241 protein-coding genes, 3 pseudogenes and 3 riboswitches (2 of these 247 running past the window's edge) are annotated in these 230,686 nt (G+C 38.1%); of the genes and pseudogenes, 43 read left to right on the forward strand and 201 right to left on the reverse strand.

The window, feature by feature from the left end; translation table 11 throughout:
* The 10 genes from F0161_RS05880 to F0161_RS05925 form a co-directional block, all read right to left on the reverse strand.
* A protein-coding gene (locus F0161_RS05880; protein WP_150203997.1) for an aldose 1-epimerase family protein crosses the window boundary here: on the reverse strand, positions 1 to 754 show its 5' portion. It extends 125 nt beyond the left edge of the window; the window shows 754 of its 879 coding nt (coding positions 1–754); the start codon lies at positions 752 to 754; its stop codon lies off the left edge, out of view.
* Positions 754 to 1,671, reverse strand: coding sequence for a tyrosine recombinase XerC (xerC, locus tag F0161_RS05885; protein WP_150203998.1), 918 nt, complete (start codon positions 1,669 to 1,671; stop codon positions 754 to 756). Before xerC ends, F0161_RS05880 begins: the two co-directional genes overlap by 1 nt.
* 58 nt (positions 1,672 to 1,729) lie before the next feature.
* Entirely contained in the window at positions 1,730 to 3,847 is a 2,118-nt protein-coding gene (gene topA, locus F0161_RS05890) for a type I DNA topoisomerase (protein WP_150203999.1), read from the reverse strand.
* Between the two features lie 81 nt (positions 3,848 to 3,928).
* Positions 3,929 to 4,789 carry a DNA-processing protein DprA gene (dprA, locus tag F0161_RS05895; RefSeq protein WP_150204000.1) on the reverse strand — a complete coding sequence of 287 codons (861 nt, stop codon included), beginning with the start codon at positions 4,787 to 4,789 and terminating at the stop codon, positions 3,929 to 3,931.
* A gap of 46 nt (positions 4,790 to 4,835) precedes the next feature.
* A complete protein-coding gene (locus tag F0161_RS05900) occupies positions 4,836 to 5,600 on the reverse strand; it encodes a ribonuclease HII (protein WP_404825378.1) in 765 nt (254 codons plus the stop codon).
* Entirely contained in the window at positions 5,584 to 6,468 is an 885-nt protein-coding gene (ylqF, locus tag F0161_RS05905; protein WP_150204002.1) for a ribosome biogenesis GTPase YlqF, read from the reverse strand. The genes F0161_RS05900 and ylqF overlap by 17 nt, the downstream gene beginning before the upstream one ends.
* Positions 6,469 to 6,477: 9 nt before the next feature.
* On the reverse strand, positions 6,478 to 6,699 hold the full coding sequence (locus tag F0161_RS05910; RefSeq protein WP_137601326.1) for a YozE family protein: 222 nt from the start codon (positions 6,697 to 6,699) through the stop codon (positions 6,478 to 6,480).
* Between the two features lie 9 nt (positions 6,700 to 6,708).
* Positions 6,709 to 7,317, reverse strand: a complete 609-nt coding sequence (locus F0161_RS05915; RefSeq protein WP_150204003.1) for a YpmS family protein — start codon at positions 7,315 to 7,317, stop codon at positions 6,709 to 6,711.
* A gap of 11 nt (positions 7,318 to 7,328) precedes the next feature.
* Positions 7,329 to 8,255: an SGNH/GDSL hydrolase family protein gene (locus F0161_RS05920; RefSeq protein WP_225423075.1), complete on the reverse strand. Its 927-nt coding sequence runs from the start codon at positions 8,253 to 8,255 to the stop codon at positions 7,329 to 7,331.
* Between the two features lie 88 nt (positions 8,256 to 8,343).
* The gene (locus F0161_RS05925) at positions 8,344 to 9,186 is read right to left on the reverse strand and encodes a DegV family protein (protein WP_150204004.1); all 843 of its coding nucleotides are present in this window, start codon (positions 9,184 to 9,186) and stop codon (positions 8,344 to 8,346) included.
* A gap of 172 nt (positions 9,187 to 9,358) precedes the next feature.
* Here F0161_RS05925 and trhA point away from each other — a divergent pair, with 172 nt between their 5' ends.
* Positions 9,359 to 9,994, forward strand: coding sequence for a PAQR family membrane homeostasis protein TrhA (gene trhA, locus F0161_RS05930; RefSeq protein WP_137601323.1), 636 nt, complete (start codon positions 9,359 to 9,361; stop codon positions 9,992 to 9,994).
* On the opposite strand, the gene F0161_RS05935 is transcribed toward trhA, so the two are convergent.
* From F0161_RS05935 to dapB, 5 genes are all read right to left on the reverse strand, one after another.
* The gene (locus F0161_RS05935) at positions 9,991 to 10,473 is read right to left on the reverse strand and encodes a dihydrofolate reductase (protein ID WP_137601322.1); all 483 of its coding nucleotides are present in this window, start codon (positions 10,471 to 10,473) and stop codon (positions 9,991 to 9,993) included. The two genes, trhA and F0161_RS05935, sit on opposite strands and share 4 nt — an antisense overlap.
* A gap of 67 nt (positions 10,474 to 10,540) precedes the next feature.
* Complete coding sequence (locus F0161_RS05940) at positions 10,541 to 11,503, reverse strand: thymidylate synthase (RefSeq protein WP_137601321.1); 963 nt, start codon at positions 11,501 to 11,503, stop codon at positions 10,541 to 10,543.
* 20 nt (positions 11,504 to 11,523) lie between these two features.
* Positions 11,524 to 13,407 carry an ABC-F family ATP-binding cassette domain-containing protein gene (locus tag F0161_RS05945; protein ID WP_150204005.1) on the reverse strand — a complete coding sequence of 628 codons (1,884 nt, stop codon included), beginning with the start codon at positions 13,405 to 13,407 and terminating at the stop codon, positions 11,524 to 11,526.
* Position 13,408: 1 nt separating this feature from the next.
* Complete coding sequence (locus tag F0161_RS05950; RefSeq protein WP_150204006.1) at positions 13,409 to 14,623, reverse strand: CCA tRNA nucleotidyltransferase; 1,215 nt, start codon at positions 14,621 to 14,623, stop codon at positions 13,409 to 13,411.
* A complete protein-coding gene (gene dapB, locus F0161_RS05955) occupies positions 14,620 to 15,390 on the reverse strand; it encodes a 4-hydroxy-tetrahydrodipicolinate reductase (protein ID WP_150204007.1) in 771 nt (256 codons plus the stop codon). The genes F0161_RS05950 and dapB overlap by 4 nt, the downstream gene beginning before the upstream one ends.
* Positions 15,391 to 15,553: 163 nt before the next feature.
* Between dapB and F0161_RS05960 the strand changes: the two genes are divergently transcribed.
* Positions 15,554 to 16,384: a site-specific integrase gene (locus F0161_RS05960; protein ID WP_170175898.1), complete on the forward strand. Its 831-nt coding sequence runs from the start codon at positions 15,554 to 15,556 to the stop codon at positions 16,382 to 16,384.
* A 105-nt stretch (positions 16,385 to 16,489) separates the two neighbouring features.
* Here F0161_RS05960 and F0161_RS05965 read toward each other — a convergent pair whose 3' ends face one another.
* The 15 genes from F0161_RS05965 to F0161_RS06035 all read right to left on the reverse strand — a co-directional run bounded on the left by F0161_RS05965 (position 16,490) and on the right by F0161_RS06035 (position 30,235).
* Positions 16,490 to 17,749 (reverse strand): tetratricopeptide repeat protein, encoded by a 1,260-nt coding sequence (locus F0161_RS05965; RefSeq protein ID WP_150204008.1) that lies wholly within the window; start codon positions 17,747 to 17,749, stop codon positions 16,490 to 16,492.
* A gap of 139 nt (positions 17,750 to 17,888) precedes the next feature.
* Positions 17,889 to 18,164: an HU family DNA-binding protein gene (locus F0161_RS05970; protein WP_137601315.1), complete on the reverse strand. Its 276-nt coding sequence runs from the start codon at positions 18,162 to 18,164 to the stop codon at positions 17,889 to 17,891.
* Between the two features lie 373 nt (positions 18,165 to 18,537).
* Positions 18,538 to 19,848, reverse strand: a complete 1,311-nt coding sequence (gene der, locus F0161_RS05975; protein ID WP_137601314.1) for a ribosome biogenesis GTPase Der — start codon at positions 19,846 to 19,848, stop codon at positions 18,538 to 18,540.
* An 80-nt stretch (positions 19,849 to 19,928) separates the two neighbouring features.
* A complete protein-coding gene (gene rpsA / locus F0161_RS05980; RefSeq protein WP_150204009.1) occupies positions 19,929 to 21,134 on the reverse strand; it encodes a 30S ribosomal protein S1 in 1,206 nt (401 codons plus the stop codon).
* A gap of 73 nt (positions 21,135 to 21,207) precedes the next feature.
* A complete protein-coding gene (gene cmk, locus F0161_RS05985; RefSeq protein WP_150204010.1) occupies positions 21,208 to 21,891 on the reverse strand; it encodes a (d)CMP kinase in 684 nt (227 codons plus the stop codon).
* A 15-nt stretch (positions 21,892 to 21,906) separates the two neighbouring features.
* The gene (locus tag F0161_RS05990; protein ID WP_150204011.1) at positions 21,907 to 22,443 is read right to left on the reverse strand and encodes an SAG1386/EF1546 family surface-associated protein; all 537 of its coding nucleotides are present in this window, start codon (positions 22,441 to 22,443) and stop codon (positions 21,907 to 21,909) included.
* 61 nt (positions 22,444 to 22,504) lie between these two features.
* Positions 22,505 to 23,950 carry a RecQ family ATP-dependent DNA helicase gene (locus tag F0161_RS05995; RefSeq protein WP_150204012.1) on the reverse strand — a complete coding sequence of 482 codons (1,446 nt, stop codon included), beginning with the start codon at positions 23,948 to 23,950 and terminating at the stop codon, positions 22,505 to 22,507.
* Positions 23,943 to 24,968, reverse strand: coding sequence for a helix-turn-helix domain-containing protein (locus tag F0161_RS06000; protein ID WP_150204013.1), 1,026 nt, complete (start codon positions 24,966 to 24,968; stop codon positions 23,943 to 23,945). Before F0161_RS06000 ends, F0161_RS05995 begins: the two co-directional genes overlap by 8 nt.
* 143 nt (positions 24,969 to 25,111) lie before the next feature.
* Positions 25,112 to 25,693: an ECF transporter S component gene (locus tag F0161_RS06005; RefSeq protein ID WP_318635326.1), complete on the reverse strand. Its 582-nt coding sequence runs from the start codon at positions 25,691 to 25,693 to the stop codon at positions 25,112 to 25,114.
* A gap of 85 nt (positions 25,694 to 25,778) precedes the next feature.
* Positions 25,779 to 25,902, reverse strand: a riboswitch (FMN riboswitch).
* A gap of 87 nt (positions 25,903 to 25,989) precedes the next feature.
* Complete coding sequence (locus tag F0161_RS06010) at positions 25,990 to 26,718, reverse strand: pseudouridine synthase (RefSeq protein WP_150204014.1); 729 nt, start codon at positions 26,716 to 26,718, stop codon at positions 25,990 to 25,992.
* Positions 26,690 to 27,304 (reverse strand): SMC-Scp complex subunit ScpB, encoded by a 615-nt coding sequence (gene scpB / locus F0161_RS06015; protein ID WP_190318837.1) that lies wholly within the window; start codon positions 27,302 to 27,304, stop codon positions 26,690 to 26,692. Before scpB ends, F0161_RS06010 begins: the two co-directional genes overlap by 29 nt.
* Positions 27,282 to 28,076: a segregation and condensation protein A gene (locus F0161_RS06020; protein ID WP_150204015.1), complete on the reverse strand. Its 795-nt coding sequence runs from the start codon at positions 28,074 to 28,076 to the stop codon at positions 27,282 to 27,284. The genes scpB and F0161_RS06020 overlap by 23 nt, the downstream gene beginning before the upstream one ends.
* Positions 28,066 to 28,428 (reverse strand): reductase, encoded by a 363-nt coding sequence (locus F0161_RS06025; RefSeq protein WP_137601305.1) that lies wholly within the window; start codon positions 28,426 to 28,428, stop codon positions 28,066 to 28,068. The genes F0161_RS06020 and F0161_RS06025 overlap by 11 nt, the downstream gene beginning before the upstream one ends.
* 40 nt (positions 28,429 to 28,468) lie before the next feature.
* Positions 28,469 to 29,356 carry a site-specific tyrosine recombinase XerD gene (gene xerD, locus F0161_RS06030; protein ID WP_150204016.1) on the reverse strand — a complete coding sequence of 296 codons (888 nt, stop codon included), beginning with the start codon at positions 29,354 to 29,356 and terminating at the stop codon, positions 28,469 to 28,471.
* Positions 29,357 to 29,359: 3 nt separating this feature from the next.
* Positions 29,360 to 30,235, reverse strand: coding sequence for a CvfB family protein (locus tag F0161_RS06035; protein ID WP_137601303.1), 876 nt, complete (start codon positions 30,233 to 30,235; stop codon positions 29,360 to 29,362).
* A 374-nt stretch (positions 30,236 to 30,609) separates the two neighbouring features.
* Here F0161_RS06035 and F0161_RS06040 point away from each other — a divergent pair, with 374 nt between their 5' ends.
* Complete coding sequence (locus F0161_RS06040; RefSeq protein WP_150204017.1) at positions 30,610 to 31,815, forward strand: IS110 family RNA-guided transposase; 1,206 nt, start codon at positions 30,610 to 30,612, stop codon at positions 31,813 to 31,815.
* 289 nt (positions 31,816 to 32,104) lie between these two features.
* Here F0161_RS06040 and tnpA (F0161_RS06045) read toward each other — a convergent pair whose 3' ends face one another.
* From tnpA (F0161_RS06045) to dnaE, 4 genes are all read right to left on the reverse strand, one after another.
* Positions 32,105 to 32,566 carry an IS200/IS605 family transposase gene (gene tnpA / locus F0161_RS06045; RefSeq protein WP_150204018.1) on the reverse strand — a complete coding sequence of 154 codons (462 nt, stop codon included), beginning with the start codon at positions 32,564 to 32,566 and terminating at the stop codon, positions 32,105 to 32,107.
* 246 nt (positions 32,567 to 32,812) lie between these two features.
* Positions 32,813 to 34,234, reverse strand: coding sequence for a pyruvate kinase (gene pyk, locus F0161_RS06050; RefSeq protein WP_137602695.1), 1,422 nt, complete (start codon positions 34,232 to 34,234; stop codon positions 32,813 to 32,815).
* A 200-nt stretch (positions 34,235 to 34,434) separates the two neighbouring features.
* Positions 34,435 to 35,151, reverse strand: a complete 717-nt coding sequence (locus F0161_RS06055) for a transaldolase (RefSeq protein ID WP_137602694.1) — start codon at positions 35,149 to 35,151, stop codon at positions 34,435 to 34,437.
* A gap of 17 nt (positions 35,152 to 35,168) precedes the next feature.
* On the reverse strand, positions 35,169 to 38,534 hold the full coding sequence (gene dnaE, locus F0161_RS06060) for a DNA polymerase III subunit alpha (RefSeq protein WP_150204019.1): 3,366 nt from the start codon (positions 38,532 to 38,534) through the stop codon (positions 35,169 to 35,171).
* Between the two features lie 239 nt (positions 38,535 to 38,773).
* Between dnaE and F0161_RS06065 the strand changes: the two genes are divergently transcribed.
* Positions 38,774 to 38,971 (forward strand): DUF2929 family protein, encoded by a 198-nt coding sequence (locus tag F0161_RS06065; RefSeq protein WP_150204020.1) that lies wholly within the window; start codon positions 38,774 to 38,776, stop codon positions 38,969 to 38,971.
* Positions 38,972 to 39,016: 45 nt separating this feature from the next.
* Here the strand turns inward: F0161_RS06065 and pepT are convergent, their stop codons facing one another.
* Genes pepT through F0161_RS06080 form a run of 3 tightly spaced genes read right to left on the reverse strand, consistent with a single transcriptional unit; the run spans position 39,017 to position 41,771 of the window.
* Positions 39,017 to 40,258, reverse strand: a complete 1,242-nt coding sequence (gene pepT / locus F0161_RS06070) for a peptidase T (protein ID WP_150204021.1) — start codon at positions 40,256 to 40,258, stop codon at positions 39,017 to 39,019.
* Between the two features lie 7 nt (positions 40,259 to 40,265).
* On the reverse strand, positions 40,266 to 41,078 hold the full coding sequence (locus tag F0161_RS06075; RefSeq protein ID WP_150204022.1) for a Nif3-like dinuclear metal center hexameric protein: 813 nt from the start codon (positions 41,076 to 41,078) through the stop codon (positions 40,266 to 40,268).
* Positions 41,079 to 41,771, reverse strand: coding sequence for a tRNA (adenine(22)-N(1))-methyltransferase (locus F0161_RS06080; protein ID WP_150204023.1), 693 nt, complete (start codon positions 41,769 to 41,771; stop codon positions 41,079 to 41,081).
* A gap of 141 nt (positions 41,772 to 41,912) precedes the next feature.
* Here F0161_RS06080 and F0161_RS06085 point away from each other — a divergent pair, with 141 nt between their 5' ends.
* Complete coding sequence (locus F0161_RS06085) at positions 41,913 to 43,085, forward strand: multidrug effflux MFS transporter (RefSeq protein WP_190318838.1); 1,173 nt, start codon at positions 41,913 to 41,915, stop codon at positions 43,083 to 43,085.
* A 69-nt stretch (positions 43,086 to 43,154) separates the two neighbouring features.
* On the opposite strand, the gene F0161_RS06090 is transcribed toward F0161_RS06085, so the two are convergent.
* The 17 genes from F0161_RS06090 to hisS form a co-directional block, all read right to left on the reverse strand.
* Positions 43,155 to 44,159 carry a nucleoid-associated protein gene (locus tag F0161_RS06090; RefSeq protein WP_150204025.1) on the reverse strand — a complete coding sequence of 335 codons (1,005 nt, stop codon included), beginning with the start codon at positions 44,157 to 44,159 and terminating at the stop codon, positions 43,155 to 43,157.
* 137 nt (positions 44,160 to 44,296) lie between these two features.
* A complete protein-coding gene (rpoD, locus tag F0161_RS06095) occupies positions 44,297 to 45,436 on the reverse strand; it encodes an RNA polymerase sigma factor RpoD (RefSeq protein ID WP_150204026.1) in 1,140 nt (379 codons plus the stop codon).
* Between the two features lie 3 nt (positions 45,437 to 45,439).
* Positions 45,440 to 47,299 (reverse strand): DNA primase, encoded by a 1,860-nt coding sequence (dnaG, locus tag F0161_RS06100; RefSeq protein WP_150204027.1) that lies wholly within the window; start codon positions 47,297 to 47,299, stop codon positions 45,440 to 45,442.
* A gap of 156 nt (positions 47,300 to 47,455) precedes the next feature.
* A complete protein-coding gene (glyS, locus tag F0161_RS06105; RefSeq protein ID WP_150204028.1) occupies positions 47,456 to 49,528 on the reverse strand; it encodes a glycine--tRNA ligase subunit beta in 2,073 nt (690 codons plus the stop codon).
* Position 49,529: 1 nt separating this feature from the next.
* Positions 49,530 to 50,456, reverse strand: coding sequence for a glycine--tRNA ligase subunit alpha (gene glyQ, locus F0161_RS06110; RefSeq protein ID WP_137602473.1), 927 nt, complete (start codon positions 50,454 to 50,456; stop codon positions 49,530 to 49,532).
* Between the two features lie 272 nt (positions 50,457 to 50,728).
* Positions 50,729 to 51,526, reverse strand: a complete 798-nt coding sequence (recO, locus tag F0161_RS06115; RefSeq protein ID WP_137602474.1) for a DNA repair protein RecO — start codon at positions 51,524 to 51,526, stop codon at positions 50,729 to 50,731.
* Between the two features lie 158 nt (positions 51,527 to 51,684).
* Positions 51,685 to 52,593: a GTPase Era gene (era, locus tag F0161_RS06120; RefSeq protein ID WP_150204029.1), complete on the reverse strand. Its 909-nt coding sequence runs from the start codon at positions 52,591 to 52,593 to the stop codon at positions 51,685 to 51,687.
* Between the two features lie 26 nt (positions 52,594 to 52,619).
* A complete protein-coding gene (locus F0161_RS06125) occupies positions 52,620 to 53,009 on the reverse strand; it encodes a diacylglycerol kinase family protein (RefSeq protein WP_404825379.1) in 390 nt (129 codons plus the stop codon).
* Positions 52,987 to 53,472 carry an rRNA maturation RNase YbeY gene (ybeY, locus tag F0161_RS06130; RefSeq protein ID WP_137602476.1) on the reverse strand — a complete coding sequence of 162 codons (486 nt, stop codon included), beginning with the start codon at positions 53,470 to 53,472 and terminating at the stop codon, positions 52,987 to 52,989. The genes F0161_RS06125 and ybeY overlap by 23 nt, the downstream gene beginning before the upstream one ends.
* A complete protein-coding gene (locus F0161_RS06135) occupies positions 53,472 to 54,455 on the reverse strand; it encodes a PhoH family protein (protein ID WP_150204030.1) in 984 nt (327 codons plus the stop codon). The genes ybeY and F0161_RS06135 overlap by 1 nt, the downstream gene beginning before the upstream one ends.
* A gap of 158 nt (positions 54,456 to 54,613) precedes the next feature.
* Positions 54,614 to 55,057 carry a GatB/YqeY domain-containing protein gene (locus F0161_RS06140; protein ID WP_150204031.1) on the reverse strand — a complete coding sequence of 148 codons (444 nt, stop codon included), beginning with the start codon at positions 55,055 to 55,057 and terminating at the stop codon, positions 54,614 to 54,616.
* 107 nt (positions 55,058 to 55,164) lie between these two features.
* Positions 55,165 to 55,350 carry a 30S ribosomal protein S21 gene (gene rpsU, locus F0161_RS06145; RefSeq protein WP_010622233.1) on the reverse strand — a complete coding sequence of 62 codons (186 nt, stop codon included), beginning with the start codon at positions 55,348 to 55,350 and terminating at the stop codon, positions 55,165 to 55,167.
* A 139-nt stretch (positions 55,351 to 55,489) separates the two neighbouring features.
* Complete coding sequence (locus F0161_RS06150) at positions 55,490 to 56,386, reverse strand: deoxyribonuclease IV (protein ID WP_150204032.1); 897 nt, start codon at positions 56,384 to 56,386, stop codon at positions 55,490 to 55,492.
* A gap of 464 nt (positions 56,387 to 56,850) precedes the next feature.
* Entirely contained in the window at positions 56,851 to 57,726 is an 876-nt protein-coding gene (locus F0161_RS06155) for a YitT family protein (protein WP_150204033.1), read from the reverse strand.
* Between the two features lie 675 nt (positions 57,727 to 58,401).
* The gene (gene tnpA, locus F0161_RS06160; RefSeq protein ID WP_150204034.1) at positions 58,402 to 58,863 is read right to left on the reverse strand and encodes an IS200/IS605 family transposase; all 462 of its coding nucleotides are present in this window, start codon (positions 58,861 to 58,863) and stop codon (positions 58,402 to 58,404) included.
* Between the two features lie 219 nt (positions 58,864 to 59,082).
* On the reverse strand, positions 59,083 to 60,855 hold the full coding sequence (gene aspS, locus F0161_RS06165) for an aspartate--tRNA ligase (protein WP_150204035.1): 1,773 nt from the start codon (positions 60,853 to 60,855) through the stop codon (positions 59,083 to 59,085).
* A gap of 5 nt (positions 60,856 to 60,860) precedes the next feature.
* A complete protein-coding gene (gene hisS, locus F0161_RS06170; protein WP_137602283.1) occupies positions 60,861 to 62,156 on the reverse strand; it encodes a histidine--tRNA ligase in 1,296 nt (431 codons plus the stop codon).
* A gap of 501 nt (positions 62,157 to 62,657) precedes the next feature.
* On the opposite strand from hisS, the gene F0161_RS06175 reads away from it, so the two are divergent.
* Both F0161_RS06175 and F0161_RS06180 read left to right on the forward strand, forming a co-directional pair.
* Positions 62,658 to 63,512 (forward strand): N-acetylmuramoyl-L-alanine amidase, encoded by an 855-nt coding sequence (locus tag F0161_RS06175; RefSeq protein WP_150204036.1) that lies wholly within the window; start codon positions 62,658 to 62,660, stop codon positions 63,510 to 63,512.
* A gap of 86 nt (positions 63,513 to 63,598) precedes the next feature.
* Positions 63,599 to 64,435, forward strand: a complete 837-nt coding sequence (locus F0161_RS06180; protein WP_150204037.1) for a fructosamine kinase family protein — start codon at positions 63,599 to 63,601, stop codon at positions 64,433 to 64,435.
* Between the two features lie 39 nt (positions 64,436 to 64,474).
* Here F0161_RS06180 and F0161_RS06185 read toward each other — a convergent pair whose 3' ends face one another.
* The 7 genes from F0161_RS06185 to F0161_RS06215 all read right to left on the reverse strand — a co-directional run bounded on the left by F0161_RS06185 (position 64,475) and on the right by F0161_RS06215 (position 71,419).
* Complete coding sequence (locus F0161_RS06185) at positions 64,475 to 65,098, reverse strand: HAD-IA family hydrolase (protein WP_190318839.1); 624 nt, start codon at positions 65,096 to 65,098, stop codon at positions 64,475 to 64,477.
* A gap of 359 nt (positions 65,099 to 65,457) precedes the next feature.
* Positions 65,458 to 65,895, reverse strand: a complete 438-nt coding sequence (dtd, locus tag F0161_RS06190; protein WP_137602287.1) for a D-aminoacyl-tRNA deacylase — start codon at positions 65,893 to 65,895, stop codon at positions 65,458 to 65,460.
* Between the two features lie 119 nt (positions 65,896 to 66,014).
* The gene (locus tag F0161_RS06195; protein WP_150204655.1) at positions 66,015 to 68,255 is read right to left on the reverse strand and encodes a RelA/SpoT family protein; all 2,241 of its coding nucleotides are present in this window, start codon (positions 68,253 to 68,255) and stop codon (positions 66,015 to 66,017) included.
* Between the two features lie 141 nt (positions 68,256 to 68,396).
* Positions 68,397 to 68,753, reverse strand: coding sequence for a hypothetical protein (locus F0161_RS06200; protein ID WP_150204039.1), 357 nt, complete (start codon positions 68,751 to 68,753; stop codon positions 68,397 to 68,399).
* Positions 68,754 to 68,759: 6 nt separating this feature from the next.
* A complete protein-coding gene (locus F0161_RS06205; RefSeq protein WP_137602289.1) occupies positions 68,760 to 69,509 on the reverse strand; it encodes a 16S rRNA (uracil(1498)-N(3))-methyltransferase in 750 nt (249 codons plus the stop codon).
* A 20-nt stretch (positions 69,510 to 69,529) separates the two neighbouring features.
* The gene (prmA, locus tag F0161_RS06210; protein WP_150204040.1) at positions 69,530 to 70,483 is read right to left on the reverse strand and encodes a 50S ribosomal protein L11 methyltransferase; all 954 of its coding nucleotides are present in this window, start codon (positions 70,481 to 70,483) and stop codon (positions 69,530 to 69,532) included.
* Positions 70,484 to 71,050: 567 nt separating this feature from the next.
* Positions 71,051 to 71,419 (reverse strand): hypothetical protein, encoded by a 369-nt coding sequence (locus F0161_RS06215; protein WP_225420314.1) that lies wholly within the window; start codon positions 71,417 to 71,419, stop codon positions 71,051 to 71,053.
* A gap of 226 nt (positions 71,420 to 71,645) precedes the next feature.
* Here F0161_RS06215 and F0161_RS06220 point away from each other — a divergent pair, with 226 nt between their 5' ends.
* Positions 71,646 to 74,471, forward strand: a complete 2,826-nt coding sequence (locus F0161_RS06220) for a YfhO family protein (protein WP_190318840.1) — start codon at positions 71,646 to 71,648, stop codon at positions 74,469 to 74,471.
* Between the two features lie 3 nt (positions 74,472 to 74,474).
* Positions 74,475 to 74,840, forward strand: a complete 366-nt coding sequence (locus F0161_RS06225; RefSeq protein WP_150204042.1) for a DUF1304 domain-containing protein — start codon at positions 74,475 to 74,477, stop codon at positions 74,838 to 74,840.
* A gap of 69 nt (positions 74,841 to 74,909) precedes the next feature.
* On the opposite strand, the gene F0161_RS11575 is transcribed toward F0161_RS06225, so the two are convergent.
* The 6 genes from F0161_RS11575 to F0161_RS06250 form a co-directional block, all read right to left on the reverse strand.
* Complete coding sequence (locus F0161_RS11575) at positions 74,910 to 75,326, reverse strand: amino acid permease (protein WP_225423076.1); 417 nt, start codon at positions 75,324 to 75,326, stop codon at positions 74,910 to 74,912.
* Positions 75,289 to 76,194 carry an APC family permease gene (locus tag F0161_RS06230; protein WP_225423077.1) on the reverse strand — a complete coding sequence of 302 codons (906 nt, stop codon included), beginning with the start codon at positions 76,192 to 76,194 and terminating at the stop codon, positions 75,289 to 75,291. The genes F0161_RS11575 and F0161_RS06230 overlap by 38 nt, the downstream gene beginning before the upstream one ends.
* Positions 76,195 to 76,325: 131 nt before the next feature.
* On the reverse strand, positions 76,326 to 77,711 hold the full coding sequence (gene ltrA, locus F0161_RS06235; protein ID WP_150204656.1) for a group II intron reverse transcriptase/maturase: 1,386 nt from the start codon (positions 77,709 to 77,711) through the stop codon (positions 76,326 to 76,328).
* Between the two features lie 492 nt (positions 77,712 to 78,203).
* Positions 78,204 to 78,605 carry an arsenate reductase (thioredoxin) gene (arsC, locus tag F0161_RS06240; RefSeq protein ID WP_150204043.1) on the reverse strand — a complete coding sequence of 134 codons (402 nt, stop codon included), beginning with the start codon at positions 78,603 to 78,605 and terminating at the stop codon, positions 78,204 to 78,206.
* A 61-nt stretch (positions 78,606 to 78,666) separates the two neighbouring features.
* Positions 78,667 to 79,242 carry a hypothetical protein gene (locus tag F0161_RS06245; protein ID WP_150204044.1) on the reverse strand — a complete coding sequence of 192 codons (576 nt, stop codon included), beginning with the start codon at positions 79,240 to 79,242 and terminating at the stop codon, positions 78,667 to 78,669.
* Positions 79,243 to 79,463: 221 nt separating this feature from the next.
* A complete protein-coding gene (locus tag F0161_RS06250; protein WP_150204045.1) occupies positions 79,464 to 79,766 on the reverse strand; it encodes an SIS domain-containing protein in 303 nt (100 codons plus the stop codon).
* 55 nt (positions 79,767 to 79,821) lie between these two features.
* Between F0161_RS06250 and F0161_RS11705 the strand changes: the two genes are divergently transcribed.
* Both F0161_RS11705 and F0161_RS06260 read left to right on the forward strand, forming a co-directional pair.
* Positions 79,822 to 80,073, forward strand: a complete 252-nt coding sequence (locus tag F0161_RS11705) for a transposase (RefSeq protein ID WP_150204046.1) — start codon at positions 79,822 to 79,824, stop codon at positions 80,071 to 80,073.
* A 17-nt stretch (positions 80,074 to 80,090) separates the two neighbouring features.
* Complete coding sequence (locus F0161_RS06260; protein WP_263862650.1) at positions 80,091 to 80,969, forward strand: IS3 family transposase; 879 nt, start codon at positions 80,091 to 80,093, stop codon at positions 80,967 to 80,969.
* Positions 80,970 to 81,406: 437 nt separating this feature from the next.
* Here F0161_RS06260 and F0161_RS11580 read toward each other — a convergent pair whose 3' ends face one another.
* Positions 81,407 to 82,027, reverse strand: coding sequence for a restriction endonuclease subunit S (locus tag F0161_RS11580; RefSeq protein ID WP_150204048.1), 621 nt, complete (start codon positions 82,025 to 82,027; stop codon positions 81,407 to 81,409).
* Between F0161_RS11580 and F0161_RS06270 the strand changes: the two genes are divergently transcribed.
* Entirely contained in the window at positions 82,021 to 82,521 is a 501-nt protein-coding gene (locus F0161_RS06270) for a restriction endonuclease subunit S (protein WP_225423241.1), read from the forward strand. The two genes, F0161_RS11580 and F0161_RS06270, sit on opposite strands and share 7 nt — an antisense overlap.
* A gap of 15 nt (positions 82,522 to 82,536) precedes the next feature.
* On the opposite strand, the gene F0161_RS06275 is transcribed toward F0161_RS06270, so the two are convergent.
* From F0161_RS06275 to F0161_RS06290, 4 genes are all read right to left on the reverse strand, one after another.
* The gene (locus F0161_RS06275; protein ID WP_150204050.1) at positions 82,537 to 83,454 is read right to left on the reverse strand and encodes a site-specific integrase; all 918 of its coding nucleotides are present in this window, start codon (positions 83,452 to 83,454) and stop codon (positions 82,537 to 82,539) included.
* A gap of 133 nt (positions 83,455 to 83,587) precedes the next feature.
* A complete protein-coding gene (locus F0161_RS06280; RefSeq protein WP_150204051.1) occupies positions 83,588 to 84,769 on the reverse strand; it encodes a restriction endonuclease subunit S in 1,182 nt (393 codons plus the stop codon).
* Positions 84,770 to 84,782: 13 nt separating this feature from the next.
* Positions 84,783 to 86,372, reverse strand: a complete 1,590-nt coding sequence (locus F0161_RS06285) for a type I restriction-modification system subunit M (protein ID WP_150204052.1) — start codon at positions 86,370 to 86,372, stop codon at positions 84,783 to 84,785.
* An 11-nt stretch (positions 86,373 to 86,383) separates the two neighbouring features.
* Positions 86,384 to 89,374 carry a type I restriction endonuclease subunit R gene (locus tag F0161_RS06290; protein ID WP_150204053.1) on the reverse strand — a complete coding sequence of 997 codons (2,991 nt, stop codon included), beginning with the start codon at positions 89,372 to 89,374 and terminating at the stop codon, positions 86,384 to 86,386.
* A gap of 265 nt (positions 89,375 to 89,639) precedes the next feature.
* On the opposite strand from F0161_RS06290, the pseudogene F0161_RS06295 reads away from it, so the two are divergent.
* The 4 genes and pseudogenes from F0161_RS06295 to F0161_RS06310 all read left to right on the forward strand — a co-directional run.
* A pseudogene (locus F0161_RS06295) lies at positions 89,640 to 90,590 on the forward strand (IS256 family transposase); the annotation flags it as partial.
* Between the two features lie 82 nt (positions 90,591 to 90,672).
* Positions 90,673 to 90,960, forward strand: coding sequence for a transposase (locus F0161_RS06300; protein WP_003688751.1), 288 nt, complete (start codon positions 90,673 to 90,675; stop codon positions 90,958 to 90,960).
* Between the two features lie 23 nt (positions 90,961 to 90,983).
* Positions 90,984 to 91,883, forward strand: coding sequence for an IS3 family transposase (locus F0161_RS06305; RefSeq protein WP_150204054.1), 900 nt, complete (start codon positions 90,984 to 90,986; stop codon positions 91,881 to 91,883).
* An 85-nt stretch (positions 91,884 to 91,968) separates the two neighbouring features.
* Positions 91,969 to 93,144: an IS256 family transposase gene (locus F0161_RS06310; protein ID WP_150204055.1), complete on the forward strand. Its 1,176-nt coding sequence runs from the start codon at positions 91,969 to 91,971 to the stop codon at positions 93,142 to 93,144.
* 288 nt (positions 93,145 to 93,432) lie between these two features.
* Here the strand turns inward: F0161_RS06310 and F0161_RS06315 are convergent, their stop codons facing one another.
* The 5 genes from F0161_RS06315 to F0161_RS06335 form a co-directional block, all read right to left on the reverse strand.
* Complete coding sequence (locus tag F0161_RS06315; RefSeq protein ID WP_150204056.1) at positions 93,433 to 93,624, reverse strand: hypothetical protein; 192 nt, start codon at positions 93,622 to 93,624, stop codon at positions 93,433 to 93,435.
* Complete coding sequence (locus F0161_RS06320) at positions 93,590 to 94,612, reverse strand: hypothetical protein (protein ID WP_150204057.1); 1,023 nt, start codon at positions 94,610 to 94,612, stop codon at positions 93,590 to 93,592. Before F0161_RS06320 ends, F0161_RS06315 begins: the two co-directional genes overlap by 35 nt.
* Positions 94,613 to 94,913: 301 nt before the next feature.
* On the reverse strand, positions 94,914 to 95,276 hold the full coding sequence (locus tag F0161_RS06325) for a hypothetical protein (RefSeq protein ID WP_150204058.1): 363 nt from the start codon (positions 95,274 to 95,276) through the stop codon (positions 94,914 to 94,916).
* Between the two features lie 304 nt (positions 95,277 to 95,580).
* Complete coding sequence (locus F0161_RS06330; RefSeq protein WP_057889459.1) at positions 95,581 to 96,459, reverse strand: IS3 family transposase; 879 nt, start codon at positions 96,457 to 96,459, stop codon at positions 95,581 to 95,583.
* A gap of 23 nt (positions 96,460 to 96,482) precedes the next feature.
* Entirely contained in the window at positions 96,483 to 96,770 is a 288-nt protein-coding gene (locus tag F0161_RS06335; protein WP_003688751.1) for a transposase, read from the reverse strand.
* A 100-nt stretch (positions 96,771 to 96,870) separates the two neighbouring features.
* On the opposite strand from F0161_RS06335, the gene F0161_RS06340 reads away from it, so the two are divergent.
* Complete coding sequence (locus F0161_RS06340) at positions 96,871 to 97,065, forward strand: helix-turn-helix domain-containing protein (RefSeq protein WP_225423078.1); 195 nt, start codon at positions 96,871 to 96,873, stop codon at positions 97,063 to 97,065.
* A gap of 61 nt (positions 97,066 to 97,126) precedes the next feature.
* Here F0161_RS06340 and F0161_RS06345 read toward each other — a convergent pair whose 3' ends face one another.
* The 3 genes from F0161_RS06345 to F0161_RS06355 form a co-directional block, all read right to left on the reverse strand.
* Positions 97,127 to 98,461 carry a 5-methylcytosine restriction system specificity protein McrC gene (locus tag F0161_RS06345; protein ID WP_150204060.1) on the reverse strand — a complete coding sequence of 445 codons (1,335 nt, stop codon included), beginning with the start codon at positions 98,459 to 98,461 and terminating at the stop codon, positions 97,127 to 97,129.
* Positions 98,442 to 100,487 (reverse strand): McrB family protein, encoded by a 2,046-nt coding sequence (locus F0161_RS06350; RefSeq protein ID WP_150204061.1) that lies wholly within the window; start codon positions 100,485 to 100,487, stop codon positions 98,442 to 98,444. The genes F0161_RS06345 and F0161_RS06350 overlap by 20 nt, the downstream gene beginning before the upstream one ends.
* 155 nt (positions 100,488 to 100,642) lie before the next feature.
* The gene (locus F0161_RS06355) at positions 100,643 to 102,385 is read right to left on the reverse strand and encodes an ABC transporter ATP-binding protein (protein WP_150204062.1); all 1,743 of its coding nucleotides are present in this window, start codon (positions 102,383 to 102,385) and stop codon (positions 100,643 to 100,645) included.
* 391 nt (positions 102,386 to 102,776) lie between these two features.
* Here F0161_RS06355 and F0161_RS06360 point away from each other — a divergent pair, with 391 nt between their 5' ends.
* The gene (locus tag F0161_RS06360; protein ID WP_150204063.1) at positions 102,777 to 103,610 is read left to right on the forward strand and encodes a hypothetical protein; all 834 of its coding nucleotides are present in this window, start codon (positions 102,777 to 102,779) and stop codon (positions 103,608 to 103,610) included.
* Positions 103,611 to 103,797: 187 nt separating this feature from the next.
* Here the strand turns inward: F0161_RS06360 and F0161_RS06365 are convergent, their stop codons facing one another.
* The 8 genes from F0161_RS06365 to F0161_RS11710 form a co-directional block, all read right to left on the reverse strand.
* Positions 103,798 to 104,502, reverse strand: a complete 705-nt coding sequence (locus F0161_RS06365; protein ID WP_150204064.1) for a DUF3883 domain-containing protein — start codon at positions 104,500 to 104,502, stop codon at positions 103,798 to 103,800.
* Positions 104,503 to 104,606: 104 nt separating this feature from the next.
* Complete coding sequence (locus tag F0161_RS06370) at positions 104,607 to 105,638, reverse strand: IS30 family transposase (RefSeq protein WP_190318930.1); 1,032 nt, start codon at positions 105,636 to 105,638, stop codon at positions 104,607 to 104,609.
* Positions 105,639 to 105,951: 313 nt separating this feature from the next.
* A complete protein-coding gene (locus F0161_RS06375) occupies positions 105,952 to 106,203 on the reverse strand; it encodes a hypothetical protein (protein WP_150204065.1) in 252 nt (83 codons plus the stop codon).
* Positions 106,204 to 106,222: 19 nt separating this feature from the next.
* A complete protein-coding gene (locus F0161_RS06380) occupies positions 106,223 to 106,867 on the reverse strand; it encodes a YoaK family protein (protein ID WP_150204066.1) in 645 nt (214 codons plus the stop codon).
* 38 nt (positions 106,868 to 106,905) lie between these two features.
* On the reverse strand, positions 106,906 to 107,253 hold the full coding sequence (locus F0161_RS06385; RefSeq protein WP_150204067.1) for a substrate-binding domain-containing protein: 348 nt from the start codon (positions 107,251 to 107,253) through the stop codon (positions 106,906 to 106,908).
* A gap of 59 nt (positions 107,254 to 107,312) precedes the next feature.
* On the reverse strand, positions 107,313 to 107,558 hold the full coding sequence (locus F0161_RS06390; RefSeq protein WP_225423243.1) for an integrase core domain-containing protein: 246 nt from the start codon (positions 107,556 to 107,558) through the stop codon (positions 107,313 to 107,315).
* Positions 107,559 to 107,564: 6 nt separating this feature from the next.
* Positions 107,565 to 108,152: an IS3 family transposase gene (locus tag F0161_RS06395; protein WP_263862613.1), complete on the reverse strand. Its 588-nt coding sequence runs from the start codon at positions 108,150 to 108,152 to the stop codon at positions 107,565 to 107,567.
* 55 nt (positions 108,153 to 108,207) lie between these two features.
* A complete protein-coding gene (locus tag F0161_RS11710; RefSeq protein WP_047675014.1) occupies positions 108,208 to 108,459 on the reverse strand; it encodes an IS3 family transposase in 252 nt (83 codons plus the stop codon).
* A 24-nt stretch (positions 108,460 to 108,483) separates the two neighbouring features.
* On the opposite strand from F0161_RS11710, the gene F0161_RS06405 reads away from it, so the two are divergent.
* Positions 108,484 to 108,846 carry a lyase family protein gene (locus tag F0161_RS06405; protein WP_150204068.1) on the forward strand — a complete coding sequence of 121 codons (363 nt, stop codon included), beginning with the start codon at positions 108,484 to 108,486 and terminating at the stop codon, positions 108,844 to 108,846.
* A 111-nt stretch (positions 108,847 to 108,957) separates the two neighbouring features.
* Here F0161_RS06405 and F0161_RS06410 read toward each other — a convergent pair whose 3' ends face one another.
* The 13 genes from F0161_RS06410 to F0161_RS11430 all read right to left on the reverse strand — a co-directional run bounded on the left by F0161_RS06410 (position 108,958) and on the right by F0161_RS11430 (position 122,566).
* Complete coding sequence (locus tag F0161_RS06410; RefSeq protein WP_150204069.1) at positions 108,958 to 110,403, reverse strand: NADPH-dependent oxidoreductase; 1,446 nt, start codon at positions 110,401 to 110,403, stop codon at positions 108,958 to 108,960.
* Positions 110,400 to 111,032: an NADPH-dependent FMN reductase gene (locus F0161_RS06415; protein ID WP_150204070.1), complete on the reverse strand. Its 633-nt coding sequence runs from the start codon at positions 111,030 to 111,032 to the stop codon at positions 110,400 to 110,402. The genes F0161_RS06410 and F0161_RS06415 overlap by 4 nt, the downstream gene beginning before the upstream one ends.
* Positions 111,033 to 111,115: 83 nt before the next feature.
* A complete protein-coding gene (larE, locus tag F0161_RS06420) occupies positions 111,116 to 111,949 on the reverse strand; it encodes an ATP-dependent sacrificial sulfur transferase LarE (RefSeq protein WP_150204071.1) in 834 nt (277 codons plus the stop codon).
* A 12-nt stretch (positions 111,950 to 111,961) separates the two neighbouring features.
* Positions 111,962 to 113,191 (reverse strand): nickel pincer cofactor biosynthesis protein LarC, encoded by a 1,230-nt coding sequence (larC, locus tag F0161_RS06425; protein ID WP_150204072.1) that lies wholly within the window; start codon positions 113,189 to 113,191, stop codon positions 111,962 to 111,964.
* Between the two features lie 19 nt (positions 113,192 to 113,210).
* Entirely contained in the window at positions 113,211 to 113,957 is a 747-nt protein-coding gene (gene larB / locus F0161_RS06430) for a nickel pincer cofactor biosynthesis protein LarB (RefSeq protein ID WP_150204073.1), read from the reverse strand.
* Between the two features lie 23 nt (positions 113,958 to 113,980).
* Positions 113,981 to 115,234, reverse strand: a complete 1,254-nt coding sequence (larA, locus tag F0161_RS06435) for a nickel-dependent lactate racemase (protein WP_150204074.1) — start codon at positions 115,232 to 115,234, stop codon at positions 113,981 to 113,983.
* 13 nt (positions 115,235 to 115,247) lie between these two features.
* Positions 115,248 to 116,285: a HoxN/HupN/NixA family nickel/cobalt transporter gene (locus F0161_RS06440; RefSeq protein WP_225423079.1), complete on the reverse strand. Its 1,038-nt coding sequence runs from the start codon at positions 116,283 to 116,285 to the stop codon at positions 115,248 to 115,250.
* Positions 116,286 to 116,294: 9 nt separating this feature from the next.
* Complete coding sequence (locus F0161_RS06445) at positions 116,295 to 117,182, reverse strand: LysR family transcriptional regulator (protein WP_150204075.1); 888 nt, start codon at positions 117,180 to 117,182, stop codon at positions 116,295 to 116,297.
* 70 nt (positions 117,183 to 117,252) lie between these two features.
* On the reverse strand, positions 117,253 to 118,671 hold the full coding sequence (locus tag F0161_RS06450; protein ID WP_150204076.1) for an anion permease: 1,419 nt from the start codon (positions 118,669 to 118,671) through the stop codon (positions 117,253 to 117,255).
* A gap of 42 nt (positions 118,672 to 118,713) precedes the next feature.
* Positions 118,714 to 120,105: a flavocytochrome c gene (locus F0161_RS06455; RefSeq protein WP_150204077.1), complete on the reverse strand. Its 1,392-nt coding sequence runs from the start codon at positions 120,103 to 120,105 to the stop codon at positions 118,714 to 118,716.
* Between the two features lie 156 nt (positions 120,106 to 120,261).
* Positions 120,262 to 121,644: a class II fumarate hydratase gene (locus tag F0161_RS06460; RefSeq protein ID WP_150204078.1), complete on the reverse strand. Its 1,383-nt coding sequence runs from the start codon at positions 121,642 to 121,644 to the stop codon at positions 120,262 to 120,264.
* A gap of 412 nt (positions 121,645 to 122,056) precedes the next feature.
* Positions 122,057 to 122,392 carry a thioredoxin domain-containing protein gene (locus tag F0161_RS06465; RefSeq protein WP_150204079.1) on the reverse strand — a complete coding sequence of 112 codons (336 nt, stop codon included), beginning with the start codon at positions 122,390 to 122,392 and terminating at the stop codon, positions 122,057 to 122,059.
* Between the two features lie 3 nt (positions 122,393 to 122,395).
* Positions 122,396 to 122,566: a hypothetical protein gene (locus F0161_RS11430; protein ID WP_190318841.1), complete on the reverse strand. Its 171-nt coding sequence runs from the start codon at positions 122,564 to 122,566 to the stop codon at positions 122,396 to 122,398.
* A 213-nt stretch (positions 122,567 to 122,779) separates the two neighbouring features.
* On the opposite strand from F0161_RS11430, the gene F0161_RS06470 reads away from it, so the two are divergent.
* A complete protein-coding gene (locus F0161_RS06470) occupies positions 122,780 to 124,033 on the forward strand; it encodes an ISL3 family transposase (RefSeq protein ID WP_150204080.1) in 1,254 nt (417 codons plus the stop codon).
* 143 nt (positions 124,034 to 124,176) lie between these two features.
* On the opposite strand, the pseudogene tnpA (F0161_RS06475) reads toward F0161_RS06470, so the two are convergent.
* From tnpA (F0161_RS06475) to F0161_RS06515, 9 genes and pseudogenes are all read right to left on the reverse strand, one after another.
* A pseudogene (gene tnpA / locus F0161_RS06475) lies at positions 124,177 to 124,638 on the reverse strand (IS200/IS605 family transposase).
* 265 nt (positions 124,639 to 124,903) lie between these two features.
* Entirely contained in the window at positions 124,904 to 126,490 is a 1,587-nt protein-coding gene (locus F0161_RS06480) for a BCCT family transporter (protein WP_150204659.1), read from the reverse strand.
* 635 nt (positions 126,491 to 127,125) lie between these two features.
* The gene (locus F0161_RS06485; RefSeq protein WP_137601094.1) at positions 127,126 to 127,704 is read right to left on the reverse strand and encodes a sugar O-acetyltransferase; all 579 of its coding nucleotides are present in this window, start codon (positions 127,702 to 127,704) and stop codon (positions 127,126 to 127,128) included.
* Between the two features lie 384 nt (positions 127,705 to 128,088).
* The gene (locus F0161_RS06490) at positions 128,089 to 128,523 is read right to left on the reverse strand and encodes a PTS sugar transporter subunit IIA (RefSeq protein WP_150204081.1); all 435 of its coding nucleotides are present in this window, start codon (positions 128,521 to 128,523) and stop codon (positions 128,089 to 128,091) included.
* A gap of 39 nt (positions 128,524 to 128,562) precedes the next feature.
* Positions 128,563 to 128,808: a hypothetical protein gene (locus tag F0161_RS06495; RefSeq protein WP_150204082.1), complete on the reverse strand. Its 246-nt coding sequence runs from the start codon at positions 128,806 to 128,808 to the stop codon at positions 128,563 to 128,565.
* A gap of 24 nt (positions 128,809 to 128,832) precedes the next feature.
* A complete protein-coding gene (locus F0161_RS06500; protein ID WP_150204083.1) occupies positions 128,833 to 130,110 on the reverse strand; it encodes a class II D-tagatose-bisphosphate aldolase non-catalytic subunit in 1,278 nt (425 codons plus the stop codon).
* A 30-nt stretch (positions 130,111 to 130,140) separates the two neighbouring features.
* Entirely contained in the window at positions 130,141 to 130,443 is a 303-nt protein-coding gene (locus F0161_RS06505) for a PTS fructose transporter subunit IIB (protein ID WP_137601149.1), read from the reverse strand.
* A gap of 19 nt (positions 130,444 to 130,462) precedes the next feature.
* Positions 130,463 to 131,545 carry a PTS fructose transporter subunit EIIC gene (locus F0161_RS06510; protein ID WP_150204084.1) on the reverse strand — a complete coding sequence of 361 codons (1,083 nt, stop codon included), beginning with the start codon at positions 131,543 to 131,545 and terminating at the stop codon, positions 130,463 to 130,465.
* Positions 131,546 to 131,556: 11 nt separating this feature from the next.
* The gene (locus tag F0161_RS06515; RefSeq protein ID WP_137601099.1) at positions 131,557 to 132,012 is read right to left on the reverse strand and encodes a PTS sugar transporter subunit IIA; all 456 of its coding nucleotides are present in this window, start codon (positions 132,010 to 132,012) and stop codon (positions 131,557 to 131,559) included.
* A gap of 155 nt (positions 132,013 to 132,167) precedes the next feature.
* Here F0161_RS06515 and F0161_RS06520 point away from each other — a divergent pair, with 155 nt between their 5' ends.
* The 5 genes from F0161_RS06520 (at position 132,168) to F0161_RS06540 (ending at position 136,056) form a co-directional block, all read left to right on the forward strand.
* Positions 132,168 to 134,240, forward strand: a complete 2,073-nt coding sequence (locus F0161_RS06520; protein ID WP_150204085.1) for a BglG family transcription antiterminator — start codon at positions 132,168 to 132,170, stop codon at positions 134,238 to 134,240.
* A gap of 86 nt (positions 134,241 to 134,326) precedes the next feature.
* Positions 134,327 to 134,644 (forward strand): MazG nucleotide pyrophosphohydrolase domain-containing protein, encoded by a 318-nt coding sequence (locus F0161_RS06525; RefSeq protein WP_137601101.1) that lies wholly within the window; start codon positions 134,327 to 134,329, stop codon positions 134,642 to 134,644.
* A 152-nt stretch (positions 134,645 to 134,796) separates the two neighbouring features.
* Positions 134,797 to 135,246 carry a type II toxin-antitoxin system HicB family antitoxin gene (locus F0161_RS06530; protein WP_150204086.1) on the forward strand — a complete coding sequence of 150 codons (450 nt, stop codon included), beginning with the start codon at positions 134,797 to 134,799 and terminating at the stop codon, positions 135,244 to 135,246.
* A gap of 169 nt (positions 135,247 to 135,415) precedes the next feature.
* Entirely contained in the window at positions 135,416 to 135,601 is a 186-nt protein-coding gene (locus F0161_RS06535; protein WP_150204087.1) for a type II toxin-antitoxin system HicA family toxin, read from the forward strand.
* Positions 135,602 to 135,621: 20 nt separating this feature from the next.
* Positions 135,622 to 136,056 carry a type II toxin-antitoxin system HicB family antitoxin gene (locus tag F0161_RS06540; RefSeq protein WP_150204088.1) on the forward strand — a complete coding sequence of 145 codons (435 nt, stop codon included), beginning with the start codon at positions 135,622 to 135,624 and terminating at the stop codon, positions 136,054 to 136,056.
* Positions 136,057 to 136,104: 48 nt separating this feature from the next.
* Here F0161_RS06540 and F0161_RS06545 read toward each other — a convergent pair whose 3' ends face one another.
* Positions 136,105 to 137,232 carry a glycerate kinase family protein gene (locus tag F0161_RS06545; protein ID WP_190318842.1) on the reverse strand — a complete coding sequence of 376 codons (1,128 nt, stop codon included), beginning with the start codon at positions 137,230 to 137,232 and terminating at the stop codon, positions 136,105 to 136,107.
* Positions 137,233 to 137,412: 180 nt separating this feature from the next.
* Here F0161_RS06545 and F0161_RS06550 point away from each other — a divergent pair, with 180 nt between their 5' ends.
* Together F0161_RS06550 and F0161_RS06555 are read left to right on the forward strand one after the other, a co-directional pair.
* Positions 137,413 to 137,703, forward strand: a complete 291-nt coding sequence (locus F0161_RS06550) for a type II toxin-antitoxin system Phd/YefM family antitoxin (RefSeq protein ID WP_150204090.1) — start codon at positions 137,413 to 137,415, stop codon at positions 137,701 to 137,703.
* Positions 137,696 to 137,962 (forward strand): Txe/YoeB family addiction module toxin, encoded by a 267-nt coding sequence (locus F0161_RS06555; protein ID WP_137601150.1) that lies wholly within the window; start codon positions 137,696 to 137,698, stop codon positions 137,960 to 137,962. The genes F0161_RS06550 and F0161_RS06555 overlap by 8 nt, the downstream gene beginning before the upstream one ends.
* A 135-nt stretch (positions 137,963 to 138,097) precedes the next feature.
* On the opposite strand, the gene F0161_RS06560 is transcribed toward F0161_RS06555, so the two are convergent.
* The 4 genes from F0161_RS06560 to F0161_RS06575 form a co-directional block, all read right to left on the reverse strand.
* Positions 138,098 to 138,436 (reverse strand): type II toxin-antitoxin system PemK/MazF family toxin, encoded by a 339-nt coding sequence (locus tag F0161_RS06560; protein ID WP_137601107.1) that lies wholly within the window; start codon positions 138,434 to 138,436, stop codon positions 138,098 to 138,100.
* Between the two features lie 30 nt (positions 138,437 to 138,466).
* Positions 138,467 to 138,730, reverse strand: a complete 264-nt coding sequence (locus F0161_RS06565; RefSeq protein WP_150204091.1) for an AbrB/MazE/SpoVT family DNA-binding domain-containing protein — start codon at positions 138,728 to 138,730, stop codon at positions 138,467 to 138,469.
* A 271-nt stretch (positions 138,731 to 139,001) separates the two neighbouring features.
* The gene (locus F0161_RS06570; protein WP_170175887.1) at positions 139,002 to 139,664 is read right to left on the reverse strand and encodes a DUF3800 domain-containing protein; all 663 of its coding nucleotides are present in this window, start codon (positions 139,662 to 139,664) and stop codon (positions 139,002 to 139,004) included.
* A 72-nt stretch (positions 139,665 to 139,736) separates the two neighbouring features.
* The gene (locus F0161_RS06575; protein ID WP_150204092.1) at positions 139,737 to 140,408 is read right to left on the reverse strand and encodes a hypothetical protein; all 672 of its coding nucleotides are present in this window, start codon (positions 140,406 to 140,408) and stop codon (positions 139,737 to 139,739) included.
* A 173-nt stretch (positions 140,409 to 140,581) separates the two neighbouring features.
* On the opposite strand from F0161_RS06575, the gene F0161_RS06580 reads away from it, so the two are divergent.
* Positions 140,582 to 140,902 carry a hypothetical protein gene (locus F0161_RS06580; RefSeq protein ID WP_225423080.1) on the forward strand — a complete coding sequence of 107 codons (321 nt, stop codon included), beginning with the start codon at positions 140,582 to 140,584 and terminating at the stop codon, positions 140,900 to 140,902.
* 45 nt (positions 140,903 to 140,947) lie between these two features.
* Here F0161_RS06580 and F0161_RS06585 read toward each other — a convergent pair whose 3' ends face one another.
* The 3 genes from F0161_RS06585 to F0161_RS06595 all read right to left on the reverse strand — a co-directional run bounded on the left by F0161_RS06585 (position 140,948) and on the right by F0161_RS06595 (position 145,471).
* The gene (locus tag F0161_RS06585; protein ID WP_150204093.1) at positions 140,948 to 141,682 is read right to left on the reverse strand and encodes a CPBP family intramembrane glutamic endopeptidase; all 735 of its coding nucleotides are present in this window, start codon (positions 141,680 to 141,682) and stop codon (positions 140,948 to 140,950) included.
* Positions 141,683 to 141,823: 141 nt separating this feature from the next.
* The gene (locus F0161_RS06590) at positions 141,824 to 144,583 is read right to left on the reverse strand and encodes a TOTE conflict system archaeo-eukaryotic primase domain-containing protein (RefSeq protein WP_150204094.1); all 2,760 of its coding nucleotides are present in this window, start codon (positions 144,581 to 144,583) and stop codon (positions 141,824 to 141,826) included.
* A gap of 579 nt (positions 144,584 to 145,162) precedes the next feature.
* On the reverse strand, positions 145,163 to 145,471 hold the full coding sequence (locus F0161_RS06595; protein ID WP_150204095.1) for a GNAT family N-acetyltransferase: 309 nt from the start codon (positions 145,469 to 145,471) through the stop codon (positions 145,163 to 145,165).
* Positions 145,472 to 145,495: 24 nt separating this feature from the next.
* Between F0161_RS06595 and F0161_RS11715 the strand changes: the two genes are divergently transcribed.
* Positions 145,496 to 145,747: an IS3 family transposase gene (locus F0161_RS11715; RefSeq protein ID WP_002816285.1), complete on the forward strand. Its 252-nt coding sequence runs from the start codon at positions 145,496 to 145,498 to the stop codon at positions 145,745 to 145,747.
* Positions 145,748 to 145,764: 17 nt separating this feature from the next.
* Entirely contained in the window at positions 145,765 to 146,643 is an 879-nt protein-coding gene (locus F0161_RS06605) for an IS3 family transposase (RefSeq protein WP_263862651.1), read from the forward strand.
* Positions 146,644 to 146,744: 101 nt separating this feature from the next.
* Here F0161_RS06605 and F0161_RS06610 read toward each other — a convergent pair whose 3' ends face one another.
* Positions 146,745 to 147,080 carry a hypothetical protein gene (locus F0161_RS06610; protein WP_150204097.1) on the reverse strand — a complete coding sequence of 112 codons (336 nt, stop codon included), beginning with the start codon at positions 147,078 to 147,080 and terminating at the stop codon, positions 146,745 to 146,747.
* Positions 147,055 to 147,240 (reverse strand): hypothetical protein, encoded by a 186-nt coding sequence (locus F0161_RS06615; protein WP_150204098.1) that lies wholly within the window; start codon positions 147,238 to 147,240, stop codon positions 147,055 to 147,057. Before F0161_RS06615 ends, F0161_RS06610 begins: the two co-directional genes overlap by 26 nt.
* Positions 147,241 to 147,927: 687 nt before the next feature.
* On the opposite strand from F0161_RS06615, the gene F0161_RS06620 reads away from it, so the two are divergent.
* The gene (locus F0161_RS06620) at positions 147,928 to 148,158 is read left to right on the forward strand and encodes a DUF2188 domain-containing protein (protein WP_150204099.1); all 231 of its coding nucleotides are present in this window, start codon (positions 147,928 to 147,930) and stop codon (positions 148,156 to 148,158) included.
* Between the two features lie 453 nt (positions 148,159 to 148,611).
* Here F0161_RS06620 and F0161_RS06625 read toward each other — a convergent pair whose 3' ends face one another.
* Positions 148,612 to 149,394 (reverse strand): hypothetical protein, encoded by a 783-nt coding sequence (locus F0161_RS06625; protein ID WP_150204100.1) that lies wholly within the window; start codon positions 149,392 to 149,394, stop codon positions 148,612 to 148,614.
* 25 nt (positions 149,395 to 149,419) lie between these two features.
* Here F0161_RS06625 and F0161_RS06630 point away from each other — a divergent pair, with 25 nt between their 5' ends.
* Both F0161_RS06630 and F0161_RS06635 read left to right on the forward strand, forming a co-directional pair.
* Complete coding sequence (locus F0161_RS06630) at positions 149,420 to 149,845, forward strand: hypothetical protein (RefSeq protein WP_150204101.1); 426 nt, start codon at positions 149,420 to 149,422, stop codon at positions 149,843 to 149,845.
* Positions 149,846 to 150,076: 231 nt separating this feature from the next.
* Complete coding sequence (locus F0161_RS06635) at positions 150,077 to 151,282, forward strand: IS110 family RNA-guided transposase (protein ID WP_150203428.1); 1,206 nt, start codon at positions 150,077 to 150,079, stop codon at positions 151,280 to 151,282.
* A gap of 228 nt (positions 151,283 to 151,510) precedes the next feature.
* Here the strand turns inward: F0161_RS06635 and F0161_RS06640 are convergent, their stop codons facing one another.
* From F0161_RS06640 to F0161_RS06785, 30 genes are all read right to left on the reverse strand, one after another.
* Positions 151,511 to 152,614: a LysM peptidoglycan-binding domain-containing protein gene (locus F0161_RS06640; protein WP_150204102.1), complete on the reverse strand. Its 1,104-nt coding sequence runs from the start codon at positions 152,612 to 152,614 to the stop codon at positions 151,511 to 151,513.
* Positions 152,604 to 153,014 carry a phage holin gene (locus F0161_RS06645; protein ID WP_190318843.1) on the reverse strand — a complete coding sequence of 137 codons (411 nt, stop codon included), beginning with the start codon at positions 153,012 to 153,014 and terminating at the stop codon, positions 152,604 to 152,606. Before F0161_RS06645 ends, F0161_RS06640 begins: the two co-directional genes overlap by 11 nt.
* Complete coding sequence (locus F0161_RS06650; RefSeq protein ID WP_150204104.1) at positions 153,001 to 153,426, reverse strand: phage holin family protein; 426 nt, start codon at positions 153,424 to 153,426, stop codon at positions 153,001 to 153,003. Before F0161_RS06650 ends, F0161_RS06645 begins: the two co-directional genes overlap by 14 nt.
* 162 nt (positions 153,427 to 153,588) lie before the next feature.
* Positions 153,589 to 153,717, reverse strand: a complete 129-nt coding sequence (locus F0161_RS06655) for an XkdX family protein (protein WP_150204105.1) — start codon at positions 153,715 to 153,717, stop codon at positions 153,589 to 153,591.
* Positions 153,717 to 154,046 (reverse strand): hypothetical protein, encoded by a 330-nt coding sequence (locus F0161_RS06660; protein ID WP_150204106.1) that lies wholly within the window; start codon positions 154,044 to 154,046, stop codon positions 153,717 to 153,719. The genes F0161_RS06655 and F0161_RS06660 overlap by 1 nt, the downstream gene beginning before the upstream one ends.
* A gap of 19 nt (positions 154,047 to 154,065) precedes the next feature.
* Positions 154,066 to 154,530, reverse strand: a complete 465-nt coding sequence (locus tag F0161_RS06665; RefSeq protein WP_150204107.1) for a hypothetical protein — start codon at positions 154,528 to 154,530, stop codon at positions 154,066 to 154,068.
* An 18-nt stretch (positions 154,531 to 154,548) separates the two neighbouring features.
* Positions 154,549 to 155,409: a hypothetical protein gene (locus tag F0161_RS06670; protein ID WP_150204108.1), complete on the reverse strand. Its 861-nt coding sequence runs from the start codon at positions 155,407 to 155,409 to the stop codon at positions 154,549 to 154,551.
* Between the two features lie 16 nt (positions 155,410 to 155,425).
* Positions 155,426 to 155,911 (reverse strand): Ig-like domain-containing protein, encoded by a 486-nt coding sequence (locus F0161_RS06675; RefSeq protein ID WP_150204109.1) that lies wholly within the window; start codon positions 155,909 to 155,911, stop codon positions 155,426 to 155,428.
* Between the two features lie 5 nt (positions 155,912 to 155,916).
* Positions 155,917 to 156,786 (reverse strand): hypothetical protein, encoded by an 870-nt coding sequence (locus F0161_RS06680; RefSeq protein ID WP_150204110.1) that lies wholly within the window; start codon positions 156,784 to 156,786, stop codon positions 155,917 to 155,919.
* Positions 156,787 to 156,790: 4 nt separating this feature from the next.
* On the reverse strand, positions 156,791 to 158,209 hold the full coding sequence (locus F0161_RS06685; RefSeq protein ID WP_150204111.1) for a GH25 family lysozyme: 1,419 nt from the start codon (positions 158,207 to 158,209) through the stop codon (positions 156,791 to 156,793).
* Positions 158,210 to 158,213: 4 nt separating this feature from the next.
* Positions 158,214 to 158,717 (reverse strand): hypothetical protein, encoded by a 504-nt coding sequence (locus F0161_RS06690; RefSeq protein WP_150204112.1) that lies wholly within the window; start codon positions 158,715 to 158,717, stop codon positions 158,214 to 158,216.
* A complete protein-coding gene (locus F0161_RS06695) occupies positions 158,717 to 159,463 on the reverse strand; it encodes a phage tail protein (protein WP_150204113.1) in 747 nt (248 codons plus the stop codon). Before F0161_RS06695 ends, F0161_RS06690 begins: the two co-directional genes overlap by 1 nt.
* Entirely contained in the window at positions 159,447 to 162,719 is a 3,273-nt protein-coding gene (locus tag F0161_RS06700) for a tape measure protein (protein WP_150204114.1), read from the reverse strand. The genes F0161_RS06695 and F0161_RS06700 overlap by 17 nt, the downstream gene beginning before the upstream one ends.
* A 19-nt stretch (positions 162,720 to 162,738) precedes the next feature.
* Positions 162,739 to 163,380 carry a Gp15 family bacteriophage protein gene (locus F0161_RS06705; protein ID WP_150204115.1) on the reverse strand — a complete coding sequence of 214 codons (642 nt, stop codon included), beginning with the start codon at positions 163,378 to 163,380 and terminating at the stop codon, positions 162,739 to 162,741.
* An 8-nt stretch (positions 163,381 to 163,388) separates the two neighbouring features.
* Positions 163,389 to 163,832, reverse strand: coding sequence for a hypothetical protein (locus F0161_RS06710; protein WP_150204116.1), 444 nt, complete (start codon positions 163,830 to 163,832; stop codon positions 163,389 to 163,391).
* Positions 163,833 to 163,885: 53 nt separating this feature from the next.
* On the reverse strand, positions 163,886 to 164,371 hold the full coding sequence (locus F0161_RS06715; protein ID WP_150204117.1) for a phage tail tube protein: 486 nt from the start codon (positions 164,369 to 164,371) through the stop codon (positions 163,886 to 163,888).
* Position 164,372: 1 nt separating this feature from the next.
* Positions 164,373 to 164,771, reverse strand: a complete 399-nt coding sequence (locus tag F0161_RS06720; RefSeq protein WP_150204118.1) for a phage tail terminator protein — start codon at positions 164,769 to 164,771, stop codon at positions 164,373 to 164,375.
* Entirely contained in the window at positions 164,771 to 165,103 is a 333-nt protein-coding gene (locus F0161_RS06725) for a minor capsid protein (RefSeq protein WP_318635327.1), read from the reverse strand. Before F0161_RS06725 ends, F0161_RS06720 begins: the two co-directional genes overlap by 1 nt.
* Positions 165,103 to 165,453, reverse strand: coding sequence for a putative minor capsid protein (locus tag F0161_RS06730; RefSeq protein ID WP_150204119.1), 351 nt, complete (start codon positions 165,451 to 165,453; stop codon positions 165,103 to 165,105). The genes F0161_RS06725 and F0161_RS06730 overlap by 1 nt, the downstream gene beginning before the upstream one ends.
* Positions 165,450 to 165,848, reverse strand: a complete 399-nt coding sequence (locus tag F0161_RS06735; RefSeq protein WP_150204120.1) for a head-tail connector protein — start codon at positions 165,846 to 165,848, stop codon at positions 165,450 to 165,452. Before F0161_RS06735 ends, F0161_RS06730 begins: the two co-directional genes overlap by 4 nt.
* A 12-nt stretch (positions 165,849 to 165,860) precedes the next feature.
* Entirely contained in the window at positions 165,861 to 166,169 is a 309-nt protein-coding gene (locus F0161_RS06740; RefSeq protein ID WP_225423081.1) for an Ig-like domain-containing protein, read from the reverse strand.
* A 2-nt stretch (positions 166,170 to 166,171) separates the two neighbouring features.
* Positions 166,172 to 167,089: a hypothetical protein gene (locus F0161_RS06745; protein WP_150204121.1), complete on the reverse strand. Its 918-nt coding sequence runs from the start codon at positions 167,087 to 167,089 to the stop codon at positions 166,172 to 166,174.
* A 15-nt stretch (positions 167,090 to 167,104) separates the two neighbouring features.
* Positions 167,105 to 167,674, reverse strand: a complete 570-nt coding sequence (locus F0161_RS06750; protein ID WP_150204122.1) for a phage scaffolding protein — start codon at positions 167,672 to 167,674, stop codon at positions 167,105 to 167,107.
* A gap of 118 nt (positions 167,675 to 167,792) precedes the next feature.
* Entirely contained in the window at positions 167,793 to 168,032 is a 240-nt protein-coding gene (locus F0161_RS06755; RefSeq protein WP_150204123.1) for a hypothetical protein, read from the reverse strand.
* Between the two features lie 2 nt (positions 168,033 to 168,034).
* Complete coding sequence (locus tag F0161_RS06760; RefSeq protein WP_150204124.1) at positions 168,035 to 169,669, reverse strand: phage minor capsid protein; 1,635 nt, start codon at positions 169,667 to 169,669, stop codon at positions 168,035 to 168,037.
* A gap of 8 nt (positions 169,670 to 169,677) precedes the next feature.
* A complete protein-coding gene (locus F0161_RS06765; protein ID WP_150204125.1) occupies positions 169,678 to 171,201 on the reverse strand; it encodes a phage portal protein in 1,524 nt (507 codons plus the stop codon).
* 8 nt (positions 171,202 to 171,209) lie between these two features.
* A complete protein-coding gene (locus tag F0161_RS06770) occupies positions 171,210 to 172,532 on the reverse strand; it encodes a PBSX family phage terminase large subunit (RefSeq protein WP_150204126.1) in 1,323 nt (440 codons plus the stop codon).
* The gene (locus F0161_RS06775; RefSeq protein ID WP_150204127.1) at positions 172,507 to 173,292 is read right to left on the reverse strand and encodes a terminase small subunit; all 786 of its coding nucleotides are present in this window, start codon (positions 173,290 to 173,292) and stop codon (positions 172,507 to 172,509) included. The genes F0161_RS06770 and F0161_RS06775 overlap by 26 nt, the downstream gene beginning before the upstream one ends.
* Positions 173,293 to 173,348: 56 nt before the next feature.
* Positions 173,349 to 173,564: a hypothetical protein gene (locus F0161_RS06780; protein ID WP_150204128.1), complete on the reverse strand. Its 216-nt coding sequence runs from the start codon at positions 173,562 to 173,564 to the stop codon at positions 173,349 to 173,351.
* Between the two features lie 617 nt (positions 173,565 to 174,181).
* Positions 174,182 to 174,673: an ArpU family phage packaging/lysis transcriptional regulator gene (locus F0161_RS06785; RefSeq protein ID WP_150204129.1), complete on the reverse strand. Its 492-nt coding sequence runs from the start codon at positions 174,671 to 174,673 to the stop codon at positions 174,182 to 174,184.
* Between the two features lie 613 nt (positions 174,674 to 175,286).
* On the opposite strand from F0161_RS06785, the gene F0161_RS06795 reads away from it, so the two are divergent.
* A complete protein-coding gene (locus tag F0161_RS06795; protein WP_150204131.1) occupies positions 175,287 to 175,727 on the forward strand; it encodes a hypothetical protein in 441 nt (146 codons plus the stop codon).
* Positions 175,728 to 175,794: 67 nt separating this feature from the next.
* On the opposite strand, the gene F0161_RS06800 is transcribed toward F0161_RS06795, so the two are convergent.
* From F0161_RS06800 to F0161_RS06860, 15 genes are all read right to left on the reverse strand, one after another.
* Entirely contained in the window at positions 175,795 to 175,992 is a 198-nt protein-coding gene (locus tag F0161_RS06800) for a hypothetical protein (protein ID WP_150204132.1), read from the reverse strand.
* Between the two features lies 1 nt (position 175,993).
* Complete coding sequence (locus F0161_RS06805) at positions 175,994 to 176,464, reverse strand: hypothetical protein (protein ID WP_150204133.1); 471 nt, start codon at positions 176,462 to 176,464, stop codon at positions 175,994 to 175,996.
* Between the two features lie 10 nt (positions 176,465 to 176,474).
* Positions 176,475 to 176,678: a hypothetical protein gene (locus F0161_RS06810; protein ID WP_190318844.1), complete on the reverse strand. Its 204-nt coding sequence runs from the start codon at positions 176,676 to 176,678 to the stop codon at positions 176,475 to 176,477.
* Entirely contained in the window at positions 176,678 to 177,139 is a 462-nt protein-coding gene (locus F0161_RS06815; RefSeq protein WP_150204135.1) for a YopX family protein, read from the reverse strand. Before F0161_RS06815 ends, F0161_RS06810 begins: the two co-directional genes overlap by 1 nt.
* Positions 177,136 to 177,852: a putative HNHc nuclease gene (locus F0161_RS06820; RefSeq protein WP_150204136.1), complete on the reverse strand. Its 717-nt coding sequence runs from the start codon at positions 177,850 to 177,852 to the stop codon at positions 177,136 to 177,138. Before F0161_RS06820 ends, F0161_RS06815 begins: the two co-directional genes overlap by 4 nt.
* 13 nt (positions 177,853 to 177,865) lie before the next feature.
* Complete coding sequence (locus tag F0161_RS06825; protein WP_150204137.1) at positions 177,866 to 178,780, reverse strand: DnaD domain-containing protein; 915 nt, start codon at positions 178,778 to 178,780, stop codon at positions 177,866 to 177,868.
* A gap of 11 nt (positions 178,781 to 178,791) precedes the next feature.
* Positions 178,792 to 179,631 (reverse strand): PD-(D/E)XK nuclease-like domain-containing protein, encoded by an 840-nt coding sequence (locus F0161_RS06830; protein WP_318635328.1) that lies wholly within the window; start codon positions 179,629 to 179,631, stop codon positions 178,792 to 178,794.
* Positions 179,567 to 180,481 (reverse strand): recombinase RecT, encoded by a 915-nt coding sequence (locus tag F0161_RS06835; protein ID WP_150204138.1) that lies wholly within the window; start codon positions 180,479 to 180,481, stop codon positions 179,567 to 179,569. Before F0161_RS06835 ends, F0161_RS06830 begins: the two co-directional genes overlap by 65 nt.
* Positions 180,481 to 180,792, reverse strand: a complete 312-nt coding sequence (locus F0161_RS06840; RefSeq protein WP_150204139.1) for a hypothetical protein — start codon at positions 180,790 to 180,792, stop codon at positions 180,481 to 180,483. The genes F0161_RS06835 and F0161_RS06840 overlap by 1 nt, the downstream gene beginning before the upstream one ends.
* Positions 180,793 to 180,929: 137 nt before the next feature.
* Positions 180,930 to 181,076: a hypothetical protein gene (locus F0161_RS11435; RefSeq protein ID WP_190318846.1), complete on the reverse strand. Its 147-nt coding sequence runs from the start codon at positions 181,074 to 181,076 to the stop codon at positions 180,930 to 180,932.
* A complete protein-coding gene (locus F0161_RS06845; protein ID WP_150204140.1) occupies positions 181,073 to 181,330 on the reverse strand; it encodes a DNA-binding protein in 258 nt (85 codons plus the stop codon). Before F0161_RS06845 ends, F0161_RS11435 begins: the two co-directional genes overlap by 4 nt.
* A gap of 13 nt (positions 181,331 to 181,343) precedes the next feature.
* Complete coding sequence (locus F0161_RS06850; RefSeq protein ID WP_150204141.1) at positions 181,344 to 181,883, reverse strand: helix-turn-helix domain-containing protein; 540 nt, start codon at positions 181,881 to 181,883, stop codon at positions 181,344 to 181,346.
* A gap of 60 nt (positions 181,884 to 181,943) precedes the next feature.
* Entirely contained in the window at positions 181,944 to 182,108 is a 165-nt protein-coding gene (locus F0161_RS11440; protein WP_190318847.1) for a hypothetical protein, read from the reverse strand.
* Between the two features lie 485 nt (positions 182,109 to 182,593).
* Positions 182,594 to 182,782, reverse strand: a complete 189-nt coding sequence (locus F0161_RS06855; protein WP_150204142.1) for a helix-turn-helix domain-containing protein — start codon at positions 182,780 to 182,782, stop codon at positions 182,594 to 182,596.
* The gene (locus tag F0161_RS06860; RefSeq protein WP_150204143.1) at positions 182,779 to 183,036 is read right to left on the reverse strand and encodes a helix-turn-helix transcriptional regulator; all 258 of its coding nucleotides are present in this window, start codon (positions 183,034 to 183,036) and stop codon (positions 182,779 to 182,781) included. Before F0161_RS06860 ends, F0161_RS06855 begins: the two co-directional genes overlap by 4 nt.
* Positions 183,037 to 183,195: 159 nt before the next feature.
* Between F0161_RS06860 and F0161_RS11720 the strand changes: the two genes are divergently transcribed.
* From F0161_RS11720 to F0161_RS06885, 5 genes are all read left to right on the forward strand, one after another.
* Positions 183,196 to 183,528, forward strand: coding sequence for a helix-turn-helix domain-containing protein (locus tag F0161_RS11720; RefSeq protein WP_150204144.1), 333 nt, complete (start codon positions 183,196 to 183,198; stop codon positions 183,526 to 183,528).
* The gene (locus F0161_RS06870; protein ID WP_150204145.1) at positions 183,529 to 183,939 is read left to right on the forward strand and encodes an ImmA/IrrE family metallo-endopeptidase; all 411 of its coding nucleotides are present in this window, start codon (positions 183,529 to 183,531) and stop codon (positions 183,937 to 183,939) included. It abuts the gene before it with no gap.
* A 68-nt stretch (positions 183,940 to 184,007) separates the two neighbouring features.
* The gene (locus F0161_RS06875) at positions 184,008 to 185,681 is read left to right on the forward strand and encodes a DUF4041 domain-containing protein (RefSeq protein WP_225423082.1); all 1,674 of its coding nucleotides are present in this window, start codon (positions 184,008 to 184,010) and stop codon (positions 185,679 to 185,681) included.
* Between the two features lie 17 nt (positions 185,682 to 185,698).
* Positions 185,699 to 186,160 carry a hypothetical protein gene (locus tag F0161_RS06880; protein WP_150204147.1) on the forward strand — a complete coding sequence of 154 codons (462 nt, stop codon included), beginning with the start codon at positions 185,699 to 185,701 and terminating at the stop codon, positions 186,158 to 186,160.
* A 72-nt stretch (positions 186,161 to 186,232) separates the two neighbouring features.
* Positions 186,233 to 187,417: a tyrosine-type recombinase/integrase gene (locus F0161_RS06885; RefSeq protein ID WP_225423084.1), complete on the forward strand. Its 1,185-nt coding sequence runs from the start codon at positions 186,233 to 186,235 to the stop codon at positions 187,415 to 187,417.
* Between the two features lie 127 nt (positions 187,418 to 187,544).
* Here F0161_RS06885 and lepA read toward each other — a convergent pair whose 3' ends face one another.
* The 5 genes from lepA to ribD all read right to left on the reverse strand — a co-directional run bounded on the left by lepA (position 187,545) and on the right by ribD (position 192,794).
* Positions 187,545 to 189,383, reverse strand: coding sequence for a translation elongation factor 4 (gene lepA, locus F0161_RS06890; RefSeq protein ID WP_150204665.1), 1,839 nt, complete (start codon positions 189,381 to 189,383; stop codon positions 187,545 to 187,547).
* Between the two features lie 101 nt (positions 189,384 to 189,484).
* On the reverse strand, positions 189,485 to 189,949 hold the full coding sequence (gene ribH, locus F0161_RS06895) for a 6,7-dimethyl-8-ribityllumazine synthase (RefSeq protein ID WP_137601117.1): 465 nt from the start codon (positions 189,947 to 189,949) through the stop codon (positions 189,485 to 189,487).
* 12 nt (positions 189,950 to 189,961) lie between these two features.
* Positions 189,962 to 191,140 (reverse strand): GTP cyclohydrolase II, encoded by a 1,179-nt coding sequence (ribA, locus tag F0161_RS06900; protein ID WP_150204148.1) that lies wholly within the window; start codon positions 191,138 to 191,140, stop codon positions 189,962 to 189,964.
* Positions 191,130 to 191,735 (reverse strand): riboflavin synthase, encoded by a 606-nt coding sequence (locus tag F0161_RS06905; protein WP_150204149.1) that lies wholly within the window; start codon positions 191,733 to 191,735, stop codon positions 191,130 to 191,132. The genes ribA and F0161_RS06905 overlap by 11 nt, the downstream gene beginning before the upstream one ends.
* Positions 191,736 to 192,794: a bifunctional diaminohydroxyphosphoribosylaminopyrimidine deaminase/5-amino-6-(5-phosphoribosylamino)uracil reductase RibD gene (ribD, locus tag F0161_RS06910; protein ID WP_150204150.1), complete on the reverse strand. Its 1,059-nt coding sequence runs from the start codon at positions 192,792 to 192,794 to the stop codon at positions 191,736 to 191,738.
* 183 nt (positions 192,795 to 192,977) lie between these two features.
* Between ribD and F0161_RS06915 the strand changes: the two genes are divergently transcribed.
* Complete coding sequence (locus F0161_RS06915) at positions 192,978 to 194,654, forward strand: IS1182 family transposase (protein WP_051552863.1); 1,677 nt, start codon at positions 192,978 to 192,980, stop codon at positions 194,652 to 194,654.
* 98 nt (positions 194,655 to 194,752) lie between these two features.
* A riboswitch (FMN riboswitch) is annotated at positions 194,753 to 194,892 on the reverse strand.
* A 46-nt stretch (positions 194,893 to 194,938) separates the two neighbouring features.
* On the opposite strand, the gene F0161_RS06920 is transcribed toward F0161_RS06915, so the two are convergent.
* The 10 genes and pseudogenes from F0161_RS06920 to hrcA all read right to left on the reverse strand — a co-directional run bounded on the left by F0161_RS06920 (position 194,939) and on the right by hrcA (position 206,636).
* Positions 194,939 to 195,376: a MerR family transcriptional regulator gene (locus F0161_RS06920; protein ID WP_150204151.1), complete on the reverse strand. Its 438-nt coding sequence runs from the start codon at positions 195,374 to 195,376 to the stop codon at positions 194,939 to 194,941.
* Positions 195,377 to 195,384: 8 nt separating this feature from the next.
* A pseudogene (locus tag F0161_RS06925) lies at positions 195,385 to 196,421 on the reverse strand (zinc-dependent alcohol dehydrogenase family protein).
* An 82-nt stretch (positions 196,422 to 196,503) separates the two neighbouring features.
* The gene (locus F0161_RS06930) at positions 196,504 to 197,445 is read right to left on the reverse strand and encodes a LacI family DNA-binding transcriptional regulator (protein ID WP_150204152.1); all 942 of its coding nucleotides are present in this window, start codon (positions 197,443 to 197,445) and stop codon (positions 196,504 to 196,506) included.
* A gap of 20 nt (positions 197,446 to 197,465) precedes the next feature.
* Positions 197,466 to 198,269, reverse strand: coding sequence for an HAD family hydrolase (locus tag F0161_RS06935; protein ID WP_150204153.1), 804 nt, complete (start codon positions 198,267 to 198,269; stop codon positions 197,466 to 197,468).
* 125 nt (positions 198,270 to 198,394) lie between these two features.
* Positions 198,395 to 200,914: a M1 family metallopeptidase gene (locus F0161_RS06940; protein ID WP_137601124.1), complete on the reverse strand. Its 2,520-nt coding sequence runs from the start codon at positions 200,912 to 200,914 to the stop codon at positions 198,395 to 198,397.
* A 131-nt stretch (positions 200,915 to 201,045) separates the two neighbouring features.
* Positions 201,046 to 201,372, reverse strand: a complete 327-nt coding sequence (locus F0161_RS06945) for a thiamine-binding protein (protein ID WP_137601125.1) — start codon at positions 201,370 to 201,372, stop codon at positions 201,046 to 201,048.
* Positions 201,373 to 201,445: 73 nt separating this feature from the next.
* Positions 201,446 to 201,549, reverse strand: a riboswitch (TPP riboswitch).
* Positions 201,550 to 201,702: 153 nt separating this feature from the next.
* On the reverse strand, positions 201,703 to 202,848 hold the full coding sequence (gene dnaJ, locus F0161_RS06950; protein WP_150204154.1) for a molecular chaperone DnaJ: 1,146 nt from the start codon (positions 202,846 to 202,848) through the stop codon (positions 201,703 to 201,705).
* A gap of 263 nt (positions 202,849 to 203,111) precedes the next feature.
* Positions 203,112 to 204,971 (reverse strand): molecular chaperone DnaK, encoded by a 1,860-nt coding sequence (gene dnaK, locus F0161_RS06955; RefSeq protein ID WP_150204155.1) that lies wholly within the window; start codon positions 204,969 to 204,971, stop codon positions 203,112 to 203,114.
* 40 nt (positions 204,972 to 205,011) lie between these two features.
* A complete protein-coding gene (grpE, locus tag F0161_RS06960) occupies positions 205,012 to 205,581 on the reverse strand; it encodes a nucleotide exchange factor GrpE (protein ID WP_150204156.1) in 570 nt (189 codons plus the stop codon).
* Between the two features lie 14 nt (positions 205,582 to 205,595).
* A complete protein-coding gene (gene hrcA, locus F0161_RS06965) occupies positions 205,596 to 206,636 on the reverse strand; it encodes a heat-inducible transcriptional repressor HrcA (RefSeq protein WP_150204157.1) in 1,041 nt (346 codons plus the stop codon).
* A gap of 227 nt (positions 206,637 to 206,863) precedes the next feature.
* Here hrcA and F0161_RS06970 point away from each other — a divergent pair, with 227 nt between their 5' ends.
* The gene (locus F0161_RS06970; RefSeq protein WP_150204158.1) at positions 206,864 to 207,241 is read left to right on the forward strand and encodes a hypothetical protein; all 378 of its coding nucleotides are present in this window, start codon (positions 206,864 to 206,866) and stop codon (positions 207,239 to 207,241) included.
* A gap of 40 nt (positions 207,242 to 207,281) precedes the next feature.
* On the opposite strand, the gene F0161_RS06975 is transcribed toward F0161_RS06970, so the two are convergent.
* On the reverse strand, positions 207,282 to 208,079 hold the full coding sequence (locus tag F0161_RS06975; protein WP_150204159.1) for a hypothetical protein: 798 nt from the start codon (positions 208,077 to 208,079) through the stop codon (positions 207,282 to 207,284).
* Positions 208,080 to 208,209: 130 nt separating this feature from the next.
* Here F0161_RS06975 and F0161_RS06980 point away from each other — a divergent pair, with 130 nt between their 5' ends.
* Positions 208,210 to 208,758: a TetR/AcrR family transcriptional regulator gene (locus F0161_RS06980; RefSeq protein WP_137601132.1), complete on the forward strand. Its 549-nt coding sequence runs from the start codon at positions 208,210 to 208,212 to the stop codon at positions 208,756 to 208,758.
* On the opposite strand, the gene F0161_RS06985 is transcribed toward F0161_RS06980, so the two are convergent.
* Both F0161_RS06985 and F0161_RS06990 read right to left on the reverse strand, forming a co-directional pair.
* A complete protein-coding gene (locus F0161_RS06985) occupies positions 208,755 to 209,474 on the reverse strand; it encodes a VIT1/CCC1 transporter family protein (RefSeq protein ID WP_225420260.1) in 720 nt (239 codons plus the stop codon). The genes F0161_RS06980 and F0161_RS06985 overlap by 4 nt on opposite strands.
* Positions 209,455 to 210,141, reverse strand: a complete 687-nt coding sequence (locus tag F0161_RS06990) for a VIT1/CCC1 transporter family protein (RefSeq protein WP_137601133.1) — start codon at positions 210,139 to 210,141, stop codon at positions 209,455 to 209,457. The genes F0161_RS06985 and F0161_RS06990 overlap by 20 nt, the downstream gene beginning before the upstream one ends.
* A gap of 157 nt (positions 210,142 to 210,298) precedes the next feature.
* On the opposite strand from F0161_RS06990, the gene F0161_RS06995 reads away from it, so the two are divergent.
* Complete coding sequence (locus F0161_RS06995; protein WP_137601134.1) at positions 210,299 to 210,757, forward strand: Fur family transcriptional regulator; 459 nt, start codon at positions 210,299 to 210,301, stop codon at positions 210,755 to 210,757.
* Between the two features lie 375 nt (positions 210,758 to 211,132).
* On the opposite strand, the gene ribF is transcribed toward F0161_RS06995, so the two are convergent.
* The 17 genes from ribF to tsf form a co-directional block, all read right to left on the reverse strand.
* Positions 211,133 to 212,089, reverse strand: coding sequence for a riboflavin biosynthesis protein RibF (gene ribF / locus F0161_RS07000; RefSeq protein WP_150204160.1), 957 nt, complete (start codon positions 212,087 to 212,089; stop codon positions 211,133 to 211,135).
* An 11-nt stretch (positions 212,090 to 212,100) separates the two neighbouring features.
* A complete protein-coding gene (truB, locus tag F0161_RS07005) occupies positions 212,101 to 213,006 on the reverse strand; it encodes a tRNA pseudouridine(55) synthase TruB (protein ID WP_137601136.1) in 906 nt (301 codons plus the stop codon).
* Between the two features lie 165 nt (positions 213,007 to 213,171).
* Positions 213,172 to 213,528: a 30S ribosome-binding factor RbfA gene (gene rbfA, locus F0161_RS07010; protein WP_150204161.1), complete on the reverse strand. Its 357-nt coding sequence runs from the start codon at positions 213,526 to 213,528 to the stop codon at positions 213,172 to 213,174.
* Positions 213,529 to 213,900: 372 nt separating this feature from the next.
* Positions 213,901 to 216,621, reverse strand: a complete 2,721-nt coding sequence (gene infB, locus F0161_RS07015; RefSeq protein ID WP_150204162.1) for a translation initiation factor IF-2 — start codon at positions 216,619 to 216,621, stop codon at positions 213,901 to 213,903.
* A gap of 14 nt (positions 216,622 to 216,635) precedes the next feature.
* Positions 216,636 to 216,941: a L7Ae/L30e/S12e/Gadd45 family ribosomal protein gene (locus F0161_RS07020; RefSeq protein WP_137601139.1), complete on the reverse strand. Its 306-nt coding sequence runs from the start codon at positions 216,939 to 216,941 to the stop codon at positions 216,636 to 216,638.
* Positions 216,934 to 217,230 (reverse strand): RNase P modulator RnpM, encoded by a 297-nt coding sequence (gene rnpM, locus F0161_RS07025; RefSeq protein WP_137601140.1) that lies wholly within the window; start codon positions 217,228 to 217,230, stop codon positions 216,934 to 216,936. Before rnpM ends, F0161_RS07020 begins: the two co-directional genes overlap by 8 nt.
* Before the next feature lie 28 nt (positions 217,231 to 217,258).
* Positions 217,259 to 218,347: a transcription termination factor NusA gene (nusA, locus tag F0161_RS07030; protein WP_150204163.1), complete on the reverse strand. Its 1,089-nt coding sequence runs from the start codon at positions 218,345 to 218,347 to the stop codon at positions 217,259 to 217,261.
* An 18-nt stretch (positions 218,348 to 218,365) separates the two neighbouring features.
* A complete protein-coding gene (gene rimP, locus F0161_RS07035) occupies positions 218,366 to 218,839 on the reverse strand; it encodes a ribosome maturation factor RimP (RefSeq protein WP_150204164.1) in 474 nt (157 codons plus the stop codon).
* Positions 218,840 to 218,959: 120 nt separating this feature from the next.
* Positions 218,960 to 219,895, reverse strand: a complete 936-nt coding sequence (gene hemH / locus F0161_RS07040) for a ferrochelatase (RefSeq protein WP_150204165.1) — start codon at positions 219,893 to 219,895, stop codon at positions 218,960 to 218,962.
* A 32-nt stretch (positions 219,896 to 219,927) separates the two neighbouring features.
* The gene (locus tag F0161_RS07045; RefSeq protein ID WP_150204166.1) at positions 219,928 to 224,238 is read right to left on the reverse strand and encodes a PolC-type DNA polymerase III; all 4,311 of its coding nucleotides are present in this window, start codon (positions 224,236 to 224,238) and stop codon (positions 219,928 to 219,930) included.
* A gap of 80 nt (positions 224,239 to 224,318) precedes the next feature.
* Positions 224,319 to 226,031: a proline--tRNA ligase gene (locus F0161_RS07050; RefSeq protein ID WP_150204167.1), complete on the reverse strand. Its 1,713-nt coding sequence runs from the start codon at positions 226,029 to 226,031 to the stop codon at positions 224,319 to 224,321.
* 31 nt (positions 226,032 to 226,062) lie between these two features.
* Positions 226,063 to 227,334: an RIP metalloprotease RseP gene (gene rseP / locus F0161_RS07055; protein WP_150204168.1), complete on the reverse strand. Its 1,272-nt coding sequence runs from the start codon at positions 227,332 to 227,334 to the stop codon at positions 226,063 to 226,065.
* A gap of 36 nt (positions 227,335 to 227,370) precedes the next feature.
* Positions 227,371 to 228,156, reverse strand: a complete 786-nt coding sequence (locus F0161_RS07060; protein ID WP_137601146.1) for a phosphatidate cytidylyltransferase — start codon at positions 228,154 to 228,156, stop codon at positions 227,371 to 227,373.
* Positions 228,157 to 228,190: 34 nt separating this feature from the next.
* Positions 228,191 to 228,967: an isoprenyl transferase gene (locus F0161_RS07065; RefSeq protein ID WP_150204169.1), complete on the reverse strand. Its 777-nt coding sequence runs from the start codon at positions 228,965 to 228,967 to the stop codon at positions 228,191 to 228,193.
* Between the two features lie 228 nt (positions 228,968 to 229,195).
* The gene (gene frr / locus F0161_RS07070) at positions 229,196 to 229,759 is read right to left on the reverse strand and encodes a ribosome recycling factor (RefSeq protein WP_137602569.1); all 564 of its coding nucleotides are present in this window, start codon (positions 229,757 to 229,759) and stop codon (positions 229,196 to 229,198) included.
* Positions 229,746 to 230,483 (reverse strand): UMP kinase, encoded by a 738-nt coding sequence (gene pyrH / locus F0161_RS07075; RefSeq protein ID WP_137602568.1) that lies wholly within the window; start codon positions 230,481 to 230,483, stop codon positions 229,746 to 229,748. The genes frr and pyrH overlap by 14 nt, the downstream gene beginning before the upstream one ends.
* Before the next feature lie 83 nt (positions 230,484 to 230,566).
* A protein-coding gene (gene tsf / locus F0161_RS07080; protein WP_137602567.1) for a translation elongation factor Ts crosses the window boundary here: on the reverse strand, positions 230,567 to 230,686 show its 3' portion. It continues 759 nt past the right edge of the window; 120 of the gene's 879 nt are visible here — the last part of the coding sequence; its start codon lies beyond the right edge, outside the window; the stop codon is at positions 230,567 to 230,569.

Consider the following 230,686-nt stretch of genomic DNA (forward strand, 5'->3'; position numbering starts at 1 on the left):
TACAAACAAATGGTGATTGCGTTGGATATGGAGACCAAATACCAGTATAAGGGGCATTAGCGACGTTCACATTGATACCATGTTCAGAGTGCGCACCTTGAATTTTAAACTGCACTGGTTGATTCTCTAGGTCTAGAATTAACGCATCTTGATCAAATAACTCATGATCCAGAGTTAATGGTTGTTCAAAATTTAACGTCTTAGGGTGTTTGGCATCATTAAATGGACCGACTAATGGAATTTGTTGAAATTTTTGATTTGGTTCAACACTTACAGTGGTAGTCTCAAAAGTGTCTCCGGCTGCTAACGGAACATTAAATCCGGGGTGTGCACCTACTGAATACAGCATTTCAGACTCGCTGTCATTAGAAACCACAAAGTTAACTGTTAATTCATTGTCATCGGTTAGCTCATATGTAACCTTTAATTCAAAGTAAAATGGATACACGCTCAGTGTTTTACGACTACTTTTTAACTGAAAGACTGCATAAGTATCTTTATGTTCTAACACGTCAAATTGTGAATCTCGTGCAAAGCCGTGTTGCCCCATTTCAAATGGTTCATTTCGATAAGTGTATTTATTGTCTTTGAGCCGACCAACGATTGGAAATAAAACCGGTGAAGTTCGACCCCAAAATTTAGGATCAGCTTGCCACATGTACTCAATTTGCGTTTCGGGGCAAAAAATACTTTTTAATTGTGCCCCTTGTTCATCTATTTTAACCGTTAAATTACCATTATCCAGTGTAATCATTATTTGTTCTCCTTTTTCGCCCGTGGGAAATATTTTTGATAATCACTTTGTAAATGTTCAGTAGTAACGTGTGTATAAATTTGAGTGGTTGAGAGACTCGAATGTCCCAATAGTTCTTGTACTGTTCGCATGTCTGCCCCGTTATTTAACATGTGTGTGGCAAAGGTGTGCCGTAACATGTGGGGATGAATGTCGGCCGTAAGACTACTTTTCTTAATCACTTGGTTGAGCACGTATTCAACTCCCGTGGAAGTAATTGGCTCACCATGCTGGTTAATAAATACTATATCATGTTCGTGATGATATTTGGTCATCAATGGTGTGCGACATTCATCAAAATATTTCTTTAAGGCACGTTCGGCATAGCTACCAAACATCACATAACGTTCTTTGTCACCTTTACCACGAACTAAAATCATGTGTGTCGAAAAATCGATTTGATTTAAGGTTAATGACGTACATTCGCTCGCTCGCATACCAGTGCCATACAGGATTTCTAAGATTGCCTCATTGCGAAAATCTAACGGCTTCCCGGTGCCTTTAGCAGCCTCAAATAGAGCTGTCATCTCTTGCTCATAAAAGAACCGAGGTAAATGGTGTTGATGCTTTTTTAACACAATATTTTCAAATGGATTTTTAGTGGCCAAATCATTTCGAGTTAAGAAATTATAAAACGACCGTAGACTGGAAATTCTACGTGAGATGGTCGTTCGAGCGTAATGCTGGTCGTTTAAGTACGACAAATAAACTTGAACATCTAGCTTATCAATTTGATTCCAAGCTTTCATTCCACCATTCTCGTCAAGAAAATGGGTAAAGTCATTCATATCCTCTTGATAAGCGATAATCGTATCATCTGAATATTGTCGTTCAACTTTTAAGTATTGTAAAAATAACGCTTCTAAATTTTCGCTCATACAAAAAGCCCCCATAACTGCACGATAGCAGAGTATGAGGACAATTTCAAATATAATCTTATTTTTGAACGGCTTCTTCGTAATCGCCGTTTGGACAAAGAACTTGTTTGCCACCTTTGACCTTCTTTTCAACCAAGTAGTATCCATCTTTTGGACAATCTCGGCCGATTGGACGGTCCCATGAAACAAAATCACAGTCTGGATAACGTGAGCAACCAAAGAAAGTACGATTCTTCTTTGATTTACGTTCAACAATGGTTCCTTCATGACAAGTAGGACAAATGATTCCTGTGTCTTTGACGATTGCCTTGGTATTCCGACAATTTGGGAAGCGTGAACAGGCGAAGAACTTACCATACTTACCCATCTTAACGACCATCGGTGCACCACAGACATCACAGTCAAGACCGGCAAGTTCATCTTTAATCTCAATTTTTTCAACGGCTTCTTCAGCTTCAGAAACTTCTTTTGAGAAAGGTTGATAAAATTGGTCAATAACTTTAACCCATTTTTCTTTACCTAATTCGACTTCATCCAATTCACCTTCAACTTTAGCCGTGAATTTAACATCAACAATATCAGGGAATTGTTCAATAATAATTTTATTAACGATTTCACCTAATTCAGTTGGTTCAAATCGTTTCGACTCAAGTTTCACGTAATAACGTCGTTGGATTGTGTCCAAAGTTGGTGCATAAGTTGATGGACGACCCACTCCGTTTTCTTCCAAGGCCTTAATCAAGTTGGCTTCTGAATAACGTGCGGGTGGCTGTGTAAAGTGCTGACTTGGGTCAGTTTGAACCAAATCAACCATGTCACCTTCCGTTAAATCAGGCAAGATATTATCTTTTTCATTACCGTTATTATAAATCACCGTAAACCCTGGGAACTTAACTTTAGAACCATTGGCACGAAAATCGACATTACTTTGTGAAATCGTCACCGTCATAGTATCAGTAATTTGATCAGTAATTTGACTGGCGACAAAACGTGACCAAATCAAGTTATATAACTTGTATTGATCATTCGTCAAAAATTCCTTCATATCAGCTGGTGTTCTAAAGACAGACGTTGGACGGATAGCTTCATGGGCATCTTGTGCGCCTTCAGCTAATTTACCCTTAACTGGTTTGGTTGCTGCATATTCTTCCCCATATTTTTCATGGATGAAGGTTGATGCATCGTGTTTTGCGCCCGTTGAAATCCGTGTTGAATCGGTACGCATATAGGTGATTAGCCCCACGGAGCCACCCTTACCGATATTAATTCCTTCGTACAACTGTTGTGCTGCCATCATCGTTTTGCGAGTTCTGAAACTCAACTTACGGTTAGCATCTTGTTGCATCGTGGAAGTAGTAAATGGAGGTTGTGGATTGCGTTTACGTTCCTTCTTAACAACTTTGGTAATTTCAAAGTCACCTTTACGATCCAATTGACCTAAGATCTTTTGAACAGCCTCATTATTACCTAAATCTTGCTTCTTACCGTTGACACCATAAAATGAGGCATCAAACTTAGCGCGGCCTTTTTTGAATTTTGAATCAATCGTCCAATATTCTTCTGGCTCAAACGCTTTGATTTCATTTTCACGGTCGATGATTAGCTTCAAGGCAATCGATTGAACACGACCTGCACTTAATCCTTTTTTAACTTTCTTCCATAAAATAGGACTAATTGAATAACCCACAATTCGGTCAAGTACACGACGAGCTTGTTGTGCGTCTACCAAATCCATGTCAATTCCACGTGGTTCTTTGAATGCATCTTTAACAGCATCCTTGGTAATTTCATTGAAAGTGACACGATGGATTTCATCAGGTTCCAATTTGAGAATATTCGAAACGTGCCAAGCAATTGCTTCGCCTTCACGATCCGGATCAGATGCGAGATAAACAGCTTTAGCGTTCTTAGCATCCTTACGTAGCGACTTAATAATGTCTCCCTTACCACGAATCGAAATGTATTCCGGTTCGTAGTCATTCTCAAAATCAACGGCCATTCGACTCTTGGGTAAGTCACGAATATGTCCAATACTTGCGACGACTTTATAACTTCGTCCTAAATATTTTTCAATCGTTTTGGCTTTAGAAGGTGATTCGACAATCACAAGATTTTTCTTAGGCTTTGCACGTTTTTTTGTTGTTTTTTTAGTTTTAGTTGCGGTTTTTGTTGGCATTCACCATGCTCCTAACATACAGTTTTCTTCATTAATACGAGTATCAAACACAAAACATCATATTTCAGAAAAAAATTATTGTCAAATCAAAAACTCATTTAAAATGTCTTTTGCGGTCAAAATTGGCTTCGCACCTGCCGCAATTAGCTCGTTACAACCAGCTGATAATTGTTCGTCAATTCGGCCCGGGATTGCACACACGTTACGGTTTTCTTGTAATGCTAAGTTAGCCGTAATCAAGCTCCCACTTTTTATTTTTGCTTCAATCACTAATAAAGTTTCACTTAAGCCAGAAATTATCCGATTTCTTTCCGGAAAATGTGAACGATATGGTTGAGTTCCGAGTGGATATTCCGAAATAACTAAGCCATGAGTTTCCATTTGAGATTGCAATTCATGATGATTTCTGGGATAAACTTGGTCCAATCCAGTGCCAATCACGCCAATTGTGCTACCACCATACTTTAATGCGACTTGATGACTAATTCCATCGATGCCAGTCGCTAAGCCACTGACAATCGTGATCGAATTTTCAATCATAGTTGGCATCAGTTCTAATAATACTTTTTTGCCGTAATTTGTGCTCTGCCTTGCTCCAACTACTCCTAACATTTTTGTACTAAATAGTTCTTTCTTGCCGCGATAGAACAAAATAATGGGTGGACAATAAATTTCTTTCAGTTGGGCAGGATAGTCTTCATCCAAAATAGAAATGAATTTACATTCAAACCAATGACGTTTCACATTATCTGATAATTCTGGTAAATTCCAGTTAATCAAAATTTTCTCAGTTGTCGCCGCCGTTAAACCGGCCAACTGACAACATTCCAAAATATTCGTTTGATAATCATTGAACTGAAACGCGGTAAAGATTTTTTGCTCCGTCATCAAGCCAATGCCCTTACATAAATGTACTTTTAACAAAAATAATTTTTTTAACATAAAAAAGCCTCCTACATATTAAGTACGTATGCGAAGGCAAAATACATTATTTATATTCTGGAACCGGTGAAAATGACATCCGATGAATAGGCGTTATTCCGAGTTGTTTCAATCCAGCTAAGTGTTTAGCCGTGCCATAACCTTTATTATGCGCAAAGTCATAACCTGGATAAAATTTGTCATATGTATCCATCAAATGGTCACGATATTCTTTGGCAACAATACTGGCAGCGGCGACACTAATACTTTTTTGATCACCTTTAATCAGTGTTGTTTGAGGAATATTCAAATCTAGCGGAACGGCATCGACAATAATTTGTGTTGGTTGATGCTGAAGTCCTTGAATAGTTTCAATCATCGCTAATTGAGTAGCATGGTAAATATTGTGTTGATCAATGAAATCACGATCTTTGACGCAGATATTGACTTCAATGGCTTCCTCAATAATTTTCAAATACAAATGTTCTCGCTCATTCGCCGTCAGTAGTTTCGAGTCAGTTACACCGATTAAATCAAAACTTTCATCTAAAATAACTGCAGCAGTCACTACCGGTCCCGCTAAAGGGCCACGACCCACTTCATCCATGCCGGCAACATATTGATTCCCTGTCGACCAAAATGATTTTTCATACTTAAATCGTTTTTCGAATGCTTCCTTGGCGATAATTTGTTTTTGAATTCGTTTTTCAAACGCCACTAATGCACTTTGAACGCCCTTACGTGTATCAGTTCTGAGCTCTGCCACTAATGGATCATCTAAATGATTAAGTGACTTCAATTGTGTTTTAACTTCACTAATTGTCAGCGTCAATTTGATTAATTTCCTCTTTAATTTCAGCCGGAGTTTCTAGAGTGAATCGTCCTAATTTACCTTTACGTAAATCAAAAATAATTCGTTCACTAGCACGATCATAATCGTCTTTAAATCCGAGCTTGCTTGTAATCGTTAATAACACGTCAGCATCTGACACTGATTCATCAACATCTGAATCATTCAAGTGATAACGTTCTACTAATGCATCTGGATTAGTCTTCCGTAAATGCTCAATAGCATATAATCCAATGTCATCCTTGGCATAAAGTGTATCCTTGATTGCACCGGATAAGGCCATTTTTTTACCAATCAGTTGTGTCTGGAACTTAGGCCACAGCACTCCTGGGGTATCTAAGAGTTCCAGCTCATCGGTCGACCGTAACCATTGCTGACCAGTTGTGACCCCTGGCCGATTACCTGTACTAGCCACATTTTTTTGAACTAAATGATTGAGCAACGTCGATTTACCAACGTTAGGGACCCCAACACACATGGCGCGAATGGCTCTATCTTGCATACCTTTTTGCTTTTGAAGTGCTAATTTATCACGCAACACTTCCTGGCTTTTGCGGGTGACAATTTTAGCCACGTTGTGTTCGCGAGAATCTAAAGCTAGCACCGGTTGACCCTCTGCTTCAAAATACTTAATCCAATCTGCAATTACTTTCGGATCAGCCAAATCTAGTTTAGTCATGATTAACAAATGAGGCTTATCCCCCATCGCTTTTTTAACTTCTGGATTTTGCGATGAATATGGCACTCTGGCATCAATTAATTCAAACACAATATCAACCAACGGCATTTGTTCTCGAATTTGACGCAAGGCTTTTGCCATGTGTCCTGGGAACCATTGTATAACACGCATATTATTCTCCTAATTCATTTTCTCTAAATATAATTTCCACGCTTCATCAAAGATGGTCATTGATGGTAAATAGCGTGCATTGTCTTCCAGGTAATGTGACACTTCATCAAAATCCTGAGACTGTTTGGGAAACAAAGTATCAAAAAATGCATTATTGGCGAACTGTTCAACCTCATCTGCACCATCTGGATTGCGTTGTGTCATTAAAAACTGATAGAAACTTAGTCGCATTTGATTCTCCTATTGTTTGGGGATGGTTATCGTAAAAATAAATTCTTTATTAGGTAAATCTATCTTTTTAGCAGCATAATGCACCGACTGTTTTTTACTATATTTGTTTATATCCAATAAAACCGTCTTTTTACGCTGATTAATCGTTACCCACTCTGGTAATTTATTATGCTTATTAATGTACCCTAAAACGTACGTAACTGGCAAATTTAGGCGTCCAACAGACATACCCTTAGCTTTCAGCAAGACATTTCCATTTTTTTGACGAATTGGCACAAAATTAACCGCAAAGGCGACTTTGGCACCTAAAAACTTACTGCTACCCGAAACGGTGGCATATTTTTCACCAACAACAAAGTTATAATGTTGTTTGTCTTGCAGTCTTGTTAAATAGTTATCCGCCAACGCATTAACCTGAGTGGAATTCAATTTAACTTCAAAGGTCGTTTCGTTTGTCGCCAATGCACTAGATTCGTTCGCATTCTCTACTGGGGCGGTAACTTGATACATCACGAACACAATTAAAATGACAATTAGTGCCGTGACACAGCCAAATGCCCACTTCCACATATTGCGTTCACGTTTTTTTAAATTCTGATTCTTTCTCGAGTCTGCCATGGTGCTCCCATCTACTTATTCAACCAACTATTATTGGTTTTCATTACACTTAATAGTTTATCACTCATTTTTTCATATCCTAGATGATTTGGATGGAAATTGTCATCTGTCGAAATATATTTGTTCAGGTTTTTATCGCTTTCTGACATGATTTTTGAAGTTACTTTTTGCGTCAGTTTATTTTGGCTATTAGTCGCAGCGTCTTCCTTAGCAAGTTTAGCTTGTTCCGCCTTAGTTGTATACTGCCCGTGTGACATCAGGTTATCAACATCTACAAAGTATGCTGGTCCATATTTTGAAAGTGTCTCTTTGCTGGTGTCGTTCCACTCATGAACCGAATCCGTCAAAGAATCAACATGAGCAAAGTATACATAGAATGGATTATAAATACTAAATAGGAATATTGGAGCATCCGTATTATATTTACGTACTTGAGTTAATAACTGATTCAATTTTTTATCATAAGTCTTTGAGCCTGAATTCAAACTTGAAGTGATCTCAGAAGTTGAACTGGCAAATGCAACTTTTTGTAATAGCTGCAATAAATCGTTACCACCAACAGTCATCACGATGACGTCCGCGGACTTGAGGTTATTTTGAAATTTTGTACTTTTGTCCAACCGTGTCAGAATTTGATCTGACCGGTCTCCTGAAACGCCATAGTTACTGGTATGTACCTTAATATCATAAGTCGAAGCGAGTTTATCCTTGATAATGCCAACATAACCACCATTTTTAGACTGATCACCAACTCCTTGGGTCAAGGAATCACCTAACGCTACCAAATTAATGGAACTTTTCGTTTGTTTAGAATCAGCCTTAGTTTGCTGAGTTACCGGGGTATTCGAGTCATGTTTTGTGATTTGCATGTATGCAATTCCGCCAATTGCTAAAACCAAAATAACTAGAATTGATACAATCCAGCCACGCTTTTTCACTATTCTTCCCCCTTTTTTCTTCCTATTTCATAAATAATCAATAAAAGGCTGAACAAACCTAGGTTTGTGCCAGCCTCACAATCTTAACTTATTCAGTATAATACAACAAACAGTATGCTCCCATACCGGTATGTGTTGCAATAATTGGAACCGTTGTTCTTTCAACGATTTCAATATCAGGGAACAATTCTGACAACTTAGCTTTCATCTTATCGACTTCGGCTCCACCGCGAACATGAGAAATCCCAATACCTTTAATTTTCTTACCTGATGCCATTTGTTGATAAACATCATCTAAAAACTTATTGATTGGTTTCATGCCTCGTCCTTTCAGACGAATTTCAATTTGTCCCTTGGCAACTTCAAGCATTAACTTGATATTTAACAAGTTTGATAAGGCACCTGAAAAACGGCTAATCCGTCCACCAGCAACTAAATTATTTAAGTTCATGATGGCAAGATAGATTTTGCTGTTATCACGCACGTGTTCTAGTTTTGTGAGAATTTCAGGCACTTCAGCTCCCTTTTCAATTAATTCAGCAGCTTCAATAATTTGGAAGGCTAAACCACGGTCTGTTTCTTGACTGTCAATTACTGTCACTTTTGTTGAACTCATGGCAGCAGCTTGTTCAGCCGCATGTACAGTCCCACTGATTGATTCCATCATATTGACACAAAGCACTTCACTTCCATCTTGACCTAAACGATCAAAGACGTCCACGAATTTACCAATTGGAGGTTGTGAAGTTTTTGGTAACGATTTAGCAGCACTCATCATATCTGGAAATTCTTCTGCGGAAATTGTTTCACGCTCCACATAAATTGTTCCGTCAATCATTACAGATAAAGGTACAATCGTAATATCATATTTTTTTATTTCATCCTCAGTTAAACCGGCAGATGAGTCAGTGACGATTTTAATTTTAGACATGACTTGACCACTCTTTCTTACAAATGTATTATGTGTTATAGTTTATCTAGTATGATAAACCAGATAAGCTAGTTTGTGCAACTTTATTTGTAAATATTTATTCAACACCGTAAATTATAGCAGAATTCACAACTGATTTCATTTCAATTAACTATTTTCTGGAGGGAAAATTATGCAACCGACCAAAACAAAAAAAACAATCATCATTGAGGTGATAAATTCAGTCACTCACGGCATTGGCGCAGCTTTAGCCATTGCAGGTTTGGTATTGTTAGTCATTCGGGCAGCTCATACAGGTAGCCCAATGAGAATCGTAACCTTTTCAATCTACGGCAGTATCCTAGTTCTATTTTATCTATCGTCAACCCTATTTCATTCACTGGTCTTTACTCGTGCCTATCACTTGTTTCAAGTGTTCGATCATTCAATGATTTTTCTATTAATTGCGGGTACCTACACCCCTTATTGTCTGGTAACAATTGGTGGCTGGGCTGGTTGGACATTGTTTGGCATTATCTGGGCAATGGCGATTGCCGGTGTCGTTTATAAAAGTATTTGGTTAAATAAGGCCAGCGTAATTTCAACCGTCATCTACATCGTGATGGGTTGGATGTGTGTGTTTGCCTTCAAACCACTCTGGGACTCATTATCACCAGTTGGATTTTACTTGTTACTTGCTGGTGGTGTCTTATATACACTTGGTGCGTTAGTTTATTTGAAACCAAATGCGTATTCGCATTTAATCTGGCACTTCTTCGTACTTGGAGGGTCAGCAACCATGTACTTTTCAATCTTATTTTACGTTTAAAGTTTTTCCCAAGTTTCAAAGTCATAAGAGTACTTATTTTTTTCATCAGGTTCAAAAGATTCACTCTGAATTAATCGCCATTGATTATAATCGATGGCGATTATTTTTGTATCGCCATTAAAATGGTCCTTAATGACAGTTCGATATAAGCGATTAACTAGCGGTAACGTCTCCGCAAATATTTTGGCGCCACCAATAATCACAATTTCTCCATCGACATCTTCAAGTTTGTCCGCCAACTCTTCAATACTGCGAACAATTTCAATACCTGCTTGTTTTTCTAAAGAATGAGAAACTACGATATTACGGCGATTTGGCAATGGCTTGCCCAGTGATAAGTAGGTGTTTGTTCCCATGACAATCGTTTTTTCGACCGTTAAGGCTTTAAAATGCTTTAAATCTGCTGGTAAATGCCATGGCATCGTATTATTTTTTCCAATGTAACCATCCAAATCTTCCGCCCAAATAAAACTAATCATATTGAACCTCCATTATTTTAAAAAAAATAGCCACAAATTGATTGTCGACTACCTTATTGTTGTTTTGTTAAACTGCAACCGGAGCTTTGATAGCTGGTTCAGGATTGTATCCTTCTAACTTAATATCATCAATATCAAGTTGGTCTAAAGGACCAATTTCATCCGGTAAAATCAATGTTGGTGCATTTTTAGGAGTTCTAGCTAATTGTGTTTCGATTTGATCAATATGGTTGTTATAAATATGGGCATCACCTAATGTATGAACGAATTCGCCCACTTCAATTCCACATTGTTTAGCAATCAAATGCGTTAATAATGCGTAGCTAGCAATATTAAATGGCACACCAAGGAAGATATCACCACTACGTTGATATAATTGACAACTCAATTTTCCATCAGCAACATAAAATTGAAACATCGTGTGACATGGTGGTAGCGCAACAGTTGGTACATCCTCTGGATTCCAAGCTGTCACAATCATCCGGCGAGAATCTGGAGTATTTTTGATTTGATCAACCACATTTTGAATCTGATCAATAGAATCGCCATTACTCTTCTTCCAATCACGCCATTGGCTACCATAGACCAGTCCTAAATCTCCATATTTTTGTGAGAATTGATCATCTTCTAAAATACGATTACAAAATTGCTTTTTTTGATCTAAATAAACTGCCTTAAACTCTGCATCTTCTTCAGCACGCAAACCAAAATCAGTCATGTCAGGACCATCGTATTCATCACTATTAACCCACTTTTCAAAGGCCCATTCGTCCCAAATGTGATTTTTATGTTCTAACAAGAAACGAATGTTAGTGTCGCCACGCAAAAACCAAAGTAATTCACTTTTGATTAATCCAAAGGGAACTTTCTTCGTCGTTAACAATGGAAAACCTTGTGATAAATCAAAACGCATTTGGTATCCAAATAATGAATGGGTTCCGGTACCAGTACGGTCAGTCTTCTTGTTGCCATGATCTAAAACGTCTTTTGCTAATTGCAGATATTGTTCTTCACCAGTTGTCGTGGTCATCAAAGTTTCCCCCTATTACCTTACTCGGCATATTCACTTAAGTATTCCCAACGAGCCATCTTTTCATCAGCTAGTTTCGAAACTTTAGTTAATTCTTCTTGATATTCTGATAGTTTCGAATAGTCAGCACCATTTTCTTCCATCAGTCGTTTCAAGTCAGTTTGCTTTTCATCAAGTTCTTCAATTTCAGTTTCAATTGTTTCCCATTCTTTTTGTTCAGAATAGGTCAACTTTTTCTTCTTTTCAGTTGGCTTTTCTTCAGATTGAGAAGTTGCTGGCTTCACTTTTTCTGGAGCAGCGACAGTCTCATTTTGTTTGGCCAAGTAATCAGTATACAAACCATTATAGCTATCAATTTGACCTTGTCCACTAAAGACCATCAGCCGGTCAGCTACTTTATCTAAGAAATAACGATCATGGGAAACAGTGATGACTGTCCCTGCAAAAGTATCTAAATAATCTTCCAAAATCGTTAACGTTCCAATGTCTAAATCATTGGTTGGTTCGTCAAGAAGCAACACATTGGGTTGTGACATTAAAATCTTTAGTAAAAACAAACGTCGCTTTTCTCCACCGGAGAGTTTCCGAATTAATGTACCGTGCATAAATCTTGGAAATAGGAATCTTTCCAATAATTGTGTGGAACTCACGGAATCCCCGTTTGAATCAGTTACGGTTTCTGCCACATCACTCAAGTAACTGAGCATTCGTTTATCACCATCAATTGGTTCAGTTTGTTGCGTGTAATAACCCAACTTGACGGTCTCACCAATTTTAACCACCCCTGAATCAAGCGGCAATTTACCAGCTAATACGTTAAGCAGGCTTGATTTACCAGTACCGTTTTCTCCGGTAATTCCAATTCGGTCGCCGGCTTGAACCAAAAGATTAAAGTCGTCTAAAATTTTATGGTTGCCAAGGGTCAGACCGCCATTGGTGATTTCAATGACATCTTTACCCAATCGTTGTTGTCCCAAATCAATGGCGATATTTTCATCAGTTTGCACGTTACCAATTGAATCTTGTAACTCATTAAAATGATTGATACGACCCTTTTGCTTAGTTGAACGAGCTTTCGCACCAGTGCGCATCCACGCCAATTCTTTTTGATACAACTGGGTCTGCTTATGTTCTTGTTCGGCTTCACGAGCAACCCGCTCTGCTTTTTGAGCCACAAAACTTTGATAGTTACCAGAATATTTGTAAAGTGCCCCAAATGAAAGTTCCCAAATTTGATTAGCAACTTCATCCAAAAAATAACGATCATGTGTGACGATAATAACTGCTCCACGATACGATTTCAAATATGACTGTAGCCAAACAATCGATTCTAAATCTAAGTGGTTGGTCGGTTCGTCCAATAATAACAAGTCAGGTGCTTCAATCAAAATTTGTGCAAAGCCAACCCGCTTTTTTTGACCACCAGATAAAGTTGAAATTTTTTGATTTAAGTTCGTAATCTTGAGTTGCGTTAAAATCGTTTTTACTTCGCTCTCAGCCGTCCAAGCATCTTGAGCATCCATTTGAGCCTGAGCACGTGTAAAACGATCGACAGCACCCTCATCTTCAGGATTTTGGCTATATTCCTCCAAAGCTGCTTCATACAGACGGATTGTTGCAAAAACTTTTTGAGCACCAGAAAAAATGGCATCTAAAATAGTTAAACTCTCATCAAGTTCTGGTTGTTGCTTTAAATAACCGATTGAATAATCATTCGGAGTCGTAATTTGACCAGCTTCAGCACCCACTTGGCCACTGATAACGTTCAATAATGACGTTTTACCTGATCCATTTGTTCCAATGAGTCCAATTCGATCATTTTCATTGATTAAAAATGATATTTTTTCAAATAATGTTTTCTCACCATACGTACTGGTTAAATCATCTGCTCTAAAAGTCTGCATGCTATCCCTCTTCTGTTACCATCTGTGTGGCAAAACTAACCAGTTCTTCTTGCTTATTTGCTAAGTCCCCATTAACTACTTGATTTTCAATTGCAAACAAAACTTTGCCAAGCAATGGTCCTGGTTTGATGTGTGCCACTTTAATTAATTGGCCACCATCAATATTTAAGTCACTTTTATTTTTTATGGGTAAATTTTGATAAATATTTTTAATTTCATCGTTCTTAATCGTACCACCAAAGAAAATCGCAATCTTTTGAGCAGATAATGCGCGTTCAAGTCCAGCATCATAAACTACTTTTGGGGTTAATTGTTCTGCCAATATGGCCTCTATTACTTTTTGAATTTTCAATACATCAGTAATAATTTGATTTGACGTTTTCCAAGTTTTTAAGAAATGAGTGCTGCTTCCATTTTGTAGTCCAAATAAATACGTGATAAACGTCCAAACTTCTGTATCACTATCCAGACTAGGTAACTCTGATTCAGTTAATGACTGCAGCTCAGTACGATAGATATCCATTCCTGGGCAGTATCTGTACAAATCAGTATCGATAAACGCATCCAGACCAGCTTGAACCGTCTGACCCATAAACATTTTTTCTAATTCAACTCGAATTCGCTCCACTGCAATTTTTTCCAATAATGCAGAATTTTCTTCAATTCCAGTCAACGTGGCTGAATCAATTTTAAAATTTAATTGACTAGCAAAGCGGACGGCACGCATCATTCTTAGCGCATCTTCATGAAAACGTTCATAGGCTTCACCAACTGTACGAATCAGCTGATTGTCTAAATCCCGTAATCCATCGAACAAATCAATAATTTCACCAGTTTCTTTCATCGCTAGGGCATTGATGGTAAAGTCACGACGTTGTAAATCTTCCGATAAAGATCGGACAAAAGTTACTTCGTCTGGTCGCCTGAAATCTTGATAGCCGCTTTCGGTCCGAAATGTAGTTGTTTCGTAACCTTCTCCGTGATCTAAAATCATTACCGTCCCATGTTCAATGCCAGTATCCACGGTTCGTTTGAAAATCTTTTTTATTTCTTCAGGATATGCACTGGTTGCGATGTCAACATCATGAATGGGCTTGTTTAAAATTGTATCTCGCACACTGCCGCCAACAAAATAAGCCTCAAAACCAGCAGATTCGATTGCCTGCATGATGGGCCGAGCTTGTTCAAATTCAGTTGGTAAATTTTTAATTATCATAAAATATTTTCAAGACCTACAAATAATTCTTTTTCTGCTGAAATTTTTTCAACTGCCACAGCAACTCCACTCATAAATGAAACGCGGTCAAAACTGTCTTGGCGAATGGTCAAGCCTTCACCAGTTGAGCCAAACATCACTTGTTCATGAGCCACTAATCCAGGTAACCGGACAGCATGAATTGGAATTCCGTCATATGTTCCACCGCGGACACCAGGAATAGTTTCTTTTTCATCAGGATTACCTTGTTTGTGTGGTTTTCTGACTTTACTAATCAGCTTAGCAGTGTTCAATGCAGTACCACTTGGTGCATCAAGTTTTTGATCGTGGTGCATTTCAATAATTTCAACATCAGGCATGTATTTAGCTGCTTGTTGAGCAAATTGCATCAACAAGACGGCACTAATTCCAAAATTAGGTGCGATTAATCCACCCAATTGTTTGTTAGCTGCCAATGCTTGTAGCTCTGTAATCTGATCATCTTTCAAGCCGGTTGTCCCGACAACTGGAGAGTAGTTATGTTCAATTGCAAACTTAGTGTTTTCAAAGACAGTCGCTGGAATTGTAAAATCAACCCATACGTCAGCATCCACATCAATGTCATCAAGCTTGTCAAATACCTTTGTATTATCGGCTAACGGAGTCGCAGATGATTGTCCAGGCTGTCCATAGACTGCAACCAAATCAAAATCATCACGATCTTGAACCATTTTAACTGCATTTTGCCCCATTTTACCTGCATAACCAGCAATAATTACTTTTGTCATAATCTTCTCTCCATTCAAATAAATTCTCTATCAATCTTAACAGATTTTTCCGTCGAATTAAACGGTCTATTGTGGTCTTTCGCTGCGGGGTTTGCAGCGAGTTGTTTTTTACGTTATAGTTAAAGTAACTTTTTACGGTTTACTAATTTAAGGAGTGATGCTTTTGACTTCCCAATATCCGTTCCAATTACAATATGAAATGTATTTGAAAACGACCGAACTGGCTACCTCAACTCAAATTACTTATAGCCAAACTATCGTTAATTTTTTCAATTTTCTCACAGAATTTAATCCAGGTTTTGCACAAGATCCTTCAGTCAATAATATTTTTGACCGTGATGTATCTAACTATCTCGCCAACCTGCAAGAACAACAGTCTATTACTAATGGAAGTTACAATAAATTACTATCGCAACTAAATCATTACTTTAATTTTTTATTTAGTCATGACCTATCGACACAATTGCCCACCCTCAATTTGCATGGACAAACCAAACAAGTGAATATCAGTCATTCAACAAAATGGTTAACAATGCTATCAGAAATTTTACAAGACCATCAAATTCATGTATATACCAAAATGGTGTTGTTATTAAGTTCTAAAGGATATACCATACAGGAATTTATGCAGCCCGGATTTTATCAAGAGTTCAATCGATTATCCGTGACTGATCCAATCGAGCAAGCCTTTATACAAGGTTTTAACTCGTTTATCAAGCCAATCCAACAACGACAAAATTCACGTGACTTATTTTTAAAACAACGAGTTAATTTATCACAACCACTACTTTCAAATGCTGGTCTCCACAAATATTTAAGTAAAGATGAACAGTATCTTGCACTTGACTTAAGTCCTAAGAAACTACATCAGTCGTACTTGTTACAACAATTAATAAAGCTCAACGACCAACCGGACTCTGTTTTAATGGAGCAGTTAAAATTGGACCCGTCTTCGTTGGCGTACTACAAACATTTATCACAACAAAATCTATAATCCAGTCAGGAAAAGGAACCGTAATACAAAATAACTTTTTGTATTACGGTTCCTTTCATGTTTGAACATTTTTAATAATCAGTTCCAGCAATCAACTTAGATCGCTTATATCTCGTAATCTTCCAACATTAAGGCCATCTCAGCATCGTCTGGGACTAAGGCTACATATTTTCTTAACGTCTCTAACATCTGGTCAAATTGACCCATTTCTCGATAATAGTAGGTCGCCTGTCTCAAGAAATCTGGTTGATCGGTGAAAAATGGTTGTGCGGCTTCAAAATACTGACCAGCTAACTCTAATTTTTCTGTATGTTGGTAAGAAATAGCTAAATTCCAATACATTTGTGGATCAACTTCATCTTGTTCAATAATTGGTTTCAACAACTCCACATTGGCGGAGTACTGATTTTGTTTCAAGAGCCAATTGCTATATTTCAAGACAATTGATAAGTTCTCTGGATTAATTTGATAAGCATCTAACAAATATTCACCAACCAATTGCTCCTCATCCAAGTGACTCGCAACGCCAGCGGCATATTCGTACAAGTTTTCATTATACTCATCGACTCCCATACCTTCTTTGAGCGTCTGTAGCGCCTGCTCCTCATCATTATCTTGTTGATAAGCCTTAGCTAAGGGCTGATATAGTGTGGCGTACTGTGGGTCTTCTTCACGCAAATTTTCCAAGGTTTCAATAGCATCTTTGGTTTGCTTTAATTGTAATTGAGTAAAACCGGTTTGAAACTTAACGTCACTCGTTTGAAACTCTGGTTTAACCTGTTCCAAATACCCTAGTGCTTGTTCAAAATGGCCACGTTGAGCTTCTGCGGTACCAATTCTACCGGCTAAGTCAACTTGTGCAAAGGTAGTTTCACCTGATTTAATCAAGTCAAAATAATACGGAATGGCTTGCTCATATTGTCCCATCATGTAATAAAATTCTGCCAAGGCAAATAAGACGACGGGTTCATCCGGGGCAATTTCATACGCATTTAGCAACTTACGTTCTGAAACTTCAAATAACTCTTGTGTTTGGTATAAATCAGCTGCCACTAATAATGATTCCAAGTAAGCTGGTGAATCTTCATTGATTTGATCTAGATAAGATAAAGCTTCATCGCTTTCCCCTTCATCAATGGCAATATCAGCTAACGCTGTTCTTAATTGATCCTCATCAGGATATTTTTCTAATAATTTTAAATATGTTCTTCTAGATTGGTTCAAAAAACCAAGTCCATATAATTCTTCAGCAAGACTATATAAAGTATCATCGTCATCGTTTCTCAAGGCTAAAGCAAACGATTTTTTGGCGTCATCTAATTGACCACCGCTCAACTGATCTAACATTGTTTCTGAATAACTCATTTTGTTTCCACCTTTCCAACCTGAACAATCATACCAAACTATCTGCGTTCATGCAGTTAAATTCACTTTTTATCAAATCAAAAACACAAAAAAACCAGCATGAATAAATTCATACTGGCAGCATTGAAGTTGTTAAATACTATTTAACAGCGTCCTTTAAAGCCTTACCTGGCTTGAATGCTGGAACCTTGCTTGCAGGGATTTGGATTTCTTCCCCAGTTTGAGGATTGCGTCCTTTACGTGCAGCACGTTCACGTACTTCGAAGTTACCGAAGCCGATTAATTGAACCTTTTCACCTTTAGCTAAAGATGATTGAACTGAACCAAATACAGCATCTACTGCTGCAGTTGCGTCCTTCTTTGTTAAACCAGTTGCAGCAGCAACATCGTTAACTAATTCTGCTTTGTTTGCCATGTAATTTCACCTCCCAACCAAAATTATAGACATAAGGATCATCTATATTGCATGTTGATTTTGAGTGGTCCAAAACCAACGAAACAAAAACGGGTAACCGCACTTTATTTCAATGACTAGATTATCATACGAAATCAATACTGGCAAGGGTTTTAGTGTCTTTTTTTATTAAAAACGTCGAAAAATTAAGGAAGTTAACCATTTTTAATTGAAATGTAACAAAAAAGTACTTTTTTGTACGTTTAAATTGGTATACACGCCAGTCTTTCAACGTTTATAAGTTTCCTACTTTATTAAAAATTTTTAAAAATAATTAAAAACGTTCCAAAATGATTTCTCCATTTTGAAACGTTAGTAATTCATCAAAATATTTCTATTTTCTCGTCCGTTTAATCAAGTGAATTGGTGTTCCAGTAAAATCAAATGCTTTACGAATTTGGTTTTCTAAATACCTCTCATATGAGAAATGCATCAATTCAGTATCATTCATAAAAATGACAAACGTTGGGGGCTGAATAGCCACTTGAGTACCATAAAAGACTCTCAAACGTTTACCATTCTTACTTGGGGTCGGATTAGCAGCAATGGCATCCATCAAAACATCATTCAGAGTTGATGACTGAATGCGACGAGTATGATGGGTATAAACTTCTTTCACCAAATCAGGAATCTTAGTTAATCGTTGCTTAGTCATTGCAGACACAAACATAATTGGCGCATAGCTCAGATATTGAAATTCAAACCGAATCAGATTTTCAAAATCTTGCATCGTATGATTGTCTTTTTCAATCGTGTCCCACTTATTGACAATAATAATCACACCACGACCAGCTTCATGCGCATAGCCAGCAATTCGCTTGTCATGTTCCCGAATACCTTCTTCAGCATTCAAAACCACGAGCACAATGTCACTATTATCAATAGCGCGCATGGCTCTTAGCATCGCATAGTGTTCAGTATTTTCGTAAATCTTCCCACGTTTTTTGATTCCGGCGGTATCGACCATCGTAAACTTGTCACCATCTTCACTCGTAAACTGAGTGTCAATCGCATCACGGGTAGTGCCGGCAACATCAGATACAATCACCCGATTTTCACCTAAAATAGCGTTGACTAAGGATGATTTACCAACATTGGGACGACCAATTAAACTAAAGCGAATGCTATCATCTTTTTCAATAACACCTTCTTCAGGAAAGTTATCAATCACAGTATCCAACAAATCGCCAAGTCCAATGCCATGGGCACCAGAAATTGGATATGGATCGCCAAAACCGAGTGAATAAAAATCATAAACTTGCGAACGTAATTCAAAATTATCGACTTTATTCACAGCCAACACAACTGGCTTATTCGAGCGGTACAAAATTTGTGCTACTTGTTCATCCGCATCAGTCATGCCACTTTGAATATCAACCAAAAAGATAATCACGTCTGCTTCATCAATCGCAATTTCAGCTTGTTGCTTGATTTGTTCAACAAATGGCGCATTAGAAATTTCAATTCCACCAGTATCAATCAGGTTAAATTCTTTTCCAAGCCATTCACCATGTGCGTAAATTCGATCACGCGTTACACCGGGAGTATCTTCGACAATCGAGATTCGTTCACCGGCAATTCTATTAAAAATCGTTGATTTCCCAACATTAGGACGTCCAACGACTGCCACGACAGGGTTTGCCATGATATCACCTCATTTTATTGCAAAAATTAAGCCGGGAATCATCCCAGCCTAATTTAAAGTATTATTCGAATGTTGTTAGACTATTCTTTGTTATCATCTTTTAGAGCTTGTCCAGCAATTTCGCCGAGGGTAAAGCCAGTTTCTTCTTCAGGAGCATCTGAAGCCAAGTTACGTGATTGTGATGGCTTCTTTTCTTCAGTAGCTGGTTTTTCTTCCAATGCTTTGATTGAAAGACCAAGACGTTGATTTTCTGGATGTACTTCTAACACTTTAACTTGAACTTCTTGTCCAGGAGTTAAAGCATCAGCAGGTGTAGCGATATGGTTGTGTGAGATTTGTGAAATATGAACCAAACCTTCAACACCAGGGAACACTTCAACAAAGGCACCAAATGCAGTCAAACGCTTAACAGTACCTGTTAAGACACTACCTTCTGGAGCTTTTTCAGCGATATCATCCCAAGGTCCAGGCAATGTTTGCTTGATTGATAATGAAATTCGTCCACGTTCTTGGTCTACTGAAAGCACCTTAACGTTAACTTTTTGTCCATTTTCAAGTACATCTGAAGCTTTTTCAACACGGTCATATGAAATTTCTGACACGTGAACAAGTCCATCAACACCACCAAGGTCAACGAAAGCACCAAAGTTGGTCATACGAGCAACAGTACCTTCAACGATTGAACCAACTTCAAGAGTTGCGAACAACTTCTCAGCAGCTTCTTTACGTTGAGCTTGAACAATAGCCTTATGTGAAAGGATCAAACGATTTTCGCTTGGTTCAATTTCGATAATCTTAAATTCAAGTTCTTGACCTTTAAATTCATTTAAATCTTCAACAAAGTGATCTGTAATCATTGATGCAGGAACAAATCCACGCACACCAACTTCAACCACAAGTCCACCCTTAACAACTTGGCTAACGGTTCCTGTGATTGTTTCACCAGCATCAGCTTGTTTTTGAATTTCGTCCCAAACTTTACGTGATTCAAGACGACGATGTGATAGCAAGTAGCTACCATTTTCTTTGTCATTTCCAATTTTTGAAATAACTACCAAGTCTAATACATCCCCGACTTTAACTTCGTCTTTGACGTTTTCAACTGGCTTTGTTGATAATTCTTTTGCGGGAACAACCCCTTCAACACCGGCGCCCTCGATCCCAACAATTACTTGTCGGTCATCATCAATGGTAAGTACTTCACCCTTGACAACATCGCCAACATTTACTTCTTCTACGCTATTTAAAGCATCTAATAGGTCGTTTCTATCTTCATTTTCAGACATGAAAAATATTTCCTCCTTGCGACTCAACAGTACACATTTAATAATACCTAAAAACAACTGATAAAGCTAGTATTTAGCGTAATTCATCTTGTTTTTTTCTGATTATTTCACTAATTGCTTCAACAACTTGATTAATGTTTAATTTAGTTGTATCTAGCAAGATGGCGTCATCAGCCTGTTTTAATGGTGATACCTTGCGAGTTGAGTCTTTTTTATCTCGTAATTCAATTTCAGCTTGTAACTTATCTAATGGAGTCGTGATTCCTTTAGCGATGTTTTCATGGTAACGACGGAGTGCACGTTCATGTGCACTGGCAATCATAAAGACTTTGACATCTGCGTTGGGTAACACGGTTGTCCCAATGTCTCGTCCGTCCATCACAATGCCACCTTGGTCCGCGATGGTTTGCTGTTGTTTCACCAACTCTTCACGCACTGCACCAATGGCGGCGACGGTCGAAACATTGTTTGTGATTTCTGGTTGCCGAATGGCTTCAGTTATTTCTTGGTCACCAATAAAGACCCGCTGTACTGGATCTCCTGGTAAGAATTTAATTAACGTTTGCTGTGCGATGTTCGTCACAGCTGAATCATCCGTTAAATCAACTTTAGCTTCCAGCGCCGCCACGGTAATTGCCCGATACATGGCGCCAGTGTCACAGTAGACATAGCCAAATTTTTTTGCGACTAACTTAGCCACCGTACTTTTTCCAGCAGATGCTGGTCCATCAATTGCTACCTGTAATGCTTCTGTCATTGCCTATTCCGACTCCTATTTAACTCTGATTTGTTGGCCTGGCGTTAATGTTGCTCCGCTACTCAAGCCGTTTAGTTGATACAATTCATCAACTGAAATACCGTTGTTGACTGCGACCCGGTAAGCCCCTTGTCCAGATTCAACAGTCACGTACTTTTCATCTGCATTAGAACTGCTAGAACTCGAACTAGATGTCTTTTTTTCCGAACTAGCAGAAGCTTTTTTTGAGCTAGTAACTTTACTGTTTTCTACAGAAGTTTTAGCTGAACTGGCCGAACTCTTTTTTTTACTACTGGATGCACTGGCCACCTGCTCCGTATTACTTGGATGATTAAATGAATTTTGGTGATTCACCCAATAGATGATTGGTGTGGCAGCTAAAGCAATAATTACCACAATCAACAGCGTGGTGAACATTGTATGGTGTGAAGTTTGTTGCCGTCTTCTAGTTCTTGACAGGTTACCCTCTTGATCTTTATCTTGATCATCACTAAAAGTTTTTTCCCAAGGTTTTGTTTCTTTTTTCTGTTGGTCCTCCCGATTGTCACTCATCAAGCGTGCCCCCTTTGCATTTTCATTTACTTAATTGTATCATACCGCATTTTATTTTTACTTAAGATTTTACAAAATATAGTTGATTGAGTCTACTCTGCCAACTTTGGACGTTTGGTTTTATCGATGTTTTCTCAATTTTTTTCAATCCCAGTTGTTCAATGTTTAATGGATTATCGAAACCATCACAACAGCTCTCATTGTGAGTTAACAATTGTTCACCAAAATAATTCAAGATAACCGCCCGACGACACCCAGTTGTATTCACGTATTGTAGTAATTGGTCTAAATTATGGCGATTCTTTTGACGTTGCTGCTGAAAGATTTGAATAATCTGTTCCGTTTGTAAGTGCTGGGAGCGATAAAAGTCTAGTAAATCACCCACATCCCCCAACTGCTCCGCCTTAATTTGCCCAGACATAAAATCATTGACCACTGCATCACTAGGAATCGTCAAATCACTGAGATTAACTTGGATATACTCATCCCCTGGTGAATACAAAATGACCGCTAAACTTTGCTGACCATCGCGACCGGCCCGGCCAATTTCTTGCACATAATTTTCTAGGTTAGCGGGCACATGATAATGAATGACAAAGCGAATATCTTCTTTATCGATTCCCATCCCAAAGGCACTAGTAGCACAGATCACTTGGAGTTGATTGTTCATGAATTGATGTTGAATCTTGTAACGGGTGGTTTGACTCATCCCCGCATGATATGCTGCCACGTTCAGACCAGTTTGTTCTTGTAACCACTGTGCCACTTGGCTGGCTTGTTTTCGACTAGAAAAATAGACAATTCCAGCCCCACCTAACGTCTTCACTAACTGCAGTAATTGGGTTTGCTTGTCAGTTTGCGAGGTAGAAGTTTGGACGCTCAAAAAAATATTTGGGCGATTCACCGACTGTCGCACCACCGTGACTTGTCGCACCCTTAAACCTAATTTGATTAGAATGTCATCTTGCACTCGCTGCGTCGCAGTGGCGGTTAACATTAAGGTCACATCATGGGAAACGTCCGCTAACAGTGTTTTTAATAATAAGTACTGCGGCCGAAATTCAGGCCCCCACTGAGAGACACAGTGCGCTTCATCAATCACAATCATCGCAATCTTAATTTGCTTTAATTGCGCCATCACCTCTGGCTTGGTGATTGTTTCCGGTGAGGCAAAGATGTACTTGAAATGCGCTAAATGATTCATCGTAGCTTGTTGTTGAGCGCGGGTCTGAATTGAACTCAACATCGTCACCTGTTTTTCACCTAACTGACGTAACCGATTCACTTGATCTTGCATTAGAGACAATAACGGTGAAATCACAATCACGCTACCTGGTAAAATACGAGCTGGCAATTGATACAATAGGGTCTTGCCAGCGCCAGTTGGTAAAATAGCTAAGGTATCTTGGTGATTCAAAATTGCTTCAATCACCGGTTGTTGGCCTGGCCGAAAATCATCAAAGCCAAATTGTTGTTGTAAAACTTCATGTAATTGTTGCTCATTCATGACTGGTACTCCTCATAATCTGAAACAATCGAAAGTTAAAGAAATCTAGGTTCTTATCGCCACTCACATTTTGCACTTGCCAATCATCAATATTTCCAGCATATTGAGCGTCAAAATCCGCCAGTTGTTCCGCAGTTAGTAACCGCTGATATGGAAATTGAGGACCATCAAAAATAGCCGCTTCCAATAAGTGTTCGCGGACCGTGCTTAATTTCAAAAACCGTTGTTGTTCAATTTGTGCAATCGAATGATTCGCTACAAACAGTTGGTAGGTCACATAGCCACTATGACTCATCGGTGACTCAAGATGTAAGTCGGCAAATAACTGTTTTAATAACGTCGTTTGCTGATCAGCATATTGCATTAAACCGACAATTAAATCATTGGCCATAATCTCGCCATCAATTGACGGCAACTTTAGTTGTCCCGTTAACTGGTCAATCGACAAGCCGGGGCTGTCATGACCGACTAATAATTCCGTCATAAAGGTGGCTTCGGTTTCACTTAAGGTACCTAAAAAACCGGTTAACTCGTCCTTAAAATCTTGAATAATGGCCGCTGATTTGTTGGCAGCAAACCATCGCTTTACGTACCTGAGTTCATGATCTTCAAACGAAATCGGCGCATATTTGGCATTTTCATAACTAAACTCCGAAATCACCTGACTGGCAAACATCAGCCGTGGCCAGGCAGCATTCACTTGATAATTTAAATAGTCACTGGTAAACCGTGGTTGGTAGTGCTGGCTCAAGAATTGGGCTTGCGCTGCTTTTCCCTGGGACGTTAATAAAATAAATTGATTATCCAGCTGTAGCAGTCCATCGTCTTGCATTTGGCGTAATTGCCCATCAAAATCAGCGCGCACTAATTGGCGGTCGCTACCGAGCCAATTTAAAATACCATAACGAAGTCCCCAAAATAACGTCGTCACTGTATGGCGATTGGTTAAGATATTCTCAATCACGCGCATCCGTCGTGGCTGTTGATCTGATAATAATGTAATTAAATAAGTGTCCACGATAAACTTCCTTGTCTTTAAGTATCGATGACCGAGACCATCGGCTAATTAAATCCGTCCAAATAAAAATTATCCAGCTTTTACACTGAATAATTTACTTTATACTATTAAGTTATGCGAGTTAACGGTTGGCGTCAAGGAATTTATTTGGCCGTCCGTTTCCCTAGCCAGTGGTTTAAACGTGTCGCCACAAACCAAAAGACCACCCCAACCACAATTCCCTTGATGATATTAAATGGAACTACGCCAAACAAGACCATTTGGGCCAGTGGAATTGATAATTTCATCCCAAACACAGCCATATACACCGGAATAATCACTAACCAATCTAGTAACGACATGATTACCGTCATGGTGAGGGTACTACTAATCACACCCCAACTCATCTTCTTTTTCATCGACCAGTCACGGCCCAAGAAGTAGTGATAAGGGATAATCAACGTGAGCGAAGCTAAGAAATTGCTCCCCACGCCAATCAATTCGCCTAATGACATTCCATAAATAATGGCATGTAGGAGACACTTAATCGCGGCAATACAAACTGCCCCAATTGGTCCATAAATGACTAAACCTAATAACACCGGAATATCTGAAAAATCAATTTTCAAAAACGGTGTGATTGGAATAATCGGAAATTCAATAAACATGAGGACAAAAGCCATCGCACCTAACAGTGCCATCATGACTAATTTCCGGACATTGAACTCTTTGCTGTTGCTCATCATAAAAACCTCCGTGGAGGCCATCTTCACGATTGACGTTCGAAAAGAAAAACCGCAAATCAAATAAGATTTACGGCTATTAATTAGCGAAAATCTTCTTTATACCAGACTCTACTGTCGGCACTCGGAATTCCACCGAGTTCAGCTGCACATAATGCAGGTCGCGGGCTATTACCGCCGGTCGGGAATTACACCCTGCCCTGAAGACGAACCTATTAAATTTTTTTGGCGTACTCACATACGCTTCAGTTGCATTGTATCAAATGATTTTGTAACCTTCAATACTTTTGTACCAAAAGTTATTCAGTTGTCCCTGTTTGCTTTCTCAGTTCTAGCACTTCACTCGTTCGAAGTGGGCGATATTGGCCACTAGGCACGCCTTGTAAATTCAAAAAGCCATAAGATTCCCGATGAAGTTTGATGACTTCGTGGCCAACCGCTTTCAGCATTTTCTTAACTTGATGATTGCGCCCTTCATGAATGGTTAATTGTACTAACGACGTCTTTTTTGAGGTATCGGTATCGAGTAACTTTGTTTTGGCCGGTTTAGTTTTCCGTCCATCCACTTTGACCCCAATCCGTAACTGTTTCATTTCTTCATTACGAATAATACCTTGGACCTTAGCAACATAGGTTTTTTCAAATTCAAACCGTGGATGTGTGAGTTTGTTCGCCATTTCCCCATCGTTGGTCAACAGTAACAGACCGGTTGTATCATAATCTAATCGTCCGACTGGGTAAACACGAGTAGTGACGGTGTCGGCCAAGATATCGACCACCGTCTTTCGACCCTTATCATCTTTCGCTGATGAGATCACGCCGCGTGGCTTATTAAGCAGGTAATACACCAACTTAGCATGATTTAACGGAATGCCATCGACACTTACCTGGTCGTGCACACCGACTTTAATTCCTTGTTCCGTCACTGTTTCGCCGTTAACTTGGACGTGGCCTTCTGCAATCAAGACTTCTGACTTTCTACGTGATGCCACGCCGGCCTCAGCCATTACTTTTTGTAGTCGTTCCATGTTGTTCTCCTTCGCGTTGCCGCTTTTCAAATGCTTGTAAAAATAAATTGCCAGACATCTCTTCTGGGTCAATGTCGGTTTGTTCGCTCAATGGGGGTAATTGTTCTAAGGCATGTAAGCCAAAATAATCTAAGAAATAACTACTTGTAATATACAAGAACGGACGGCCTGGGGCATTTAGTCGACCATTTTCTTCAATTAAATTTTGTAAGACGAGCTTTTGCACGGTGGCGGAACTCTGCACACCGCGAATTTCATCAATTTCTAAGCGGGTAATTGGTTGCCGGTACGCTATAATTGCCAATACTTCTAATGAAGCTTGCGACAATGGCGTACTCAATGGCACTTCAAAATAACGCTTAATGATTGGCGACAATTCTTGTTTCGTTGCCAAGCGATAGGTTTGATCACTATTTAATAAAATTAAGGCTGAATCATTATCTTCCGCATATTTTTCCGCTAATTTATCCAACATTAAACTAATTGCTGGTCGCATAAACCCAGTAATTTGCTCAATATCAGTCACAGTGATGCCCTCATCACCACTAATGAATAATAGTCCCTCAATCTTCTCCAAATTGGTCATCGTTATACTCCTCACTCTTTGGTCCGACAGCAAGTGTCAAAGGGCCAAACGTGTCATCTTGATTAATTAATATTGCTTGATGCTTAGAAAGCTCCAGAATTGCAAAAAAGGTGGTCACCAAATCTTCAACCGTCACTTGATCTTCAAACAAATCTTCGAAATTCTGGGTACCGGTAATCACTTGTTGTAAGACCGTCTTGATTCTGGCTGAAATACTTTCGGCCTCACCTTGGACCGTCTGATTCAGCGGTTGATTAATTTGTTTACGTTTCAAAACTTTATCAAAGGCGGCTTGTAATTGTTGAATGGTGACCCCTGGTGCTAATTTAGAACTAACCACTCCGGCAGGAATCCCCATCGCCTGTCGCGTATATTCTTGCTGGCGCAATTCTTCTTTTTCTTTGAGTTGCTGCGCTGCTTGTTTATAACGTTTATATTCAATTAATTGATCCACTAATTCTTGTCGTGGATCAACTAGTTCTTCATCGTCGACAAATTCATCTTCCACTGGTTCGTTTGGCAATAACATCCGACTCTTAATCGACATTAAAGTGGCCGCCATTACTACATATTCGCCTGCCACTTCGAGTTGGTTTTCTTTCATATTATGCAAGTAATCCAAGTATTGGCCAGTGATATCACTGATTTGAATATCGTAAATATCCATCTCTGAACTACGAATTAAATGCAGCAATAAATCCAGTGGTCCTTCAAAATCGCTAACTTTAATCGTTGGCTGGCTGATTGGCGAGAGATTGTCATCATTGGCCATGTTGCATTCGCCTCCAATTAGTCACGATGGGTTGTGTCTCCAACGTGCCCATCAATCGCTTGCCTGGGTACTTGTCGCTAATCGCACTTAATAAGCCAAAAATATCACGACCAGTCCGGTTAGTCGGGGTAAATGATAAACGGCGAATTAAGACATAATCTTCACCGACTTCACAACAGCCGATGCCAATAAAATGATCATCTTCATCGCGCCACAAATAAACCGGCCGACTTTCACTCTTTAAATGCCATTGCATTTCTTGTTGAAGTCGAGCCAGCGGTTTTAATTCTGGTACAAACGAAAGCAGTCCCATTGCAATTTTTTCGTAATCACTACGATAGTTTACTAGCATTGAATTGCTCCTTTAAATTTCTTCAGTTTATTTTATCATTTTACGCCCGTGGATGAAATTGTTTATAAACTTCCGCCAATCGTTTTTGCGAAATGTGGGTGTAAATCTGGGTGGTAGAAATATCGGCATGACCTAATAATTCTTGGACCACCCGTAAATCAGCCCCATTTTCCAAAATATGGGTTGCAAATGAATGGCGTAAAGTATGCGGCGTGACATTCTTGGTAATTCCAGCCTTCACCACAATGGCTTTCAAATTTTTCCAAATGCCTTGCCGAGTCAATTGCCGGCCATGAGCATTCAAGAAAACATATTTACTCGATTGTTGTTTCAATAAGGTTTCCCGGGCGCCATTTAAATATTTCTGTAACCAGTCAATCGCCACTTCGCCAATCGGAATAATCCGTTCTTTATCACCTTTTCCCAGTGGCTGAATTAGTCCCATTTCTAAATGCAACTCATCCATCGATAAATTGATTAATTCACTAACTCGCAAACCCGTTGCATACATGACCTCTAAAATCGTTCGGTCACGAATCCCGAGTGGCTTGGAAACGTCTGGCACGGCTAGCAAGCGTTCAACTTCTTCACTAGTTAAGACTTGTGGTAAATGTTGGGCCCCTTTAGGTGGATCAATATGCACCATTGGATTGGCTTCAATTTTTTCTTCATTGGTTAAGTACGAAAAAAACTGGCGTAATGTCGACACTAAATGCGCCACTGAACTTTTAGCCTTTTTTTCGTCTTGCAACTTAGCCAAATAGTTCAGCACGTCATAGCGATCAACTTTATCCCAGCTAGTAATTTTTTGTTCGGTTAGAAATTCTGAAAAGGCAACTAAGTCTTGTTTATAGCTAATAATCGTATTTTCGACTAACCCTCGTTGAATTCGTAAATAATGCAAATAATCTTGCAATATATCATTCATCGATTATTCTCCGTCTGATTTGTTTAATAACCTTAATTCACCATCAACTTGTTCCACCAAGCGTTGTTTTAATAAATTACCAATCGCCCGCTTGAATTGGCCCTTACTGATGCCAAAGACATCCCGAATCGTTTCTGGATCACTTTTATCGGTGTAAGGAATTGAATTGGTTCCAGAATGTTCCATCATTGCGACTAACATCTGGGCGTCTTCAGGAATAGCTTCATAAGCCCGTGGTTTCATCGATAAATTCAAGGTGCCGTCTGGACGAACACCGATGACCCGTACTTTAACTTGCTGACCGAGTCGAGGTTCCACATCCCGTTCGCTCGGGTGAATAAAGCCTAGATAATATTCGTCAGTCAACACCAACGTACCGACCATTTTTAAGCGATAAACGGTGGCAGTCATATCCACGTTCTTTAAATGATCATCCGCACGGTTGGCGATGGCCGTATACATCTCTTCATCGGCTAATTGGCCCCACATCCGGTCATGATTATCAAACTTCAAGCCAATCATCAACTTATCACCTTGTTGAGGCCACAATGGCTTAACAGTAGGTAATTCATCCAATGAGACAACTACATCCTTATTAGCTAAACCAATATCCACAAACACACCTAAATCACGACGAACGGCCACAACCGTCCCGTAAGCGAAATGTTCGCGGCGAACTTCCGGAATTTTGGTTGTCATTTGGAGTTGATGATCTTCATTTTCATAAACAAAACCCTTGACCATCCCTCCAATGTGGAGTTCTTTGTCCATTTCCTGCTTGGGTAATTTGTATGTTTCACCGTCAATCTGTACAAAGTAATTGTCGTCATTATCGTCAATCATTTTGGCAGTGACAATATTTCCTAAATTTGGATTCATTATTTTTCCTCGAGATTCTTATATTCCATATCGTTATTCATTTTACACGTAAACAACTGAATATGAAAGCAGCTAACGTAGATACTTCTATTCAGGCGCTATTTTACTCCAAAAAAACTGACTAACATTAGTGGTGAATCATAATTCGACGGAATTATGATTCACCACTTTTCCTTTTTTGTTAAAGTGGTAATGAAGTTGACATGTCGAGGTTCTATTTGGCGCACCTTCTGGTGACGTCGTAAAAAAAACTGGCAACTTCATTTGGTTCACAAATTAACTCGCTCGAAGTTTGTTGGCTATTTAAAGTTGTGTATTGAAAATTGAGATGAGTGAATCAGTGAATACAACTTTCATAAAGGTGGTAGTTAGTCATGGATATCGTATTTGGTATTGATGTAAGTAAGCACAGCTACAATGTAGCAATTTTGATTGAACAAAAGGTTTACAAAGAATTCAGAATTCAAAACGACCGGCCTGGGTTTGAAATTCTTGAAGATGAGCTAGATGGCTTAACATCACCACAGATAATTTTTGAATCTTCAGGAATCTATTCTCGCAGTATACGTGCTTTTCTGATCCGTAACGGTTGGCAATATACAGAAATTAATCCTTTAGCAGCTAAGAAGGATATGGATAGTTTTCGCCACAATAAGAATGACCGATTAGATGCAGTTTCATTGGCAATGGCGATGTCACAACATCACTACAAGCCAACATTTCAGGAACAACCAGTTTATTCAGAACTGCATGATTTAGAACGGACATATCAAGAGCTGAATGAAGATATTGTTAGGGCTAAGAATCGATTACATCAAAAACTACAACTGGCTTTCCCCGAAATTGAACGATTCTCAAGTGTCACCGATGGTGCATTGTATTGGCACATCGTTCAGCAGTTTCCACATCCATCTCTGGTTTTAGAAATGGGAATTACCGAACTGGCTCGGCTAATTCTTGAAGCGACACCTAAGAATATGGGTGAACGTCGTTCGCTCGTTCTAGCCCAGCACTTACAAGATTTGGCATATAATTCAGCTCCAGCTGTTGAAAACTGCACACATGCCGTCCAAGCTGTAATTTATTTAGCCGGACAAGTAGAACGACTCGATACTTTGAAGAAGAAAACGATTGACGAAATGACTGAAATTTCAGCTAATCTTCAGGAAATTACCATTCTACAATCGATTCCAGGAATTGGTATTAAAACAGCAGTATGTTTGGTGGCTGAATTGGGCGATATCCGCAGATTTAGAAAACCTAATGCGATTAATGCTTATATCGGAATTGACTTAATTCAATATCAATCTGGGGACTTTGAAATGGGACAGCACATCAGGAAGCGTGGGAATACCTACGCTCGTAAAATACTTTTCAAAGCTGTACTGAATATAGTGAGTGTCTCAAGATATCATCCTAGTAACATTAGTCTGTTCTATCAAAGAAAAAAGCAATCTTCCGGTGACATTCACACCAAGAAGATTGCCGTAGCTGCGATGGGAAGGCTCAATCGAACCATCTACCACCTCATCAAAAATAATGAATTTTATGATCCTATGAAGTTCACGCCAGAACTGTAGATCATTATCCATTCAAGTTCATTATAGAATCTCAAAAATTAGGAATACTAGGGATGTTTATTTCGTGTATACTCAATTTAATTAATCATTTTCAGCCCATATACGTTATTGGATAGGCCTGTAGCCATGCTTTATTAAAATCATAACCGCCCGTAAAACGGGTGGTTTGTTCATGGGCTATAAGCCCTATGTACTTGCCAGCGTCTCAAGGCGCTGGCTTTTTATTTCATCAAAGCCAATTGAATGCATTTGTCACTTTTACCACCACTTTAAGTGGCGACGTTATTACTTACCTGGAACCCTTAAAAGGGTCTTCATATTCTTTAACACTTAATTTATCTACTGCTTGATCATGTTTTTCTTGATCTCTAATATATTTTGTTATGGTTGCCTCATTCAAACCAACTGTACTAACATAATATCCTTCTGACCAGAAATGCCTGTTTCCAAATTTATATTTTAAATTCGCATGTTGGTCAAACATCATTAACGCACTTTTGCCCTTCAAGTATCCCATAAAGTTTGAAACACTTAATTTGGGTGGAATACTGACCAACAGGTGTACATGATCTGGCATCATGTGTCCTTCAATTATTTCAACACCTTTGTACTGGCATAACAGCCTAATATCGTTTTGTATATCCTTCCGATATTGATTATAAATGATTTTTCTTCTACACTTTGGTGTGAATACGATATGGTACTTGCAATACCATTTTGTGTGCGCAAGACTATTAAGTTTATTCGCCATATTTAATGCTCCCTTTCGATTTTTTATGTTGGCTTCGACACCTTCATTCTAAATCTGATGGGGGCATTTTTGTATAACCCATTTGCTCTCCACCCGCATAGCAGGTGGTTTTTTGTTTCGCACAGTTGACGTGCTCAACCAGGTCTAAAGACGCAATAAAAAACCATTAGATCAAGGTTTCCCTTGACTAATGGTAGAAAAATAGAACCTCGAAAGGTCCTATTTTGTCATCAATAATCAAAGTGATTATTCGATGGTTTGGATACGCATCATGTTAGTTGTACCTTCCTTACCAACAGGGAAGCCAGCAACAACGATAATCTTTTCGCCAGTAACAGCAAAGCCAAATTCTTTAGCCTTTGTTGATGCTTCGGCAAATAAATCATCCATGCTCTTTGGTGTTTCAACTTGGAATGGTTGAACTGCCCAGTTGACAGTCAATCCACGTTGAGTACGTTCGTCAAATGTAAGTGCTAAGATGTTAGCATTTGGACGATATTTTGAAATCATACGAGCAGTATAACCTGAACGAGTTGCAGCAACGATAGTCTTGATACCAAGAGCATCGGCACTTAAAGCAACTGATGAACCAATTGCTTCTGTAACGTCAGCAGTATTGAAGTCAAATACTTCAGTACCGAATTCGTCTAATTCGTTTTCAGATTTTTCGTCGATACGAGCCATAGTTGCAACAGATTCTACTGGGTAGTCTCCGTTAGCACTTTCACCTGAAAGCATTGTTGCATCAGTACCATCAAAGACAGCGTTAGCAACGTCAGATGCTTCGGCACGTGTAGGACGTGGGTTTTCTTGCATTGAATCAAGCATTTGGGTAGCAGTAATAACTGGCTTACCTAATAAGTTACACTTGCGAATCAATGATTTTTGAGCTGAAGTAACATTTTCAACTGGAATTTCAACACCCATGTCTCCACGAGCAATCATAAGACCTTCTGAAACTTCCATGATTGAATCAATGTTGTCGATACCTTCTTGTGATTCGATCTTAGGGAAGATTTGAACATGACCCATGTTCTTTTCTTCAAGTAAGGCACGAATATCAAGAACGTCTTGTGGCTTACGTACAAATGAAGCAGCAATAAAGTTGATTTCGTTATCTAAACCGAAACGGATATCGCTAGCATCTTTTTCAGTAATACCTGGAAGGTTGATAGAAACACCAGGTGCGTTAACACCCTTACGTGAACCTAACAAACCATGGTTTTGAACTGTAACAACAAGTTCTTTGTTAGCAGCATCTTTATCGTCGATTAACATGTCAATCAAGCCATCATCGAATAATACGTGTCCACCAACTTGAACGTCGTCAAACAATCCAGGATAAGTGACAGCAATCTTGTCGTGAGTTCCTTCAAGACTATCATCCATTGAAATGCGAAGCTTGTCGCCAATGTTGAATTCAATCTTACCTTCTGCTTGAACAGTAGTACGAATTTCAGCACCCTTAGTATCAAGCATTAGTCCAACTTTAACGCCGGTAATTTCTTCGGCTTTATGAACATTTGTGATACGGCCAAGGTGTTCTTCGTGATCACCATGTGAGAAGTTGAAACGGAAAATGTTTGCTCCTGATTCAATCAACTTTACAATTGTATCTACATCGCTACTGGCAGGACCAAGTGTACTAACAATCTTGGTTTTCTTCATAAGTAAAATCTCTCCTTTGAGTTATCCGGACAAATGTATGTCCTTTTTGTACAAATGCTAGTTTATCACTTTTTAAAAACGGTGTCTTGTGTTTATGTCAAGTTTCACAAATGTAAACGATACCATTGACAAATTAGTGACTTTTATTAAAAAATGCTCATTTTTTCGTGCCTGTCCATCGAAAAAACTTACGATTTCAATTAGTCTAAAATGCTAAAGCCCAAACTTGAAATATCCTTATCAAATCCCTTAACCGTATCTACAGAAACTTGATATGAAGACTTACCAACTTTACCTAACTTAGCTAAAATTGCTGGTGGCACCGTAATCACGTCGACTCCCATATCTTGTGCCTGATAAACATTAATTACTTCACGAGTTGAAGCCCATAATAGTTTGGCATTTGGATGTGGCTTAGTTAATTCAACGCTTTGCTTCACAAATTCAGTAGGATCTTGACCAGTATCAGCCACCCGTCCAACAAAAATTGATACCAAGGCAGGAACATCGTCATCCAAATTATCAACAGTTTGTTGTACCTGTTCAATAGTAGAAATTGCCGTGACGTTTACTTTAATGCCCGCATGTGACAAATCGTGAATCAATGGTGCGTTACTAGTTCCGTCTGCCAACAAAATTGGAATTTTAACAAAGACATTATCGCCCAATGCTGAAATAATGGCGGCTTCTTTTTTCATGGTTTCATTATCATGACCAAAAACTTCAAATGAAATGCCGTAATCTGGCAATTCCTTGATTGCGTTTTTAGCGAATTCGAGGTAATTAGTGATGCCTGCTTTTTTCATTAATGATGGGTTAGTTGTAAACCCAGTCACGTAATCACGTTTGGCATCTGTGAGCATATCGTTAATATCTGCTCCATCTGAATATACTTCAATATCGAATTTTGATTCCATAATATAAAATCACCCTTCTATTTTTTAATATTTTGTAACACAACGTTATCTGTACCTAAAATCTCGACCAGGCGAGATTGAATTCCCACCGAATCGGGAATCCACCTCTCTTTCGGCTGAATTAGTTTTTTGTCAGTTCGTTGTTCAAAAATAATTACCGGAATATTGCCTGGTTCACTGACCAGAAAGTCAGCTAAATTTTGTTGCGTTTGTTGATTTTCATGTTGCGCATCAATGCGTAACACCCAGCGTTTGCTTACAGTCGGTGGCTTAGTTTGGTTACTTTTAACAACCACCGTCTTGGCATCTTGGATCTGATTAGCAATCACTTGCAAGCGCCGCTCAGTCTCCACTTTCCCATCAACCAGTAAAATCTTATTTTTTTCAAGTAAAGCACTGATTCGTTTATATAGATTAGGGAAAACGGTGACTTCGATGGACCCGGTTTGATCACTGCCCGACACGAAGGCCATTTGTTCACCTCGTTTAGTACGAATCACCTTGACATTTGTCACAAAGACAAAGATTTTCACACTTGCACGGTTAGCTAATTCAGCGACTGGAGTCACCCCGAGTCGCATCCCCGCGTCCGCAAATTGACTCACCGGATGACCAGACAAATAGGCACCTAAATATTGTTCTTCAAATCCCAATCGTTGTTCTAAACCAAATTCTTTTCGTTCAGAAATTGTCGGTTGTAACTCCTCAAACAAACTCAGACTAGACCCGGTTAACTCAACACTATCAATAATTTTTGGTAGTGCCTCTGCTAACTCTGCCCGATTATTGCCTAGTCCATCAAATGCTCCCACGTATACTAATGGTTCGATTAATTCCTTTTTTTGCCACTTTGAATCTAACCGTTGCACAAAGTTCAGTAAACTTGTAAACGGACCATCGTTGACCCGACTCTCAAGTACATCTCGAATCATGTCGCGGCGTAATCCCTTTACATCCCCCAGACCGAACAAAATATGCCCGTCTTGCATTGTAAATTCACGTTCACTGACATTAATATTGGGCCCATCAACCTTGACTTTATGTTTCTGGGCTTCTGACATGTACATCCGAATTTTAGCAGCGTCATTATTGACCGTATTCAGCAGTGAAATTAAGAATGCAGCTGGATACCAAGCTTTGATATACGCCAGTTCAAACGCTAACTTCGAATACGCCACCGCGTGTGACCGGTTAAATCCGTAATTTGCAAATTGATCAATATAGTCAAAAATCCGTTCTGCCACTTCTGGCGTATAACCATTATCTTGCGCGCCATGGATGAATTTACTGCGCATCGAATCCATCACGCTTTGCTTTTTCTTACTCATGGCTCGCCGCAGTAAATCGGCCTCACCATAACTAAAGCTGGCCATTTTCGATGCCACCTGCATGACTTGTTCTTGATAAACGAGGATGCCATACGTAACACCCACAATATCTTTTAATGATTCATCTGGATAGCTGACTGGTTCCTGACCTTTTTTCCGTTTGATGAACGTGTCAATGTTTTCCATTGGTCCTGGACGGTATAACGCATTAACGGCCACAATCAATTCAAACGTTTCAGGATGTAATTGCGTGAGGACATTTTTAATCCCACTAGATTCAAATTGGAAGACTCCATTTGTGTCGCCATTTTGAAAGAGCTCCAGAGTTTTTTTATCATTTAACTCAATTTGCGTTAATGCAAACTCTGGATTCGTTTGTTGGACCAATTTGACGGCATGATCTAGAATCGACAAGTTCCGCAACCCTAAGAAATCAATTTTCAACAACCCAATCGCTTCGACCGTATCTTTGGCAAATTGAGTCATCAGCATGCCATCGCCACCGTCTTGTAACGGCACTAAGTCTTCTAGTTTTTCTTGCGAAAGCACAATCCCGGCGGCATGCGTCGAATAGTGTCTTGGTAAGCCTTCCAACTTTTTAGCAGTCTCAAAGATTAACTGGTTCTTGGCGTTATCTGCCACCAAGTTCCGTAAGGGCAACGATTGACGGTATGAATCTTCCAGACTAATGTGCAAGGCTTGTGGAATAGTCTTACTCCATTCAGCGGCTTCAAATTGCGATAAACCGAAGACTCGACCGACATCACGTAACACTTGTTTAGTCGCTAAAGTCCCAAAGGTGATAATTTGGGCGACTCGTCCGTGGCCGTATTTATCATGAACGTATTGCAAAATTTCTTCTCGCCGGTCATCTGGAATATCTAAATCAATATCTGGCATTTGAACCCGTTCTGGATTCAAGAATCGTTCGAAGAGTAAGTTATATTGCAACGGATCAACGTCGGTTATCGCCAAGGAATAGGCAACCAATGATCCGGCCGCTGACCCCCGCCCGGGACCAGTAATGATATCGTGTTGATGCGCATAGGCAATCACATCCCCGACAATCAAGAAGTAATCATCAAAGCCCATTTCGTGAATAATTTTTAATTCACTCGCAAGCCGGTTCCGATAATCATCCACGGTGAAGCCCGGTGCAATCGCTCTCAATTTTAAGCCTTCAATACACAATTGCTTTAAGTACGTAAATGAATCTAACTGTTTGTCGTTTTCAAATTTAGGTAAGATGGTGTCTTGTGATTCCAACTTGACGTTGGCTTGGCCAGCAATGACTTGGGTTAAATTAACCGCGTCTACTAACCCAACCGTTTGGAATTCACGTTCTATGTCAGCAACTGGCTTTAAGTAATGCTCGCCTTGCTGGCTGGCTAACATTTGGGGCTGGTTCATTTGGTTACCACGATCAATCGACCGTAAGACTTCCACCGAAAAATGGTCGTCCGCATTTAAATAACCCACCCGTGATAAACCAATTAATTGCGTGTTTAATTGTGTCACTAACTGCATCATGGTTTGGCGTAAAATTGCATCAACACTTGGATTAATGCCAATTAATAAACTTTGCTCATCGACTGATTTGGCCAGTTGTTCAAAATAGACCCGCGCTTCATCTGCTTGACCGGATTGAATCAACCGGTACAAATCATTATCCGTGGGTAAGATGACGAATAAATCGTGGAACCATTCGGATAATTGATCCAAGGTGATGGTTTCACCACGTTCCAAGGTTTGAATCGTGGTAGTAATTTTCATTAGGTGACGATAGCCATCATAATTTTTGGCAATTAAGACTAAACGTTGGTCATCATCTGCCACTACTTCTGATGGAAAGACGATGGTCATCCCAATCAATGGTTTAATTCCTTGTTTCACGGCCTCATTGTAAAAATCAAAGGCTCCGTATAAAACATTTTCATCGGTAATTGCTAGAGCAGTATAGCCACGATCTTTGGCACTCGCCACTAGCTGTTTAATTTGTGAAGTACTTTTCAGTAGGCTATAGCTACTGAGGACTTGTAACGGTACAAAGCTCATCTACTAACTCCCTTTCCCAATGATTATATCAAATTTGACCCCTATCCTGTGAAAACACAAAAATCAATTTAGATATACCAATGTAGATTAATTTGACCTGATAACATTCATAATAACAATCATATTCACAATAAACAAGTCTATTTTTAAAGTATACCAATATTATTAGTTGCGAAACTTTTTTACACTTTTTTTCAAATTGTGATAAACTAGTGTCTATATTATGTGAGGTGAAGAAGATGCGTTTAATCGTTTCAAACTTAGTGGCCGCATTTTGGGCATTAATCTTAGGTGAAGTCCTAGGATACATCTGTGGACAACTTGATATTCTAACTATTGACCCCGTAACAATGGGTGTGTTAGCCATTGTAGTTGGCTTGTTCGCAGCTAACTGTTTCGCATGGATTACAAAAAGTGTGGAAGTAACAAGTAAATAATAATAAAAACAAACCTCGTTGAAATTTTTCAGCGAGGCTTATTTTTTATTTTCGTTTGGCGACATTTAACTCACTAATTTTTAACAAGACATCAACGGCCTGTTTCATCACTTCAAGTGAGACAAATTCAAAGCGAGAATGCATGTTTTCACCACCGGCAAATAAATTAGGGGTTGGTAAGCCCATAAATGAAATCTTGGAACCGTCCGTACCACCTCTCACCGGATAAATGACAGGCTCAATCCCGAGATCCTCCATCGCTTGCTTAGCAATCTCAACGACCTCCATGTGTTCTTCAATTACTTCACGCATGTTGTAATATTGGTCATACATCTTTAATTGAATCCGATTTTCACCATACACATCATTTAACGCCTCAACAATGCTCTTCATTGCGGCTTTGCGCGCGTTAAATTTTTGTTTGTCATGGTCACGAATGATATATTCCATCGTGGCTTGATCAACGGTGCCGTTCACTTTATCTAAATGAAAGAAACCTTCGCGGTCCGTGGTTAATTCAGGGCGGTCATGCGTTGGTAATTTACTATTCAATTCAAAGGCGACTTGCAAGGCATTGATCATCACCCCTTTAGCTGTAGCTGTATGAACATCTTTACCTTGAATGGTAATCTCGGCTGCCGCCGCATTAAAGGTTTCATATTCCAGTTCACCTAAAGGACCACCATCAACTGTGTAAGCAAAATCAGCACCAAAATCAGCAACATCAAAATGGTCAGCGCCGGTGCCAATTTCTTCATCTGGACCAAATGCCAGTTGTAAATCACCATGTTTGATTTCTGAGTGGTCCACTAAATACTTAGCCATTGTCACAATTTCCGAGACCCCTGACTTGTCATCCGCACCAAGTAAGGTTGTTCCATCCGTTGTAATCAACGTGTGCCCTACATAGTTTTCCAAAGCTGGGAAAGAAGCTCGATCCAGCACATATTCGCTCTCCCCCAATTGGATATCACTGTTGCCATCATATTTATCAATAATTTGCGGATTAACGTGATGGGCATTGAAGTCGGCCGTGTCAATGTGGGCAATATACCCAATTGCAGGGACTTCATAATCCAAATTACTCTTCAGCGTGCCCAAAACATATTGATTTTGGAGATGGATACGGACATTTTCAACGCCAATCGCAATCAATTCATCCTTTAATTTGTTTGCAAAATCTGTCTCTAGTGGACTAGAAGGAATCGTCGTTGATTTGTCGTCTGAACGAGTCTCTTGTTTCACATAATTAATAAAACGAGGAAGCAAATCGTCATATTTAGTCATTTTCTCATCACCTCATCATAAATTTGAATGGTTCTGTACTTAATTTTGATTCAATAATTTCAACTTGCCATCCTTGCGCTGCTTTCCACTGTTCAAATAGCAAATGAAGTTTGGCTTTACAAATGGATTCGAAATGGTGCCCGGGATCGACCGCTACTAAGCCATTAGCAATAATGTCATGTCCCGTGTGATAGGAAATATCGCCCGTCACATATGCATCAGCCTGGTGATTGACCGCATCCAAATAGAATTGGCCACCAGATCCACCTAAAACGGCCACTCGTTGAATTTGTTTCTCTGTGCCCGCAACAATTCGTAGCGCGGGAACATCAAATTTTTCGGCCACGTAATGGCCAAATTGTTCGACTGACATTGCTTGCGCTAATTGACCGACTCGCCCCATTCCGTAATGTTCGTTGGTAATTGGATGAGTTCCACCGGCTAGCAAGGGTTCTAACCCACTTAATTCCAGTTGAGCAGCTAACCAATCATTCATCCCCCCATTCACATTATCCAGATTCGTGTGTGCGCCATAGACCACAATGTCATGTTTCATCAGTTGCGCGTACATTTCATTTTGTGGCACGCTTAAATCTAAATTATGAGGTGCTCGAAAAATCATTGGATGGTGGGCAAAAATAAAATCAGCGTGCTGAGCAATTGCCTCAGCCACAACTTCTGGTCGCACGTCTAAGGTAGTCATAACTTTGTGAATTTCTTGTTGCGGATTACCTAACTGGAGTCCGACTGGATCGCCATCCTCCGCAATTGACTTGGGTGCCCATTGTTCGAAATAATCAATTAATTCTTGTGCAATCATTTATAACACTTCCTTAATCAGCTGAATTTCCTGTTGAAACTCCTTTATTTTATCTGCTGGAACTTTTTGAGCTTGTTCCATTTGCTGAATCGCTGTTTCTAAATGAGCGACCTGTCCTTGCCATTTTTCTACAAATGGTACTGACTTTTCATGCAGTAAAAATGGTCCGAACAGTATTTCTTGCGCATCATACACGGCTTTAATGTCAGTCGGTTCTGCGACGATAATCTCATAAACATGTTGATCTTCAGATAAGATTTCCTCCGTCGTAATTTCAAAATAGTTATCGACCAACCACTGACGCACAATTTCCGCACCCACATTTGGTTCTAAAATTAACCGATTGACCTGTGCCAACTTATCCTTACCGTTTTCCAGGATGTCACTGATTAAGGTACCCCCCATGCCAGCAATTGTAATCGTGTCGATTCGATCACTTGTTTCAATAGCAGCTAAGCCATCCGCTAGTCGAGCTTCAATCACATTTGTTAAATGATGATTAGTGAGTTCTGCTAAGGCATTTTGGTATGGTCCCTTGGCAACTTCGCCTGCAATCGCAAACTCAATACGTGAGTTTAACGCCAAATTGGCAGGTAAATAAGCATGATCAGAGCCAATGTCGGCCATTCTGGCTTGATCAGGGACATATTTAGCGACGGTCGCTAAGCGTTTTGACAGATGTAATGAATCCATTTACTTCACTCATTTCTTTAAACATTAATAATTTAAGTATATAGCAAATATTGATAAGTTAGTATCGAAATCAACCACATCGGTTCAAATTTTGATATGATATTCTTATCATTAATTTTTAGGATTGGTTTGGTGTTCATCATGAAAAAGAAATCTTCGCTGTGGCTAGTTTTACTATTAGGTACTTTAAGTGCCTTTGGGCCACTGTCATTAGATATGTATCTCCCTGGATTACCCGCAATGACCAGTTCATTGCATACCTCAGCATCATTAATTCAAATGAGTATTAGCACGTGTATCGTTGGCCTCGCCCTTGGTCAATTAGTCATTGGCCCAATCAGTGACCGGATTGGCCGTAAAACCCCACTGATTATTGGCTTAGCTGTCTTCGCCATCACTTCATTTGCACTCGCATTTACCTCGAATATCTGGATTTTCTTGGCTATTCGTTTCTTACAAGGTTTAGCCGGCGCCAGTGGTAACGTGCTTTCACGCGCACTTGCCAAAGACATGTTTACTGGTAAAAAGTTAACCCGCTTTTATGCTAACTTGATGTCAATTAACGGCATTTTCCCCGTCATCTCGCCAATTATCGGTTCGATGACCATGTTAGTCGGTCCCTGGAATTTGATTTTTGTAGTCTTAGGTTTCATCGGTATTTTCTTAATTATCAATTCTATCTTTTTACCTGAAACGGCTCCTAAAGAAGTCGAAACCACCTTCAGTCGTAAGTCACTGAGTACATTAGGACACGCCAAAGACTTTTGGCAACCAACCTTAATTCTCTGTATGGCCAACGGTGTGTTGTTCTGTTATATTTCGGGTTCATCGTTTATTTACCAAGGTGTTTTTCATTTAAATAGTACACAATTTAGCTTAATGTATGCCTTGAATGGCTGTGGGATTGCCTTTGGTAGTTTCCTCGCTGGACGGATGGCTAGTTACTTTAGAAGCAAAAAAATGGTTAACATCAATTTGTTTGTTACGTTAATTATTATTGGTTTAATGGTTCTCAATGGGATTACAATTGGAAGCCACTTGCTTTCAATGATTGGTATTTTCCTAATTATCGGTAGCTTTGGATTTACCACTGCATTAGCGACTGATCTAGCAATGCAGGTTCCTGGTATCAACGCTGGCGTTTCTTCGGCCATGGTTGGCTTATTCGGTAATATTGCCGGTGGAATTAGCTCACCGTTGGTTGGGTTGTTTGGGACTAGCAGTCCTACACCGATGTTTGCCATTATGTTAATTTTCCAAGTGATTTCAATTGGCGCGTTTTATCTATTAAACACCAAAAAAGCAGTCGCATAGCGGCTGTTTTTATTCATTAAATTGATTTTGGCTATTGATCGGAAGCTTATCGAATCAAAAAGCCTTTTGCTATAACTTACTAATGACTTTTTCCACGTTCTTGATCATCACAGAAATTGTACCATCAGGATGGTTTTGAAATTCAATCAAATCCGGATTTTGATAAACATCTAACGGCACCGTTAATTCAATACCATTGGAAAGTTTCAATTTTTGTTTTCCATATTTCTTCGTCGCAATTTCTTGTACGGCTTTTGATACAGGCATTTTAGGTACTTCTACCTCTTCTGCGATACTATCATTGAATTCGGTTTGAGCAGAAATATTATCCTTAAAAATGTGTTTTGAAATGACTCCCGTATCAATTGCTTGTTCTTGTTCAATTGATTCTTGAACCGCTTCTTTTACTTGATTAACAACTTCAAACTTCGGTACATCATACTGTTTAGCAACTTTTTCTGCCACTTTTTTCACAGTTTTGACGTTTTGCTCAAGTGATGGAATTGGCGCACTTTCAATCACTTTGGTTGAAAGATACTCCATTTTGTCACCCGAAAAACTATACTTTTTCTCCATTAACTGATAGGTTAACTCATCAACATTTACACTGAATCCTTCATCTGCTTTTGTTGTTTTACCAGATAAAATTGACTGATGGATGATGAGTTCATTTGATAATTTACCATCTTGATCACCAATCAGATGTGTGAACCCTTGATGATAATCTACCTTTAACATCGCAACGTATGGTTGAGCATCATCTTCATACAAAACTACAAAGACATCCGCACTTGGTGCATCTTCACTTTGTTTATAAATGTTAAACCATTGTTCAGCAATCTCTTTACTAACTTCTTCAAAGTTATCAGCCGCACCTTTAACGAGTTGTGCCATCTTTGAATCAGCAACCAGCATCCCCGTCTTCGACTGTGCCGATACAAGCTTTTCAATTTTCTTCTCTAAATATTCGCGAATATTAATGTTAGTTAAGTCCAAATTAACCTGTGAAAATACAGGATCACCGAACCCACGATCAATCACGTGCATGATTGCCTGTTTCAAATATACATCCATTTTTATACCACTTTCTTTTCGTCAATTCTAAAATTATACCATTAAAAAATTAGTTGTATTATACAAATAAATGCAAAAATAAAAGAATAATCCTTTGAGGACCATTCTTTAGATTAGTTGTATATAACAAGTTTTTATTATTCTAGGAAATCTTTTAATTGTTTTGAACGTGATGGATGGCGAAGCTTACGAAGTGCTTTGGCTTCAATTTGACGAATCCGTTCACGAGTAACACCAAATACTTTACCCACTTCTTCAAGTGTCCGTGTCCGACCATCATCTAATCCGAAACGTAGACGAAGCACGTTTTCTTCACGATCAGTCAAGGTATCAAGCACGTTTTCAAGTTGTTCTTTTAGCAATTCATATGCCGCATGGTCAGCTGGACTGGTAGCGTCTTGATCTTCAATGAAATCACCCAAATGTGAATCGTCCTCTTCACCAATTGGTGTTTCCAATGAAACTGGTTCTTGAGCAATCTTCAAGATTTCACGAACTTTTTCAGTTGGCATATCCATTTCGGCACCAATTTCTTCAGGTGTAGGTTCGCGACCTAAATCTTGAAGTAATTGACGTTGAATCCGAATTAATTTGTTAATGGTTTCCACCATATGAACTGGAATCCGAATTGTTCGAGCTTGATCGGCAATCGCACGCGTAATCGCTTGACGAATCCACCAAGTAGCATAAGTTGAGAATTTGAAACCTTTACGGTAATCAAACTTTTCAACGGCCTTCATCAAGCCCATGTTACCTTCTTGGATTAGATCAAGGAATTGCATCCCACGTCCAACATAACGTTTAGCAATCGAAACCACCAAACGTAAGTTAGCTTCAGCAAGTTCTTGCTTAGCTTCTTCATCACCGGCTTCAATTCGTTCAGCTAACTTAACTTCTTCGTCAGCTTTCAACAAGTTAACACGACCGATTTCTTTCAAATACATCCGGACAGGATCATTAATCTTAATCCCAGTTGGTGCAGAAGTGTCTTTTAATTCTTTGCTTGAAATTTCTTTTTCGGTCTTGAGGGCACGTGGATCTGGATCACCATTTTCATCGACAACACTAATTCCAGCATCTTCAATGTTAGAAATTAAGTTTTCCATACCATCTTCAACTAAGCCAAAAGGTGTCGCAATTTTGTCAGTTAAATCATCATACTTGATTTCTTTGTCTTTTTTAAAGTCACGGATTAACTTACCAACTGCAGCGTCATATTTCTTTTGATCGAAATCTTCCAAGTTTGAAATAATTTTTTCTTCTTTTTTCTTTTCCATTAATTATTTTCCCCCACTTTGTAGTTGTTCTTGTTGCTGTCTCATTAAATTAATTACTTCGATTGTGAGTGATTCTTCTAAATCTTTATTACCAAATTTAGTTGCTTCTTTTAATTGGGCTTTCTTTTCCGAAATCAACTGCTTCAACGGTGTCTTCTGGACAATCACATTGATATAATCATCAACGGCTGCCATGCTAACCTCGTCATTGGCTTCAATTTCTTCTAAGTCAATCATCAAACGTTGTAGCTTCTCATCGTCAATGTAGTCAAAGAATTCATTGGCGGCATAGACGTCATGTGTTGAAAAGTAACTTTGCGCGAGTAGATACAATGTTTGAAACGATTCATGAGCAAAATAGAAATTTTCTTTACCTTTAACATAATACCAAACATCATGGTCATGTAACATCAATCTCAGCAACATTCGTTCTGCGCGCTTCGTTTGATCCAGAATTTCAACATCATGTTGAATCACAGGTTGTGCTTCTCGTCGAACATTATCTCGACGAACTTCAACAGTATTTTGTGATTGATTCTGACGGCGAATCTCTTGTAACTGGCCTTGTAAGGTCTGTTTGTCCAAGTTAAATTGGGTCACAAGTTGGTTGAGATACACATCTTGTTCGAGTGAATCTGGCACATTTGCAATCACCTTCAAAATAGAATGCAGATAGCTTATTTGATCAACTTCATTATCAACATTCAAATTGCGCTTCAAATAATTCATTTGAAAGGCAACTGGTGTTTGCTTGGCGTTATCTAACCACTCGGCTAATTTGTCTTCACCATACTCTTGAATATACTCATCCGGATCAATTCCGGCTGGCATACTGACCACGTTTAACTTAAGCTTTTGACTCTGCTCGCTAATAATCGACAAAGCACGATTCGTGGCATTTTGCCCCGCATCATCCCCGTCATAACAGACATCAATTTCGGACGTGACTCGTTCCATCATATTAATCTGTTCTTCAGTTAAGCTTGTTCCCATGGAAGCCACGCCACAGGTAACACCTGCACGAGTGGCCGCAATGACATCCATAAAACCTTCAAACAAGATAATTCTTCGTGATTGACGCACACTTTTTCGGGCGACATCAAAATTAAACAAGGTTCGCCGTTTATTGAAAATCTCCGTTTCCGGACTATTCAAATATTTGGGCATATCTGTGTTTTCGGTACTCAACAACCGACCCGAAAAGGCGATTACTTTACCATTTGGATTTTTTATTGGAAACATCACCCGGCCAAAGAACCGGTCATGTAACTGTCCGGATTGGTCCTCTGCGAATAATCCAGTTTGACGCAGCAGTTGATAATCAACCTTTTTCTCGTCAAAAAATGGATAGAGCAATCGTTGTTCCGGCGCAAAGCCAATTCCAAACTGATCAATCGTCGCATCATTCATCCCCCGATGATAGAGGTATTCCAATGCTTGCTGACCGGCTTGGGTATTTTTTAAAATATGATGATACAAATTTGCTGCTTGTTCGTGTAAATTGATTAATTGTCCAGACAACGAATTTTGTGAATTTTCAGAAACATATTCTTTCGTTTGGTACTCATTAGGTAAATCAATATGAGCATCCTCTGCGACTTTAATCACCGCTTCTGGAAAGGAGATATTTTCCAGTTCCATAAAGAACTTGAAGACATTCCCACCACGGCCACAACTGAAACAATGAAAAATCTGTTTTTCTTCATTGACGGAAAAAGAACCTGTCTTTTCATCATGAAACGGGCAAACTCCAAATAGGTTTTTGCCCGACTTTTTCAATTGGACGTATTGACCAATCACATCCGCAATATTAACGGAGCTACGGACTTGATCAATTACTTCCTCAGGAATTCTGGTTGCCATCCAAACCCCTCATTTCTACCTTAAAGTTGCGAATAGCCGCGTTCAATCGGAACGCGACTACTAATCTACATAATTATTCAATATATATCTTAACGCAAATACAAAAATTGTCAATCAGGAAGCATTTGGCATACATGTTTGTCAAGTTTCCAGAACTTATTTGACGATTAGTTCATTCAAGTTACCGAGTTCTTCAGTTAACTGCGCAATCCGTGTTAATTGGTGAAGACGGTTGTTCTTAACTTGTTCATTTTTGTCCATAATCATGTTGTCTTCAAAGTACTGAGCAATGGTTGGTTGTAGTCCAGCAAGTTGTTGATATAAACCGTCAATTGTCTCAGCTGGTTTATTTTCAATGGCAGTCACTTGATCCAATAATTGTTGTTCAGATGGAGCTTGGAATAAAGCAGCATCCACAGCCAAATTTGCATCAGCGTCATTTTTATCAGCAATCCGCAAGACCCGGGTTAAGGCTTCAATTGAATCCTTAAAGTTGGCATCATCTTTGTGGGCATCCAACGTAGCGGCGGCTTCCATCACGTTAACAATATCGTTTTGTTTACCAGAAATAGCCGTTTCGACGATATCATGGCGATATTTCTTGCCATCTAATGCTAAACGAATCCGTTCAGAGATAAATGAGTGCACATCTGAAGTCACTTTAGTCATGTCAAAGGCTGGACTAACACCAGCTGCAGTCATAGCAATGACTAACTCTGGTTCAATGTCCAATAAGTCAAGGTGCCATTGCTTGTCAGCCACAATCCGCACAATTCCATAAGCTTGACGTCTCAGGGCATATGGATCATTTGAACCACTTGGAATCATCCCCACAGAGAAGAAGCTCAAGATACTTTCGAGTTTATCGGCCAAGGCCAACACCGAGCCAACTTTAGAATCAGGCAATGCGCCTTCAGCTGAAATTGGCATGTAGTGTTCACGAACTGCTTGTGCCACGGCGGCGTTTTCGCCATTTAATAAGGCGTATTTTTCTCCCATGACCCCTTGCAATTCAGCAAATTCGCCCACCATTCCAGTAGTTAAATCAAACTTGTAAATTTCACTGGCTCGTTTTAAATCAGTCAGTTCAGCAGCGGTAAATCCTAATTTAGTCCCAATTAATTGAGCTAAGACTGTTACACGTTGCATTTTTTCATACATTGAGCCAATTTTGTCATGGAAAGCGACATTCTTCAAGCGTTCCACGTATTGCTCAATTGTAACTTGTTGGTCTTCTTCATAGAAGAATTTAGCGTCTTCCAAACGGGCAGTGAGTACTCGTTCATTACCTCGCGCCACGTTGGCCAGATGTTCTGCATTTCCATTCCGAACCGAAATGAAATCAGGCAACAACTTGCCAGCTTGGTCACGGGCATAGAAGAAGCGTTGGTGTTCTTTCATTGAAGTGATTAAGACTTCATCAGGTAACACTAAGTACTGTTCATCAAAACCACCATTAAAGGCGGTTGGCCATTCAACGAGATTGTTAACTTCTTCTAGCAAGTCTTCGTCGATATCGACAACCCATTGATGTTCGTCAGCAATTTGCGTAATTTGGTCCCGAATCAATCCCTTACGTTTGTCTTGGTTCGCAATCACATATTCATCTTCCAAAGCAGCTTCATAATCAGTAGCCGTAGACAATTCCACCGTGCCACCTAAGAAACGATGGCCAAGCGTTTGCCGACCTGTGGTTACATCTAAAATTGAAAATGGAATTACTTGATCATCTAACAATGCAACTAACCACTTGATAGGACGAACAAATTCAAATTTATGAGTCGACCATTTCATCATGGTTGGGAAATTCATCGCCATAATGACATCATTTAATCCCGTTAAAATGTCGTTCACAGATTGACCGGCCACATGCTTATCAACATAGACATATTCAACACCTTTAAGTTCTTTAAAGGTAATATCATCTACTGTAACCCCTTGACCACGTGTGAAGCCGATAGCGGCTTTTGACCAGTTGCCTTCAGCATCTTGCGCGATTTTTTTAGCGGGGCCTTTAACTTCTTCATCGATATCTGGTTGCTTATCAGCTAAACCACTGATTGACAGTGACATACGTCGCGGTGTGGCAAATTCTTGAATATCATCAAAACTAATCCGTTGTTCTTTTAAGTAATCACGAACGCGTTTGTCTAATTGTTTGATACTTGGGCTAACTACATGAGCAGGCATTTCTTCAACGCCAATTTCTAATAAAAATGTATGTGACATCTTACTTTGCCTCCTCTTCATCTGCTAATAATGCTTGTCTTTGCGCTTCATCTTTAATGAGTGGGAAACCTAACTTCTTACGTTCGGCCACAAATGCCCGTGCAATTGAACGAGCCATATTACGAATTCGAGCTAAATAGCCGGCACGTTCCGTCACTGATACAGCTCCTCGAGCATCAAGTAAGTTGAAGGCATGACTACATTTCAAAACGTAATCATAGGCAGGATGAACTAATCCATCCGCAATTAAACGAGTAGCTTCCTTTTCATATTCTTCAAAGAATTTCAGTAACATTTCTTGGTTACTTTCTTCAAAGGAATACTTAGAATGTTCATATTCGGGCTCTTTGAAAATGTCGCCATATAGCACGCCATCGGCCCATTCTAGATCAAACACATTGTTTACGTCTTGGATGTATTGAGAAAGGCGTTCTAGTCCGTAAGTTACTTCGGCAGCTACGGGATCCATGGTCAAGCCACCAACTACTTGGAAATAAGTAAATTGAGTAACTTCCATGCCATCAAGCCAAACTTCCCAACCAACACCAGCACAACCCATCGAAGGATTTTCCCAGTTGTCTTCCACAAACCGAATATCATGTTCAAGTGGTTCAATTCCGAGTTCCCGTAAACTATTTAAGTACAGTTCTTGAATGTTATCAGGAGAAGGTTTCATAATTACTTGAAATTGATGGTGTTGATACAAACGATTCGGATTGTCACCATAGCGACCATCAGCTGGACGACGTGATGGTTCCACGTAAGCGGCGTTCCAAGGTTCAGGTCCAATCGCACGTAAAAAAGTATAAGGACTCATAGTCCCGGCCCCTTTTTCCGTATCATAGGCTTGCATTAACATACAACCTTGACTTGCCCAATAATTTTGTAATTTTAAGATGATATCTTGTACAGCTAATTTTTCTGTCATTTCATCCAATCCCTTCTGTGCCATATTTTTAATTTTTACAAACAAAAAAACCTGTAAAGACTATAGGTATAGAAATAGTCTTTACAGGGACGATTTTATTCGCGGTTCCACCCTGCTTTTTTGCTTCACGCAAAACAGCTTAGTTACATTTCAACTGATAAAGTGCCGAGGATAGACATTGCTGACTTTCACTTACTCAGCATCGCTGTTACTTGTTATCCATTTATTCTTCGTCATCATTGAATATTTATATAGTTATTATGATAGTTGACTCACTCGTTCTTGTCAATATCTGTCCGGGGCTTCAAGGTTAACTTGTCACTCCAGGAACCCATTTCATCAATAAATTTTTTGCTTTTTAATTTCAACCCGACGGATTCATCATAAATTTGATCAATCACCGTGCGCAAATGTTTTTTGGTCTCTTCACTGACATTAACATGATTAATTTGCTCCATCTTAATAACGGAAAAGCGTCGCAAGAAAAAGATGGTTTTTTGATCAACATGCAATCGGTGTTCATCCATCTGAAAATGTTGCTGACAAATTAAGCCATTGTATTTCATCGAATAATCAAATGGTAAATCATCACGACCACAAATCGCACAATATCGCCATTCTGGTTGCACACCAAATGCCGCCAGCAACTGCACTTCAACAATATTAGCAATGATTTGCTCGTCATCACCTTCATCTATTAAAGTGAGTGCGTTTGAAATCGTATCAAACCAGTGACCCAGTGGTTGGTTATCCTGATAAGCACTATCTAGTAACGCCAAGATATAAGTCGCATAAGCATTTTTAAAAATGTCTTGCGCTATATTAAAGTATTGTTCGGCATCTAACACGGCATTGATAAAGCTCATCCCGGTTTGATTTAACGTACCAACATATCGACCATGAGTATTTGGCAACACGGCAGGCCCAATGCGTGAACCTCGCTTTTTGGCATCTTTAACCATGAACATGGTTTTGCCGATTTGATCAGTGAGAATTTTAACTAATAAATCTCGTTCTTTATAATCACGGCGGTACATGATAATCCCGTTGAATTCCTGATTAGTTGCCATGTTAACCACCACCTTTGAACGATACCTAAGTTATTTGTCTGAGTTGTGATCCAGCCAACTGGCCACTCCGCCTAGCCTTAAATATTGTACATACAAAAATCGTATATACAATATTTTTCGCTATGCTCATGGTCACCCGTTAGCTGTCGCACACTGTTTTAATAATCTTTTTTCTTATATCCAAATTCTTTAAGCATAGTTGGTTTGTCACGCCAGCCTTCAACTACTTTAACAAAGAGTTTGAGGTTTACGCGGTCACCCATCAATGCTTCGATATCTTTACGTGCACGAATCCCGATATCTTTAATCATCTTACCACCCTTACCAATAATGATACCTTTTTGGCCAGGACGTTCCACAATGATAGTTGCTTGAATTTGAATCTTTTGATCATTGACACGTTCAATCTTTTCAATATCAATCGCAACAGAATGTGGCACTTCTTCTTGAGTTAATTCAAAGATTTTTTCACGAATTAATTCAGCGACCACAAAACGTTCCGGATGATCACTCATTTGATCTTCTGGATAATATTGAGGTCCGTTAGGTAATAATTTAGTTAATTCGTTAAGTAGTTCGTCAACATTATTTCCATTTAAGGCAGATATTGGAATAACTTCTTGCCAATGTACTTGCGCATCTTTATATTGATCAATTACTTGGAGCAACTTATCAGGATGGATGGCATCAATCTTATTGATGACCAAGAAAACTGGTTGCTTAACGGTTTTTAATCGATCGATGATGAAGTTATCACCTGCGCCACGTTTTTCTTCGGCATTCACCAAAAACAAGACTGCATCAACTTCATCTAAAGCTGACATCGCAGACTTTTCCATAAAATCACCAAGTTGCGTTTGAGGTTTATGTACCCCAGGGGTGTCAATGAAGACAATCTGTTCTTCGTCGGTGGTGTAAATACCTTGAATCTTGTTACGTGTGGTTTGGGCCACATCACTCATAATGGCGATTTTTTGGCCTAGTACTTGATTTAATAATGTTGACTTACCAACATTTGGACGACCAATAATGGCCACAAAACCTGATTTGAAATTGGGGTTATCCATGAATTTTCACTCTTTCTTGTTAATTACTAAAATATTTTGGGTAGGAAGATTAGTGCACCAACGATGACAGCAAAAATAGCTGACATTAACACGCTTCCGGCTGAGACATCTTTGATACGTTTGGCAATTGGATCATAATTATTCTTAACGATTAAATCTGTTAGTGCTTCAGCAACTGTATTTGCAAATTCACTAATCATCACAAAGAAAATTGCTAAAATAATCCACAGCCATTCCAGGATACTGATTTGCAATAAAATCCCTAGAAAAACAGCAATAATGCCCAGAAAAATATGGATGCGCATGTTTCGTTCATGACGTAAAACAGACCATACGCCCACACTTGCGTGGCGCATCGCCTGAATTAGTCGGTTATTTTTAGTTGTCTGGTGCTTATCTTTTGAGTCCATATGCATCTAAAATATCCCTCTGTAATGTAAACATTTCATCTTCATCTTCTTGAGTTTGGTGATCATACCCATTTAAATGTAAAAATCCATGAACCACAAGAAAGCCTAACTCACGATCATCTGAATGTCCTAAAAATTTAGCCTGTTCTGAAACCTTATCAATCGAAACAAAGATATCACCAATATTGTCAGGAATTTCTGCTTCCATTTCATCACTGATAATAATTGGGAAATCTTCTTCGGAAGAATCTTCAATCGCAAAGCTAATCACATCAGTTGCCCTATCAACACCACGATATTCTTTGTTAATCTCTTGAATGCGGTCATTATTGACAAACGTGACTGACATTTCAGTATTATCGTTTAATTTAATGTATTCACCAGCGTATTGCAAGATGTTTTCAACTAACTTAAGTTGATCATCTGTAACGCCTTTGCCAGTGGTTTGGTTGTAAATTTCTAAATCCATTATTTTGCTCGCTTTTCTTCATCGGCTTTGTCGTACGCATTAACAATACTTGCAACAACAGGGTGACGGACAACATCATCAGCATTGAACGTGACAAATTCAATTCGTTTGATATTTTGTAGAATACGTTGTGCACTCACTAGCCCACTGCGAGCACCGTTTGGTAAATCAATTTGCGAAATATCACCATTAACTACCATTTTAGAACCAAATCCCAAACGAGTTAAAAACATCTTCATTTGGGCATTAGTTGTATTTTGTGCTTCATCCAAAATGACAAATGCACCATCTAAAGTACGTCCACGCATATATGCCAATGGTGCGATTTCAATAACTTCGCGATCCATTAAGCGATTCGTGTGGTCAGCACCTAAAATTTGATATAACGCGTCATAAATTGGTCGTAGGTATGGATCAACCTTTTCTTTTAAGTCACCAGGAAGAAAACCTAAGCTCTCTCCAGCTTCAACGGCGGGACGAGTCAAAATAATTTTTTCAACATCGCCCTTTTTCAACGCTGAAACAGCCATGGCGACCGCAAGGAAAGTTTTACCGGTCCCGGCAGGTCCAATTCCAAAGGTCACGTCATTTTCTTGCATCGCTTTAATGTATTGACGTTGGCCGTAATTTTTCACACGAATAGACCGACCTTGGCGATCTTTTATAATCACTTCATTATATAAATCCGTGAAATATTCCAGTGTGCCGCGATCAGCCATTTTCATGGCGCTCACGATATCTGTACTACCAAGACGAATACCGTGACCAATCAATTCAGTTAATTTTTTTAATATTTGTAATGTTTTTTCAACGGCAAATTCATCACCGCTGATTTTCAAATCTTCTCCAAATGGATTAATGGATACACCCATTCCCTCTTCTAGAAGTGCCACAAATTTATCTTGTGTGCCTAACAGGCCGACTTCCGTTTCAGGATTACTCACATGAAATGTTCTTTCGTAACTTGCAGATTCTTCAGTCAAACAAGCGTCTCCTTTAATTGTGCAACCAGGACATTAAAAATATCTCAGTTTTAATTTAAATACTAACTGTTAGTTTACGTAATCAAACGATAAAGTGTGGCGTTCACACCACTAACATCAGCTAAAATATTAACACAAATTCATGTAAATCAACAACTTTATGCTAATAGGTCTTTAACTGTTTGATTAACTAACTTACCATCTGCTTGGCCTTTAAGTTTAGGCATTACGGCACCCATCACTTTACCAAAGTCAGCTTTGCTGTCAGCACCAACTTCTTTAACTGTGTCAGCAATGATTTGCTTTACTTCTTCATCAGTCAATTGAGCTGGCATATATTTTTCAACAACTTCGATTTCCATCTTAGTGTGTGCCACTAAGTCATCACGATCAGCTTTTTCAAATTCAGCCAATGAATCTTTACGTTGCTTTAATTCACGTGACAATACAGAAAGTTCTTCTTCTTCAGTTAAGTCATGTCCAACGTTAATTTGTTCGTTCATAGCTGCAGCTTTAAGCATCCGAACAACACTTAAGGTATCTTTGTCCTTAGCCTTCATAGCAGTCTTCATATCTGATTGTAAAGTTTCTAATAAACTCATGTTAAATTCCTCCAAATATATTTGATTAATTCTATTATAAATTTATTTCTCCAAAAAGAAAATGCCCCCGTCCGAATGTATAACATTCGACTCAGGAGCATCAACGACTAGAAGCGCTTCTTGTTCTTACGTTTCCGTGCCGCTTCTGATTTCAACTTACGCTTAACACTAGGCTTTTCGTAAAATTCACGTTTACGATATTCTTGTAGCGTACCGTTTTTTGAAACCGTACGTTTGAAGCGTCGAAGAGCGTCATCAAGAGATTCATTCTTGCGAACGACTGTTTTTGCCATATGAATTCCCTCCCTCCGAGCTTAAGATTACACTGTAAACTGCTTTTTCAGTTTTACCGTCAAAAATATTATACATAAATATAAATTATCAGTCAACATTACATTGCATTATATTTCAATGTTTTTTGACAATCTCTGATTATTTAGCGTTGTTAACGATTTCATCTATGAACTTTTCATTAAACTGACCAGCCTTAATCATCGCAATTTCTTCTTTATAAGGTGCAACCTTGTTTTTATCGTCTACTGGAACATAAGGTGTTTCTAAAATTTTGGGTACATTCTCTAATTGTGGATGATGTGCAATATGATTTAAAGCATCAAAGCCAATATGACCCATACCGATATTCGCATGACGGTCTTTATGACTACCTTGTGGGTTCTTTGAATCATTTAAATGCAAGACCTTCAATCGATCGACACCAATAATATGATCAAATTCATTTAACACACCATCAAAATCATCTTTGATGTTATATCCAGCATCACTCGTGTGACAAGTATCAAATGTCACCGCGACCCTGTCATTGTAAGTAATTCCATCAATCATTTTGGCAATTTGTTCAAATGTGATTCCGACTTCGTTTCCTTTACCGGCCATCGTTTCAATCGCAATTTGAGGGCCGTCATTAGACGTTAGGACCTCATTGAGCCCTTTTACTAACGATTCAATTCCAGCCTCTTCACCAGCTCCTACGTGCGAACCTGGATGCAAAGTGATTTCTGTCGCTCCTAGAGCAGCTGAACGGCGTACTTCTTCCGTCAAAAATTCAACACCAAAGGCAAATTTATCAGGCTTAGTGGGATTAGCTAAGTTCACAATATATGGCGCATGAACCACGATATTAGTTAAATTGTGTTCTTTAATATACGCAGTACCCTTTTCAATATTTAATTCTTCTAAAGGTTTGCGACGCGTATTTTGTGGTGCACCTGTATAAAGCATAAACGTAGAAGAACCATAACTGACTGCTTCTTCCGCTGAGCCTAATAACATTTTTGGTGCTTTAAATCCTACATGAGATCCAATTAACATATAATATTCCTCCACTTAGATAAAATAAATTCGTTTGTTTCCATATAAATAAGTATATTCCAAATATTGCTGCAATACACATCATTTGTAATTAGGTAAGATAACCGATGTGCGCCTAATCTTGTCAGTTAATTTCACATACCGAAATTACACTGCCTTCATTAGTGCTCATGAGCTGAACGAGATGTATCACAGCATCTTTCAATCCGGCTTTTATCACCAACCCACTGAGCTTAATCACGCTCCACATCTCAACTCTCTTCGCCTAATCTTGTCAGTTAATTTCACATACCGAAATTATACTGCCTTCATTAGTGCTCAGCTGAACGAGATGTGTCACGGCATCTTTCAATCTGGCTTTTATCACCAACCCACTACGTTTAACTTTGTCAGCTAATTTCAAGATTCGAAATATAGCTGTCTTTGTTAATCCTCGTGTGCTGCCCGGTGAAAAAAGCACTATATTATAGCTCCGGTTCATAAAAGTGTCCCATTACTTGTTTGATTTCAGTGACGGAGACGAAAGCGTGTGGGTCGGATTCTTCCATAGCTTCTTGTAATTCGTACATTTCATATCTAGAGATTACTGTAATTAATAACGCTTTTTCATCATGTTTATAAGCACCCTCTGCGTGATGGACAATCGTAATCCCACGACGAAGATGATTTTGAATACTGTCAGTGACTGATTTTGGTCGACCAGTGACAATTAAAATCTGTAGCAACTGTTGACGCGTATAGACCATGTCCATGACCCAAGCATTCACGACTAATCCTAAAGCAGAATATAGCGCATAGGGCCAGCCAAAGACAAATCCGGCCGCGACAACAATGAAGAAATTAAAGGACATGTTGATTGTCCCCATTTTGGCACCGGTCTTTTTCCGCAAAGTGAGACCAATAATATCTAAGCCCCCGGTAGACAGACCATATCTTAACGCCAGCCCAGTTCCTAACCCATTGATTGCCCCTCCAAAAATTGCACAAACTAATGGATCATGGGTAATCACAATTGGATGCAAAGTATTCATCATAATACTGGCTAAGGCAACTGATAAAATAGTAAAAAATGTAAACTGTTTGCCAATCTTAATCCAAGCCAGAATAAACAATGGAACATTTAAAATAAATAACATTAAGGCAGTGCTCAATTGAAATGGTGCATACCGGCCAGTTAAGGTATTAATTAATTGAGCCACCCCGGTTACTCCTGAAGAATAAATATGACCCGGCGTCCAAAAAAAATTAACCGCAATTGAAACTAGCGTGGCATAAATCAACGCCGTTCCTGCCCGTCCAAAATACTGATGTTTTTCAATTAATTTTTGAATATCTTCCATATTTCACTCGCCCTTCTCGTCTTTCTAAGTATATCAAATATCATTTCGCGATGTGATGGGATATGTAAATTTGGGCAAAAAAAAAGAGTCTGAAATCAGAATCCACCAACACCGACTGAAGTTCAGTCTTATAAATATCTTACCAACCGCAGTTGGTTCCTCAAAAGATGATTCAAAACGTAACACTATGTGAAAGAAATAACTTTCTTTTCATCCGATATACATCTTCCCCAAGATGTTCCCCAAAAATATCGAATCGCATATATGTTACGCCTTGTGATTATCAAGTAATAATATTTGATAACCCTTGTTTATAATTTAACGCCAACAACGACAAAAGGCAATACAATAACGTTATTTGATAGTTCGGATTTTTTTAGATTTTTTAAAAAAATTCGGAAATAATACTAGAGCCACTTAAATACGACATGGTTTGTGAACTTCTGCTTATCAACCGATATAATCTTTTACAAGTTGATACGTTCACAAGTAAAACCATTTACCTAAAAACGTCAAGTAGTCAAAATCATAACCGCCCGTAAAACGGGTGGTTTGTTCATGGGCTATAAGCCCTATGTACTTGCCAGCGTCTCAAGGCGCTGGCTTTTTATTTCATCAAAGCCAATTGAATGCATTTGTCACTTTTACCGCCACTTTAAGTGGCGACGTTATTACTTACCTGGAACCCTTAAAAGGGTCTTCATATTCTTTAACACTTAATTTATCTACTGCTTGATCATGTTTTTCTTGATCTCTAATATATTTTGTTATGGTTGCCTCATTCAAACCAACTGTACTAACATAATATCCTTCTGACCAGAAATGCCTGTTTCCAAATTTATATTTTAAATTCGCATGTTGGTCAAACATCATTAACGCACTTTTGCCCTTCAAGTATCCCATAAAGTTTGAAACACTTAATTTGGGTGGAATACTGACCAACAGGTGTACATGATCTGGCATCATGTGTCCTTCAATTATTTCAACACCTTTGTACTGGCATAACATCCTAATATCGTTTTGTATATCCTTCCGATATTGATTATAAATGATTTTTCTTCTATACTTTGGTGTGAATACGATATGGTACTTGCAATACCATTTTGTGTGCGCAAGACTATTAAGTTTATTCGCCATATTTAATGCTCCCTTTCGATTTTTTATGTTGGCTTCGACACCTTCATTCTAAATCTGATGGGGGCATTTTTGTATAACCCATTTGCTCTCCACCCGCATAGCAGGTGGTTTTTTGTTTCGCACACTTGACGTGCTCAACCAGGTCTAAAGACGCAAAAAGACCATTATCACATATAGCGATAATGGTCTGCTAATTTATATAGCATTATTGAATCGAACTTATTCTTCGACGTTTGGGCTCACGAATAGTCCTAAATCAGTTAATTGTTGATCAGAAACTGTTGTTGGAGCTTTCGTCATTGGTTCAGTTGCTTTTGAATTCTTAGGGAAAGCAATCACATCTCGGATGTTTGAACGTTTAGCAAGTAACATTGCAAAACGGTCTAATCCGATTGCTAGACCACCATGAGGTGGAAAGCCCATTTCCAATGCTTTCAAGAGATAACCAAAGGCTTTTTCGGCCCGTTCAGGAGTAAATCCTAAGGCTTTCAACATTTTTTCTTGAACTTCACGAGTATGGATACGGATTGAACCGCCCCCTAGTTCGTAACCATTTAAGACAATGTCATAACTTTGAGCGTGAGCCTTATGTGGATCTTCACCTTCGTCAAGATAATGAAGATCTTCTTCATTTGGCATCGTGAATGGATGGTGAGCAGAAATCCAACGTTTGATTCCTTCATCATATTCAAACAATGGCCAGTCAACAACCCAGATAAAGGCAAATTGAGATTCGTCAATCATCCCCATTTCTGAACCAATTGAATTACGTAAGTAACCCAAGGTATCAGAAACAATCTTAAAGTTATCAGCAGCAAACAAAATCAAGTCGCCTTCTTTGGCACCAAGGGCTTCAGAAATTTCAGTTTCCTTAACCTTCAAGAATTTACCAACTGGTCCAGTAAAGCCGTCTGCCGTAATCTTGATCCAAGCCATTCCCTTTGAACCGAAACGTTCGATGTATTGAGTCTTCTTGTCCAAGTCTTTACGTGAATACTTTTCAGCTCCACCAGGCACAACGATAGCTTTAACAAAGCCACCATTTTCAATGGCATTATTAAAGACCTTAAAGTCGATATCTTTGACAACATCTGAAATGTCTTGTAATTCCATGTCGAAACGAATATCTGGCTTATCAGTACCAAAACGGTCCATTGATTCTTGCCAAGTAATTTGTGGAATTGAGCCAACTTCAACGTCAACTGCATCCTTCATTACTTTCTTCAAGAGTCCTTCAGTCAATTCTTGAATTTCAGGAATTGATAAGAAACTGGTTTCAACGTCAATTTGAGTAAATTCAGGTTGACGGTCACCACGCAAATCTTCATCACGGAAACAACGAGCAATTTGATAGTAACGGTCATAGCCGGCACCCATCAATAGTTGTTTAAACAATTGTGGTGATTGTGGCAAGGCATAAAAATGACCAGGATAGACACGTGATGGCACCAAATAATCACGCGCACCTTCTGGAGATGAAGCAGCCAATTGAGGCGTTTCGATTTCCAAGAAGTCATGGTTATCAAAGTAACTATGAGTAGCACGAGAAATAGCAGCGCGAATCTTTAAATTCTTTTGCATTTCTGGACGACGTAAATCTAAATAACGATATTCCAAACGTAATTCGTCTGAAACGTTAATGTCGTCTTCAATATAAAATGGAGGGTTTTTAGCAGCAGCTAATAAAGTAGCCTTGTGAATTTCAACTTCAACCTTACCAGTTTTCATCTTAGGGTTAATTTCACGTTCAGCACGATTCTTAACGACCCCTTCGACTTCAATTACATATTCATTCCGTAATTTATCGGCTACGGCCCAAGCATCTGCGCCAAATTCTTGACTAAATACTAATTGCACGATTCCTTCTCGATCACGTAAATCGATAAAAATCAATCCACCTAAATCACGACGTTTTTGGACCCATCCTTTTAAAACAACGTCTTGGCCAACGAATTTTTCATCGACAAGGCCAGCATAACTAGTTCTTCTCATATCTTCTACTCCTCAAAATGTTGATCATAAATTTGTGGGAAATCTTCATATACATCTGCTAAGCGAACTGACTCTTCTTCACCAGTCGCCATTGATTTGAAATTAACGGTGCCATTGTCCAATTCATTTTGTCCCAGTGTCATGACAAATTGGGCATGCTCACGGTCAGCACTCTTGAACTGTGCTTTTGGTTTCCGGTCTAAGAAATCACGATCAGCGGAAAAACCAAAACCACGAATGGCTTGGACGAGTTTCAAGGTTTCATGACTCGTTTCTTCACCAATTCCAACCACGTACACATCTAAATCATTGGCAGTAGGAATTTGAACCCCTTCGCTTTCAAGTAACAAAATCAACCGTTCCAGGCCAATTCCAAAACCAACACCAGAAACATCAGCTGGTCCACCAAATTCTTTAACCAAGCCACTATAACGGCCACCACCACAAACAGTGGTAAATCCTTTACCAAAAGCTTCGGATTCAATCATGATTTCGAAAATAGTGTGATTATAGTAATCTAAACCACGAACCATCGTCTCGTCAATATCAAAGTCGATATTCAATTCAGTTAACAGTGCTTTAACTTCATCAAAATGGTCTTGGGCATCATCAGTTAAGTAATCCAAAATTGATGGTGCATCTTCAACAAATTGTTGATCTTTCGGATCTTTACTATCCAGCACTCGCAATGGGTTCTTTTCTAGTCGTTCCTTAGAATCGTCACTCAATTCATCAAAATGTGGTTTCAAATAGTCAATCAATGCTTGTCGATAATTAGCTCGACTTTCCGCATCCCCGAGTGAATTAACCGCCACGCGCAATCCCTTTAAACCTAACGTTTCAAAGAATTGAATTGCCATCGCGATTACTTCAACATCTAAGGCTGGGCTATCACTACCGAACGCTTCCACCCCAACTTGATGGAATTGACGCTGACGGCCTGATTGCGGACGTTCATACCGGAACATTGGTCCAATATAAAACGCCTTATATGGTTTCGCAAATTCTGGTCCATATAATTTATTTTCAACGTAAGCACGAACCACCCCAGCCGTTCCTTCTGGACGCAAGGCTACATGGCGGTCACCCTTATCGTGAAAATCATACATTTCTTTCGTCACCACGTCAGATGTGTCACCAGCTGATCTGGCAAACACGTCAAAACTTTCAAACAATGGTGTTCTTATTTCGTTATAGCGATAATCGCCAAACAATAAACGAGCGGTTTCTTCAACGAAGTGCCACGTTTCAGATTGTCCGGGTAAAATATCAGCAGTTCCTTTGGGACGTTGATAACGCATATATGCTTTTTCCTCCTAAATTCGTCTAAGTTATCACTGAAAACGAATAAAAAGCACCCCTGTAAAATTTACAAGGGTGCTTTGTTCGCACGGTACCACCTTAGAGTCACTATTTAATAACGTCTTGCGACGGGAATTTCTTCCAACCTCCAAAGTGTCAACTCGGTCATTTGAATGCAAAGCTCTCACCTACGCTTTGCTCTCTTTCAATCAATTGAACCGTGCCCTCTTTATCATCGGCATTTCATATTTAACTTACCTAATAAGGATACTCAAACTGACTAGTAAAGTCAATATGGTTTCCATTTTTGTAAAATTGCATCTATTGATTGATTTAAATCTGGTTTGTGAGGCGATTTTCGGTATAATATATACTATGAGTTTTAATCAATCACCTAATATTTTCAAACCATTTTAATAATTTCCTTGATTTTGTGAAATAATATCCATACACTTATCAAATACTATTAAATGTCTCTCGTCTTAAGGAGCACCATGTAAATGAAGAATTATCGTCCAACTAAACGACAAATTATTCTCACCATCGCCTTCATTGTTGTAGCATTAGGCTTAGTTTTTAGCCTGACTCGCCAAAAAACAATTGTCGTGAGCGTCCAAGACGTCAACGTGCGCTCAGGTCCTGGTTTGAAATACAAATCACTCGAAAAAGTAGATAAGAAGACGCGCTTTAACGTCTTAGATGAAAAAGATAATTGGTACAAGGTCCGGATTAACGATCACAAATTTGGCTGGGTAGCCAGCTGGTTAGTCAATCGCGAAGATAACCTCAAGAAAGCCTCGAACCTGTCGGAAGCTACCATCGTAATTGACGCTGGTCATGGCGGTTCTGATTCTGGAGCCGAGTATAAGGACAGTACCAAAACCAAGTATATGGAAAAAACTTACACGCTCCAAATGGCCAAGGCGGTCGCAACACAACTCCGGGCCCAAGGTGCACATGTCATTATGATTCGTGATACCGACAAGTATGTCAGTCTGAAAAAGATTGCAGCAACCTCCAATAAAGTTTCGGCTGATGCCTTTATCAGTTTCCACTTTGATTCTTCACCAGAACGCAACACTGCCAGTGGTTTAACGACTTATTACTATCATAATGGGGCTTCAAAACAGTTAGCAAAAGCTCTAAATGCCCAATTTGATGGTTTGGCACTCACCAACCGAGGGGTCCAATTTGGTAATTTCTACGTGATTCGTTATAATTCACGTCCCGCCGTATTGTGTGAGATGGGCTATATCAACGAAACCAAAGATTTCAAAAAAATTAAGAGTAAAACTTATCAGGTCAAAGTGGCCAGCAAAGTGGTCAAAGGTTTACAAACTTACTTCAATAATTAAAGCATCCTAGCGATGCTTTTTTATTTTGAACTTGAGTGTTATTATGTGGGTGTTTCCAACTACATAAAACTAACGAAGGTGATTTGATGAATCAAGACTGGTTAGCGCAATTGCCAATTACAAATATCATCGACTATCGTGCCGTCAGTGGTGGCGATATTAATGATACCTATAAAATCGATACAACGGACCATGAATATTTTTTGAAAGTTCAACCAAACAAAACGGCTGATTATTTTGATCATGAAAAAGCGGGCCTCGAAGCGATTGGCAAAGTGGTCAACGTTCCTACCCCGATTGCTCAAGGTCAAATTGATGGCGATGCTTATTTACTATTGAACTGGATTAACTCCGGGGATGGGTTTCAATCAGACTTGGGTAGTGCCGTCGCTACGATGCACCTAGTTCATAATGATAAATTTGGCTTTGACTTTAACCATCAATCCAAAGCAGTGATCAAAAACAATCAATGGCAAACTTCATGGGCGAAATTTTATAGTGAGCAACGACTCGATATGGTCGCCCGTTTGGCCAAAGAAAAACACGTTTGGAATGCAACTCGGCAAGCTGGATTTGACAAGATGAGAGCGGAATTTGTGGATTACTATCAAACTCATGACGTGGTGCCTAGCTTATTGCATGGAGACTTATGGTCTGGCAATTACATGTTTGAAGCAGATGGCACCCCCACTTTGATTGATCCTGATGCACTCTATGGTGACCGCGAATATGACTTAGCAATGACCACTATTTTTGGTGGCTTCGACCAAGATTTTTATGATTCCTATAATCAAGAATATCCACTGGAACCTGGTTTTCAAGAACGATTGCCTTGGTATCAATTTTATTATCTGGGCTTTCATCTCGTATTATTTGGCGAAACCTATGGCGCCTCTGTTGATAGAATTTTAAGTCAGTATTAAAAAATGCACTGAGAATTTTTATTCTCGGTGCATTTTTGTTTATTTAATCCATTGTTCAATTTCTTTCATCGTGTGAACACGATGATTTGGATTGGCTTTTGTTTCTATTAGGTCATCTGGATCAAATAAAATACCTTCAATACCAGCATTATGAGCAGCATTGATATCCATATCCCGGTCACCGACCATCACTGCATCCTCTCTAGGTACTAAATTAGTATCAATTAAATGATTTAGTGAAGTTGGATCTGGCTTCTTTGGAAATGGATCATCCGCCGTGACAAAATCGCTGAACATATTCAATAGTCCGTCTAATTTCATAAAGTTTAAGGCAGTCCGATTACGATGAGTTAATAAGTAATTCTTCCCACCGTGATCAATGACGGCTTGTAAAACTTCTCGTGTACCCTCAGCCATATTGGGATGAGTATATTGTTTTTCAATTGGGTAGTAGATTGCTTTCATTGCATTAATATCTAAATTATTTTCTTTAGCAAAAATCACAAAGGCATTACCCAAGGTATCTTGACGCATAATTTCATAACTACGACGCTTTTGCGCAGGTACGTTAAAGTGTTCCAGCATTTGGTTGAATGAATCTACCATTTGCGGATAAGTATCATATAACGTGCCATCTAAATCCCAAAAGAAATTTCTATACATCTGAAACCCTCCATTTTGATAAAAATACTTAATTAAAAATTTGTCGGTGCTCAGTAGCTGGACAATGTCGTTAGCACTTATTTTAACGGCTCTCTCCATTAGCTTCCTCCGTCTAACTTTGTTCAACTCGATTTCATAATTCGAAATCATTCTTTGAACTTTGTTAGTACTCGGTAGCTGGACAATGTCGCTCGCACTTATTTTGTAACGGCTTCTCAATTCAAACCGATTTGCGCTTTTTTTAACGGCTCTCTCCATTAGCTTCCTCCGTCTAACTTTGTTCAACTCGATTTCATAATTCGAAATCATTCTTTGAACTTTGTTAGTACTCAGTAGCTGAGCAATGTCGTTCGCACTTATTATTTCTCATACCAAATCGTTGTTGGACCATCATTTTCAAGTTCAACTTGCATTTCAGCTCCAAAATGACCAGTTTCAACGTGGATACCTTCAGCGCGAAGTTTTTCGTTAAATTTGTTGTATAGCGGTTCGGCAATATCTGGGCCGGCAGCGTTTGAGAAGCCAGGACGATTGCCCTTCTTGGTATCAGCGTACAAAGTAAATTGTGAAATTGATAAAATCTCACCATCAACATCGTTTAAACCAAGATTCATTTTCCCATCAGCATCTTCAAAAATTCGGACATTCACAATTTTATGAACTAAGTAATCCAAGTTTTCTTCTGTATCGTCTGGTGCAATCCCAACTAATAACATAAATCCTTGTTTGATAGAACCCACCACTTCGTTTTCAATTGTGACTTTCGCGTGGTTAACTTTTTGCAATACAACTCGCATGTGGTGCCTCCTAGAAAATATTTAACATATGTATAACCAGAAACATCTCATGCAAGCAATGGTTCACTCACACAAGATGTTTTGGTGCATCTATCTAAATCTTTACACGGTTCAATCACTTAGTGAATAGCCCGCTTAATAACATAAACATCAGGAATATTCTTCAAGTTGTCCATGATGCGTTCCAAATGTTCACGATTGCGAACACCAAATGAAGCACTGATGGTAACCATCTTATCGTGATCAACTTTTCCATTCACAGAGTTCAAATATTTTGTACTATTGTTAATTGTTTTTAAGACATCGTTCAACAAACCATTCCGGTTATAACCTTGAACTTCCAGATCCGCACTATAGTTGGAGTTATCACCGTCTGGGTTTTCCCATGAAACAGCAATTAACCGTTCACCGTGTTCTTCGGCGGCTTTGATATTCGGACAATCGACGCGATGAACTGAGACTCCACGTCCTTTGGTAATATATCCTTCAATCTCATCCCCGGGAATTGGACTACAACAGTGACTCAAACGAACCAACAGATTATCCACACCTTCGATAATTACGCCACCTTGAGCGGTCCGCTTTTTCTTTTCGGTATGAGAAACTTCTTTTTCATCTGACAGTGTCTTGTGGTCTTCAAGCAATTCCTTTTCAGCTTGACGCTGACGATCACTTTCCTGTTGTTTACGTGCATCTTGTGAGAAACGGTTGGCAACCCCTTTAGGTTGAACATCCCCAAAGCCAATTGCCGCAAACATATCATCACTGGAGCTGTAATGTAACTTGGTGGAGATTTCACTCGATTTATCTGGTGTGACAATCTCTTTTGGATTGAAACCATCATCACGTAATTGATGTTCAATCATTTCTTTACCGTTCAAAATGTTCTTTTCACGGTCAGCTTGACGGAAGAATTGTTTAATCTTATTCCGAGCGCGACGAGTATAAACTAGGTTAGCCCAATCGCGACTGGGACCAGATGACGATTGTGAAGTTAAAATATCAACAATATCACCGGTTTGAATCTCATAATCGAGTGGCACAATCTTGCCATTGACCTTGGCACCGGTCGTCTTGTTCCCGACTTCAGTGTGAATCGTGTAAGCCATGTCCAAGGGACCAGCTCCTTTAGGCAATTCAAACACATCCCCTTTTGGCGTAAATGCGTACACGCGATCGGTAAAGATATCACCTTGAACACCTTGCATGAATTCATCGGCATTCGAAGTTTCACTTTGAAGTTCTAAAATTTCTTTGAAAATGTTCAATTTTTTGTCAGACTCATTGGATTTCACACCAGAAGTTTTGCCTTCTTTGTAGGCCCAGTGAGCCGCAACCCCAAATTCAGCAACTTCGTGCATTTCGTGGGTTCGAATTTGAACTTCCAACGGACGGCCTTCAGGACCAACGACCGTGGTATGCAATGATTGATAGCCATTGACCTTTGGCATCGCAATATAATCTTTGAAACGACCAGGCATCGGTGTCCAACGAGTATGAATGGCACCAAGAACGGCATAACAATCCTTAATTGAATCCACGACGACCCGAATGGCTAATAAATCATAGATTTGACTGAACTGTTTGTGTTGAGAAACCATCTTCCAATAAACCGAATAAATATGCTTAGGCCGACCATAGATTTTGGTTCCTGGTCCTAAATCAAGATCTTCAATTGCACCTTGAATTTCTTTAATGGCATCTTCAATATAATCAATTCGTTGATCACGACGAGAGTTCATTAAATGAACAATCCGGTAATATTGTTGAGGATTGAGATAACGTAACGATAAATCTTCCAATTCCCATTTAATCGTACTGATACCTAACCGGTCAGCGATTGGCGCGTAGATTTCAAGCGTTTCATTAGCAATTCGTCGTTGTTTGTCGGGACGTAAATGCTGCAACGTCCGCATGTTATGCAACCGATCGGCGAGCTTAACAATCATCACCCGAATATCTTTAGACATTGACAGCAATAACTTTCGATGGTTTTCGGTCATTTGTTCTTTAGTCGATTTATATTTGATTTTACTTAGTTTAGTGTCCCCATCAACAATCAGAGCCACGTCATCACTAAATAAAATCCGGATGTCTTCAATCGTGACACCGGTATCTTCAACTAAATCGTGCATGTATCCAGCAGCTACGGTTTCTGGGTCCATATGTAAATTAGCTAAAATTCCCGCCACTTGAATAGGATGAACGATATATGGTTCACCCGATTGTCGTACTTGTCCATTATGTGCTGTTTCCGCAAAATGATGAGCCCGTTCAACGATTTCAACGTGTTCAGGATTCATATAAGTTTTTACAATTTTTATGACATCTGTATGTGTCATATTTTGTTCATGTGCCATTTGCCACCAACTTGCTTTCATTATTATCAATGTAAATTTCTATAATTATACCTTTTTACGGTACAAATGTGAACTTCAATGAATGTTAATTAAAATTTATCAGAATGTAAAAAAAGCCCTCAACGAATTGGGCTTGTTGGGTTACTCTTTTGGTCGGCTCATTGACCAGGCAAGATATGAAATTAGTAAGTAAATTGGGCCAAAGTAATACATATATTTAGGTAAAATCAGGTATGCCAGAATAGAAAACACCAATGGAAAAATTAAAATTTGTAATCCATTACTTTCATGTTTTTGGATCCACAATCCTAAAATGGCCGCATAAATATAATTAATCAGCATTAACAGGATTGGTACCCCGATTAAGCGCACTTTTACGATGGGCATATATTCAGTTAATAAGGGTGTGATAATTCCAATCAAAACCGCATGGACGATGATGGTCAGATCAAAGTTGCCCAAATTAATTGATGGTTTTCTTACAGATAACTTCTTCATAAATAATTATTTCTCCAATTCAAAATGATACGAAATTGCAGACAACACATAAAGTGGCGCAGTTTCTGTTCTTAAAATACGTGGCCCTAACCCGGCAGGGACCACCTGATATTGACTCATAATTTCAACTTCAGCTTCGGAAAGTCCCCCTTCAGAGCCAAAAATCGTGAGTAAAGTTTGACCCGTGGCCAATTGCTCCAAAGATTGGACGAGTTGGGCTTGTTCACCTTGTTTAGCAGATTCTTCCCAGGCAACTATTTTAACATCGGCAGATTCATTTTCAAGTAGTTGTTTGAGATTGTTGTAGTATACAATTTCAGGTATAACTTGACGATGCGACTGTTCGGCTGCTCCACTGGCAATTTTTTGTAATCGTTCAATTTTGCGAGCTTGCTTAGCAGGTGCCCATTTAGCAACGGAGCGTTCAGTATCAAAGAAGACGATTCTGGTGGCCCCTAATTCGGTCGCTTTTTGCGTAATCAGTTCCGCCTTGTCACCCTTCGGCAAGCCAGAGGCAATCGTCACCTTAACGGGCAGTTCAACATTGACGTCAAGCTGCTGATCAATTTGAGCAAATGTGTGCACATCATCGATGCGAGTCACATGTGCTAAGTAAACTTGCTCATCGGCCAATACGATTTCAAACTTGGTATTCACCTCTGCTCGCAAGACAGTCGTTAAATGGTGGGCGATGTCTTTGGGCAATTCCAAATCTTCCGTCGGCTTATTCACTTGAGATAAAAAATATCGTTGCATAATCTTGTCCTTTATCGGAATTAATCTTCATCGGGTAATGGTTTAACAGCGATGATTCCATACCAATCTTTAATTCTGAGTGTTTCTCGAACTTCAAAGCCATTCTCAATTAAAGTGGTTTTAATCAAGTCAAACTTGTCGGCAATAATGCCAGAAGTCAGGAATTTTCCACCCGGCTTCAAGTTTTCAAATGCTTGTGGCACTAATGGCACAATAATTTCGGCCAAAATATTAGCGACAATCAAATCGACTTGGGTATGGATACCATCCAATAAGCTATTGGCGCCAATGGTAATTGGGGCGGCATCTGGATTTAATTTGATATTTTCAAGCGCAGAATCCACAGCGACTTGATCCAAATCATACGCTTGAACTTCGCCGGCACCGAGTAAGCGTGCAGCAATACTCAAAACGCCAGAACCAGTTCCCACGTCAATCACCGATTCACCACCACGAATCTCCATTTCCAATGCTTGTAACATTAAGGTCGTAGTTGGATGCGTCCCAGTGCCAAAGGCCATCCCTGGATCTAAATGAATCAATTTTTCATTTGGTTGTTCAACTTCATAATCAATCCATTCCGGAACAACGGTTAAGTCATGTGTAATACGGACGGGCTTGTAATACTTCTTCCAAGCCGTGGCCCAATCTTCATCATCAACGGCCGCAGACACCACTTGACCAGAACCTGGATTTAACCCAAATTCACGTAATTGTTCTACGCGTTGCTTAATCGTTGGTAAAATTTCAGGGACAAACACATCTTGTGGAAAATAGGCGGTCACTTGTGCACCAGTCTTCAAATGTGGAATTGAATCAGCAGCGACAATTTCACCAAACTTGCCAGCCTTCAAATGATGAAAATCTTTGGAATCTTCAATTTTGACCCCTGTGGCACCAGAATCATCTAAAATGTAGCTCACTGCTTCAACTGCTTCGCTTTCAGTAATGACGGTTACTTGTGTCCATTCCATTTTGTGCACCCTTTTTCTGTTAGTTTAACTATCACATTATCCTACAAATTTATGAAGAAATTTTGAATATCTCTATTTTACTTAAATCTGCCGTTGATTAATAGACACTAATTGTATATCTTGTATCGATTATTATTCAAGTTTATCTCAACTTTCACAAATAATTAATCAAGTTAACTGTTAAATCAGGTTTGCAGAAACGCGTTCCATCTATCAAAGCATTCAGTTTAACTCAATAATTTAAATTTGCGCTTCATAGTCGTGCTTTTCTTTTCAATCATCTCCGTCTAGCCTTAAATTTCTTAAATGCCTAACCCGCATCCTTCTACTTAAGTTGGACTAAACGCGTTCCACCTATCAAAACATTCAGTTTAACTCAATAATTTAAATTTGCGCATCCTAGTCGTGTTCTTCATTTCAATCATCTCCGTCTAGTCTTAAATTTCTTAGATGCTTAACGCGCATCCTTCGAAATTTTTCACTAGTACTCAATGATTACCGAAAAGAATCACACTCTTAAAATACAAAAAAACACCCAATTTTAATTTAATCAAAATTAGATGTCTATTATTTGTTCTGGCTTGGAGCGTCATCATCAATGAAATCTTCTTCACTGTCTTCGGCCGCTTGAGAATGCCCCACATTCTTCAAGATATTCGATTGTAAATGACTCTCAAGGTAATCAACCAATTCCGCTTCGGTTTTGAAGATACGTGGTCGGTGTTGTTTGTGTAAACGTAAATCAATTTCAATGATTTTTAACCGACCCGTCCATGAATGGGAATATCGGATGATTACCCGGTTATTTAATTCACGCTTGCCAAATTTGAAGACGTAAACGTGTTGCGTCGTCATCATTGGTCGAATGTATTCTTTACGATACTTAATATCATTCTTACGCATAAATTCTTTGGTTCTTTCTAACACAGTAATCACCTCCCAGTAATTGATCCTTTATAACTGTAAGTTAACATATTACTTGATTTATTGCCCATTGTAAACCCTTTTGCCTGCTAAAATCATTATTAATTTCTTATTTTATTGGTAATCGTTTCAAAAACTTAAATATATGGTCAATTTTTGACCTTTAGCTATCTTTTGAGCTAAAATGAATAGCATTGAAACGTATAAAATAATGAACTGAGGACCTCCAATGGCTCTAATGCAACGACTTAAAACAAATTTGTACCTGCAATATACGGTGGCCTTTATCGTGTTGGCCATCTTTATTTTCGCAATTGTTCCAATCACTGGTTCGACCTTGATTTGGAATTCAGACGGAATTACCCAACATTATCCAGCACTAGTGTATTGGCGAAAGATGTTGAAAGGACTGGTCTTTAGCCACCATCTGTGGAGCCAATGGGATTGGAACATTGGACTGGGAACTGATACCATCCAGACATTTGCTTACTATGTGATGGGCGATATCTTTACGTACCCATCAATTTTCTTCCACCAAGATCAAATGGTCGCCTATTATTCAGTGATGGTTGTGGTCAGACTGTTTTTGATTGGCCTATCGTTCATCTTCGTGGCCAAGCGCTTGATACCAGGTTCAAAGCACTTTGCCTTGGTCATTGGATCGATTATCTACACTTTTTCCGGGTATACAGCGTACGTCACGTTTGCACATCCTTTCTTTCTCAATCCGCTAATCATTTTGCCTCTCCTAATCCTAGGCTTATATAACGCGTTAAACAATCAACGTTACATCTTGTTGATTGTCTCGGTCGCCTGGACGTTATTCAATAACTTTTACTTGGGGGCTATGTTGGCTCTCGGAATGATAATTTATTGGCTCATTCTCTTAATAATTACGAAAAAATATCGCAAATTGGTTTTAAATCTTAAATTAATTGGTGCCGTTGTTGTCGGTGCGGGCTTAAGTGCCCTGCTGTTACTACCTTCACTAGTTCAATTAATGAGTTCGGCGCGAGCCACCAGTAAACTGGCCAACGGACTCACCTTCTATCCGTACTCTTATTATTTCACCTTACCAGGTCTCGCAATTAGTAACGCTAACCGCCCTTACTGGGTGACTGGTGGAATTTTGACGTTAGGAATCATTGCAGTCATTTGGTCATTGCGGCGCTTCAAGGAACATTTAGCCATTAATATCACTTTTATTGTGGGCTTTGTGATTTTGATGTTCCCAACCTTAGCGGCCTTAATGAATGGAGGCTCGTCACCTTCCAATCGCTGGGCTCAGATGCTTTTGTTTCCAATTGCGATTGTGACTATTTACATGATTAACGATTTGGATTCACTGCACCGCCGAGATTACTATTGGTTTACTGGTTATGGCATTCTAGCGGTCATTAGTCTGTTCATGGCAGATAATTTTGCCTTTACCTATGATTTAGGTGGCGTCGCTGCGATTTATTTTGTCACAATCTTCATCCTGTTATTCGCCAAGTTACCAGTTCATTTTAAACATAAAGCACAGCTGATTGCCGCTTCGCTAGTCATTTTGGTTTCATTTAATGCCATCGTGATTATGCGTGATCGCCACGCCAATCAATATTCGATTGATGACACGATGCTAGTTTCATCCAGTCAGGCTCATCAACTCACCTCGTCACAAAATTCATTTGAAGAAGCCATCAAGGAAACTGAAACCACGGGACGTTCTTCAATTGATAATCAATTATCGAATTTAACTGGTGATTCTCCGGCTGATAATTTGGCCATTTTAGCCAATACCTTCAACATCAACAGCTATTGGTCATTACAAAACAAATACGTTGATTCACTCAGCAAAGCCTTAGAAAACAATACCAATAATCCAAATGATGCGGTTAATACCGCCGATTATCGAACTACCTTCTTACACTTACTTGGAGTGTCAAACGTCTTCTTAACTGATGACAATACTGCTGAACCGGCTAATTACGAAATCACTTCAAATGTCACTAATAGTCAACGCTTGTATAATACAACTACTACCATGCCATTGATTTATCAATCGGCTGGTACCATGTCATCAGCGGCCTTTAAGAAACTTAGTCCAAGTGAACGCGAAGTCGCTTTGATTAACAACATGGTCTACAAGAATGCGAAGAATAAGGTTGCTAAAATCTTGCTGAATAAGGTCCAACAGTTGAAATTCTTCTCATTACCTCAAACCTCAGCCAAGACACAGCATATCAAAGTTAAATTACCAACTTCTGATTACACCCCTACTTCGTACTCAATTGAAATTCCTAAATCCGTCAAAGGTTACGAACTTCATGTCCGCTTGACCAATATTAAGTACACTGCTGGCACTTTGAAGAATCGCTATAATAATGCGCTTAACAACTATATTGAAAAGCATAACCAAAAGATCATGTACGAAAATGATGATACCGATAACCGCTACAATACTGGCCTGTATCAACTCGGCTGGTTACGTACGAACCTCTTTAACATTTCACCAACTACTGGCTCTACCGGTGCCTTTACCATTGACGCGACGTATGGTAAAATTACCAATACTTTCGAACAAGTTGGTAGCGAAAATCTGTCATTTTATAATCCAAAATCTTCGACCACCCTCAATCTGGGGACCATCACTTCTAAAAAAGATAACTTCAGCTTGCATATGAGCAACCCTGGAACCTATGAATTTGATATTGAACTCGAAGCTGTGCCAACTGGAACTAGCCTAGATAACGCCATCAAAGCCAATCAGGCCGCTTCTAAGATTAAGATTGATAAAAATACAGTTACCGCCAATTACCATGCGAATTCAAAAACCATCTTAGCAACTTCGATTCCATATTCGGATGGTTGGAAACTCGCCGGTTATGATGGTAAACTACCACGTGTTAACAAAGCGTTTGTGGGAATTCCGGTTAAAGCTGGTACCAATCACATTAAACTGACCTACAAAACGCCATTTGCACAATTAGGAATCATTATTAGTCTGATTGCCTTAATCGCCACAATCATCATCGCGATACTTGAATTACTGAAATCTAAAGCTCCACGGAAGGACACTTAACTTATGCAAATCGCAGTCATCGTACTCTCAGTCATTATTGGAATTGAACACATCGGGTTCATGTATATCGAAATGTTTGGTAAACCAGAACTCCAAGCTAAATCGTTTGATATGGATCTCGATTTTGTGCAACAACCCGCCGCGCAAACCGCCCTCAAAAACCAAGGTATCTATAATGGTGCTTTAGGGGCAATGCTACTCATTAGTTTGTTCGTCTTCATTGGCGACGTTAAGTTTGGCGTCGTTGAACTAATTATGATGTTCATTGCAATTGTTGGTTGTTATGGTGGTGTCACGGTTTCAAAGAAAATCTTCTTTGTCCAAATGACTCCCGCTCTAATTACTTTGGCATTGAGCATGTTAATTTAATTGCTATATACAATATCTTTTAATAACACGTTATTAAATTGATTAAGTCAGCTAATTTTAGCTGGCTTTTTATTTTGCTTTGGCTGGATTTTTCGCATTTAGGCAATAAATTACGCCACCAATGATTGCTGCCCCAGCGGCTAAGGCTAAACTAATCCAGTTAAAACTAAACATCAGATAGACAATGATGATAATTGAAATAATTGGAATCGCTAAGCCAAAGGGAATCTGCATCCCCTTTGGCAAACTCTTATCGTTTCTCAGTTTGATCAGCGATCCAATTGTTGCCAGATATTGAACGAATGAACTGAGCACAATCAATTTAACTAAGAACAAGTAACTACCACTTAAAATTAAAAGTGCTGCCAGTCCCATGGTTAAGATAATCGATACTAATGCCGATCCATTCTTAGTGGTTTTACCGACAATCGCTGGCAGTAAATGCTCATCACTTGAAAGTGAAGCTAGGCCTGAGGTGGTTGTCAAACGAGACGGCTAACGCCACCCCGATAGTGGAAATCATAATCCCTACCAATACGACCATTCGGCCAGCTATCCCAAAGGCTTGATTAAAAACTGTCGCAATTGGCATTGTGTCGCCAGTTAAACTGCTGTGTTGCAATAAAATCAAAATAAATTGGACGGCAGCGTAAATAATCCCAACCGTGGAAATTGAAATAATCAGTGCTCGCGGAATCGTCTTTTCAGGATTGGTCATTTGTTTGGCAGCAATCAGTAAGAAGGAAAAACCAGTAAACATATAAAAAGCGGTACTGAACGTGCCGGTAAAATCACTAGCTTTCACTGGAGTTGCTTGAGGAACCGCCACACTGGTTTTACTGAGCAGCCACACTCCGACAATGATAAAGGCAATCAGTAACGACACCTTAATGGCGCTGGAGAGGTTATCAAAAATCTTAATAATATCGGTTCCTGAAATGTTGATTACTACTAGCAACAAAATAATCGCCATTCCGACGGCATCAAAAATCCACTTCCCATGAACATCGACTAGTACACTTTTCAGGACCGTTTGAAAGGCCGCAATCTCCGCACTAATCGTAATCACACCTAATAACCAGCCAAACCACCCGGTATGAAATCCACCCATTGAGCCAAATGCCCGCGAAGCATACGCATACGCGCCACCTTCTGCATCAATTTTGGAAGCCATCACCGCATAGTTCATCGCAATCAAGAGCGTCGAAAACCCTGCCATCAAGATGGCCACAATACTCAACATACCGCTTTGACGATATAACGTACCCGGCAATAAGAAAATGCCGGATTTAACAATCCCGTTAATTCCCAACAAGATAATACTGCTAAATGACAAGCTCTTTGTCTTTGTCATGCCCATCCCCCCAGTATCTGTAACCCTCATTAATCACCCTAACTGTAATCGAGTAGGAGGCAGTTGATTAGTTCAGCTACCGACCTCTCACACCACCGTACGTACGTTTCCGTATACGGCGGTTCAGTAATTTAAGCATTTTGAATAGACTGGAATACCTTGGAGAGATTCATCAATCCAAGGTGTTCCAGTTTTTCGTTTGTTAACGTATAAAGTAGTGTTTTGCTATGTGCTGTGCGCCAGTAACCCTTGCGGGTATAAGCAGCTAGCCGAGCATCATTCTGATTCAAACCTAGTCGTTTCAGGTTAGTGATCTTCGTTTTGATTTTCTTCCATGATTTCCAGATGTATTGTCGAACTCTAGACCGTAGCCACTGATCTATTCGTTTCAAGAAGTTTGTCATCTTACCAGATGAGTAGTATTGAATCCATCCGCGCATTTTTCGTGTGATTTCCATAAACATTTGTTCAAGTGAAATTCCGCGATTGCGTTTCGTAATTCGTTTGAGTTCCTGTTTGACCCGTATTTGGGATTGTTTTGACGGCCTTGAGAAAGCACCACCCCTACCAACTCCCAGTGAGAATCCCAGAAATTTCAATCTCAATGGTGACCCGACTTTACTTTTGTCACGATTGACGGTTACTTTAAGATCCTTTTCCAGAAATCTACTAATACTCTCAAGTACCCGGTGACCTGCTCGTTTACTCTTAACGTAAATATTGCAGTCATCCGCATATCGGACAAAGTGGAGACCTCGTTCCGTTAATACTTTATCCAGCTCATTGAGATAGATATTCGCCAATAGTGGTGACAGTGGTCCGCCTTGCGGGGTTCCCACGACACTCGCTTCGAAGGTTGAACCAGTCATAACACCACTAGTCAAAAACTTTCGAATTAGCTTAATCAACCAAGGATCATCAATATATTGTTCGATATACTTGATCAGTAAATCATGATTGACTGTATCGAAGTATGCCTTTAAATCAAGATCAACCACGACGTGGTAACCCTCGTTATACAGCGATACTACTCGTTTAATTGCATCTTGCGCACTTCGATTAGGTCGAAAACCAAAACTATTATTTGAGAAAACTTGTTCAAAAATCGGAGATATCACTTGTGCGATTGCTTGTTGTATCATTCGGTCAATTACCGTTGGCACGCCTAATTTTCGCACGCCACCATTTGGTTTGGGTATTTCTACCCGTTTAACCGCCTTCGGCCGGTACGTCCCATCATTCAACTGATGAATAAGTTCAGTTTTATGAACTCTCAAATAACCTAACAGATCATCGATGGTCATTCCGTCGATGCCTGCGACACCTTTATTACGCACAACCCGTTGATAGGCCAGATTCAAGTTATCTCGATCCAACACGCGTTGTTCAAACTTAATGCCACTCATCATCGTTGTTTCATTAGAATTCATCCTACGCGCCCCAGTTTGTTCTTGGTCTTCCAGACCTACCATCCACTGGTGGTCAGCTTTGTTTTCTGTTTTCTGCGATCGTCGCATAAATTCCACCTCCATAATCAATGTGAGTTATTACTGTTCAGCCCTTCGTGACGAAGTCACTACTATGGCCTCGGCTGACTCCTGATAAACTCAGTATTCCATCACTGAAACAGTTGTCCTGTAGAACTTGATTGCTCTTCTTGTCGGGACTTGTATATCAGGCCTCCCCGGGTAAGAACGTCAACTTTCATACCATGTCACCATTAGCTTTACCATAGTGATTTTGAGTAGTATCGGACTTCGATTTGTTGAGCAATCTTATCCAATAAGTTCTGGCCTTATAGCTACTTCTTGTTCATTGGTGCGGTATTTTGCTCCTCAGACTTCCTTCAGATTCCACTTCACAGTGGACACCCTTGTCCTTGGCTAGTGGTTCCGACTACTACGGCCCACAGTGGACTTTCACCACCTAGTTGGCGCCCATGCCGGGCGCACCCAAAAAAGCCCACAAAAATCAGAAATCTGATATTGTGGGCTTCTTGCTATATACAATTATGCTAATTTAGCGACTCGTTGCTTGATTTCATCGCGCACCGCCCGGAATTGAGCTAATTTCTCAGCTTCCGTACCTGTGGCTTGAGCAGGATCGGCTAAATCCCAATGTAAGTGAGTGATTGATGCAGGAATGACTGGACACTTATCACGTGCGTCCCCACATAACGTCACAATCAAATCTGACGAGTAAAAATAACCTTGATCAATCAACGTGGAAGTTTGTTGACTGATATCAACTCCATCTTCAGCCATTACCTTGACTGCATTTGGATTTAAGCCATGTGTTTCCACACCAGCACTAGCCACCACAAAGTCATCACCTAACAATGCGTGACCGTAACCTTCTGCCATTTGACTCCGACAAGAGTTACCAGTACATAAGAAATATATCTGTGTCATTCACTTTACCTCGGTTTAATTTGTTGATAACCGATTACGATCAATTTTACCTTCGCCAACTTTAATCGGAATTCGTACTAGGGCTGGCTGCCCCCTTACCATAACCATCCACGTAAACTTCGCGGTGTTCGGTTTGACTCAGTTGTGTCAATTCACGGGCGTACACTTCTGATTCAAGCTTATAAATCGTATCGGCAATATTGCCATCGGTATAACTTTGAATTTCGGTTCCTTCGGCCATCCGGACGTACTTAATCCGAGCTAGTAATTTAGCATCAAGATCCAATTGTTCAATCGCCGCATGAAAAAATTCTTCCGGTACCATATTCGGCTGCTTGATCCACAACTGAAAATTAGTCCGTTCTTCTAAATTGCCACCTGACCACATCGCCTGTAATGGATAAGGACGATACGTGCGGAAGCCCGAAATGTTGATGACGCCATCGGGCCCTTCACTAATTTTAGCAGCAATTGCCGATAGTGCATCTGCCAAGGCTAAGAATTCTTTGTCAGAGGTCTTATCTTTGGCTGTGCCACTGGCGGTAATATAATTTCGTTCGTTCAATTTTGCAAAACTGATTTCAGAGTCATGCGAATATTCTTCATCTTCAAATACTTGCCAATCAAATTGGTACATGATCCATCATCTCCTTTTCATTTCAGAGATAGTGTACCTTATTCCAACCATAAATCAAAAGAATGTGATTTATACCAATACTTGTATGATACAATCATTGATTTTAAAGTATATTTGCTATATACAACTAGTTTTGAGATTTATCTTCAATAATTGACTCAATCGTTTTTTGCATACTCCAGTTGTATTGCTGATTTTCCAATAACAGCCGCGACAAAATATCAATCGCATACGTAATGGCCCAGGGAGTTAATAAAGCGCCCTTCAGCGAGTTTGGTACTATCTTCAACGTGTAAAGTTAACAAACTGGCCTGATTAATCGGTCCAATCATATCGCTATTAATCGCCGCTGTTTTGGCACCATTCTTTTTCGCATTTAGTAAGGCGCGATTAACTTCGATGGTATTGCCAGAATTAGAAATACCAATCACTAAATCATCGCGATTCATGATATTTGAAGTAATCAACATCATATGACTTTCAGTCGCCGTCACGGTTTGGATGTAAGCTGATTCCTGAGACAACTTTTAAGAGAGGGTATAATGAATAAATCATCTCTCAAAAGGAAGGAATTTTTACATGCCAACTCGTTACGACAAAGAATTCAAACAAAACATTATCAACCTATATAAGCAAGGCGAATCAGCTGCCCAACTGGACAGAGAATATGGCATTGGCTATTCAACAGTTCATAAGTGGATCCAGGGCCAGGCCAAAACTCAATCCGGTAAATCGCCAGACGAAATCAAAGCGATGGAAAAGCGACTGGCTTCGCTGTCTGAGGAGAACGAAATCCTAAAAAAAGCCCTGGGCTTCCTTGCGCAGAAGTAACCAATATCTTTGATTACATTCACCAAGAAAGCCATCACCACCAGGTAACCAAGATGTGCCGAATCCTCGGTGTTTCCAGAGCTCAGTATTATCGTTATCGATCCCCCAAACCTTCAAAACGCCGGGCCGAAGATGCGGGCTTGAAACAACAGATTCTGCGGATCTTTGCGGAATTTAAGCAGCGATACGGTGTTATGAAGATCCACCATGAATTGAATCTGGAACTTCAACCACTGCAGCTTCGGTGCAGTCCACGACGGATTTCCCGGCTCATGAAGGAACTGGATATCCACTCCGTTACCGTCAATAAGTGGAAAGCGGCTTCGGTTTCCCAAACCAAGGTTGAACAGCGTCCCAACTTGCTTAAGCAGGATTTCTCGACCACTGGTTTAAATCAAAAATGGACCGCTGATATGACCTATATTCAAACGAAGCGTAATGGCTGGTGTTACTTATCAACCATCATGGACCTGCACTCACGACGGATTATCGGCTATTCGTTCTCAAAAAAGATGGATACTGATTTAGTCTTAAAGGCCCTTGAAAGCGCGGTTAAAAATCGAACCATTACTGGGGACCTGATTATCCATACGGATTTAGGATCACAGTATACCAGCGATGATTACAATCAACGTTTAACTGAGCTACATATCCGCCACTCATACAGCCGTAAGGGTTGTCCGTATGATAATGCACCAATGGAATCCTTTCACGCTTCCCTCAAAAAGGAATGTGTTTATCCAGTGCCGGTCTTTGAAGATTATGAAACTGCCGCTGCCGTCCTTTTTGAATATGTGCATGCTTTCTACAATAGGAAGAGAATTCATAGTTCACTGGGCTACCAGACCCCCTTACAAGTTGAAATTGCAACACTTACGAGCCAAATGGCCGCCTGATTTAATGCTTTCCAGGGTTCAAATAAGTTATTAATCGCGATTAATGATTTATTTGAGCTGTGGAAGGTAAACGCGGTTCTGAATGTCTCTTAAAATCTGTCTCAAATATTGACTTCAATCCAAAAATCGCTCTTCCATCTCACGATAGTTCAATAGCTCTCCATTTTGGAGCCTAATGAGTATATCTAAAACACGTTCCTTGCTATTCATAATTTTCGACCCCTTCAGTGCAGATTAATAATTTAAATAAACCAGCTTTACTACTTATTCTGTACAAATTATACAGTTTAAATGGGACATAATATGTCCAAAAGTAAAATTGATAACATTTTGAAATTATTTAGTTTGTTTTGTAGTGCACCTTAAATGTAAAAATACCTATAAACTTCAGATAATTAATTTCTTATTTAACAACTTTAAAATTTAATAATCATTTTTTAATGATAAATGTACTCACGTTGATTGGAAGCGATAGTTAGGTCCACATTATTTAAAATACTTCCAACTTTTAAAATTTCTTTTTCATCTGATGGCGCAAATAATGAATATTCTGCAATTTGCTGTAAAGAAATATGTTTGATAGCATTTCCTACTGAAACTTTATTCATTAGATTTAAAAATTTATCGTCACTTAAAATTTGATAAGTAAAATTTATATATTTTGATTTTATTCTACCAACTCGCTGTGCCAAAACTGCTTTATTATTACTGAATTTACCAACTTTACCGATATTCACTCCATCCATTGTCACTAAAATATTTTCACCTGAAAGGCGATACGCCTTCAGCGTATCAGAATTTTCTATATTTATACGGTCACCTTGCGTATGAATATTGTTTTTAATATCCTGAACGTTCTTATTGGTAATTACTTCAAATTTTCCATATTTATCGAATTTTGAACTTTTAAATGCTTTCCCTGTGGAAACTTCTGCAATTTCTTGTAACTTACGCTGTTCCCAAACTACAATGTAAACTTCACATAATTTTTCATAGGAATTTAACTCAAATTTATGGTCATACTTGGGAACAGCGTAAGTTAGGAAATGAAATAACAAATTTCACACACAGAACGACAGTTCAGAATCAATATCCGGTGTTAACATCATCCCAAAAAGATGGAATTGTTTTTCAAGAAGATTATTTTTCTAACCGACAAATAACCACTGATAATAATATTGGTTACTATATTTTACCAAAAGGGTACTTCACGTATCGTTCTAGAACTGACAATGGAATTTTTAGATTTAACAGAAATGATATTGTAAATAATGGCATAATTAGTTATTTTTATCCGGTTTTTAAAATTACTTCTGGAGATAGTGATTTCTTTAAGATATTGTTAAATTCAACGATAGACCATGAGGTGGATTTGGCTGCAGAAGGAACTGGTCAACGCGTCTTATCACTTAAAAAGTTTCAAAAGATAAACGTTAAAATTCCTAACATTTCTGAACAAGAAAAAATTGGTAAGTTATTCAGTAGAATGGAATGTACTATCGCTTCCAATCAGCGACATCAAAAAAAGCCACAGAGATTTAATCCCTTATGACTTATAAATAAAATATTATATTAGACTAGCAAGATGTTTCATAACTTTATCATTGTCTTGATTTTCCAATTCTTGGATTACATGCAAGTAAGTCTGTTGTGTTGTCGTCATATTTGAATGCCCTAATCTTCTAGCAACCGAAGCTATACTGACCCCCGCATATAACAATAGAGACGCATGTGTATGCCGTAATCCATGTATAGAAATTACATTAATTTCTGCTCTCTTGCACAACCGCTCTAAATAATGGTTAACGGTGTCGTTATAAACCTTTGAATGTACGAATATTGGTTTGTCTTTAGGTAAATCCTTGGTTAACTGAGAAAACTGAATGACTGTTTGCCAATCTAATTGAACTTTTCGAACTGAAGACTTATTCTTTGTTGGTGCAAAATCAGATTGTGCTGCCTTGTAATCCCAAGTTCGTTTTATGTTTAAGTATTGATGTGCGAAGTCAAAATCCCTAGGCGTAAGTCCCAATGCTTCAGAAAATCTTAAGCCAGTTTTTGCAATTAGCAAAATGAAATAATCCCAATTTGGGCCTTCATCTAATACTAATATATTCAATAATGATTGCATTTCATGTTGGTTTAGAAACTTTATTTTGTGTTGCCTATGTTGAACGCCTTTAATCACAACTTTTCGTGTTGGATCTCTATCAATTAAATCTTCCTCAAGCGCATCAATTAGCGAGCTTTTTACATGCCTATGAAAATCCATGACTGTTTGTCTTTCATGAGTTGCAGCATAGTCATTCAATAACTGTTGATACGTTAATCTCGACAAGTCATTCAAACGCAAATCTGGTACCAGTTTGACTAACTGTCTATGAGTCATTTCGTACTTTTGATAGGTTACCTCTCTCACAGCGTCTAGTTTATACAACTTCATCCATTGATCAAAATAATGATGTAACTTCATTTCTTGTGTCATAACGACACCTCCAAATAAAAAAATTAGACAACGTAACTTGTCTAATTTATTATTACCGTATTTTAAATTTAATGCACTTTTTATAACTACTTTCGCTTGGTAACAGCGTGGATTTATCAAATCTCATAACTCGTTACACAAACATGCTTTGCATAAGCCATTTTTTTATTTCTTTTAACTTATCAATCTTAAACTGATTGGAAGCGATAGCTTGATCCGCTTTTTCTAATAAGGTTCCAATTTTGTTTTGTTCTTGAACAACGGGATACCTAACTTGAGCACTGTTAATATCCTTCGAGTTTATCGATTCAAAGGTCGAGCCAGTAATGAATTTGGCCCAATACCCATTAATATTTAGCATTCTTAAATACTGAAAAATATATTCATTACCCTTTATCGATGCCACGCCACGTCCTAAAACAACATCATAGTCTGTTTTTCCAACATCCCCAACTGGTGCGCGTACACTCAAGATTAAATCGCCTCTGTCTGCAGTCTTAGTAACTTGAGTAGTCCAGACTCTAGGTCTAACTTTTCCATTTTCCATATCTGAATTTCCTTGAACCAGAATATAATCGTTACTATCCTTAGTATAATTTGTACTATCAGGCGATTGTCCCATAGTTATTTTTACTATTTGACCTAACTTACGCTGTTCCCAAGGGTCAGTAAACCCTTGAAGCCTCCACGTTTGATCAAAAATTTTTTGCATCAACGATTTTTTTACGCTTTTTAAGGAATCTAGCTTACGCTGATTGGAAGCGATAGTAACATCTAATTTTTTATTAATATTTCCAATTTTTATTTGTTCCAAATTTTCGTTTGGTAAAGAAATTTTTGAATTAAAAAAATCATCTGATGATATGTTCAGTAAACCATGATTTCTAGCGCCCTCTGCAGCATTTAAATAAATTTGATAATGCCAAAATGTTGAATTAAAATAGCTGACCATAAATTGTGAGTTAACATCATTAAGCTCGAACACAATATATAAAGTCGACAAGACGCCTGCTTTATAGTTATCTAACCTTTTGATTGCTCCGAATGGATAGCCATTTGAATAACTTTTGTTATATGCAAATTCACCATTTTCTATTAAATAGTAATTAGATACATCTTTGCTAGCAATTGTTTTGTCAAAAAATTTGTTTTGATCTATTAATCCGTCTTGAGCAGAAATTGTTAAAGCTAGTTTGCTCTCTAAATTTTTATTTTTTCTTGTAATTCGATTTGTAACATCTTTTAACTTACGCTGTTCCCAAGCGTCATTAAATCCACTAAAACGAACACGAGGTACATTTTTATTTTCAGCCATCTGTACCTCTCCTTTACTTAGAAAATAGTGATTTTAACGCTTCAAGTTGTTCTTTTGACTCATCGTCCGATGCAACTAATGAATTAAAATCTTTCAACAACTCAGCTTCTAACTTATCAATTTCAGTATCCAATTCTGAAATCTCTTTTGTTACCGCAATAACATCAACCGGTTCTTCTTCTTCAAACGTATCAACATAGCGTGGTATGTTTAAATTATATTCGTTATCCTTGATTTCATCTAATTTAGCAACATGTGCATACTTATCAACATCTTCTCGATTTTTGTACGTCTCAATAATTTTGTCAATATTGGCCGAAGTCAGAACATTTTGATTTTTACCCTTTGTAAAGTCGTTAGATGCATCAATAAATAATATATCCTCATTCGTTTTGTCTTTCTTCAAAATCATAATCAATGTTGGAATTGAAGTTGAATAAAAGATATTAGCCGGTAAGCCAATCACGGCATCAATCATGTTTTTTTCGATTAACTGTTTACGAATAATGCCTTCTTTGGCGCCACGGAACAATACACCATGAGGCAAAACAATTCCCATTGTTCCACTTGGCTTCAAATGATATAGTCCGTGAAGCAAGAACGCGTAATCTGCTTTTGTTTTAGGCGCTAAAGCACCAAAATCACGAAAACGTGGGTCGCTTAATCGAGCCTCATCATTTTCCCAATGCGCAGAGTATGGTGGATTCATAACAACTGTGTCAAATTGATAAGGTTCCTCGGTTGGCCAATCTGCGTCTAAGCTATCACCATTACGTACATTAATATCTTCGTAACTTACACCATGTAACATCAGGTTCATACGGGCTAAATTAAAAGTTGTAGTATTTAATTCTTGACCATGGTAACTGATGGGCAAGTCACCGTTTACTTGATCCGCAACGGTTAAAAGTAATGAGCCTGAGCCAAGGGCAGGATCAAAAACGGTTCTAATTTGTTCTTTGCCTTCAGTATGTCCAATAGTAACAATTTTAGAGATAATCTCGCTAACAGTTCGAGGCGTATAAAATTCCCCCGCTTTTTTACCTGCACTCATAGCAAATTCACTAATTAAAAACTCATACGCATCCCCAAGTACATCTCGATCATTATTAAAATCGATATCTTTTAATGCCATGATTGTATCATTCATCACTTGACTTGGATTCTTTCCTAAACGATTTGAATCTAAATCAATATCTGAAAACAAACCTTCAAAATCTGGTTCTGACTTTTTTCCTTTAACCGATTGTTCCAAATTGAATAGGGCATTCTTTAAATCTGAAACTTGAAATTGATGATTTTGTATACGAATTACTAAATTTTCGAATAAATCTTCAGGTTTGATAATATACCCAAGTGATGTATATAACTCATTAACAATATCTTCTTGTTGTTCTTCCCAATATTGCTTATAAACCTCAAGTGAATCCCCGTCTTCTTCAGTTGCTGTCATGACAGCTTGTAATGTTTTGTTACTTAAAAATCGATAAAATATTAATCCAAGTAAGTAATTCTTGTACTCACTTGCGTCCATTTTTCCACGTAACACATTAGCTGAATTCCACAAGGCCTGTTCTAGTGTTTTACTACTTTCTTCTGACATTATTTATCCTCTCAGGGTCTATATTTTTTTAACTGGTTAACGACTAAATCTTTAGCACTTCGAGATAACGCACTTTTAAAGCTCAGTACGTTATGATATTTATGGCCATTTTTAAGCGCAACATCCATATTAGCACTATTCCTCAATTCTGATTCATGCGAAATATCACCTGTCGCCTCATATTCAGTATTCATTCGATTAACATATTTGTAATCAGCACCGTATTCATTAGCATAACTTTGCATTGCACCAATTTTCTTACCATATTGAACAGATAAAAAATCCTGATTGGCATCAAAATCATCTGGCAATATTTTTCCATCAGTTTCACGCACATATTCTTCAACTTGTACTGCTTTGTCTTCGGCACCTGATTTACGCAATTTTTCCAATGCTTCATTATACTCATTGTTAGCAATTACAACACGTTCTCTAGCTTTAGAACTTGCATCAGACTCAACATCTTGCTTAGCTCTCAAGTACTTTGCAGCTAAAGTTAGTACATACTCCCGATCGATAAGTAGTGCGTTAATAACTACATCATCGAAATCAAAATCAATTTCGGCAGGTACAAATTCATCGCCAGGTTCTGCAACAATACTGTCTTTAACATTTTGAAATGCTCCTTGATAAAACCCAAACTCTTCCTCAGAAATGCCATATTCTTTAGCTTGTTCACTCCAGTCAAACTCTGAATACGATGAGATATACTGAAGTTTTTTAGCTAGGCTTCGAAATCTATCCAAAAATTCGATTTTGTCTTTAGTTGATTCTTGAGTTAATTCATTTGCATCTTGTGAGGTTGGTACATAACTCAATACAGCCGCCACTTCAGCTTTAAATTCTTCTTGCATATCTTTAAAGTCTGGCCGGAAGACTTGTTTGAACGTACCCTCACCCGCATATTTTTCAAATGCATCTTTGGTTCTTTCTTCCATCATCACTGGTCGACGGAAAACTACAATATTTCCTTGAGACTTATTCTTATCATAAACACGGTTGGTACGTGCATAAGCTTGAATTAATCCTTGATACTGCATCATTTTATCCATATAGAGTGAATTTAAACGTTGTGCATCAAATCCAGTCAATAAACGTGCAACGACAATTGTCAAATCAATATTTTCTTCTGGTTTTAAAGATTTGTATGGTCCTTCCATTCGAGCTGTACGTTTTGCAATATCATCAATATACGCAGCGTCATTATCCAAAGTAAAGGTAGATTCTGATTGCATATATTGCATTGAGTAATCTTTCATCGCTTGAACTAATCCATCTCGCTGATTTTGATTGTCATCACCATTTTCATTGAGAGAATACGTTAATCCAATTTTTAAAGGCTTATCTGTTTTCTTATTAAATTCCATAAACAAGTCATAAAACTTAATGGCTTGTTGGATGTTTGAAACTGCAAGTAAAGCATTAAATTGCCCATTAACAGACTTTTTCCGCCAATTTTTATTGATCCATTTAACAACCTTTTCACGATATTGATTAGCCGCTTTAGAATCACCCTCGTACATAGAATCATCAACTTGACTTTCTTCCAAGTCTTCACCATTCATACTTGCACTCATCATTTGTACGTATTCGGTGTTGAAAGGTAAAATCGCACCATCCTTCAAGGCGTTGCCAATATCGTATCGATGTAATTCCGGTCCAAACTGACTCTCTGTTGTCTGATCTTGTGCCGTTTTATTGAACTCGAATATTGGGGTACCCGTGAATCCATACCAACTCTGAGATGGAAAGGCCTTTCTGATGATTAATTGCATTTCTCCAAATTGAGAGCGATGAGCTTCATCGACAATAAATACCATTCGACGTTTCATTACTTTTTCAAGTAAACCTTTTTTGCCAGCCTCAATTTCATGATTATGTCGTTCCACCGCAATTTTCATTTTATTTATGGTAGTAATAATGACACCGGTATCATTAGACTTGAGTCGTTTAACCAAATCATCCGTCCGATAAGTTTCAAATATTTTATCATCACTACCTGCAGCAAATTCTGTGAAGTTTTTGCCTGATTGATTATCCAATTCTTTTCTATCTGATAAAAAGACCACTTGATTGTGTGGATTTCGTTGCAATAAAGTAGCAACTTTAAAAGCAGTCATCGTTTTACCAGAACCTGTAGCATGCCAAATATACCCATCTTTGTGCTCTGCAAATGCTTCACGCACTGCCACAACCGCATGGATCTGGTATGGTCTTAAAACAACAAGACTTTCACCATTAACAATGGTGTAGTTACTAATAATATTATGAGCCATCGGAATTTTTAAAAATTCCGTAGTAAATTGTTTCCAATTTTTTACTGCTTTATTCCCTCTATCCAACCATTCAAAGAAGAACTTATCATTGAATCTATCTGCAGATTTTTGGTTGGCAAAATATTTTGCTCCGTCCTCTTTTAAAGCCACAAATAACTGCACCATGGAATATAAACCATCATATTTATTTTCTGATTTGTATTTTGCAATTTGATTCGTTGCTGCTTTTAATGTTACATCTACGCGCTTTTCTTCAACTTGAATTAATGGCATTCCATTAAAAAGTAACGTAACATCAAATCGACGATTAGGTGAATCAGTTTCGTCTTCTTTTCCTGGTCGAATTGCTTGCTTGATAACTTCATAATGCATTTGTCCGCCTGCAACATCATCACGCCAAAAAGCCTTCAACGAAATTTTACCCTGCTCAGGGTTTTCGCGAACAAGTGAAATTTCTGAACGATAACCATTTGTTAAAAACTCATTTGCCTCAAGTGGTGACATTCCACCAATAAAACGCATCACATCAGCCATTTCAGAATCTGTGATTTCGGTGCCTTTCAATGAGTCTCTATTATTTTGATTAAGAATTTCTCTAAAATGGTTTTCCAACATTTTAGGTGTTGCATTTAATAATTCAGAATTATAAGTCCACCCATTCTGTGTTAACGTTTCAATAAATTCATTTTCAAAGGCTAATTCACCTTTTACTACATATGCTGGCATTGTTTTATCTCCCTACTCCATAAGTTTAGATAAAATTATCTTTCTGCGTAAAAAAACCTCGTTTATTGATTATTAGTCATTAGGTGCTAGGTTAGTTTAAGTATCACCCACAAAACTTTGCATTTCAATAGGTTCCATAACATTTGCAGAGAGCGTAAAATATCTTGTGTAAATGCATAAAAGATTTCTGAATTGTATAGAAATAGGGAATGCCTTCCCTTATGATATTTAGTAATCACAGAAAACATCACAGGAGGCATTCCCCATGAATGAACTTACCACAGAAATTATCGCTGCACTAGCCCAAAAGCAAGATTTGGACGAAGTTTTTCGTCACCACCTCGAAGTTGCGATTAACCAGCTGCTTCAAACCGAATTGGCAGAGTTTTTGGGTTACGAACACTACTCATACGCTGGGATTAACACTGGTAATAACCGCAACGGCAGTTATGAGCGCTCGTTTGATACGAAGTACGGCCAACTTAACTTAACCATTCCTCGAGATCGCAATGGCCGGTTTGAAAATCATACCTTGCCAGCCTACGGTCGGCACAGTGATAATTTAGAAACAACGGTCATTCAGTTGTATACCAAGGGAATTACCACTGCTGAAATTGCCGAACTTATTGAGAAAATGTACGGTGCTCACTACTCCAAAGCCACGGTTTCCAACATGACTAAAGCCGTCAATTAACAGGTTCAAGCTTTCCAGCAACGTCGACTGGCTTCACAGTATGCGGCCATCTTCTTAGATGCCACTTACTTGCCGTTAAAGCGGGATACCGTTCAAAAAGAAGCCGTTCATATTGCGATTGGCATTCGTCCAGATGGTACGAAAGAAGTGCTGAACTACCAAGTGGCGCCAACGGAATCGACTGGAATCTGGACTGAACTGCTGGGAACCTTGATCAAGCAGGGCGTTAAAGATGTGCTGTTGTTTGTGGCCGATGGGTTAGTTGGTTTGGATGAAGGCTTGAATCGGCATTTCCCTAAAGCCAAACGACAACGTTGCCTGGTTCATGTTGGGCGGAATCTGATGAACAAAGTTCGCGTAAAAGACCGCAAGGCCGTGATCAGTGACTTTAAACAAGTTCATCGGGCCGCCAACCGTGAAGCAGCCGAACTGAAACTGAATGAGCTCGCCAACAACTGGCATCAGACCTATCCCAAATTAATCAAAGATCTGCTTAAAATGCCGAATTTACTCACTTTCATGGTGGGCCTAGAATAAAAAGTGTACAAGTTAAATAGAGACTCTGATTTAGTATAATTAAGGAAGTAAATTGGAGGATCAAATAATGACGAAGCACAGTTATGACAAGGAATTTAAGGAACAGGCCGTTCAGTATTACTTAGATAACAAGGATCACATGACCATGAATGAAATAAGTAAGAATCTAGGTATTGGGGCTAGTACATTACATAAATGGATTAAGCTGTTTACTGAGACTGGGGAGTTTGGCCGGGGCTCTGGTAATTTTGCCAGCGATAAGGACAAGGAGATTGCACGACTAAAGCGTCAACTTCGTGACGCTGAAGGAGCGATCGAAGTGTTAAAAAAATCAATCGGGATTCTGAGCAAGTAACTACCGAAAAGGCATACCAAGAAATGGACGTTCAGCACGCTTTGGAATCCCACCCTTCCATCAATGGTATGTGTGATTATGTTGGAATCTCAAGAAGTGGTTACTATCAAGGAGAAAAGCGTCATAATCACCAATCACCGCGAAAGCTTCGGAAGAAGTTTATTCAAGGTGAAATTAAAGCAATTTGGCTCAAAAGCCTTTGTATTTACGGTGCCGGCAAAATCACCCAAGAACTTCGCTCAAAAGGATATAAGATCGCTGAACGAACTGTTGGTAAGTATATGCGTGAACTTGGCATTCACGCCGTTTACCTAACCCCTTGGACGACTACCACTCGCAATTCTAAGTTTGATAAACAGCTAATAAATATTTTAGACGAGCAGTTCAATCCATTGCGACCAAACGCCGTTTGGTGCATTGACACCACTTATATTCCAGTTCATGACGGATTCGTTTATTTAACCAGTATTATGGACTTGTACTCCCGACGGATCATTGGTTGGGACTTATCTGAAACCTTGGAGGTATCGAATGTCATCCCACTTATTGAAAAGACTAAGCACAGTCGCCATATTAGCAAGCCATTAATCATGCACAGTGATCGTGGTAGTCAGTTTACGTCTGAAGCTTACAATCAAGTTACAGCTAACATGACATTAAGCTATTCAAAGAAAGCTTATCCTTGGGATAATGCCTGCATTGAGTCGTTTCATGCCTTGATTAAGCGTGAATGGATAAATCGGTTTAAAATCCATTCATACTCCGAAGCTAAACGACTAGTTTTTCAGTACATTGAAACGTTTTACAACACAGTTAGAATTCACAGTCACTGTGGATTCAAATCACCAAAGCAACTTGAAGATGAGTATCAAACTCAAATTCAAAATTTAGGAGAGCGTAAAATATCTTGTGTAAATGCATAAAAGATTTCTGAATTGTATAGAAATAGGGAATGCCTTCCCTTATGATATTTAGTAATCACAGAAAACATCACAGGAGGCATTCCCCATGAATGAACTTACCACAGAAATTATCGCTGCACTAGCCCAAAAGCAAGATTTGGACGAAGTTTTTCGTCACCACCTCGAAATTGCGATTAACCAGCTGCTTCAAACCGAATTGGCAGAGTTTTTGGGTTACGAACGCTACTCATACGCTGGGATTAACACTAGTAATAACCGCAACGGCAGTTATGAGCGCTCGTTTGATACGAAGTACGGCCAACTTAACTTAACCATTCCTCGAGATCGCAATGGCCGGTTTGAAAATCATACCTTGCCAGCCTACGGTCGGCACAGTGATAATTTAGAAACAACGGTCATTCAGTTGTATACCAAGGGAATTACCACTGCTGAAATTGCCGAACTTATTGAGAAAATGTACGGTGCTCACTACTCCAAAGCCACGGTTTCCAACATGACTAAAGCCGTCAATGAACAGGTTCAAGCTTTCCAGCAACGTCGACTGGCTTCACAATATGCGGCCATCTTCTTAGATGCCACTTACTTGCCGTTAAAGCGGGATACCGTTCAAAAAGAAGCCGTTCATATTGCGATTGGCATTCGTCCAGATGGTACGAAAGAAGTACTGAACTACCAAGTGGCGCCAACGGAATCGACTGGAATCTGGACTGAACTGCTGGGAACCTTGATCAAGCAGGGCGTTAAAGATGTGCTGTTGTTTGTGGCCGATGGGTTAGTTGGTTTGGATGAAGGCTTGAATCGGCATTTCCCTAAAGCCAAACGACAACGTTGCCTGGTTCATGTTGGGCGGAATCTGATGAACAAAGTTCGCGTAAAAGACCGCAAGGCCGTGATCAGTGACTTTAAACAAGTTCATCGGGCCGCCAACCGTGAAGCAGCCGAACTGAAACTGAATGAGTTCGCCAACAACTGGCATCAGACCTATCCCAAATTAATCAAAGATCTGCTTAAAATGCCGAATTTACTCACTTTCATGGACTTTCCACCAGCTATCCGGCAATCACTATACTCCACTAACCTGATTGAGAACTTTAATAAGCATCTCAAGCGCACCACCCACCACAAAGAACAATTTCCAACGGAAGATTCACTGGATCGCTTCCTGGTTTCTCAGTTTAATGTTTATAACGAGAAGTCTCTGAAGCGGATCCACCGAGGGTTCAAAGGACTCCAGGACACCTTGGAAGCATCATTTATTTAAGTTAGATACATATTATATGTACGAAGGCATTTCATTTACACAAGATTCTTGACGCTACCCATTTGCACTTTATTAATTATGTTATTATCACCATTATCAACGGTTAAATAACCCAAAATAAATTAAAAAATCTGGTAACATTCCGCCGCCAGATTAATTAATAGTATATATTAGTAGTTTCATTCTAACTACGCCTATTTTTTCATTGATAATACTATTATGTCAAAAGTAATTAATTTTCATAAAACAAGTGACTACTTTATCTTAAAAATAATCCCAGCTTGCTACTTATTTTTTTGATTTACCAACGAGAGATTTTAACACTAAACTTCCAACAAGCATCGCGGCTTTCTCAGCTGTTTTAACAGAACTATTAAAAACACGTTCATGTTCTCCACAAAATACAGATTTATCAGTAAAAGTTTCTTTATGGCACCCAGGTACCTTACATATCTTTATTCTCGGTTTCAATTTTTTCATTTTCTTGTTCTCCCAATTCAATACTGTTAACCGAACGAATTAAATTATTTATCTTTTTATAAATTTCATTTGAAGTTTCTAAAAATTTTCCATCGTTACCTTTATGAGCATTATCAATTCTCCAGGCCACAGTTTTACCAGTATCACCAATTTCTTGTAAAAGTGTTTGGCCAATAAATGCCTGATAGTTTTTTACTACTGCTAACAATGGCTTTTTTTCTCCCATAGCAGTATATGCGACCACGTTTAATTGAACAGTTGAGTTCAAATATCCAATAGTCGTCTGAAGGAGGTTATCTATTCGTTTAGAATCGCCTAACATGGTCTTCATATTAATAAAATCATTTGCGTCGGAATAAATTGATAATTGTAATTTTGAAATAGTGCTGTTATTTTCAGTAATAGCAGATATTAACAATTGTCTGCGTAACTGATCATCCTCTGCAGATAATCCTTCAATAATCTTTTGCCTTGCACTGAAGAAACCAGCGAATCTATCGTTATATTGACCTTGTTCTACACGTCCAACTAGTTTATTTAGATCTTCAATTTCATCGGCGATTGACGCAAGTTGACCTTGCACTGCCGAAAGCTCAGGTAAGTTGCCAAGTTCCTTAACTTCTTTAGCTTTCAACGGTACTGATTTAAAAAGTCTTCCCGTTTTCAAATTTCGGAGGATAGCTAAAGTATCACCATTTTTTTGATTAACCATAAAACCAAGAGTACCATCATTAATCTTTTTTTGAATAATATCAGAAACATCTGCAACCAGTTCAATATTACCTGGTCCTAAAAGTTGTTCAATTATACGTATATCAGAAAAGTGCGCAGCTAGTTTTTTATTTAGTTCATCGGCTACTACTAATCCTGCGGTTTCTTGCAATGGAGACAGTGAATATGAACCATAATCATAGTTGTACAAAGATTTATCCATGATGTCTAAATTAAAGTCAGTCTCATTTGGAACTGAAATATCAAACTCATTCATCTTTTTTATCACCCTTTGAATATATTATATGAGTTTATTATAACAGTTTCATCAATATTCCAATACATTATTTTGCCAGGAGAAGGGATTTTCATTTACACAAACTTCTTGACACTCCCCGTTGAACATCTTTAAGGCGTAGCAACCCACATGGTATTCAACTTCTTCATCAAACAAATAAAATCCGTACCTATCATTTTAATGATATGTGCGGATTTTGATGTACTTGAATCTTAATATTATTTTGCTTAACCATAAAACAGACTGCATCAAGATGAGACTAATTAAGTACTACATTTTACTATTTATCCCTATTTGTAATATTTATTTCTTGGCCATCGCTATCGCTCTTCTTACCTTTGAACGTTCGTGCATCAAACATAGAACTGTTATTTTTTGCAATGTTAAATTCAAATCTATAGTTTACAAGTGGTTTTGAATTGGGATTCAATTCGTCCTTTAATTCGATTAGGTTTTTTAAATCATTTTTTTCAAATGTAATTATTTTGTTCATTTCATTACTCGCCACAATGAACTTATATACACTTTCATTTGATTCTAAAAATTTATTCCACTTTTTTTGTGACATTGTATAAAATGTTAACCACTCAAATTTTTGCTCCAATTTTTTAGTGTTATCTTTTTTCTGTTTAGTCTCTTCCATAGATAATCCCACCAATCAGTTTATTTATTACTAGTCAAAATTTAACATAGTTATTGGTCACAATATGACCGTTTCTTTAATTCGATATTATTTCCATTTTTCAAGAATCAAATCATTGACTAAATATAACTTTCAAGTTATGTTTTAGTGAACCATATTTCTAATAATGTTCATTTTATTAGTCGAAAGGAATGATTTTTATGAAAACATGGCAATAAATCCAGCAAGGTTCAACTAATACTTTCAAAGATGAACATGGTCCCCTGTCAATAAAATAGACAATTTAAATAGAGACTTTTTTGTCCTATGCCACGACTAAATTTTGAATTTGAGTTTGATACTCATCTTCAAGTTGCTTTGGTGATTTGAATCCACAGTGACTGTGAATTCTAACTGTGTTGTAAAACGTTTCAATGTACTGAAAAACTAGTCGTTTAGCTTCGGAGTATGAATGGATTTTAAACCGATTTATCCATTCACGCTTAATCAAGGCATGAAACGACTCAATGCAGGCATTATCCCAAGGATAAGCTTTCTTTGAATAGCTTAATGTCATGTTAGCCGTAGCTTGATTGTAAGCTTCAGACGTAAACTGACTACCACGATCACTGTGCATGATTAATGGCTTGCTAATATGGCGACTGTGCTTAGTCTTTTCAATAAGTGGGATGACATTCGATACCTCCAAGGTTTCAGATAAGTCCCAACCAATGATCCGTCTGGAGTACAAGTCCATAATACTGGTTAAATAAACGAATCCGTCATGAACTGGAATATAAGTGGTGTCAATGCACCAAACGGCGTTTGGTCGCAATGGATTGAACTGCTCGTCTAAAATATTTATTAGCTGTTTATCAAACTTAGAATTGCGAGTGGTAGTCGTCCAAGGGGTTAGGTAAACGGCGTGAATGCCAAGTTCACGCATATACTTACCAACAGTTCGTTCAGCGATCTTATATCCTTTTGAGCGAAGTTCTTGGGTGATTTTGCCGGCACCGTAAATACAAAGGCTTTTGAGCCAAATTGCTTTAATTTCACCTTGAATAAACTTCTTCCGAAGCTTTCGCGGTGATTGGTGATTATGACGCTTTTCTCGTTGATAGTAACCACTTCTTGAGATTCCAACATAATCACACATACCATTGATGGAAGGGTGGGATTCCAAAGCGTGCTGAACGTCCATTTCTTGGTATACCTTTTCGGTAGTTACTTGCTCAGAATCCCGATTGATTTTTTTAACACTTCGATCGCTCCTTCAGCGTCACGAAGTTGACGCTTTAGTCGTGCAATCTCCTTGTCCTTATCGCTGGCAAAATTACCAGAGCCACGGCCAAACTCCCCAGTCTCAGTAAACAGCTTAATCCATTTATGTAATGTACTAGCCCCAATACCTAGATTCTTACTTATTTCATTCATGGTCATGTGATCCTTGTTATCTAAGTAATACTGCACGGCCTGTTCCTTAAATTCCTTGTCATAACTGTGCTTCGTCATTATTTGATCCTCCAATTTACTTCCTTAATTATACTAAATCAGAGTCTCTATTTAACTTGTACACTTTTTATTCTAGGCCCAACAGGAGATTATTGAAACCTTGGCAAAGCTCGTTTCCACTAAGATCAAAACTGGAGTTACACAAAAAGAACTTGGCGCACGAATTAATATGAAACAACCTCAAATCGCAAAGATAGAACGGATGCATACCTTGCCTTCATTTTCAACGTTAACTAGATATGCAGCCGCGCTTGACTTATCCATAAAAATGACCGTTGAATCAATAATAAAATAATTAAATTACAAAAATACAGTGTTCCCAGCTTGAAATATGTTGGGAGCACTGTATTTTTGTTTTACTTTATTCTTACTGAACAATATTCAATTAATTTTAATTCGCTTAACGCAACTGCCTCTTTAAATTCATCATAATTATTAAAATTTGTCGGAACTTGAAAACCAACTTTATTAACACTCACTTTATTACGGCCAATAACATTACTTTCATACGTTGAACCTTGGTTAACATTTAATGACTCAGGTAATACTACAGAAGTATCTGGATAAACAAACATACCTTGTTTTGAATCAAATCTAAACATATACGCCAACATTTGAAGATAGTCTTTATTTCCAATATTACCAACGGGTTTGTACTTTGTATCAACAATAATACGCTCATTGGCATTTCTACTAAGAAAGTCCGGATAAATTAAACCTTTTTTCCTATTATTTGACGTAAATAATTCTTGTGCACCCTTACCAGCTTTATTCTTTGGATGATAAAAACCATCTCCAATTAATGTATTAATATACTCTTCCCATAACCACGCACCATCAAATAAAATGCCATGAATTTGTTTTACTCCAGCACCAATTTGATGCTTATCATTTTGCAAAATCATTATACACAATCGTTGTAGTACCCGATAGTCCTTATAATACGCGTGTCTAATGGGTCGCTTTTTATTAAGCTGAATTACTTTTGTACGATATGCAACATCATATGCAAGCGTACAAGATATCACCATATCGACTTCAGTTTTCACTTTGCTTAAAATCTGAGTCCCAAAACTTTTTGATTTGATAAACTCAACGGTATGTCGAATCAACTCCATCAAATTATTATCTAAAGACAATTCTCGAGTATTATATGCAATTTTGCCAACAAATGGTGAATTATATTTAACATGACGGGCAACATCTATTGCTCCCCTCACATTACCATCATTATGCTGATATCTTACATACGTTTTAAATATTCCTTTTTGTAGTGCCCGTTTAAGATAATATGGAAAAACAAAAAAAAGCATATTAAATAATTGACTATCACGATTTGCATCAATACTTAAATCTAAAATATTGGGAAAGTCCATTACTTTTTCTAACATGTACTGGAGAAAGAAATCATCGCTGCCATTCGTAAATCTTGAACTAATAGTCAATCTTTCATTTTTATATCCAAGAAATCCCATTACGTTACTTGTGCTAATTTCATTGTTAATTGACTGCAAAACCATCTCGTCTTCAGAGATATCCTCTGCAGAAGACACAAATTCTGGAAACACAAAGATACCTTCATCTTCCAGCTGTTTTAAAGTTTTATTGTTGATTTGCTTGGTTAATAGTGGAATCGGTACAAATGTATCAGCATTTGTCCGTTGGTTGTCTTTAATCCTCAATTTGTTCATCAGTAACACCTTCGACATTGTGGTATGCATGGCTAAAACTATTAAGAATATCGTCCTCATTATACAAACCGCGTACGTAATCCTGTAGTAACGGTAATAAATAGTCATCCCATAACTGATCAAAGTTCAATTCTTTCAACTTTAAGAAGTACGATGCACCGATATTGTAATTATCACTTAACTCATCTACGGCAGAAATGGCCTGGTTCAGGGACTTCATTCGTAAAATGGCTTCATTCTTAATGGTACCATCAAGTTCATCCAACATTTGAATTCGATCACTAGCCGTTATATTAACAAATCTAAATCTTCTTCTCATCGCAAAATCAAAACTATCTACCGAACGGTCAATATCATTCATCGTACCAATAATGTACACATTTTGTGGAATATAGAATTTCTCTGTTTCATCTTCATGAAGATTTGCGTACTGAGTTAAAACCGCTCCTTCTTCTCCACGATATCCAGGATCTATCGAGAAAAATAGCTCACCAAAAATCTTAGAAATTTCACCACGGTTAATTTCATCGATAATAAAGATATAAGGTCTTTCTGTCTCGAACCCATCGGTAATAGTTGGTAGCTTATCTTTTAACTTAGTAATTTTTTTGAATAACGCTAATTCATACGAGTTATTCTGCGTAGTATAATCCTTACCCAAAAAATGTCCTAAATCCGTAACCTTATCAAATTTTTGATTTGAAATCAGCATCTGTTGAATAGTTGGTATGGTTAAATCAAGTACTTTTACAATCTCGTTATCAGGGATGTTAATGATGATTTTATTCTCATTAATATCTGCTATATTGAACTTCTTTCCACGAATTGTTTTAAACTCATTTTGATCTAAGTCCACTTCAGATAAAAACTTTTGCAGTGCTTGATTGGCCTTATTTTCATTTATCAACTCAGATTTATTTTTATGGGCGTTCTCATAATTTTTACGAGCTTTATTAATAAATTTTGTAAATACTCCTGGTTCCAATTGAAAACCCATAGTGCCATCAATATTTACTTTTGGTCTAAGGCCTTCAACAAAATCAGTGTAATCATAACTTGGGTGGAATTGGACAAACTCAATTTGTGATTTTTGTTCAGCATTTAGTTCTGAATATTTTTCTATTTCCCCATTACTCACAATATCAGCGGCTATTTGTTTTGCAAGATATGATTTCCCCGTCCCAGGTGCTCCGCGGAATATCACGTTCTTAGAATTTAATAACATTTGTGATTGTTCATTATTAAAACTCGGTAATCCTTCACTTTCAACATCATTTGATGAACCAATTTTGACTCCAGTCTCTTGAACATTATTCTCCTCACTGTCCATGATTCGATTGTGATAATCCCATAAAATTGCGCTTAGTAATCCACCATTTAATTCTGAATATTTTTCTGAAATTGTCTTTGTTATCTCGTAATTTTGTTTATACACCCACCCATGTTCTTCTAGTGGCAGCATTTTACCCCAAACTTGTTTTTGATCTTTTTTCATATTAATGCCTGTGAATACTTCTTTTTCGGAGTATGCACATAATAACTTCGTAATCATAGCTGGTTTTCTAAAAAATGTATTATCACTTAATTTTTCATCAAATATTTGATCATTAAATTCCAGTTGCTCACCTTTTTGTAATATTGAAACTAGTTCTTCTTTCAAAGCCGTGAACTTGTTGTTTAACTCCTTCGATGGAATTTCAATGTTATTGCCATCGCGATACACACTGTGTTCTTGGTTCCAGTAGATATTAAACTTTCCTGCAGAACCACCTTGCATTCCCAAATAAAGATGCTTGTATTTTCCAAATTCAAGTTGATAACAAAAAGACTGGCTACTTGGGCCTTTACCAGTAACATATTCATCTAGTGACAAATTAGATAACCTACTCATTGGGTATTCCAAAATAAATTCGCTTTTCACATTGTCATTAGTGTTCTTTCCAATAATTGCACCCTTAATCAATTGATCCTTATTTTTTTCATACCAATTTGAAAAATCATCAAAACTTGCTTGTATTAGTGCCATTTATTTCACCCCGTATTGTTCTTATCTATAATTATAATATTATCACTTTTCAGTCATAGTTGGGGTCAATCAAAACTTGAAAGTATCACTTATTAGACAAGAAAAAATCAATTGCAGTTTTCTCACAATTGATTTCAATTTAGATTAATATTTTATTATTCAAATTGTGCATTATACAACTGCGCATACGCACCTTTAGCATCTAACAAACTTTGATGTGTTCCTCTTTCAACAACCTTACCGTCTTGTAAAACCACAATTTGATCAGCATTTTGGACTGTTGATAGACGATGGGCAATCACTAATGAAGTTCGATTAGTTAACAGATTATCCAATGCATGTTGGATGGCTTTTTCAGATTCATTATCGAGACTGGCAGTGGCTTCATCTAAAATAATTAATGGTGCATCTTTTAATAAGGCTCGGGCAATCGCGACTCGTTGTTTTTGACCACCTGATAGGCGCATCCCCCGCTCCCCAACTTCAGTATCCAATCCATCTGGAATTGAGTGGACAAAGCTATCTAAATCAGCCAGTTTCAGCACTTCCCAAATATCATCATCACTAGCGTTCAAACGACCATAACGGACGTTATCACGGATGGTGCCATCAATCATATAAACTTCTTGTGAAACAATCGCAACGTTAGCCCGTAACGAATGCAAGGCAATATTACTAATTGAGATGCCATCATAGTCAATTTCACCAGAATCAATATCATACAAACGAGTTAGCATGCGGGTAATCGTGGTTTTCCCAGAACCTGAACGACCGACCAGAGCCGTTGTTTTACCCGCGGGAATATCAAAAGTAACACCATGTAAAATTTGAGAATCATGATAACTAAAAGTAACGTCTTGTAAATTAACTGTTTGATGAAGGCCTGGAAACTCAACCGCGTCTTTAGCGTCAATCACGACTGGTTCCGCCTTGGTAATTTGTTGAATTCGGCCAAATGAAACGTTAGCTTGCTGCACCTGATTCAACAAACGAGATAACGATTGAATTGGCGCTTGGACCATCGCGACATAACTAATGTAAGCAACTAGAGCTCCAACCGTTAAATCACCACGCATAATAAAGATGGCACCCATAAAGAGAATGATCGCAATTCCGACATAATTAATGGTGTCAATTGAAGGATTAAAAACTGCCTGGTTAAAACCAGCACTAATCATATTTTTACGGTTAGCATCCGCAACTTTACCGAAACGCGTTGATTCTTGATTTTCACTTGTATAACTTTTAATCAAGTCTATTTGCGTTAAGGTTTGTTGCATTTGGTTCGACATTAATCCTTGCGTGGTTCGAGCCCGCTGAAACGCGTCGCGAATCCGTGTTCTGAAAATTCGATAAACTAGGAACATCAAAGGAAAAGTGACACTGACTGCTAATGCCATTTGCCAATTAATATAGTAGATTAAACCTAACACTCCAACAAAGGTGAACATATTACCCACCACACTCAACATGTTAGCTGAGATTAGGCTTTGTAAGTTGTTAATATCACTAGTCAAACGCGTCATTAAATCACCGGTTTTACTCGACTCGAAGAAGGCCGTGTCTTGCCGGATAATTTGACCAAACAATTGATTACGTAATTCGGTAATCGAATTTTGACTCATCACGGTCATATAATAAGTCGACAAAAAATTAAAAATGGCTAACAACGCAGCGGTGACCAGCAAAATAATTATCGTCCACACTAACAGTGAAAAGTTCTTTTCTGGAATCACTTTATCAATAATGTACTTTTCAACTTGTGGCAAGACAAACTGCAGCATGGTAATAATCGTTAAAGCCAACACATTTAAGACTAATAACCAACGCCGTTTTAAAACTGTTCCAAAGACAAACTTAAACATCGCGCCAATCGATGGCGCATCCTCATTTTTCATATTTACATCTCCCCCGTTAATCACCTTGATTATACAAAACGGCTACCTTTGTCAGCAAGAAATACGACCGCAAGGCTGTCGGAGGAAATACCCGAAGGTGGAGATTGAATCTGCTGGTTGATCAAATTAGAATCACTCAATCCACATCAATTCACTACACAAATTAACGCTATCAATCACCAGCTTTCAGTCAAAAGTACACTCGTTTCTCATCAACACTATTAAGAATCCTTAACCTTCAGTAAGTATGATTGGTAAACGTGGTAAAATATGGATAACGTGTTCATGCTCTTAATTAAATCTTCACCAATATTTCGTGAGAGGTTCACACCTCCGCACCAACTATGATGCAGAATATGAGATGTAAAATGAATTCAATGGAGTTGTAAATATGGCAAACAATAATAGCGAACCAATGAGTCGCGAAGAGTTACGGAAGCAAAAACAAAATCAATTAAAAGATGAGCAAGAAGTTTCCAGCTACGACGAACCTAAAAAGAAAAAGAAACACAAGCGTCGCCGGCACCGTAAGTTCTGGCTCTCTCTAATTGGAATTATCGTGCTAGTCATCATCTTTTTCGTATGGATTGGTTCTCGTTCATCCCTATCTGGATCATGGGTCGAGATTGATAACGCCAGCGGCTCCACTTACTCAAGTGCGACCGATATCGACCAACTCAGCACGCTGACTATCAAGAGCGGTAAGTACACCTATACCCCGAACAATGATTCCAGCAGCGCCACCACTGGTACCTTTGATGATAAAGGTTCAGATGAACAAGCCACTTTTGATTCTGACACGACTAACTACACGCTCAGTGCCGACAACGACCAAGTGACGTTCACCGCTTCTAGTGGATCCATCAGCGGTCTCGGCAGAAGTTCGACGGTAACCTTTGTGCGAGTCAACTCATCCGAGTACAAGCAAATTAAATCTAAAATTGCTTCACAAAGCGAAAGTAGTTCTGCAAGCAGTTCAGATACCGATACCACGAGTGCATCTAGTTCCACTTCTGGTAAAATCAGCAACGCTATTAATGGTATCAAAGATACATTCACCAATAGTGATTCGTCTGACTCTAGCGATTCCAGCAGCGCTGACAGTTCCAGTGATGTTTCAAGTAACACGGATACAACTACGACAACAGATAGTAGTTCAACCACAGTAGATAACATTAAGAATCAAATCCAGGATTGGATTAATAAATTAGGATTATCGAGTTAATAAATTTATGGGATAGGAAAGGCCTCGCCGAGTGGCGGGGCCTTTTTGGTGTGTGGTGAATTGGGTTTGCATTTTTAAACATCAATCAATCAACGTCCATTTGTACTGAAAAATTAACTGGAGTTAAAGAAATTTTGTCCATTGAATCTTTACCAAATGGATTTTTAAGCTTGATTATCTTAGGGGTTCAAAATGGATATAAAACACGATATAACCAGTAATTGCTTTGATTTTGTGAAACAATCAATTCATTCAAGCTTACAAAGAAATTTAGCCGATTATTCTCGTTCTCTTTTGAAGTTTTAACTTCAATAAAACGAGGTGAACCGTCCAATTTGAAAGATTTAATGTCGAATCCCAAACTATCATCTTCTTTAGAGACTTGTTTAATTTTTCTCACCAAATCTGGATAATCTTTTGATCTTTTTCTTTCATAATCGATAACTAAACTTTCACCTTTATATCCAATTGTAGACAATTCGTGTTGGCGTTTATCAAAATCCATTTTTTTACTTTTTTTCTTATTCAAAGTAAGACTGTCAATAGTACTTTTAATCAGACTATCTTGTTTTATCTTTCTAGTTTTAACTATTTTCTTGTTCCATATTACCGCCGGCATTTGTACATTATTAAAATTTTCACCCTTTGTCCCAACTACTCTTTGTATATTGATTGTCTCGTCTTTTTGTAAGTTAACTGCCTCGGGAAAAATATGATACAAGTAACGCATAAATTCTATCCCATCCCATTTTTTTGCTACGGGATGTTCATTCTTTATTCTCATCAGCTCCATCTGTTTATCGTATATTTCTGAGTACTCTTTCCCTTTTTCTGGATCTTCATAAAATTGGGCAATAAAAAAATTAAGATATTTTTTTGAAAATATACTCAAGTATTGAGTTGGTAAATATACCCAAATTGCAAGAACAAATTAGCCACACGATAAATCCTATTAAATCAGTATTTTCATTAATATTCATATTTTATGGACTTAACTTAACCGGCGGAAGCAGCGGAGAAAAGCTCTTTGGGTGTTTGATAGCCAGTTTGCCGGCGCGGTAAATTGTTTAGCTTTGACTCAACTGCTTGGATATCATGAGGACCCAAAATATCCATGGATAGACCCTTGGGTACATCGCGGCGGATCATTCGATTATGCGCTTCGTTAGTCCCACGCTCAGAGGAACGATATGGATGGGCATAATAAAGGTCAGCGACACCGGTAAGTACAGCGCCAACTTCCGAGAACTCAGCGCCATTATCAGCAGTAACTGACTTCATGATTGATCCGTATTCTTGACAGATCTTGGCCAGCTCATAGTTGACTGAATCGGCATCACGACCATCGATCAAACGTAGAATTTGGCAGCGGGATTGACGCTCGATCAGCGTTAAGATCACACTCTCTTGACCGTTGCGCTTGCCCACCACGGTGTCCAATTCGAAATGGCCGAACTCTTGACGCTGGTCGATACTTTTAGGCCGTTCATCAATACTCCGTCCGGCCAGACGCTTGTGCTTGATCGAGTGATGATGTTTGGCACGGTGGCGCGTTTTTTCGAGTAGATCAAGATTGTGGACTTCAAGTAACTGGGCATCAATATAGTGGTATAGCGTCTTGGTCGAGACCATCTCCTCAGGTTGATATAAGCCTTCAAGTTTGGCCCGTCCTACTGCTGCATCAGGCGACCAACCATCTTGACGCAAATGAGTCGTAAAATAGTCGATAAAATCAGCGACACCGACGAGTTTCAAAGGTCGATGACAGTGGGCTCGATTAGCTTCGTACTTAGCTTGTGCTGTTTCTGGTGAGTATACAGCGTAATATTGGCGTTGACCATTCACTTTTTTTACTTGGTCGATCTCGCCGCGGCACAATTCATTATTGATTGTTTGATGACAAACATTAAGCGCTCTGGCAATTGCACGATTGGAATAGCCTTGGCTGTGCAGCGTAGCAATTCTTCCTCGTTCAAACGAAGTTAGGTGCTGACCTTTTTTTCTGACTGTGGTATTCTGTTCTTGCATCAAGACAATAACCTCTTTCATTGTTTGTGTAGGAACATCAATGATAACAGAGATTTGTCTTGGTGTTTTTTATTTTATCAATTAGCTAAAAGTATTTGGCTAACTTGATTATAAAACGCGCGGTTGGTAAATATATAGATAAAATCTTGTATTTCAACATTTCTGAAATATTATTATCGATGATTGCTTGCCTATCATTAACTTTGACATCAGATAGCAACTTCAATATGTTTGACCTTATTTTATCAAAAGACTTATTTTCGTCATTATCAATATTCCATTTTTTTGAAATTTTTATTTTTTGTTCTTTTAATTAATAATACATGCCAAATTTTGACGCTGTAGCTCCTTGAATGCTACCTAAAGGACGCAAACCTGTTTCAATCTGATAGCAAAAATTATCGCGATTATCTTGTCCTAAAATATAATTTTCAAAAGTCATTTTTTTAATGAAATCAAGCGAATATTCATTAACAAATTGTTTTCGCTGTATTTCATTTTCAACATTTATATATGTATCAACGGTCGTCAACATAAAATCAAAATCACTCAATTTTCTAACCATATTTTTCACCACCTCGAACTCAATTAATAAACGTAATTGTCATTACAATATTCACCACTGCCACCAGCAGCAATACATACTGCACTAACGGCTGCATCACTATCCCTCCAATTAAGATGCCAACAATAAACGCAAGTAAGCCAGTTGAATACCAAAAAGCTTTCTTACCAGCGTCTTTGTTTCCTTTGAATAAATAATTGGCTAGGTTATTACCAAGATTTTTAATATTCCCAGTCATGATACCATTATTAACTTGGTGCCCGCCCATTTCGCTAAACATCGTCAGTTCATAACTTGAAAACATCCCCAGCATGAATAGAAAGACCATGTATCCAAATGGATAACCAAAAAACGTCATGGTAACAAAGATTGCACTAATTAATAAATAGATTTGAAATTGACGCCTTTTGTCATAATTACTAAAATAATTCTTAACTAATTGTGCCACTGCCGCGCCAAATAAAAAGCCAATAAAGACTGGCACATGAATTAAGGCTTGTCCATATTGTCCTCTTGCTATATCAACGCCAAATGTAACAATGTTACCAGTTTGAGCCGTCGCAAATGATCCAGCAAAGTGAATAAAGGTAAATGCATCTAACATCCCCATCATTAATGTTTGAATTACTGCTACTGCACTAATTTTCTTCTCAAGTGTTGTCATCAATAAGTACTCCCATGCATAACATATTACTCAGATATCTAAAGCTGTTTAACCGATTCTCTGTCGTTAACTTCTACCCTCAGTTTAGATTGATTAACTACTTTATTTTTGATTGCGTCTAGCATCATTATTACGGCATCTGATCCTAATTTGTTTACGTCTTGCTTAACCGACGATACTTCAGGATTAAAAATTTCATTAAAGAACGTATCATCGTAACCAATGATGGAATAACGATCGAATAAATTTAGCTTAAGCTGATTCATTTTTTGCATTGCACCATATAACATCAAGTCGTTACAAAAGAAAATAGCGGTTGCTTCTGGATTGAAGTCAATATTTGAGACAGATTTTAAGAGACATTCAGAACCGCGTTTACCTTCCACAGCTCAAATAAATCATTAATCGCGATTAATAACTTATTTGAACCCTGGAAAGCATTAAATCAGGCGGCCATTTGGCTCGTAAGTGTTGCAATTTCAACTTGTAAGGGGGTCTGGTAGCCCAGTGAACTATGAATTCTCTTCCTATTGTAGAAAGCATGCACATATTCAAAAAGGACGGCAGCGGCAGTTTCATAATCTTCAAAGACCGACACTGGATAAACACATTCCTTTTTGAGGGAAGCGTGAAAGGATTCCATCGGCGCATTATCATACGGACAACCCTTACGGCTGTATGAGTGGCGGATATGTAGCTAAGTTAAACGTTGATTGTAATCATCGCTGGTATACTGTGATCCTAAATCCGTATGGATAATCAGGTCCCCAGTAATGGTTCGATTTTTAACCGCGCTTTCAAGGGTCTTTAAGACTAAATCAGTATCCATCTTTTTTGAGAACGAATAGCCGATAATCCGTCGTGAGTGCAGGTCCATGATGGTTGATAAGTAACACCAGCCATTACGCTTCGTTTGAATATAGGTCATATCAGCGGTCCATTTTTGATTTAAACCAGTGGTCGAGAAATCCTGCTTAAGCAAGTTGGGACGCTGTTCAACCTTGGTTTTGGAAGCCGAAGCCGCTTTCCACTTATTGACGGTAACGGAGTGGATATCCAGTTCCTTCATGAACCGGGAAATCCGTCGTGGACTGCACCGAAGCTGCAGTGGTTGAAGTTCCAGATTCAATTCATGGTGGATCTTCATAACACCGTATCGCTGCTTAAATTCCGCAAAGATCCGCAGAATCCGTTGTTTCAAGCCCGCATCTTCGGCCCGGCGTTTTGAAGGTTTGGGGATCGATAACGATAATACTGAGCTCTGGAAACACCGAGGATTCGGCACATCTTGGTTACCTGGTGGTGATGGCTTTCTTGGTGAATGTAATCAAAGATATTGGTTACTTCTGCGTAAGGAAGCCCAGGGCTTTTTTTAGGATTTCGTTCTCCTCAGACAGCGAAGCCAGTCGCTTTTCCATCGCTTTGATTTCGTCTGGCGATTTACCGGATTGAGTTTTGGCCTGGCCCTGGATCCACTTATGAACTGTTGAATAGCCAATGCCATATTCTCTGGCCAGTTGGGCAGCTGATTCGCCTTGCTTATATAGGTTGATAATGTTTTGTTTGAATTCTTTGTCGTAACGAGTTGGCATGTAAAAATTCCTTCCTTTTGAGAGATGATTTATTCATTATACCCTCTCTTAAAAGTTGTCTCAGGAATCAGCTTACATCCAATTGTCCATGAAGACAACATTGAACGCAACCTTTCAATTAAAAAAGGCATGATTGTTTCAGAACGTGTCATGTTGGAGCTTGGTCACTACATTGGCCGTCAAGTTGCTCATGAAGTAATTTACGAAAACTGTATGAAGGCGTTTGATGAAGACCGACCTTTACTAGATTGTTTGTTAGAAGATCAACGAGTGACTGTTGATGTAAGTGAAGCCAAATTACGCGAAATCTTGGATCCAGAGAAATATACTGGTTCTTCAGCCAAGCTGGTTGATTGCGTGCTAGACAAGTATAAAGATTTTCTATAATTATTTTTCATATTTAAAGGAGTCGCAGCAAAACTTGCGTTTTGTTTGCGGCTCCTCTTTTGCTACAAATTATCTTTGCCCAAATCGGTTTCATAAGGCAAATCACTACGTTTAACCTTCGGAAGCGCCACTCACGACATCGACTTCAGGCGTTGTGTTTGTTTCTTGCACTGGTGGAACTGGCTCATTAATTGTGGTCGATTTAACGCCAACGGGTTGCACGCCTTCAGTTGCCACGTTGTTACCGGAATTAAGTAATTCACCGATATCAATGCCATCTTCAGTTGCCACTGGAACTATTTCTGAACTATCAGTAACATCGACATGCTCAGAAGCTCCGGTCGACGAATCAGTTTGCGGTTCGACTGGTTGTGGAGTTGCAGGTTTTGCTGATGCCCCCGATGTAGCATCTAAGCCAAAAATTGGTGCTGCCTTGATTGCTTGTTCGTCTGTCACTAATTTTTGACCGGTAACTGACAAATAATATTTAATGATTGGCATGATATCCAATACCCATTCATTCACACCGCGATAGCGACCATTTTCGTCTTGCATCGACTTATAATAATGCATCACATGCTTATCGGTCCCATTGCCAGGAACTGGCATTCCAACTAAATCAGCACCATTGCGTAAGGCATGAATTACCTGTTTAACGTGCTTAACCGCACGACTTGGATGAACACTCGATAACGGATCCCCCGCTTGTCCTGGTTGACGTGGAGCCAACATCTTACTTGCAGGCGCATTGTGATTATAATAAATAAATTGATTATTATCATCGGCATACGTCAATTCCATTGGCATTGAATTCAAGAAATAATTCAATTGGTTAACCGTTAAAATTCCTCGGTCCAACTTGACATAAGTGCTGCCATCCACGGCGTGAACTTTTTCAGCGGCCTTTTCAACCCACTGATCATCATTCATATCAACGTCTTCAATGGTAGTGTTAACTGGATTTTTGGCTTCCAAGTCTTCATCTTCACTCGTCTTTGGATCAGGAGTGTCGAGTAAATCAATCACCTTTACGTAATGAAGAAACTTCTCAATAATCGAATCCAAGAATTTGACTGTGCCTGCATCCTTTAAATTACCTTGATCATCAAACGCTGTTTTGGCATTCGACAGCAAAAATTCATTACTAGGCATCACAAAGGCATTCACACCGGGTGATTCCAAAATTTGCTTCAAGTGTAATTGAGCTCGTGATGAACCCTGATTAAAATATGATGCCCCAACAATCCAAACTGGCTTTCCATCAAATGGATGCAATTTATATGATAGCCATTCAATCACATTCTTCATTGCTGCCGGGACAGTATGATTGTGTTCGGGTGTGGCCAAAATCACCCCATCGGCACTAAAGACTTTTTGATAAACATTTTGAATCGCAACTGAATCACTTAAATCGTCATCTTGTGTAAAGACTGGTACTTCACTAATATCAACCAGTTCAATTTCAACCAAATCTTGATATTTTCTTGCCATGAATTTTAATAACATTCGATTATATGATTCTTCGCCAATTGATCCAGCAATCGCTACTAATCTCATTTGCTTACCTCCTTGTCTGTCGTGCCTTCGTCCCAAGAAAAATCCGCCATTCTCGTGTCATCTTCCTGATGGGTATGATTAAGTTGCGCCGAAATATCAATAAATTCAGCAAAATCTTTGACCAATGAATCTAGCCATTTAGTTTGTTCAGCATCAATTAACAAACCATCGGTATTAAATGCCTGTAATGAATGTGATAACAAAAACTCGGAACTAGGCATTACACGTGCTTTGATTTCTGGTGAATCCAAAATCTGACGTAATTGTGCTTGAGCCCGTGAAGCTCCCAAGCTACCAAATGATGCGCCTGTGATTAACACTGGTTTATCTAGTAATGGGTGAATTCCATATGACAACCAGGCTAACGCACTCGATAAAATCGCTGGAATTGAGTGATCATACTCTGGGGTAGCAATAATCACCCCATCCGCTCCATCAATTTTAGTTGCCATCGCTTTAGACTGCTCTGGAATTGCCATATCGCGAGTTTTTTTAAAAATTGGTAAGCCCGCAACTTCGACGATTTCAATTTCAACGTCATTAACATATCGATGTTGCATATATTCTAAAAGTTGGCGATTGGTAGATTTTTTTGAATTAGAACCGACAATTGCAATATATTTTTTCATTTCATATTTCCTATCTTTTTTATAAATGTAGATCTGGTTTCCTCAACCAGATCTACATCAGATTATGCCTACACTTATCTAAATTAGGCCTTAAATTTATTTAATTGTTTTTCTGACAGTTCTTCATTCATATGGCCACTTACAAAGCCACCCAAATCGACCGTGACATATTTAAATCCGAATTGTTTTAATTTTTTATTTACATCTTTTGCATTACTAATTAATTCAGCCATTTGATCTGAATTGACTTCAATTCTCGCTATATCGCCATGTATTCTTACACGTACAGTTGCAAAACCCATATTTCTAAGTAATCGCTCAGAATTCATCACTTTTTCGATAGCATCTTGAGTTATCTCTGAATTATATGGAAAACGAGATGAAATGCTGCAAGATGGTACTTTATTCCAGTTTAGTAAATTATTCGATTTAGCATAATCACGAACATCATCTTTATACATTTCTGCTGCTTGCAGTGGGCTTAAACAGCCTTCTTCATTTTTTGCAACCATTCCTGGACGATAATCATCTAAGTCATCCATTATCATCCCGTCCAATACAACATTTAAATTTAGTTTTGCTTTAATACGGTTTGCTTCAATATAAAACATTTTTTTAGCATAATACCAGCTATCGCTTCTATTCATTCTTATGTGTTCGTTACTTAAATAATTGATATTTGTTGTCACAACATTTGCATGCATTGAATTTGCTAGATCTACCGCCTTGTCAAACTCTTCGTCAGTGAAAAGCTCTGAATTAACTATAACCGCTGTCACGTTTTCTTTACCAAGATTATTTATTGCTGCTTTTAGGACAACCGTACTGTCAATTCCACCAGAAAAAGCAACAAGAGCATTATCATATTCACTAAAAAAACTATTTAAAAGCTGCTCTTTATTCATCAATATATCCATAATAAACTCTCCTTACATATCTTTTATCTTTGTTTGCGCTTCGAGATAAATTTCTTCAAACGTCCTTCCAGTTTGCTTTGCAACTTTAAGACAATCATCAAATTCCACGGTTTTTTTTCGAATATCTTTGTATGTCAGTACTTTAACTCGAATGAAATTCCCTCTTACTTCGACTTTTTCAAATTCACGATTCATTTTCATTCTATTCAATGTTTGATAGCGTACACCAATTGTTGAACTGTTCTTAAAAATTAAATAAACAAATTTGTCAAAATCAGTTGGTTCTATTAAAACTGATAATTTAATTCCTGGCCGATTCTTCTTCATTTGTATGGAAGTAAAATAAACGTCAAGTGCACCAGCATCCATTAGTTCTGTCATTGTGTTACCAAGGATTTCACCAGTCGTATCATCTATATTTGCTTCGATTGATACTACCTCGTCTGCGCTACTAACTACCGTTTTGGAACTTAAAGAATTTGTTAACACATATACTCGTAATGCATTAAAACTACCTGTATCTCGTTTACCAAAACCATACCCAATTTTTTGAATATCGTAATTTTTATTGAAAGAATCAAATTCATTCACAAATTCTTTCACAATCCCTAACCCTGTTGGTGTTAATAGTTCTGTGTGAATGTCGTTTTGCTGTTCAATTGGAATGTTTTGATCAATTAACATTTGTGCTACAGCCGGAACTGGTACTGGCATTCGACCATGTGCAACATTAATAAATCCCTTACCATCACTAATTGGGGAACAGATTATTTTATCTACATCTAAAAGTTCAATAGCGATGCATGCTCCTACAATATCAACGATTGAATCTAACGCTCCAACTTCATGAAAGTGTACTTTATCTATTGGTACATTGTGAACTTTTGCCTCAGCTTTACCAATATCCATAAATATCGCTATTGCGTGATTTTTTATCGAATCGTTTAAATCACTATTTTGAATTAAATCTAAAATTTCATTTAAATGTCGTCCATGATGATGATTATGACGTTCTTCTATATATCCCTTATCTTTTTGTTCTCCATTGTCTAAAGTAACATCAAAATTTGTACCGTATATGTTGCATTTGCTAATCACTTCAGCACTTAAGGCAAATCCCTTCACTTTCAATTTAGATAATTCGTTTTTAAACGTTTCAAAATCAACGCCCAAGTCTAACAAGGCTCCAATAAACATGTCTCCACTAATTCCAGAAAAAGCGTCCAAATAAAGTGTTTTCATTTTTGTTACTCCTTCAAAATCAAAGATGGTTAATTACACTAGCACTGTATCCAGCTCCGAACCCATTGTCAATATTTACAACTGTAATGCCTTCTGAACAACTATTTAACATAGTAAGCAGTGCACTTAATCCATTAAAATTGCTTCCATAACCTATGCTTGTAGGAACAGCAATTACGGGTTTATTTACCAAACCACCAACAACACTTGTTAATGCTCCTTCCATGCCAGCAATAACAACTACTACTTTAGCTCCTTGGATTATATCTAATTTAGCAAATAATCGATGAATACCAGCAACACCAACATCATAAACTCGTTTCACATCATTACCAAATGTTTCTGCCGTAATTGCTGCCTCTTCTGCAACAGGAATATCTGAAGTTCCCGCGGTAACAATTGCAATATACGATTTAGTATCGATGGCCGGTTTGCTGCCAATAACAAGGCAATTAGCATTGTCATAAAACGTTGATTCTTGAAAAAATTCTTGAATGTAACCTGCTTTATCATGATCAATTCGTGTACAAAGTACTCTACTTTCCTTACTGAAAATACTTTGTGCAATTTTCAAAATTTGCTCTTTAGTTTTTCCAGAACAATATATCGTCTCTGGGTAACCAGTTCTACGAGTTCTATCAAGGTCAACATTTGCAAAACCCAAACTTGATGTCTCATGACCAGCTAATTTTCCGTTAGCATCATTAACACTAATTTCATGGTTCGCAACTGCTTCAAGAAGCTTATTCAGTTCATCGTTTGACATGTTTGCTCTCCTCTATTCACTGATTAGCTAACCTCAGGCACGGTCATAGATCCAGCAGGCAGAATGATAACTGAGGCATCGGTTCCTTTTTTATTAATTGCATCTTTTAATGCTATAGATAAATCATGATATGGTTTAAAATGAACATTTTCCATTTCTTCATCTGTCAATTCCGTAACCGCCCATGTAGATGCCCATGTTCCAATTTGCGCCATTTTAGCTGCTTTGTGATAACCTAATTTCCAACTATGGTGAATTTTATCTAAAACTGCTTCCGGCTCCTTTTCCGAGCTCAATAAATCGTAAAATGGTTGTGGGCCAATTCCAGTTCTACATGTTGCAACAAGAATTTCAATTCCTTTATCCGCTAACGCTAACTTTCCATTATCCAACGCTTTTTGTGATTGATATAAATCTACATCCATTGGATATGGAGCAACAGTAATAACAATATCTGCTTTTTTGGGAATTTGAACCGCAAACACTTCTTTTGCCTTGTCGATACCCGCATAAAAAGATTTTGAAAGATCACCAGTTGTCACAGCATAGATGTCGTGGTTGCTGTCAAGTACCATTTCTATTGCAAATACATTAATATTTTTCAATACCTGCATTGCATCCATCATATCTTCATGCACTGGATTGCCATCAAGTTTCATTGCCCTAGCAGAATCTTGCAGCGCCAAATAATGATTTTGAGAAATAGTATCGTATGATGCTACACCAGGTAAAAATGATTTTCTCCCCCCTGTGAAACCCGCAAAATAGTGTGGTTCAATTGAACTAATTGGTACTACCCTTTTTGCATCTGTTACAATTTTATTAATATACATTTCAGTTCCATTAGAAGACTTTCCTAAATATTCCATTTCATCATTTTTACTATCATGACTATGAATACGATTTTTAGATTTTAAATCTAAATAAATATCTTTACCAAAAATCATTTCATATTCATCTTCAGTAGGTTCTCGATGAACCCCAGTTGCAATAATAAATGTAATATTTTTATCTTTGATTCTGTCATAGATATGGCTCAAAACTTTCGCTGTAGGTGTAGGTCTTGTTCCATCATTAACAATAAAAACAATTTTTTCATCGGTATCTAAAAATTTATAAAATGATTCCGAATCAAAAGGTGTGTCCAATGCATTATCAATCGTTTTATCAACATCAATTTTTTTAACTTTATTCGGATTGAAAACCCCTAATAATTGATTATCTGGAACTTCAATATCAAATGAATCACTTTTCCCATAAGGCACTTTGACTTCCACAATTAACACCTTCCTATTTTAAATTAACGATTTCTTCTTTCTTGTCTAATCCAAAATAATACCAACCTGCGATAGCTAATATCCAAATTACAATAAAAACAGCAACAAGTGTAATCCCCAGATAGAAAAAGTTTAAATTCTCAATCCATATAAACCAATTATTGGTAGAATGAAAGATTAATTTAGTCGCAATCGACAGGTTAACAATCCCTGAAAAAATGGCAGCAAGTACTGATAATCCAGTCAAAATTAAATTATAATAAACTTTTCTAATGGGAGATGAAAATACCCATGAGTAAGCAGTACTCATAAAAATACCATCACTTGTATCCATTAAACACATGCCCGAAGTAAATAGTAATGGGAACGATAAAACTGCGTACCATGGCACTCCTTGACTTGTTGAAACTGCTGATGTTGCCAAAACAGATATCTGTGTCGCTGTATCCAATCCAAGACCAAAAACAAAACCAATTAAAACTACTTGCCAATTATGATTGATTAAATGTAACAATTTATCAAAACGTTTATAAACCCACGATTTATCAAATTGCACTTCTTTCAGATTTTTATTCACACTTTTAAAATTCCTCCAGATACCAATCAAAATGTGTAAGTTAATTAGTGCTAGCAAAATTAAAGTTAATCCAGCAAAACTGGAGCCGATTATACTACCAACATTTTCAAGAGAAGGCATAATTTCTTTGGACCATTCAACAAATAAAATAGTCAAGATTGACATCAGTATTACGACTAATGAATGACCAAATGAGAAACTAAATCCTATACCATGAGTATTCTGATTATCATTAACCATTTTTCTAGTAATATTATCAATCACTGTCACATGATCAATATCAAAGGCATGCTGTAGACCTAATGTAAATGACAAAAATGCCATTGTTAATAAAGATGGATATTTAGACATAAAAGCTAGTGTCAAAGCAATTCCACTAAAAAATAGTACAGAAACAAATCCATAATATTTGATTAAATCCGGGACTAAAGGATAATGGGCTCTTTGCAAAAAATCACCTACTTTTCCAATCAAATTACCTTGTTAATTTTTGACAATCATCTTTTTCACAACTTCTATAAATTCACGCTCTGACTCACTAACCTTATAACCACTTCTGATTGCTACCGAAACATTAAAACGGACAGGTACAGAATCAACAATTTTGATGCACTTAACTCCGTCATTTTCTTGAATTACATCCTTAACAATTAAACTAATTCCTAAATTCTCTTTTACCAAACTTTTAGCCCACGAAATATCTGAAGTACTGTAAACAATTTCAGGGCTTATATCTGCATATTCACAATATGTCTTAAAAGCCATTGGATGAACGTACCTACCGGTTAAACTGATAAATTTTTCAGATCCTAATTCCTTGAAACTAATTTTGTCTTTTTGTGCTAAATGATGTTTAGGACTCGCAATAATTGTAAAAGGTCGGCTTCCTAAATTAACGGCTCTAATTTCATTAAAGTGAATTGGTCGAACAGACCCTAAAAGGGCGATATCAATATCACCCTTTTTTAAGTCTCTCAATAATTCATCAGAACCAGATTCCAAAATATTAGTTTTTTGCAATAATCCAGAGCTCAATAATTCACCGGCCACCTGTGGAAAATACAAAGTACCAATAATTGGTGGCAAACCAAATCTAATAATCTCAGTTTTCGTACTTTCAATTTCTTTATGGGCTAATTGTATTGAGTGTTCAATTTGCGCAAAATTTTTATCTAATAATAATCCAGCTCGTGTAATAACCGTTTTTTGATGCGTTCTATCTTGTTGAACAAGTTGCACATCAAATTCTTTTTCTAATCGTTTTATAGCCTGTGTGACAGATGGCTGAGAGATACCAAATTTTTCGGATACACGAGTATAATTTTGATATCTAACCAGTGCTCTAAAATATTTGATATCTTTTGTATTCATTCTGTTCACCAGTCCTCTAATTTTTTTGTTAGATTTATTTTATCACGGACTTAGGACCGAAAAGTGATTATTACCACATTCCTATAACTTTCATCCACAATGAACCAGCACCTATCCAAACAACTAAGTAAACAATACCCATGATTGCATTCATGCTCCACCATCTGTTTTGCGTTATATAACCTGCCCCATACAAAATGGGAGCAGGACCATTGGCGTAGTGTGTGGTTGATCCAAACAGGTTTCCAAAGAAACCTAACATCAGTGCAGCTAGCATTGCAGGTACACCTGCTGAGATTGCAACAGCCAATAATGCTCCATACATTGCGCTGACATGAGCTGTAGCACTCGCAAACAAATAATGACTATAGAAATACGCGGCTATAATAACAATCAAAGCGATAACCCAATTCAAGCCACTCATTGCCCCAGCAATAGTTTTACTTAACCATGGAATAAAGCCAAGTGTATTCAACTGAGTTGCCATCATGACAAGTACTGAAAACCAAGTCAATGTATTCCATGCACCTGTTTCATGAGTTACATCTTTCCACGAAAGTACCCCAAATAGAAGTAATAATGACAACGCAATGAAAGCTGTTACTGTAGCGTCGATTCCTAAAAAGCTACCTAATACCCAAAGAAGTAATGCAATTATGAAAACCCCAACCATATATTTCTCAGGTTTGCTCATTGGTCCCATGTCTTTCAATTGATCTTCTGACCATTGTCTTGCGTTTGGAGTCTCTTTAATCTCAGGTGGATATATTTTATAAATAATGAATGGAACCAATATAAGTGAAATTAGTCCGGGTACCAAGGCAGCCATAAACCATCCCATCCATGTGATATTTACCCCCATCGGTTTGGCCAATGATTGGGCAAGTGGATTCCCAGCCATAGCTGTTAAGAACATTGCGGAAGTAATAATATCTCCTTGAAATTCAGCATATAGTAAGAAAGAACCAATTTTTCGTTGTGTTCCATCTTTTGGTGAAGATCCAAATGACTCTGCTAGGGAATTAATAATTGGATACATAATTCCACCAGCACGAGCGGTGTTACTTGGGGTAGCTGGTGCAAGAACTAAATCAACACCAATTAATGAATAGGCAAGCCCCAAGGTTTTTTTACCAAACATTTTAACAAATTGAAACGCAATTCTTCTTCCAAGTCCCGTTTTAATAAAACCACGCGATATGAAAAATGCCATAACAATTAGCCAAATACTACCATTTCCAAAGCCAGTAATTGCTGTATCAATAGGAACTACACCAGTTAATACAGTGAGGGTAAAGCCAATTATAGCAACCCCACCAATGGGTAACGGTTGTGTAATACATCCGACAATAGTCGCTACAAAAATAGCGAACATGTGCCAAGCCGCCATTGAGACACTTGCAGGTTTAATAGGAGAAGCAAGCCAAATAATAATACCAACAAGCAATGGGGCTATGAATTTTTTATAATTAATCTTCTCTAAGCTCATATCCGTACCTCTTTCAAATAATCTCCGAATTCCCAACATAAATTAATGCAAATAGTTATATACCTGTTGCCCAGACTGCCGACCAAAAATGATGGTTTCAGCAATTGAATTACCACCAATACGATTATTCCCGTGAAGTCCTCCGACAATTTCACCACATGCATATAGTCCATCAATAACTGACTTATCATCTTTTAATACTTCTGTATCAGTATTAATATCAACACCGCCCATTGTATAATGTACCGCCGGAGCAATATGAATAATGTTGAACGGACCGGAATCAATCGAACGATCCATACCTGTCGTACGTCCAAGTGCTTCATCATTATGATTGGCCACTGCTTTGTTCCAAGTTGAAACTGTTTGCAGCAATGTATCTGAATCCAACCCAGTATCTTTTGCCACTGCCTCCAAGGTATCTCCTGTTGTGACAAGTCCGACTGAATCGTAAAATTCAACGGCCTTCACTCGATCCCGGATTGCTTTACCAAAGACTAGATATGCGCCACCTTCATTTAATTCATCGATGGCATTTGAAACTGTTTTACGAGTATCCAATTCGTTAACAAACCGCTGTCCTGCTTTATTAACCAAGATTGCGCCTTCACCACGAACTGCCTCACCAATTAAATAAGCGTGCGGTGTATCTTGTTGTACAGTTGGATGTACCTGTACTTGATCCATGTCAACGACATTGCCCCCTAAATGTTCAGCTAATTCAATTCCATCCCCTGTTGCCCCAGGTTGATTAGTTGTTTTATAACCTTTTAGATCAGGACGATATTTTGCTAACATTTGTTGATTGGCACCAAAGCCACCGGTTGCTAAAATAATTGCCTTAGCGGTAATCGTTTTCGGATTACCATCAGCCGTCACTTTGAGGCCAGAAATTTTGCCTTCTGAATCTTGTAAAAGTTCATTGACCTTAACTCCAGCAAACAAAGGAATTTCCAATGATTTGACCTGCTTTAACAATTCAGTCACCAAGAATGCTCCAATTGGTGCCATGGATGCTGGACGATGGGTCCGCATTTTGCTCATTCCACCTGTGATTGTAATATCGTCAAGATGAATCCCATGATCTGCCAACCAATCAATTGATAAAGCCGCATGGTCAGTAAAATAACGAAGAAGTTCAGTATTATTCTGTTTGCCACCTCCAACATACGTTTCATTGTAAAAATCACCAAATGAATCAACGACGTGATGTTTCAATTGAACTAATGTTTCCGCAGCATTCATTCCGGAAGAAGCTCGGGTTGAGTTTCCACCTAATTTATCCATTTTTTCTAAAATAATGGGATTCAACCCCAACTCTTTTGCTTGAATTGCACTAGTCAATCCAGCCGCTCCAGAACCAATTACAACTAAATCATAATTGTCCTGCAGTTCACTCACATCATTTGGCGCGAATTTAAACTTTTCTGCCATTACATAAGTCCTCACTTTTCTTGATTAAGGCTGCAGTTTTTCGTAGTCATTAATCTAATTTCTGATATAAACATAAAAATAATCCAGATATTAAACCGCTTAAACATAGGCTTAAGAATATTAGTATCTCCATAGTTTTTACCTCATATTGTTTAATTACTTGTCATAGTTAGTCATGTTGATTGGAACGACCCATTCATCAAATTGTTCTGATGTCACTTGACCAGACTTCAATGCAGCTTCTTTCAAAGTTGTCCCATCTTTCAAAGCTAATTGAGCAATTTCAGCACTTTCGTGATAGCCGATGTGTGGCGATAATGCAGTGACTGTCATAAGTGAGTTATTAACTAATTCATTCATCCGTTCAGCGTTCACAGTTAATCCAGCAATCATTTTATCTGCAAAACCAACTTCAGTCCCTGCAAGTAATTCTGCTGATTCAAGGAAAGCACTAATCAAGACAGGTTTGTACACGTTCATTTCAAAATTACCTTGGCTTGAAGCGATATCAACAACAACATCATTTCCCATGACACGAGTAGCCGCCATCGTAATTGCTTCAGCTTGAGTTGGATTGACTTTACCAGGCATAATTGATGATCCTGGTTCATTAGCTGGTAAATTAAGTTCGCCATATCCAGCACGTGGGCCACTTCCTAAGAACCGAACATCATTAGCAATCTTCATTAAATCACTAGCCAACGTCTTCATTGCACCGTGAACCACATTTAAGCCTGAATGGTGTGAAAGTCCATAAAACTTGTTTGAGTCAGAAGTGAACTTAATTCCATAAATTGCACTCATCTTTTCAGCAATAATTTCTGAAAAATGTGGTGCCGCGTTCAATCCCGTACCAACTGCCGTACCACCCATTGCCAATTCATATAACGTTGGTGAAAGTTGCTTTAGGTAGTCCAAATCATGTTCAAGTGCACTTTTCCATCCACTAACTTCTTGTCCGAATGTCAATGGCACAGCATCTTGTAAATGAGTCCGGCCAATTTTAACAACATTCCAGTATTTCTTTTCTTTTTTGTCTAATTCTTCTATTAAATGTTCAGTTGCATCTTCTAATTCTTTAATCGCTACAGCAGCCGTAATATTCATAGCCGTTGGGAAAATGTCATTTGAACTTTGACCGTGATTAACATCATCATTTGGTAGGATTTCAATATTTGGATTAATTTTAGCTGCCATATGAGCCACAACTTCATTAGTGTTCATATTTGTTTGTGTCCCAGAACCTGTTTGATAAATTACCAAAGGAAAGTCCTTACGCAAATCTTCATCGGATAAAGCCAACAATTTATCAATTGACTCAATGATTAAGTCTGCCTTTTCGGCTGACATTGCTTCTTCAGCTTTATTAGCTTGAGCGGCCGCTTTTTTAATTTGTAATAATGCTTTAATCATTTCAAGGGGAATCTTGGCACCGGTTGAGAAGTTATTGCGACTTCGTTCTGTTTGCGCACCCCATAATGCATCGGCTGGAATTTGAACTGGTCCTAATGTGTCTTCTTCTGTGCGATATTCTGTCATAATTGTTTCCTCCTATAAAGTTAAATTAACAACAAAGTACTTCAAAAACTTTTTTACAACTTAATGATACAATTCACAATCAATTATAGTCAAAGGTTAAAGAGCCTATAAACTTTGCTTATATCTATTATATAAGCAATGTAATCGATACCGGTTTAGCAACGTTTGTATAAGTTTTAGATTTGTCATAACGAATACATTGAAGAACGCTCTGTTATTCACAAGTTAAAAATAAAATATTAAATACATTTAAAAGTAGATTGTGAAATAAGCATTTTAAAGCAAAGCGTCAACTTTCACTAATGTATAAAAAAATTCAAACCTACCTTGCAACTGCGAGGTAAATTTGAAGTTTTAGTATATATTCAATTTTTGGATCAATCTTATTTGTGGACTTTATATTTGAATCAAATTACCCCTTTTTTAATAGCTCATCAATCGGTGCTAATTGATCATCAATATATTGAGTACCGTTCACAATCACCGTTGGTACGCTGGTTAAGCCATTTATTTCAACTTCCTTCAAAGTTTGTTTATCAACTTTTTCGGCATTTGGGTTCAATGTCAAATTATGATTTTCTTGGAGATACGTTGCGACATCTGCATTATCAAGATTGTTAAGCTCATCTTGGGTTTCAAAAATACTCTTAATTGACTGCAAAGCGTAATCTGGCTGGCTGTAGTCAATAAACTTATTTGCGATATTACCATTTTGCAGCGGTTCTTTATCCTTATTCCAAAGTTTAATATGCTACGAAATATCTTGACCGTTCACAAGGTTAAGTAGTTCATGTTGATTAGCCAAAAACCAGGCCTTGCTATCAGGACATTTTAAGTTAAGATAGGTAATCACTTGATTGCTAGCTAAATTGCTGCCAAAATTCAATCCAAATTCATTTGATAAATTAATCGTTTCACTCATTATGTAACTCCCTTTCTTAAAAAAATTGAAAGAAAAAACCATCCCCGCAAATTAATGCAGGGACGGTTTATCCGTGGTACCACCCAAATTTATAGGGGTCTACACTATCTGATATTGGTGAAAACTAATATCAGATTTTTTTGCGTACAAAAGGACATGACATCCTATGGTAAGATTTAAGCGCCTAAACAAAAATCGAAAGAAGGTATTGTCATGCCCCAATCTAACTCTATACTAAGTCTCTGTGAATTAACAGATGAAAATATTAATGCAATTAATGTTGAAGATAAAAAAATAGTAAAAAATGGTATCGTCAAGCGCATCAAAATTATCAATGCTGTACTCACGTACAGCCGTACGACGTGTCCTAAATGCCGAACTGAAACTCTAATTAAAAATGGATATACTATGCACCATATTCGTTTGGCGACTATTTCCGGTCCTGAAACATACATGTATTTAAAGAAACAACGGTATCAATGTAAAACGTGCCATTTAACATGTGGTGTGCACACTCCAATTGTTAAACCAAATCATAGTTTAGCTACTAATATCAAAGCAAAAGTTGTAGAACAAGCCCGCCTTTCGCATTCTGTTATTTCTATCGCAAAAGTTTTAAATATTTCGCCCAGTTCGGCAGAACGGTTATTGTACAGCAACAATCAAGAGCCATACAGGGTTAAAAATTTAGGCACTCATATGAATTGGGATGAATTTAGATCTGTTAATAAAGGTTTTTCATTTATATGCATTGATGCCGAAGGGCATTCAATTATTAAAGTTCTAGATACAAGATTATCCAAAGATATTTGTGACTATTTTGAAAATAGATACGAATTATCAGAACGTCAAGCAGTAAAAACGATTGTTATGGACTTAAATGCGTCTTATCAATCTTTTGTACATCGACTTTTTCCAAATGCACAAATTGTTGTAGATAGATTTCACATTGTACAACTGGTAAATCGTGCTTTTGACAACGTTAGAACTTCTGTTTTAAAAGGCATTCAAGATAAGAAATCTAGACCATATAAAGCACTTAAAACTAACTGGCGTTTGTTTCATCTTGCTCAAGATAAAATTGATGATACCAACACAAAATATATTTGTGGAATCAATGAATACATGACTCAACAAAATTTAATTGATTTGGGCCTGAATGAAAGTTCAACTTTAAAAAAAGTATATGAAACTGCTCATGCTATTCAACAGGCAATCCATAATCGTGATGGAGAGTCATTAACAAGTATATTAAAAAATTACATTCCCATGGGGAATGCTATGGATACAGCTATATCAACATTAAAAAAGAATCGTTCAAGTGTTGTTGCTAGCTGTTCTTCAGCTTTCTCAAACGGAGCCATAGAAGGAATTAGCAAAAAAATAAAAACGTTGAAAAGAGCTTGCTATGGATTTACTAACATGAGTCATTTTAGGACTCGTATCCTTTTGATTGTAAAATCATAACCGCCCGTAAAACGGGTGGTTTGTTCATGGGCTATAAGCCCTATGTACTTGCCAGCGTCTCAAGGCGCTGGCTTTTTATTTCATCAAAGCCAATTGAATGCATTTGTCACTTTTACCACCACTTTAAGTGGCGACGTTATTACTTACCTGGAACCCTTAAAAGGGTCTTCATATTCTTTAACACTTAATTTATCTACTGCTTGATCATGTTTTTCTTGATCTCTAATATATTTTGTTATGGTTGCCTCATTCAAACCAACTGTACTAACATAATATCCTTATGACCAGAAATGCCTGTTTCCAAATTTATATTTTAAATTCGCATGTTGGTCAAACATCATTAACGCACTTTTGCCCTTCAAGTATCCCATAAAGTTTGAAACACTTAATTTGGGTGGAATACTGACCAACAGGTGTACATGATCTGGCATCATGTGTCCTTCAATTATTTCAACACCTTTGTACTGGCATAACAGCCTAATATCGTTTTGTATATCCTTCCGATATTGATTATAAATGATTTTTCTTCTATACTTTGGTGTGAATACGATATGGTACTTGCAATACCATTTTGTGTGCGCAAGACTATTAAGTTTATTCGCCATATTTAATGCTCCCTTTCGATTTTTTATGTTGGCTTCGACACCTTCATTCTAAATCTGATGGGGGCATTTTTGTATAACCCATTTGCTCTCCACCCGCATAGCAGGTGGTTTTTTGTTTCGCACACTTGACGTGCTCAACCAGGTCTAAAGACGCAATAAAAGAACATCCCGAAGGATGTTCCAATATCTGGGTCACCAATACCAGTTGACGAAGACCCGAAAAAATCCTATGGCAAAAATCGCCATAGGATTAATTAACTTTTATTTAATTATGAATTGCATCGTGAATACCACGTGCTCTACGTTTGTAATGTGCTCTAACTTTTTCACTTAACTTAATCAATGGATCGTCAGCATAATTGCGTTGAACGGAGACATCTCTGGATAGATAATGCCACGTCGAAACAATTAATAACAATGATACAAAGATTAATGGAAAACCGGCCATTGAACAAATGGCCTGAATCGTTTTGAAACCACCAACAAAGACAATCCCAAATGAGAACAACATGAAAATAACCATCCATACCATCCGGTTAACCAAACTTGGTTGTTGAGATGGTCTGAGCTTTGTACTGGTAAATGATGACACAATGTAAGCAGATGATGAAATCGTCGTTGCCAAGAAAATGAAACACGAAATGGCATAAATTACTAACATCACATACTTAAGTGGTAATGTCGAAATCACTTGCGCAATTGCAGCGGCTTGACCATACGTATTCAAGGTATGAATCAAGTTCACTGCCCCGCTTTGTTGGAGATAAAGTGAATAACCACCTAAGATGGCATAAAAACTCATACAACCTAACGCACCATATGCCAGCATCCCCAAAATCACCTGACGAATTGTCCGTCCACGTGAAATTCGGGCGATAAACAAGCCCATGAATGGCATGAAGGTCAACCACCAGCCCCAATAGAATACTGTTTCTGATTTAACTGGGTCAGTCGCATGTCCCAATCCTGAAGCAGTCCCGGTACTCATGGTAATAAATTTAGTAACCAAAAGCACTAAACTGTGACCTTCAGACTTAAGAATATACATTGTAGGTCCAACAAGTAAGACAATTAATAGAAAACCAATTGCGGTCCAGATGTGGGCTGAACTCAATCGGTCAATCCCACCTTTGATACCTTTGAACATTGTTAATATGAATAACGTGAACAAAACTAAGAATAATGCTAACTTCAAGAAAATCGTATCTGGTACTGAGGTTAACGTTGCAATAATTTTTGAAAGCACTGGAATTTCCATCCCTACAGATGAACCAATACCACCCATAATTCCAATAACGACAAGAAAATCTACAACCTTACGTAGTACTTTCTTATAAGTCTGGTCCCCTTGTAACATCGGAATAACGTCACTCACACACATGACTTTAACATTTTTAACGTACATCACATAGGCGATAATCACGGCAGATGAAGCAAACATCATCCACGCCATTGGGCCCCAGTCGAACTGGCCCAACATGTGAGCATTTTGATAATTGGCAGGTGACATCGCTTTAGCACCAAACAAAGGTTGTTGCACGTAGCGAAGTGGATCAACCATGCTAAGCATTAAAATACTAGCATCAATGGCAGTGGCAAACACCATGCTACCCCATTTAAAGTTACTATACATTGGCTTTTCATTTGCATTTCCAAGTCTAATCTTCCCTAAATGACTTAATGCAATGTATAAAAAGAACACGAAATTGATGATATAAATACTTAGATATGCCCAACTTAGATGTGCGGTAATCACGTCCATCACCGAACTTAATGACGTTTTAAGACCTGATCCACCAAGCAACAATCCGATTGACACCAAGAAAAACAATGCCACAGTTGGTACGAACATCTTCTTATCAATATTCTGACTCTTTAAAATAAAAAATTCCTCTTTCCCATAACTAGAGTGCACCAAACCACGCGCAGCTTTAACCAACTAGCAAACACATTTTGCTTTAGTTGAAAAAAGTTTTGGATTGGGGCACGGTTCAAAAATAAGAGTGCGAACAGTCGTGGTCAGCTTTTGAGCACTAACAATAAAATATGTTTTGGACTCGTACTTGGAGTCTAAAAATATTTTGAGTTAGGTGAAAAGGCTGGGACTGGAAGCACGTTTACGTGAGAGTGCGACAAAAGTTGAATTGATTGTGAGCATTAGTCTAGCTTAGTTAAAAGCCGTTTTTAGGTTTGAAACTAATCGTAACTAAGTGAAGCAATCAAACTTTTGGACACGTTTCGATATTTTACATTTCATAGGTTCATTAACTTAGATAGATTAAACGTGCTCAGTCGCTATCGATGCTTTTCACACTCTCATATTTACATACACACAAAAAAGCACACCGATACAGTTTCTCCACTAGGGATATCTGCACAGCGTGCTTTTTAGCTTTGCTATCTTATACAAATACGATTGCGAGTGTGTTAACAACTAACTGTTAATCGCACATTTAATATTTAAGTTAATCAATCTACTTTTAATTACTAACCGGGACTCACATCCCCGTTATCATCCAAATGACGAATGATCCGTGCTGGATTACCAGCAATCACGACATCATCCCCAAATGATTTAGTCACTACTGAACCAGCACCAACTACTACTCGGCTACCAATTGTTACACCAGGTAAAATGGTCACATGACCACCCATCCAAACACTATCACCGACCGTGATTGGTTTTCCTAGTTCAACATCTGCATCGCGTAATTTGGCAGACAATGGATGTACTGGTGTGTAGAATCCAACATCTGGACCAATATAACAATGATCACCAATTGTGATTGGACATGTGTCTAACATTGTTAAATGGTAATTAGCATAAAAGTGATTTCCTACATGAATATTAAATCCATAATCAAATTCAATTCCCGTTTCGGCCCAAAAATCTTCACCGGAATCGGCAAGTAATTCTTTAATTAATTTGTTTTGTTGTTCGTTATCATCAAGCTGGTTAATTGTCCGCAGTTTTTTCCGAATTAGTTTTCGTTGTGCAACTAACTCCGGATCCAACTGCTCGTACGGTTCACCATCTGACATTTTTTCTCTTTCTGTTTTCATCATGGTATAAGGGTAACACTTATTAGTCTGTTTGTTAAAGTTAGTTTACGAAAACGGCCAAAATGACGAGAAATTAGGCCTAATTTAGACTGTTATAGTAAGGGTTGATAAGAATTTATATTATTTTTTTCAAATTAAACCATAAATTATTTAAGGATATTCATTCAAGTTTGGTTATTTAATCATTATTCATTTACCATTTTTAAAATCACCAAATTGTTTTGCGCTTTCAATCACAATATCTTTGCTTTCAGAAAAAATTGTGGAAAATAATATTCATTTTGAAACAGCTTTTCTTTGATTTTTATTGGATATTTAAGAAATCAAAAAAGTTTCAATAATGATATTAACTATTGAAACATTTTTTGCGTGATTAATTTATTTTGTTCACTTCAAAGCATTCAAAACATCTTCCACAGAATTTGCTGCCTTCAGTAGTCTCAAGCTTTCATCATTTCCTAATAAGTGCATGATTTCTGAGACTTGAGTTAATTTGCCACCCAAAGGATCAACAAATAAGAAAACAACTGCGACTGGATTTTCGTCGATACTTCCCCAATCAATTGGGTTGGACAACGTGGCAACTGCCACACATGGACTGTTGACTTCTTCACTTTGACCATGTGGAATGGCAATCCCATTTCCGATTCCAGTAATTCCTTCATTTTCTCGAGCACAAATTGCCTCCAAAGTGCTCACATTATCAATTAGCTTTCCCGACGCAACTAACGAATCTACCAACGCCGTAATAATCTCTAATTTATTCTTTGCCCGTAGATTAACCAAAATATTATCTTCACTAATGATTTGTTCTGTAGTCACTCCTCATTCACTACCTTCCAAAACAAAATATTGTTTGATTTAATGAAACCAATTGATTCTAAACAGGTTCATAAATCTGGCCTTTGGATAAACACACCGGACAATGACATACAGGGACACTGCAAACATGCCATACCAGCTAAACATAAACCCAGCAGTTTTCTGCGCTTCTGTTAAGCCAAAGTAGCCAATAATTAGATAGAGAATAAACAAAACACAAAATACGATAATTGATCCTCTAACAACCTTATGTTGCTTACCCTTATTACTATTATTTGTTTGCATGATTAGTGCCCTCCATTTTTCTATTTAATGATTATTTTTCAATTGAATTGCGGTGGTAAGTCCCGTTAAATTTAAAGTCGTAATGTACTGACGAATTGGATCTTTAATTCGTTCCACAACGTAGCGATTGGCATCAATATGATGATTATTTAAATTCCGATACATTTTTTGAATTTCCGCTTTCACTTCTGGCTCGTTGTAAACATAATGGCCCGCAACATCTAAAATGATGTCATATAAGTCAGGCCGCTTCAAAGCCTGTTCAGTGGTGACGTTCGTATCCGCTCCTTGCAGCCACTTGCTCCAACGACCATTCATCACTGCTTTATAAAGCAATACTCGATATAGTTCTGATGATTCTTCAATTAACCCATTACTCAACAGTCGTTGCTCAACTTCATACAGATGTAGTAAGGCTCGGGTTTCCACCGTTCCATACTGTGGTGCGACATTGGCAGCCGTAATATGCGCTAGTGGTTGCATTAAAAGCGTTACATCGTCTAAATAATCAGCGTTGTGTTCTTTCAACCCGACTCCGTATTTTTTGGCCATTGTTGATAGTTCAACCGAGTTTTCATAGTTCCATTTACCGATTTGTTCACCGACCCTAATCAAGGTCCCGGTCTGCCCTACAATAAACGTTGGCATTGGTAATTGGCGTTCATCCAATTTGGCCTTTAATCGCTGGATGAAGTTTTCATACTTATCAGTCGTGGTGAGTCCACCGTTAGTTTCTTCAGTCCCGACTTCATAACCAATTTCCGGTAAATTTCGTTTCTTTCGTTCAGTTTCACAAAACTCAATTAGTTCCACAGTCCAATCAATCACATTGTCTAAGTTGACCACTTTACCAATTTGGAAAGGATCCTTCGTTGGATCAATCATCAGCAAATCAAACCCAGCTTCAATATCTGCCAAATATGACTGTTTCGCAATTTTCATTGCTGCTTCAAGTGATAAATGATCATTTCGTTCTTTATCTCGTTGCCAGGGTCCGCCATGGTCTCGACAAAGATAATAAATACCATCAAATTCAACTTCATTAGCAATTTTTTTAATATCTGACGCAAACCTCGCTTGATTCCATCCGTTCACATAACCACCACCAAGTTCATCATTATCGACTTGGTTTCGACTGGCAATAAACATTAGTGGAAAATCATCATCACGTGCTAATTCAAAACTAGCCCTTAACAAGTTAGGTGACATTGGCCCGATTCCGACAAGTGTCGAATAACGCCCCTCATCTTGCAAACTCAGCATACTGGTAATTGCGTCTTTAATTGGAACTTTTACATTCATTCTAAATTCCTCCAAAGTAATGATATTTTGTTACATTTTTGCCAATTTGTTCATCAATGCCCCTGATTTTTCAATGATTACTGTCGAACTGAGTTCAATCACTTTTTTGCCTTTAAAACGTTGAATACCACGGATTGATGTGTCATTTGTCAAAACAACATAATCGGCATCTGCAATTTGTTCAACCGTTAACGTATTATCTGCTCCACCGGCACCTTGTGTTTCAATATGAACTTCATAGCCTTTTTCTTCACCTGCATTTTGTAATGCTTCGGCAGCCATATACGTATGTGCCACCCCACTTGGACAAGAAGTAACTCCTACAATTTTCATCATGTTCATCTCCTATTAATTAAAAGTTTTGAATGTCAAAATCAATATCTTCGTCATCTGTTTTATCTTCGACTTCTTCAGCGACATAATTCTTTTTTGTGACTCCGACAATTACAGCCACTACTAACGATCCAATCAATACCGCAGCGACATATCCTAATCGGTTTTCTACAACTGGCAAAACAATCAATCCTCCCCACGGTGCGTGATTCAAACAACCAAACATAAATCCGGACAAACATGCAACTGCGGCACCAATGGTATTAGCTGGAATCACCCGAACTGGATCTGCAGTGGCAAATGGAATTGCCCCTTCAGTGATTCCCATCGTTCCCATGACTAAAGCCGCAATGCCTGAATTCTTTTCATCTGGACTGAATTTTTTTCTGAAGATTAGAGTTGCAATTCCCAGTCCGATTGGTGGAGTAGCACCGGCAGCGCCGACACCACCCATTAAGAATGGCAAGGTATCAACTTGAGTTTGAGCAAATGTATAGGCAACCTTATTAATTGGGCCACCCATGTCAATCCCAACCATGGCTCCTAACAATGCTCCCAATGGTGCTTTGGCAGCACCGTGTAAGCCATTTAAGAAACTAGTTAATGTTTTCATGATTTCAGCAATTGGTCCTCCTAATACGAAGACCATCAATCCACCGGCAATCAATGTCCCACCTAATGGATAAATAAAGATGGTACTCAAAGTTCTGAAATTAGCAGGAAGTTTGATTTTCTTTAATAAATTAACTGAGTATCCAGCTAAGATACCACCCAGAATTCCGCCTAAAAATCCGGCATGAATCTGTACCGCCAGATAAGCTGTAATGAATCCTGGTGCAAGCCCAGGTCGGTCCGCCATACTAAATGCTAAGTAACCACCTAACGCTGGTATAAAAAGTGCTAACCCTGCAGCTCCAATTGAATTTAATTTTCCTAACCAACCAGTGGTAGGTTGTGATGGTTGCCCACTTAACATCACAGATAGTGCAAAAATTATACCCCCAGCTACCACAAACGGAATCATGTATCCTGTCGCCGTCATCAAGTGTTTTTGCGCCGGTGCCCACCAACTATTACCTTTTTTCTTTGCATTTGCAGCCATTTAATTCACCCCTATAGTTTTTTTTGATTATCAATTAACAACTTATAGACTTTTTGTTCTGGTAAAGTCCGCAACTTTTGTCGAAAATCATCATGCATTAGCAACCGTGCCAAGTTTGCTAGAATCTTAAGATGCAACTTTTCTTCTCCTCCTGTTGGTACGGCAATTAAAAAGATAAAATCGACTTGCTTATCATCAATCCAGGTTACTGGTTTTGTCAGTTTTCCAATCCCAATGGTTGCCTTTTGCACCGCATCACTTTGTGCATGTGGCAAACCAAAGCCATAACCAATGTATGTTGACAATTCAGACTCTCGATCAAACACGTCTTGTTGAAACTTTTCCTGATTAGTCAGTTTTCCTGTCTCAAACAGTTTACTAACGACCTGATTAATTGCCTCGCTCTTCGACTCTGCTTCGATATCAAAAGCGGTCACAATATCAACAAGTCTTGCGGAATCCTCCATGATGTTCACCCCTATTCATTTATACTGCGTATGATATCGCTTACAAAATATTGCAACAAGACAAATTATTGCACTAGAAAAATGCAAAAATTGTGTTCTTCAATAATCGTTGTTATAATTATGTAAACGTTTTCAATTTTATTAGGAGGTTCATCTTGATTAATATTAGCCAAAAGAAACGGATTAACCTACTAGCGACCTATCTTGTTTCTCACGAATATGCCAACCTACATGACATCGCCAATGAGTTTTCCATTTCAAAACGAAGTGTTTTTTATTGGATTAAAGATCTAAATAATCAGTTAGATGAACTAGAAATCGACCCGGTTCAACGATTAACACAAAGTAAATACTACTTAACTCCTTTATCAAAAGAAGATTTAAATCAATACGATGATTTGGATAATGACAATTTTTCTATTGAATATTCAGACAAAACTACACGGCGTGATATTATTATTTGGAAATTAATTCAAGGTGAACACGAAATTACACTTAGTAAAATGGCCGAATTTTTCAATGTTTCCAAAAATACCATCATCAATGATTTCCAGAACGTCAAATCCTATTTGGGCATGTATTCTCTTTCGGTGGATAACGTCAAATACGGGAAAAAAATAAATGGTGCTGAAATCAATAAGCGCGCTTGGGTGTATGAAATTATCACCACTAAACAAAATCAAATCATTTTAAATGAGTTGAATGGTGCAGATTACCGCTACCTAGTTGAGCAACTGACGAACTTACAAACCATCTCCAAAGTCATTTTCAGTGACAATTCGTTTGAAGCCCTAGCAAAATTCCTTTCATGGAATTTGAACCGGATTCGACTAAATACTGATTGTGAGGTTGAGCAAGTCCCAAATGATTTCCACTCTTTAGATTCAGTTCTTAGTGATTGGCTAATCAAGCTGATTCAACAATACAAAAATACCGTTTCGGACAATGAAATTAATTACTTTAAGAATATTATTTATAGTGCACAAACGACTAATATTCCTGAATGGCAAGCAACCAGTAGCTTACCAGTTGAACGATTAGTACCCGAAATTATCAGCCGTTTTAGTCGAATTTCAGGTACCAGTATTAGCTCTGAACAATTACAAATTGGATTAACCGCGCACTTACTCTCTACTTACCAAAGGTTAATCCTTGGTATCCCTTATAAATCTCCCAACTTGGAAGAAATTAAAAATGATTATGCGGACCTCATGAATCTTACCAGTTTTGCAATTCAACCATTTGAAGCGTATGCCCACCAGCAATTACCAGAAGACGAGTTAGCCTTGATCACCACCTATTTTGGTGGCCAAACTAGTTATTTAAAAAATACCAAATCGTTTACGACCAACATTGATGTGATTTTAATTTGTTCCAGTGGTGTCGGACCGTCTAACTTTTTAAAACAGACCCTGAAACGCAAATACACACAAATTAAGTTTTCCAAAGTGCTCAGTATTAAAGAATTTCAACAATTACGTGGCATCGTCAACACGAAGTTGATTATTTCAACCGTGGAACTTGAAGATGAACCACTGGTAAAAACTGTTATCGTGCACTCCATTCCAACGGAGAAAGATTTTGCCTTAATTGACAACGCATTACACCAAGTTGGGTTAACCGCCATGCATGACGCAAACGCCTTAGCGGTTGATGTGATGGATATCATTGGCAATGAAATGAAGATTGAGAACCCCAAGACTTTAAATCAAAAGTTAGTCGATTATTTTAACCGCCAAGTTAACCCAGGTGCAATTTCTCAATCTAAAAATTATCATTTTATTCCCTCAATTAAAGAACTGCTGTTGCCATTAAATGTTGCCATTACTAATCAGTCATTAAATTGGGAAGCTGCCATTCAAACTGCCTTTGTCCCTTTACTCGACAATCATTCTATTAATGAAAGTTATATCACGGAAATTATTTCAAAATTGCAGACTGATGAACACGTTTTGATTGCTAAAGAAGGAATTTTACTAGCTCATTCAGAGCCATCATCCAAGGTTTATAAATTAGGTATGTCCTTATTGAAGTTAAGTAAACCAACGGATTTAAAAGGACATCAAATTAATGTCATCATTTGTTTAGCACCGAAGGAAGAAAAACAACATTTACGCGCATTAAGTGGCCTGCTGGAAATCTTACAAAACGAGCAAAAATATCAATGCCTTATGAAGGCCGACAGTGAATCAGAAATTGCTTCTTTAATTGAAAGTTTAAAAAATTGACCATCGACAATATATTTTTGGTAACTTGACCAACCCAATTTGCTTGGCTATAGTTTTGTTATACGACACGACAAAGGAGCACAATTATGAACATTTCTGAACACCAAGCGTGGCTAACTGATTTTTATAAAGAACGTGATTGGTACAAACTCTCGCCATTTATTCGACTCAACTTTTTAACCGAAGAAGTTGGTGAAGTATCGCAAGCAATTCGCGATATGGAAATTGGTCGAGATCATCCGGGTGAAGCCAAACATACCCTCGAATATCGCCAAAATCATTTACACGAAGAACTCGGCGATGCACTTGATCAAGTCCTAATATTAGCCAGTAAATATGACATTGATGCGCAAGATTTATTAGATGCTAGCGAACGAAAATTAAAAAAGCGATTCAATCTCTAGGCATGTTGAGTAAATAATGAGACCAAATTTGAGAACAATGTAATATCTTTTATTTTTATTAAAGTAACCCCTTTCAATTTTGTTAAATCAGCAATCGTGATAGTATGTATGTGTTGAATAGTTAACTTTTGTTAATTGAAAGGAGTTCTACAATGTTAGCAAGTTATCCAGCCCTGTTCTATTCAAGTATTGGTATTGATGAACCGGCAGAATATTTCATCCATTTCCCCGATTTTAAAAATAGCGCGACTCAAGGAGATGATATCCACGATGCGTTGATCATGGCATCTGATTGGCTAGGTATGAATTTAGTTGATTATGTCGCCAACGGAGAAGCGTTGCCACAGCCCTCCGATATCAATCAATTGTCCCTTGTTAACAACAACCCATTCAAAAATGATCCTGATTTTAATCTCAAATACATCCCCAAAGAATCATTTATTTCAATGGTTAACGTTAACTTAGCAGACTACGTAGAACTGGATGAACCAATCGAGAAAAAAGTGACCATTCCTAAATGGGCTGACGAACGTGCAACCAGCTTACATTTGGATCTCGGCGAAACTTTAGTTGATTCAATATTAGAAAAAGAAATCCGTTAAATATTAAAGTGCTTAATTCAAATTTGAATTAGGCACTTTTTAAATTCTCTGAGATTAATTTAAGCTGAATGACCAAATTATTTCGTACTTAACTTATGTAGGTACAATTGTATTTATTGATTAACACGTGTTATACGTGTTAGAATTTCAGCATATGGAGAACTCCACAATGCCAATGACTCAACGGCAAATGGTTAAGTTGTTACACCGTCACGGATGGAAAAAAGTTATTGGTGGTAAAGGCTCTCACATTAAAATGAGCAAAGTTGGCCACAGACCAATTACTGTTCCGCATGGTGAACTAAACAGAATTACGCAAGATGCAATCTTTAAGGAAGCAAACTTAATAATATAAATTTAGAAAGGAGTCTTAATATGTTAGTCAGCTATCCAGCCTTATTTTACTTTTTAGAAAATGAACCGGTTAATTATTATATCTACTTTCCTGATATCAAAAGTACTGGCACTCAAGGAACTGATATCCCAGATGCCATGTCAATGGCTTCCGATTGGTTAGGAATCATGCTAGCTGATGATATTACGAATGAACGCCCAGTTGCAAACCCTTCAAACATCAACGATTTGTCTTTGAAAACCGATGCACCTCAGCAAACTTTAAATTTTGATCCAACGCGTTCATTTATCTCAATGGTCAATGTTGATTTAACAAACTACCTCACTGCAAATCATCCAATTAAGAAAACCTTGACGATTCCGCAATGGGCAGACAAAATTGGGCAAAAATTAAATATCAACTTTTCTCAAACTCTAACTGATGCTATTCTCGCTAAAAATATTAAAACTAAATAATTTCCAGTCAAAAACAGTGATGCAACCCTCATTTGAAGGTTCATCACTTTATTTGTTTTCAATCAATTCAATTACCTGCGCTGCATTACGTCCAGCTTGTGTCACTAACCTTTGGGTTTGTTGGATAGCCGTTTCGACCGTCATCGGCCGGCTCACACTTGGAATCACTAAATCAATTCCATGTTGGTACGCCCCTTGATATTCATCCCCTGCACTGCCTGTAATTGCAATCACTGGTAGCTGGTGTTGCTTAGCTAACTGCGCCACTCCAATCGGTACCTTACCACCCAATGATTGTCCATCAATTTTGCCTTCACCCGTAATCACCACATCGGCCGTTAACAACTTGTCTGGTAAGCCAATCAGTTTCATCACCGTTTGAATGCCAGATTCAATTTTGGCATGGCAAAAAGCTAAGAGAGCAAAACCAATCCCGCCTGCTGCACCTGCACCGGCTTCATTCGCATGATTTCCATGGGCAACTTGGTCCGCAAATTTTTCAATCATTTCATCCAGTTCAACAACTTGTTGTTCGTTGGCACCTTTTTGCGGTCCAAACACATAACTCGCACCCTGTTTACCCGTTAACGGATTGGTAACGTCGGATAAGCCAATGATTTGAACTCCCACCAAATTTCGTTCTAATTGTATCGTATCAATTGTATTAATTTGATTTAGGTTTGTTGGCACACCTTCAAGTAAATACGCATTTTCATCTAAGAACCGTGCACCCAATGCTTGTAGCATCCCCAGTCCAGCATCATTTGAGGCACTGCCACCGAGGCCGACATAAATCGTCTTTGCACCTTGATCAATGGCTTGTAACATTTGCTGGCCCACACCGTACGAACTAGCTCGCATCACGTCCAGTCGACCGTCAATCAAAGTAATCCCATCTGCTTGTGCCACTTCAATAATCGCCGTTTGAGGATCAAGTAATCCCCAGTGGGCTTCAACTGCTTCGCCAAACGGGTTTTTGACTGGTTTGGAATAGACTTCTCTGTGAGTCGCATCAGTCACCACCGAAACTGTGCCCTCACCACCATCGGCAATCGCAACTTTTTCAATCTCAAACTGTGAATTGCCTTGCTGCAACCCAGTTTCAATATAATTCGCAATTTCTTCCGAGGTCCCACTACCCTTAAATGAATCCACGGCGATAATTATTTTTGTCATGTGTAATCTCTTTTCCGATATTTGATAGTGGTATCTTAACATATTTGTGGTAAATGGCAGTTTTTCATCGTATTTAATACATGTAACCATACGCCTCGAGATTGTCCGAGCAATCTTTTTGACGTACGTAGTTACGTGCGCTAAAATAACACTATAAATTCAAAGAAAGGAGTTAATCATATGCAAGATATTTACACCCCAACTAAAGCCCGTCAAAATTTGTATTCAATCTTAAAAGATGTTAATGCCAATAGTCGTCCTGTAATTATCACTCGTGCTAATGGTGATGAAAGTAGCTCGGCCGTGCTCGTCAGCAAAAAGGATTGGGATGCACAACAAGAAACAATGGCCCTGTTAGCTAATGGTCAGTTACAATTTGCTTTAGCACACGAACACGATGAAACTGAGGATATCGATGATATGATTGCTTCAATTGATTCTGAGATTGAACATGAAAGTCCAAATGAATAACTGGCACGTTCAGGCCGTTAAGTCAGCTCGGAAAGATTTAAAAAAAGCCCGTCAAAGTAATTTGAATCGAGCATTGATGGAAATTATTGATACATTAAGGACCAATCCATATGCGCAAACTCAGTCATTTGAAAAATTAACCCCACCTGCCGCCGGTAAATATTCACGCAGATTAAATAGTCAGCATCGAGTTGTTTATATCATTGATATCCCTAGTCATACCGTCACAATTTTGTCGGCCTGGTCACACTACGAATAACTCACCACTTGAAGTGGTATACTGTACTCACCCTTGGCAGGAACTATAGGCGCAACGGAGTCGTAACGAAACTAATGTTTTGTTCAACGGCTCCTTTTTTGATTTCAACTATTTGAGAAACGGCGCCATGACTAGTTATTCAGTCATTTCTGCAAAGATTTCAGCAACTTCACCGATTAACAATGCATCTGCACGTGCTAATTGTTTAGTCTTTCGAGCTAACAAATCAATCGTTATGATTTGATCTGTCATGACCACTCCAGTGATGTTACCAGCACGTCCGTCAATTGCGACGTGTAATGGAAAATGTTTATTATGACTGGTAATTGGGAAAACCGATACAAAGCCACTGACCTGCTGGCTTTCTTGATTAGTCCAAACTAGTCCTAGTCGGTATCCCTGTTGTTCATGACCTAATGATGGATCAAAATTTAACGCAATGATATCTCCACGTTGGTAGGTATTAAATTTCATAGGAGTTTAATCCTTTCAATCATATTTTGGTTACCATATTTCGCGGCCTTTGGGACCTAGCAAATCATTCGAGGCAATTTCACGGTTCTTGAGGTAATCTTGTGGATCATAATCTGCAAAGCGCTGCATCAGTTTTGACTGTTGACTAGTTTTTTCAATGATAATTTTGCCGTCATTAACGGTTAATGTAACCTGCTCGTTATCGATATTTTCAACTCCAATTTGTTTTAACATTTTTTTTGATAAGCGAATTCCTTGTGAGTTTCCCCATTTTGAAATATTGGTGACCGTCATGGTATGACCTCCTCAATTACTAGTTTTAATTAAGTATATACATTGGGATATCCTTTCGTCAATCAAGTCACATTAGTTAAATACGTCAAATTTGGCCAATTGCATTTTTTTGCATAAAAATACCCCACTCCGACATGAAGTGAGGTAGGAAAGACATAAGTAGTGCCTATGCAGCGACTGATAATTCAGCTGATGTTCACCCAGGGGATCACACGAAACATAGGTCTTATCTATGACTACATTATACAACCTGCGCAGCCGTTTGTTAACTTTATTGACCGAACTGGTCAGCAGGTAAAAATTGATGATTTTTCAAAGATGGCTCAACATACGTAATTAAATTATTTTTGCCCGAGAGATAATATTGGTTGATGGCATTGGCCACAAAATCGGCTGTTTGAATGCCATAATCCAGGTGGGATTCAATGTACATGCCATTAAATTCAATGTCATACATATTGTTTTCATAAACTAAATGAATTTTCAGATAATCTTCAAACGAATTCTTACTTTGGACTTGAATCGTCCGTGCATCTAAGTAACAATTCAGCTGACGAACGTCGGGATTATCACGGACGATGGCATCAATCACATATTTCGACATAAAGTTATAAAAAGCGGCCTTATCATCTAACCATTGATGATGAATTTTTTCTTTATCAGTCGTGATGCTGTAAACTTGAATATCGGGTTTACACAGTGATTGCAAGACAATTTGCTTATCTTCCGGGTTCAAATAGGCGGCCTTCACTTCCCCGTCCTTCCAAACCTTGTTGATGTGTTTTTGTTTCATAAATAAACTGGCTTTTTTCATCCGGCGACGAATCGTTTTGGTTTTGGCAATATCAACCACCACAAAAGCAATCGTGAAATAGCGCCCAGCACCATAGCCCAGATTACCAGATTCATCGATAAACACATCAATTGACCTCACCGTGATCACCCCTCGCAGTTATTTGTATTCAATATAACATAACGAAGCGGAAATAAGGCGTGCACTGCATTCCTACAAATCAGGGTCATGAATTGACTTAGCAATTACATTCACGGTTCCGTTCTCTTGTCGCGCAAACGTCAGCTTGCACGGAAGTATCTCGTCATTATTCAAATGCGTCACCCACTCAAAGCAGCCATCCGGTAACCGCCAAAATCTGGTCTGATAGCCCCACATCGTCGTCATCCCCGGATACAAACTTCCGGTAACGTCATCAACATAGTGCCCCATCGACAACACCGACGCCGTCTGGTCCTCGGTTAAATTATTCACATCAAAAAACCAATTGTCTTCTTTGCCAATCTGACGTTCCGACCCAAACTGGTCGATTTCAATCATCACTCCATCAACCCCATAGGTCACATTGATCAACTCACCAATTTCACTTTCACACGGTGTAATCCACAACTCAAAATTTTGTTGGATTAAATCATAGGTCGCAATCGCCTCACCATACGGAATTGGTTTTGAATCGTGAACCGGGCTGCGCGTAAACGCTTGATACAAGTCCAACGCAATTTCCTGTTGGTCTGTTTTATTGGTAATCAAAGTCAGCGCTTCATCTGAATTTGAAGTCAACTCCAATTTTAGTTCATAATTTTGATACTTAAACCCCTTAATCATCTGTCGATCAAACGCCGAACGAAATCGAACTCGATAAACCTCATTCTCTAATTTAGCCATGAGTTACGTCCCCCTCCACTAGTTGAAATATCATCATTCCTTTTGATACCCACATTTTAGCACTTAAAGTGGCCAAACTATGACCAAAAAGGCCGAAAAATAAGTTGTTTTTATTTATTAAACAAGGTATGATTAAACTATAGAACATGCGTTCGTATTTAAGGAGATGCATCATGATACCAATAGCAGAACTAGATCAATTCATCGACAAAGGTAGTCGTGCCAAAGACACCTTCTACGAAAAAGCATTAGTGTATCAACAAGCTAAAAATATGAAACGGCAACCGGCCAAGCGTTGGAATGACACTAAAGTTGACCGCGCTGTCGACAAGATGTGGGCAGAGATTATCGATAGCGTGCTGACTAAAGTTGAAAACGCCATGCAACGCCGCTCCAACCCATTTGGTGATGATTGGCAAAAGTTTATGAACGCCAATGAGATTCTTGAAAGCTTAGAGGAATCAATGAGTGAATTGAGCTTTACAGAAGAATAATCAAGCGACACAAAAAGTCCGACGAAAATATTCGCCGGACTTTTGTTAGCTTAATACTTCTACTAAGAAAATAATGGTAAAACCAATTTGATCAAATAAATAATGCATCGTGAACGGAATCAAAATGTTCTTCGAACGAATAAAGGCGCCCGTTAAGAAGAATCTGGCTGGACCAATCAAGAGAAACATTTGTGCCAAATTACCATTGTAGGCATTGTAGTGAATCGCACCAAACAGCAAGATTGAAATCAACAACCCACCATAAATACTGGCGCTTCGTGAGAGCTTAAACTGTTTCTGCAACACAACCGCGAAGCCAATGAATACAAAGACACTGAAAAGTTCCTCATTCATTAAGTTAACTGAATCAGTCCCATAATTGATTAACAGCCGACTCAAGGTCATATTTTGGATATTCGCATGGCCATTGGTTTTCAGCCCCATCAGGTGAATTAACGTTTGCGCAACCTGCGTAAAAATCGCATAATCAATAAAATAAACCAGCCAAGTTTTTAGATTCGACTTCGACCAAAATTTTGATTGAATTAGCACCTTAAAATTAGCTTGCGTTGTTACTTTTAAAGCGACAATCATCAAGATTAAAGGAATTAAACTCACAAAAATAAAATATACGAATTGATTTGGATTATTTGGTGACAGATAATCCATTAATAAAATGGCACCCATAATCACTGAACCCGCTAAGGCTAACAATAGTCCCCGTGACGCGGACAGGTTCGAATCTACTAATGGGATTTTACGCTGTTCACTGTTTCTCAAAAATCGTCATCTTACTTCTCCCAGTGTTTTTCTTAATCATCACCTTAGCACTGGCAATTAAGAGAAGCGACAGTTTTGCTCAATCGCGGATAACTAATCACCACTTTATCAATCAATGTATTCTAACATCACATCATAAATTCAAAATAAGTCTACACCTATAGTTTTTTTCAGTTCATCCGCTAATTCTGAGTTCTCAAATCGCATAGCTAAGCCATTGTTATTATGGTTTAAAATTTGATCAAACCCATACCATACAATTTTGTCATCAATGATTACTATATTTGTCACATTCTCTATGAATCGTAAAGTATAGCGATCTTTATCCAGTTTAAGCCTACTAATGTCTGTTTGATTTGATACTATTAGTTCAATATTTTTGTCTCTAATTGACTCAATTAACTCAATCAATTTCACGTTAAGCTTATAAAAACTTATCACAATTTTTCTATTTATATTTTTGAAATCATCATTAATTTGCTTTAAACCCGAATTATTATCAAAAATACGACTCATTGAGTTTGTTCCATTATCAACAATGCTATAGTGCAAATCTCGATATGTCCTCAATCTCTTTTGATACATTCTGGCAAACATTGGAACTAATAAATCAACATAATCAAATAGTAGCAACTCGTTCTTGGTGTCGACATTTCTACTCATTCGACCAACATATTGCTCTGTATTTCCTTTCCAAGAAATTGGCATTACAAGCAATAATGTGTCGATAGTTGCTAAATCAAACCCTTCACCCACAAAACTACCAGTTGCTAAAATTACATACGGATCTGTGTATTTTGTTATTTCATCTATAACTCGCTTATTTTCTTTAGGTTTTTGACTACCAGATAATTCAAAAACTTTGATTGTTTTCGGTATTAATTTGCTTAAAATTTTTATATGCATAATTCTCTGTGTCAATACCAATTGGTGTCGACCACAATTATTATTATCAACTATGTCCTGAACAATCATTTTGTTCCTATCATCCGAATGTATTATCATTTCATAATTTTCAGAAATACTCTGATTATTTATTTGACTAGTATTAAGTTCACCTATTTTAGTAATTCTTGGTATTAGCTTTCTTGATACATTGAGAATTTGCTTTTCATCAACCTTCTCAGTTTTAAACGCAATACTACCTGCTCTCATAAAAATTATTGGATCATATTTATCTCGACGATATGGAGTAGCTGACAATCCATAAATATATTTAGCTTTAGAATGCATTACAACTTGATCAAATGTGACTGCCGCCACATGATGAACCTCATCAATAATGACCATGCCATAATTATCTAAAAAATCATCTATATTTTTCATTTTGCTTAACGTTTGTACTGTGGCAATGTCTATCAGATTACTTACTGATTTTTTCCCACCGTATATTGTTCCAATCTTATGCTTTTTCTTTTTTCTACCGGTTGGTGTGTACTCTTTCAGTGGTTCTCCACTAACTTGAAGAAATTCATTTAACCTTTTAAACCATTGATCACCTAAATTTTTATTATTAACAATAATTAAAGTACTACAATTTCTTTGAGCAATTAAGCTAGCAGAAATAACAGTTTTTCCGAAGCCCGTCCTGGCCGCTAAAACTCCCATATTATTTTGCATCAAACTAACAAGTGCATGTTTTTGATTCTCTCTTAATGATCCGATAAACTTAGCACTTATTGTTTGACCTTTTACTGTTCTATCTAATATTTTTATGTTACTAATCTTATCTACTAAATTAGTTTCTAGTCCCCTTGGCAGCCCAATATAATGCTCATATTTATGTGCAAGTGAAATATATTGTGGTGTATCCCAAGTACTAAAGCGCTGCTTTTGTTTTAAAAAATATTCTGGATTATAAAAACTTGCGCCCCATCTTAATACCATAATTTGTTTATTAGTTAACTCATCAATAGGAAAGTACAATTGATTACTACGAATTACAGTGATTTCATTCTTAAAATTATAAGTTTCATCTTTTATTAATTCATTATCTTCCTTTTTTGAGCTGTATAATTGAAACTTATATTCATTCAACAGATTATTTATTGCATTAACTACATCTTGTTCACTTAATGTTTCAACTTGTTCTAAAAAATCCCACTGATTCTCAAACGGATTAAACTCACTATCTATAAACACACTATTTCCTTGTTTCATACGCTCAAATTGTAAAGGTGCGGCAATTAAGTTACCAAAACCTCCATCAGGTAATTCATCTTGATTTGGAAATAATCGATCAAATGCTTCAAAAGATATATCTGGATTTACTGCCATGGTTGCTTTTAATAATTCCTTACCCAAATTCCTGGCTAATTTGGCCTTTATTGGTACTTCAAAGAAATACCAGATATGCCCTCCATTACCTGATTGAGATTTTTCAACACTCGGCTTCAAACCATATTTTTTACTAACAGAACAAATAGAAGTTACTATAGTTTTCCAATTTTTCTTATCGATATCAATAACTAGAAAATTTGTTTTGTTATCCAACAACAATGGATACAATCCAATAAATTTTTCCCCTTTCAGATGTTCTTTTATTACTTCATTTGTTAATGGTAAATGATTATTTCTATCAGGCATCCCATTGGTAAAAGTCGTGACTGGACTATAAATAAATTTTTGCAGCTTTTTATTAAAATATCTTTTTGCATAGATATCTGTCCTAGCTTTGAACCGACTTTTGTATAATTTAATTTTTTCATGAGTAGATAGTTGTGATTTAGTGCTATTATTAACATTTCTAAATCTAGAGTTAAATTTATTGATTGACTCTATTTTTACTTCATTTTTACCAACAACTTCATAAACAGCTTGCTTTTCGTCAAGTTCGTCGCTTATCCCAACTGTCAATAGTTTGTATCGAATGCCATGTGCATCAACATATTCTTGTGCCATATTGAGCCCTCCGTATTAACAAAAGAATATCAGAAAAATCGATTTTTTAACATAACTATTTTGATTTTTCACATTGCGACATTGTTATTTTTAAAGTACGCTAATATAGCAAGCTTTGTAAATAAAATTTTATTATGACAAATACAAAGTGAAATCAATAATTTAGTATTGCAATTTTCTTTTAAAAAGTTTTCCCTATCAATGGAGGTTATTATGGGTACATTTTTCTCAATTCTATTTTTAATTTCAATGGTCATTACCATCATTTACGCATTAATTTTAATCTGGTCCTACGCACAACACCAACCAAACTTTGCCACACCTCAAATAACAGCTATATTTGCTGTTATTACCGTAGTACTCTTCATACTTGGTACGTTGACATCTAAATAAATGGTTGTTTTGTAATAAAGGAGATATCGCATTATTTGCAATATCTCCTTTTTACTTAGTTTTTAATTAGTTCATACATCAATCAACTTCATAATAATAACATCACTCATTATTTAGCTCTAAAACAAGTTGCAATAAATATCCTTCTCTGAGAAAAATTGAGTATCACATAATACTAAAATCACGTCATAGTAGCATATCTTCAACCTCTTTAAGCGTTATTGCTAATGCTTCTATATTCTTAATTTGCTTATGTGCCCCGTATACGTCGAACCCTTGCTTTTTATAAAAATCAACTGCACTTTCTAATGCGTGTACTTGTATTAATGTAATACCTACAAAAAACGAGAGCTGATGTATCTGCTCAAAGATATATGACATAAGCAATTTACCATAGTTGTTGCCTTGATATTTATTATTCACACCAAAATACATTATTGGATGTAAGCTGATTCCTGAGACAACTTTTAAGAGAGGGTATAATGAATAAATCATCTCTCAAAAGGAAGGAATTTTTACATGCCAACTCGTTACGACAAAGAATTCAAACAAAACATTATCAACCTATATAAGCAAGGCGAATCAGCTGCCCAACTGGCCAGAGAATATGGCATTGGCTATTCAACAGTTCATAAGTGGATCCAGGGCCAGGCCAAAACTCAATCCGGTAAATCGCCAGACGAAATCAAAGCAATGGAAAAGCGACTGGCTTCGCTGTCTGAGGAGAACGAAATCCTAAAAAAAGCCCTGGGCTTCCTTGCGCAGAAGTAACCAATATCTTTGATTACATTCACCAAGAAAGCCATCACCACCAGGTAACCAAGATGTGCCGAATCCTCGGTGTTTCCAGAGCTCAGTATTATCGTTATCGATCCCCCAAACCTTCAAAACGCCGGGCCGAAGATGCGGGCTTGAAACAACGGATTCTGCGGATCTTTGCGGAATTTAAGCAGCGATACGGTGTTATGAAGATCCACCATGAATTGAATCTGGAACTTCAACCACTGCAGCTTCGGTGCAGTCCACGACGGATTTCCCGGCTCATGAAGGAACTGGATATCCACTCCGTTACCGTCAATAAGTGGAAAGCGGCTTCGGCTTCCAAAACCAAGGTTGAACAGCGTCCCAACTTGCTTAAGCAGGATTTATCGACTACTGGTTTAAATCAAAAATGGACCGCTGATATGACCTATATTCAAACGAAGCGTAATGGCTGGTGTTACTTATCAACCATCATGGACCTGCACTCACGACGGATTATCAGCTATTCGTTCTCAAAAAAGATGGATACTGATTTAGTCTTAAAGACCCTTGAAAGCGCGGTTAAAAATCGAACCATTACTGGGGACCTGATTATCCATACGGATTTAGGATCACAGTATACCAGCGATGATTACAATCAACGTTTAACTGAGCTACATATCCGCCACTCATACAGCCGTAAGGGTTGTCCGTATGATAATGCGCCAATGGAATCCTTTCACGCTTCCCTCAAAAAGGAATGTGTTTATCCAGTGCCAGTCTTTGAAGATTATGAAACTGCCGCTGCCGTCCTTTTTGAATATGTGCATGCTTTCTACAATAGGAAGAGAATTCATAGTTCACTGGGCTACCAGACCCCCTTACAAGTTGAAATTGCAACACTTACGAGCCAAATGGCCGTCTGATTTAATGCTTTCCAGGGTTCAAATAAGTTATTAATCGCGATTAATGATTTATTTGAACCCTGGAAGGTAAACGCGGTTCTGAATGTCTCTTAAAATCTGTCTCAAATATTGACTTCAATCCAATCCGAGTTAACAACTTCTTTGCTTCGTTTATATTTACTTCCAAGTTGTACGCTATCTGCAAACATAGAACAATAGGCTATAATTTCTTTCTCAACTGTTAACACGTACGTTTGAGTTAAATTATTTACGGACATACTTATAGCATCGTCAGCTATAAAATTGTTTATTTCTTCATATGTTTCTATGTCTTTTTGAGCTAATAATTGATCATTTTTTGGCTTACAATCAAAAGCTTGATAATCATCAAGATTACCAAGCTCACTTACATTAATAAATTTAATTTCTGAATTACTTAAAGAGTTTGCTAGTGACATTTACATTTGCTGCCTCTCGTAATTCTTTAAATCCTCGACCAATTTCTTTTAATTGCTTTGCTCTATTATTAGAAAATTTTCCTTCAATTCTATTATTCAATTTCATTTTTTCGCTAGGAGAAATCTTTATATCTGAATTTGGTTTATTTAAAGTTGACATGTTAATTCCTCCTAATTTGTATTATCTCTATTTTTACATTACCATAATTCGTTTACAAAATATATATATATTTACGATTAATCCACAAATATACTAACGTCAGTATATCATCAGTAACAAACTTATCCATTATTAATGCTCATAGCATTCGTCATTTCCAGTAATTATTTAATAGAAAATAATAAAAAATGGCTTCCAAATTTCTAACAAAACAACACTGTATTAAAGTTAGTTTGTTGTTACTTTTGGTTAAGTTTCTTCCAATTCCTTTAGAGCATCAGCAGTAACTTTGGATATACATCCCTTTTTACCACAATCAATTTGGAAGATATATTAAAAAGGTTATCTCTACCTTAAACCTGCATGTTAAAGAGGGATTCATAGGTATATCTTCCATCCTCATTGTGAAATTATTTCATAACTATACATACTGATTGTGTATGAGTTCAAATTAATATATGCTTTAATTAACACCAACACCAAATATTTGATAAATACTTATAATTTAATTTTAGCTAAAAATCATAACATTTTATACATCAATTTAATTTCAAAAAGACACATAGCGTGGTGGCTTTTGAACGTATGTTCTTGTTAAATTAGATATATAGTGTTAAAATACCTTTATACCAGTCGTAAATCCGTATATTCCGATTTGTAAATTAAACACAAAGCGTGGTGATATTAATGGCAAAGAAAAATCAATGGGTTGTGCCGCATGGAGATAAGTGGGCAGTTCAAGGAGAGGGCAATTCAAAAGCTACAAAACTATTTGATAACAAAACTGACGCTTTAAATTTTGGCAGAGAAACGGCTAAAAATCAGCATTCTGAATTAATTGCACAAAAGAAAAATGGTAAGATTAATTATAAAAATAGCTACGGAAATGACCCCAACCCACCTAAAGACAAAAAATAATCTTCACAATTATTATATATATAATCCTAAGCATTTTACTGAAGCTAATTATAACTTTTGTAATCTACTTAGGATTTTTTAGTGTTCCCAGTTTAAAAACGAACTAAATCACTATATGTTCTTCTTAATTTAGTTCCGCATTAAATAAACTTTTGAAAATTACAAAAAAGCCAACCCATTTCTGAGTCAGCTCTATAAACGTTGTTATATCAATTATTTTTTACCTTGGTCGTCCTCACCTGTTTGTAAAACAGTCATAAAGGCTTCTAATGCTAGGCAAAAAACTGACACATTCTAATTAATCTTGTAAGCCACTATAAACGACTGGTGTATATACGTTTATAGTGGTTTTATTTTGTTGCGAGGTTCTAGTAATTACTAGTAAATTCTACCGATTTCTGTTCGAGCGTCGGCAAAATGTCGGAATATTGCGATTGTATACTTTCTACGTTATTAGCTTTCTAATTGATTGTTACTGTCGACCGTGTACAATCCAGAACCCAAAATTCGGAATTTATTTAAATCATTAACAGTGTCAAAAGAGTTAGCAATATTTTTCAACGATCCAATTCTAACTTCTTCACTTTTATTCGGGTTTAATAATTTATTTGCAATTCTGAATTCTTTTTGATTGGAATATTTATTTCTTTTTTTAAACGCACCAGACAAATATGGGTCATTGTCATTAAAGAATCCTTTGGCATCATTTTCGTCATAGTACTCAATTGGTCCATACGATAATCCGCTTTTTTTCAGCAATTTTCTAAATTTAAATACATCGTAAATTAAAATTGGAGTCCTCTTGTCATCGTTGAATTTCTGAAGATCATTTAGAGTTTCTTCATTTAGTTTCAGGTCACAAGTTCCCTTACTCTCATCCAAGTTATACATTTCGAAGTTCTTATCACACGTAAGATAGAACATGGAAGCAATTCCTATACTTTTAATATCTAAGTTATTCAAACCTTTATTAATACTTCCTGATACCTCATGGAGTGGAATCCACTCGTTGATTTGATTATCTTCATCATAAATTCCGACGCTTATTTTGTCGGTTTTCTTTATGTTATAAACTCTACTTCCTTCGAATTTATCGCCGATAATCTCATCGCCCTCGTTGTTCTCTAAATTCCTAAAATTTTGCAATGGCTCAAAATGTATTTCACCTTTCAAAGTTCCTTGCACATGCTGTTTCTCTACAAATTTAATGTATACACCTATATCACGAAGTAGCAAAATCAGACACCTCAATATTTATTTTATGTTTTCAGTATACTCTCAATTTTTGCCTTCTTTTACGAATAAATTAAAAAATTTAGACAAAAAAACAGTTGAGTATGCAAAGAAACAAAGTGCGTTGATGAATAGGGTGTTCGGAATAGATACTTCGAAAGTGGACCCTGAATTTACCGGTCTGATTTATAAATTATCCAATTACTCCAAGCGAGAAATTAGATCACAGTTCAGCACAAACGGGGGGTTGTTTCCATCAATCTTAATGAATAAAAATAATGAAGGTCCTTCTAGTAGAATTAATAATATTGCGTTAACAAAATCGTTAGTGTTTGACTCAAATTCTATTGAATTAACATCATTGTCCGTTACCGATTTGCATGGTAGCACTCACATTTTACCGATATCAAATAAGTTCCCACAAAAACTGACTAACATTAGTGGTGAATCATAATTCGACGGAATTATGATTCACCACTTTTTCTTTTTTTGCTAAAGTGGTAATGAAGTTGACATGTCGAAGGTCTATTTGGCGCACCTTCTGGTGACGTCGTCACAAAAACTGGCAACTTCATTTGGTTCACAAATTAACTCGCTCGAAGTCCGTTGGCTATTTAAAGTCGTGTATTGAAAATTGAGATGAGTGAATCAGTGAATACAACTTTCATAAAGGTGGTAGTTAGTCATGGATATCGTATTTGGTATTGATGTAAGTAAGCACAGCTCCAATATAGCAATTTTGATTGAACAAAAGGTTTACAAAGAATTCAAAATTCAAAATGACCGGCATGGGTTTGAAATTCTTGAAGATGAGCTAGATGGCTTAACATCACCACAGATAATTTTTGAATCTTCAGGAATCTATTCTCGCAGTATACGTGCATTTCTGATTCGTAACGGTTGGCAATATACAGAAATTAATCCTTTAGCAGCTAAGAAGGATATGGATAGTTTTCGCCACAATAAAAATGACCGATTAGATGCAGTTTCATTGGCAATGGCGATGTCACAACATCACTACAAGCCAACATTTCAGGAACAACCAGTTTATTCAGAACTGCATGATTTAGAACGGACATATCAAGAGCTGAATGAAGATATTGTTAGGGCTAAGAATCGATTACATCAAAAACTACAACTGGCTTTCCCCGAAATTGAACGATTCTTAAGTGTCACCGATGGTGCATTGTATTGGCACATCGTTCAGCAGTTTCCACATCCATCTCTGGTTTTAGAAATGGGAATTACCGAACTGGCTCGGCTAATTATTGAAGCGACACCTAAGAACATGGGTGAACGTCGTTCGCTGGTTCTAGCCCAGCACTTACAAGATTTGGCATATAATTCAGCTCCAGCTGTTGAAAACTGCACACATGCCGTCCAAGCTGTAATTTATTTAGCCGGAGAAGTAGAACGACTCGATACTTTGAAGAAGAAAACGATTGACGAAATGACTGAAATTTCAGCTAATCTTCAGGAAATTCCCATTCTACAATCGATTCCAGGAATTGGTATTAAAACAGCAGTATGTTTGGTGGCTGAATTGGGAGATATCCGCAGATTTAGAAAACCTAATGCGATTAATGCTTATATCGGAATTGACTTAATTCAATATCAATCTGGGGACTTTGAAATGGGACAGCACATCAGGAAGCGTGGGAATACCTACGCTCGTAAAATACTTTTCAAAGCTGTACTGAATATAGTGAGTGTCTCAAGATATCATCCTAGTAACATTAGTCTGTTCTATCAAAGAAAAAAGCAATCTTCCGGTGACATTCACACCAAGAAGATTGCCATAGCTGCGATGGGAAGGCTCAATCGAACCATCTACCACCTCATCAAAAATAATGAATTTTATGACCCTATGAAGTTCACGCCAGAACTGTAGATCATTATCCATTCAAATACATTATAGCATCTCAAAAATTAGGAATACTAGAGATGTTTATTTTGTGTACACTCAATTTAATTTAATTGATCTTTTTCAGTTCATATACGTTATTAAATAGGCCTGTAGCCATGCTTTATTAAAATAAAAAACCATTAGAACGAGGTTTCCCTTGACTAATGGTAGAAAATAAGCCCTATCCAATTAAGGATAAGGCTTTTTTTGTTGCTATGAAATTTTTAACGTTTGCCCTACATATATCACATTGGCATCAGAAATACCATTCAGTGAAACTAAACTATCAATCGTTGTTCCATGAGAACTTGCAATCGATGATAGATTGTCACCACTTTGAACAGTGTAAGTATTCGTTGAACCTGAAAGATAAATCTTTTGTCCAACACTAATGATGTTCGGATTATTAATACTGTTACGCAACACAAGCGCATCAACAGTAGTTTGGAATTTATCCGCGATACCTGATAACGTGTCACCTGCTTGTACATAGTAAGTATCTTCACTTGAAGCATTACCAGTAACTTTAAGGACAGCACCAACTTGGATGTTGTTTGGATCAGCAATACTATTAATCGCTGCTAAATTTTGATACGTGGTACCGAATGAGTCGGCAATTCCGCTGAGTGTGTCTCCAGACTTAACAATATAAGTACCAGTAGCTGGAGTATTAATGTGCTCTACTTCTACATTGGCTGGAATTTGAACCATTGGAACTGCAGACGTTGCAAGTCCAGTTGTGAACAGACCTGTGAAGTCATAGTTAACATCTTGACTGTAACCATTCCACTCATCTGCATATTGCCATGCGACCGCATTTGATACTCCTAAATCAGTTACACCATAACCTGCAACCCACACGTTAGGAAGTTGCCCTGCATCTAGTGTGCCACCAGTAAAAAATGACTTCATCGAATATACACCATTAGTCGTATAACCTAATGCGGCGAGTTCATTAATGAATGCTTTAGTTGAGCTTTGATAATTGGTAGCTGAATTAACTTCTGCATCATCAATCATCACTGTGTCTGCAGGCAATCCGAATTGTTTAGCAATTTTTGCAAAATAGCGAGCTTCGTTTTGTGCATCGCCATCAGATGTGTAACGAGCGAAATGATAAGCACTGACTTTCAATCCTGCAAAACGAGCATTGTTAATTTGATTAGTTGCACGCGGATTGGTGTATGCAGAACCATCTTCTGAACCTTCCGTTAATTTGACGACAACTCCCAAAGCGCCCAAGGCTTTCATTTGGTTAAAATAATCTAGTGAGTCAGGTTGAAATGCGGATAAATCGATGAATACGTTATTTGCCATTTTCTGTTCCTCCAATTTTTGATGGGTCTACTGCGTTTGATGTTGGTTCATTTTGTGCGGGATCAATTGCTTCTGCAGTTCCAGATGGTGAAGTTGCTACTGAAATCGGAACTTCTTCAGTAGGTTCAACATCTAGTGTTGGTTCTGAAACTGTTTCTGGATTCAAAACTCGTTCACTATCACCAAGACCTGGTGTTGTGTTATCGACAACAATCCCTAATCCGGCTAATCCGCCGAATACAATTTGAATAATGCTGTATGCCCATTGTTCCCATCCTTGAACATCCGCAACAATTCCAAATCGTGGTAATGTTGCCGTTACTAGCGAGCCAATAAAACCAACGATAAATACCCAGAATGATTTTTTCTGGATTCTGACTTTCCAATTAATTTTCATCATGATCATCCTTTTTAATTAATTTATCTGAACGTTCTGCCATTTTTTCAAATCGCTCTCGTAAAAACGGTGGGAATGGCACGCCTAGAACGTCCAAATTTTCCATAATTGAAACTCCATACTGATAAACAAACCAAACTAAAATCACATTGGCTTCGGTTTCTAGGCCCATTGCGGCTACCAGCGGAAACAAAAAAGCAATCATTACTAAAATCAATGAATGCTTAATCAAACCGTTAAGACCTTTAGTGCTATTAACATGTCGCTTGGATTGTGGCATCCACGCTTTTAGTGAACCGGTAACTAAATCAAAAATCACTAAGATAAAAACTGCATCAACATATGCGTTATCTTGCATGTGCAACGTTTGTTGCCACATCACCTCCCAATTAAAACCCGGTGGAACATCAATCATAATATTTCATCTCTCTTCTATTATATTTCAACCCAATAATTCTTCCATCTCATCAGTGTGAGCGCAGTGCCAGCCGCCCAGTCGGCAATTTGTCAGCCAAGAAACATCATGTGTGGTTCCAACCGCATCACCTTTCCTCAAATCTGGACAAAATAAAAAGGACTAGGCTGCGTAGTCTGTCCCTGTAATTGTTTTGTATTCTTCTTTGCTAATAGCTCCAAGTCCTACATAAGGTTTAAGCATACTTGCTGGCATACCTGCATCAAACATAATCTTTACAAAATCAAACATTATGAAGCACCTCCATTAGTTGTGGTAAGTTTAGCTTGAATTTGAGCAACTTGCATACCTAATGCATTGATTGCTAGCATTTCACCAGATACTGTTGGAGCTAATTCTGGATGTTCTTTTAAATAGGCTTGATATAGCTTTTCCTGTTCAGCATCGTATACTTCTTTATCTGTTCCAACCCATTCAGTTCCTGTAAATTTAGATGGCTGATATTGACCATCTGGAACGGCAATAAATGTCTCATTACCTGAAATTTGATAATCATCTTCCACTAATTTTGTGCTAGTGAACTGATTGTTGTCATCGTACATATAGACTGCTTTAGTCATGTAATTCACCCCTTATTAATTATCCAATAAAAATGCTACTGATATTAAAGTCATTTCCTGCATCAATTTGAGTTGTATTGTTACGGCCTGCCATGTTGTGAAATGTAACTTCACCAGTTGACACATTCACGTTATAGTTTACTAGTATATCATTCCAGGGAAAGAGGTACCCACCCGTCGAAGCATAATTACCTGATTTAAAAATCGATGTGGGTATTTTAATGCCAACAACTGAACTATTCCAATTAATTTGACTAGTCTTAATCCACCCTGATAAGCAAGTCATTCTAGTACTGTTGCCTAAGTCAACAGTGGCATATTTTAATGGATCATCGCCATTTCTTGAAAAGCCATTCAAATAAGTGATACCAGTTTCTGTCCAGTCATTTTTGGTAGTTGCTAGGGAATTCAAGGAGTCAAAGTTAGCCTTGATCGCTTCTGGACCTTGTGACATCCCTGTGAAAATATTATTTAATGTTGCCATTGTATTTCCTCTTTTCTTTTAGTAATAAAGTGCTTTGTATTCGCTAAACAGTGCGCACGTGCCATCAGGTTGTGCAGCGAAGGTATCGCCGTCGACAAACGATGCGTATGGTGTAGCAATGGTGCCGGGTTCTACTTTAAGATGATGAATAACATTCTTCTTCCCCTCAGTATCATTAATATTGCCAGCATAAATAAGTAGGGTTGTATCACCTGTACCATTAAGATTATTAACTTCAAGGGTTGCACTTGATCTTTCACCAGCGGTTAAACGCTTGGAATCGCTCCGCGCACCACCATTACTCTGATAAGAGTCATATAAGACTACCCCATAGGTACTTAGATCTCCTCGACCAGTTAATATCCCCTCGGCAGACACAGTAATATGATCACCAATTTTGGGTTGCTGAGTAAAGTTAAATACATGGAAACTCCAACCGTTTGTACCGGTATTGGCAGTATCATCAATGACAGTGTCTTGATGAGGACTCGGTAACAGATTCTTACCACCAACCTCAATCACATTCCCAGCAACTTCAACAACGCTACTACCATTTGCTGTGCTGATAACCTTTGCAGATAGATTTTGCCTATTACCACCACCGAAATAACCGGACGGCTCGTTACCAATTGGAACAATACCTAATGAGTACTCTTCGTAACGTAACGTAATAGTTGAGCCAATAGTCAGTGTCTTTGGAATATTAAACCTAATACCACGAGTTGTGACAGATGTTGTTACCTTTGTCCCATCTCTAGTACCATCGTTAGGCTGCACACCAAACTCATACGTCAGGTTAGGCTGCAGACCATTCATAACGGCTGTTTTAGACGTAACTGTTTGCTTTAATTCGGTGCCTTGATAAACCTTGTAATTCACGGGTCATCAGCTCCTTTTACTGCCAAGTTAATGTCGTACCGCTGGCAGTAGTATTCGAAGACGTTAAGCTTGTAACCGTAACCATTGGTTCGTAGATACCGATAGTGGCAGTTGCTGCTTTACCACTTGTAGTAGTGGCTGTGATGGTAACAGAACCTTTCTTCAATGCTTTAACTGTACCATCAGCAGCGACAGTAGCAATACTAGTATCACTAGACGTGTATGTTACGGTATCCGTTGTATTGGATGGTGTCAGTGATACGACAGCCTTAACAGATTGACCTGTTTCCATATAATCAGTAATACTGATAGTGATATTTGTTACAGGAATTGTTGAAGTCTGAACGGTTACAACGTTTGATTTAGCTGATTCTTTCTTGCCATTCCATGCACTAACTGCGAAGGTATAAGACGTGTTAGCAGCAAGACCAGTAATAGTTGCTGTTTTGACGTCGGATACTTCTTTAACCTTTTGGTCATTTTGATAAATATAATAGATCATTCATATCACTCCCAGTCTAATTTTGTGGTGTTAGCATTAATCGGAATTGCTACTAAGTTCATTGGTGCATCTACGATGTCACTTTGGCTACCTGTATTAGGATGATCAGTTGTTTGTACACCCAAATCAAACTTCAAAATACGGTTTCTGTCAATGATATACCAACAACGATCTGCTGGCTGGTAAACAGGATATCCAGCCAACGTAAATCCAGCTGGAAGTTCAATCTTAACAGTGTTTGCATCAACATTACTTACTGTTGACTCCAAGAATTTAGCTTTGGTACCACCAAATATAGCAGCCTTACCAAGACCACCAACTTCAGTCCCAATTGCATCTTCGTAATATGAAACTGTCACATCCGGATTACGACCAAGACCATGATTAATGGTAACTAAATAACCAGACGGAATTGCCATTGCTAACGATTGCTCAATGCTTTCCAGTCGCGCATCTAGCGTCGGAAACTTACCGTAGATTGTCGAATTACGTGCATTGATGACTTCGCTGTCTACTGTTGCGTTTGCAATCACATCTTTGAACATGTCTTCGACTTTTGTCTGACGTTTCTCAACACCAACTTGACGGTCTTTCATAACGTCTTCAAAGCTATTCAATGCAGCCTGAAATTGTTCCAGCGTAATAACACCTTGGTTATACATATAACCACCAAGAAGGACCCACTGAGCTAATGACTTGCGGACGTCCTTGCCATACATCTTGTTAGACAATTGGTCAGCATTCGCTTGAGCTTTGTTAAGAATATCTGAGCTTGATTGTATTGTTAAGTCAGGTGTTGGCGTTTCGTCACGATATTCAACCTTGGCTGCGAAAGTCTTCTGGTCGTTAATCCAACCTAATAAATCTTCTGCCATTTTTTCACCCCTTTACTAAATATGATTTCTTGAATCTGTCACTTGGATCTGTATTCATATCAACTGTGTTTGCAGTAATACCTGCAATATGACCATTTGAAGTGTATTGCCACAGGTCATACGGATGAGCTGGTTTGTTCGGCCCAATAGTTCCATCGTTCTGATTGTACGTCGGAATCCAAACTGACCCTGCACGACTAACATCAAGATTGAGTTCACCATAAAGATTATTGGCAATATATAAAACAATCTTGGAATCGGGAACACCCAAAGAATTTAATTGATCCATATACGCACTAATAATCGAACGCATATCTGAACCAGTAACTTCTTCAACATCAATCATCCAGAAACGTGGTTGCTTGTTACTTCCAATCACAGCTTGAGCACGATTGTAGAAATCAGTTGCTTCTTGTTTAGCATCGACGACCGAAACTGAACCATTGTAAGCATAGACCGCGTAATTTGCCTTTGCATTAATAGCACCCGGAATATTCGCTTTGTATGTCAAATCTTCATGTGACGAACCGTGTTGAACCCTAATAACTGCTAAAGCTAAACCTGCGTTAACCACTGCAGTCCAATCAATGGAACCTTGGAATTCACTAACGTCAATGATTGCACCATTGATATCAGACGTTGTGCTATCTCCACCACCGTACTTATCAATGATTGCTTGCAACTCAGCGTTTCGTTTAACCATTTCTTGATATTGTTCATCGAATGCCCCGGAAATTTTCGTAACTTCAGCATTTAGTTCGCCGACCTGCTTAGTCAAAGCCTGATTCATGGCTTTTGATTGCTGAATGTTGTATTCTTCTTGACTCAAAATGCGATCACCCACGTTAATAGTCGATGATTGCGGTGCGTTCAAATGAATCGACATTTTAACAATACGTTTAAATTCATCTATACCGATAATCGGATTAACAACTTCATACGAATTTCCACATGTAAAATCATCAATATTTTTACCAACTAATGATAAATCAATAGCTGATATCTCCATTGATTCAGTAGCAAATTGTTCGTTAGCAATCGTCGCTTGCGCCTTTGATAAAAGAATACCTGGATCATTAACATCATCCCAAGTGACTGTTCCAACAACTCTACCTATTTGATTAATCAAGCTGTCGTTCTGAACATAAGGGCTACCACCATTCACATCAGTTATCATCACACGTTTTTGTGGTTTATTAGTGGAGGTTTCAGAACTATCTGTTGACGTTTCTGAAATAGTTGCTCCCAATGGTTTCAATATTGAATATAATTCAGTCGGGTCAGTTGTCCGGGTTAAAGAAATCATATTCTGCGATAACTTAATCTTCTGCTCGCCTTGACTACCAATCACATTCATGTAATCAAGTATCAGTTGACCATTCACATTGCGAACCTGTAACTCACCACCAAGCGTATCGATCAATTTTTCATTGATTACGTCGTAAGTATCTTTTGTATCGATAAACGTTATCTGTGGAATTAGTCACATCGACCGTACCCAAAGTCATTTTCTTGTAGTCATCAACCTGTCCATTGTGAACATCGATTAACTTTTGCAAGAAATCTTTCGGAGACATATCGTGGTACTCGCCCCAGTTCTGATATGAATCATGCAAAAAAGCCAGTAGACCCTCACAGGTTACTGACTTTCCAACTTCTCCGGAACTCGACATGCTTTCTTCAGGTTTTAAAACCCTGCCTTCAAAAAGGATAGCTCCATTTGGTTTATACACCTTAACTAATGAGGTTAACGCAGCGATATTTGAATACTCTTTGTGACCTGGTGTTATTGCGAAATCAAACGATGGAATCGATTCAACATCTAAAGAAACCGCTGGATCTCCTGACAAACGCAAAACGTCAGAATTGGCGGTCTGCAATAAACGTTCCTTATCATTCCAACTGTCGCGGATTGTAACTTTGTATCCCATCATATCTCCTCCCTATAAAATCTAAAGGAAATATGACCAGTTCCCACAATTTTGATTGCAGTTACACCCACACCCAAATTCCAATCGAATGTATTCTCACCTGTAACAACATCTATTTCAGTATCACCCGAAATTAAAGTCATGTTCGAATCGCTAATAATCGTTGGAATGATGCCATTTAATCCAATATTGTACAAAACAACATCCTTACTTCCAACAATATCAAAATCAACAAATTGAGCAATGTCTGTATCAAAATTAAATGTGTCCCAAATATCATTGCCTTCATAGTCGTTCTTAATTCGAAATGGACAAGCCGTAAACGTAACTTCCAACGTTCCGTGAGCCGACTTGAACTCTTCCCAACTTGGCGCTTTTTGAACTTCAACTAAATAATGCCAATGTGGGTCAACATCATCTACTAACCCTACCTTGTGACTCGGAGCCATTAACCAATTAACAGCTTTTTGCCATAAAACATACAGACGTTCTTTTTGCATGTCTTGACGATCCATAACATGAAAAGGATATTTCAATTCTCGTTCTCCATATGCTTGTGAACCATACAAATCCGATAAATCGATAATATTATTTGAATAAGGAATATCAACTGTGATTTTTGTTTTATCAGGCAACCCAATTTCTTTATCCGCTAAAACATCTAAACCATACTCACTTGAATGAACACCATTAAACGTCGCTCCATAAGTATATCGATTATCTTTTCCTTTAGATGTGACTATCAATTGAAAGTCCCCTATCTGTCATAGCTTGACGATTGGCATTTGCTGAAGAACTAAAGGAACTTAATCGATTAGCAAATGACGAACCATCAACGACCGTATTTTTATTGGCAATTTGTTTCAAATAATCTAGCGCTTTATCTGAAGAGCCATCGCCATTATTAGTAGTATTGTTGTAGTTATTTACTACGCTTGATGTCGGAGCTAATTTACCATTAATACCAAGTGCTGACTCAGCTGTAATTGAACCATTAAATAAGCCGCTTAATAAATTACCTGAATAACTCATCTCACTCGGTTTAATAATGGCAGCATTTGCCAACTGCTTACTTGCCTTACCCGCTTGATCTACATATGATTTAATACCATTCGTAAATCCTTCACCAGTATAAGCACCAATCGCATACATAACCCGTGATGGCGAATGGATATGAAGCAAACTCTTAGCAGCATTGACTGCTTTGCTTGCCATATCTTTAGCAGCGCTCAATGCTTCACCCGCCATGCTCTTGATACCATTCACAAATCCGGACACGAAATTCTTACCTGCGGATAACATCTGACTAGCAAATCCGGACACTGCACTAACTGCGCCACTAGCGACACTTTTAGCTGTTGAAGCGGCTTTACCAATCCCACTAGCAATACCTGAAACAACTTGACCGACTAATTGAACACCAGCTGATAACATTTGGCCAACGAAATTAATGATGGCACCAATCAATGCTGAACCTAATTGAACCGCCGCTCCAATTAACGCACCAATAATCGATAATACACCTGAAACTAGTGCCAAAATTAGTTGAACACCAGCAGCAAGTAATTGTGGAGCTGCCTGAATAATCGCACCTAGTAAAGCAACCATTAATTGCAATGCAGCCATCACAAGTTGAGGTAACACTGAAATAATTCCAGTAACCAAAGCGACAATCAGTTGAACTGCAGCAGTGATAATCTGTGGTAAGTTGGCAATCAATCCGTTTACCAACGCCATAATGATTTGAATAGCTGACTGTAACAGCATTGGCAACATCGTAACGATACCGTTCATCAGTGCCATCATAATTTGAATTACCGCTTGTAAAATCTGTGGTAAATTCGTGATAATCGCATTGACTAGCGCCATCAAAATTTGCAATCCCGCCGTAATCAGCATTGGTAGCATAGTGACAATACCATTCATTAATGCTGTTAGGATTTGAATACCTGCTTGGATTAACAATGGTAATACAGCGATAATGGCCGTCAGTAACGTTGTAATTATTTGAGTTGCTGCGGAAATTAAAGTTGGCAACGCTGCAATAATTGCATTAACAATACCAGTTAATATTTGAACCCCACCTTGAATTAATAAAGGTAATGCGCTTATTAATCCTTGAGTTAATCCGTTGATTATCCCAATAGCAGCTGTCGTTAATTGTGGAATTGCAGCTGTTATCGCATTAATCAAACCAACAATAACTTGTGTTCCGGTTGCAATAATTGCTGGTAAATTAGCTGATATAACATTTGAAACTGTTGTTATTGTATTACTCAAATTAGTAAATACTTGTGTGATACCAGATGCATTTAATTGCCCAGTTTTAGCCCAAGCAACTATAAACGAACTTATCAGACTAATTGCTAAACCAATCGGGCCACTGATTCCCATTAAAACTAATCCAAGTTTAGTAATTACTCCAACAGCTATGCCAATTACAGTACCGATTGAACCAAATGCTCCACCCATTGTAGATATTGCAGACCCAATCGAGTTCATAATTGGCGATAAGTTTTCTATAACGCCTGAAATCCATTGAATTGCGCTACCAAATACAGTTCTGATGGTATTTCCTATTGCACTGAAAGTTGGTTCTAAACTTGAAATTATGCCTTTCAACCAAGTAACAGAAGTACCCAGCAGCTTCATAGCTCCACTCGCCAAGCTATTAACAGCATTTCTAAAAGTTTCGCTGCTCTTATATAAAGCAATAAACGCCACTACCAGACCAGCAATTACAGCACCAATTAATCCAAAGGTACTTAATCCTGCCATTGCACCTTTGACAGCTGTAAACGCCTCACTTAATAGAAACCCATTTGCGGCAAGTCCAGATGCAATAACACTGATTGCCGAAAATGCGGCACCAACTTCAATTACCGCACTTGAAACTGCAGCTATTACCGCTACAATACCTTGATACGCAAAAATTGCAGTTGCTATCCCCAAAATAAGTGGCAAAAGTGGTTTCAAAAAACCATAAATCGATTGAATTAATCCCAATAATGATGCAATAGTTCCTATGACAAAAGAAATTGCATTGCCAATACCCTCAAATGCTGATTTGATCATAGAAATTACTGCTGCATTGTTCGCTAAACTTGTAATAAATTTTGCAATTGTTCCTAAACTGCTTTCAGCTGCTGAACCAATCATCGCAAATGCCGATCCAATTCCACCACCAGTTACTGCTTTCATAAATGCATTAACTGCTGTAAGAACATCTGTCATGCCTCTTACGATGGCAGTATTCATGTTTGCAAATCCAGTTTTAATACCATCAGTTGAATCCAACGCAATTTTTCTCAGCGATGATAATCCTCCACCACCGTTCTTGTCTAGGTCAACCAATGCATCTTCAAATTGAGCAACACTAACTTTGCCAGTTGATAACCCATCTTTTAAAGCTGCCGATGTCATTCCCAGTTTTTTTGCAATTGCATTCAATGCCGGTCCCATACCGTTATCTAGCATGGAATTCCATGTTTCGGCATCAACTTTACCGCCTGCCAAAGCCTGTGATAATTGACGAACCGATTCACTAACGTTCTCAGAATTTCCACCAAAGCCAATAATTCCGTCATTCATAGCCGAAAAAATCTTTTGTGATTTACCAATATCGCTTGTCGCTCCAGCTAGTAATTGAACACCTGACACAGCTTCATCAAGCGATGTTGGTAATCCCTGAATTGAATCGCCCAAATCATCCATCATTGATTTGGTCTGTGCAGCACTAAATCCCATATTTTGGAAAGTTTTAGTAGAATTATTCAGGGTATCAAATCGACTAACTGCGGAACCTACTGAATTTTTTAAAACTTCAATACCTTTAGCAACAAGTGCAACTGCTCCAACAGCAGTCGCAATTCCCTTTATCTTGCTACCAGCACCATCAGCTTTAGCTCCAAGATCATTAAACATTCCTGATAAATTTGCAACGCCCTTGCGGACAGAACCATCATCCATGATCACGTCTATTTCAACGCGACCATCTGCCAAGTGAATTCACCTCACTTTTCTATTCAGGTTCCAAGCGTTTCGCATATTCTGGATGATCATATAGATATTGTTCACGTTCTTCAAAATCTAATGTGGCAAACTCCACATCTTCTTCGGTTGTGTGAAGCGCATATGCTAATTGAGCATCCTTTAATTCTTGTTTGTCTTTTGCAGACATACCTTTTTCAACTTTACGTCCACGAATGGCAACAACTTGTCTAAATTTGGTGCTATCAGTTAACCCAGAAAGTAAAGCTCTGAACTCATCCCAATGCATGCGAGTATGACGCAAATCAATGCCATAATCTTGCATGAATGAGGCATAAATATAATCAGCATCTTCTGTCAGATTGTAAAGTTCCTGAGGAGCTTTACCTCCTGCACTACTCATATCAATCATAGGTTTAGAATTCAGTACATAATCAGTCATAATTTCACTAAACAGCATGGATTGATCATCATCCGATAATGCTAAAATATCAGACTTAACCATTAAACCAAGCCCAACTGACAACTTATATTGCTCTGACTCTTCACTTTCAATTTCATTGAACAAATGTAGTATATTCGCAAAATCCATATCCAATTGAACTTCGATAGTCGTGCCATCAGAACATTTAAATTCAAATTCATCATCTGGAACATTCCAAATACTGAACATGAAACCACCTACTTAGATGAACTTGGTAGACTTGATTGAGATGCGTTAGTAGTCTTATTCTTCTTAGCTTCAATTACTTGTTGAGCTTTCTTTTTATCAAAATCTCGTGTTACTTGTTCTAATTGCGCTTTCAGATATTCGCCAATGTTATAAAAAGTTTCTGTCAAAAGTAATGGATCATCTTCAGTCTCCAAGATTTCTTTGCCTGCTCCATCACCCAAAACTACATCCAGTGATTCGGATAAATAGCCTTTCATCTTGTCCCAGTCATTATCACCAGTTGCTTCCATTTTTTTCTCGAGCTCCACACCTTTTGTTTCAAGCTTATCTAAAAATTTCCGCATTTCACGTTGTGTAATTTTTATTTGAAACTCGTGGCCATAAACTAGTACCGGGATAACTCTGACTTTTGCACCTAAATCTACCGCTGTCATATTATTTTTCTTTGCCATTCGTGATTCCTCCTATAAAAAAAGAGGGCCCATTAAGGACCCTCGAATATTAATTACTTTGCTGCACTTGAACTGTCTGGTGTCGTATTTGATACTGGAGTTTCATCTGCAGTTGCTTTTGTGTCTGTCGGTGTACCAGTAAACGTAACAGTAAATTTATAATCTGAACGATCATTAGCATCCCCACCAAATGGAGTGATTTTACTCATAGTAGCTGGACCACTTAATACAGATCCGTCAGGTTCAGTAACTTCTAAGTAACAACTCTTATCATTAGATGTCATCTTAGAACGTACAAAATCTTGTGCTTGATCACCATATTTACGATTACCTTCAAAATTGAATGGGAAAGTCTGAGAACTTGAAATGCTCTCAGTACCACCATTTAAATCGTAGTAAGCAACATCATCGACATCTTCATCAAAATCTGTTTCAGCGGTTTTAATCCCACCACCAATTGGAAATAACGTTTCTTTGTCCGCACCAATTTTATATTTAGTTTGGAAGTTTTTTGAAAATCCTGCAAAAGGACTTGCCATATTATTGTTCCTCCGTTGTTATATTTGCTTGAACATCAAGCATGTAAGTAAATAACCCTTTCTCGTCTTCTTGATTGAGAAAAGGTTTGTTTGTGATGGTTAAAGAATTGAATATAAAGCCCCCATCTGTGCTTTGTATTTCGTTTTGTTTCAAGTTTTCAAGAACTGACTGAATTTGCCACAAAATATTTTCGCATTGAGCTGAATCATCTGAGCGAATACCAATTTCAAAGTTAAGTTCTTCGTCCTTGCTACCGTCCATATAAGCCTGCACAACATTACTTCCTGACAACGAATAAATTCTTAAACCAGGGTCTGCATCAAGATAATCCGCTAGACATTTGAATGGTAAATCATCAATCAAATTAATACGATCTTGTAATCTATCAATAAAATCCATTAATATACAACTCCTCTCTTAAATACATTAACCCACGAGTTCATAAACATGCCTTTAGCCTTAGTATCCCAATGAGGTCCAGTTCCTGGAGTCGTGTAATTAGTGATACCCAACCCTATAAATTGACGATGCGCATAGCGAGAGTCCCAAATAATTTTAGTTCCCGCTCCCTCAACATGACCAGAACCACGGAGCCTACCAGACTGCAACGGTACAAACTTGTTCATATCCGCCAACGCCTGATTAGCCACCATTTGTCGGCCACGATTAAGTTGTGCCTGTGAAAACTTACGATTAACACCGCTCAAATCCACTTTAACTTTAATCGTCACTAGATCACCTCAATTTCAAAACCATAAGTTTCATTAGATTGAATGTGTCTAAGTGGGACAATTTGAGTAATTTTAAACTCATTACCATCTTCATCAATCACTTTTCCATTCAACCAAGTTTTATCCATGCTTGGGAACGGCGTAGTGTATTTTTCGTAAAGAAATAGCACACCGTTATATCGAAGTTGCCGGTCGTTACCCGAACCTGAATAAACAGCTTCAATATCAAATCGGCAGTTTTCATATGTGTGCATTTCGTAATCAGGTTTATTGCGTTCATCAGTGCCGATGATTTTACCCACCTGAATAATATTAATCATCCAGTCACTGTTTGGTTGCAATGTCATCATACATACTTCACCCCACGATACAAAAGACCAGTTCCGGATAATGCATTAATTGCATCAATACTTAATCCGCTAGATGAATCCATATTTGTCGAGCTAAATGACTGATTAACTGAAGTTCGACCAATTGTTTGCGAAATAGATTGTGGTCGACGTGCTTTACTTTCAGCACTTGTCACATCGGTCTGTTTCATGTAATCAATCTGTATGGCTACGGCTAATTTAAATCGTCGTGAACGTGTTTCAAACTTATCAGTCTCCAAATCATGTTTCTGATAAAAATCACGCGTGATATTATCCAACATAATTGATGCTCGAGGTAATAAGCTTTTGATTTCATCATCTGTAATATCAATTAATCCAAATGACTTATATTCAGATAATGATAAATAGTCCATCTACATCACCGCCTATTCAGCCGCCGTCACAGTAACTACGACAGTTGCTGTAAATGCATTGAATGTATACGTAATTGTGGCAGAACCGACTGCAACAGCAGTAATTGTTCTATCAGCTGAAACAGTCGCAATCTTATCATCGCTAGATGCCGAGGTCACTTTAGTCACATCAAAATCAGTTGCATCAGTAGGGTCTGCTGTTACCGTAATAGCCTTGGTATCTCCAATTTTCATTGAAGCTGTTTTCTGACTCGTAGTAATTGCCGTAGTAGCTTTAACTACTGGTTCAGTTGGCGTATCGCCTGCTTGACTATCAGGCACCGTTATTTTGACGGACCTTCAACAGGTGCTGTGGTAGTAGCTGCATCCCCAACAAGTGCAATAACACTATCTTTTTGCTTATCAAGTCCAAACAAATCATGGTACAAGCGGTTTTGGTAAAGATATCCGTCACCCTCTGTATGTTGACCTGGTTCAAACAAGTAGATAGAATTAAACTTCGCTTTTGCGATAATTGCAGGTTTAGCCACAATCAATGCATTAAGTTGTTTACCATCAGTTGCCACTTTGTAACCATCAGTAAAATCAAACTTAGTTGCAAAACGTGATTCATCCCAAACTTCAATTAAGGTAACTCCATCAATCGAAGTAATACGTGAGTCAAGTGTAGATGTCCCAACATTTTGAACTGTGATATTACGATTGAATTCAGTTGAACGTTCTAGCAAATCCATTGCTGTAGATGAAAGATATCCAACCAAATTTTGTGGACCATATTTACGTGCCGGTAAAATAGCCTTTTTAAGTTCACTGTAAATATTTGTAACAGTCAATGCCGGTGCATCAGCACGATCGTTTGCAGTTGCAAAATCTGTCAATTTACCGAAGCGATATGCATCAGTTTCTGGTGCGGCTTGTTCCTCGATAAACGTCTTTGTAATATTGGCAGCTGCTAAATCTTGATTTGTTTCATCTACATCAGCGGTATCTACATAAAATTCAATATCACGATCAAATGCAAGAGTATAGGGCTTCTTTTCATTACTCATAGTACCCGCATTGTATCCCTTATCACGTGTATGGTTCTTAAATCCTGATGTTGCAAGAGTGGTTACTTCAAATGTTCTTGCCCCTAACCAGTTAACATTTGGTGTTTCCAAAATGCTTGTCAATGTGCTTTGTGTAAGTTTTTGGTCAAATAATTGACCCATTCCTGCTTTTGTTGCGTAATTAAAAGCCATAATTTGTCACCCCTATTATTTTTCTGTGGCCAAGCCTAAAGCTTCAGCCACTTTGTCATTTTCTGTTGGGTCTGCAGGCGGATTAGGATTACCAGGGTTTGTTGAATTGCCTGTATCTGGTCCATCTGTAAATAAGAACGAATTAGCTTCCTTAACGGTTGTTAATTGGTCTGACAAGCCAACAAGTTTGCCATTATCATCAAGCGAAATCTTATCTTCATCAATTAAAGCTGAAACCGCAGTTGTGTTACGTGCTCCTTGCTCTACTAATGCCAATTTGATTTCATATGATTTTTTTGAATCCGCTAATGCACTGGCAGCGTCAGATTTTGAAGCTTCGTTTGCACTTTCCAATTCAGTAATTTTATCCTGCAACTCTTTGTTATCTCCGACTTGACCTTTCAGTTCTGACAATTGATTATCACGTTCACCAAGTTGAGTTTTAGCCGAGTCACGTTCTTGCTCTGCAGTTGCAAGTTGACCCTTCACATCACTCAATTCTTGAACGCCTTTACCATGTTCTGCCATTACCTTATCTGCTTGTTCATCAGTTAAACCTAAATCTGTTAAAAATTTTCTATTCATGTTGTTCTCTCCTTACGAATTTTTATACGGTGCAACGACACCGCGGATTGCATGAAAAATAGACCTTTTAACGCCATGTCCAGGGCGAAAAAATAGACACTAGCTAATTTGCTAATGTCTATTGGATATCCATTATTCCTTCTAATCTAATTCCATCATCATTCACTTCATCATGTTCATCAAGTGAACCTGAAATACAATCGACGATTAAATCTTGAATTGTTTCCCATTCTTCTTCTGAATGAAGTTCAACCTCAGTTTTATCTTTGTTAGCCCCATCTTTCAAAAGAGCGAATAAATCTGGATATTTTTTTTCAATAAAATCTAAATCGCCATCTTCTAAATACATAGGCTCCATATCTATTTTCTCCTTTTTGTGTGTGGAACTACCGTGATGATTTTACCTTCAGCATTAACAACCACATAGCCATTGGTCCCTAAATATTTAGTAGCACCATCTCTACCCGGTTTGACTTCACCATTATCTAGTATATCTTTAATCGAATTAATGCTCACACCATCACGTCGTTTCAACGTTTTCGTTGTTCCATCTTTCTGAACTCCAAATACACGATCTAATGTATGGTCTGAAAAGCCATTAATCACTGAACCGTTAGCAGTTTTCATGCCAACTATTTGTGAATTGAGTTTCTTGTCAGCAATCACATAGTCGTCATAGTTTACAACTGCTTCAACACTACCTCTACGACGAGCAGAAACATACGCATTTAACACTTTTGAACTATGTCTATTATACAATACTTTACGATATTCTTCTAAAGAATTAGGTAAACCATGTGACCCTAATTCGTCCTTCAAATTTTCATATTGTTTAGAATGTTTCGTTTTAGTTGCTCTCAAATCATTAGCAACTTTTTCAGTAGTAGCCGATACTCTTTCTCTCGAATAATCACGATACAGAAAATCATGTTGATCCACATGTTGTCGAATTGCACTTTGATATTTTCGAATATCCAAATTAAATCGTTGAACATCATCGTCATATCCTAATTGTTCAGCCGCCATCTTTTTTTGCTTTGATACACGAACTTTTCGTTCTAAGGCACGTTGCTTGGCTTGCAATTTACCATTCTTGATTGCTTCTTTAGGGTCATATTGTTCCATATGATTCTCGTTGATACCCGGAATACCAGGATAAAAACGATGATGACAATTAACACCTTTCGTTCCCCAAGCAAAACCATATCCGTGAGAATAAATACTTTCATATTCATCCCCTGGCTTAGATGGTCGAACATACACCCAGTGCCCTTGAATACCTGCACACGCAACACGGGAAGCAGGATGTGAACTCATCATTGCTGTTTCCACACCACTGTACATCATGTCATTAAATCTAATTTCATCTTGCACGCGACTTAACGTGGTTTCAAGCACCATACGAGAATATGCTTCTATCGACCACTGCCGACCTGCAGCATCTACTAATCCAGATGAAACGCCTTTATCAATTAACTTGTATATTGCTTTTCTCAACGCAACATCAGGTGTATCTAAGCCACTAATAACTGAATCAACTGTATCCGTAACCAATTTACGATAATCAGCTAATGCCGGGTTACCATCAAGATTAGCCATCAACGGATTAGTAACTTTATCATTCATATCACCAAACGCTGCTTCAATAAATGAACTGGCAACATCATCAACTGATTTGGATTTACTTGCTAATGCAACCATTCCTGTAGCAATACCAATATCTAATAACTGTTTACCAGTTTCATCACGCGCCTGCTGTCCACTATCATTGATAATCCACTTCAATTCACGTTCTGAACTTCCAGTTGCATCTGACACAAGTTCAACTAATTGGTCAGTCAGCACACCTTGTTTATTCAGCATATCCAATTGCCATTTCAGCATTTCAGCTTGTGTTCCATCAGGTAAATCATCAGTCAGTGTCTGGATAAACAACCTAATGATGTCTTGATTCATCTGACTGTATTTATCGATTAAGTCATCTATCCTTGCCATTTAATCACCTATTCTTTAAATGCTTTTCCATCAATTGGATCCGTAACTGGAGTTGAACTAATCGTTTCATCATTCATCTGTTGGATATATTCCAATGCAGTTTCTTCATCAACACCCATAGTTCGTTGAATTGCGACCGCTTTAGGTGTCAGTCCTGCCGACAATGCCTTAGTCCAATAATCAAGTTGCGCATTTTTGTCAGTGAATACTCCATCATCAAAATCAATTTCGATATCTTTCAATTCTGGAATTGCACCACTATATAATTTCAGACCATCAACAATCGTGTTAGCCCCTAACTCACAAATCGCAATAATCAATTCTTTAATTGAACGCTCAACCATTGTTAATTGACTATTTCGAGTTTGATAAGTCATTGAGTTTTCACTCACAACTTCAGTAGCCGTTTTTAACCCTTGAGCATCAAATGAAAATGTTCCTTGAGATAAACCAACTTGCATTTCAAGTGTCTTAATGAAATTACCAAGTGTCTTGATGTAGTCATCTGCACGAATAGCAGTCGTTAAGTCTTTGACTAAATCGCCATCTTGATCACTGCCAAATTGAACAAATACATTTTGTTCACTATCAAAATATTCAGTATGCTTATCATCTTTTTCATATGTGGATAGCAATGCCTCACTCACAGCCACTCGACGTTGACCCATACGAACTTCCCAGTTGAATTGGTCATATGCATCATTCAACTGTTTGAGTGTAGTTATTGCGTTCTCACATATTGAAATACCCAATGGACTCGTAATGCTCTTGTTATTAAATCCTGCAGGTTTCAGATAAGTGAATAACTTGTGTTGCACACCTTGGACGTTATCATGTTCGGCATATTGCGTAACTTCTTGTAAATCCGGAAATAACTGTTTAAGCGGCACACGATACCCAACTTTGTTTTTGAATTCACTTCTATACAGCTCATTGCTAATCGTGTAAACACCATTAATCCATTCATGGAATTCAAGTAACGTGTAATAAATGGGCTTGTCGTTCTCTGTACGAGTTGAAACTGTCGCGATGGCACATTCACTAATATCATTCGTATTCGCTTTGAGAGGATAGAATGTTGGCGCCTGTGCATAAGCAATCTTGATATTTTTGCCATCTGCATAAGGTTTCATTGCTAATCCACCCAATGCCAATGCCGATTCAAGATAACGTTCAAAATTCTTGTTGAAATCATTGTTCTGCAACACACTCTGAACAAATGTATTCATATCACTGTTCTTGCCACCGACCGTAATCACTGACTGTTCGTTATAAATCAAACTAGCCAATCGATGTGCAACTGTTTGCATCATATTTAGTGATACATATGGACGTGTTTGCAGCTTTCCATAAGTGTTTTTGTATTTAATTTCATCAAAGTTGCCACGGAAATATCGTAAATCCTTTTGAATTCGTAGATATTCATCGTTACTAATCGCTATCTTTGGGTGATCTACAATGTTTGTTAATGAGTCAACCATACCGACTGATGCACCTGCCTTCCTAAATAAGTTCTTGATACTTTCAAACATCTAATCACCTACCTTTTGAGTCCTAAAGCACGAGCATTATCCACGCAAAAATACTGAAAAGCATCACACGTATGATCGTTTTCTTTAATGACTTCCGGATTATCACGACTAACCTTATCTTCATCCCAACGATATTGCTGATGTTGTTCAACAAAGATATTGTTGTCTGATTTATTCAGATAATAAAAACGCCCTTGGGCTAATAAGTCCTGGGCGTAATCAATCATATTAACTTTCTTTTGCTTGGCGATTGGATGCCATCTTGTGTGATGATCCAACCAATACTGATTTCTGAATCCACCTTCAGCAGAATCAATCGTTTGATTTCTAATTGGCGAACGATAAACTCGATTGGTTTCATCAATGAATTCATACACTTCAGTCGAGAATTCACTTGGAGCTTTCTTATTCACACGCCCTTGTGGACTGTAATAATAAGTATCAAGCAACACCACGTTCTGGTTACTACATAAACCATAATGAGTAACCGTTGTGGCAGATACCTGATGTCCAACGTCCATTGAGTAGAACTCAGCAATGACATTCCAATCATCAGGTAATCCACCCAATTTATGGAACAAATTCATGTTGTACACGTTGTTACCTAAGCCAATAACTTCACTCAAGTAAAGCCAACGATAATAGTCATAATCATTTTCCTTGTAGCTTTCAATCAGCTTTAATTGTTGCTCTGTTGTGAACCCTAATTCATCATCAAGGTAAGTTGAGGTATCGACCAGATACTCATCGTTTGCCATCATCTTAGCGACCCATTCATTAATCCAATCGTAAGGATTCTTAGGTGGGTTATATGTCCAAAACACTTTAACCTGGTCAACAAAATCAGGTTTTTGACGAATGAATGAGGGATTAGCCTGATCAAATACGTCTGGTGATTTCATATTAGCAGCTTCCTCATACCAAACTGCGATAACATTACCGACGAGATTTGATTTTAATTTCATTGGATCGTCAGAACCATAAAAGTAAAAAGAACTGTTAGTTTTTTTATGAACTATACGTAATGGTGAAGTGAAGAACCGATATTCATCTTGTAACCCTAGCAAGTTTAATGCCCAACTGATTTGGTTGTACACAGAATCACGTAAATAAGCCTTGTTCTCGCGAATACAGATTGCATTGACAGTTTTACCTTGCTGCGTGTGCTTCTTCATCATAGTGACGATTTTTAGACTCACAGTGGATGATTTAAACGAACCACGTCCGCCATTACAAATGATGTAAGGCTTATCAGTATGCCACACTTTGTTAAAATGTGGGTTAACCATTTTGGACAACTGTATTTTAATTTTCGGTTTCTTTAGGACCATCTTTGTTATCCTCCATTGGTATGTCATCCACCAACATTACAGCATCTTTTTCGTTCTCAATAATATTGTCTTCGTTCAATAATTTGTTAAGTGCATCAAGGGCCTTTTGTTTGTCGTACAGTTCAACTACAACTCCATCACGACCAATATGAACACTTTTTATCATCGAAGTATCCACATCTTCTTGATTTTTCAAACGAACAAACGATTTTTGTTCTGTTAGCCAGCCACCTTTTAATTTATCCTTAACTGGCTTATACCAACCATCTCTCACAATCACATCATCTGTACCAAATTCTACATAATCACCAACGTCTGCAAATGCCTGCTTCATGTACTCATGAGCAATATCTAAAGCACTCAAATGAAGATCATTTGCCATATCATTCTTTAAGTCTGCAAGTTGCTTTTGAATACTAACATTTACTAACAATCTTGCACCCGCTGCATTAGCAGTTTCGTAATCAACATTGAAAGCTTTTTGATAAGCCTTAGTAGCGTTAAACAATTGCAAATAGTACAAACAAAAAAGCTTACGTTTATCCGTAAGCTCATCATTATTCATCAATTCAGTTATGATTTCGGGTGCAACTTTTTTCGGTTTTGTGTGCACACTTTTTTCTTTGGGTGCAACCTTCTTACCCCAGTGCCGAGATTTCCAAGACTTGACGGTGTTCAATGTAACTTCATACTTTTCAGCAATATCTTTATATTTCATACCATCCAAGTAATCTTGCTCTGCTAACTCATATTTTTCCATTACATATCACCACACCTCCGTTTTGGTTGTATAACCATATTTACTTCTAATCATTTTTACCCACCTGGATATATCTGGCTGAGTGAAATAACACAATCGGCTGATATATAGAACGTCTCTCCTTCTCCGATGATAAATCTCAAATATCTTGGTCTATCTTTTGAAACCATATCTTGTAATGTTTGTTCCGGAGCTAACACTTCTTTGCTTCGCATTGAAGTACGCATTTCATCATTTCCATATGTCCAAAAAATCATATTAAAGCTTTGCATTTTATTCACCTATCGTATTAAAAAAGGCAGCCGCTAAGCTGCCAATTATGAAATTACGTAGACTCGTTGGATCCACGTGAATTGTGAAGATTAATATCAAGTTCGACATGTGAAGGGAGTATTATTTCCTCCTTTAAGCCATGTCTATGAGATATAAAGGACTTGAACCTCTACAAGCCATAAACGACAATTGAATAAAATTTATTAATCGACGCCTTGGAGGAGCAGTTGATTGCTTAGCCGTGTATTCTTTATCTCGTAATGCAGCCACCTTTCTTGGTGTCACACACGGTGTGATTTGCTGCGATGGAACTGATAGGACTTGCACCTACCTCATCAAGGACCAAGATAATAATATTTTTCAATGATGAACGCTTGTAGCTCCATGACGTGAGTAATAACTCACATCACGATCATAATTGACCGCTCTGCCCGCAAGGACATCTTTTGAGGAATTGTCTGTAAAATGTTAAACGTCAGCAGTAGGGTAGCCCGCTTAACACATTACTTGACAATACCATCATATAACATATTTTCGCCCCCGCGGTTCGGTCTTAGTTCGGAAAAAGTTCGGTGAAAGTTCGGAAAAAGTTCGGAAAAAGTTCGGTGAAAGTTCACTAAAAGTTCGGTTTTTGTTCAGTCCTAACTTTTTGTGGTCTGTGTAAATCCCAACCAGTTTGGGCTTCAAATGTATCAGCAAATTGATTTAGAGCCTCAATTTTATACTGACTATACTGTGTCTTACCATAATTCAACGACTCTTGAAGTTGCCAATCCTTTTCTTGTTTAAAATAATTACCAAACAATATTAAACGACTATTTTTATCACATAGTTCAATTGATTTTGCAGTCATGCGAACCAATCTAAGTGCGTACTCCGTTTTGCTCAAAACTTTGATGATATTATTTTCAATTCCATTGCCATGTGATGGTGATGAGGGCATATCGGTTATAATTGGCGATTTATACATATCACCCAGTTCAGTTCTACTTAGACCAGATAATCTAGCATATTTAGGTAGTTCACGATTAAAATACCATTTAACAGCTGCTGCTGTTTTCTTTCGATCATATGTTTCAAATAATCCTAATTCTTCATAGCTTTCCATTTACCTACTCCTGACTTATGCTATAATATATTTAATATCTCGGGCAGAGATCTTAAGTAAGTCATCAGAAATGGTGGCTTTTTTTGAGCTCTTATAAAATTAAATTCCAAACTACATAAACTACTGATGCTACAATAGCCGCAATAAGTAGAACAGCTAAAACATTAGCCAAAAAATTCATTAAATGTTTATTAATCATTTGTTTTACTCCTTCAATATTTTTGCTATCAATAAGCCACTAATAATTCCCAAAAATCCCCAAAGAGCTGTAAATATCATTTATTAACTCCTTCTATGATCATCATCAATACAAAAACGCAAACCAATAAAATCAATCTTTTTTCCTTTTCAATATAATTATTTCGATAATCACGCTGATTAATAAATACGTTCCAATTGCCGAAACAGAAATCCATAATCCGCAAATCACCCATAGTGGTGTCATTAACCATATCAACGTATCCCAAGTCATAAATAATCCACCTAATAAAATTAACGAACCTACAATAATCCAGCCTACATATAAAGCTATTTGTCTTTTACTCATCATTTATCACCTAACTTTCTAAATGCGTCCACAATTTATATTTATAAATGTTATAGTTATGTCACTATGAAAAACTTAAAAGAAATATTTAAATACGAAATTGCTTGTAGTGGTGCGGCTTACCTACTCTTAATAGCATCATCATTACATCAACTTAAACTAAAATACAAAACATCAAATAATCCACTTTACTTCCCTAAGAACACCGCATTTTATGACATTATGAATATATCTTTTTCTCATATAGCAGGAAAGATGGGAATATCATTGTTAATAACCACAATCCCTGCATTGATTGTTATTACTGGATTAACTTTGATCAACTTAATATTTCATATTAAAATTGATAACTACTCAATTTTTTTAAAAATTATTAAATTTCAAATTGCTATTTTTATAACTGTTTTTTTATCAATGTTATTTACACGTGATACATTTGCAACTTTCGCTAGTATAATTTCAATTTTCGCAATGCTTTCTTTTATATATTCAAACCAAAATAAATAAAAATTACTGATAATAATCAACATTTAACTAGAAAAAAATACAAGTTATTGCTGATTTTTTATTTATTTTAATCCTCCAATTCGATTAATCTAAGTCCATTCCCACGTTTGGTTCTTTTCTTGTACACATTTGATTTATAAAATCTGATAGATGATTCTTTAACGCCACGAAACTCTGCTAATTCGCTGATTGTTCCACTTGTGATGTACGTATCACCCTTGTACAAGGCATAAATCTTATGACGTTTTTCTGTCTTAGCACGCATACTATTTACCTCCTGAAATAACTTTGAATTTTGAGTTACGATTTTCTTTAATGGCTCGATCTATCTCTCGTTTTGGTAATTCTTGCAATATTTCCGATTCGTATTCAATAACTAAATCCGTACCGTCATAATTCGAATTTTCTATACCGGTTATAACCTCGACCATACCGTTGTCATAACCAATGAGATTACCAGCTCTTTTAATTTTTACATCTGGTATAAAATCTGTAAGTTTACGAATGTCATATCGCATAACAAGTGGCACTTTCCTATAATAAAAATTACTACTATTCAAACTGTTAATTTTTTGGGCTACAATATCAGCTTTAATCCCACCATTAAGACCTCGCATGATATCAACGTTGCCAATATAGGTAATGATATAAACTTCATTTTCATAATTCAGTAATTCGCCTACGACTATCTTCGAATTAAATCCTTGACGATTAACTTCAAATACATGTAACGTCATTTGATTGCTCCTAAAATAGTGATATTTCTTCCACATTATTTTTGTTTATTTCAACGTACTGGCCATTTTCGTAATGCTTAAATACTCCTGATTTTTTGAAGTATCTAAACGATTGATTGTTGGCCATGATTTCTATAAATGTACTTTTGTCAGTTGTGCTTGTTAGCGCTATTCCTTGGCTGAAAAACCAAGCTTCGATTTCTGGTGGCATCATTACGCCTCCAACAACTCTGGATTTTCGTAGATATTACCTAATACTTCACAACTTTTGGTCACGTGAAATTTAGTAGGAACAACGTGTTCTTTATCAAACTGCCAATCATCTGGTGTAATTATTTTATTAATCATCACACCTGCAGATGGCCAAATTACGACTTCGCCAATTAATGTTGCATCAATTTCAACATCGTTATCTATAAATCCAAATGAGATTGGATCATAATTTGGACCTTCAATTCTCTGATATTGTTCTGCTACAATATCGCCTTCAAAGACTTCTTTGCCATTTACATCTTTTACACCTGTGTATTGCATGATATTATCTGAAAAATCATCTGCGAGCTTTAAATCTTCTGTATATCCACAAAACTTGATTGTGGTTTCATCTTGCTGAATAAAGCTTGATACTTTGTACATTTTATTTTCAAACCATGTTCTGAATCTATATGCTCTCATACTTCAACAACAATCCTTTCTGATTCGGAGTAATCTCCACGAACTCCGATTTTCTTAAGTGTTTCAACGTCTAGCTTTATACCTGTTACTGGTAAGTGGTATTTTTCTGAAAAAGCATGCGGACCAATCTGTTCAATTTCTTGATGATGAACTCGACATAATGCCATCAAATGCCGTTTAGTATGGTCAACTTTCGTTCTGTCTAATCCATTACCGATAACATCAATGTGATGAATATCAGCATGCTCGCCACAAACTATGCATTGGCGATGTCTACAACACTGGTAGAGATAAAAACTCTCATCCTTGGTTAATAATTCATAGCCTTTTTTGAATGGCACATTATACTCAAACATGAAATCAATAACTAAGTCGAGTAGTGCATTGGCATCTGAAACACTTGATTTAGTTCCATCAGCCAGGCTAATCTGCTTACCTGCTGTGTAGATTTGATACTGCAAGTAAAACAATTCTTTCAGCCATTCAGGACTTGCATCAGAAAAGTTTGCTATGTCATGGATTAGTGCAAAGAACAAGCGGCGTTGTGCCGCTCTAGCTTTGCGTGTGTCGGCTATTTCATAGTCCACGTAGAATTGTGTCGTAGACCCGGCTACTGTCACCAGGTGGTCCAAATTTGGCTTCTGGTCAAGATGAATAACAACGTCATACGAGCCGTTATCATTTTCAAAGAGTTCTGCTCGTGATCGTTGCATTACTCAATCACTCCTATTGCTTTGATTTTTCTAATCTGGCCATTTGTTCCTGGATTGCTGCCAATTCTTCTGGGCTAGTTTTTTTGTGTTCTGGCTTGTACTCGTCCTTAAATTCATCAGGTATCGTTTCAATTACTTGCTGCCGTCCATTCTTTGATTGCTTAGAACGCTCATGTAACACGTCCTCAGCCTTAACATCATCAAGCGTTTTAATGTTCGTGCTTACCCACTTCTTCATAATACCCTCAGCATAGCGATAGCCTTTGTTATCAAGTGCTGAACGTCGCATGGCTTCGATTACTAGTTCATCAGAGCCAAAGTCCTGGATCCATTCAGTGATTGATTGCGAATTAAACGAATTAAGCATTCCAAAGTTTTCTTGAAAGATTTGATAAGCGTCCGCAGTCGCAGGTGCGTCTGTTTCTACTTCTACTTCTTTTATATTCTTTTTATCTTCTTTTATATTATATTGCGTACCACTATCGATACTGTATGGATAGGGTATCGATACAGTATCTTGAGAAGATAATTTAGTTTTGATAGGATATCCAAGAACTTGTGACCTCGTGATGACTTCTGATTCAAATTCAGGTGTCTTGATATCCCGTATTTCTTTATCAACAACTGCCGCAACTTTAGGTGAACGTGCACTGTTGTGTTTCAGCCAATTGATGATTAGTATTTCGTTTGTTTCCTTGCTATATCTGATTTTTCCAGACTTAACAAATTCGTTGATTATCTGTTCAATTTCAGCTTTATCCAATCCAGTTTCAAGCTGTGCATATCTCATACTGAACTCATATACACCGCACTGGGTTGTCTTTTCGTTGGTAAGAATATAAATGTAAAGTAACTTTTGATTAGGGCTTAAATCGCCTACATAGTTATCGCTCCAAAAACTCGTTTGGAATTGGCGAAACATTGCCATTTTTACGCCCCCTAATCGATTAGATCAGCAACTTCAATGAAGCCGCTTAGTTCTTTTGTCATGCGGCAATACTCACACGTGCCGCAATTTGTTGGTGCAATCACTCCGTTTTTTACATCTTCGAAGTGTTTTACTTTATTTGGTACTTCTTCTAATGCTTCTTCATAACGGAAAGGTTCAAAGCGGATTGCACATTTATCTGGTTGGTCTTGTTTACTAACAGCGAAAATGAATGCTTCAAAGTCTTTGCCGTATTCTTGCCTTAATAATTCACGATATACGGCCATTTGCAGCACGTATTCTCTATCCTCGATAAATGATACCCAACGCTTGTTTACGTCGTCCCAGTGCCGCTTGTGGATATCGTCAACGGTCTTTAAATCGACGAAGTAACCTTTATCAACATTCAGGCAATCTAGCTTGCCTTTCCAGTCCAGGCCACCAATTTGGCCAATCACTGGTACTTCCTTGTCGCCTTGGTACACTGCATTGAAAAAGTCGTCATCTTTCAAAGCAGTAATCATGTCATCAGCTTGACGGAACTCGGCTTTTGGATTGCCTTTGTTCTTGCCTGATTTGGCTAAAATTGACGCTTGGTTCTTTTCGATAAAGCTATCATGCGACTCCATAGACTCAAAGTAGCTGTGCAAGTAATTACCAACTAATAAGGCTACTGGACTGCTTTTAGGCTCCCATTGCCCTTTAAGCTTGGCCAATGCTGCCGCTTCACACAGTTCAAAGTCTTTGTAGAGTGAAGTAGACCAATAATCCCAGTTAGTGGCTGGATCATAATAGCTGTCTTTGCTTTGCACCAGTTCCAGCGTCTTGCTCTTGTTGTCCATCACTTGCATTGTCTTCACTCTCCTCAGTTTCAACTACATCAATTGGCTTGCGTTTCTTGAATTGCTCCTCAAATTTACCGGCTACGGTGTCTTGTGGTGTTTCAGTTACATCTTTACGTTCGGTGTCATTCTCATACTCGTTATCCAACGTTCTGCTAACTGCATCAATAAGAAGATCGCTATCATCCGAAGTATTAATAATATTTTTACATGCTCTATTTAACAGAGTTCTTTTCGCCATCTCTTCAGAAAACTTAGTTTGAACATCGTTTTTATTTCCATCATGAGATTGCTTTGATTGTTGCCAACTAGTTTCGATTTGATTGTTGGTCATGACCGTATAATCATCAATACCATCGGAACGTTTAACAACAGCAAATCCACCGATTATTTTCTTATCCATATTTTCAAAACTTGGTTTGAAATTAGTTACGACTAAACGTCCTTTATCACTACCGACTTCAAACTCATCACCTTCATGGACAATTTCAGCCCAAACATCATCAACTTCTGAAAGTCTTTTAGCAACTGCTTGTGTTCCAAAATATGATCGTTGTAACTGAAGTTCTTTACCATAAACAATGAAATAACATTGCGTTTTCGCTGGGCTTAATCCTTGTGTAACCATGTCTAGTAACGCATTAGCGATTGACTCTTTAGTACAATGAAGTAATGCGGGACGTAATCCATCTTTCTTACTAGTTTTTACTCCCTGCAATTTAAAAAAAGCACTTTTTAAAGCATTTTGAGCATTATAGTTAGCTGGTAATGCTAATCCTGATGATTCCAAATCTGATAATTTGTTTGATACTTGATCAGTAATATCTTTTTGTAATACTGCTACTTCATTTGCTGCCATTATTCTCCACTCACCTTCCATGCTCCTGCTAGTGCCAACACTTCTTCTTTGTTCTCATTCATCAATATATCGATTAAAATATCTTTCAAATCTGAGTTATCAATTTGTTCGTTTGTTAATTTTTTCAAATAATCTAGGCTTTGACTTTTTAGCCACATTTTCAAAAAATCTTCTTCTTGTTCTTCGGTGTACATTTCATCTTCAAGATTGAAATACGTTTGATAATCGTAAATTTCTTGACCGTTATAATCTTCGTCAACGACTACTGGATCATCTGGATCAATTTTTATATCGCCAATATATTCAGCCATTGCAATATCCCCTTTTGTCGGTTAGACTTGGTGTATATATTATTTACAAATGATGTTCGTTCGACGCTTGTCAGTTGCTGCTGATGAGCGTCTTTTTTTATTCCCAAATTTCATTCTTGTACCTCCTCAAAAGATAACTATTTTAGCAATGCGTAAATTGAAATGATTGCTACTAACGTTGCTGCAAATGATGCCATCCCAATTAATACGCCTTGAGCAATTGGATCAAAATTAGCATCTTCTAAAAAGAAATCTTCATATTTAATCATTAATTTTTCTATCATGCTGACGCTTCCTTTTCACGTTTTTTTCTATCTATTTCTGCATTAATTGCTTCAGACAAATCAACTCCAAGGTTAGCCATCATGAATCGTTTCAATTCATCATTTGGAATAACCTCAATTTTTGTTAATTTAAGAGTTTGAATGAAGCCTAAATCAATCAGTGCTCGAACATTTGATGGTGAAGTATTTATTTTCAAAGCGGCATCCTGAATTGTTGTAACCCATTTTGCCCGAGACAATTTTAATGTAGTCATTTTTATCACCTCCCTATTTAACTAATCGTTCAGCTTTCCAAACTTGTTCGCTATCTTTAGCCATCTTTTGGATATCAATTCCAAAATGATTACCAGTAAGTGCGACCAACGTTTGAGCCAAAAGCATTACATTAAATAACTTTTTATCAAGATCAACAATATCTCTTGTGTCATGAACAAATTCCGGTTTAGATTCGAACTCATCATCAGTTGCTTTTAACGCTTCCTCAACCTCATCAATCTCTCGTCTCATGCGACTTGCGATTGCTAAAGGTGTTTCAGCCAACCTATCTCCATTGGCAACTGGTGGTGTAAATCCAGTGATCTGATTTGCAATATCAATTCGTAGAAATTCAGATTGTTCAGGCAACGCTTTGAACAAAGAATTGATGGCATCGAATTGCAATGCTGCATCCCCTGATTTCATTTTCGAAATAAGTGGTTGCGAGTAACCTATAAGCTTTCCAACTTCCGTAGCAGTTTTTCTATTTACCTTCATGGTTCGTCCAAGGAATCTACTGATATTGGCACTTTGATGTACAGTAACATCCATAAATATCACCACCTTTCATATTTGAATAGTCGTATAACCGACATGAAAGGTTAAATAGAATTAGGCCATTACTTCATTTGCCATTTCTTGTGCTTCTAGTTCAACACGTCCAATTTCAACAGTTAAAACATTCTTCAACGTTTCATCAGACATCAATACTAATGTTGATTCAGGCAAATCATTTCGAAGCCCTTTGATTTCACGAATTAATTGTGTTTTATTCATCTGTATCACCACCTTTCGCTATTTGAAAATTAAATATATTGTTTCTGTATGACCGAAACTTTAGTACAATAAAAATGTTCTAAAATTATTCTTCACAAAGAGGAGTTGGTGCATTTTGACCGAATTTTTGAACATTCCTGTATCAAAGTAGATGTACTCGTTTTGGAGAAATCCTTGCACTCCCCGATGCTAATCAATCTAAAAGTGAGTCAATTACGTGCTTCTTACTATTTCAGGAACCTACAGGCAGTGCAGGCGAGAGTAAGAAATTGTCTCAAAGGGGAAAACGAAATCTATTCTAATAACAGTGTCGGTTGTAGCACCGGCGAAATTTTAGAGTACTTTTTGATCGAAGTATTTTGATTATTTTAATAGCTGCAAAGCATACAGAGATCACTTTTTATTAGATCCCTACCGCGGTGTTTTTCGGAGCGTTAAAACTCGGTGCTCATCGTAAGTGGACTATTAAATTGCTGTATGCTTTTTTATTGGAAAAATTTATTCATATCAATCTTTCCTTCAGCCAAATCAAACACTCTTTGTAAGAACTCAAAGCTCGGTTTAGTAAATTCATTCTCAACTTGAATGTAATGAGATTTGGAATAATTCAACTTCTCGGCCATTTGTGGTTGTGTGAGTTTTAAATTCTTTCTCACATCTTTCAGATATTTCACAACGTCACCTCCTCCGTACTCGAGTTATCATTGATACCTTTTGTATCAAAAGAAGGCAAAAAAATATCAGGAAATAAAACTTTAATATCAAGATTGAAATATCGGCTAAATTCCATTGCACTTTTAGTACTTGGATTTCTATCTCCGTTTTCAATCTTGCGAACGGTAATCTCAGCAATGCTTAATGCATCAGCCAGCTCATATTGAGTTAGTCCCTTTGATTTTCTTGCTTCGATTAAATTTTCTCGTTTCAATATTTCACCCTCTTTCCGATACGTTTCGTATCACAAGGACTATAATACATGATACATTTTGTATCGTCAATGTTTTTTTGAAACTTTTTGTATCTTTTGTTGTTTTCGATACTTTTTGTATCTATACTGATACATATATTATCAAAGGAGGTCATCAATTTGCTTGGCGATAGATTGAAAGATTTACGTAGTTCCATTAACAAAACACAAGAAATGGTTGCAGCAGATTTAGAAATATCACGCGCTAACTATTCTCATTTAGAAAACAACCGAAACCAACCTGACTCTGAAACGCTTTTAAAGTTGGCTGGTTATTATAAAGTTTCAACAGACTATCTTCTTGGAAATGATAATGTAAATAAATCCGACCCCACTGAAGATATCGCATTAGATGACGGACTCGATGGTCACAAGCCAATGACGTACCGTGGCAAAGAAATTCCTGATGCAGATAAAGAAATATTAAAACGAATACTTAAGGGATTGGAATAAATGAATAAAGTTATAACCTATCTTTTAAATTTAGCAATGGAAAATATGATTGGTATTGACCTTGCTCCCCTTTCACCTGAAACCCCATCAATGGCAATTGCAGATGAAAACAGAATCATCATTAATATGAATTGGCATAATCAAAAAGAGCTACCTTTTCAGATAGCTCATGAAATTGCACATATTCTTAACCACGATGATGGAGTCTTGTATTTCACCACTTATGCTTCCAAGTCTAAGTACGAGGTACATGCGAACTTAACAGCCGTTGATTTACTCATTGACTACTATAATATGTATAAAGGTGATATTGAAAACGTCAATGTTGTTAATTTCATGGAACAATTCGGAATCCCACTTGATATGGAGAATCAAGTGATGGATAAACTAGGATATAAATTTGGTATATAGTTTCGTGTCCAAACCCTAAAGACAAAAAACTCTGGTAATTGGGATAAAATACTTTGGAGGAATTTCAATTGCAAGTATCAGTACCGAAAACCAAGAATAGAACCACTGCATACATTTTAGCCGTTTTCTTAGGAATATTTGGTGGACATAGATTTTATATTGGAAAAAAATGGACAGCTATTACAATGCTATTAATTACAGTATTGTCCTTTGGATTTTTGATAATAATTACAATACCTTGGACTATTGTGGATTTATTTTTAATTCGTAGTTGGATACCTGATGATTCAACGTCTAAAAATAACACCAGCACAATATCCGAACCGAATACCATAGAAAAAAGTGTATCTTCATCGGAAGAAAAGTCGCAAATTAAAATAAATGTTACCGATTTTTTTCATATTAAACAATTAAAAAAAGAAAATGAAGAACTAAAAATTAAGGCTAGCGAAAAGCTTTCATTGAAACAAATGAAACCTGCTGAAATTGACGAATTAATTCAAGACAAAAATAATGAATTTGAAAAATTAATACAAAATAAGAATGCAGAAATAGATTTACTATCAAAAAAGTTACTGGCAGAACAAAAAAATGCTCAAACAGCACTACTGGATACAAAAAAGCAAAAAGATGATTTAGCTATTGAAATTAATGAACTAGAAAATAAAAAAGCAACTTTATCAAATCAAGTTATCGAATTAACTGATCAAGTAAATGTTGAATCTTTCGGATTGTACGAACCGCGGTATGATTTTTCAAACTCTCTTTCATACAAAGCTAGACTTGATGAAATTAGATTAAGCCAAAAAGAAATGATAAAGAATGAACTAGCTATAATCATCTTTAGGCCAATGACTCTTGATGGGTCTGCTTCACGTGGAAAATCTATGCAGAAAAAGAATGGGAAACAATTAATCAGAACATTTAATGGTGAATCAGAAGCTGCTATCAATAAGGTTTCATATTCTAATATTGGTCGAATTGAAAAGAAAATTGAAAAATCATTTACTGATTTAAATAAATTAAATGATCCAAATGGTATTTCCTTATCATCCAAATACCTTGATAGTAAACTTGATGAATTATACGTTGGATTTGAGTACGAAACAAAAAAACAACAAGAAAAAGAAGATCTTCGCGAACAACGCCAACGTGAAAAGGAAGAAAAAGCATTACAAAAAGAAATTGCAGATAAACAAAAAAATATCGACAAAGAAATCAAACATTTTTCGACCATGCTTGATGAGCTGAAATCAGAAATGAAATCTAAAAGTGAAAAAGAACAGCTTGCATTACAAAAACAAATCGATGAGCTTCAAGCTAAAATTAATGAGAATGAAAAGCAAAAAAATGAGCTTGATTATAGAATCGAAAATTCAACAGCAGGATATGTTTATATCATTTCTAACATTGGGTCATTTGGAAAAAACGTATTAAAAATTGGTGTAACTCGCAGATTGGAACCCATGGAGCGTGTTGATGAATTGGGAAGTGCGTCAGTCCCATTTAAATTTGACGTTCATGCCTTAATCTTTAGCTACGATGCTTATAAATTGGAATCCGAACTACATGATAAATTTGCAGATAAACGTATCAACAAGATGAACTCACGTAAGGAATACTTCAATCTAAGCATTGATGAAATAAAAGACACGCTTAATCAATACAAAGACCTAACTATTGACTTCAATGAAATCCCTGAAGCAAGCGAATATAGAGAAAGTCTTAAAGTTGTTGTATAAAGATTGGAGTTGATTAAATGTCTAGTTCATTACACAAAGTTAATAAATTTTTCTTTATAGATTATGATAAAGAGTTTTTGAAGGTTAATACAAACAGTTTGATACACCCTGCAGGGCCTAATAAGAAAATAAAATTCAATGAACTGCAGAGTTTTAAGATTGACTATCATGAGTTTGGCTCAAATGATTCTGGTGCAGGAAGTGCGCTATTAGGTGGTATTTTATTTGGAACAGTTGGAGCCATTGCTGGGCTTGCTGCAGGTCGTGGTAATATGATTAAAATTGACAAGTTTGATATTACTTTCTCAACTTTAAAAGGTGAAAATTTCACTTTGAAATTTATTCCAGGCCCTTCAAATATAAATAGTCCTATTACTCAAAAAATTATTAAACTTGGAACTGATGTTAGAAATGCAATCATTGATTTACCAACAAAATATCCAATTAAAGATCTAACCATCTATCCAGAAACGGATTAATGATTGGCCCATACGGGCTTTTCTTTTTAGCATCAAAAGAACATACGTTCGATTAATAATCAATATGCTTTTATGAAAGGAATGGATTTTATTATGGCAAGAGGTTACGTAAGAAAAAGAGGAAATGGTTGGTACTATGTCTTTGACACGGCACCAATTGATGGTAAAAGACAACGTGTGGAACATCGAGGTGGTGACACCAAACCAGAAGCCGAAGATGCGTTACGAAAAGCAATGGAAGAATACGATCGTGGTGGTATTCAAGTTCAACTTAGCAACATATCAGTCGCTGATTACTTCGACTATTGGTATCAACAATATGTCGTTAAGGAATTGAAACGTAATACCCAACTGAATTATCTAAACATCATTACCAAATATATCAAACCGGAAATTGGGATTTACAAAATTCAAAATATGAACATTGCTGCGCTTCAACGCATGTTCGATAAACTAGGTACTTCTGGACTCGCAAAACATACCGTGGAAATAATCGGCACTGTGGTTAAAAATGGATTCAAAATGGCTGTGTTCCCTTACCAGATTATCAAGGATAATCCAGCAGTTTATATTCGTATGCCCCGCTTTGCATTAGAGTCAAATGAAGTGACACGAGAAAGTCTGCATCTCATTACGTTGTCTCAATACCATGAAATACTAGAAATATACCCACCTGCTCATTTATTCCATATGCCTTTGGTGCTTGCTTTCAATACCGGAATGCGACGTGGTGAGGTTTGCGCCTTAACGTGGGACAAAGTTGACTTAGATGCTGGCACAATTAGAATAGACAAGAATATGGCAATGTTTAAAAATAAAGAAATTGTAATCAGCACTCCAAAGACCCCTGCCAGTATTCGAACCATTATGATTGGCCAAGTTTTAATCGATGAACTAAAAGCTAAACGAAAAGCACAAATGGAAAATCGTATTAGATACCGAAACCTGTACGTTGATAATAATAATTTTGTATGCACTCATGAAGATGGCTCACCAGTAACACCCCATTCAATTAAACATTACAGTGAAAAAGTTCAAAAATTAACTGATATTAATTTCAAATTTCATTCACTACGACACACTCACGCAACTATGCTTTTAGAAAATGGAGCTGAACCAAAAGAAATCCAAGTTCGTCTTGGGCATTCAAAACTTGAAACAACGATGAACACGTATGTACATGTTACTCAAAAAATGGAGAAAAACACGATTAATATCATGGACAGCATTCAAGGGAAACGTCCGGCGGCAAATTAATGTATATTTCATTTTTTTATGTATATTTTGCCGCCGAGTTGGTTACGCCGGCGGCAAAATGGCGGAAATTCATCAAAAAAAGAGCTTACTCATTTCTGAGTCAGCTCCAAGAATGTTGTTATATCAACTATTTTTTACCATTTTCATCGTCACCAGTTTGAAGAACAGTCATAAAGGCTTCTTGAGGTACTTCGACAGTACCGATAGATTTCATTCTCTTCTTACCCTTTTTCTGTTTGTCGAGCAATTTAGCACGACGATCAGGATCACCGGTATGAATTTTGGCGGTAACGTCTTTACGGTAAGCTTTGATATTGGTACGGGCGATAATTTTGGCACCAATTGCTGCTTGAACGGGAATTTCAAAGTTAGAACGTGGGATGATTTTCTTCAAACGTGAAGTAATATCACGTCCACGTGCTTCGGCAAATTCACGGTGAGCAATGAAACTCAAGGCATCGACTTTATCACCATTCAACAAAATATCGATTTTAACTAATTCGCTTGGACGATATTCTTCTATTTCATAATCTAACGAAGCATACCCCTTGGTGCTACTCTTCAACTTATCAAAGAAATCAAAGATGATTTCTGACAATGGAATATGATACTTCACGTTAACTCGGATATCATCTAGATAATCCATCGTCTCAAAAATACCACGTTTGCGTTGTGCCAGTTCCATCACGGCCCCAACATATTCGTTAGGTACGATAATTTGTGCGAACACATATGGTTCATTAATGTCACTGATTTCTGAAGCATCTGGCATATCAGATGGGTTTTCGACAATCTTTTCGCCACCATCATTTAAGTCTACTTTATAAGTAACTGATGGTGCGGTCGTTATTAGGTCTAAGTTAAATTCACGTTCCAACCGTTCTTGAACCACATCCATGTGCAAGAGTCCTAGGAATCCACAACGGAATCCAAAGCCTAAAGCCGTCGATGATTCAGGTTCAAACGTTAATGCTGCATCATTTAATTGCAGTTTTTCCAAAGCTTCACGTAAATCAACAAACTTAGCGTTGTCAGTTGGATACAAGCCTGAATAGACCATTGGTGTCATCTTCCGATAACCCTCTAATGGCGAATCAGTTGGGTGATTAGCATTGGTAATCGTATCACCGACTGAAGTCTCTTGGATGTCTTTGATGCTAGCGGTAATATAACCAACATCCCCAGCCATCAATAATTCACTCTTGATTGGTTTAGGTGAGTTAACTCCCACTTCGACGACTTCATATTCAGCACCACTATTCATTAACCGAATTTTGTCGCCTGGTTTAACCGTTCCTTCTTTAATTCGAACACTTAAAACGACACCACGATATTCATCGTAAATTGAATCAAAAATCAAGGCTTTCAAAGGTGCTTCCAAATCACCATCTGGTGCAGGAATATCAGTCACCACTCGTTCCAAAATCTCTTCAATTCCGATACCAGCTTTGGCGCTGGCTAAAATCGCATCAGAGGCATCTAAACCAATCTGATTTTCAATTTGTCCCTTAACCATCTCAGGATCAGCGGATGGTAAATCAATTTTGTTAATGACTGGAATAATTTCCAAATCATTATCCAAAGCTAAGTAAACGTTCGCTAAGGTTTGAGCTTCGACACCTTGGGCAGCATCAACCACCAAAATGGCACCTTCACAGGCAGCCAAAGAACGTGAAACTTCATATGAAAAGTCCACGTGTCCTGGTGTATCAATTAAATGGAATATATATGTTTCTCCGTCTTCAGCTTTATAACTAAGGGCCACAGCATTCAACTTAATCGTAATGCCACGTTCGCGTTCCAAATCCATCGTATCAAGCAACTGTGCTTGCATTTCCCGCTTTGACACCGTATCTGTCAGTTCCAAAATGCGGTCTGCCAACGTTGATTTACCATGATCAATATGCGCCACAATCGAAAAATTCCGGATGTGACTTTGTCGTTCTTTCATTTCTTCTAAGGTCATTTTGTTCTCACTTTCTCCGTGTATCGTCATGTACTAGTATACCATGATAGGAGCAGTTCACAACGAGAAGAAACTGCAAGCAAATTCGAGTTTAATTCATTTTATTTTATCAACGAATTCAATGACATCATTTCTAACAAACTTTGCGCGACGTCACTACCTTTGTTCCCGCTCTTCGCACCGGCACGATCAATAGCTTGCTCGATTGATTCTGTCGTTACCACACCAAAGACGACTGGTACATCCGCATTTAAGCTTAGCTGACCAACGCCCTTCGCCACTTCATTACAAACCAGGTCGTAATGTGTGGTTGCCCCACGAATGACAGCTCCTAATGTAACGATGCCATCATATTTTTTCGTAGCCAACACTTTTTTGGTAATAAATGGAATTTCAAATGCTCCCGGCACCCAGTACACATCAATTTGATCAGCGTTCACACCGTGACGAGTTAGGGTATCTTGTGCCCCGGCTAATAACTTACTGGTGATAAAATCATTAAATCGTGCGACAACAATTGCTACCTTGGCATTTTGATCATTAAATTGTCCTTCATAAACTGTCATCTTGCTTCTCCTTTAAATTGACAACATGTGATTAAATTTATGTTGTTTAGTTTGTAGATAATTTTTATTTTCTTGATAAATGGTCGTTTGTAACGGCAGTCGTGCTTGTATAGCAATCCCTGCATCTTCTAATTCGTCAATCTTTTCGGGATTATTCGTTAGCAACTTGATTGTTCGTACTCCATTTGTTTGCAACAATTTCACGACCCAATCGTAATGGCGTTCATCAGGTTCAAATCCTAACGCTACATTGGCCTCGTAGGTATCCATCCCCGCTTCTTGCAGTTCATAGGCCTTTAACTTATTAACCAGGCCAATTCCCCGTCCTTCTTGGCGTAAATAGATGACTGCTCCAACACCATATTCTGCAATTTGGCGCATTGCTTCATCAAGTTGCTCCCCACAATCACAACGATGAGAACCAAAGACATCACCAGTCATGCACTCTGAGTGGATTCGAATTAATGGTACTTCAGCTGGATTAGTCCAATCACCCATCGATAACACTAATTGATTCTTACCTGTTTCGTCAGTGAAGGCTGTCAATTGAAAGTCTCCATACTGATTAGGTAATTTTACATCGGCCACTGGTGTCATCGCTTGTTGATTGAGATATGTTATTAATTCAGCGATGGTTATCATTGTTAATTGCCATTCAACGGCGAGCTCACGTAACTTAACGGTGCGGGCCATATGACCGTCATCAGCAAGAATTTCACATATATAGGCGGCGTCTTCACCAGCAAGTTTGGCTAAATCTATTGCTGCTTCGGTGTGACCATTTCGCTCACGGACCCCACCGTCTTTAGCGACTAACGGGAATAAATGCCCTGGTTGATAAAAATCACTGGCCTGGCTATCTGGTTGTGCGACGGCTTTAATCGTCATCGCCCGGTCATAGGCTGACACACCTGTGGTGGTTGACTTGGCGTCAATTCCTGCCATAAAGGCTGTTCCAAACGCATCGTGACTGTCACGTGCCATTGACTGAAGGCCTAATTGGGTTCCTTTTTGAGCCGTAACTGGGATACATAATAATCCACGTGCATGTTTAGTGATAAAGTTGATTTTTTCCGGAGTCACCTGACTCGCTAAACCGATAATGTCACCTTCACCTTCGCGGTCTTCATCATCTGCCACGACAATTAATTTTCCCTGCTTTAAATCTTCAATTGCTTGTTCAACTTGCATAGGTTTTTCCTCCTAGTAATGACTGGACATATTTCGCTAACATATCCGTTTCTAGATTGACTTGATCACCAATTTTTAATTGTCCAAAGTTAGTTTGTGTTAATGAATGTGGAATCAGCGAAATGGAAAATTCATTGGCTCCAACTGTTGCCACTGTCAAACTGGTCCCATTAATCGCAATGGAACCTTCGGCGACAATTTGTCCTTGCAAACTTGCTGGATAGACAAAGGTCATTTGGACTGAATTTTCATTTTCTCTAATTATTTTGACTCTAGTGGTGGTATCAACATGCCCTGCCACAATATGGCCTTCAAACCGGCCGTTGGCAGGCATTGCTCGCTCTAAATTGACTCGTGCATCAAAAGCCAATTGTTTAAAGGTTGTTTTGTCAGACGTGGTTGGCATAACGTCAACGGTAAAATTACCTTCGTTGACTTGAATCGCTGTTAAACACACACCGTTAATAGCCATGCTGTCACCAATTTGATAATCCTCTAATAGTTTGGAGTCCGCTGCAATGGTGACTTGAGAGTGCTGACCACTACGTTGAATTGATTTTACGGTGCCGACTGCTTGAATTAATCCGGTAAACATTTATTCCACCCTCTCACTCACAATTCTGACATCATTGCCGAATTGCTGAACTGACTTTAGTTTCATTGCTTGACTAGTTGGATTGGCTTGGTTGCCTGAAAAAGATGGTATGCCACCGCTCCCAATCACTTCTGAACCAACATAAGTAATTAATTCATTAAATAAATTAGCTGCTAAAAACTGGTTGTGAATCTGGGCACCGCCTTCTACGTAAACCGACTGCACACCTTGCTTCGCCAAATATGAGACCACCGATTCAATCGTCCAAGTTTCATTTTCAAAGAGTTGGACATTCGATGACAATAGTTGATTAGTTTTTTTCGTTGTGAAAATCCAAGTTGGCGCTTGTGAGTTAAAAATGTTTAATTCTGGCCGATTCAAACAACGTCCTTGGCGATCTAACACCACGCGAATGGATGGAAAGTTCGTTGCACCGCTGGCCAGTAAAGTTGGATTATCGACTAATACTGTTTCACTACCGACTAAAATGGCTTGAAACTCATTCCGCTCATCATGCACTTGTTGATTGACACTTGCACCCGTAATTTGAGTTCTCGTCCCAGATTGGGCGGTAATTTTACCGTCCAAACTAATCGCCTGTTTAAGCACAATATACGGTAAGTTATGTTCAAAATAATAGTTGTAATACGGGTTCAATGCTTGAACCGTTTGTCCCAGGTCATTAAAATCAACCTGAATTCCATGTTCTCTTAATTTTTGTGTGCCTTTCATTGATACGACTGGGTTAGGATCCGATTGGCCAATCACCACTCGGCTGACCCCGCTCGCTATCACGGCATCCACACATGGCGGTTGCTTACCAAAATGCGTGCAAGGTTCTAACGTCACATATAAAGTTGAATTCTTCAATTCTTCGAGGGTTGAACAAGAATCAATTGCCATCCTTTCTGCATGTTTATCGCCATATCTGGCATGGTATCCACTGGCAATTACTTGCTTGTCTTTAACAAAAATTGCACCAACCAGTGGATTACGATAAGTATTCCGCCGTCCTTTTTTTGCAAGGTCAACAGCTTGTTGCATATACAAATTATCCATTGTTATTCCCCTTTCTTGAAAAAATAAAAAGTGGCTGGGAAAAAACTAATTCCAGACTATAAAAAATAAAGGGACTTTGGAAAAACACTCCAAAGTCCCTTTAACTATGTACACAGGAAGTAAATTCCTGTTATGATGTTAGCGACCAAACCAAACAACAAAACAGTAAAGGAGTTTCCTTCCATGTACAAGAATTATAACACAGCACAAACTAGCATCGCTTTAAACTTAAATTTTGATATTCCTAATAACCATATTGCGAGACTAATTGATATGTTTGTTGAGACAATTCCGCATAATATTATTGAAACCTCTGTGGCGACCACCGGTCGTCCTGCTTATCATCCGGCTATGTTAATAAAAATGCTCCTTTTCGCGTATTCTCGCAAAGTATTTTCTGGACGTAGAATTGTTGAAATGAATACCGAAAATATTCCAATGAAATGGTTGAGTCAAGATGCCACAATTTCTTACAAAACAATCAATAATTTTCGATCCAGTAAAGAAGTTTCTAACTTAATCAAGATTTCCTTTATTTACTTTACCAAGTTGTTAGCCGACAACGGTATGATTGAAGATGAGGCCTTATTTATTGATGGTACGAAGATTGAAGCCGATGCAAATAAGTACTCATTTACTTGGAAACGTGCAGTTGATAAATTCTATCCAAAACTAAAAGAAAAAATTGTGCTCCTTTATGAAGAATTGATTGAAAATCAAGTTGTCAAAGAAATGGAGAAAGAATACCTAACGTCTAGCGATGGATTAGCTGAGATTTTAGAAAAAACGCACGATGAAATTACTCACTTAGATTATGTCATTGAACAAGAACCGAAGGTTATCAAAGGTGGCTCTAAGAATAAACAACAGCGGCGAAAACTCAAAAAATTAGCGCACAAAATGGAAAATGATTATTTGCCCCGAGCAAAAAAGTACGAAGAAGCTGAACGCCTTTTTAATGGTCGGAACAGTTTTTCAAAAACCGACCATGATGCTACCTTTATGCGTATGAAGGAAGATCCAATGATGAATGGTCAATTAAAGCCTGGATATAATTTACAGGCTGCCACTAATGGACAGTTCGTGCTAAATTACGGAATTTTCTCGAATCCGACGGATACGAGAACTTTATTACCATTTTTATCTGACATGCATTCACTCGATTTGTTTAAATACATCGTGGCGGATGCAGGTTACGGTAGTGAATCTAATTATTCCGCGATTGTCGACGATTTTGATAAGACACCACTGATACCGTATGGTATGTATGAAAAGGAACAGAAGCGCAAATTTAAAAATGATCCTACACGAATACACAATTGGAAGTACAATGCCGCAGACGATTACTATACGGATCATTTGAGTGTTAAATTCAGTTTTAAACGATACAGTATTCGTCATGATAAATATGGATACGAACGACAGTTCAAAATTTATGAAGCGGATAAAACACAGGAAACATTCAAGCTAGATGAACTAGCTAAAACCCCTAAGGGAAGGCAACGACAGGTTGCCTATAATCCAACTTGGAACTACTTTAAAAATTATGTTAAGGATTTACTTTCATCTGATCAAGGCTCAGAGATTTATTCGCATCGTAAGTATGATGTTGAGCCAATGTTTGGCAGAATGAAGTCCATTTTTGGTGTGCGCAGAACTCATCTTAGAGGGAAACAGCCTGTGGAAAATGAATTGGGTATTCTATTAATGACAATGAATCTAACAAAATTAGCGGGAATTTTAACCAAAGCAACCGCTAATTTTTCACATAAACAATTATCAAATATAAAAAAAACAAAAAACCGACCAAAAATTCTATTAATTATAGAATTCTTGGTCGATTTTTCTATAGCTGGTTAGTTTTTTCCCAGCCACTTGACTAAATAGACTAGTTTAATGGATTAACGATTGCACGGATACAAAAAAAGCATCCAGTGCGACCATCAATCGTCTTACACTAATTTCTTCTCCCATCCAGACTTTAACTGTCGGTTCTAGATTTGCACTAGCTCAACCGCATAAATAAATGCGGGTCACGGACTTCGAGTTTCACCTCGTTACCGTCGGTCGGGAATTTCACCCTGCCCCGAAGAATTATTCAACTTTATGGCTTTATCATAAATTAACTGATTTATTTTGTCTAGTTATTTTTTTACATCCACATCATCATACAGCGTCTTCGGATGTTTTTGTTGTTGCTGTTCTAATTCATGTAATTCTTCTTCAAACGTCGTCATATGTTTACCGTGATTGGCTAATTTGAAGGTCAGATGATTAATTGCTGCAGTTAAATCGTCCCGTTTTTCTTCCAGTACTTCTAATTGTTCCTGCAATAAATCCAATTGTTCTTGCTGATTATTTTCATCGGTATCAAATAATTGAATATATTTTTGCAAATTTTCTACACTCATCCCCGCCGACCGCATTTGACGGGCAAAATTGATACGACGAATGATACGTTCGTCAATATCTCTAACGCCGGTTTCCTTGCGGTCAATTGGTGGGACTAAGCCGATTTTCTCATAGTAACGGATAGTTTCAGAAGAAACTCCCGTAATTTGACTTGCTTCTTTAATGTTCATAATTACTCCTAAAGTGTACTAACTTTCACCAATGATTTAATGGCAGTACGTTGATCCATGGCTTCATAAGCAGATTGGATATCATCTAAGGCAAATGACTGGGTAAAGACCTTACCAGGTTCAATTTTACCGCTGAGAACTGCGTTTAATAAGACACTCTTGTCATAAGTGGTCACTGAGGCAATTCCGCCACGGAGGCCAATATTACGCCAGAATAAGTTATTCGTATTCATATCAGATTTTTGTGGTACACCGACACGACCGACAACGGCGCCTGGACGACCAACTTTAACAGCGGTATCAACTGATTGTTCCGTTCCGACACATTCCAATACGGCATCGGCACCACCATCAGTCAATTCCATCACGCGTGCGACTGCTTCATCCCCACGTTCAGCAATAATGTCTGTGGCACCAAATTCTGTCGCTAATTTTTGACGGTCTGCATGACGACTCATAGCGATGATTCGTTTAGCCCCTAATAATTTGGCACCAATAATACCGCATAATCCAACTGCCCCGTCACCCATAACAACCACTGTATCGCCAGTTTTAACCTCGGCAGATACTGCAGCGTGATAACCGGTTGCCATCACATCAGCCAAACTCAATAAAGAATTCAGCATCTCATCTGAAAATGATTTTGGATCACCCGGAACTTTAACGAGTGCCCAGTCGGCGTTATTAAATAACAGATATTCGGCTTGATAGGCGGAACCACCAGCTGGTGCGTTCAAACAGTTACCATCGAAACCAGCTAAACAGGCAGCACAATGACCACAACCATGTGTAAATGGAGCAATCACAAAATCACCAACGGCTACGTTAGTCACTTCAGAACCAACTTCTTCAACGATTCCAATCGCTTCATGACCGACCAACGAATCTTTTTCACGTGGGGCTAAGCCACGATACCACCTAAATCAGATCCACAAACACAGGCCCGAACAATGCGAATCACTGCTTCATTTGGTTTTGAAACACTGGGTTTTGGGACTTCATGAATTTCAACTTTTCCTGGTTCAATAAATGCTGCTGCTTTCATCAGTTAAACTCCTCTGTAAAGATATATTTGTTCAATACCCATACTATAGACCTTAGAGTGCACTTTAAGGCAAGCCCTATTTTTACCTAATAATGAAATCTGATTCAATGACGACTTGTTGCATTTCACCCGCGCCAGTAACCAGCTCTAACGCTTGGCGACCTAGTTTGTCGAAATGATGATTGATTGTCGGAATATTGAGTAGCTGACCGCTCAATTGATTTTCTTGCCCAATCACGAGTGGCGGCGTCTTTTGATGCGCTTGATAGGCTTGAACCACGCCGGCTGCCACATCATCCCCATTTGTAAAAATACACTGCACATTTAACTGCTGCTTAATGATCGTTTGGGCAGCCTCGTATCCGTCTTGAAACGTGGTCACGGTTTCGAAGAGTAGATCATTGTTGGGCAATTTAGTAAAAATCGATTGATATGCATCCAAGGTAATTTGGCTCGTGACGCTACTGGCATAATCACGACTCAGCAAAACTGCGACTTGTTCAATTTGTTGGCTTTTGAGCCATTTAAACGCTTCTAAATATGTTGTTCTTCGTTTGGAATATACTGCGAAAACATCCTCACGATTTGGATTTTCACAGACCACAATCCGACCATATTGAGAATATTCCGTAATTTTATCTAAGGAAATTTCATGGGAAATGAAGATTAGCGCATCAAAAGCTTTGCGACGTAATTGTTCTAAATAATCAATTTCCACTGACTCATTGTATTGGGATGGTAAAATCACCACTCGATAATCTGATTCAAATGAGGATGCAATAATTCCGCTCAATATTTGCGTAAAATATGGATGTTTCGTATGCGGCAAAATTACACCCACGTTATAATTTCGACCATGACTCAAATCCCGAGCGATATCGTTAGGAACATAATTCAATTCTTTCATCGCCGCTTCGACCGCTAAACGCGTCGAGTTGGCTACGTAGTTTTTACCATTCAACACTCTGGAAACCGTTGAAGCTGAAACGCCACTTTTCTTGGCAATATCATGAATATTCGTCATGTCACATCTCCAAATTGAATTTATTGAAGATAGTGTGTGATTCCATAACCAACTCCGTCTTCAATATTGCTTTTAGTGATATATTTGGCAATTGTTTTAATTTCTGGTGCGGCATTGTCCATCACAATTGGATTACCAACCATTTCTAGCATTGGTAAATCATTGTGGCCATCTCCAAAGGCCGCTGTCTCAATCTTCGTCAAATGTTCCTGTTCCATCACATAGTTAATCCCATGCGACTTTTTGGCTTGACCATCCGTGATTTCAAAATAATTTGCTCCAGCTTGTTGAGCCGAAATGCCTGAAATACCTAATTCTTGGACAAATTGTTTTAATCGTTTCATTTCTTCACTATCAAACGAGATCAACATAATTTTAAACGTATGATGAGTTGGATCACTTAAATAATCTCGTATACTCACAATTTGTGGCACCATATTGGTCATACCGGATTCTAATTTAATGCCGTCATCAATTTTTTCAGTATACCAATCGTCTAAGTCATAAAAACTTTGACTCACGTTGGGAAATTGTTGTTTGATTTGAGTGAGCAGAATTTCTGTTGCATCATAATCGAGATAATGCTGATCAATGATTTTTTTATTGTTCTCTTGGCCTGTAAATATCAAGCCACCATTAAAGGCAATTTGAGGCCCTTGGAGATTTAATGCCGTCATGGCAAACTCCATTTCCATGGGTGCACGTGCGGAAACTAGTGTAAATGGAATCTGACTTTGCTTAATTAATTCGACGTTTCGCTCATTCAACGCCCCTACTTCGTTCAGTAACGTCCCATCCATGTCTGAAAATATATGTTTAACCATCTCAACCACTCCTTTAGCATTTTCACATAGTTTATTCTATGAAACGGGTTTTAGATCAAGTCAATTTTACCATTTTTTGCTGGTAACTAAAAAAGAGCCTAGAAATTACCTAAGCTCTCAGATAGTTACTTAATTTGTGCTTCCACTGCTTGATTAACTGCAACTTGTTCCGCTGCAATTAAATTAACCCGACTTTCAATCACTTTTAAGTCCATCGTGATTTCACGTTTTAAACCAGGTGTTTCAAGCATAGGCCAGAAGAAATATTTAAATTCTTTCAACCGAGTTGGTGTCTTGAAAATACCGGCAATTACCGTAATGTAAGTGGTGAATTCCATATCTCCACCGACAGTTTTTTCTAACCAATCCCAATCATTGCGAATCCAATCCCAGGCAGCTTGTTCCCCATGACTGTTGGCCAAAATTCCACGGAACCAGGCCCGTAAATCCTGAGGTTTAATCGTTTCTGCATTTTTAAATTCGGTCACAATTTGTTTAATCAAGTCTGCATCTTGGGTACTAGTTACTGCAACCCTTAAGTCTGACTTATAACTGGCATCAGCTGTTTGTCGATAAGCTGTTAACATTTGATTGACTAAATCACGATTACCATAATTTTTAATCTCATTTTTCAAAATAAATACTCGCACATCTGCCGGTAGATCAGCTACTTTGTCGGCATTATTTTGATAAATCTGATGGGCCATCTCAATTGATTTTTGATTTTCAGCATATAAGGTTGCGTTCAAGACGTATGGTCGTGTTAATTGATCATCATTCGTCTCACCATCAACTGGGAGCCAACCTAAGCGATTGACTTGATTATCACTCATCTTATTAAAGAAGGCTTGTAATTGCTGCTCTGCAACTGAATTCGGTGTCACAAATTTTTTCAAATCATTCGCTAAACTATAGAGCGCTGAGTTAACAATATTGGAGGGACTCGTGATAAAGTGACCCAATAATGGTACGACAGTTGCATAGGAAATTTGGCCACCTTCAGCTAATAAGCGCAGGTCTTGCAGCAATTGTAATTGTGAAATTGAATCTAGTTCATCCACATGTTCAATGATATCTGCTAATAACTTCTCATCATACTTCACGATGAAATGAGAGTTATTCCCTACGTTCAATCTAAAGGGAGCGCCATTTTGTGACCGCAACTGTTGATAGTTACCCAAGGTGGTTTCTGTGTCAGCAAAGATTGCTGGCGCTTCAGCATAATTACTGTTCAATGGAATTTGCCATTGCCGTGCTTTGGGTTCATTTTCACCAATAAAGAATTGTGACTGACTGATTGTCAATTTTCCATCAACAACCTTAGCGTTAACCACGGGATAACCTGGTTGTTCCAACCATGATTGCATGATCCTACCAATATCCATCCCGGATGTTTCACCTAATGCTGCCCACAAATCTGCGCCGGTGGCATTACCAAATTGATGACTGGCAAAATAATTCTTTAGGCCTTTTCGCAGTGCATCATCACCAATTAAAGCACGAACCATTACTAGCATTCTGGCACCTTTAGCATAGACAATTGCACCATCAAACAATGAATCAATTTCAGCTGGGTCTTCAACTTGAACGTGCACTGACTGAACACCATCAATCGCATCGCGTTGCAAGGCGGCGGGTGCTTCAGAGGTTTGGAAGCTTTCCCAAATCTTCCAGTCAGGTTCAAGGGCATCAATCGCCACATATTCCATCATGTTGGCAAAACTTTCGTTTAACCATAAATCATCCCACCACTTCATTGTAACCAAATCACCGAACCATTGATGCGCTAATTCATGTGAAATCACCGTCGAAACCAGTTGTTTAGTAGATAATGAGGTATTATCTGGATCAATCAACAAATATGCTTCTCGATATGTCACCAAGCCCCAGTTTTCCATTGCTCCAGCAGAAAAGTCTGGTAAGGCTAATTGCCATGAATGTGGCAATGGATAAGGTGTTTGATAGAAATCTTCGTAAAATTCAATTGAACGTTTGGCAATGTCTAAGCCAAAATCTAGTTCTTTGGCTTGATGGGCTTTCGTAGCGAAAACACCAATTTTTACGCCACTTTCAGTGGTCGTATATTTACTTAGCATTTCCCCAAACGCAAATGCGACTAAATAAGTTGACATTTTGACGGTCGTTTCAAAATAATGAACCCCATCCTCCACCCGAATTTCAGGCATATTTGCAATAATGGTTTCGCCTGGATGTTCATCAAATTTAATGGCTAAATCAAAAGTCGCTTTTGCTGCTGGTTCATCAACTGATGGGAATGCTTGACGTGCAAAAGTTGTTTCAAATTGAGTCCCAATTAGTTGTTTCTTTTCGCCGTCAACTTCATAGTATGACGGATAAATGCCCATCATTGAATCGGTTAACTTGGCTGAATATTCAATGATAACTTCGATATCGCCAGTTTTAACATCTGGCAATAAAATTGCTTCGTCTCGCATTTTGAAGATGGCAGCTTGGTTATCAACGAGGACACTTTTAATATCCAAATATTTTTGATGGATTGAAATCGATGACGCTAAGGCTTCACCGCGAATAATGGTCTTACCAGTAATCGTTTTGGTGGCCCGATTAATATCTAAATAAATGTTGTAATTGTTTGGATGAAAACTCTCATAAAAATGACTCATAGTATTCCCCTTTTCACTTCGATAATATACTATTAGTATACGCTAAACCGTGGAGTCACGTCATTAATCAACCTTATAAAAAAATAGATTATTCTGACTTTCAATCAAGAACAATCTACTAGTTATTCCAGCTATTCAGCTCCACTATTTTTACGGTTTACATCCCGATACTTAGCTAATTTTTCATCAGTTGTTAAAATATGTTCTGTTGGCGCATACGATAATTTGATATAGTTACTAATTCTTGGCGCACCACTTTTGGTGACTGATAATTGCATTTGATGAATTAATTTAATTAAATCATCTAGGTCACCTTCAACCGTCGTTTCAAAAGCCCCGACTTCATATGACATCCCAGTTGCATTAATTTCTGCGATTGCCACGTCGACTAGTCGGAGTAATTCATCTGTTGAATCTGCTTCAGGTAAAACTTGAATTGCCATTACTGCATTTGCCATGATTTTTTCTCCATTCCAATTATTTGGTGCAAAAAAAATGCACCTTCTTCAACATAGAAAAGGATGAAATCAATGAATATTTGCTCCACTTTCCTACGCTAGCATCAACTAGATCAGGTTCCAGAATTTCATTTTCATGATCTCAGCCAAACTAAATTGGCACTCCTAGTGGTTAATTTATTTGAATACGCAAATTATAGCACTTAATCGAATTTTGCCACATAACTTTTTCGAATAATACAAAAAATCTCATCGTGATTTATGGAAAATCACGATGAGATATTTTTCGTTAGTGCTCAGAAGTTAATCGGCAGAAAGATTACCTAGTTTTTAATCATCAAACGCATCTTTTAATTTATCAAAGACACCTTTTTTGACACCAGAAACTTTTTGTCCGGAAGCAACAGCAAATGCTTGGAGTGCTTCTTTTTGTTGTTTGTTCATATTCTTAGGAGTCTCAACACGTACTTTAACGTGTTCATCCCCATTACCGTTACCATTCACACGAGGAACTCCCTTACCACGTAAGCGGAAGTTAGTCTCAGTTTGAGTACCAGCAGGGATTTTTAATTTAACATCCCCATGAACGGTCTTAACTTCAATTTCGTCACCAAGCGCTGCTTGTGCAAACGAGATTGGTTGATCAAAGAAGATATCATTTCCATCACGTGTGAACTCACGACTTGGAGTCACTGTGAAGACGATGTAAAGATCACCATAAGGGCCTTTGTTCTCGCCGGCTTCACCTTGATTTTGAAGACGCATTTGTTGGCCGTCATCAACCCCAGCTGGAACATCAACTTTTAATTCATGACGTTCTGACACGTGGCCAGAACCATGACAAGTTTCACATTTTTCTTTGATTTCTTTACCAGTCCCACCACAAACATCACAAGTTTGGGTTGAACGCATCCGACCTAAAGGCGTGTTTTGAATCACATCAATCGTTCCACTACCGCCACACTTAGAACAAGTTACAGGTGAAGTACCTGGCTTTGCACCAGTACCATCACAAGTTCCACAGTATGCTTCTCGGTTGTACTTGATAGTTGTGGTTTTACCAAAAATGGCTTCTTCAAACTTCAAAGTCATATTATACTGTAAATCACGTCCTTGACGAGGGGCAGATGGATCACGACGTTGTTGACCACCGCCACCAAAGAATTGGCTAAAGATGTCGTCAAATCCACCGCCACCGAAACCGCCTTGTTGATATTGACCACCGCCGAAGCCGCCGCCTCCACCAAAACCACCTTGTGATCCAGCTGAACCATAAGTGTCATATTGTTGACGTTTTTGTTCATCACCGACTGTTTCAAAAGCTTCATTAACTTCTTTAAATTTATCTTCAGCTCCTGCTTCTTTGTTCAAATCAGGATGATATTTTTTTGATAATTTACGATATGCTTTTTTAATCTCGTCTTGAGAGGCATCTTTACTAACGCCCAGCACATCGTATGGATTTTTGTCTGCCATTTCTTGGATCCTCCGTTATAAAGTAGTCCCTTAGTTATACCATAAAGTCTAGTACCAAGTAAAAGCCAAAGTACATGACTTTGGCTTTTACTATCAAATTATTAATCAGCTCTCAAAGTCAGTTAAATTCGCTAACTTCAACTCTTGGCCGGTTCCAAAGCCCAATCAATTCCGCTTAACTTAAATAATACAAATTTCAAGTTCAGAAATTTTATTATTTATCGTTAATACTCATTGTTTAGACGGGCTTTGTCACACTTAATTTATTTCTTGTCTTTAGGGTCTACTTCCTCAAAGTCACCATCAACGGTATTGTCATCTGACTTCTTACCATCTGAACCATCAGCTGCACCGCTACCTGCTCCATCAGCACCTTGGGCGTCTTGAGCTTGTTGATACAACTTAACAGTTAATTCTTGAACGATTTCATTCAATTCGTCCTTCTTGGTCTTCATGTCTTCGGTGTTGCCGTCTTCTTTAGCCTTCTTTAATGCATCACGTGCATCTTCAGCCTTTTTGACTTCTTCATCGGTAACTTTACCTTTAAGGTCTTTCAAAGTCTTATCAACTTGGAATAATAGTTGATCAACTTCATTATTCAAATCAACTTCTTCTTTTTTAGCCTTATCAGCTTCTTCGTTTTCTGAAGCTTCCTTCATCATACGATCGATTTCGTCATCTGAAAGTCCTGAATTACTCTTGATGGTAATCTTTTGTTCCTTGTTAGTACCCAAATCTTTAGCTGATACATTTACAATACCGTTCTTATCGATATCAAATGTAACTTGAATTTGTGGAACACCACGAGGAGCAGCAGGAATATCACTTAATTGGAAGTTACCTAGTGTCTTGTTGTCAGCGGCCATTGGACGTTCACCTTGTAACACATGGATATCAACAGCTGGTTGGTTATCAGCGGCAGTTGAGAATGTTTGGCTCTTTGAAGTAGGAATAGTAGTATTCCGTTCAATCAATTGAGTCATCACACCACCCATAGTTTCGATACCAAGTGAAAGTGGCGTAACATCAAGTAAAACAACATCCTTAACATCACCAGTTAAGACACCACCTTGAACCGCAGCACCAATTGCAACGGCTTCATCAGGGTTGATTGAGTGGTTAGGTTCTTTACCAGTTAATTCTTTAACAGCTTCTTGAACGGCTGGAATACGAGTTGAACCACCATTTAAGATCACTTCGTCAAGGTCGCCAAATGATAAATCGGCATCCTTCAAAGCGTTCAATACTGGTTGTTTTGTGCGTTCTACAAGATCAACAGTTAATTGGTTGAACTTAGCACGACTCATAGTTTTTTCCATGTGAAGTGGTCCAGCAGCACCGGCCGAGATAAATGGAAGACTGATCGTAGCTTCGTTAGCGCTAGAAACGTCCTTCTTAGCCTTTTCAGCAGCATCCTTCAAACGTTGTAAGGCCATCTTGTCTTGAGCTAAATCAACGCCATTTTCGGCCTTGAATTCTTCAACAAGCCAGTCGATAATCTTTTGGTCAAAGTCATCCCCACCTAAATGAGTATCACCATTAGTTGAAAGTACTTGGAACACGCCATCGCCTAATTCAAGGATGGAAACATCAAAAGTACCACCACCAAGGTCATATACAAGCACTTTTTCATCTTTATCTTGCTTGTCGAGACCATATGCCAATGAAGATGCAGTTGGTTCGTTGATAATCCGCTTAACATCTAAGCCGGCAATTTTACCAGCATCTTTAGTAGCTTGACGTTGGGCATCGTTGAAGTATGCAGGTACCGTAACAACGGCTTGTGTCACTTCATCACCAAGATAATCTTCAGCATATTTCTTCAAATATTGAAGAATCATTGCTGAAATTTCTTGTGGAGTATACTTCTTACCTTCTACTTCAACCGTATAACCAGCTTCACCCATGTGACTCTTGATTGATACGATTGTGTTAGGATTTGTGATTGCTTGACGTTTAGCAACTTCACCAACTTGAGTTTCGCCATCTTTAAATGAAACAACAGATGGTGTTGTCCGGCTACCTTCTGGGTTAGTAATGATTTTAGGTTCATTACCTTCCATTACAGCAACAGCTGAGTTTGTAGTTCCTAAATCAATTCCGATAATCTTATTACTTGCCATGTTAAACTTACCTCTTCTTATTTATTTTTATTTATTTTAATTATTGGGAAACAACGACCATTGCTGGACGTAAAACTCGATCTTTTAACTGATAACCAGCCTGTAGTACTTGAACGACTGTATCAGCCTCTTGTCCATCTTCAGCGGGAACTGTTTGCACAGCCTGATGAAGCGTTGGATCAAATTTTTTACCAAGTGATTCAATCTCGGTCACCGAATTGCCGGTTAAAGCTTCATCTAAATGATCATGGACCATTTGAATTCCCTTCTTTAACTGTTGCCCATTTTCGTCACTGACTTCAATTTCAAGAGCTCGTTTCAAATTATCCATGACTGGTAAAATTGCTTTAGCCAATGATTGACCATCATATTTTAACAGATTGGATTGTTCCTTTTTGAAACGATTATTCATATTTTGAATTTCAGCTTGTTCACGGAGCAGTGAATCTTCTGCTGCCGCTAGTTTAGCCTTGAGTTGATCTACTTCAGAAACTTCTTCGGTTTTTACTTCGGGAGCATCTGTGGTTTCATCAACTTCAGGTGTTTCAACTTGTTCTTCTTTGACTTCCTCGACAGCTTCATCGGCTTTCTTGTGTTCGTCTTTAGCCATTAATATGGAACCTCCTATTGATCGTAGTAACGGTGATAATAATCTAGCATTTGCTTAGCTAGTTCTTCGCGAAAAGCACTAACTAATCCAATCGTTCGAGAATATGGCATCCGTGTTGGCCCAAGCACGGCAATGATGCCTTTCCCATATTGATCCACATCATACGTCGCGGTAATTAAACTAAAATCATCTAATAATTTATTAGAAATTTCAGAACCAATCCGCACGTTGATATTATCATCAAGTGGGTCAAGAACGGTTGACAAACTTTCGTTTTGATCTAGCAGTCCATATAGTGCTTGGAGTGAATTGGGATCATGATTGTGTGAAAAACCTAATAGATTCATTTTTCCACCAACGAAAAATTGTTCGCTAGACACATGTGATAAAATGTTATCAAAAATATTAAGCACTCCACTTGGGCTCCGCATGTAGGACTTAATCCGCAATGGAATATCTTGTTGCAATCTCGTCAAAACTTCAGTTAATGGTAACCCTGATAATTGATCATTAATGAGTCGAATCACTGACTCTAACTCATCGGTGTTCATATCTCGGGGAATGGTGAACGTTTGGCTTTCAACATCTCCACTATCAGTAACCAAGATTGCCATGACTTGCTGATTACCTAATGGCACTAAACGAAAACCACTCAAGCGAGCCATTTTTTGTTCTGGCTTTAACGTGAATGTCGTAAATGTTGTTAAGTCGGATAAGATATCAGCCGACCTGGCAACAATTTCATCTATTTTATTAAAATCTTGGCCAAACGAATTCTGAATAATTGCCACATCACTCGCATCGACGGCCTGCTTATCTAGCAAATTATCGACATAATACCGATAACCGACTGTTGAAGGCACCCGACCAGATGACGAATGTTCCTTGGCGATTAATCCCATTTCCTCAAGTGCAGCCATTTCATTACGAATAGTCGCTGAACTGACTTTCTCAGGTAAACTGTCTGCCAATAACTTTGAACCAACCGGTTGCCCTGTGGCGGTGTAATGGCGTACAATTGCTTGCAGGATATCACTTTGACGTTTTGTTAACATAATTATCACTTCCTTTTTAGCACTCGACTCACTCAAGTGCTAAACACAATCTATAATATACCAAGTCCGCAATTTAAAGTCAAGAAAAGTCAACATTTTTTAGCCTATTTTGCAAGCAACTTTCGCTTTAGCTAAGTCGATATCAAAATCTTCCACAAACGACTTAGACTTTGTATGATAAAGTAATTTACCAAAATTTTGAATTAATTTTAATATTAGGAGCTCTCATGTCAGATACAGAAAAAAATCGTTATGTTCAACCAAGCAATGTCAAAGAAGCAATGGAAACCATCCAAGGTTTGTTCAATCAATATCGTAAAGCCGACTTAACGATGGAATTACTCAAGTATCATCAAAACTTAGTCTTACGGCTCCAGTCTGATATTCACGATGAAGCGGTGCGTGAAAATAATCCTTCACAATTAGTCACGCTAGAAAAAATGATTGGAGATATGCAATTTTGGACAAAACAACGGATGAGCGACGAACCATTTGCGTACAAAATGAAAAATTTTAAACTCGTTAATGAAAATAAAACTAAATTTAAACGCCACGTAATTAAAGGTGGTAAAGCTGGCGGTTCACACCGGTCATCACGACACTAAAAAAAGTTACTTTGATAAATTTTCAAAGTAACTTTTTTGATTACCAAATGCGTTTTTTACCATTAAATAGTTGTGGCTTGGCTGGTAATTGACGATACTTCCAAAGTGACCGAATCGAATATGCAATTGACACAATTCCGATTAGGTAAAACCATGGATTCGCCGCCATCGAGAAGTAATGACTGCTCAATGCCCACATATTCATTAGAATAAAGCTATTCAAGGTGCCAATAAAGATGACAATCGCCAATCTCATTGATCCACCCGTTTGTGTTTTTCGTTGTTCCCAGTAGAGTCCAGGAAAAATGGCCATAATGACATTAGTAAAGATGAACCATTTGAACATGTATGGATCGTGCATAAAGGCCCGGAACAAGTTAACAATCGCAATCATCATAATGATTTGGACGACAACTTTCCAAAAGGCCTGTCCCACTGTCACTTGACCATTCGGATATAAGTGGCCCCATATCTCGTTTCTTTCAACTGTGATTGCTTTATATAAATTGAAAATTTCAAACAGATTCCAAACCATTAGTGCGCCTGAAGCTGACCAGAAGAACCAAAAATTATTATTTGCCAATGCCGCGAGGGCAAAAACGATTGCTCCAGTCGAATCATGTGCAAAATAAAACGTGTGCATCCAAATAGGAAACGGTGCACTCTTTTCCCATAAAACTAACGCAAAACTATACATATACTCCAAATAACCCATTAGAAACGTAATTCCTGCGACCGTCAGCACAAAGCCAATATGTGGATTGCTAAACGAAAAGGTCTGCAATAAATCTTGTAACCTGTAATCTGTCGGATATGAATTATATAATTGCTCAATCATAAATATTACCTCACTATACTTTTTCCCCACTTGAGGATAAATCTATGGTATGGTGATTAATAATTAAAAACAACGGCAATATTCAACAAGCTATAGATTATTCAACAACAAACAGAAAGATGGGGTCAATATGGATCGAAGAGTTAAGAAAACTAAACGAGCAATTCAAACTGCACTAATCACCCTCTTGCAAAAGCACATTTTCACTGAAATTACGGTCAGCGAATTAGCTAGAACGGCTGATATTGATCGTAAAACTTTTTATTTACACTACCACTCCATCAACGACGTGCTCGATGAATTTGAAGCTGAGTTAACTCAACAGGTGTCTGACATCATCAACGCCAGCGACAGATTTAATTTAGATTCTTTTATCGACGGCCTGACACACATGATGTTAGAAAAGATTGATATTTTTGCTCACATTTCAAAAAACAATGACTATTCATTTTTACTGGATGACTGTAAAAATATTTTGGCTGAGGCATTGTTAAAAGAATCAAAGACCGAAAGCACGCTTGGTCGAGAGGAATTAGATTTCATCACTCATTTCATTGCTTACGGGGTGGTTGATACTTACAAAAATTGGCTTAAAACGCCTACCCGGTCAGAAATCGAGCTAAAAAAGACTAGCCTTCATATTAAGAAGCTAGTCTCTAAATTGATTCAAACGTATTAAAGTAAAGTCCCAACGTAAAAGTGAATAAACATCGTAATAATCCCCACAATTACATTTCGGAAAATGGCAATCTTGACCAGTCCGTCGCCGAGCTTAGCACTTAAAAAGCCGGTCAGTGTAACTGATAAGAGCACCGCTAAAATTGTCCCTGCCCATTTAATATCTGCAGGAAACAGGATAATTGCCATCAAGGGGAATAGCCCACCTGAGGCCGCTGCAAACATCGAAGAAAAGGCCGCTTGCCATGGATCCATGTAGTGACCGTATTCTAAATCATGTTTCGTCCTCAAAACGGTTTCCAAGGGCTTCTTTTCCATTAGTTCTTGGGCAATTTCATTGGCAGTCGCCGTCGACACGCCACGGTTCACGTAATAGTCTGCTACCTGACTAGTTTCATGTTCAAAGTCATTATCAATCAACTTGCGTTCAGACAGTTCTACCGCCTGCTCAGTGTCCTTTTGTGAACTAACAGATGCATATTCACCAGACGACATAGATAAGGCACACGCAATCAAATCTGACACACCAGCCACAATGATTGTCGCTTGATTTGAAGTTGCTACCCCAACTGAGAATAGCACCCCGACAACAGTTAAGATTCCATCATTAGCACCTAAAACTGCTGCACGAATTGTATTTGATTTTTCAGCTAGCGTTTGTTCACCCGTTGGCTCTTTCACTTGTTTCACCCGTTTATTATACAAATTGCGTTCCAACAATATATGTCACCACCATCGTTAATAATCCTGCCAATACATTTCTCACAACTGCTTTTTTCGGATCAGCATTGCCCAGTTTGGCAGCTGCCCAACCTGTAAAGATTAATGCAATCACCACCGAAATCATCGTTACTAAAATTCCATTACCACTACGTAATAAAGTAATTGTCAGCAACGGTAAGGCTGAACCAATTGGGAAAGAAATCATTGAAGCAATTGCCGCTGATATAGCACTCGTTTTTTCATTAGGATTAAAACCATAACGTTCACGAACACCCACTTCTAGCGGCTGATCTTGCAGCATTTCATTGGTTGCTTTCGCAGCTAAGGTATCCGAAATACCTGTCGCAACATATTTATTTTTGATATACTCAAATTCACGACCGAAATTGTTATCAAGTCGCTCTTTTTCATGAATCATCGCCATTTTTTCACTATCACGTTGGGTGCTGACTGACACCCATTCGCCCATGGCCATTGAAATAGTGCCGGCTAACATTCCCGCTAAGCCGGACAATAAGATTGCGTATGTACTGACTCTGGCGCCAGCCACCCCGATAACAATCCCAGCTACCGAGACAATTCCATCATTTGCGCCCATAACCCCGGCACGAATGATATTGACCCTCGCAGCCAAACTAATTTTTTTGTTAGTATTCTTCATTTCTCTGCCCCTAGTTTAGAATTATTCTAATCTATCTTTAAGTATAGTGGTCTTATTTGGGAAAGTAAAGAATTCAGTTTTAAGTTTGATATCTAGAAACATTTGCCAAATAGTGCTTTAATATAGTAAGTAACTTTTATCGAAAGGATCTAGCAAAATGGCTGATGAAAATGTAATTGAACAGACACGCACTGTTCTCAAAAAACACAACTTAAGAATAACGGCTCAACGACACATTATTTTGGCTTATTTAGCTAGTCACCCTACACATCCAACTGTTGAAATGATTAAGACTGGCCTCAATCGAAAGCTGCCAAACTTGGGCTCGGCAACCATTTACAACACACTTAATACCCTAGTTGAACATGGGATTGTGATTGAACTGCAAAATGGTGATGGTAGCACTCATTATGACTATTTTGAACATCATCATTACCATGCAATTTGTGATAATTGTGGGAAAATCACAGATATTGCATTTAAAGATTATCCAAAACTAGAAAATGAACTTCAAAAACAAGCTGAAAGTTTGTCTGGTTATGCAATTTCCAGTGACGAAATTGCCGTTCACGGTCTTTGCCCTGAATGCCAAATTAAGCTCAACTTTCATCGATAAAGAAATCGCCCAATTTTGGACGATTTTTTTAGTGTATTCAACTAATTTTAAACGTATCTATTAGATAGACACCTAAATGGGGGTTGCTCCCCATGGATGTGTTTAGTGATTGACACATGAATCTTCCCTTCAACATTATAGGAAAAAAGAGGTGGTGATTCTATGTGCTCAACTAGGAACGTGAGGGGTAAAACCTTGGCTGTTGCCATAATTTTATGGTTGCTATCAAGAAGTATAATAAACTTCGCAACGGCATATGCAATCATAAAAAAAGCTAACCGTCATTATAACGATTAGCTCCACCATTTCACGTGTCTAGAATCACGCTGGGAACTCAGTAGCAGCTGAGTTCCTTTTACATATCAAATAATACTACTAATTTTTAATCTTTTCAACATATCGCTCTAAGATTTTTCGACTATCAATTTCATCTTGTTGCAACTGTTTGATTAAATTTTCTACGGTTGTATATTTAACTTCATCTCGCAACCAAGATACCCAGCGAACCTCGACATTTTCACCATAAATAGCTTGATTAAAATCGAATAAATTAATTTCCAAGGTTTTTGGTCGCGCATCCCCAAACGTAACATTATGACCAATTGAGGCCATTCCGTTATACCATTGATTCGACACTTTCAATTGAACAGCATACACGCCTATTCGTGGCATCCGTTCCTCAATTGGCCAATCAATATTTGCCGTTGGAAAACCAAGTGTTCGACCTCGTGCTTCTCCATGAACGACTAAGCCCGTTGTTTGGTATGCATATCCAAATAACTCGTTTGCTTCAGCAATTTTCCCATCGTCCAATAAGTAGCGAATTTTCGTTGAACTGATTTTTTCTTGATTTTCATTTTCACTTTTCACAATTACCACCTCAAATCGGCTCTTCGCGTATCCGGCCAATTTATCCATCGTTGAAATATCGGGTGGCCCATATGTATGATCAAAACCAGCCACAGCAACTTTAGTATGAAATCTTACCAGGTAATCATCAACAAACTGTTGAGGCCCCAAAGCTGATAGCGCCGAGGTAAAACTAACTACATAAACTAAATCTACCCCTTGAGCTTCTAACAATGACAATTTACGAGGCAGCGATGACAAGTAAGTTTGTTGGTTTTTAGTTGTCGTGTAGACAATTGATGGATGATGATCATAGGTTAAGACTGCCAGTGGTAACTTGAGTGCTTTGGCCCGTTGCTTGGCCTCTGCAATCACCGCCTGATGTCCTCTATGGACACCATCAAAAAATCCCATCGCGAGCACAATATCTCCACCTGGTATTTCATTTTGATTAAATGGTTGATGTAAATTAATTACTTTCACATTTTCACTTCCTATTGCACCGAAAACATTTTCAAAGGTTTGTAACTGTTGTCATCCTCATGACGTGAATACAGTGCTTTAATTTCATTATTATAACGCATCGCAATTGTATCAGCTGAGCTATCAATTTCTGACAACCTCATCCACATACCATTTTGGACACCCTTCCATTGTTTCTCAGTTAATTCAATTTTGGGATATTGGGTTAGTACAATATCAATTGGATTTAAGAGAGCATCGATGGTGCCGTTATCCATTGCTGCTTGAATATCTGCTAACGTGACGGTTTGGTCAATATTAAAGCCGCCACTTTTAATTCGAGTTAAATCACTCATTACCCCAGGATAACCTAGCAAATTGGCCAAATCCACGGCTAAGGTTCTGATATAAGTCCCTTTGCTACACTCAGCTTCAAAGCGAACTCGTTGTTGCTGATTTTCTTCATCATACGTTGATGAAATTAAATCAAATCGCGAGATATGAATCTGCCGTTTTGGTCGTTCGACAGTTTCTCCTGCACGAGCGTATTCATATAATTTCCGGCCATTAACTTTAATGGCTGAATACATTGGTGGAATTTGAATAATATCACCAGTCAATTTTAACATTTGTTCTTTGATTTGTTGATCTGTAAATGGCTGTGTTAATGGCTTACTTTCAATAATTTCACCATCAAGGTCTTGTGTTGTAGTTGCATAACCAATCAACAGTTCACCTTTATACATCTTGCCAGATTCCATCAATAATTCAACAACCTTAGTTGCACTACCAATGGCAATTGGTAACACACCATCCACATTTGGATCCAAAGTACCTGAATGACCTACTTTTTTTGTATGTAAAATTTTTCGTATCTTGCTGACACAATCGTGGCTAGTTATACCACGTTCTTTAAATAAGGGAATAATTCCATTCATGTCCATTCCTCCAACAATCATTAATTATACAGGAAATATCTATAAAAGTCGTAATAGTTTTTTATTAAGCAAAACTCAGCTTGAACTTTTCAACTTGAGATTGAATTTAAATCAAAAAAATTACTTAACGACTGTGAAATCACAGCTGTTAAGTAATTTTTTGTATTATTCTTTTTTATGCAAATCGTTTAAAAGTTGATCGATTCGAGAACCATATGCAACTGAACGATCTTGTTCAAAAATTAGTTCAGGCGTTTTGAAAATGTTTAAGCGTGAGCCTAATTCACTTCGAATTAAACCTGAAGATTTTTCCAAACCAGTTTGTGCTTTAGAAGCATCCGAAGCTTTATCAGACAAAATACTGTAAAAGATGGTGGCCTGTTGTAAATCTCCGGTCACATCAACTCCAGTAATCGTGATTCCTTCAACTCGTGGATCACGAACTCTTTTGAGTAAGATATCAGAAACTTCTTTTTGAATTTCTTGACCTAATCGGCCCACACGATAACGTTTATCTGGCATATCAAGAACCTCCTTTATTAATGCGATTCATTTCGTCAATGAACCACTCGGTTCGAACAACCATTGATATGATTGTTTTCGTACTTTATGGTTTGTATCACACCATATTATTGGACTTCAACAATTGTTTCAGTACTTTTTAGGGTTTTACAAACCGAATAATTCACTCACCTAACTTAAATATTTTGATTACTAAAGTAATCTTCAATATTCTTCGTTATTGCTCGCAAATTATTCGGTTTGTATCATACCATTTTATTGGACTTCAACAATCAATTCTCTTGCTTAACTTAAATCTCTCAATTACCTAACCCGTAATTTTCGACATTCATCGTTAATGCTCGAGAACTGACCAATTGTTTCAGTACCTCTTTATTCCACTGGAACTTCTTTCATGACGTAGGCTTCAATAACATCGCCAACCTTGATATCATTGTAGTTTTCGATAGTTAAACCAAGATCAAATCCTGCTTTAACTTCTTTAACATCATCCTTGAAGCGTTTCAAACTACCAAGTTTACCTTCATAGATAACAACGCCGTCGCGGATTAAACGAATTCCAGCTTCACGAGTAATACGTCCAGTAGTAACCATTCCACCAGCAATTGTTCCAATTTTAGAAACTTTGTAAAGTTCTTTAATTTCAACTTCACCAGTTACTTCTTCAACATAGACTGGTTCGAGCATACCCTTCATAGCTGATTCAACTTCATCGATGGCGTTATAGATAACACGGTGAAGACGAATATCAACTTCGCCAGATTCTGCTTGAACCTTAGCTTGAGGTGTAGGACGCACATTAAAGCCAATGATGATAGCATTTGATGCTTCGGCTAAAGTAACATCACTTTCATTGATGGCACCAACGGCAGTATGAATAATATCAACCTTCACACCATCAACCTTGATTTTCTTCAAGCTTTGAGCAAGAGCTTCAACTGAACCTTGTACGTCTGCCTTAATAATAACTGGAACAGACTTCAATTCGCCTTCTTTAAGAGAATCGAACAAGTTGTCCAAAGTAACGTGATTAGTGTTGGCACGTTCTTTCAGTAAAGCACGTTTAGCACGTTCTTCACCAGCAGTACGAGCAGTCTTTTCGTCTTCGAAGACAACGAAACGGTCACCAGCATCTGGAACACCACTTAAACCAGTGATTTCGATAGGTGTTGAAGGTGTTGCTTTCTTCAAACGACGACCATTTTCATTTGTCATTGTCCGAACACGACCATAAGTGTTCCCAACAACCACAGGATCACCAACATGCATCGTCCCTTGTTGAACAAGTAAAGTTGCTACAGCACCCTTACCTTTGTCCAAACGAGCTTCAACAACTGAACCAGCAGCACGTTGGTCTGGGTTCGCTTTTAATTCAAGCACTTCTGCTTGGAGCAAAATCATGTCGAGTAATTCGTCTAAATTCTTACCAAATTTGGCAGAAATTTGAACGAAGATTGTGTCTCCACCCCATGATTCAGGTACCAATTCGTAAGCAGCTAATTGTTCAGTGACGTGATCAGGATTTGCTCCTGGCTTGTCAATCTTATTAACCGCAACGATGATTGGAGTACCGGCAGCTTTAGCATGATTAATTGCTTCGATAGTTTGAGGCATAACCCCATCATCAGCAGCAACAACTAAAACAGTAATATCAGTCACATTGGCTCCACGAGCACGCATTTCAGTAAAGGCCGCATGTCCAGGAGTATCCAAGAACGTAATCATTTTGTTGTCATATTTAACTTGATAAGCACCAATGGCTTGAGTAATACCACCAGCTTCGCCTTCAGTAACGTGTGTATGACGCAATTGATCAAGCAAAGTAGTTTTACCATGATCAACGTGTCCCATAACAGTAACAACTGGAGGGCGTGGTGTTGCATTCTCAAGATTTTCTTGTTCTTCATCAAAGAACTTATCGATATCAGCTACATCGACTTCAGCCTTTTGTTCAGCATCAATTCCATAATCTGCAGCTAAAATTTCAATCGTATCAGCATCGAGTGATTGGTTTTGATTAACCATTACGCCAAGCATGAATAATTTTTTAATCAATTCGGCTGGTTCGCGATGCAAAATTTTACCTAAATCTTGTGCATTCATGCCCACTGAATAAACTAATGTATCTGGCAATGGACGTTCTTTACGAGTAGGAGCTGGAGTTTGAACTGCAGTTTCCTTGATACGTCCGTTACCTTTAATCTTCTTTTTCTTTGTGTAACGATTTTGGTTGTTACCACGGTAACCACCCTTACCGCCACGACGGTTATTGTTGCCACCGCTATTACCACCAGAATTCAAACTACCACCAAAGCGGCCACCACCATTATTTGATGGACGGCTACTGGTGTTGTTTGAAGAACGGTTTTGTCCATTTGATTGTGGACGTGAGCTGTTGTTCGAAGGACGGCTTTGTCCGTTTGATTGTGGACGTGAACTGTTATTCGATGGACGGCTTTGTCCATTTGATTGTGGACGTGAGCTGTTGTTCGAAGGACGGCTTTGCCCGTTTGATTGTGGACGTGAACTGTTATTCGATGGACGGCTTTGTCCATTTGATTGTGGACGTGAGCTGTTATTCGATGGACGACTCTGACCGTTTGAATGTGGACGTGAACTATTGTTTGAAGAATGGTTTTGCCCATTTGATTTTGGTCGTGAGTTATTGTTTGATGAACGGTTTTGCCCATTTGATTGTGGTCGTGAACTGTTATTTGATGGACGACTTTGTCCGTTTGAATGTGGACGTGAGCTGTTGTTTGAAGGACGGCTTTGTCCATTTGATTGAGTATGCGAGTTGCTGCTGGTTGCAGGACGACTCGTATGACTTGCTGAAGAAGCTGGCTTTGAAGTAGCAGCTGGCTTCTTTGCGGCAGGAGTAGAACTAGTAGCAGCCTTTGCAGGTGCAGCTGGTTTCTTAGTAGGAGCACTTGCTCCCCCTTTTAGTGTTTGTCTGATGCTGGCAGCATCTTTATCTTCGATTGAAGACATGTGGTTTTTGACAGAAATGCCCTTTTTTTCAGCAGCATCAATGACCACTTTGCTTTCAACGTTTAATTCTTTTGCTAATTCATAAATTCGTTCTTTAGCCATGTGTTCACTCTCCTTTACATAGTTAGCAACTCCTTGAACTTTTTAGCGAATCCGTTTTGGGTGACGCCGTATATTGTCCTTTGTTGACCGGTTGCTTGATTTAATTGTTCTTTAGTAAATGACAAATCATAAGCAATCTTGTAAAACTTACATTTATCTTGAAATTTTTTACTGGTAGATGCCCCTGCGTCTTTAGCAATAAAGACAAAGGCAACTTTTTGGTTTTTAATTGCTTTTAACACGATATCTTCACTGGAGATTAGTTCACCAGCTCGTCTGGTTAATCCAAGCAAATTAAGTACTTTTTGTTCATTATTCATTTTTGAATAACTCACGGCGTGCTTGTTGATGATCGACATACTCAATTAATTCATCGTAAAACGAATCTTCAATTGATGTTTCAAAAACTTTATCAAAAGTCCGATTTTTCAAGGCTTTCTTAGCTATGTCAACATCAATCGCCACATATGCCCCTCGACCCGGCTTTTTACCAGTTGGATCAAGTGAAACTTCATTTTCTTTGTTACGTACGACACGGATTAATTCTTTCTTTGGCATCATTTCGCCAGTCACGATGTCTTTACGCATTGGTATTTTTCGTTGTTTCAACGTAACTCACCTCTCTGTCGTGTAACTACTAATCTTCAGTTTCTTCAGTATCAACATCATTGTCATCAACCGGTGCATTATCTGTCATTTCAGATTCTGGCTTGATGTCAATTTTGTAATTAGTCAATCGAGCAGCTAAACGAGCATTTTGCCCCCGCTTACCAATGGCTAATGATAATTGATAATCTGGCACAACCACCGTGCATGAACGCTCGTTTTCTGGATCAAAAATTACATCCAAAACTTCGGCAGGGTTCAGTGCGTTAGCAATATAACGTGCTGGATCATCGACCCATTCAACAATATCCATGTTTTCGCCACCTAATTCGTTAACGATTACTTGAACACGTTGACCTTTAGGACCAACTGCAGTTCCCACTGGATCGACGTTTTCGTCGTTTGAACGAACGGCCACTTTGGCACGGTCTCCAGCTTCACGGGCGATGGACATAATTTCTACAACTCCATCATAAATTTCTGGCACTTCTTTTTCAAATAATCGCTTCAAAAGTTCAGGTGCTGTCCGACTAACAAACACTTGAGGACCCTTAGTGCTGTTTTCAACCTTTGTCACAAACACTTGGATACGATCATGCATTTTATAGCTTTCGTTAGGCATTTGTTCAGCGACTGGCATTACTGCCTCAACTGTACCAAGGCTCACATAGATAAAGCGACTATCTTGGCGTTCAACTTCACCAGTCACGATTTCATTTTCGTATTCACTATACTTTTCGAAGACCACGTTACGTTCTGCTTCGTGAACTCGTTGCATAATGACTTGCTTAGCTGTTTGGGCCGCAATCCGGCCAAAGTTTTGAGGAGTAACTTCATAACGAATTTCATCGCCTAATTCATATCCTCGGCTGACTTTAAGTGCACCTTCTAGGCTGACTTGTTGTTGTTCATCTTCAACTTCTTCAACAACGGTTTTTACAGCATAAACTTTGATATTACCTTTAACTGCATCAAAATCAACTTCCACATTTTGAGCTTGATCATAATTACGTTTGTAGGCTGATACTAACGCAGCTTCTAACGCTTCAATCACAATTTCTTTTTTGATGCCTTTTTCTTTTTCCAGAGCATCTAACGCTCCGACTAATTCTTTATTCATGTTCACAACTCCTTTGATTTAAAACTTAATTGCTAATCTTGCTTTGGCAATTTTTGAACGATCAATGGTGATTTCTTTATGACGAGTCTTATCGAGATAATCTAAGGTTAACTCATCGTCCGTCAAACCAATTAATGTTCCTTCGTAAATCTTGCTACCGTTGATAGCTTGATACAGCGAGACGTTGATATATTTATTCATCGCGCTTTCATAATCTTTGGGCTTTTTCAGTTGACGTTCTGCCCCAGGTGATGAAACCTCAAGAAAATAGGCTTGAGGAATTGGATCAGGATCCATTTCGTCAAGTTTTTCACTTAAGTAATCACTTACTTGGGCACATTCTTCAATTGTAATTCCGCCAGGCTTATCAATGTAAACTCGCAAGAACCAGCTCTGTCCCTCTTTGACAAACTCCAAATCGTATAATTCAAAATTTTGTTTTTCAATGATTGGCATTACTACTTCTGTCACTGTTTCCACAACACTACTCACCTGAGCACCTCCAGTATTTTTGCAATAAAAAGAGCGAGCATTCCTGCTCACTCGTTAACGAGTTTTAATTTACTAGACTACTATACCATAATCATACTCAATATACAAATTTCAGACCGGCTAGTGAACTAGCGTCGCCATTAATTTTGTAAACTCCATGCTGCCATTAAATGGATGCACATAAGTGAAGTCAATTCCGCCACTTTGCATAAAGTATTCTCGGTTTTCATGACCAATTTCTTGCAAGGTTTCCAAGCAATCAGCCACAAATCCTGGAGTAATTACAATCACATCTTTAATGTCTTGTTTGGGTAATTCATGCATTTTATTTGCCGTCGCCGGTAGCAACCATTGACTCGGCCCAAATTTAGATTGAAATGATTGAGTATAATCCACATCTCCAACCAACTCCATTACTTTTTCGGTAGTCGCAGTACATTGTTCTGGATATGGATCTCCATTATCAGCATACTTTTGTGGAATGCCATGATATGAAAAGACCAGGTGCGCATTGGGATGTTCTTGTAGAGCATCTTTAATTTGCTTGGCCAGCAACTGAATATAAGCTGGTGACTGGTAGAAAGAATCAATGAAATGAAGCTTAGGCTGTGACATCGCATGCATATAATATGTCATCACTTGATCAAAGACAGACCCAATTGTTGTCGTTGAATATTGAGAATAAAGTGGAATCACAGTCAAGTCTTCTACTCCCGCTGTTTCCATTTTCTTTAATACATCCGCAACGCTTGGATTGCTGTAACACATCGCAAATCGAACCATTCGGTCAGGCAACAAAGTTTGTAATTGTTCAGACTGTTGTTGCGTATATAACAGCAACGGTGAACCCTCATCTGTCCAAATTTTACGGTACAATGCCGCTGATCTAGCTGGTCGAAAAGGTAAAATCATACCGTACAATATCGGCATCCACGCCAATCTTGGCATATCAATCACCCGTCGATCTGCTAAAAACTTTCTTAAATATGTTCGTACTTCAGGAGCTTCTGGTGCGTCTGGAGTCCCCAAGTTTACCAATAGTACCCCTTTTTTCATGTTCCCGCCTACCTTCAAATTAATATGTCACATTAAAACAATGATAATTGATTTTCATCTGGCAGTGCATCAAGGACCCGATTAACCGTCATAAAATCAATCAACGTTTTCGAAACTTTCCCACGCTTCGCTAAATCTTCTTTTGATAAAAATTCTTTTTCTTCTCGAGCTGCCACAATTTGCTTAGCAACATTCAAGCCTAAACCTGGAATGGCACTAAATGGTGCAATTAAGGTGGTTCCATCAATTAACCATTCAGATGCATCCGAACGGTCAATATCAACCATTTTGAAACTATAACCACGTTCCAACATTTCATTGGCTAATTCCAATACAGTTACCAGATTCTTTTCTTTAGTAGAAGCATCATTACCCTTTTTGTTGATTTCTTCCATCGCACTTTTCACGGCTTCTTTACCATGTGCCATAGCCACAATATCAAAATCATCGGCGCGCACTGAGAAATAAGCACAGTAATAAACCAATGGGAAATACACTTTAAAGTAAGCAATCCGCAGCGCCAGTAAGATATAAGCCGCCGCATGAGCACGAGGGAACATATACTTAATCTTCAAACAAGAATCAATGTACCACCCGGGCACTTCAGATTTTTTCATTTCTGCTTGCCATTCATCAGGAATCCCCTTACCTTTACGCACATGTTCCATAATTTGAAAGGCAATTTCAGATTCCATTCCGTAGTGAATTAAATCGGTCATGATATTATCACGACAACCAATCACGTTGGCAATCGTAGCAGTTCCATTTTTAATCAGCTCTTCAGCATTTCCCAACCACACATCAGTTCCATGTGATAGCCCTGAAATTTGTAGCAGTTCTGAGAAATTACTTGGATGAGTTTCTTCGAGCATCCCCCGAACAAATCGGGTTCCGAATTCTGGCACTCCAAGTGTCCCAGTTTTTGAAAAGATTTGGTCCTCGGTGACACCCAACACATTTGGATTAGAGAATAGACTCATCACGCCCGGATCATCGGTCGGAATCGTTTTGGGTTCTACTCCTGATAAATCTTGTAACATTCGAATCATCGTGGGATCATCATGTCCCAAGATATCCATTTTCAAAATATTATCGTGAATTGAATGGAAATCAAAATGGGTTGTTTTCCAAGCGGCACTGGTATCTTCAGCTGGATATTGCACCGGGGTAAAATCATAAATTTCCATATCATCCGGGACAATCAAAATCCCAGCTGGATGTTGACCGGTGGTCCGTTTAACCCCAGTAGCACCTTTGGCCAAACGATCAATTTCTGCACCACGAATCTGCTGCTCAGTATCCCGTTCATATGCCTTTACATAACCATAAGCCGTTTTATCAGCCACGGTACCAATTGTTCCGGCACGGTAGACATTATTCTCACCAAATAACACTTTAGTGTAGTTATGGGCAATGGCTTGATAATCTCCAGAGAAGTTCAAATCAATATCCGGAACTTTGTTTCCAGTAAAGCCAAGGAAAGTTTCAAACGGAATATCATGACCATCTTTGATTAACAATGTCCCACACTCTGGGCAATCCTTATCTGGTAAATCAAAACCTGAACTGTATTCACCTTCAGTATAGAAATGACTGTACTGACAATTTGGGCAACGATAATGTGGTGGTAACGGATTAACTTCGGTAATTCCGGTTAAAGTTGCCACAATACTGGAACCAACCGACCCACGAGATCCAACCAAGTATCCATCTTTATTTGATTTCGCCACTAATCGTTGCGCGATTAAATAAATCACGGAGAATCCATTACCGATAATACTTTCCAATTCTCGTTCGACTCGTTTTTTAACTAAGTCTGGTAAGGGATTGCCATACCAAGCTTCCGCCGTGTTCATCGTCCGTGAACGAATTTCATCTTCCGCTCCTGGCATTTTAGGTGTGTACAATTTATCTTGCAACGGCGTGATTTCATCGATCATGTCGGCAATTTTGTTGGTGTTTTCAACTACAATTTCATGCGCCCGTTCTGCACCCATGAATGAAAATGCATCCAACATCTCTTGCGTCGTTCTAAAATGGGCTTCCGGTAATTGATAACGATTCAGTGGATTAGCCCCACCTTGTGAATGAATCAAGATTTTACGATAAATTGAATCTTCTTTATTGAGGTAATGAGCATCCCCGGTGGCGACAACTGGCTTATCTAACTCTTTACCAATTTCCACCATATTAATAAGAATTTCTTCAAGGTTTGAATCATCCTTGATGAGTTCGCCTTCGATTAACGGCGCGTACATCGCTTTAGGCTGAACCTCAATAAAGTCGTAATACTTGGCCTTTTCTAAAGCTTCTTCGCGGCCCTTTTGCATGATTGAAGTAAAGACTTCACCAGAAGAACAGGCGGTACCTAACAATAGCCCTTCTCGATACTTGTCTAATTCACTTCGCGGAATCCGCGGTACTCGATGGAAGTATTCAATATTTGACAATGAGACTAACTTAAACAGATTCTTTAACCCTGCTTGTGTTTGCGCCAAAATTGTCACGTGGAATGGACGCGCATGTTTATACGCATCGTTTTCACTCATATGGTCATTTAATTGATCTTGATATTGAATGTCGTATCGTTCTTCGGCATCCTTTAAGAAAATATGCAATAAATTCCCAGTCGTTTGGGAATCAAAAATAGCCCGGTGATGATGTTCCAATGCCACACCAAACTTCTTAGCTAAGGTATTTAATCGATAGCCCTTTAGTTCCGGGTGTAAGAAGCGGGCTAAGGTTAGCGTATCAATCACTGGATTTTGAATTGGTTCTTTACCCTGACGCGCATAACCTGTATTCATGAAGCCCATATCAAAAGTAACGTTATGGCCAGCCAAAATGGCGTCGCCACAGAAATCACGGAACATTTGGAAAACTTCTTCTTCAGACTTGGAACCACGCACGTCATCATCAGTGATACTAGTCAAATTAGTGGTGGTTTCCGACAAGTGGAACCCAGGATCAATAAAGTGTTCAAACTCTTCTAAGACACCACCATTTCGCATTTTAACGGCAGATAATTCAATCACCTTGTCATAAATCGCCGATAAACCGGTAGTTTCCACATCAAAAATAACATATTCCGTGTCTTTCAACGCTACATGCTTTGAGTTATAACCAATTGGTACACCATCATCAACCACGTTAGCTTCAACGCCATATAACATTTTGATATCGTTCTTTTTAGCAGCAGCGAAAGCTTCAGGAAAGCCTTGTAAACCAGCATGATCAGTAATCGCGATTGCTTTATGACCCCATTTAGCTGCCTGGCCGACAAAATCTTTAATCGAATTGGTGGCATCCATTTGGCTCATAGTGGTATGCAAATGTAATTCCACCCGTTTTTCGCCTTCCGCAGTATCTTGGCGTTTCGGATGTGACACCGTATTTAAATCATAAGCATTAATGGTTAAATCACGCATGAAGGTATCTTCTTGCACTGGTCCACGAACCTTAATCCAGTCACCTTCATTGATTGCATCAAATTGAGCTTCATCATCAGCATTTCTTGAGAACTTTTTAATCGTGATTGAAGACGTATAATCAGTAATTTCCAAAATCATCAATTGACGTTGAGACTTGAGGGTTCGAACTTCCTTGCTAAAAATATATCCTTCTACGACGACCGACCGTTCCTCTTCAGTGATATCAATCATCCGACGAACTTCTTCTTTGTCGCTGATGTTTTTACCCAACTTTGCTGGCCCTTCTACGGGTGCAGCCGAATCCGAACTACGACTAGCCATTGCTTGAGTTTGTGCGGCCGCTTTCGCAGCTAACTCCACGTTACGTTTATCTTGAGCTTCTTTCAAAGCTTGAATTTGAGCAGCAGAGGCACTTTCGTCGACCATGGTATGAATTCGAAATTTCGGAAAACCGAATTGTACATAAGTTTCCTCAATTTGACCGATAGCTTCACTCATTAAGAAATCACGCACGATTTCATTTTCAGTGACTAAGGTCACCCGGTCATCAATTACATTAGGCATGCCACGATCGGCCACTTGTCCTAACAAAGGAGACTTAACTCCACTGTTGGAGACAATAAAACTCCAATAATCCGCGATATCTCGCTGGACCAACTCTTCTTGGTTAGTTGTAATGCTAAATGAGACCTGGGCAATCGAATTAAAGCCGGCTCTTAAAGCATTATTAAATGACTGAAATAACTCAAATGGAATTACTTTTGGAAAAAAGAAAGTAAATTCCCAATTTTTAGAAACTTGATGGACCACGACTCGTCTAATTTCAGCGTCTTGAAAGGCTTCATTTTGACTATCCTCAAAATGAATTTGTTCTAGTAATTTTGTAAATAATTGATGCTGAGATAATTCCACTTGAACTGCCTCCTAAAAATAAAAATGTGAAACGAATAATCGTCGACAATTATCGTATCACATTTCAAGTAACTCACTATCTATTCTGCGTTTGTTTTCATTAAGATTGCTAAGGTATTGCCAAGTTCTTCTTGTTTCACTTCGAGTGTTTCATCCGTTCTCCGAATTTTAACTTCAACAATTCCCTCATCTGCCTTTTTACCAACTGTAACGCGTAAAGGAATGCCAATTAAATCTGAATCAGCAAATTTAACCCCTGGACGTTCCTTACGATCATCTAATAATACTTGATAACCTTCTGCTTGTAATTGATCATTAATTTTGTCAGCTAATTCACGTTGTTCATCATTCTTCATGTTAACTGGGACAACATGAACATCGAATGGTGCGATTTCATTAGGCCATACTAAGCCATTATCATCAGCATATTGTTCAGAAATGGCAGATAACAAACGTGAAATACCAATTCCATAACAGCCCATGATTACGTCTTGTTGACGACCATTGTCATCTAGCACACTCGCACCAAGTGATTTAGAATAACGGGTTCCTAATTTAAAGATATGACCAATTTCAATCCCGCGAGTAAATTGTAATTTCCCATTACCATCAGGTGAAGTTTCGCCTTCTTTAACTAAACGGAAATCACCAAAATTATCGACCCGGAAATCACGATTAAGGTTGGCGTTAATATAATGATAACCATCTTCGTCGGCACCGACTGGAACGTTGACCATATCGCCAATATATTGATCAGCTAACACAGTAACATCTTCACCCACCCCAACTGGTCCAAGTGAACCAAATGAAGCATGTAAAACTTCAGCGGTTTGTTCAGGAGTGGCCATTTCAAGTTCATCGGCATGTAAGAAGTTAGTAACTTTAACTTCATTGACTTCGTGATCCCCACGAACTAATACCATGACTGGCTTACCGTCGGCCATAAACAAGAGTGTTTTAACAACACCACTGGTTTCGATGTCTAAAAATTCAGCCAATTCTTCAACTGTTTTGACATTAGGCGTCTTGATTTTTTCCAAGTCTAGAGGTTTGGCGTGTGATTTTTGGCTAGTAAAAGTGGCAGTGGCCATCTCTAAATTAGCAGCATATTCACTAGAATCTGAATAAACAATTGTATCTTCACCCACAGCAGCTAAAGCAGAGAATTCTTTTGAATCACTACCACCCATTGCTCCGGCATCACCAATAATAGTTTTAAACTCTAATCCACAGCGCTTAAAAATATTGTTGTAGGCAGTCGCCATTTGGTTAAAAGCAGTATCGAGTTCATCTTCATTAACACTAAATGAATAAGCATCCATCATGTCAAATTCACGTCCACGAAGTAGTCCATAACGTGGACGATCTTCATCCCGATATTTATTTTGTAATTGATACAGTGTCAAAGGTAATTTTTTATATGATTTGATGCTATCACGAATAATTTCAGTAAAGGTTTCTTCGTGAGTTGGTCCCAAGATGAATTCACGTTCATGACGATCTTTCAACTTGAATAAATTGTCGCCATAAGTTTCATAACGACCAGATTCGCGCCATAAGTCAGCTGGTAAAATTGCTGGAACCAACATTTCCACTGCGTCGATTTTTTCAAGTTCTTCGCGAATAATATTTTCAATTTTACGTAACACTCGATGTGCCAAAGGCAAATATGCATATGCCCCCGCAGCAACTTGATAAATATACCCCGCACGGAGCATCATTTTATGGCTTAAGGCTTCCGCATCGCTGGGAACTTCCTTAAGGGTTGAAATTAACATTTTTGATTGTTTCATTATTTTCCAAATTCTCCTTGTTTATGTAGCATTAAAAGAAATACCTTTGAATATCGTTCCAAGTGACCGCTAGCATGAGTAGCATTAGCAAGCCAAAGCCAATCACCGTGACAGTTCCTTCGAACCGTTCAGAGTTAGGTTTTCTTCTAATCGCTTCAATAAAGTTCAATAATATCTTACCACCGTCTAAAGCCGGAATTGGCAGTAAGTTAACGATTCCTAAGTTAATTGACAAGACTGCCAAGAAATTAAGGACTCCCGTAATTCCGTAAGAAGCTGCGGTTGATGTTCCGGCATAAATAGCCACTGGGCCACCGAAATCATTCACATTAAAGCCATGGGTCAACATATGACCTAAGACACCAAAAATCAGCGATACGATAGCCATAAATTGTGTAAATCCATAACTAATCCGAGAAACAAAGTCGGTTTTTTGTTCTTCCATAATACCGATTCGGCCAACTTTTTTCTTTTCTTGTGTCACTGAATCTGGCGTTAACTTCACTGTTTTTTTATTATCATTATGTTTGACTGTTAATGTAACTTGCTTGTCAGGTTTTGAAGAAATTGCGCTCGACAAATCCGTCCAATCACTCGTTTTTTTACCATTAACCGCCGTGATTTTATCACCAGACTTCAAACCAGCTTTTTGTGCAACTGAATTTGAGGTGACTTCGCCAACCACATTACTATTTGTGGGGATTCCAGACAACATAAAGCCTAAGATGGCAAATACGACGACAGCTAAAATGAAATTATTCATTGGGCCGGCAAAGTTAGTAATAATCCGTTGCGGTAATGATGCAGACTGAAATTGAACATCACGTGGTGCAATACGAACTTGCACGCCGTCACCTTCAATAATCGATGCATCGTGATCAACATCGTAACGTTTTAATTCAGACTCATCATCATTGATGTATCCTTCAATCCATAAGCCATCCACTAAATCAGCATTGGCAACTTGCATTGGGATACCGTTAAACAAGGTACTTTTTTTACTAGTATTGATTAACGTGACTTTGTCATTTTCTCCAACTTGAATACTAACCGGTGTCCCCGGTCGTAAGGTATCCTCATCGTCGTCTTGTGCTCCTGCCATTCGCACATAACCACCTAATGGCAAGATTCGTATGGTATAAGTGGTACCATTTTTTCGATGCCACCAAATTTTGGGACCCATGCCAATTGAAAATTCGCGCACTAAAATACCCGCCCGTTTGGCAAAATAATAATGCCCAAATTCGTGGACTAAAACAAGTACTCCAAAAACAATAATAAAGGTGATGATTGTAATAATCACTTGGCTACCTCCCAATCAATTAATTTCATGACGTCGTTAAATGACACCAAGCAAGTGAAGCATTGGCATAACTAACAACATACTATCAAATCTATCTAAAATACCGCCATGACCAGGTAAAATTTTCCCTGAATCTTTAACGCCGTAGAACCGTTTCAAAGCTGATTCTACCAAATCTCCAAATTGGCCAACAATCGACAGGATCAAAGTTAAAATGACCATAACAATCCAATCATAGCCAACTGGGAAGAACATTAAGTACACCGCTAAGATAATGGTTGCAGCGATTGTACCACCAACTGAACCTTCCCAAGTTTTATTTGGACTAACCTTAGGAGCTAACTTATGCTTACCAAGTTTACGGCCAATCATGTAGGCTCCACTATCAGTCAACCACACGATTAACATTCCGAATAATAAGGTCGTAAATCCATCGCCTCTAGCAGCAACGAAATAGTGGAACCCTGTTCCAACATACAGCATTGCTAAGGTTAGGACTCCAGCATCATCAAATGTAAAGCGACCCTTCTTAGTCACTGTGTTGACTGCTAAAATAATCGCAACGACATAGAATAAAAAAAAACGATTAATGTCAGTTGGTAAGAAAGATAACCAGCTGTCAGGAATGATTAACAGTAAAACTCCAATATTAGTCATGATAGCTTCAAACGAAACTAACAGAATTTTTTTCATAATCAAAATTTCGTCAACCGCAATAATCCCTAAAGCTAAGGCGGCAATCGTTAGTGGTAAACCACCGATGACGATAAGTGGGATAAAAATAATCAGCGCAATAACCGCTGTAATAACACGTTGTTTCATGAATGTTCACACTCGTTTCCAATTTATTAAGTACTTATTTTGTTTCTAAACCACCGAAGCGACGATGCCGACCCTGATAAATTTTAATTGCATTACTTAATGAATCACTATCAAAATCTGGCCAGTGCTCATCCACGAAAACAAATTCGCTATAGGCTAATTGCCAAAGCATGAAATTACTAATCCGTTGTTCACCGCTTGTTCTAATCAACAATTCTGGATCTTCAAAGTCTCCTAGGGGGCTAGTCATCATTAAACTTGCGAGCAAAGCTTCATCAATTTGGTCAACTGTCAATTTACCGTCAGTCACTAACTGACTCGCTTGTTTGGCAGCATCAACAATTTCAATACGACCACCATAATTCAAAGCAAAATTTAGCACCATGCCAGTACAATCAGCAGTTTGATTAATGGCATCGTGGACTGCTTTTTGGGTTCCCTCAGGTAAGCGCGTAATATCACCCATCACCATAACTCGCACGTTGTTTTTGATTAGGTCTGGGACAAAGGTTTGGAAAAATCTAATCGGTAATTGCATTAAATAGTTAACTTCATCATTGGGTCGTTTCCAGTTTTCAGTTGAAAAAGCGTATAAAGATAACACTTTGACACCTAAATCACTAGCAGCAATCGTGATTTTTTTAACAGTTTGCATTCCTTCACGGTGACCAGCAACTCGAGGTAAATGCTTACGTTGCGCCCATCGGCCATTTCCATCCATGATAATGGCGATGTGTTTTGGAATGTTATTTAGATCAAGTTCATTTTCATCTGGGTTATTTGAATTGGTACGTTTAAATTTAGAAAACACAATACTCCACCCTACTTTTAAAATCTGTTGTTTCAATTTTACCAAAAAAACCGTTTATAAACTAGTAATAATAACTTTATTGATGCGACAACAAGCGATTGTTATTTAAACGTAATAATTATCATCTTTATTCATTTCATGTTTAAGTTTATTAAAAAATACAAAAAAAGAAGTCATCCCCAACAAAATGTGAGCATCACTTCTTTATCAATTAAGCTATATTAACGCTTAACCTTGCATTAATTCTTTTTCTTTATCTGCAGCAATTGCATCAACTTCTTTGATTCCTGAATCAGTAATTTTTTGAACTTTATCTTCAAGTTCATGGAATTCATCATCATTGAAATCGCCAGCTTTGTTACCTTTTTTCAAATCGTCCATTGCTTCGCGACGAACATTTCGAACGGCAACTTTTGCTTTTTCAGCTTCTGCCTTAACGTCTTTAACCAATTCTTTACGACGTTCTTCAGTTAACTGAGGAATTGATAAACGAATTGCACTACCATCATTGGCTGGATTTAAGCCTAAATCTGAAGCGTTAATGGCTGTTTCGATATCGCCTAAAATTGATTCATCAAATGGCGCAATCATTAACAAACGTGGTTCTGGAATGGTAATTGAAGCTACCTGATTAATTGGTGTTGGAGCACCATAATAATCAACCATTACGCGGTTTAAAATACTAGCGTTAGCACGACCCGCACGAATATTACCTAATTCGCGAGAAAGAGCTTCGCCTGATTTTTTCATTTTGTCTGTTGCACCATCTAAAATTTCTTTACTTGTTGCCATCATTATTCCCCCTGACTGTTGTGCCGATGTTTTCGCCTTCGACTACTTTCATAATATTACCAGTTTCGTTCAAATTAAACACTACTAATGGAATATTATTGTCCATCGATAACGAGCTTGCAGTTGAATCCATAACATGTAAATTATTTTGAATAATTTCTAAATGAGTCAAACTATCATATTTGACAGCTGATGAGTCTTTATTAGGATCAGCATTGTAGACACCATCCACACCATTCTTAGCCATTAAAATGGCATCAGCATTGATTTCAGCTGCGCGAAGGGCTGCTGTGGTATCAGTTGAGAAATAAGGACTACCTGTGCCACCAGCAAAAATGACAATTCTACCCTTTTCAAGGTGACGAACGGCCTTGCGGCGAACATAAGGTTCAGCAATTTGACGCATTTCAATAGAAGTTTGAACCCGAGTAGGTACACCAATCGATTCCAAACTATCTTGCAATGCCAATGCATTCATCACAGTGCCTAACATCCCTACATAGTCCGCCTGGGCACGTTCCATCCCCATTTGAGCACCGGCTTCTCCACGCCACATATTGCCACCGCCGACAACAATCGCGATTTCAACCCCTAACTCATGGACCTGTTTTAATTCTTCAGCGACTTCTTTAATGACTGGTGGATTAATGCCAAAACCACGATCACCGGCTAGCGCTTCACCACTTAATTTTAAAATTACTCGTTTATATTTCACATCTGTCATGTGTTTGTCCTCCTGCAGGAATATCTCGAAATTGAAATCTCATTCAGAAAAAAAGACGTACTAAATGTACGCCAATTTTTTAACTAGCCTTTGATTTGACCCATAACTTCTTCAACGAAATTATTGGCCTTCTTTTCGATTCCTTCGCCAACTTCGTAGCGAACGAATGTCTTCAATGAACCATTCTTTGATTTAACGTATTG

This window comes from Paucilactobacillus nenjiangensis (assembly GCF_008632615.1).
GTDB classification, from domain to species: Bacteria; Bacillota; Bacilli; order Lactobacillales; family Lactobacillaceae; genus Paucilactobacillus; species Paucilactobacillus nenjiangensis.

What these genes read in the sequence shown, in the direction of transcription:
- xerC (WP_150203998.1), bottom strand. Translation starts at nt 1,671, where the DNA reads ATGAGCGAAAATTTAGAAGCGTTATTTTTACAATACTTAAAAGTTGAA.
- topA (WP_150203999.1), bottom strand. Translation starts at nt 3,847, where the DNA reads ATGCCAACAAAAACCGCAACTAAAACTAAAAAAACAACAAAAAAACGT.
- dprA (WP_150204000.1), bottom strand. Translation starts at nt 4,789, where the DNA reads ATGTTAAAAAAATTATTTTTGTTAAAAGTACATTTATGTAAGGGCATT.
- ylqF (WP_150204002.1), bottom strand. Translation starts at nt 6,468, where the DNA reads ATGCGTGTTATACAATGGTTCCCAGGACACATGGCAAAAGCCTTGCGT.
- F0161_RS05910 (WP_137601326.1), bottom strand. Translation starts at nt 6,699, where the DNA reads ATGCGACTAAGTTTCTATCAGTTTTTAATGACACAACGCAATCCAGAT.
- F0161_RS05915 (WP_150204003.1), bottom strand. Translation starts at nt 7,317, where the DNA reads ATGGCAGACTCGAGAAAGAATCAGAATTTAAAAAAACGTGAACGCAAT.
- F0161_RS05925 (WP_150204004.1), bottom strand. Translation starts at nt 9,186, where the DNA reads ATGTCTAAAATTAAAATCGTCACTGACTCATCTGCCGGTTTAACTGAG.
- trhA (WP_137601323.1), top strand. Translation starts at nt 9,359, where the DNA reads ATGCAACCGACCAAAACAAAAAAAACAATCATCATTGAGGTGATAAAT.
- F0161_RS05935 (WP_137601322.1), bottom strand. Translation starts at nt 10,473, where the DNA reads ATGATTAGTTTTATTTGGGCGGAAGATTTGGATGGTTACATTGGAAAA.
- F0161_RS05940 (WP_137601321.1), bottom strand. Translation starts at nt 11,503, where the DNA reads ATGACCACGACAACTGGTGAAGAACAATATCTGCAATTAGCAAAAGAC.
- F0161_RS05945 (WP_150204005.1), bottom strand. Translation starts at nt 13,407, where the DNA reads ATGCAGACTTTTAGAGCAGATGATTTAACCAGTACGTATGGTGAGAAA.
- F0161_RS05950 (WP_150204006.1), bottom strand. Translation starts at nt 14,623, where the DNA reads ATGATAATTAAAAATTTACCAACTGAATTTGAACAAGCTCGGCCCATC.
- dapB (WP_150204007.1), bottom strand. Translation starts at nt 15,390, where the DNA reads ATGACAAAAGTAATTATTGCTGGTTATGCAGGTAAAATGGGGCAAAAT.
- F0161_RS05965 (WP_150204008.1), bottom strand. Translation starts at nt 17,749, where the DNA reads ATGAGTTATTCAGAAACAATGTTAGATCAGTTGAGCGGTGGTCAATTA.
- F0161_RS05970 (WP_137601315.1), bottom strand. Translation starts at nt 18,164, where the DNA reads ATGGCAAACAAAGCAGAATTAGTTAACGATGTTGCTGCTGCAACTGGT.
- der (WP_137601314.1), bottom strand. Translation starts at nt 19,848, where the DNA reads ATGGCAAACCCTGTCGTGGCAGTCGTTGGACGTCCTAATGTTGGGAAA.
- rpsA (WP_150204009.1), bottom strand. Translation starts at nt 21,134, where the DNA reads ATGTCTGAAAATGAAGATAGAAACGACCTATTAGATGCTTTAAATAGC.
- cmk (WP_150204010.1), bottom strand. Translation starts at nt 21,891, where the DNA reads ATGACAGAAGCATTACAGGTAGCAATTGATGGACCAGCATCTGCTGGA.
- F0161_RS05990 (WP_150204011.1), bottom strand. Translation starts at nt 22,443, where the DNA reads ATGAGTGACAATCGGGAGGACCAACAGAAAAAAGAAACAAAACCTTGG.
- F0161_RS05995 (WP_150204012.1), bottom strand. Translation starts at nt 23,950, where the DNA reads ATGAATGAGCAACAATTACATGAAGTTTTACAACAACAATTTGGCTTT.
- F0161_RS06005 (WP_318635326.1), bottom strand. Translation starts at nt 25,693, where the DNA reads ATGATGAGCAACAGCAAAGAGTTCAATGTCCGGAAATTAGTCATGATG.
- F0161_RS06010 (WP_150204014.1), bottom strand. Translation starts at nt 26,718, where the DNA reads ATGGAACGACTACAAAAAGTAATGGCTGAGGCCGGCGTGGCATCACGT.
- scpB (WP_190318837.1), bottom strand. Translation starts at nt 27,304, where the DNA reads ATGACCAATTTGGAGAAGATTGAGGGACTATTATTCATTAGTGGTGAT.
- F0161_RS06020 (WP_150204015.1), bottom strand. Translation starts at nt 28,076, where the DNA reads ATGGCCAATGATGACAATCTCTCGCCAATCAGCCAGCCAACGATTAAA.
- F0161_RS06025 (WP_137601305.1), bottom strand. Translation starts at nt 28,428, where the DNA reads ATGCTAGTAAACTATCGTAGTGATTACGAAAAAATTGCAATGGGACTG.
- xerD (WP_150204016.1), bottom strand. Translation starts at nt 29,356, where the DNA reads ATGAATGATATATTGCAAGATTATTTGCATTATTTACGAATTCAACGA.
- F0161_RS06035 (WP_137601303.1), bottom strand. Translation starts at nt 30,235, where the DNA reads ATGAATCCAAATTTAGGAAATATTGTCACTGCCAAAATGATTGACGAT.
- F0161_RS06040 (WP_150204017.1), top strand. Translation starts at nt 30,610, where the DNA reads ATGGATATCGTATTTGGTATTGATGTAAGTAAGCACAGCTACAATGTA.
- tnpA (WP_150204018.1), bottom strand. Translation starts at nt 32,566, where the DNA reads ATGGCGAATAAACTTAATAGTCTTGCGCACACAAAATGGTATTGCAAG.
- pyk (WP_137602695.1), bottom strand. Translation starts at nt 34,234, where the DNA reads ATGAAGAAAACCAAGATTGTTAGTACACTTGGTCCTGCCAGTAGCGAT.
- F0161_RS06055 (WP_137602694.1), bottom strand. Translation starts at nt 35,151, where the DNA reads ATGGAATCAAAATTCGATATTGAAGTATATTCAGATGGAGCAGATATT.
- dnaE (WP_150204019.1), bottom strand. Translation starts at nt 38,534, where the DNA reads ATGAGCTTTGTACCGTTACAAGTCCTCAGTAGCTATAGCCTACTGAAA.
- F0161_RS06065 (WP_150204020.1), top strand. Translation starts at nt 38,774, where the DNA reads ATGCGTTTAATCGTTTCAAACTTAGTGGCCGCATTTTGGGCATTAATC.
- pepT (WP_150204021.1), bottom strand. Translation starts at nt 40,258, where the DNA reads ATGACTAAATATGACGATTTGCTTCCTCGTTTTATTAATTATGTGAAA.
- F0161_RS06075 (WP_150204022.1), bottom strand. Translation starts at nt 41,078, where the DNA reads ATGATTGCACAAGAATTAATTGATTATTTCGAACAATGGGCACCCAAG.
- F0161_RS06080 (WP_150204023.1), bottom strand. Translation starts at nt 41,771, where the DNA reads ATGGATTCATTACATCTGTCAAAACGCTTAGCGACCGTCGCTAAATAT.
- F0161_RS06085 (WP_190318838.1), top strand. Translation starts at nt 41,913, where the DNA reads ATGAAAAAGAAATCTTCGCTGTGGCTAGTTTTACTATTAGGTACTTTA.
- F0161_RS06090 (WP_150204025.1), bottom strand. Translation starts at nt 44,159, where the DNA reads ATGGATGTATATTTGAAACAGGCAATCATGCACGTGATTGATCGTGGG.
- rpoD (WP_150204026.1), bottom strand. Translation starts at nt 45,436, where the DNA reads ATGGAAAAGAAAAAAGAAGAAAAAATTATTTCAAACTTGGAAGATTTC.
- dnaG (WP_150204027.1), bottom strand. Translation starts at nt 47,299, where the DNA reads ATGGCAACCAGAATTCCTGAGGAAGTAATTGATCAAGTCCGTAGCTCC.
- glyS (WP_150204028.1), bottom strand. Translation starts at nt 49,528, where the DNA reads ATGTCACATACATTTTTATTAGAAATTGGCGTTGAAGAAATGCCTGCT.
- glyQ (WP_137602473.1), bottom strand. Translation starts at nt 50,456, where the DNA reads ATGACAGAAAAATTAGCTGTACAAGATATCATCTTAAAATTACAAAAT.
- recO (WP_137602474.1), bottom strand. Translation starts at nt 51,526, where the DNA reads ATGGCAACTAATCAGGAATTCAACGGGATTATCATGTACCGCCGTGAT.
- era (WP_150204029.1), bottom strand. Translation starts at nt 52,593, where the DNA reads ATGGATAACCCCAATTTCAAATCAGGTTTTGTGGCCATTATTGGTCGT.
- F0161_RS06125 (WP_404825379.1), bottom strand. Translation starts at nt 53,009, where the DNA reads ATGCATATGGACTCAAAAGATAAGCACCAGACAACTAAAAATAACCGA.
- ybeY (WP_137602476.1), bottom strand. Translation starts at nt 53,472, where the DNA reads ATGGATTTAGAAATTTACAACCAAACCACTGGCAAAGGCGTTACAGAT.
- F0161_RS06140 (WP_150204031.1), bottom strand. Translation starts at nt 55,057, where the DNA reads ATGAGTTTATTAGAAACTTTACAATCAGATATGAAGACTGCTATGAAG.
- rpsU (WP_010622233.1), bottom strand. Translation starts at nt 55,350, where the DNA reads ATGGCAAAAACAGTCGTTCGCAAGAATGAATCTCTTGATGACGCTCTT.
- F0161_RS06150 (WP_150204032.1), bottom strand. Translation starts at nt 56,386, where the DNA reads ATGTTAATTGGATCTCATGTAGGATTTAAAGCACCAAAAATGTTATTA.
- F0161_RS06155 (WP_150204033.1), bottom strand. Translation starts at nt 57,726, where the DNA reads ATGGAAGATATTCAAAAATTAATTGAAAAACATCAGTATTTTGGACGG.
- tnpA (WP_150204034.1), bottom strand. Translation starts at nt 58,863, where the DNA reads ATGGCGAATAAACTTAATAGTCTTGCGCACACAAAATGGTATTGCAAG.
- aspS (WP_150204035.1), bottom strand. Translation starts at nt 60,855, where the DNA reads ATGAGAAGAACTAGTTATGCTGGCCTTGTCGATGAAAAATTCGTTGGC.
- hisS (WP_137602283.1), bottom strand. Translation starts at nt 62,156, where the DNA reads ATGCGTTATCAACGTCCCAAAGGAACTGCTGATATTTTACCCGGACAA.
- F0161_RS06175 (WP_150204036.1), top strand. Translation starts at nt 62,658, where the DNA reads ATGAAGAATTATCGTCCAACTAAACGACAAATTATTCTCACCATCGCC.
- F0161_RS06180 (WP_150204037.1), top strand. Translation starts at nt 63,599, where the DNA reads ATGAATCAAGACTGGTTAGCGCAATTGCCAATTACAAATATCATCGAC.
- F0161_RS06185 (WP_190318839.1), bottom strand. Translation starts at nt 65,098, where the DNA reads ATGTATAGAAATTTCTTTTGGGATTTAGATGGCACGTTATATGATACT.
- dtd (WP_137602287.1), bottom strand. Translation starts at nt 65,895, where the DNA reads ATGCGAGTTGTATTGCAAAAAGTTAACCACGCGAAAGTCACAATTGAA.
- F0161_RS06195 (WP_150204655.1), bottom strand. Translation starts at nt 68,255, where the DNA reads ATGGCACATGAACAAAATATGACACATACAGATGTCATAAAAATTGTA.
- F0161_RS06200 (WP_150204039.1), bottom strand. Translation starts at nt 68,753, where the DNA reads ATGAAGAAGTTATCTGTAAGAAAACCATCAATTAATTTGGGCAACTTT.
- F0161_RS06205 (WP_137602289.1), bottom strand. Translation starts at nt 69,509, where the DNA reads ATGCAACGATATTTTTTATCTCAAGTGAATAAGCCGACGGAAGATTTG.
- prmA (WP_150204040.1), bottom strand. Translation starts at nt 70,483, where the DNA reads ATGGAATGGACACAAGTAACCGTCATTACTGAAAGCGAAGCAGTTGAA.
- F0161_RS06220 (WP_190318840.1), top strand. Translation starts at nt 71,646, where the DNA reads ATGCAACGACTTAAAACAAATTTGTACCTGCAATATACGGTGGCCTTT.
- F0161_RS06225 (WP_150204042.1), top strand. Translation starts at nt 74,475, where the DNA reads ATGCAAATCGCAGTCATCGTACTCTCAGTCATTATTGGAATTGAACAC.
- F0161_RS06230 (WP_225423077.1), bottom strand. Translation starts at nt 76,194, where the DNA reads ATGACAAAGACAAAGAGCTTGTCATTTAGCAGTATTATCTTGTTGGGA.
- ltrA (WP_150204656.1), bottom strand. Translation starts at nt 77,711, where the DNA reads ATGCGACGATCGCAGAAAACAGAAAACAAAGCTGACCACCAGTGGATG.
- arsC (WP_150204043.1), bottom strand. Translation starts at nt 78,605, where the DNA reads ATGACACAGATATATTTCTTATGTACTGGTAACTCTTGTCGGAGTCAA.
- F0161_RS06245 (WP_150204044.1), bottom strand. Translation starts at nt 79,242, where the DNA reads ATGTACCAATTTGATTGGCAAGTATTTGAAGATGAAGAATATTCGCAT.
- F0161_RS11705 (WP_150204046.1), top strand. Translation starts at nt 79,822, where the DNA reads ATGCCAACTCGTTACGACAAAGAATTCAAACAAAACATTATCAACCTA.
- F0161_RS06275 (WP_150204050.1), bottom strand. Translation starts at nt 83,454, where the DNA reads ATGACACAAGAAATGAAGTTACATCATTATTTTGATCAATGGATGAAG.
- F0161_RS06280 (WP_150204051.1), bottom strand. Translation starts at nt 84,769, where the DNA reads ATGGCTGAAAATAAAAATGTACCTCGTGTTCGTTTTAGTGGATTTAAT.
- F0161_RS06285 (WP_150204052.1), bottom strand. Translation starts at nt 86,372, where the DNA reads ATGTCAGAAGAAAGTAGTAAAACACTAGAACAGGCCTTGTGGAATTCA.
- F0161_RS06290 (WP_150204053.1), bottom strand. Translation starts at nt 89,374, where the DNA reads ATGCCAGCATATGTAGTAAAAGGTGAATTAGCCTTTGAAAATGAATTT.
- F0161_RS06300 (WP_003688751.1), top strand. Translation starts at nt 90,673, where the DNA reads ATGACGAAGCACAGTTATGACAAGGAATTTAAGGAACAGGCCGTTCAG.
- F0161_RS06305 (WP_150204054.1), top strand. Translation starts at nt 90,984, where the DNA reads ATGGACGTTCAGCACGCTTTGGAATCCCACCCTTCCATCAATGGTATG.
- F0161_RS06310 (WP_150204055.1), top strand. Translation starts at nt 91,969, where the DNA reads ATGAATGAACTTACCACAGAAATTATCGCTGCACTAGCCCAAAAGCAA.
- F0161_RS06315 (WP_150204056.1), bottom strand. Translation starts at nt 93,624, where the DNA reads ATGAAAAAATTGAAACCGAGAATAAAGATATGTAAGGTACCTGGGTGC.
- F0161_RS06320 (WP_150204057.1), bottom strand. Translation starts at nt 94,612, where the DNA reads ATGAATGAGTTTGATATTTCAGTTCCAAATGAGACTGACTTTAATTTA.
- F0161_RS06325 (WP_150204058.1), bottom strand. Translation starts at nt 95,276, where the DNA reads ATGGAAGAGACTAAACAGAAAAAAGATAACACTAAAAAATTGGAGCAA.
- F0161_RS06330 (WP_057889459.1), bottom strand. Translation starts at nt 96,459, where the DNA reads ATGGACGTTCAGCACGCTTTGGAATCCCACCCTTCCATCAATGGTATG.
- F0161_RS06335 (WP_003688751.1), bottom strand. Translation starts at nt 96,770, where the DNA reads ATGACGAAGCACAGTTATGACAAGGAATTTAAGGAACAGGCCGTGCAG.
- F0161_RS06345 (WP_150204060.1), bottom strand. Translation starts at nt 98,461, where the DNA reads ATGAACAAATTGAGGATTAAAGACAACCAACGGACAAATGCTGATACA.
- F0161_RS06350 (WP_150204061.1), bottom strand. Translation starts at nt 100,487, where the DNA reads ATGGCACTAATACAAGCAAGTTTTGATGATTTTTCAAATTGGTATGAA.
- F0161_RS06355 (WP_150204062.1), bottom strand. Translation starts at nt 102,385, where the DNA reads ATGAAAAATGAGGATGCGCCATCGATTGGCGCGATGTTTAAGTTTGTC.
- F0161_RS06360 (WP_150204063.1), top strand. Translation starts at nt 102,777, where the DNA reads ATGGCAAACAATAATAGCGAACCAATGAGTCGCGAAGAGTTACGGAAG.
- F0161_RS06370 (WP_190318930.1), bottom strand. Translation starts at nt 105,638, where the DNA reads ATGCAAGAACAGAATACCACAGTCAGAAAAAAAGGTCAGCACCTAACT.
- F0161_RS06375 (WP_150204065.1), bottom strand. Translation starts at nt 106,203, where the DNA reads ATGGTTAGAAAATTGAGTGATTTTGATTTTATGTTGACGACCGTTGAT.
- F0161_RS06380 (WP_150204066.1), bottom strand. Translation starts at nt 106,867, where the DNA reads ATGACAACACTTGAGAAGAAAATTAGTGCAGTAGCAGTAATTCAAACA.
- F0161_RS11710 (WP_047675014.1), bottom strand. Translation starts at nt 108,459, where the DNA reads ATGCCAACTCGTTACGACAAAGAATTCAAACAAAACATTATCAACCTA.
- F0161_RS06405 (WP_150204068.1), top strand. Translation starts at nt 108,484, where the DNA reads ATGATTTATTCATTATACCCTCTCTTAAAAGTTGTCTCAGGAATCAGC.
- F0161_RS06410 (WP_150204069.1), bottom strand. Translation starts at nt 110,403, where the DNA reads ATGAGATTAGTAGCGATTGCTGGATCAATTGGCGAAGAATCATATAAT.
- F0161_RS06415 (WP_150204070.1), bottom strand. Translation starts at nt 111,032, where the DNA reads ATGAAAAAATATATTGCAATTGTCGGTTCTAATTCAAAAAAATCTACC.
- larE (WP_150204071.1), bottom strand. Translation starts at nt 111,949, where the DNA reads ATGGATATATTGATGAATAAAGAGCAGCTTTTAAATAGTTTTTTTAGT.
- larC (WP_150204072.1), bottom strand. Translation starts at nt 113,191, where the DNA reads ATGAAAACACTTTATTTGGACGCTTTTTCTGGAATTAGTGGAGACATG.
- larB (WP_150204073.1), bottom strand. Translation starts at nt 113,957, where the DNA reads ATGTCAAACGATGAACTGAATAAGCTTCTTGAAGCAGTTGCGAACCAT.
- F0161_RS06445 (WP_150204075.1), bottom strand. Translation starts at nt 117,182, where the DNA reads ATGAATACAAAAGATATCAAATATTTTAGAGCACTGGTTAGATATCAA.
- F0161_RS06450 (WP_150204076.1), bottom strand. Translation starts at nt 118,671, where the DNA reads ATGAGCTTAGAGAAGATTAATTATAAAAAATTCATAGCCCCATTGCTT.
- F0161_RS06455 (WP_150204077.1), bottom strand. Translation starts at nt 120,105, where the DNA reads ATGGCAGAAAAGTTTAAATTCGCGCCAAATGATGTGAGTGAACTGCAG.
- F0161_RS06460 (WP_150204078.1), bottom strand. Translation starts at nt 121,644, where the DNA reads ATGACAGAATATCGCACAGAAGAAGACACATTAGGACCAGTTCAAATT.
- F0161_RS11430 (WP_190318841.1), bottom strand. Translation starts at nt 122,566, where the DNA reads ATGAGTGAAACGATTAATTTATCAAATGAATTTGGATTGAATTTTGGC.
- F0161_RS06470 (WP_150204080.1), top strand. Translation starts at nt 122,780, where the DNA reads ATGCCCCAATCTAACTCTATACTAAGTCTCTGTGAATTAACAGATGAA.
- F0161_RS06480 (WP_150204659.1), bottom strand. Translation starts at nt 126,490, where the DNA reads ATGTTCGTACCAACTGTGGCATTGTTTTTCTTGGTGTCAATCGGATTG.
- F0161_RS06485 (WP_137601094.1), bottom strand. Translation starts at nt 127,704, where the DNA reads ATGATGAAAACAGAAAGAGAAAAAATGTCAGATGGTGAACCGTACGAG.
- F0161_RS06495 (WP_150204082.1), bottom strand. Translation starts at nt 128,808, where the DNA reads ATGCAAACAAATAATAGTAATAAGGGTAAGCAACATAAGGTTGTTAGA.
- F0161_RS06500 (WP_150204083.1), bottom strand. Translation starts at nt 130,110, where the DNA reads ATGAATGTAAAAGTTCCAATTAAAGACGCAATTACCAGTATGCTGAGT.
- F0161_RS06505 (WP_137601149.1), bottom strand. Translation starts at nt 130,443, where the DNA reads ATGAAAATTGTAGGAGTTACTTCTTGTCCAAGTGGGGTGGCACATACG.
- F0161_RS06510 (WP_150204084.1), bottom strand. Translation starts at nt 131,545, where the DNA reads ATGGCTGCAAATGCAAAGAAAAAAGGTAATAGTTGGTGGGCACCGGCG.
- F0161_RS06515 (WP_137601099.1), bottom strand. Translation starts at nt 132,012, where the DNA reads ATGGAGGATTCCGCAAGACTTGTTGATATTGTGACCGCTTTTGATATC.
- F0161_RS06525 (WP_137601101.1), top strand. Translation starts at nt 134,327, where the DNA reads ATGAACATTTCTGAACACCAAGCGTGGCTAACTGATTTTTATAAAGAA.
- F0161_RS06530 (WP_150204086.1), top strand. Translation starts at nt 134,797, where the DNA reads ATGTTAGCAAGTTATCCAGCCCTGTTCTATTCAAGTATTGGTATTGAT.
- F0161_RS06535 (WP_150204087.1), top strand. Translation starts at nt 135,416, where the DNA reads ATGCCAATGACTCAACGGCAAATGGTTAAGTTGTTACACCGTCACGGA.
- F0161_RS06540 (WP_150204088.1), top strand. Translation starts at nt 135,622, where the DNA reads ATGTTAGTCAGCTATCCAGCCTTATTTTACTTTTTAGAAAATGAACCG.
- F0161_RS06545 (WP_190318842.1), bottom strand. Translation starts at nt 137,232, where the DNA reads ATGACAAAAATAATTATCGCCGTGGATTCATTTAAGGGTAGTGGGACC.
- F0161_RS06550 (WP_150204090.1), top strand. Translation starts at nt 137,413, where the DNA reads ATGCAAGATATTTACACCCCAACTAAAGCCCGTCAAAATTTGTATTCA.
- F0161_RS06555 (WP_137601150.1), top strand. Translation starts at nt 137,696, where the DNA reads ATGAATAACTGGCACGTTCAGGCCGTTAAGTCAGCTCGGAAAGATTTA.
- F0161_RS06560 (WP_137601107.1), bottom strand. Translation starts at nt 138,436, where the DNA reads ATGAAATTTAATACCTACCAACGTGGAGATATCATTGCGTTAAATTTT.
- F0161_RS06565 (WP_150204091.1), bottom strand. Translation starts at nt 138,730, where the DNA reads ATGACGGTCACCAATATTTCAAAATGGGGAAACTCACAAGGAATTCGC.
- F0161_RS06575 (WP_150204092.1), bottom strand. Translation starts at nt 140,408, where the DNA reads ATGGCTAAATTAGAGAATGAGGTTTATCGAGTTCGATTTCGTTCGGCG.
- F0161_RS06580 (WP_225423080.1), top strand. Translation starts at nt 140,582, where the DNA reads ATGATACCAATAGCAGAACTAGATCAATTCATCGACAAAGGTAGTCGT.
- F0161_RS06590 (WP_150204094.1), bottom strand. Translation starts at nt 144,583, where the DNA reads ATGGCACAAGAATATGTTGATGCACATGGCATTCGATACAAACTATTG.
- F0161_RS06595 (WP_150204095.1), bottom strand. Translation starts at nt 145,471, where the DNA reads ATGATTTATTCATTATACCCTCTCTTAAAAGTTGTCTCAGGAATCAGC.
- F0161_RS11715 (WP_002816285.1), top strand. Translation starts at nt 145,496, where the DNA reads ATGCCAACTCGTTACGACAAAGAATTCAAACAAAACATTATCAACCTA.
- F0161_RS06610 (WP_150204097.1), bottom strand. Translation starts at nt 147,080, where the DNA reads ATGTCACTAGCAAACTCTTTAAGTAATTCAGAAATTAAATTTATTAAT.
- F0161_RS06615 (WP_150204098.1), bottom strand. Translation starts at nt 147,240, where the DNA reads ATGTCAACTTTAAATAAACCAAATTCAGATATAAAGATTTCTCCTAGC.
- F0161_RS06620 (WP_150204099.1), top strand. Translation starts at nt 147,928, where the DNA reads ATGGCAAAGAAAAATCAATGGGTTGTGCCGCATGGAGATAAGTGGGCA.
- F0161_RS06630 (WP_150204101.1), top strand. Translation starts at nt 149,420, where the DNA reads ATGTTTTCAGTATACTCTCAATTTTTGCCTTCTTTTACGAATAAATTA.
- F0161_RS06635 (WP_150203428.1), top strand. Translation starts at nt 150,077, where the DNA reads ATGGATATCGTATTTGGTATTGATGTAAGTAAGCACAGCTCCAATATA.
- F0161_RS06640 (WP_150204102.1), bottom strand. Translation starts at nt 152,614, where the DNA reads ATGGCAAATAACGTATTCATCGATTTATCCGCATTTCAACCTGACTCA.
- F0161_RS06645 (WP_190318843.1), bottom strand. Translation starts at nt 153,014, where the DNA reads ATGATGAAAATTAATTGGAAAGTCAGAATCCAGAAAAAATCATTCTGG.
- F0161_RS06650 (WP_150204104.1), bottom strand. Translation starts at nt 153,426, where the DNA reads ATGATTGATGTTCCACCGGGTTTTAATTGGGAGGTGATGTGGCAACAA.
- F0161_RS06655 (WP_150204105.1), bottom strand. Translation starts at nt 153,717, where the DNA reads ATGTTTGATTTTGTAAAGATTATGTTTGATGCAGGTATGCCAGCAAGT.
- F0161_RS06660 (WP_150204106.1), bottom strand. Translation starts at nt 154,046, where the DNA reads ATGACTAAAGCAGTCTATATGTACGATGACAACAATCAGTTCACTAGC.
- F0161_RS06665 (WP_150204107.1), bottom strand. Translation starts at nt 154,530, where the DNA reads ATGGCAACATTAAATAATATTTTCACAGGGATGTCACAAGGTCCAGAA.
- F0161_RS06675 (WP_150204109.1), bottom strand. Translation starts at nt 155,911, where the DNA reads ATGATCTATTATATTTATCAAAATGACCAAAAGGTTAAAGAAGTATCC.
- F0161_RS06680 (WP_150204110.1), bottom strand. Translation starts at nt 156,786, where the DNA reads ATGGCAGAAGATTTATTAGGTTGGATTAACGACCAGAAGACTTTCGCA.
- F0161_RS06690 (WP_150204112.1), bottom strand. Translation starts at nt 158,717, where the DNA reads ATGGGATACAAAGTTACAATCCGCGACAGTTGGAATGATAAGGAACGT.
- F0161_RS06705 (WP_150204115.1), bottom strand. Translation starts at nt 163,380, where the DNA reads ATGTTCAGTATTTGGAATGTTCCAGATGATGAATTTGAATTTAAATGT.
- F0161_RS06710 (WP_150204116.1), bottom strand. Translation starts at nt 163,832, where the DNA reads ATGGCAAAGAAAAATAATATGACAGCGGTAGATTTAGGTGCAAAAGTC.
- F0161_RS06715 (WP_150204117.1), bottom strand. Translation starts at nt 164,371, where the DNA reads ATGGCAAGTCCTTTTGCAGGATTTTCAAAAAACTTCCAAACTAAATAT.
- F0161_RS06720 (WP_150204118.1), bottom strand. Translation starts at nt 164,771, where the DNA reads ATGGATTTTATTGATAGATTACAAGATCGTATTAATTTGATTGATGAT.
- F0161_RS06730 (WP_150204119.1), bottom strand. Translation starts at nt 165,453, where the DNA reads ATGATGACATTGCAACCAAACAGTGACTGGATGATTAATATTATTCAG.
- F0161_RS06735 (WP_150204120.1), bottom strand. Translation starts at nt 165,848, where the DNA reads ATGGACTATTTATCATTATCTGAATATAAGTCATTTGGATTAATTGAT.
- F0161_RS06745 (WP_150204121.1), bottom strand. Translation starts at nt 167,089, where the DNA reads ATGGCTTTTAATTACGCAACAAAAGCAGGAATGGGTCAATTATTTGAC.
- F0161_RS06750 (WP_150204122.1), bottom strand. Translation starts at nt 167,674, where the DNA reads ATGAATAGAAAATTTTTAACAGATTTAGGTTTAACTGATGAACAAGCA.
- F0161_RS06755 (WP_150204123.1), bottom strand. Translation starts at nt 168,032, where the DNA reads ATGGAGCCTATGTATTTAGAAGATGGCGATTTAGATTTTATTGAAAAA.
- F0161_RS06760 (WP_150204124.1), bottom strand. Translation starts at nt 169,669, where the DNA reads ATGGCAAGGATAGATGACTTAATCGATAAATACAGTCAGATGAATCAA.
- F0161_RS06765 (WP_150204125.1), bottom strand. Translation starts at nt 171,201, where the DNA reads ATGTTTGAAAGTATCAAGAACTTATTTAGGAAGGCAGGTGCATCAGTC.
- F0161_RS06770 (WP_150204126.1), bottom strand. Translation starts at nt 172,532, where the DNA reads ATGGTCCTAAAGAAACCGAAAATTAAAATACAGTTGTCCAAAATGGTT.
- F0161_RS06775 (WP_150204127.1), bottom strand. Translation starts at nt 173,292, where the DNA reads ATGGAAAAATATGAGTTAGCAGAGCAAGATTACTTGGATGGTATGAAA.
- F0161_RS06780 (WP_150204128.1), bottom strand. Translation starts at nt 173,564, where the DNA reads ATGCAAAGCTTTAATATGATTTTTTGGACATATGGAAATGATGAAATG.
- F0161_RS06785 (WP_150204129.1), bottom strand. Translation starts at nt 174,673, where the DNA reads ATGGAAAGCTATGAAGAATTAGGATTATTTGAAACATATGATCGAAAG.
- F0161_RS06795 (WP_150204131.1), top strand. Translation starts at nt 175,287, where the DNA reads ATGAAAAACTTAAAAGAAATATTTAAATACGAAATTGCTTGTAGTGGT.
- F0161_RS06800 (WP_150204132.1), bottom strand. Translation starts at nt 175,992, where the DNA reads ATGCGTGCTAAGACAGAAAAACGTCATAAGATTTATGCCTTGTACAAG.
- F0161_RS06805 (WP_150204133.1), bottom strand. Translation starts at nt 176,464, where the DNA reads ATGACGTTACATGTATTTGAAGTTAATCGTCAAGGATTTAATTCGAAG.
- F0161_RS06810 (WP_190318844.1), bottom strand. Translation starts at nt 176,678, where the DNA reads ATGATGCCACCAGAAATCGAAGCTTGGTTTTTCAGCCAAGGAATAGCG.
- F0161_RS06815 (WP_150204135.1), bottom strand. Translation starts at nt 177,139, where the DNA reads ATGAGAGCATATAGATTCAGAACATGGTTTGAAAATAAAATGTACAAA.
- F0161_RS06820 (WP_150204136.1), bottom strand. Translation starts at nt 177,852, where the DNA reads ATGCAACGATCACGAGCAGAACTCTTTGAAAATGATAACGGCTCGTAT.
- F0161_RS06825 (WP_150204137.1), bottom strand. Translation starts at nt 178,780, where the DNA reads ATGGCAATGTTTCGCCAATTCCAAACGAGTTTTTGGAGCGATAACTAT.
- F0161_RS06830 (WP_318635328.1), bottom strand. Translation starts at nt 179,631, where the DNA reads ATGCAAGTGATGGACAACAAGAGCAAGACGCTGGAACTGGTGCAAAGC.
- F0161_RS06835 (WP_150204138.1), bottom strand. Translation starts at nt 180,481, where the DNA reads ATGGCAGCAAATGAAGTAGCAGTATTACAAAAAGATATTACTGATCAA.
- F0161_RS06840 (WP_150204139.1), bottom strand. Translation starts at nt 180,792, where the DNA reads ATGGCTGAATATATTGGCGATATAAAAATTGATCCAGATGATCCAGTA.
- F0161_RS11435 (WP_190318846.1), bottom strand. Translation starts at nt 181,076, where the DNA reads ATGATAGAAAAATTAATGATTAAATATGAAGATTTCTTTTTAGAAGAT.
- F0161_RS06845 (WP_150204140.1), bottom strand. Translation starts at nt 181,330, where the DNA reads ATGACTACATTAAAATTGTCTCGGGCAAAATGGGTTACAACAATTCAG.
- F0161_RS06850 (WP_150204141.1), bottom strand. Translation starts at nt 181,883, where the DNA reads ATGGATGTTACTGTACATCAAAGTGCCAATATCAGTAGATTCCTTGGA.
- F0161_RS11440 (WP_190318847.1), bottom strand. Translation starts at nt 182,108, where the DNA reads ATGAATAAAACACAATTAATTCGTGAAATCAAAGGGCTTCGAAATGAT.
- F0161_RS06870 (WP_150204145.1), top strand. Translation starts at nt 183,529, where the DNA reads ATGAATAAAGTTATAACCTATCTTTTAAATTTAGCAATGGAAAATATG.
- F0161_RS06880 (WP_150204147.1), top strand. Translation starts at nt 185,699, where the DNA reads ATGTCTAGTTCATTACACAAAGTTAATAAATTTTTCTTTATAGATTAT.
- F0161_RS06885 (WP_225423084.1), top strand. Translation starts at nt 186,233, where the DNA reads ATGAAAGGAATGGATTTTATTATGGCAAGAGGTTACGTAAGAAAAAGA.
- lepA (WP_150204665.1), bottom strand. Translation starts at nt 189,383, where the DNA reads ATGACCTTAGAAGAAATGAAAGAACGACAAAGTCACATCCGGAATTTT.
- ribH (WP_137601117.1), bottom strand. Translation starts at nt 189,949, where the DNA reads ATGACAGTTTATGAAGGACAATTTAATGATCAAAATGCCAAGGTAGCA.
- ribA (WP_150204148.1), bottom strand. Translation starts at nt 191,140, where the DNA reads ATGCAAGTTGAACAAGCAATTGAAGATTTAAAGCAGGGAAAATTAATT.
- F0161_RS06905 (WP_150204149.1), bottom strand. Translation starts at nt 191,735, where the DNA reads ATGTTTACCGGATTAATTCAAGCAGTCGGCACCGTAAAATCAATTCAA.
- ribD (WP_150204150.1), bottom strand. Translation starts at nt 192,794, where the DNA reads ATGGATAATTTGTATATGCAACAAGCTGTTGACCTTGCAAAAAAAGGA.
- F0161_RS06915 (WP_051552863.1), top strand. Translation starts at nt 192,978, where the DNA reads ATGTACAAGAATTATAACACAGCACAAACTAGCATCGCTTTAAACTTA.
- F0161_RS06920 (WP_150204151.1), bottom strand. Translation starts at nt 195,376, where the DNA reads ATGAACATTAAAGAAGCAAGTCAAATTACGGGAGTTTCTTCTGAAACT.
- F0161_RS06930 (WP_150204152.1), bottom strand. Translation starts at nt 197,445, where the DNA reads ATGACGAATATTCATGATATTGCCAAGAAAAGTGGCGTTTCAGCTTCA.
- F0161_RS06935 (WP_150204153.1), bottom strand. Translation starts at nt 198,269, where the DNA reads ATGGTTAAACATATATTTTCAGACATGGATGGGACGTTACTGAACGAA.
- F0161_RS06940 (WP_137601124.1), bottom strand. Translation starts at nt 200,914, where the DNA reads ATGAGTCATTTTTATGAGAGTTTTCATCCAAACAATTACAACATTTAT.
- F0161_RS06945 (WP_137601125.1), bottom strand. Translation starts at nt 201,372, where the DNA reads ATGGCAAATGCAGTAATGGCAATTCAAGTTTTACCTGAAGCAGATTCA.
- dnaJ (WP_150204154.1), bottom strand. Translation starts at nt 202,848, where the DNA reads ATGGCAGACAAAAATCCATACGATGTGCTGGGCGTTAGTAAAGATGCC.
- dnaK (WP_150204155.1), bottom strand. Translation starts at nt 204,971, where the DNA reads ATGGCAAGTAATAAGATTATCGGAATTGATTTAGGAACTACAAACTCA.
- grpE (WP_150204156.1), bottom strand. Translation starts at nt 205,581, where the DNA reads ATGGCTAAAGACGAACACAAGAAAGCCGATGAAGCTGTCGAGGAAGTC.
- hrcA (WP_150204157.1), bottom strand. Translation starts at nt 206,636, where the DNA reads ATGTTAACAAAACGTCAAAGTGATATCCTGCAAGCAATTGTACGCCAT.
- F0161_RS06970 (WP_150204158.1), top strand. Translation starts at nt 206,864, where the DNA reads ATGTCAGATACAGAAAAAAATCGTTATGTTCAACCAAGCAATGTCAAA.
- F0161_RS06975 (WP_150204159.1), bottom strand. Translation starts at nt 208,079, where the DNA reads ATGATTGAGCAATTATATAATTCATATCCGACAGATTACAGGTTACAA.
- F0161_RS06980 (WP_137601132.1), top strand. Translation starts at nt 208,210, where the DNA reads ATGGATCGAAGAGTTAAGAAAACTAAACGAGCAATTCAAACTGCACTA.
- F0161_RS06990 (WP_137601133.1), bottom strand. Translation starts at nt 210,141, where the DNA reads ATGAAGAATACTAACAAAAAAATTAGTTTGGCTGCGAGGGTCAATATC.
- F0161_RS06995 (WP_137601134.1), top strand. Translation starts at nt 210,299, where the DNA reads ATGGCTGATGAAAATGTAATTGAACAGACACGCACTGTTCTCAAAAAA.
- truB (WP_137601136.1), bottom strand. Translation starts at nt 213,006, where the DNA reads ATGAATGGAATTATTCCCTTATTTAAAGAACGTGGTATAACTAGCCAC.
- rbfA (WP_150204161.1), bottom strand. Translation starts at nt 213,528, where the DNA reads ATGCCAGATAAACGTTATCGTGTGGGCCGATTAGGTCAAGAAATTCAA.
- infB (WP_150204162.1), bottom strand. Translation starts at nt 216,621, where the DNA reads ATGGCTAAAGAACGAATTTATGAATTAGCAAAAGAATTAAACGTTGAA.
- F0161_RS07020 (WP_137601139.1), bottom strand. Translation starts at nt 216,941, where the DNA reads ATGAATAATGAACAAAAAGTACTTAATTTGCTTGGATTAACCAGACGA.
- nusA (WP_150204163.1), bottom strand. Translation starts at nt 218,347, where the DNA reads ATGAATAAAGAATTAGTCGGAGCGTTAGATGCTCTGGAAAAAGAAAAA.
- hemH (WP_150204165.1), bottom strand. Translation starts at nt 219,895, where the DNA reads ATGAAAAAAGGGGTACTATTGGTAAACTTGGGGACTCCAGACGCACCA.
- F0161_RS07050 (WP_150204167.1), bottom strand. Translation starts at nt 226,031, where the DNA reads ATGAAACAATCAAAAATGTTAATTTCAACCCTTAAGGAAGTTCCCAGC.
- F0161_RS07060 (WP_137601146.1), bottom strand. Translation starts at nt 228,156, where the DNA reads ATGAAACAACGTGTTATTACAGCGGTTATTGCGCTGATTATTTTTATC.
- frr (WP_137602569.1), bottom strand. Translation starts at nt 229,759, where the DNA reads ATGGCAACAAGTAAAGAAATTTTAGATGGTGCAACAGACAAAATGAAA.
- pyrH (WP_137602568.1), bottom strand. Translation starts at nt 230,483, where the DNA reads ATGACAGATGTGAAATATAAACGAGTAATTTTAAAATTAAGTGGTGAA.